This is a genomic window from Vibrio tapetis subsp. tapetis, assembly GCF_900233005.1.
GTDB classification, from domain to species: domain Bacteria; phylum Pseudomonadota; class Gammaproteobacteria; order Enterobacterales; family Vibrionaceae; genus Vibrio; species Vibrio tapetis.
Genome location: NZ_LT960611.1, coordinates 3,171,451 through 3,402,136 on the forward strand (window position 1 = coordinate 3,171,451; position 230,686 = coordinate 3,402,136).

The window sequence follows — 230,686 nt, forward strand, 5'->3', positions numbered from 1 at the left end:
TAGCGACTTCTTCGTTACTCCATGACTTAGCAAGCGCCATGTCTACATGCAGCACTGTAAACGCCCCATGAACCCACGGGGCGATATTACTAATGTTTGAAGTTCCAAGGTAGGAGCGCATCGATATCTGGCTCTGCTTTCGCCAACTCTTTCATGCACTTGACCATATAGTCGTAGAGGATAAGGCCGTTGGCTTTCGCGGTTTCGACGATACTGTAAAGCATCGCGCTCGCGTCAGCACCATTTTGAGTAGCCGAGAATAACCAATTCTTTCTGCCAATGACCAGCGGTTTGATTGCGCGCTCAGCACGATTATTGTCGATAGATAAATGACCGTCATCGATATAGCGGATGAGCTTCGGCCATTGGCCAAGCGTATATTTTATTGCTTTACCCAGCGGGCTAGAGCCTATCACTTTCTGAGTTGTCATCCATTCGTAAAACTCATCCAGTATTGGTTTGGCGTATATCTGCCGTTCTGCTTTTCGTTTTTCGGCAGAGATGCCTTTCAAGCGTGATTCTATTCCATAGAGCTTCTGGATTTTAGCCAGTGCTTTATCCGCTTTGCCTGACTTGCCTTTTCCTTGAAGCTTCTTAGCATCCATGAACTTACGCCGTGCATGCGCCAAGCAGCCGACATTGGTCACGTGGTGAAGACCGTCATAGGCACCATATTCATCGGTTTGCATATAACCACTATAATCCCCTAAAAAGGCAGCAGGGCACGCCCTCGCGCGACTGTTTTGATAGTCGTACAAGGCGATGTTTTTCATATTGGGGAGTGCGGCATCTGGCGAGTCTGCGCCCGAGCAGTAGAGCCACATGTAACACTGTTTATCTTCCTTGAGCACATTGAGCGGCGTTTCATCCGCCTGAACCACCACTTGTTCTAGTAGGTGCCTTTTCAGGGCAGCATACAGCGGTACGAACTTCTCACTGACTTGGATAATCCACCTTGCCATGGTGGTTCGTGATAGTTCGATACCCGATTGGGTAAACAGCGACTCTTGCCGATACAGCGGCATTGCGTATTGGTATTTGCCAAGGATGATATTGGCAAGCAAGCTTTCTGTCGCGAAGCTCTTAGAGATAATGCTTTGCGGCGCTGGCTTTTGAACGATGCGGTTATTGTCCTCTGTTTGCTCGCACTGGCGGCAAGCATACTTAGGACGAACATATTCCAGCACTTTGAGTACCGCTGGTGAGAATTCCAGCTTTTCACTGCGGTCTTCACCGATTTTATGCAGGCTCTGCTTGCAGCAAGCGCATTGCTTTTCATGGTCGTCTAAATCGAGTTCGATAATCTCACGAGGTAAGGTCTTTGGAAGTGGCTTACGTTTACCACGTTTCTTCGTTGTGGTAGTGGTCGTCACCTCAACCTCTTCTTCTTTAGCGGCTTCACATTCCACTTCGTTGAAGAGGTCACCTTGAAATTCATCGTAAGGCTTTAACGCCTCCGAACGTTTCGCGAATTGGCGGTCGAAGGCAAGTTTGAGTTGCTCAAGTAGCGATTGGCGCTCTTGTTTCCACTCGCTTTTCTCTGACATCAGTGCTTTCACCATCGCTTGTAGCTCGGCAACACTTTGACTTTCTGGATTGATATCTGGCGTTTTTTTCATGACATTTATTATACTAAAATCATGTCGTTAACGCTTGGTGGATAAGGCTTTATTATCGCTTAAGTCATTGTAAAATCGTTTATTCGAACGGGTTTATGGCCGATAATCGTGAAGCCAGAAAGCAGTCTATCAAGCTCGAATTGCGTCAGGGTAAACACTTCATTTTTCTCTTTTGTAGGCCACTTGTACTTGGCTTTTTGGAGTCGTTTATACCAAAGGGCGAAGCCTGTTTTATCCCAATACAATACTTTGATTTTGTCGCGCTGTTTGTTGGTAAACAAGAACAGTGCGCCACTCCCCAAAGGCAAATCGGTGTCACTTTCGATAATCGCCGCGAGGCCGTTGATGGACTTTCTAAAATCGACGCTTTCACGATAGAGGTAAATCTCAGGAGCGCTCAGCATACGTTTCATGATAGCGCACCGATAAGCTCTGCCAGATAGGCCGCAGGCGTGCCTTGAGGAATATTCAGCTCAACATCATTGACGAGAAGTGTCATGTTGGCCGTTGCAATTTGAGCCTGATACTTCGTTGTCTTTTCGACGACTTCAGCTCTCACAAATCCGACGGTTGCTGATTGGGCTACCGTTTGAAGCTGACGGCGTTTTGCGAAGAACGTGGATAAACTCAGTCCGTGCTGCTCGCAGAAAACGCGTTGAGTCATATTGCTGCTTTCATACTGTTGAAAAAGAGCCTGCCATTCCTGGTTAGAGCGTCGCTTTGCCATTTCAAATCTCCTTTTGGTTAGAGACTTGATCTTAATATTCGTGCTTGGCGATTAGAATGTGGGGTTTATGAGGCGCTTACATAGTTATCTTCGCCGCATAAAAAAGCACGGCGTACCACCGTGAAATACAGTGATAATACGCCGTGTCTTGAAGAGAAACTTAAGTTGAACGAGATTGAGTCATCCTGACCACCAGTGAGCGAAATCTAAACAGATAAAGTAAGGCTAGTTGGTGATTTGGAGGAGGGTGTCAAATATATGGGTGTCCTTTATTTTTCATTTTTTACTAAAGATAATTGGTTCAGTAAGAGGCTAACTTAACTCATCCATCATTTCTGATAACTGTTTACGCCAGTGTATCGTTTTAATACCAGAGACTTCTTCTGCACTTGATTTATCAATCACCGAAAACGCGGGACGTTTAGCGGGAGTTGGATAAGCGGAGGTTGGTATGGGTAAAACCGGAATAGCCTCTTTTAATAACCCTTTATCAACACCTAACTCTTGAATCGCTATAGCAAAGTCATACCAAGAAGCTATACCAGCATCGGTCCAATGGTAAGTGCCGGTCACTGCAGGTTTCTCTGCCACTGCCCATAACCATTGTACGAGACCTCTAGCCCAAGTCGGCGTGCCCACTTGGTCATAGATGATGCTAAGCTGCGGTTTCTCTTGCATTAAGCGCAGCATGCTTTTAACGAAATTGTTACCGTTTACTGAATACACCCAAGCAGTACGTACAATCACACTCGCTTCAGGTAATATCTCCTGAAGGGCTAAATCACCAGCTAACTTTGAAGCACCATACACATTGATTGGGTTAGGCTTTGAATCAGTTTGATAAGGCATAGTATCAGTCCCATCAAATACAAAATCAGTCGACACATGTAAAACACGCGCATTGATTTCCTTACAAGCGCTAGCTAAGTATTTAATACCTAACTCATTTACCGCATAAGCTATTTCAGTATCTTCTTCAGCCTTATCTACCGCAGTATAAGCAGCAGCATTAATCACTAAATCAGGCTTAGTCTTTACCATAAACTCAGAGACCAATGACTCATTGGAAATATCAAGTTCCTTAATACCGACACTGATAACTTCAACATCTTGTGGTACAAGCTGCTCTAACTCCCAAGCGAGCTGCCCCCCTTTTCCTGTAATGACAACTTTCATACTGACTTTACCTATCAATCAAATTTTGGAGCATCTTTAAATGAAAAACCATCTGCGTCTTTTGCAGATAGTTGAGGTAATTCACCATCAACTAACGGCCATTCAATAGCAAGTTCTGCATCACTCCAGCGAACAGAGACTTCAGATTCTGGGTGGTAATAATCAGTACACTTATACACAAACTCAGCAGAGTTAGTCATCACATAAAAACCATGTGCAAAACCTTCAGGCACCCATAATTGACGTTTGTTTTCAGCAGATAGTACAACGCCAACCGCTTTACCAAACGTCGGTGAAGATTGACGCATATCTACAGCAACATCATAAACAGCACCCGATGTAACACGTACTAGCTTACCTTGAGTTTGCTCTTGCTGGAAATGCAAACCACGTAAAATACCTTTTGTTGATTTACTATGGTTGTCTTGCACAAACGGTTTAGCACCCGTTTGTTCCATAAACTCATCAGCACGGAAGGTTTCCATAAAGAAACCACGCTCATCACCAAACACATTTACTTCAACAATTTTTACATCTGCAATTGCTGTATCAATAAATTTCATTAAACCATTCCATTAGCAATATTGAATAGATACTGACCGTAACCTGTTTTCTTTAGTTTCTCAGCCTGAACAAGCAACTCTTCTTTAGTTAACCAACCTTGCACGTAAGCAATCTCTTCTAAACATGCGACTTTAAAGCCTTGACGATGCTCAACGGTTTGTACAAAGTGACTAGCCTCTAATAATGAGTCGTGCGTACCCGTATCAAGCCAGGCAAAGCCACGACCTAATAGCTCAACATTCAAATCACCGCGCTCCAAATAAGCAATATTTACATCGGTAATTTCTAACTCTCCACGATGTGATGGTTTAATCTTTTTAGCAATATCAATCACATCATTATCATAGAAATACAAACCAGTGACTGCATAGTTAGATTTTGGTTGTTCAGGTTTCTCTTCAATACTTAACGCTTTACCACTTCCATCAAACTCAACCACACCAAAACGCTCCGGGTCAGAAACGTGGTAGCCAAATACCGATGCACCTTTTCCAACTTTTGCAGCAGCCAATAGTTTGTCTGAGAAGTGTTGCCCGTAGAAAATGTTATCACCTAACACTAAAGCAACATTGTCATTACCAATAAACTCTTCTCCAATAATAAATGCTTGTGCTAACCCATCAGGAGTCGGTTGCTCTTTATAGCTGATTTCAACACCAAATTGACTTCCATCGCCTAACATACGCTCAAAATTAGGTAAATCTTCTGGGGTTGAGATAATTAAAATATCATTAATGCCCGCTAGCATCAAAACCGATAGAGGGTAGAAAATCATAGGTTTGTCGTAGATAGGTAATAACTGTTTAGAAGTGCCTAGAGTAATGGGATGTAGACGACTACCAGAGCCGCCAGCTAGAATAATTCCCTTGTAGTTTGAAATTAAATTGTCAGGCATGGTTACATATCTCCTATACGTTCTAGTTGGTATTCACCGCTTAATACACGCTTCCACCAGTTTTCATTATTTAAATACCATTCAACTGTCTTGCGAATACCTGTTTCGAAGCTCTCTTCTGGTACCCAACCTAACTCTCTATCTATTTTTGTTGCATCGATGGCATAACGTACATCGTGACCTGGGCGGTCTTTAACGAAAGTAATAAGCTCGTTATAATTAGTAATTTTCGATGAAGAAAAAGCGGGGTTATCGGAGATAGGTTTTAATTCATCAAGAATGGCACAAAGCGTTTCTACTACTTCGATATTCCTCTTTTCATTATGACCACCAATATTATAGGTTTCACCCACAACCCCCTCGGTTACCACTTTATAAAGTGCACGTGCGTGATCTTCTACATATAGCCAATCACGAATTTGGCTACCGTCACCATAAATAGGCAAAAGTTTAGCTGCTAACGCATTTAAAATAACATGAGGAATGAGCTTCTCGGGGAAGTGATAAGGTCCATAGTTGTTCGAGCAGTTTGTTACAATCACAGGTAAACCATAAGTTCGATTCCAAGCGCGAACTAGATGATCACTTGATGCTTTAGATGCTGAATATGGGGAGCTTGGTTCGTAAGATGTTTCCTCTGTAAACAGGTCATCAGTCCCTTCTAAATCACCGTACACTTCATCGGTACTAATGTGATGGAAACGGAAAGCTTGCTTTTTATCTTCTGGTAAAGCAGACCAATAAGCACGTGCAACTTCTAACAAAGTGAATGTGCCCATAATATTCGTTTGCATAAAATCAGCAGGACCATCAATCGAACGGTCAACATGTGATTCCGCAGCTAAATGCATCACCGCTGTAGGCTGGTATTTTTCAAATACCTCAGACATTGCAATTGCATCACAAATATCTGCATGCACAAAATGATAACGTTCGTTATTGGCAATCGAAGCAACAGACTCAACATTGCCAGCGTAAGTCAACTTATCTAGATTAACGACTGAATTCGACGTATTTTCAATAATGTAGCGCAAAACTGCACTACCTATAAACCCGGCACCGCCGGTGACTAAAATCATAATAAAACTCTACATTAATAAAAATTGACATTTTGCGTAAGAAACTAAGAGATAACAACATTTAATATTGCTATGGACAGTAAAGCAGCCACGGAGATAACAAATGATGCTATGCTTAAAAATCAGTCAACCACATCACCTTCAACTCTGAATATATTCACAATCCAACTTCTTAATGAATATTTCTCATAAATACTTTTATCTATTTCTATGTACTTAGCATCCAAAAAACCTTCCGCTACAACAGGATTATTTCGATCAATAACAAAAATATTCCTACTATCGTAGAAGTCGTACTCTTTAACATTTGAATTGGTAGTGATTAACTTTTTTTTAGCCCCTAGCATCTCAATAGTACGCATAGTCAACCCATTCTGTAAGGGATGCTCAATATCTACAATCGCTTTAGAGTCTCTAATGATGTTAATTACTTCATTTTTAGATAGTGAAACAAAACTCACATCACTTCTTTGAATTCGCCTAAATTCCTTATATAAAAGCCTTTGCAGCATAAATAAAAATCTACTTTGAGAATAGAAATATGAAAACAGCTTAAATCTTCCGTTATCCATGGATTTAACCGTAGAATATCGATCACTATGCACACTCCCTATAAATGAAATGTCATACGAGCAATCATCGGACCCGACAGCATCCTCATAGTCTTTTATATAAAAAAGAGGTAAGAACCTGATACTTTCATCTATAACTCCGTCATTGGAATCGAAAGTAAAGAATTTATTAGAAGCCGACAACAAATCTAAAGACTTTTTTTTGTTTTTTATAGAGTCCCACATGTAAGTATAAACAATAACATTCGGGTGACATTTTTTAATAGCTTCAATTATTTTCACATCTATGGTTTCAGGATTGACTAAAAACAGATAATCAAAACAATCATGCTTGGTATTTTCTATAATGTTGCGATAATAAATATTTATATTATTTTGTATAGCTTTTTTAAGTTGTAAACGAATTAGTGCTTTAGTAACAAAATCATTTTTAGGCCTTTCATCAAAATATTTAACTTCAGCACCAAAATTTTCAAGTTCTTTTTTTATCTCTATCTCATAACCGAAAAAAGTTGGCGCTAAAAAAAGAACCTTTTTTCCCTTTAGAGCCTCCATTACTTATACAAACCTTTTTCTTTCATTTCATTTATACTTTCTTCATATTTATCTTCAGAAACTTCTTGCTGATTTACCCATTTAACAAACTTACAGATACCTTGTTCAAAGCTAACTTTAGGTTCGAAGCCAAGCTTAGACCTTATTTTACTTAAATCGGCATAATTATCTCTAATATCTCCCAACCTGTAATTACCTGAAATTTCAATTTTTGAGGCGCTGTTGTATTCATTAACCAATGTATCTGCGACAGTTAAAACATTTATTGCTTTCCCTGAACCAACATTAAACACTTCATGGTTCGCTTCATCCTTTTCTATGCCTAACATTGTTGCATCTACGACATCGTCGATATATACGAAATCACGACTCTCTTTTCCATCTTCAAAAATTGCAATATCATTCCCATTTTTTATTCGCGTAGAGAAAATAGACAAAATCCCGGTATATGGATTTGACAATGACTGACCGGCACCGTAAACATTTTGATATCTAAAGGCCACGGCGGGAATATTCAAAGATTTCCCCATAACCAGAAACATCTGTTCTTGCACTTGCTTTGTAATACCATAAATAGAACTAGGGTGAACTTTACTTGCTTCATCTGTCGCTAACAATTCAACGTTTTTATTGCAAATTGGACATTTAACAAAAAAGTCGCCTTTAGCCATATCGCTATCAATTCTATCTTTTGGATAAACAAAGCCGTCATCTACGCAATTGTATTTACCTTCTCCGTAAATAGAACGAGAAGATGCAATTACCATTTTTTTCACGGTATGCTCTTCGTTGGCTAATATATCTAAAAAGACAGAAGTACCCTTAATATTTACGTCAGTATACTTCTCGATCTCATACATTGATTGGCCAGTACCTGTTTCAGCGGCTAAATGAACAACAACATCAACACCTTCTAAAGCTAGTTTCCAATCATCATAACTGAGAACAGTCCCTTTGATAAAGTTCACCTTACCCTTAATTGATTCATACAATGGAGACACATCATCATGAATCTGAGGTGACAAGTTATCCAACACCGTAACAGCATACCCTCTATCTATTAATTTAAGAGCCAAATTTGAGCCTATAAAACCAGCACCACCAGTTATAAGTATTTTCCTATATTTCATCTAAAAAATTTCCTTTACTATCTGTTTTATCCCAAGAATTAGTCTTTTTATTATAACGTTTCACTATTTTTGCAGGAGCCCCGACTATCACCGAGTAATCTGGAAAGCTCCCTCTCACTACAGAATTACACCCCACAACACAATGCTTTCCTAATTTAGTCCCCGCCTGAATACAGGCGCCTATTCCAATAAATGAATTTTGTCCAATACATGTGTTAGATATAATTAGAGGCTGCGAAGAAACTGGCAACTTAATATCCCTATATTCGTGGTCGATATCGGTTACAAATACATTTGCAGAAATAATAACCCCTGGCTCAATTACAATTTTCCCAGCGGAAGTAATATGGAAATTCTGCCCAATAGAAACATCGTCATTGATATGGATCTCGCCACTCCCATGAGTTTCAACCCGAAAGCCCTTGAATATTCTTACTTTTTTTCCTATATGTACTTTTCTAAGCCCTATTGAGAAAATAGGAAATGAAACATAGGACGGAAACTTATAGCTTCCAAAAAAAAAGGATAACAATAACCCCTGGAAAGCCCAAATTATTTTATAGATCATTAATTTAAACTCCGAATAATCACTCTTCTTAAAGATTTAAAATAGTAAAAAACTCGAAATATAGCTCCTTCGAGATGACTTACGTCCCCCCTCTTTATAGCCATATTTAATATCTTCATCCCACCGTCCGACATTGCTTGTAAGTTAGCAGATAAGCCAGAGTGACCAAAATTTGGCTTACCTCCACCAGTAATAACTAGAGATTCAGGGAGATAATAAAAGCGGTATTTTGTACAAATCCTTATCCAAAGCTCTCCATCTTCTGCATGAGTAAAACTAGTGTCATACCCGCCAAGCTCTTGCAACACTGACTTTCTAATTAATGCAGTAGACGTTTGTGGAAACATCTTAACCAATAACTCTCTTACAACTGCCTTGTGAAGAGTTTTTATTTTTCTCAAACCAATTCTCAACGACTCATTATTTCTAGCGCAGCCTATAAAATCAACATTTGAAGAAAGGCTTTCAACAACTTCTACCTGACGCCGCAATTTTGATGGTAACCAAATATCGTCTGAATCAAGAAAAGCGATCCAGTCGTATGAGGCATTTTCTATACCCAAATTTCTGGCAGACGACACACCACCATTAGGTTTATTGATTAATTTTATATCAAAATCGTTTTTTCCTATAAAATCATTAACAATATTTGAGCAACTATCTGTTGACCCATCATCAATTACAATTATTTCAATACGACGATCGTAATCTTGCTGGACAACACTTGTTAACACATCAGAAATAGTCGATGATGCATTATACATTGGTATAACAACAGAAATATTCATTTCAAAACCTCTAACCATTTATTTGTAATCAGTTCACTGTCCCATTTTTTTCCTTCATTGAAAGCTCTTTGAGAAATTTCTTCCCGGAGTGCGTCATTTACCATAAGATCTTGCAAATGATTTGAGTATAGTTGTTTATTAAAACAAGGCACCAAGTAACCATTTCTAATGTTAATAATGTCTCGAGGCCCAGAAGGACAATCAAAGGAAATCACAGGTAAACCAAAAGACATTGCCTCAATAAGAACCATACCAAACCCTTCAAATCTAGATGTCAAGGCGAATATTGATGATCTTTTGTAGTATTTTACTATATCGGGCGTCGCATCCACGATTAAAATAGTAGATGCAAATTTTGATGTCGCTATTTTCTTCCTAAGAAAACCACTATTTTCTCCGGACCCCAATATAATTAGACTCCAATCACTCAAGTTAGGGTTTTCGTTCAGGACATCATTCCAAATATCTATTAATAAACCTTGTTGCTTATCATCAGTTAACCTTCCAACATTTAGTACTTGTTTAAGACGACGATCTTTTTGGCTGTAATCTAAATTTGGTCTGAAATGAGGTATATATTTTGCTGGAATTCCTATACTATTATAATAGTCAGTATCAGATAACGTTGGTACAATATAAGATTTGCATTTTAGATAAAGAAACTTCTTGATTGTTCTATATACAATGTTATACGCTCCATGTGAACCATGCTCAGAAATAATGAGCCTTTCAGAATCCCCCCCCGCCAATCTATACGCAAGTACGCTAATAGGGTGTGTACAATAGAATAAATCATATTCTGTTGACTTAAGGAAATCTGATAATTTTTTTATTTCGTCAAATAAGGATATTGCAATATTCCTAATTCTTATCGCCTTAACCGATTCATATTTACCTTGTTTAATCCTTAAACTTAAACATTTTACGTCGGCAGGTATTGGATAAAAGCTTTTCTCAAAATCTTTAGTTAATAGTACAATTTCAATTCTACCGTGCAATTTGAATAACAGCGTCGAGATCACACGTTCAATGCCACCTGAAGGTGCCATACTATCTACATAATAGATTACTTTTTTCAAATTTCAAACCTTATAACTTTAATTACGCATAACATGTTAAAATATGTCAATAAATTTATATTGATACTGAGCGATATTTGTATAACTATACATCGAAAAGGCACAGTAAATAAAAATCGTGAGTACATATATCCCTCTATCTAAAGGTGCTTTAAAGTAACCAATAAACATGGGTAATATGATAATATTGAACATAATAAAATACGTACTTAAACGCACCGATATATCGGGAAAACTGTAATAAGTCGACAAGAAGAAGCTAAAACCAAAAAACCATACCTTTATGTATGGAGATTTAACTAATCCATAACTCTCTTTTCGGTTAATATTAAATAGGTACAATAGTACTAGTAATGGGAAAGACCTTTTTATCGCACCTGCTATGAAATTTCCTAGACTAAAGACATTATAACTATCAGAAATATACATATCAACAGCTCTGAAATAACCCAGACTAGATATATAATTAAAAAAGACAGTTGACAAAATATATGGCATTATAAACAACATCAATAAGCAAAGTAGGTAAAAAACACGAGTGCTGAAATAATTCACTAATGGATAGAGTATGACAAATATAATTGCGGTTTTATGGAACAGAGCTGCGCAGGTAACGGCGAATAAAAAATAGGGCAACCTTTTATCTAGTATATATTTAAACGAATACATGGTAATACTCATTGCAATAGCTTGCCTTATTCCACTAAGATGAAAATAAAAAAACACATCAGAGTAAAGAATGCATAAAGCGATACAAGGGTATGTTGTAGTAATAATGACACTTTTATATATAAAAGTGTACATAATCACACAAACAGAAACCAAGAAAACGTAGAAAGGCATATCTAACAAAGCGAAAAACTTAGATAAATACAAATACCCTAACTCAATTGAGTTGACCCCATCATCATATATAGATATTGAATTGTAATATAGACTTTCATATGCATAAAAGTCAGTACCTACACCAGTGCGAAATGAAACTAATACAGTAAAAGCTATTAGTACATAAAAAGGCAATACATTACTAATACTTTTGTTATTTGAGCCTAATTCTAAAACAGCCAAAAAAGACGCAGAAAAAAAAACTATATAATAAATCAAAATATATCTCTAAATTATTAGCAAGTGAAGGTTAAATACTCTCACTATCAACGTGAATTATTATTTAATTTGACCTATCCTATAGACAACATAGCAATTATAAAATAGGTCCGAGTTGTTATAAGTTTCTGAAACTATAGATATTAACCGAACGCTGCCATGATAGACAAATAATAACCGTTAACCCTCAAGTATCATTTCAAATCTAACATAAGTTGTTTTATTGTTTTATTGTTTTATTGTTCTTTATACAAAATTTCTCAAGCGCTTCACTAGCATCACCTATCGTATCAAGTTCCCTAATGTCAGTTACCTCTCTCATTCTTATAAATATCTTAAGTCGGCCTAGAGCTCTCTGATTCAAAAAGCATAGTACAGGCCCCATTAAAAACTCTATTATAGCGTGAAATATAGGTTTAACGTGTCCTATTTTGGAGTTTAATTTATTTGCCACTCTGTAATGCTCCAAAACCAGAGAGCGAGCTTTAGGTTGATTAGACAAAATATATGCATATAATCTAAGCTGCGACGACATTGCCATATCAATACACTCAGAAACATCAGAAAAAGCAGCTAGAGCCGATTCAGCCCAAATACAATTTACGTTATATACTTTTGGAACCTGCGAATTCCACTTATATTCACCTCGATATCTCAGGTGTGGTAGATCCTTAATATCCAATGAGTGTGTCTTTGCAACACCTTCTTGAACTGAAGAGCTGACTTTGCACACTCCTGGTATTGTAATCGGAAAATCAATTTCATAGGTCTTACACTTAAGTAAAGATAAGGCTACCGAAGCATAAATATCAGGACTTAACCCACCTAGATATTCTCCCGTTAAGGACTTTATTTCTTCAAATTTGTTTCTCTTCACGATTCCATGGTAAAGTTTTGGTAACGAAAACTGTAGATAATTAGTAAATCCATTTCTAATTAACTTTTTCAGAGAATCTTCAGTATCTACCTTGCCCATTTTACAAGTAAAACTATCCAAGACTAAAGTGGAGTCCGTCATTTTAGTAAATATTGTATTTACCTGTTCAGTTCCCGCCCAACGATAATTTGCTGTTAACGAACCAACTAAGCAATCCATATTATTTTTCGATGCTAATTCTACCGCCGTAAAGAACTCATGACTAATTCCATCATCATCACCAATAAGACATATATATTCCCCAGAAGACATTTCTATGACGTTTCTAAAATTATGAATGGAAGAGATTGGGCTTGCTATATATTCATATTTCAACCTGGGATCTACTTGAAACTCTTCCACTAAAATTGATAGTTCATTAGAGTCACTATTATCAGAAATGACCAATTCAAAATTATTTTTCGAGAAACTCAATATATGCTTTATTGTCTCATAAGCGTATTCTTGTCTATTTTTTGTAGCAATCAAAATACTAACAACTGGGGTAGCCATATCACTGATTAACCTTTTAACTGATTTTTTATGTATTCAAGAGAAACGAGTAGCTCCTTCACTTGCTCTGTATTTAACTGCACAGTATTATGTGACGTATAGTCTTCTATAGAATTAGTTGACAAATCACCCTCTGAAATATATTTCTCATAATTTAGATCTCTATTATCAGCAGGCACTCGATAATAACGTCCAAATTCAATTGCTTTAGCCATCTCTTCTCTAGAGATTAATGACTCATATAATTTCTCGCCGTGGCGGGTGCCGATAACCACTTTATTAGATTTACAACCAAATAGTTCAGAGATTGCATCGGCAAGTGTTCCAACTGTAGAAGCAGGTGCTTTTTGAACAAAAATGTCACCTTGCTCACCATGTTCAAAAGCGTGAATAACTAGGTCAACAGAATCCTCAAGAGACATTAAAAATCGTGTCATATTTGGGTCTGTAAGAGTTAATGGTTCCGAATTTTTTACTTTTTCAACAAACAAAGGTATTACAGAACCACGAGAAGCCATCACGTTACCGTACCTTGTAGCACAAATAACAGTATCAGAAACCTCAAGCCCCCTTGCTTTGGCAACCATAACCTTTTCCGCCATCGCTTTAGATATTCCCATCGCATTAATTGGGTATACCGCTTTATCTGTACTTAAAACAACAACACGTTTAACGGCGTTTTCAATGGCAGCTTGTAATACATTTTCAGTACCAATAACATTCGTATTTACCGCCTCCATAGGGTAAAACTCACAAGATGGGACTTGTTTTAATGCAGCTGCATGAAATACAAAATCAACGCCTTTCATTGCTTGCCTTATAGATTCAAATTTTCTTACATCACCCAATACAAATTTAATCTTATCGTTTTTAAAAGATATTCTCATATCTTCTTGTTTCTTTTCATCTCGACTAAATATAATAATTTTTTTAATATCCGCATTCAAAAATCGCTTCAATACAGTGTTACCAAAAGATCCTGTGCCACCGGTTATCATTAATACTTTGTCTTTAAACATTATATACCTATTCCAAAAATCAATTATAAAAAACAATCATTAAAACAATAATGATTTGAAAAATGTAATACTTGAAGATGCTTTTAATAGCAAGTTGACACACATCAGAGCCTGTTGAACCAATCAAATTAACGAAAACAGATATGGTGTGGTAACACGAGTACAATATACATATTGCTAATATCTCTTTCTCATATGAGAAAAACAATAAAATAAGCACGGTGATAACAGTCATGACAATTGATGCTTTTGCCTGAAATGAATACTTCTTCAATCCCATTAAAATAGATAATGGAACATAGCCTACGCAACCTAATGCAGTCCCAGGTAAAAGATACGTAACATACTCTATGACTACTTTAGCAACATCTGGATCATGTAGCCAAAGACTAATGATCTCTGTTCGATACACCCACAGAAGCATACTAGGGAGTACTGATACTATGAATATGGATAACATAAAGAATTTTATATTATTATTCAAATTCAGAGCCTGATTATTATCGATATCCTTTATTACTTTAGGTTGAAAATATTGAAATACCGGTGCAGACATAATCGTTAACGGTAACATGGATACTGATAGAGCAAGGAAATAAGTGGACTGTACTTCTAGACCCATAAATATATTAACAAGTACTTTATCTGCTTGTAATACAATGACTCCCGATATGCTCATCATGAGAAGAGGTAGCCCAAGCAATACAAGAGATTTAAAACTATTATAAACTGAGCTTATAGTTATAGCTTCTTTCCGATAAAAATTAGAACCGAAACTCCCTAATAGATAGCGCGTTAATATATAGAATATTACTGAAGTTACCGCTTGCGCGGCCATAAACGAAATGATATTTGGCTCCCATAGGACAGCCAAATAACTAAAAATGGCTTTAAACAATGACAAGCCACCTTGAATAAAACCTGATATTGTATATTTTTGGGAACCAAGCAATATCATAATAAGTATATTTTGAAGCACACAAAATATGATATTAATAGATAGTAGTAAACCAAAATAGATAAGGTTACTATTTATAAAGAGGCAACTTATGGCAGTAATTATTGAGAATAGGATAACTAAAGATATTTCGACCGTAAATAAATTCCATGTTCCCTCATTAGAATAAAATTCCCCAGAGGCGGCACTACGATGAAATAAAACAGACAGACCAAAATCGAATGATATGGCAATAGCAACACAAGTAAGGTAGAGCGTCACCAATCCAAAATCATGAGTAGAAAGCAAAATTTGATATAAGGGTAAAAATATAAACCCTACAACTAAGCCGCCACTTCTTCCTATATATAGGGATAAAACATCTATTATTTTACTTGCTTTCATGGAACTCATTCACAACATTTGATATATACGAAATTTCATCTTTAATTAGCCAATAACCGATAGGTAAAGCTAATATTCTTTCTTGTAATTGCACTGTATTGTGAATCTGTTTGTCATCACTACAGCTATCAAATGCTTCATATAGATCGTTTCTAAAATGGATCTTTGATGCAGCAACACCTTTAGACTTTAAATGAGCGAGTAATTCATCTCTAAAATCGGACAATACTAGAAACCCCCAATACGAAGGTTCCAAACCATCCTTTAGCTTTATTATTTTAAAGTGCTTATTTTCCCGCAAATTTCGAGTCAATAGTCGAGCATTATCTAAAGTTCTATCGTGCCGTTCCTTTAAACCTTCCAATTGGCTTAAACCGATTGCGCAGTTAATATTACCTAAGTTAATTGAAGTCCCAATTTTTTTAATTTGTGATTTAGGATTAATTTCCCCTGTTCCATCCCTAAATGTTGCGCCATCAATTCCAAATCGTCTTAATTTCAATGCCTGTTTATATTGTTCAGTATCTTTAATACTTAACATAGCCCCTTCTAGAGTATTAATTTGTCTATTGGGATAAAATGAATAAATACTATAATCTGCATACGTTCCAACTTTTTTATCATGGCAATTTGCAAAGAGCGCATTATTACAATCCTCAATAAAGGGAATATTGTAGTCTTTACATATTTCACTTACTCTTTTTGAATCAGAAGGATAGCCTGCAGCATGGTATAATATAACTGCTTTAGTTTTATTACTTATTTTCCTTTGAAGATCGTCTATCGACATAGATACAGAGTTTTTATCCAAATCTACCCATACGGCTTTAGCTTTTAATAAAGCAATCGGAGAAGTAGATGCTAAACAGTTAAAACTGGTTGTTATTACTTCATCGCCAGCTTCTATTCCGATAAGATCAAGAGCTAATGCTATCGCACTTGTCATATTATTAACTGATAACAGATTATTTACTTCTAAGTGTTTTTCCAACGCCAACTCAAATTTTCTAATACTATCACCGGATGCAATATTTCCAGCTTGCATAGTCTTATTTGCTACATCACTCATTTTATCGCTATAGAAGGCATTAAATAGATTAATCATAAATAAAACATTTAACCTTTAGAAATAATTTCAACGATTCTGTTTCTATCTTCGTCTGCAACCCACCACCCGCAAGGGATATGGACTAATTTATTGTAGAATAACTCTAAGCTAGTTAACTCATTATCCTTCGAAGCAAATAATGAATGCTGATGATTGGGTCGATGTAGTTTTGATGCTGATACGCCTTGTGATGTTAGACATTTTATTAATTCATCACTGTCATCAGATAATAATGTATACAACCAATAACTAGGTTTAGCCCCTTCAACTATTCGTGCTGGTTTGACGCCTTGAATTTTTGCCAATTCTGTATCATAAAACTGCCCGTTAGAAATATGCATATTTATTTTTGAGTTGATAGAATTAAGCGAAACCAGACCTATAGTTGCATTTACATTATTCATATTGTATTTATAGCCAACCGACGTCAAATTAACCTTTGTCCGCTCAACACCTTTTTCCAGGCCGAACCATCTAAACTTTTTTATGTCTGTTAGCAGATTCTTATTTTTAAAAAACAGAAAACCGCCATCAACTGTTGTCATATGCTTAATTGCTTGAAATGAAAATATAGAAAAATCACCAAATGAGCCTATCTTTTTTTCATTAAACTCAGCCCCTAACGCATGGGCACAATCTTCAATTAAACTCAGCTTGTATTTGTCAGCTAACAACCTGATTTTTTCAATTTCAACGGGATAACCAGCATAATGCACAACTAGAATTGCTTTAGTTTTCGGCGATATCTTTTTTTCTATACTTTCAACAGATAAATTACCTGTATCCGTATATACATCTGCAAAAATTGGTTTAGCACCTACTTGGCATATTGCAACATTCGTTGGCTCTGCCGTCATACTCGTGCTTATCACTTCATCGCCAAAACTAACATTAGAGAAATGTAATGATGCGTGTAATGCAGATGTGCCGCTACTCATTGAAATACCATTAGTTGAACAAAACATCTTATTAAATTCATCTTCGAATTTATAGACGGCTTCACCTTCAGCAATTTGACCACTGTATAAAACAGATTCTAATTCTGGGAGTAATTCTTTTTTTTCTGGCATTACAACTTTAATTAAGGGAATCATAACCTATCCAATAAATCATATGTTTCAATTTTTTCAATTTTTATACTTCCAAGCCACATTTGTAGCATTGGTTTATATTCTTTAAAACCAATTTGTTTTTCTATTAAGATACGCTTAATACTTTTCATTGTTTCGTCTTTTGTCGGAAAATTACATATGATTATCCCTTTGCAAGACATTATTATATCTACAATATCTTCTACTTCTCCAGAATATCTACAAATAGATTTACTACCATCTATATTAGATGTTATTACAACGCAAGAATCCCCTTTATGATAAGTATCAATACTTTTAGAGAATGCCGGTATCAATTGCTGTTGATGCGTCACATTTTTTTCAATCAAAGCAAAATCAAGAGCATCCAAATTTTCGAACTTAATGCAGAAACTTGAGTCTAGTATGTTAAACCCATACTTTTCATATAAGTAGCTTTTATTAGTCCATAATGTTAACGCAATGTATTTGGTATGGCTAAATTTAATAGCGGCCTTCAATATTTTGTCAAGTAGCCCTTGCCCCCTGAATGCCTCTTCGATGTAAACTAAGCTAACAATACCTACGTGTTGGTTTTTATTGCACGGGACTATACATACACCGCCAATTAATTTATCTCTTCGATACAAGTAAAAAAAGTCAGAATTATTCATTCTATCAATTGGAAAGTGTTTATGAAAAGCTACTCCACGCTTCTTAGAATAAAAGAAACCATTCCATACCATATTCTTAAATTCATCAATGAATGTATCTCCATGAATAATTTCTGTTGAATCATGAGCCAAATTTTTCATATTCACTTCCCTGAATAACCATAATATTACGAAGCACCTCAACTAGGACTAGATCACGCAGAGAAGAAACAATGTTCCAGGAAACATCATAAACATCCCTGTAATACAAAGTTTATTAGAACCTGATGAAGGTAACTTTCATCCATCGCACACTTAGCTCTTTTATGTATGATACTCGCTTTAAAGATCGAGTCGCTTCTTAGCATGTTCAAACACCTTTGTCTGATACGATCAAAGTTTTCAGCCCTATCTCCAGCTTTTTTTCTTGAGGCATCTTCACCAAATTCTATATCAAAAATCCAATGTATTGATTCAACTAACCAGTGAGAACGGCTCGCATGAAGTAATGATTTTTGCGTGTAGTAGATCTTTTCCTGAATACTCTAAAATAACTACTTCGAAGAATATTCATAGTTATAGTAACCGTACCCATAACTAGAAGACGCTTTCTTCTCCGTAGCATTAAAGATCACACCTTTAACATCAATACCTGCCTGCTCAAAGCGGTGTCTTGCTACGTCTATCTCTTTAACCGTATTTTGGCCGAAGCGTGTCACCATCAATGTGGTACCTGCTAGTGCACCTACAATGCTCGGGTCTGTTACTGCGAGTACTGGCGGGGTATCTACAATTACTAGGTCGTAATTTTCTGAAGCCCAATCCACTAAGTCTTGCAAGCGTTTGTGCATCAGTAGCTCTGATGGGTTGGGTGGCACTTGGCCGCGGGTAATAATGCTTAGGTTTTCTACTTTCGAATCTTTAACCGCTGCCGCTATATCTATTTTACCACTAAGCAAGTCAGATAAGCCATTGTCCCAACTAAGGCCGAACGTCTGCTGTAGGTAACCTTTACGCATGTCGGCATCTATTAGCAGTACTTTTTGGCCTGTTTTTGCAGCTACTGCTGCGAAGTTAGTCGATACAAAAGATTTACCCACGCCCGGCGCTGGGCCAGAGATCATCAGTACGTTATTCTTTGCTTCCATCATAGCAAAGTGAAGGCTGGTTCTTAGCCCGCGCAGTGCTTCAATAGAAAGGTCGGCTGGGTTGCTTTCTGCTAGTAAGAGCATTTCGCCCTTTGCGTTATTTTTGCTCTTGTTTTTTGATTTACGTTTAAAGCGATCAAATAACTCTAATTGAAAAGCCGATCTAGGAATACTCGCATAGACGCTAAGGCCAATTTCTTCAATTTGGTCTGGGTTTTCAACACCGCGATGGAACGCCGCTTTCACCAACACAAAAGCCACACTTAATATGCCGCCAAGTAATGTCGCTAATACCGCTATTAATGGCTTTTTAGGTTTTACTGCTCGCGAGTAGGCTTGTGCATCATCCAAAATACGAACGTTACCCACAGTGCTTGCTTTGATGATGTTTAGCTCTTGCACTTTATTCAGCAGTTGGATGTAAATTTGTTGGTTTACTTCCACATCACGGGTCATGCGCAGTATTTCACGCTGTGTTTTAGGCAGCTGTTGCACTTGCTTGTTTAAGCGTTCTTTTTCACCGAGTAGTGTGTTTCTTTTATCAATTAAAGATAGGTACGCAGGGTGATCTTTAGTAAATCGCTGGCTAATGTCGCTTTCTTTGAATGTTAACTCGTTAAGTTGCGCCTCCAGCTCCACCATTACTTTTAAGGTAGACTGTGCTTCAAGTCCAAGGTCTATCGACTCGTTGTCTTGGCGATATTGGTTTAGCTTATCTTCCGCAGCCATTAAGCTGGTTTTAATGTCTGGCAGGTGGCTGCTTAAAAACTGTAAGCTTTTTTGCGCTTCTTCTGACTGGCGTTCAACGTTTTGTAAAAAGTAGTTATGGCTAATGTCGTTAAGTAACTCAGAAATTAGTGTTTTCTGCTCACCTTCTAATGAAAGCGAAATAATGCCCGTTTGTTTGCCTCTTTCTGAAATAGACAAACTCTGGTTTAACGCAGCAATAGCTTCAAGCTTGGATTGCTTACCAATGTTAAATGCAAAGCCATTAACAGAGTCCACATGAGTAACAAACAATTTGTAGCCATCTTTTTGTGCAAGTTCACCCGCCTTGCCTTCAAGTACTACACGTTCGTCATCGCGTACTAGTTGGTATGTTTGCTTTTCTGCATCCAGTACCACTATTTGGTGACCAAGTTGCTGTGAATGATCTGGCATTTCGTAACGGCTTACGTCAATACGATTAACGTCACCAGTTAGCCTTGCCCAACCTTTGCCAGCGATAGGAAAATAGCTTGGTGACACCATGCTGGTTAAATTAAATTTGTCTACCGTGTCGCCCAAAATCATGCGAGATTTAATGATCTCGATTTCCGTCGTCGCAGAAGATTCTGAAGAGAACATGTCCCCCATATCCCCCACCATGGCAGAAATGCCGCCTTTGCTTTTTTCTTCAATTTGAATCAGCGCATCGGCTTTGTAAATCGGTGTAGAAAGCAGTGCAAAAGCCACACCAGCTATTGCGAATAGAAATGTAGTGGCAATAATTGTCCATTTTGCATCCAATAGAATGCCGAACAATTTACCTAAATCGATTTCATCAGATGAAGAGTCGACTTGTTTTGAAGGTTGAGTCGTCATGTTTGTAATAATTCTTATGTTGAAGTTAAGTGCGAAGCTCTAAGCTCTAAGCTCTAAACTCTAAGCCCTAAGTAAGTTAAAGCTTTTTGATCCAGGCATCGGCGGACTTTTCTATTAGGTCATAGGCAAAGTCGAAGGCTTCTTTGCTTTGTTTGTATGGGTCTGGGATGTCTTTTTGGCCAATCCACTGGCCAAATAACATGGTTTTTCCGCGGGCTTCTGGTGCAATCTGTGTTAGTGCTTCCATGTGGCCTTTTTCCATGACTAGAATAAGGTCATATCGGCTACATAATTCAGATGTTAGCTGTTGAGAGCCGTGGCCTTCTAGGCTTACGCCATGTTCGTTAGCTACTTCTGCTGCCATTGCATCGGCAGGCTTACCTTCAAGTCGGCTTTTTTTAGAAGCTATTCCTGCAGAGGCCACTTCTTTATTCGGTAACAGCTTTTGTAAGTAGCGCTCACCAATTGGTGAGCGGCAAATATTGCCGACACAAACTACTAATATTTTATTGAACATACATCAACACTCTAAAGTTATGTTTAAGGCCACGTTTTAATACGTAACGCCCCTTCAGTAAGGTTATTGAAGCCTGTGATAGTTGGCATTAGTTGCATCATCACTCGGTTCCAGCGGGCTATTGGTGCTGCGGTCACATAAACGATGTCATAAGGTTTTAAATCAAATTCAGTGCCTACAACCAATGATGATGCTTGTTTAATATTTAGCTGGTAAACATCTGCCGCGGTTTGCTCATCTTGATTTGAGCGAATCACAAAAACACCCGTTGCATCGGCAGAAAGCTCGTTAATGCCGCCTACGCTGCTTAGCGCTTCAGTTAGGCTCATGCCCGCGCGGTCTATTTTAAGTAACTGTGGATCTTTTACTTCGCCCATCACGAATACTTTTTGTGCATCGTTGCGTGGAACATGAATAATATCGCCAGACTGCAATAAACGGTTTTGGGTTAAGTCACCCCGTTGCATTAATGCGTGTAGGGAAACGGTTTGTTCTTCGCCATTACGGGTGAGCGTTACGTTTCGCCAGTCAGCGTCTTTTTCTAGGCCACCAGCGCGGTTAATTGCATCTAACAAGGTAAGCGGAATGTTAGTAATTGGGTGTTGGCCTGGTTTATCTACTTCACCGGTTACATAAGCTTTTTTAGAGCGAAACGCCGCAACGTTTACATCAACTTGCGGGCTTTCAATGTACTTGGCTAAACGCTTAGCCATGTAGTCACGAATTTCGGTAACGGTTTTACCTTCTACGTCCACTTTACCTATGTAAGGGTAAAAAATGGTGCCGTCGGCATGCACCCAGTTACCAGCTTCAGCAGAACTACGGTAAGAGCCTGCAGGAATGGTCAGCTCTGGATGATCCCAAATGGTGACATTTAGAATATCACCCGGCCCAACGCGGTATTCGTAGCGCAGAATAGCTGCGTCTAGCTCAACGTTAGGTTTCGCGTTAATTTTTGGGGTTTTGTATTCGTTAACTCTATCAGCCGTTAGCGGATAAACGTTAAATTGAGGAGGCGTTTGTTCTTCTTGGGAAGAGTGGTCGTTAGCGTTTGCAGCATTCGAAGGGGAAAGATGGGAACCTGGAACTGCACAACCCGCTAATAAAGTCGGGATCAGTGCCGCTAAAACCAGTTTTTTATTAAAGTCCATATTCTTGTTTAGCTCTTACTTTAGTTAGCCAATGTATGCAGTGGGGAAACCTGGGTAGTAAGTGGTAGCTAACCATAGCCGTTATCACAATGTCTCGCCCTTCCTAGGCTATTTAGACACGCTACCGCCCTTTGGTATACGCCTAACCACACTGCGTTTTTAATTATGTTTTTGCCAGTATTGCAATCAATTGGCAATTTAGTTTGCCACATTATCCATAATGCGGTGTAAATTACAAACGATTAGCGGTTTGATATTAGAGGTCAAACACTACTGACAAAAGCAACAGTTAGGTAATGACCTTTGTACTCGGGTTTTGCTTTACTAACAATTGTTTTAAGGTTTTTTTGGGTTCAACGTCACCATGTATCAGGTGAATTTCACTAACTTGCGAGCCAATCCCTGCTACAAACTTAGTTAAGTCGCTTTGATCGGCATGAGCAGAGTAGCCATACATAGTATGTACTTGAGCTTTTAATGGAATACGCTCACCATTGATGTCAACTGAGTTCACAGCGTGCTTAGCGGAATTTTGCAGGGTTCTGCCTAACGTGCCGTGTGCTTGGTAGCCTGCAAAAATCACATCGGTTCTTTCATCCGGTAATAACGCTTTTAAATAATTCACCACCCGCCCACCTTGGCACATACCAGAAGCAGAAATGACAATGGCAGGCTCGCCAGATGTTGCCAGCCTGTTAACTAACCCCATGTGCTGCTTATGATCTTCGATAACAATACATTGAGAAAACTTTAAAGGCTGTCTCGAGTTTGAGACTTTATTCTTGGCTTCTGCACTCCAGAGTTTTCGGTATCGGCGGTAAGAGCGGGTTATTTTGCTCGCTAGCGGTGAGTCCACAATAATAGGTAGGCGGTGTGATAGTTTTTGGTCATGTAATAGCTGTTCTATATCGAAGAGGAGTTCTTGAGTGCGCCCTACACTAAAAGCGGGAATGATGATGGTGCCGCCGTTATTTAGTGATTTATTGATAATGTGATTAAGCCGTTCTCGCCTTGTTGTGATGTCTTGGTGGGTTTTGTCACCATAGGTGGATTCTAGGTATAGATAGTCTGCTCGTTTTGGTGGTTTAGGGTCTGGTAATAATGGCGTGTTGCTTGGGCCTAGATCGCCGGAGAATACGATGACTTGGTTGTTGGGGAGTTTTATTTCGATGTAGGCAGAGCCGAGGATGTGGCCAGCTTCCTGAAAACGGATGTAGCAGTAATCATATTGAGGGTCGTGCTTGCTTTGAGTAGATCTCGGACATCTCGTTCCTCGATTCCGAGATGACGATAACTGGGTGCTTTGATTCTTCAGTGACGACGATGAGATATTTCGATTTTTTAATAGCGCTTCATTTAAGTTCAGCTTTAAATTGATTCTGTACCACTGGTTGTAGGGGATGGGTTTTATTTGTTTTCTAATCCGTTCTAGTATTCTGGCTCGTTGGCCTTTGTCGAGGTTTAGTTGCAGTTTTAGGGTGTCTTCTAGCATTAGGGGGGCTAATTCTGCAGTAGCTGGGGTGCAGTAGATGGGTGCTTTGAAGCCTGCGGCTAATAGCCATGGTATGCGGCCTATGTGATCAATGTGGCTGTGGGTTAATAGTAGTGCTTTGATGTGTTTTATGGGGAAGTCAATGTCTAGGGCTTTGTTGCCTCTGCTTGCTAAGTCTTGCCCTTGGAATAGTCCGCAGTCTATGAGTAGGCTGTTTTTTCCGAGTTGGAGTTCGTGGCACGAGCCGGTTACGGTGTTTTTGCCGCCGTGGTGGATTGTTTTGTGGTGGATTGCTTTCATGTTTGTTTCCCTTACAAATACGAACCTATAAGCATATCGATTTATAGAGGAGGGTTTTGCGAGTGGGTTAAAGGGGTTGGAGCGTGCTTTGGGTAGATCTCGGATATCTCGTTCCTCGATTCCGAGATGACGATGATGGGGTTATTCGATTCTGAGATGACGAATCAAGGTTGTGATATTTGGGGTAACTTATGCCTAGAAAATCGTAAGCACAGAATTAATAAAGGCTTATTCTTCTATGATAATTCACAAACTCGATCGAATAAGCTTATGAATAAAAACCACCAGCTATCAAGTCCCGTTAGACTGCGAATTTTCTCAGAAGGCTAATTTCATGCAAAAGCAACCCTGCGTTTACTTTCTTTCGTCCGTAAACAAAAATGCTTTATATATCGGGGTTACGAGCAATCTAAAGAAGAGAGTATGGTTACACAAAAGTAATGCTGTTAACGGTTTTTCTAAGAGATATCAAACACACGAACTCATATATTTTGAATTGTATTCAACAATGGATTTAGCTATCGCAAGAGAAAAACAAGTTAAGAAATGGCGCAGGCAGTGGAAGAATGAGCTTGTTGATACGCATAACCCTGAATGGCTAGACTTATACTTGTCATTATAAGGTTAGCCTTAAAAAAAACGTGCAAGTTTTAGTAGATCTCGGATATCTCGTTCCTCGATTCCGAGATGACGATATGTAGTGGTCTCTCAACGACAATACGACGGCGGAGAGTCGTCATCTCTGAAACAATGTACCCTAGTAAGGTTATGAGATGAAAGTGGTGGGCATTGTTATCAGAGATCTACTTGCCTAGTGCTCGGTGATTAAGGGGGCTTAGAGTACGCTTTAGGTAGATCTCGGATATCTCGTTCCTCGATTCCGAGATGACGAAATGTAGAGGCTCGATTCCGAGGTAACGGTAATAATAGCCCCTATCCCTCTAAATGCTTTTCTAACGCTTCAAGCTGCATCATCCCCTCTTCCGTCGCTAACGGCTTAACAATGGTGATCATCTGCTGCATGCCTTGCAGAATGACTTGTTCAGTCACTTGAGTTTGAGTCGACATGACGATTCGGTAGCTTAACCAGTGAGTCGCCACTAAATGAAGCGTGCTAACTAAAGACTTCATTGCCTCATCGGTTACTTCAATCAGGCCAAGATGACGAATTTCTTCTGTAATCGCCAGTAAGTTCGCTTGAAGCTTTTGTTGAACTTGCAGGTAGTCTTGGTGCAAAGAGAGATCTCGGTTCAAAATTTCAGGTAAATTTGAATAGAAGAATCGGTACTTCCACATCAATGAAAATATGGCTTCCATATAATGTTCAAGAAATGTGAGGTTCTCATCAGGGCGTGATGAAGGGGAAAGCTTCTCTAGCAATTCTTGGGAGTAAAGCTCAAAAATACTGCGGATGATCTCTTGTTTATTAGCGAAATGGTAATACAGGTTGCCTGGGCTAATATCGATGTGGGCCGCGATGTGATTGGTCGTGACGTTACGTTCGCCTTGTTCATTAAAAAGGGTTAACGCATTAAAAATAATTTTATCACGAGTTTTCATCTGCCTACCTATTACTTGTCATTATCAGCCATTCGAACAAGGTGCTATGGTCTCATTATTTACTCACCTATCGCAAGTTGAGATATTTGGTTAGCTATTTGTTAATTAGATCCTATAAATAAAGCGATTCATCATAAAGCCTATCAATGACTCCGCATTCACATTACTCGTTTACAATATGCTCAAGGTTACACTACAATGGTAGGTGAAGTGCATTGAGCGCACTTCATACATCGATGTATATAAGTAAGGAATAAAAATGAAAAATATCGCTCTAGCAATGCTAGTTGCACTAGGTGCAATGGGTACTGCGCAAGCAGCTGGTACTGAAGGTACTGCAGCAACGACGACAGGTACGTCTACTACTGCAACTACTACTGCTACAACGGCAACTTCTAGCACAGCTGCTGGTGCTGGTGCTGGCGTTGGTGCTGCTACTGGCGCTACAGTAACAACGGTTGTAGGTGCTACTGTTGCAACTGCTGTTGTTGTCTCTGTTTCTGAAGATGGCAGCACTGAAACAACAACTACAACAACAAACACAGCTTCTTAAGTTTGTCTGTTTGTTTAACGCCCTGATTTATCTCAGGGCGTTTTTTCATTCCTTTCTTCTGCTAATTGCTTGTCACGTTAGAGCCCTATTATGAATAAACCCTTCTTATTTTTTATCGCGATGTTTATTAGTCTATTCACCCTGAGTGGTTGCACGAATAAAATGGATAACGTGAATGACACTGTTAAAGCTCTATACGATAGTTATCAAGACATCGAGCTAAGTACGAGTGAAGTCGAACAACTGCCCTACCCCAGTGCTTACGTAAGGCTAAATGACGGCCAACAAATTTATATGGTATTGGCCTTTGCGGATATCAACCCAGAAACTCAAGTACCACGCTTGTCTTGGATCTCATCCGACAGAGCGTTAATCATTACCGAGCAAGGCCGAATAATAAAAACCGTCTCGTTAGAAAATAGTAACTTAAATAACATAACGGCCAAAACACCTCTACTGCCGGTGAACAACTTAAAAACATGGCAAGCTCAATACCACTGGATGCCAGACTATCGCTTCAATTTTGAAGCGAGCATGGTGCCTAGTTATATCGGCGAAGCGCGAATTAGCTCAAGCCAATGGCAACTAGATACTAAATATTATCAAGAGCGTATTCACTTTCCCGGGCTTGAACAAAGTTTCGTTAATCACTATTGGATGACCAGTGACAAGAAAGTTGTCAAAACCATTCAATACATTGGGCCTAACTTAACGAAGATCGAAATGACGTTTTTAAAGACCTACGCAGTAAACTAAAGGAATAGATTGTCATGCATTTATCAACTCTCAAATTTGCCAGCCGAGCTTTGTCTGCTAGCCTATGTGGTTGCGTTTTTTCCTTTTCAGCTTATGCCGCAAACATCACCTTGGTGAACCAAGGCCTAGAGTTAACCTACCCCATTTCGGTGCGCTTAGAACAAGCCCTTAATGATACTCACAAGGTGCTAGGGTATTCCCCCTATGCGCTTGGTGCCGTGTTAACAAACCCAAGCAAGCAAAATGACGTAATTGAATTAAAGCAGCAGGTTTTCTCCCAACTTGATGACTTAGCCAGCGCTGAGTCTACTGAATTAAAAACTCAGCTTTCCACGCTTAACTATGTTGCTCGGGAGTTTATTCACTTAGATCTAGACTGGGTTCGAGTGAAGCCAAAACATGATCCTTTACTAAACGGCACCTATCAACTCCGCATCGGTAAAATGCCAACAACATTTCAGGTTATGGGCTTGCTGCCAAAACCACAAAGCATCGATTTAAAAGGTAACGTGCACCTAGGTAGCTACCTTGAACCGCTTGAACACTTTAAAGCGGGTGATATCAACCATCCTTATCTCATTCAACCTGATGGTAACGTTATCGAAGCCAATTTATCTTACTGGCACAACGAACGTTATTACCCGGCTCCCGGTGCCCTTGTCTTCATTGGCTACAAAAACAACCCTGAATTGAACCAACAGATAGCTCAACTGCTGCGCCACGCGGTGAAAAACTAATGATGACTTCTATGAATAAAATCCAACTGACCTTTTTGGCAACGTCACTCATCACCGCACTTGTTACCGCTCAAATAGCCCACGCGGAAACCGAGAACAGTGCGTTTAAACCTGTGCAATTTAAACCTTCTCAAAGTGATTTCGGCGGCACGGGGTTAATGCAAATGCCCAGTGGCCGTGTTGCGCCCGAGGGTGAATTTAACCTCAACGCTAACTTTAATGATGCTTATCAAATTTATAATGTGTCTCTAGTATTAATGCCTTGGTTTGAAACCACGATTCGCTACACGATTGTTCCCAACTCTCGCTATAGCGGTGACTCATCTTTTAGTGGGGACACGCCATACGCAGACAAAGGCATCGATTTTAAAGTACGTTTATGGGAAGAAAGCGACCTACTACCAGAAGTATCTGCTGGCGTACGTGACTTTGGTGGTACTGGCCTATTTGATGGTGAATTTGTTGCCGCTTCAAAGAAGTACGTGTCAGATGATTACGGCATCTTCGACTTCACGTTAGGTATGGGATGGGGCTATATGGGCACCCGTGGCAATGTGACCAATCCATTTTGTAAAGCCAGTGAAGGTTTTTGTTCTCGAGAGTCTGGATTTAGTGGCAAGGGCGGCATGGTCGATTACCAGCGTTGGTTTAGAGGCCCTGCATCTCTGTATGGTGGTATCGAGTATCAAACGCCTTACCAGCCACTTGTAGTCAAAATTGAATACGATGGCAACGACTACAGTGAAGATAAGGCAAATGTTCAAAGCCCTTCTAATTTTTACAATATCGATATGACGCCACACACACCGTGGAATATTGGCTTAGTGTACGCCATTCACGATGTGGTTGATTTAAAACTCAGCTACCAACGTGGCGATACGCTTACCGGTGGTATTAGTATTCATACGAATTACAATGAAATTAAAGCCACTTGGTTAGATGAAAGCGAACCTCGCCCAACAGAAAATAGGCCAACGAAAACCGAACAAATAGACTGGCAAGCCCTTGAGCAAGAAGTGGCAAAAGTGGCTGGCTACAAAGAAAGCCGTATTTATCTCGATGACGACAGCGTGACGATTGTTGGTGAGCAGAAAAAATATCGCCAAAGAGAGACCGCCCACCAAAGGGCCTCTGCGGTATTAAACGCTAACTTGCCAGAATCAATTCAAACTTATCGTTTGGTTGAAACCGAGCAACATATTCCACTTACCGAAACCACGATATCAGCCTCACAATACCGTGATGTTGCAAATGTCGCTTATATCGCCCCAAGCATTACCGATGCTACTAAAACTACGCCGCCAAGCAGCGAGTCAAGTAACGCTGGCTATGGTGATTTAATGATCGATGGTAGCAAACGTTTAGACTACGGATTGTCGCCACACCTTAGTCAGTCGTTAGGTAGTGCTGAAGATTTCTACTTATACAGCTTAGGCATCAATGCTAACGCGAGTTACTGGTTAACCAACAATATGCAGTTAACGGGTTCTATTTACGTTAATTTAACCGATAACTACGATAAATTGAATTATATCACCCCTCCAGATGGAACATCAGAGCCTCCGCGAGTAAGAACCATGATGCGAGCGTATGTTTCTGATAACACGGCCCGTATGAATAACTTGCAACTGACTTGGTTTGAAAACTACGGCAGTGATTTTTATCAGCAAGTGTATGGCGGCTATTTAGAAATGATGTTTGCCGGTGTAGGTACCGAAGTGCTTTATCGCCCTCACGGGAAAAATTGGGCCATTGGTGCCGATGTGAATGTGGTTTCTCAGCGTGACCCTTCAAGTTGGTTCGCCACCTACGATGAGCCCCATCAATCTAACCCTGCCTATGGCCGAGACTTTAAGGTGCTAGATAAAGGCACAACCGGTTTTGTTTCTGGTTACTACATGCCAGAGTGGTCTTTCCTTGAAAGTACCTTGTTTAGAGTTGATGTTGGCCAGTTCTTAGCTCAGGACATTGGCGCTCGTGTCGATTTTTCAAAGCAGTTTGATAGCGGTGTGATCGTTGGCGCTTACGCCAGTAAAACTGATATGTCGGTTGAAGCATTCGGTGAAGGTAGCTTTACCAAAGGTTTCTATATTTCAATTCCATACGACATCATGACCGTTAAGCCGAGTAAGCAACGTGCCACGATTTCTTGGCAGCCGATTACACGTGATGGTGGCCAGAAGCTGAACAAGGCTCATTCGTTGTTTGGGATTACGGATGCGGCGTCGCCTTGGTATTCAAGGCCAAGTGTGGTTAGTGAGAAGTAACACAACAGCTCGTCATCTCTGAAACAATGTACCCACGGAGCTCAAAGGTGTTGAAAATGGTGTGCATTGTTATCAGAGATCTGCTTACCTTGTGCTCGGTGGTTAAAGGGTTCAGAGTTCGCATCGGGTAGATCTCGGATATCTCGTTCCTCGATTCCGAGATGACGAAGTTTGGATTCCGTGATGACGAAGTTTTGGGTTCCGAGATGCCGAGGTTTTGGGTTCCGAGATGCCGAGGTTTTGGGTTCCGAGGTTTTGGGGGCCGAGATGACGACGTTTTGAATTTGGGGATAACGATGCTACTGGCCTCTCAATTACTACCTGAAACTAAATATTCGTCATCTCTGAAACAATGTACCCACGGAGCTCAACGATATTGAAAATGGTGGGCATTGTTATCAGAGATCTGCTTACCTTGTGCTCGGTGGTTAAAGGGTTCAGAGTTCGCATCAGGTAGATCTCGGATATCTCGTTCCTCGATTCCGAGATGACGAAGTTTGGATTCCGAGATGCCGAGGTTTGGGGGCCGGGATGCCGCCGTTTTGAATTTAGGGATAACGATGCTACTGGCCTCTCAATTACGATGAAGCGTCAGCTCTGAAACAATGCTCTCCTGGTATGCTTTCTTACATGCAGCATGTACAATACTTAATATTGTTATCGTCTATTCCATCTATATTTAAAGGTATCTCGTGAAAATTCTCATTACTGGTGGTGCAGGTTTTATCGGCTCTGCTGTTGTGCGCCATATTATTGATAACACTCAAGATAGTGTCATTAATCTCGATAAGCTTACCTATGCAGGCAACTTAGAGTCTTTAGAGTGTGTACGTGAGTCTGAACGCTACCATTTTGAACAAGTGGATATTTGTGATCGTGCAGAATTGGACCGTGTGTTTTCTGAATGTAAACCCGATGCCGTCATGCACCTTGCAGCTGAATCTCATGTTGATAGATCAATAGATGGACCAGCCGATTTTATTGAAACTAATATCGTTGGTACTTATACCTTACTTGAAGCAACACGCAGTTACTGGAATACGTTAACTGAATCAGCAAAATCTGATTTTCGTTTCCACCATATTTCTACCGATGAAGTGTATGGCGATTTAGAAGGCACCGATGACCTCTTTACTGAAACGACCTCTTATGCGCCTAGCAGCCCGTATTCAGCATCAAAAGCATCTAGCGACCACTTAGTTCGAGCATGGCAACGTACTTACGGATTGCCAACATTGGTAACAAACTGCTCTAACAACTATGGCCCGTTCCATTTTCCTGAAAAACTGATTCCTCTGATGATTCTGAATGCGTTAGAAGGGAAGCCACTACCGGTTTATGGCAATGGCATGCAAATTCGAGATTGGCTGTTTGTTGAAGACCACGCTCGTGCACTATACAAAGTGGTTACAGAGGGTGTTGTAGGTGAAACGTACAACATCGGCGGTCATAACGAAAAAGCTAATATTGACGTAGTGAACACGATTTGTAGCTTGCTCGAGGAATTTGTTCCGAACAAGCCAGCAGGCGTTGCAAACTATCAAGACTTGATTACCTATGTAACAGACCGCCCAGGACACGATGTACGCTATGCTATCGACGCAAGTAAAATTGCGGGTGAGTTAAACTGGAAACCAAGCGAAACGTTTGAATCTGGTATACGAAAAACCGTTCAATGGTATTTAGCCAATGAAAAATGGTGGAGCCGCGTGTTAGATGGCTCTTACTCTCGCGAACGCTTAGGTAGTCAGGAGTAACTCATGAAAGGCATTGTTTTAGCAGGCGGTAGCGGCACACGCTTATACCCATTAACTCGTGGCGTATCTAAGCAACTGTTACCAATCTACGATAAACCTATGGTGTTCTACCCAATATCCACGTTAATGCTTGCAGGCATTAAAGATATTTTGATTATCACCACTCCTGAAGATAACGCCGGCTTTCAACGCCTTCTTGGGGATGGCAGTGATTTTGGTGTCAATATCGAATACGCCATTCAACCAAGCCCCGACGGTTTGGCGCAAGCGTTTATTATCGGTGAAGAATTCATTGGTGACGATTCTGTCTGCTTGGTTTTGGGCGACAATATCTTCTACGGCCAATCTTTTACTCAAACCCTTAAAAATGCAGCGAGTCGTGAACATGGCGCTACAGTTTTTGGCTATCAAGTGAAAGACCCAGAACGTTTTGGTGTGGTTGAATTTGATGAAAACATGAAAGCCATGTCCATTGAAGAAAAGCCTTTCGAGCCTAAATCAAATTATGCCGTTACTGGGCTCTACTTTTACGATAATCGAGTCATTGATTTCGCCAAGAAAGTAGAACCTTCTGATCGCGGCGAGTTGGAAATTACGTCTATTAACCAAATGTACCTTGAAGATGGTTCGCTCAGTGTCGAATTACTGGGCCGCGGTTTTGCATGGTTGGATACAGGGACTCATGAAAGCCTTCATGAAGCTTCTTCTTTTGTGCAGACCATTGAGAATGTTCAAGGGTTGAAAGTCGCTTGTCTTGAAGAAATTTCATGGCGTAATGGCTGGCTTAGTGACGAACAAGTACTTAACTTAGCTAAACCTATGATGAAAAACGATTATGGCCAATATTTGACTCGTTTGATTGCAGAAAAACAAAAAAAGGTGGGCTGATAAATGTCTGAACCTCTTATGCGCGTCCTGATCACAGGTGCACACGGTCAAGTCGGCCACTGTTTAACCCAACAGCTAACGAACAAAGCTGAAATTCTTGCTGTCGATAGGGCTGAATTAGATATCACCGACTCAACCGCGGTTAACCATACCGTCGAAAAGTTTCAGCCGCACATTATTATCAATGCTGCTGCGCATACCGCTGTAGATAAAGCTGAAACAGAGGTGGATTTGTCTTACGCTATAAACCGAGACGGCCCTATGTATTTGGCAAAGGCCGCTCATTCGGCTAGAGCTGCGTTATTACATATTTCCACCGATTACGTATTTGCGGGTGATAAGCAAGGCCTTTATCTTGAAACTGACACCCCTGACCCACAAGGCATCTACGGTGAAAGCAAACTTGCCGGTGAAATTGCGGTTGCCGAAAACTGTTCAAAGCACATCATTTTACGTACCGCTTGGGTATTTGGCGAGCAAGGGAGTAACTTCGTAAGAACCATGCTTCGCTTAGGTAAAGACCGAGATTCACTTGGTGTTGTTAGCGACCAATTTGGTGGTCCAACTTATGCTAGAGATGTCGCCGCGGCACTAATCACCATTGCAGAGAAAATTCACAAAAACGAACAAGTAGAGTTTGGTCTTTACCATTACTCTGGCTTCCCGCATGTGAGCTGGCATCAATTTGCTCAAAAAATTTTCGAACAGGCCCATCAGCAAAGCATTCTAGCCCGAAAACCAGTGATCAATGCAATTGGAACGGAAGATTACCCAACCCCTGCAAAGCGACCGGAAAATTCTAAACTTTGTACCGATAAAATAGAACAAAATTTTGCTATTGAAGCGAGTGATTGGCAAGCCGCACTCAAACAATTAAAAGACTACCAATAACGATAAGATATAAGCCAATGAATGTAATTCCAACTGATATTCCTGACGTTAAGATCATTGAACCTGCCGTTTTTGGCGACGATCGTGGTTTTTTTATGGAAACCTGGCAACAAAAACAATTTGAAGAGCTAGTAACAGGCAAACCAACCCCTTTTGTGCAAGACAATCACTCTAAATCAAGCAAAGGGATCTTACGAGGGTTGCATTTTCAAACGGAAAACACCCAAGGTAAACTTGTTCGAGTCATTTCTGGTGAAGTGTTTGATGTGGCCGTTGATATCCGCAAAAGCTCTCCAACATATGGGCAGTGGGTCGGTGTATATCTATCTGCGGAAAATAAACGCCAACTTTGGGTGCCTGAAGGTTTTGCTCATGGGTTCTATGTCACCAGTGACGAAGCTGAATTTGTGTATAAATGCACCGACTATTATAACCCAAGCGCTGAAGTGTCAATTGCCTGGAATGACCCCAAATTAGCCGTTGATTGGCCGATTTCAACAGAGCCGAATCTATCCAGCAAAGACGAAAATGGTATTGGCTTCCTCGACATTACGCCGTTCAAGTAAGTATTGCCAAACACGCTAAGTCTACGTGCAGCAAAGTCCATTCTGTATTCTACTTATGTTCTTTGCTAAACTCGCTACAATATTTTTTATAAGCTAGGTGAATAAAGATGATCATCGTTACTGGTGGTGCTGGCATGATTGGCAGCAATATTGTTAAGGCTCTAAACGAAAAAGGTTTTAACGACATTTTGGTGGTGGATAACCTAAAAAATGGTAAGAAATTTGCGAACCTAGTGGATCTCGATATCACTGACTACATGGATCGTGATGACTTTTTAACGCAAGTGATGGCCGGTGACGATTTCGGCCCTATTGAAGCTATTTTCCACCAAGGTGCTTGCTCTGCAACAACAGAGTGGGACGGAAAATACATGATGCTCAATAACTATGAGTACTCTAAAGAATTACTTCATTACTCTATTGAACGCGAGATCCCATTCCTTTATGCCTCTTCTGCTGCAACTTATGGCGGCCGCAATGAGAATTTTATTGAAGAGCAAGAATTTGAAGGCGCGTTAAACGTTTACGGCTACTCTAAACAACAGTTCGATAACTACGTGCGTCGCCTACAAGCAGACGCTGCTGCTCACGGTGAAACCCTGTCTCAAATTACCGGTTTCCGTTACTTCAACGTATACGGCCCTCGCGAGCAACACAAAGGCAGCATGGCTTCTGTGGCGTTCCACCTAAACAATCAAATTTTAGCGGGCGAAGATCCAAAGCTATTCGAACGCAGCGATGAGTTTAAACGCGATTTTGTTTACGTAGGTGACGTATGTAAAGTTAACCTGTGGTTTATGGAAAATGGCGTATCTGGCATCTTTAACTGTGGCACTGGCCGAGCAGAACCATTTGCAGAGGTAGCAAAAGCCGTTGTTAAGCACCATGGCAAAGGCGAAGTTCAAACCATTCCATTCCCAGAGCACCTAAAAGGCGCTTACCAAGAATACACGCAAGCGGATTTAACTAAGCTTCGCGCCGCGGGTTGTGATGTTGAATTTAAAACTGTTGCACAAGGTGTTGCACAATACATGGCGATTATTAACTAGCCAAAGCGATAAGTTAGATAACCAAAAGTTATGCTGGGCCATCGGCATAACTTTTTAGTGATATGCTCTGTCTGTTATTTTTAGGTGAATAAGTGAAAATACTGGTAATCGGTCCGTCTTGGGTTGGCGATATGGTGATGTCTCAAAGCCTGTATATGGCACTAAAGACACGGCACCCACAGTGTGAAATCGACGTATTAGCACCAGCTTGGTGTAAGCCAATCTTAGAGCGAATGCCTGAAGTTAACCACTCTATTGAAATGCCCGTTGGCCATGGTGCGCTTGACCTAAAAAAGCGTTGGCAAATCGCACGATCACTAAAGAAAAACCATTACACTCATGCCATTGTTCTGCCTAATTCAGCCAAATCTGCTCTGATTCCGTTTTTTGCAGGGATCAAGCAAAGAACGGGTTGGAAAGGTGAGTTTCGTTATGGCCTGCTAACAGATTTAAGGCCCAATAAGCGTATTTTCCAATACATGATTGAACGTTATGTTGCTCTTTCTGCCCCTAAAGAGAAGATGTTAGATCAGATATCTTTGAGTAGCTGCTCTCACCCTAAGTTATCTATCAACAAAACAAGCCAAAACGCGGCAATGAAGCGCTTAAATTTAAATAATCAAAGAAAAGTATTTGGCCTTTGCCCTGGCGCTGAGTACGGCCCGGCAAAACGCTGGCCTGATGAGCATTACTCAACAGTAGCACAACAAGTTATTAATGATGGTGGCCAAGTATGGCTTTTTGGCTCTGTAAAAGATAAAGAAGTGACTCAAAAAATAAAGCGGTCACTCCCTCAACCATTACAACAACAATGCTTTGACCTTGCAGGTGAAACTAGCTTAATTGAAGCCGTAGATTTACTAGCAGCGTGCCACACTGTTATATGTAATGACTCGGGCTTGATGCATGTTTCGGCGGCAGTGAATTGTAATATCGTCGCGATTTATGGCTCAAGTTCTCCCGAGTACACACCGCCGCTAACTGCCAAGTTACATATGCTACATACCGATATAGTATGCCGCCCTTGTTTTAAAAAAGAATGCCCGCTAGGTCACCAAAAGTGCTTAACTGAACTAAGCCCTCAATTGATTATCGAGACGATAAAAAAATAATATGAATAAAATTAATCCTCAGTATTTTAATATATTTCTTGTTGGCTTTTGCTTCTTGACCATCTACACATCAAAAGCGGGAATGAATATCGCGTTAGCTTTGCTGCTTATTGGTCACTTAATTGCTTTGAGAAACTTCAAAGCGTTTAAAGAACAGGTAAATCAACAACCTATTTTTATCATGATGTATGCGGTTTTCACTTTGGCTCTGATAGCAAAATCTATTAGTTTTAGTGATATAAATGAACTGGCCACTACATTTCGAAAAGGCGCATTTCTGCTATTAACACCGTTCATTTCTTTATTATTGCTTAAAAAAAACCACCTCGACTTAGCAAAAAATGCCCTTATATTGGGGGCTTGCATAGCAATAATAAACAGTTACTATCAATTATATTTAATGGATGACTGGTCTCATTTCAGAGTGCAGAGCTTTTGGGATGTTGGTCGTTGGTCAGAATTACTTGGGTACTTATTTGTAGGTATAATCCCTTTCATTCTGGTAAAGAAAAATCGACCACATTTGTTTATCAGCGTTTTTTTTCTAATCGCCACCCTAGGTAGCTTATTAATTGCCAATAGTAGAGGTGCTATTTTAGTCACCGCCATTGTGACGTTTTTTTATCTACTTTTTCATCATCGAAAACTACTGCTATTGTGCACCACCGCATTGGTTGTTTTGATTGTCGCCTTTAGTCAAACGAAGCCCGTAAGTGAGTTTGTTGATCGTATAGCAAGTGTTGCATCAAGTAGTAATGCCTCGAACAATGCTAGAAAGCTAATGTGGGGAAATGGCATATTACTTGCTCAACATCATATTGAAACAGATCCTGTGACTTTTTTGTTTGGTACCAGCACAAAAGAGCTGCCGATTAAAGTTGTAGAAATTATTAACACTATTAGCTCAGTTGAAGAAATGCAAGACAGTATTGGCACCAACATTTCAATACACGATTTTCATAATGCATACATTAACAATATCAATAAAAATGGTTTAGTCTATTTTCTCGCGTATATCACTTTACTGGCCATGCTCGCTAAATTTTTCTGGTCATATAGATATATCTCCCCAAGTTACGCTTGGGCAGGCATTAACCTTCTATCTGCATATTTGATGCTTGGTGTTGTATATAGTAATGAAATGGAATTTCAAACAGCTTGCTTATTCTTTATTCTATCGGTCATGATTGCTGGTTGCCTAAAAACAAATAATGAGATAAAGCACAATGCTAGTTAGAGCTATTTATTCATTGTTCTTGTACTTACTTGCTCCTTTCTTTTTGTACGGTTTATACAAAAAAAAAAATGGGAAACCACACATTGGCATGCGCTGGCTTGAGCACTTTGGAGTAACACCAAAGACATCAACTACCGAGCGGCCACTCTGGATTCATGCTGTCTCTGTTGGTGAAGCCATTGCTTCTATACCAATCATCAAAATGATAAAGGCGCGTCACCCACACGTACCCATTGTAGTAACTACAACAACCACTACTGGTGCGGAGCAAATTGAAAAGCTGGGAAGCATTGTAGAACATCGCTACATGCCACTGGATTTTGGTTTTGCTATTAAAGGATTCCTACAACAGATTAACCCAAAACAGTTACTCATTATTGAAACCGAATTATGGCCCAACACCCTTCATTATGTAAAAAAATCCAACGTTCCGGTAAATATTGTTAACGCTCGATTATCTGAGCGATCTATGAACCGCTATAAAAAGGTATCCGCCCTATTTTCTATCATTGCTAGCAATGTTGACCAGTTCCTTTGCCAACATGAGGAGGATGCAGAGCGCTTTATTCAACTCGGAGTCCCGACTGCTAAAATATCAGTAACTGGGTCATTGAAATTTGATATTCAAATCTCGGCGACCACCTTAGAAGCTGGGGATATATTAAGAAACCGCATTGGAAAATCTCGCCCAGTTTGGATAGCCGCAAGCACTCACAAAGGTGAGGATGAGATCGTCATTTCAGCACACAAACAAATTCTACTGTCACAGCCGAATGCCCTACTAATCTTAGTACCAAGACACCCCGAACGTTTTGATGACGTGTACTCTTACGCAGCTTCAAAAATGACGACAGCCCGACGCACGCACTCTGAAGCCATCAGCTCAGATACTCGAATCTACCTTGGTGATACGATGGGAGAAATGCTCACGCTGATCGCTGCTAGTGATGTGTGTTTTATGGGTGGAAGCTTACTTGGTGACAAAGTGGGGGGGCATAATATCCTAGAACCCGCAGCTCTTGGCGTCCCGACGATTATAGGCCCTAGCTACTTTAACTTTCTAGACATTACCAATACGTTAGTTAAGCAGCAAGGCGCTATCATTTGTGAGTCATCTGATTTATCAAATAAGATCTGCGAAATCTTGACTCAAGATTCTCTACGCCTTGAAATGGGAGTAAAAGCAAAACAGTTTGTTACCAGCCAACAAGGTAGCATTGAACGCACTTTGCATTTGTTGGATATGTAACACACTCATTCAAATCGAACCTGTTTAGTATTTGTGCTTGCCTTGCTCTTTATATAACATTATACGTTGAATCTACATTTACCATTATGGCCTATTATGAACATTTTATTTATCTGTCCCGATTGGGCAAACCTAGCATCTCCCATTGTGAGTGAGATGCGCCGTCAGGGCCATGACGTCATCCACTTAGACCATAGTGATTTTGCTGATTTTCGTTATTACAACAAAACTCACCGCCTTCTTTCAAAAGCTTTTGACCTGATTGCCAGTTCAAAATATAAGCACCTGCGCACCAAAGAGCAGATATCTTTCTCACTGAGAGGTTTTTTCAACCATCGTCAGCGCTTTGACATAATCTTAATGACAGAACCCAATTTTTTCGGTGATGAACATTTTGACTTGTTTGAAAAAAACACCGACAAACTGGTTCTTTCATTGTGGGATAGCCTAGAGCGTATGCCTAGAAACGGGACTCATTTAGAGCGATTCTCACCCATTTTCAGCTTTGAACCGACAGACTGTGAAAAGCATGGCTTCATACGTTCTTACAACTACATTAATAAGTTTGATAATCAGCATAATAATCTGAAATATGACTTATTTTCTGTTATGAGTTTCAACAAGCAGCGCTATCAAGACGTTGTCTCTTTCTTAGAGGCGAATCCACATATTAACGCCAATGTGAATTTTTACATCGATCATCCTAGAAAGCGAAAATATATTACGCATCCTCGAGTCAATATTATTGATAAACTGATGCTGACAGATGAGCTGGAACAAAATATTCGCGAAGCTAAAGCCGTACTAGACATAGGGCAAGGACAACAGCTTCAAGCCGGCCTCTCCTTTAGAGTCTACGAAGCTCTCGGTTTCGAAAAAAAACTGATTACGACTAACTCATCAATTAGTAAATATGATTTCTTTAATAAAAAGAACATCCAAATTTTGGATGCTTCATTAAAAATTGAGGATTCATTTTTCGAAGCGCCTTATGAGAAGCCCGATAACAAAGTTTTGCAAAAATATACCCTCTCATCTTGGGTGGAAAATGTTATTGATTGCGTCAGTAAAGCACCAGCAATCAAGCATTAAAGAGTTAACTTACCGTCACGTAGTAAGGAGACAGATTTACATTCTGTCTTCTCAATTGCATAATCTTGCCCAGTAACGAATATATACAAGGCCAAAAATGAACTCTCCAACATTCTTCGAAAGACACTTTGAGCTGCTTTTTTTTGCGGGACTTTGTATCGGAACTATTTTTGCCTTCGTATACGGAGAGCATCAAATACTTCGAGGCGACCAAACGCAAATGATAGCTAAAGGCTATTTGGGTGCTTATGACAATAATTGGCTGGCCTATGGAAGCTTTGCCAGCACTGTTGGAAACCTACCAGGTTACCTTTCAGCGCTAGTGGTTGGCTTACCTATCATGGTATGGGATTCACCTTGGGCTCCCATGGCTTTTTTAATTGCGTTGCGCTTATGTGCATTTTTAATGATAGACGCCGTTATTAAACAAGCCTTTGATAAGCCGATCCGCTTAGTCTTTCTTGGGTTATTTTGGCTAAGCCCTTGGGTTCAATATGACAACTTGATGTACAACCCAGCTTATCTATGCTTTTTTGCAGCTCTGCACCTATGGACAGCGTCCAAGATGCGCGAGAAATCATCGTTTCTATATTCGTTTTTGCACATTTTAGCTATTGGTATGGCTCTGCAGCTGCATTTTTCTTGGCCTATTTTAGCTGTCATAAGCGTATTCTTGTTCTACAGAACCATGATAAAGGTATCCTGGCTTGGCGTTGCCGCTGGCCTCATCGTCACCATATTGTCTCTCATCCCTTATTTCCATGAGCTAATGGTTAACGAAGCGATTGTTGAAGAAAGTGATCGCTACATCGGTTACGGCTTAGTCCATGTTTACCCTGTCATAAAGTCTGTCGTTTACTGGCTTCGATATGGCTCGTTCCTATTCTCTAACCGTGTCATTGCTAATAGTTCGTTTGATTGGATAACTAGCATTGAATGGATGCAAATGGTTATTCAGTATTTGTGGAAAGCCGTCACATTTGGTTTTGGTATCGCGTCTGTTCTTATTTCAGCTAAGTTTAACTGGCGTACCTGGAAATTTGTGAAGCCAATTATTAAGCGAGATAACCCAATCGAGAATACCGAGTCTTGGCTGATCCTGTACTCGTTTGCAACCTTAACGGGCATTGTTATTTGTGCTTGCCTGTCTCCGATTACCTTTAGTTACTGGCATCTTATTATCGCTTTCCCATTTGCCTTATTCCCTATTCTGCGCGAAATCAGGATTTGGAAGGAAAGCAATAACTCACGTTTTACGAAGGTGTTCCTTATCTCTCTTACCTATCTTTTGGCGCTCAATTTACTTGCATCACATGATAGCCAGAAGTTCTCCTATAAGGTTTCATACCAAGAGCAAGTCGAGAGCTATTTAGTCACTGAAGGGCTGTCGAAGTAATGACGCCTTTATTCAAGGAGTCGCCATCAGCACTCTGTATTTTGCGATTATCAGCCATTGGCGATGTCTGCAATACTGTTGCCGCAGTACAAGCAATACAAAGACAGTGGCCAGAAACTAAAATAACGTGGATAACGGGCAAGCTAGAAGCCAAACTTATTGGATCTCTACCAAACATTGAAGTCATTGTGTTTGATAAGAAGCAGGGATTAAAAGGCTATCAGGTTCTTTGGAAAACACTAAAGAACCACCGTTTTGATGCCTTACTTCACATGCAATATGCATTTCGCGCTAGCATCGCAACCTTGGGCATTAAAGCAAAATACAAGCTGGGATTTGACGCAAAGCGTAGCCAAGATTTTCAGCACCTGTTCACAAATGTTAAGGTGCCTTCACCTTCAGCACCACATGTGTTGGATGGCTTATTGGCTTTTGCACAAACACTTGGTGTGCAAGATATTACTCCTAAATGGGCCATTCCTTACTCAGACCAAGAGTCTCGTTGGGCATTAGAGAATCTACAGACAGAATCATCTAACTTGGTGATTGTTCCTGCGGCCAGTAAAGGTTATAAGAATTGGACCTGCGACGGGTATGTTGCACTAATTAAACATGCTCAAATCGCTGGCTGGAACGTGATTTTAGCTGGTAGCCCAGCTAAAATTGAACTCGAATTAGCCGAAGCTATTCAATGCAAACTCGCAAAGCCTGTGAACAATTTGGTTGGTAAAAGTAGCTTACTTGAAATGCTAGCGTTACTAGATAAAGCCCATTTGGTTGTCGCTCCAGATACTGGCCCAGCTCACATGGCAAATGCTATGAATACTCCAGTAATCGGCCTTTACGCACACCATAATCCGGAACGAACTGGTCCTTATCAATATCAAAACTACGTGGTTTCTGCTTATGAAGAAGCAATCCAAGCTGAGACTGGCAAACCGTCTAACCAGCTAGCCTGGCGAACAAGAGTGAAAGATAAGTCAGCCATGCACCGTATCAGTGCCGACCGGGTTATTCGTATGTTTGATAAAGCGGTAGCTGATTTTTCTCTATAACCCCGTTACACTAGCTTACCCAACATGAGAGGCATTCCAGTGAGCAAACCAACTTTAGCGGTCGCATTAATTGTAAAAAACGAAGCCGCACACCTTAAAGCATGTTTAGAAACCGTACATGATTGGGTGGATGAAATTGTCGTTCTCGATTCTGGTAGCTCTGACGAAACGGAACAAGTTGCTCGAGAGTACACAAACAACTTCTTCGTGAATGCAGATTGGCCAGGCTTTGGGCCGCAGCGCAGAATCGCTCAAACTCACGTAACATCAGACTATGTTCTTTGGCTTGATGCCGATGAACGTATTACACCTGAATTAAAGGCCAGCATACTGCAGGCCGTTGAGACTAATTCCTCTGATACTGTTTATCAATTTGCTCGACTAAGCTGGGTGTTTGGCCGCTATATCAAGCATTGCGGTTGGTACCCAGATCGCGTGTTAAGGCTTTACCCAACAAAACTAACACAATATACCGATGCTTTAGTCCACGAACGTGTGGAAGTAACCAAAGAAATGAAAGTGGCAAACCTTGAGGGTGATGCCATTCACTATACTTACAACGATGTGCATCATTATTTAGTGAAATCTGCCGGCTACGCCAAGGCCTGGGCTGACCAGCGTCAAAAGCGTGGCAAAAAAAGCAGCCTCAGCCAAGGCATTGTGCATGCTTTAGCCTGCTTTATTAAGATGTATATCTTAAAGGTGGGCTTTCTCGACGGGAAGCAAGGGTTCTTACTTTCCCTGTTGTCTGCGCATTCTACTTTTGTGAAATACGCAGATTTATGGGTAAGAGAGCAAGAACAGAAAGATTAATTACGGAATACAGAATTCGCTTTGCTCACTAGAATACGGAAAAGCAAAGCGGCATCGCTCTTATAGCCTCTAGCCTCTAGCCTCTAGCCTCTAGCCTCTAGCCTCAATTTTTCAAAAACCCAACCCTTCAACTCAATCGTAATATCATTGATATCAATTCTCGCCATATCTTCTTGGCTTTGTTTATCACCCGCTTTCGGTGGACAAAAAGCAATATGATTACCCTCTGAATTGATTGGTCGCCAGCGAAGTGGCGTCGCACTTCGCTTGCTTGGGAAAAAACCAACTGTTGGCACATCTAAGGTTGCAGCTATGTGTAGTGGTCCTGTAGAGCCTGCTATAAATAGATCTGCACAAGCAATTGAGCGAGTGAAGTCGACTAAACCTTCATTTTTATCATACACAACCGCATTAATACCTTTTTGCTTTAATAGTACCTGAAGCTCTCTCGCTTTTTCTTCTTCCCCTGGTCCTGCTGTTAGTATGCACTCACTCTCAAGGTTTAGTTCTGAATAAAGCTGTGTGTACTGCTCTAGAGAAAGGTTATTCGCAGAGCCTCCACTACCTGCATGCAAGTAGATCCAAGGCCTACTCACATCAATCTCTAACGACTCCGACAGCTTTTTCTTTTGCATAGAAAGCTCTGATGAAGAAAAGCTCAAGTATGGAGAGGTAGGTTCCACAACATTGACATTCTGGTCGGCTAAGAAAGCTCGAATGAGGTCAAGGTTGTATTCATATTCAGGCTTGGCAGACTGAGAGCGATTTTGTTTAATTCGTTTGTTATAAAAGATTTGGGCGAGTTTAGTCGCTGGTGCTAAGCGGTATTTAATACCTGCTTGCCACACTAACAGAGCGTTATACGTCGTCGAAAACAAGTTAATAGAGGCGTCAAATTGCGCTGATTTTATCTGCTCAATCAGTTGTTTTTGTTCTGTTTTACTGCCTTTATTCGTTGGGTCAACCATTACTTCGTCTATCCAAGGGCAAAGCTCTGCTAACGCCTTGGTATAGTTTGGCACTAAAGCGGTAATATGACATTCTGGCATGGATTGTTTAAGCATCGCGAAGCTGGGCCACGCCAGCATGAAATCGCCAATTTTATCGTTTCGGATCACCAAAATCTTTTTCATATCACACTCTCTATTCAGTCTGCCTCCATCATACCGACATAGATAACGAATTTTGAGTTTTATTTGCTATGATGAGTTCAGATTAACAAATTAAAAGAGTAGCTTACCGTGACACAAAAACGCATCTCTCGGGTGATTTATCCTGGCACATTTGATCCCATGACTAATGGGCATCTAGATTTAATCGAACGTACTGCTAGCATGTTTGACGAGGTCATTATCGCGGTTGCAGCAAGCCCAAGTAAAAAGACCATGTTTACTTTAGACGAACGCGTAAACTTTGCTGCGCAAGTGACCGCTCACTTAGACAATGTTAATTCAAAAGGTTTTTCTGGCTTAATGGTCGACTTTGCCAAGCAAGAACAAGCGAATGTGTTGATTCGAGGCTTGCGCACCACGGTCGATTTTGAATATGAATTTGGTTTGACCAATATGTACCGACGTTTAATGCCAGGGCTTGAAAGTGTGTTTTTAACCCCAGCAGAAGAGCACGCTTTTATCTCGTCGACTATCGTACGTGAGGTGGCGATACATGGCGGTAACGTGGATCAGTTCGTACCTGAAGTGGTCGCAAAGGCGTTAGCGACTAAGGCTCATATTTAAGTCTCACATTTAAGTCTCACATTTAAGTCTCACATTTAAGTCTCACATTTAAGGCTCGCATCTTAAGCTCGAACCTAAAGATCACAGTGAAGAAGCCACCCTATGATTCTTCATCAAATGGCTGACATTTCGAACAATAAAACGTATTTCGTTGGCCAATTTTAAGTGCTTCAATCAAGGTTCCACAAATGGGGCATGGCTTGCCTGCTCTGCCATACACTTGCAACTCTTGTGCGAAGTAACCTGGCTTGCCATCAACTTGGTTAAAATCTTTTAGAGTGGTTCCACCTTGCTTAATAGCCGTAGCAAGTACTGACTTAATGTCATTAACCAATTGTAAAAATTGATTTTTAGTTAACTGCCCGGCCGGTGTTTTAGGGTGAATATTTGAGTTGAATAACGCTTCGTTAGCGTAAATATTCCCCACTCCAACGACAACTTTGTTATCCATCACAAATTGCTTAATGACGACTTTCTTGCTGCTAGCTTTTGCACACAAGTATTCTGCATCAAATTCATCCGTCAGTGGCTCTGGGCCCATATTGTCTAACAGTTTATGCGATTCACCTTCCCCGATGAATAACCACGAACCGAACCGACGCGGGTCGTTATAACGAAGCACTTTGCCGTTTTTAAGGATCAAATCAACATGGTCATGTTTTCCAGCGTCAATGAATGTATCTAATACTCGCAAGCTGCCAGACATGCCTAAGTGGATCATCGCACTGCCTTTTTGAGTTTCAACCAGCAGATATTTAGCACGGCGAGAGATGCTATTTATTTTTTCACCGACTAAGTCTTGCAACTCTTCCGGCACAGCCCAACGTAACTTTGGCTGTCGCACCACGATTGATTCGATAGTTTGCCCAACCAAGTGAGGACTAATCCCCATTCGGCTGACTTCGACTTCTGGTAATTCTGGCATAAAAAATCCTTTAGTTAAGATCGAAGGTTACAGAATTCGCAGTGCTAACTAGAACACAGAAATAGCAGAGACTAGAGTCTAGATCACTTCGCTGCTAGTAAGAGTAAAAACCTTAGATTACTGTGCGCTGTTAGTAGATCCCGGACATCTCGTTCCTCGATTCCGGGATGACGATATGGTTGATTAACACCATAACGCTTTTGCTTTTCTAGCTTCTAAAGCGAGCCTACGGGTACTCTGTAACCTATAACCTATAACCTATAACCTATAACCTAGTGAGCACAGCGAATTCTCTTTTTTATTCAAACGAAAACAAATACCCCTCATCCACCGAAACCGCCAACCATTGCTTGTCCCAATTCTGAAATAGCCAAAACTGTGGGGTTTTGTAGTAGGTTACGCGCTGGGGTTCTTCTTGCTCTTGATACCAGACTTCTATTGTGTGAGCAGCCGATAGGTTAGGTTTTAGTTGTTCGAAAGTTTTGTTATCAACAGGCGTCCCTTGCAAAGACTGCCAGCGATTAATGGCTTGCTCAGGAGAAAGAGTGAGTAAACGAGTGGACTGCCAATCACTGCCATCAAACTCTAGTGACCATTTAGGAAAATGGAGCGCGGTAGGCTGCCATTTTGAATTGAGTATAAAAGGTAAGGTCACTTCAGGTTCGACGCCTAGATTAAAGTGCTCTCGTAGAACACTGGGGGCATTGATCAAAGCAATAAAGACTAAGATCGAGATGATCATAACGTTGTTCCATCCACGCCGACTTAATTTCATATCCTTCCCCTCACCGTAACCCGTAACCCGTAACCCGTAACCATAGTAAAGGACACTGTTAAAATAAACACCTACTTTAGGTTAATCCATTTACTCACTTTTCTTCAGGCAATAAAAAACCCAGCTAAAAGCTGGGTTTTTAACACTTTACAAAGGTCGTTAGAATCAATTACTTGATTTTAGCTTCTTTGTACATAACGTGCTGGCGTACTACTGGATCAAATTTCTTGATCTCAAATTTGCCTGGCATGTTACGTTTGTTTTTGTCAGTTGTGTAGAAGTGACCTGTTCCAGCAGAAGATACTAGACGGATTTTCTCACGAATGCCTTTAGCCATTGTTCAATTCCTCTTATACGTTCTCGCCACGAGCACGGATATCAACAAGAACAGCTTCGATGCCTTTCTTATCAATAATACGCATGCCTTTAGCAGTTAGACGTAGTTTAACAAAGCGCTTTTCGCCTTCTACCCAGAAACGGTGAGTTTGTAGGTTCGGCAGAAAACGACGCTTAGTAGCATTTCGTGCGTGTGAACGGTTGTTACCCGTTACAGGACGCTTACCAGTTACTTGGCATACTCGGGACATGAATGTCTCTCCAAATCGTTTCAGCTCGATATCAACCTTGGTTGCCGAACCTCTCTATCTATCATAAATAAAAGACGTGAGGTCAAAAACCGTTATGGAATATCCATACAAGGCTATCAAAGGTCGCGCATTATACTAACTTGATACGCATTGCTCAAGACCCGAACAGATCCTTTTTAAGGATTTTCGTGATCTTTTTTGAACAGAGCTGATTTAGGTTCATAAATTAGTGCGGGGGATGATAGCAGATTTTGAAAAAAAGCTAAGCTTTTTTTTAAAATAGATGCTAACCGCATAAATTAGAGCGGACTTCGTCCTTTGAGAATACAGAGACGGGCTACGCCCTAAGATTACAGAGAGCGAAAAAACTAGAACAGTCGCAAGCTCCTTTCGAGAAACGAGACCGCTTCGCTCCTATAACAACAAAGATAAATGCACGATCTCAACTTTTTCTCTTCATAGTTTCTAGTTTCTTAGTGAGCATAGCGAATTCTTCCCCTTCCCCCCTAAATCCACCCCCTCTCAGCAAACGACACAACTTCCCCATCCCCGATAACAAAGTGGTCCAATATTCGAACATCGATTAACGCGGTGGCATCTGAAAGGCGGCGGGTGATGCGTCTGTCTGCTTGGCTGGGTTCTGCAACGCCTGATGGGTGGTTGTGGGCAAGGATCAGCGCGGCGGCATTATGGTGCAACGCACGTTTGACGACTTCTCGTGGGTAAACACTGGCGGCATCTATTGTGCCTTCAAATAAAATCTCATCACTGACGACTCGGTGCTGGTTATCAAGAAACAAAACGAAAAAGGCTTCTCGATGACGATCTCGGAGTATAGAAGAGAGGTAAAGCTTGGTTTGTTCCGGGCTTGTCAGCGCATCTCCCCGTTTTAGAGTTTCAGCAAGGTAACGCTGGGTCATTTCTAGTACGGCTTGCAATTGTACGTAGGTAGCCTCCCCTAGGCCTTTATGTCTGCAAAACTGATCTTGGGTAGCGGAAAATAAGGCTCTTAGCGAGCCGCAATCTTTTAATAAAAAGTCGGCAAGCTCTAATACGTTCATGCCTTTTGTGCCCGTTCTTAAAAAGATAGCCAGCAGCTCTGCATCGGTCAAAGACTTAGGCCCATGGGTTAGTAGCTTTTCTCTTGGCATGGATTCGGTGGGAATGGATTTCACGCTCATCAGTTGGCTCCTCATTTTTCTTTTAAACAGCACGCTTAAAATTTGAGAGCAAATTTGATTTAACTTGTTAGGATCAGGCTCATGCCTTGGTGTAATTGATAAGTTTAAGAAGTATGAGCATTGAGGACTTATGTTTACTCCTCAAATTTCTCGGTTTTAAAGCTCCCGTCCTCTATCAGTAAATAGCGAATTCCAAAAAAAATCAGGCTTATGCTAAAGTAGCGGCAGAAAATTTGGAGAGTTAAACATGCAAACACTTGCTGGAAAGAAAATTCTTGTTGGTATCAGTGGTGGTATCGCGGCTTATAAATGTGCCGAGTTAACACGCAGGTTAATCGAGCGTGGCGCAGAAGTCCGTATCGTGATGACCAATGCGGCAAAAGAATTCATTACGCCACTCACGCTACAAGCGGTTTCGGGTCACCCGGTCTCTGAAAGCTTATTTGATCCTGCTGCAGAAGCTTCTATGGGTCATATAGAGTTAGCAAAGTGGGCTGACTTAGTGCTTTTAACACCAGCAACGGCTGATCTTATTGCTCGTATTTCGGCTGGTATGGGTAATGACTTATTATCGACGCTAGTGCTTGCGACTGACTCTCCGGTTGCTGTTTCTCCTGCGATGAATCAGCAGATGTATGCCAATGTGGCCACTCAAGAAAACATAGCGACGTTAACTCGCCGCGGCTTTTATATTTGGGGCCCAGCTTCTGGCGAACAAGCCTGTGGTGATGTTGGCCAAGGTAGAATGTTGGAGCCAATGCAGTTAGTTAATCACTGTGAAGCGTTCTTTCAACCTAAAGTGCTGCTAGGAAAATCTGTCGTGATTACCGCAGGCCCGACACGCGAAGCGATTGATCCTGTGCGCTACATCAGCAACCACAGTTCAGGGAAAATGGGCTTTGCCATCGCTAAAGCCGCAGCCGAGCAAGGTGCACAAGTGACCTTGATCAGTGGCCCGGTATCACTGCCAACACCTGCAAACGTTACCCGCATTAATGTCGATAGCGCTGAACAAATGCATGCTGCAGCAATGGAACACGCGCCAAAGCACGATATTTTTGTTGGCTGCGCTGCCGTTGCTGATTACCGACCAGCAAATATCGCCGAGCAAAAAATTAAGAAAACTGACGACAGCGATGAAATGACCATCACCATGGTTAAGAACCCAGACATCATCGCCTCTGTTGCCGCACTCACCGAAAACCGCCCTTTTACCGTCGGTTTTGCCGCTGAAACTCAAGATGTAGAAAGCTACGCTCGCGGTAAGCTTGCACGAAAAAACCTCGATCTTATCTGTGCCAACGATGTCTCTGTGGCTGGCCTAGGTTTTAACTCGGAAGACAACGCACTGCATCTTTATTGGCAAGGGGGGGATAAAGCACTTCCTCTAGCAAGTAAGGCGTTGTTGGGGCAGGCGCTTATGAGTGAGATTGGGGAGAGACTGAAAGGCTAGAGGCTAAGGGCAACTAATGCCTTTTGCCTTCCGCCCGCCCCCAACAAGCGAAGCGAACCCTCATTTCACTCTTTTACAAACAAAATCAGGCACTCATCACTGGCTACTATGTCAGGCTAAGGTTAAAATGCCGTTTGGTTATTAGCGCCGTAGATAAGGAACAAATTACATGGCCGGTACAAAACGCTCTAATCGTCGTGAAGAGATTCTGCAAGCTCTTGCTCAAATGCTGGAATCGACAGACGGCGCTTCCCGTATCACGACGGCAAAACTGGCTAAACATGTAGGTGTTTCTGAAGCGGCTTTATATCGTCATTTCCCTAGTAAAGCTCGTATGTTTGAAGGGCTGATTGAGTTTATCGAAGAAGCGTTGATGTCTCGGATCAATCGAATTTTAGATGAAGAAAAAGACACGCTAGAGCGTATTCGTTTGGTTCTCCAACTGATATTAGTCTTTTCTGAGCGTAACCCTGGGCTCACCCGTATTCTTTCTGGTCACGCATTGATGTTTGAAAATGAACGCCTTCGCGAGCGAATCAACCAATTGTTTGAACGCATTGAAACGCAACTGCGCCAGATCTTACGTGAGAGAAAAATACGTGAAGGTAAATCTTTCCCTGTAGATGAAAAAATCTTAGCGACACAACTGTTAGGCCAAGTAGAAGGCAGCCTCAATCGCTTTGTACGCTCAGACTTTAAATACCAACCTACCGCCAATTTTGAGGAATACTGGGCGCTACTAAGTGCACAGATTCAATAGAGCTTATGAAGAACAATAAACCACAAGTAACGCTGATAATCGCGTTTTATAACAATATCACTGCACTAGACCTGATCTTTCAGTCACTCGCAGCTCAATCTATACAGTGCTTTGAGGTGATTATTGCTGATGATGGTTCTAAGCCCGACGCTGTAGATTTTATTCGTGCCGCTATGGAAAGCCAGCCATTTACCATCAAACATGTTTGGCATGAAGACAGCGGCTTTCGTAAGAATCGCATTCTAAACCATGCCGTCTTGGCGTCAGAAAGTGATTATTTGATCTTTATCGATGGTGATTGCATTCCTCAACAGCACTTCATTGAAGATCATTTTTTATCCAGAAAACCAAACTCTGTCATGTGCGGACGAAGAGTGGATTTATCCGAAATTGCAACTCAAAAATTTATGCAGTCGTCATCCCCGGAGAACTTTTTCCATGACAACCGGTGGGCATTAATGCGGAACTATATTTTTGGGAGAGGCTCTCAGAAAGAAAAAGGAAAGAACCTTGAAAAAGGGTTTCGCGTAACTTCCAAGTTGATGAGAAAATTGTTGGTGACATCTAAGCCTAAAGGCATTGTTGGCTGTAATTTTTCTTTATATAAGTCTGACCTTGTTAAAGTTAACGGCTTCGACATGCGATATGAGGCAGCTGCAGTAGGTGAGGATACCGACGTAGACTACCGCTTATCTCTTATTGGGCTTAAAAACGTGCCACTTTTTTATAAAGCAGTCCAACTCCACCTTTATCACAGGATCCTTGAGAGAGAGACTATCAACGACGAGATTTTTGCAGACACAATCAAGGCCAAAAGAGTGCAAGCCCAACTTGGACTTAAAGAAATAGAACGAGAAATCTATGACAAAAAATAAAACCTCTCATATTAGCCACCCTAAATACTGGGGCGTTTGGGTTGGGTTTGGCCTGTTAGCCCTGACTGTTACTATTTTCCCGTACTCAATTCTCAAAGTCATTGGACGAGGGCTTGGTAAGGCTGTCACTCCGTTAATAAAAAAACGATCGCATATTATCCAACGCAACCTTGAATTGGCATTCCCAGAGATGCCAGATGTAGAAAAACAGCGGATATCCGATGAAGTACACAAGAATACTGGATTAGCCTTAATAGAAACTGGCATCGCTTGGTTTTGGCCAACCTGGCGCTTTAAGCGACTAATTACCTTTAAAAATGCACAACATCTAGCGGACCTTGAACAACAAAAAAAAGGTGTTCTTGTTGTTTGTACTCATATGCTTAACCTTGAAATAACCAGCCGTGCATTCACACTTGTCGGTGCATCTGGTTTTGGTGTTTACCGTCCCCATGAAAACCCGGCCATTGAATTCATTCAGTGCTGGAGAAGAACTGCTTTCGGCAATAGTTTGATTGACCGAGAAGACATTCGTGGCATGGTTCGCTTGCTAAGAAAAGGCGGTCGGTTATGGTATCTACCCGATCAGGACTACGGCAGCACCAATTCTGTTTATGTTCCGTTTTTCGCGTTTGAGAAAGCATGCTCTCCGGCTGGAACCGGGTTTCTGGTCGATAAAGGTAAGTGTGCAGTTATTACTGGTTCAAGCGTACGAACAGGAAACAAATACTGTTTAGAGGTTGATAATGACTTGAGCAGTGAATTTCCAACAAAAGACCCAGAAGGCGCCGCTATCGTCATGAACCGTGCGATTGAAAAAGTGATTCTTCGCGGTATTGACCAATACATGTGGATGCACCGCCGTTTCAAAACCATGCATGATGGTAGTGAGCGCGGTAGGCTTTATGATGATAAAAGGCCGTAAAGGCGGAAGGCGGAAGGCGGAAGGCGGAAGGCGGAAGGCGGAAGGCGGAAGGCGGAAGGCGGAAGGCGGAAGGCGGAAGGCGGAAGGCGGAAGGCGGAAAAATACCAGCCCAAAAACAAAAAGACAGCAAATGCTGTCTTTTTTATTTGAGCCCTATGCCTTCAGCCTTATGCCTCTTAAGCAAAGCGGCCTGCTTTTCCTAAATCCCATACTCTGCACGGTATGCTTTCACGGCTTCTAGATGCTCAGTGTTATCGCCTTTCTCTTCAAGGTAAGAGATAAGGTCTGTTAGGCTCACGATTGAAATAACCGCACAGCCAAAGTCACGTTCTACTTCTTGAATCGCAGACAATTCGCCTTTGCCTTTTTCTTGGCGGTCAATAGCAACTAGAACACCAGCCAAATCAGCGCCGTTTGCTTTAATGATTTCCATTGATTCACGAATGGCTGTACCTGCCGTGATCACGTCATCAACCAGCATGATGCGACCTTCCAGTTCGCTACCGACTAAGCTGCCGCCTTCACCGTGCGTTTTCGCTTCTTTACGATTAAAGCAGTAAGGCGTATCGATATCATAGTGATCAGCCAGAGCTACCGCTGTTGTCGTTGCAATTGGAATGCCTTTGTATGCAGGGCCAAACAAAACATCAAACTGGATAGCAGAGTCTGATAATGCTGCTGCGTAAAAACGGCCAAGCTTCGCAAGGTCAGAACCGGTATTAAACAATCCAGCGTTAAAAAAGTAAGGGCTAGTACGGCCTGATTTCAAAGTAAATGAACCAAACTTCAGTACTTCTTTTTCTAATGCAAATTCAATAAACTCACGCTGGTATGTTTTCATATCACTCTCTCTAATTCTTTTAACTATTGCCTTCAGCCTTGTGCCTCAAGCCTTTCTTATCTAAAAAAATAGCCCCTTCAAAAGGAGCTATTCATCAAATCAATTTTCTAACGCTTTCTTCTGCGTTGTTACGATAGAGTCGATCCCCGATTTCGCCAGGGCCAACAATTCAAGTAACTCATCGTGGGTAAACGGTTCGCCTTCTGCTGTGCCTTGCACTTCAATCATGCGACCGTCTTCTGTCATTACCACGTTCATGTCTGTGCCTGCCGCTGAGTCTTCAACGTATTCAAGGTCACATAATGCTTCACCGTCAACAATACCAACAGAAACAGCAGCAACGTGCCCTTTCATTGGGTTCTTTTTCATTTTACCTTGGTCAATCAAGTGTTGGAATGCGTCTGCCATTGCAACGCTTGCACCAGAAATAGAAGCAGTACGAGTACCGCCGTCTGCTTGGATTACATCACAGTCTACCGTTACCATGAACTCACCCATGGCTTCCAAATCAACCACTGCACGTAAGCTACGAGCAATAAGACGTTGGATTTCCATAGTACGACCGCCTTGCTTGCCACTCGCTGCTTCACGACGATTACGAGTGTGCGTTGCACGTGGCAGCATGCCGTATTCAGCTGTTACCCAGCCTTGGCCTTTTCCTTTCAACCAACGCGGTACGTTTTCTTCTACCGTTGCGTTACAAAGTACTTTGGTGTTACCAAATTCAACCAAGACTGAACCTTCAGCATACGCAGTGTAATTGCGGGTAATTTTTATCGGACGAACTTGTTCGGCACTTCTTTCGCTTGGGCGCATTGGCTTTACCTATGGTAGCTGGATTGGGTGTTTCAGATTGGAGCAAGATTATAACGGAAGAATAAAGGAAAGCGAAGTACTAAGGGCGAAGTACTAAAAGCTACGGGCGAAAAGCGAAGTACTAAAAGCTAAAATCGAAGTGGGCCGTCGAGCGAATTCTGTATTCTCCCCTTCCCGCGTGCTAACATATCGCCAGTCAAATTTTCACCAAATGTGAACCAAGGATATTTTAAATGATCTACAGCATGACTGCTTATGCACGTAAAGAAATCAAAGGCGACTGGGGTAGCGCGGTATGGGAAATTCGCTCAGTAAACCAACGCTACCTAGAAACCTATTTTCGCCTACCTGAGCAGTTTCGTGGTTTAGAACCCATCCTTCGTGATCGTTTCCGTAAACGCCTAGCTCGCGGAAAAGTGGAATGTCACCTGCGCTTTGAAGCGAACCCTGCAGCAAAAGGCGAGCTAAACATTAATCAAGACTTAGCAAAGCAAGTGATCAACGCCGCTAACCAAGTAATGAGTTTAACGGGTGAAGAAAGCCGTCTTAATCCATTCCAAGTAATGAACTGGCCCGGCGTGATGGAAACACCAGAGCAAGATATGGACGCGATAAACAAAGCACTGCTTGAAGGTTTCAACGAAGGTTTGGCTGATTTTATTGAAGCCCGTGGTCGCGAAGGCGAAAACATGAAAGATCTTATCGTGACTCGCTTAGATGCCATTACAGAGCAAGTTGTTAAAGTGCGTGCTCGTATGCCAGAAATCCTAGTGTGGCAGCGTGAGCGCCTAATGACTAAATTTGAAGATGCAAAAGTTGAATTAGAAGCGACTCGCGTAGAACAAGAACTGATTCTACTTGCTCAAAAATCTGATGTCGCTGAAGAGCTAGACCGTTTAGATTCTCACGTAAAAGAAGCAAATAACATTTTGAAGAAAGGCGGCGCTTGTGGTCGTAAGCTTGACTTCATGATGCAAGAATTCAATCGCGAATCAAACACGCTGGCTTCTAAGTCTATCAGCACAGACATCACCGCATCAGGCGTTGAGCTTAAAGTGCTTATTGAGCAAATGCGTGAGCAAATTCAGAATATTGAATAGCACCGCATCTCGAGCAGGGAATGTATGAAGTGCTCCCTGCTACATTCACCATCGGAATGCAGACACCTACAATGAGTAAAAGTATTTTTAGAAGAACTATCGACAGAGTGCGGTTGTCTCGAGACTTAATTCGCCGTAAGTTTGGTATTTTTCTTTTTGATCGTAACACTATCGAAACCGACAAAAAACCTAGCGCAAATAACATTGTCGTCGTTCGTTGGGATGCAAAAATAGGTGATTCGATCGTTTCCTCTTTTTTCTTTAGAGAATTAAAGAAAGCCTATCCTGAATCAAAAGTTCAAGTAATTACCACTCAAGCTCTTTCCGAGCTCTACAAAACCCATTTTGCTGTTGATGCTGTTCACATTAGTAAAAAAAGACCTTCTTATAGCGATCTTAGCAAGCTGGCCAAACAATTTGAAAGCGCTGATATCGTGATTCATCTTTCTAAAATTTTAAAAATGAAAGATCTCTACTTCTTGAATAGAGTAAAGGCTAGGAACATTGTTGGCCTTGATGATGGCGTAAAGCTAGTAAACATAAATCTAAACCAGACTATGCTTGAGCAACATTTTTCTTCAAAATATCGCGCAATTCTTGAATTACTCAACATTGATAATATTAAGACCGATTATATAGTCCCTAACTGCCCTCAAATATCGCGACGAATTTCTAATCAAATCAATTTGCAAGGTAAACTCGTTGTTGCTATCAATCCTTTTGGTAGTTCTCGCAATCGCCAGCTCCCAATAGAGCAAGTCGCAAAACTAATCCGTCTACTGAAAGAAGAACATAGCTCTTTAGCTATATTGCTAATATGCCCACCATCCGAGCAAGGTTCATTAGCACCATTGCTTAAAGAATTTGGTGATTTTTGCTTTATCGATACAGACGGCTCAACAATTTACGATGCGATAGAGCTACTACGCTTTGCCACTGTCGTTGTCTCTGTCGATACCTCGATTATTCACATCGCAAACGGATTAAACAAAAAAATTGTCGGCTTATATAACCCTGATCCCGTCAACTATCAGGAGTGGTCACCGAATAGAGACGATTCAATTACCATCTTTTCTGAAAAAGATGAGATTAGAGGAATTTCTATCAAAAGCATCGCTGCCGCTACTTCCAAACAATTAACTAGATAACGAATTATGATCACGAACATCGTCCTAATATTCATCACTCTTTTCTTTAGCTCATTTGTCAGTAAGGTGATTTTTCTTACGATGGGCTATTCTACCCCGTTGTCTTTAATCAGCTCTGAAGGCCTCTGGGCACTGTTTTATGGTACCCGGTTTGATGCCACTATAACCGCTGTAATCGCGACTCCAGTAATTCTAACCTGCGTTGTTTTGCATTATTTTAAAATCGAATTGCAAACCTTTATTAAGGTTTGGCTAACTGGGGGAGCATTCTGGATTATAGGCACAACAGCTGCTGATGTGATCTACTCAAATGAGTCAGGCAAACATGTTACTTATGAAGTATTCACTGCATCAGGTTCAGAGTCAGAGCTTCTTCTTACTGCAATACAAGGCCATTCGCTAGTCGCTCTAACAGCTTTCTTACTATGCGCTGTAGCAACCTTTATAATTATACGATTACCTCTTAGTACTGTCGGAAAGAAAAAGCTTCCTGTTGTCCGTTTTATACTAACAACTCTAACCTGGCTATCAATTACAGTCCTTGCAGTACGAGGAGGGTGGCATGACCACCCTCAATCACCGATGAGTGCCTATAAAATTGGTAAAAATGATCATGCTTATATCACTTGGAATGCACCATATAGCATCACTTATTATCTTTACATAGGAAGCTCTGAAGCAGCACAAAAACTCACTAAATCAGCGAGTCCAGCTATTCTTTCTGAATTATATCAAGCTCAACTTCAATCACAAAAGATTGACTTAGATAATCTAAAACATGCCAACATAATCTTTGTCCTAATGGAAAGCTGGGCATCTATTGATATGGCGAGTTACACTGGTCATACAAATGCAACTCCTTATTTCGATGAGTTACGGAAGTCATCTCTAACAACAAAAGCGATGTATGCTAATGGCTACCGGACTGTTCAGGGCATGTTTGCTGGCTTGTGTTCGTACGACAACCCTACTAGTGGCATAGTGGCGAATACTCAGCTACAAAATGAACATTATCACTGTTTGCCGCATATGTTGAACGATCAAGGTTGGAGTACACATTTCATCCAAGGTAGTGGTATGGGAGTTGTAGGTTCATACGCTCAATCGATTGGTTTTACGCACTCATATGGTAAAACCGACTATTCTTTCGATTCTGATATGAACCGCTGGGGATATTTTGATGACAGTATATTCAAATTTACTTTAGATAAAATTAATAGCTTACAAAACTCGGCCCCAGAAAAGCCTTTCATGATTACGATAAACACCAATACTCAACATGGTGTCGTCGTCCCGGAATGGGCAGAATACAAGTACGGGAATGATACATTAGCTAGTACTCGACGCAGTGTGTTGAAGCACTCAGATGACGAGCTGTCAAGATTTATTCCTAAATTAAATGCGTTAGTTAAGAAGCCAACTCTGGTCGTCCTCATGTCTGACCATACATCGAAGATCACAACTGAAGGTGGGCTATCGGTAATATCGATTCCGTTTTTAATGTATGCTACTGATGGAAGTATCCCTATTAAGAACTTGGATCAATCTGCATCACAGAGAGATGTTGCCCCTACAATTTTGGAATGGTTAGGAGGAAGTGCACCTTGGTTTAGTGGGCAGTCCATGCTTACCAGCAACTACGAAGGGTTTGCTAGCCATTCTTCAGGTAGTCGATTCAACTGGATACATAAAAATAAATTTATTCAACTTGAGTCTAGTACTGGAGAACTAATATCGTGCCAAGTAATTGGCGAAGATACCATTACCCTTCAGGAGTCGAATTGCAATGAAGACTGGGCACAACCTCTCTACGAGCAAGGTCGTGACTTCAATGAACTCACTCAAGAGCTATTGTTTAATGGAAAAACCATGGATTACCGAAAACTTAAATCCATTTTCCCTGAACAATAGTGACTAGAAATCAAATTTTAAAAGGGGCATTACGCCCCTTTTCTTTATTTGATTGTAGAAAAGCTGCAAAAAATGCTATCCTTTCGCCCCATTTTTTAAGCATTAGTTTTGCTGTTGTCTTACGAGTTCAGCACCAAAACAGTCAAACCACGAGTGGAAATACCATGGGCAAAGGTACTTTATACATCGTCTCTGCACCTAGTGGCGCAGGTAAATCGAGCTTAATTTCATCGCTATTGGAAAAAAATCCAACGTACGCAATGAAAGTATCGGTGTCGCATACTACTCGCGGCATGCGTCCGGGTGAAGAAGATGGTGTTCATTACCATTTTGTTAGCAAAGACAAATTTGAAGAACACATCGAATTAGGTGCTTTCCTTGAGTACGCAGAAGTATTCGGAAATTACTACGGCACTTCACGCCCTTGGATTGAAGAAAATCTAGACAAAGGCATTGATGTCTTTTTAGATATAGACTGGCAAGGCGCTCGCCAAATACGTGAGCAAATGCCACTCGCAAAAAGTATTTTCATCCTGCCTCCTTCGAAAGAAGAACTTGAACGTCGTTTAAATGCACGCGGCCAAGATAGCGAGACAGTGATTGCAAAACGAATGAACGAAGCACAATCTGAAATCTCTCATTACAATGAATATGACTATGTCATCATTAATGACGATTTCGATACAGCAGTCATCGATTTTAAAGCGATTCTGCGTGCCGAGCGATTAAAGCAAGACAAACAGGCGACAAAATACAACAGCATGCTAACTGCGCTATTGGCAGAATAGCCATTTAAGCTGTATAATTTCTCGTCATATCAAATTTTATTACAATATTGGAGTTCTCATGGCACGCGTAACTGTTCAAGACGCTGTTGAAAAAGTTGGCAACCGTTTCGACCTAGTTCTAATTTCGGCTCGTCGCGCTCGTCAAATGCAAACTGGCGGCAAAGATTCACTAGTGCCTGAAGAGAACGATAAGCCTACCGTTATCGCATTGCGCGAAATCGAAGAAGGTCTTATCACTAAAGAAGTACTGGATGCTCGTGCACGTCAAGAGCAACAAGAACAAGATGCGGCAGAGCTTGCAGCAGTAAGCAGCATTGCTCACACCCGTTAATCGTTAAATAGCGTTAAAGCTGGGCCTATAATTTGTATCTTTTTGAAAGCCTTAAAGACGTTGCCCAAGAATACCTAACAGAGCCTCAACTTGAGGCTCTGCGTCAATCTTATGTGGTAGCAAGAGACGCCCATGAAGGGCAAACCCGTTCCACCGGCGAACCGTATATTATTCACCCTGTCGCTGTTGCACGTATCCTCGCAGAAATGCGCCTTGATAACGAAACCCTAATGGCAGCCCTGCTGCATGACGTTATTGAAGATACCGAGACAACCAAAGAAGAATTGGAAGCGCAGTTTGGAACCACGGTAGCAGAGCTGGTCGATGGTGTATCAAAGCTGGATAAGCTTAAATTCCGCGATCGCAAAGAAGCTCAAGCCGAAAACTTCCGCAAAATGGTGCTTGCTATGGTGCAAGACATCCGCGTAATTCTGATCAAGCTGGCCGACCGCACGCACAACATGCGAACGCTTGGCGCACTTCGTCCGGATAAAAAACGTCGTATTGCGAGAGAAACGCTTGAGATCTATGCACCCTTGGCGCACCGCCTCGGTATTCACAACATCAAGGTTGAATTAGAAGAGCTCGGTTTTGAAGCCCTCTATCCAAACCGTTATCGCGTATTAAAAGAAGTCGTGCGAACGGCTCGCGGTAACCGTAAAGAAATCATTCAACGTATCCACTCCGAGATCTCCGGCCGCTTAGAAGAAGTCGATCTAGAAGCTCGGGTATTTGGCCGTGAAAAAAACCTGTTCTCTATCTATAACAAGATGAAGACCAAAGAGCAGCGTTTTCACACCATTATGGATATTTACGCGTTCCGTGTTGTGGTCGAAAGTGCCGACATGTGTTACCGCGTTCTAGGGCAAGTGCATAGCTTGTACAAACCCCGCCCTGGTAAGATGAAAGATTATATCGCGGTACCTAAAGCCAATGGCTATCAGTCTTTGCACACTTCAATGGTCGGCCCTCATGGTGTGCCTGTTGAAGTTCAGATCCGTACTGAAGACATGGATCAAATGGCAGATAAAGGTGTCGCGGCACATTGGTCTTACAAAACCAATGGCGAACGTTCTGGCACAACCGCGCAAGTTAAAGCTCAGCGTTGGATGCAAAGCTTACTTGAGTTACAGCAAAGTGCTGGCAACTCATTTGAGTTTATCGAGAACGTAAAATCCGACCTATTCCCTGACGAAATTTTCGTATTTACGCCAAAAGGCCGTATCGTCGAATTACCCGTCGGCGCAACCGCGGTTGATTTCGCTTATGCCGTACATACTGATGTCGGCAACATGTGTGTGGGTGCTCGAGTAGACCGTAATCCTTATCCGCTCAGTAAAGCGCTTAAGAATGGTCAAACGATTGAGATCATCAGTGCACCAGGTGCTAGGCCGAATGCTGCATGGTTGAACTATGTGGTGACTTCTCGCGCTCGTACTAAGATCCGCCAAGTTCTTAAAACCATGCGCCGTGAAGAATCCGTCACCTTAGGTCGTCGCTTGCTCAATCATGCATTAGGTGAGCAATCTATTTCTGATATTGAACAAAGCAATATCGACCATGTTATCGCTGAACTGCGCATTCAGACGTTTGACGACTTGCTTGCATCCATTGGCCTTGGCGAATTGATGAGTATTGTCATTGCACGCCGATTGCTTGGCGATGTCGATGAACTTACTGAGCTTGCTGGATCTGAAAGTGACAGCTCGAAGAAAAAGCTGCCGATTCGTGGCGCCGAAGGTATCTTGCTGACCTTTGCTAAGTGTTGTCACCCTATTCCGGATGATCACATTATTGCCCATGTTTCACCGGGCCGTGGTTTAGTGGTTCACCGTGAAACTTGTCCGAATGTACGTGGTTACCAACGCGAACCAGACAAGTACATGGCGGTCGAATGGTCGAAAGATTATGATCAAGAGTTCATCAGTGAACTGCAAATTGATATGCAGAATCACCAAGGTGCACTCGCGGCGTTAACCAATGTTATCTCTCAGACGGGTTCCAATATTCATGGCATCACGACTGAAGAGAAAGACGGCCGCTTATATACGATCACTGTGCTACTTACCGCAAAAGACCGCGTGCACTTAGCCAGTATCATGAAGCGCATTCGCGTCATGCCACACGCGACAAAAGTTCGTCGCCGTAGGCATTAGTGACACATTTACGTTATAAAAGGCTCTGAATTCAGGGCCTTTTTTCTGCTCATTTTTTGTTATTTATTATATTAAAACCATTATGAATATTGAACGTTACCAACGTATCCAAACGGTTCTAAAAGCTCGTCAAACTGATCTAACCCTGTGTTTAGAAGAAGTGCACAAGCCAAATAATGTTTCAGCGATTATACGTACTGCCGATGCTGTCGGTGTTCACAAAGTCCATGCGGTTTGGCCAAGCGAACAAATGCGTACCCTTAGTCACACCTCTGCCGGCGCACGTAATTGGGTTGAAGTCGATACCCATAAAAACATTGATTCTGCCGTTACTGAGTTCAAGAACCAAGGTATGCAGATCTTGGCCACCAACTTATCTGATAGCGCCGTTGATTTTCGTGAAATCGACTACACCAAGCCGACGGCAATTATCTTGGGTGGAGAAAAGCACGGCATATCCAAACACGCACTTGAGCTCGCGGATCAAGACATCATCATCCCGATGGTTGGTATGGTGCAGTCTCTTAATGTTTCGGTCGCCAGTGCTTTGATCTTATTTGAAGCCCAGCGCCAACGCCAAAACGCCGGCATGTACGATAAAGAGAAAACTTCTTTACCTGAAGAATACGTCCATCGCTTGTTATTCGAACGCGGTCATCCTGTGCTTGCGCGCGTTGCTAAACGCAAAAACCTCCCTTACCCACGTATTGATGAGCAAGGCCAAGTGGTTGCTGATGAAGCGTGGTGGGCGGAGATGCAGAGGAAATAAGTTACGGGTTACGGGTTACGGGTTACGGGTTACGGGTTACGGGTTACTTTTTATCGAGACTGTCTCAATTTCTGTGTAATTGCCTAAACTAAGCCTTAAAGGCTAAGGATAGGCAATATGAACAAGAAAGAGCTTGAAGCTTTCGCCAAGGAAGCAGCAAAAGGAATTAAAACCCCTGAGGACTTAACTGAGTTCAGCCAAATGCTGAAAAAAATTACGGTTGAGGCCGCACTCAATGCGGAAATGGATGAGCATCTTGGCTATGAAAAACACCAACCCTCTAGATCGAATAATAGCCGCAATGGAAAGAGTAGCAAACGCGTAAAAACCGAAGATGGCGAGTTTGAACTCGATACACCTCGGGATCGCCTTGGCTCGTTTGACCCCAAGCTAGTCAAAAAACACCAATCACGATTTACCTCTATGGATGACAAAATCTTGTGGCTCTACGCCCAAGGAATGAGTACGCGCGACATCGTAAACGCTTTCGATGAGTGGTACGGTGCGGAGATATCACCCAGCCTCGTATCGCGCGTCACAAATGCGGTGATAGAAGAAATAGTGGAGTGGCAATCAAGGCCACTCGATGCCATTTATCCTATCGTTTATCTCGATTGTATTGTGGTCAAGATCCGTCAAGACAAGCGTATCATCAATAAGTCGATTTTCCTTGCTTTAGGTATTAACACCGATGGTCAGAAAGAGCTAATGGGCATGTGGATAGCCGAAAACGAGGGGGCTAAGTTTTGGCTGAGTGTTCTAACTGAACTCAATCAACGTGGTGTTGAAGATATCCTTATTGCGTGTGTAGATGGATTGAAGGGCTTTCCTGACGCTATCAATACTGTCTTCCCCCAAACGCATATTCAGCTTTGTATCGTCCATATGGTGCGGAACTCATTGAAGTATGTGTCTTGGAAAGACTATAAGGCGGTGACTGCCGACCTGAAACGAGTGTATCGCTCTACTACAGAAGATGAGGCTCTACTCGAACTGGAGCGCTTTGGCGAAGTCTGGGATGGGCAATATCCGCAAATATCTAAGTCCTGGCGCAATCACTGGCAGAACCTCAACACGCTCTTCAACTACCCAGAAGATATCCGTAGAGCCATCTACACAACCAATGCTATTGAGTCTCTCAATAGCGTGATCCGTAAAGCACTAAAAAAGCGGAAGATCTTCCCTAACGATGAGGCCGCAACCAAAATGGTGTACTTAGCAATCAAAGACGCCAGCAAGAAATGGACGATGCCCATTCAAAACTGGCGTCAGGCTATGAGTCGGTTTATTATCGAGTTCGAGGAACGTCTCGATAAACACGTTAACTAAATGGCAGTTACACAGAATCTGTTACAGCCTCTTTTTATCCTATAGCCACAGCTGTCAATGCTTTTCTTACCTGTTACCTGTTACCTGTTACCTATAATCGCCCTGCTCCTCCACAAAACCCCCTTGCACTTCAACATTTTTCCTTTCAAACTAGGTCTTTAAATCTTGTCATCACTTTAAGGCCTCTGCCATGTCCCAGCTTTTATCTGCTATTCCCCTCACCGAGCTTTCTGGCGTGGGGGCTAAAGTCGCAGAGAAGTTATCTAAAGTTGGGCTTAATAGTGTTCAAGATCTGCTATTCCATTTACCTTCTCGCTACGAAGATCGGACTCGTGTTTATCCGGTCGCTCAATTGCATCCAGGTCTTTGGGCTGCGGTGCAAGGTCAAGTGATGAGCGCAGAAACACTGTTTGGTAAGCGCAAAATGCTAGCGGTCAAAATTAGCGATGGTAACGGCACTATTACGCTGCGATTTTTCAACTTTACCGCAGGGATGAAAAACAACTTCGCCACAGGTAAAACCGTTCATGCCTATGGGGAAATTAAGCGGGGGGGTTATGGGTTAGAGATTGTTCACCCTGACTACAAATTTAACTCCCCAAATAAAAAACCGGATGCAGAACCAAGCTTAACGCCTGTCTACCCGACGACGGATGGATTACGGCAATTAACGCTACGTAATCTAACCGACCAAGCGCTTAGTTTGCTGGATAAGATGGCCGTTAATGAGCTATTACCCTCTGGTTTGTATAATCATCAAATTACCATGGCAGAAGCGCTGCATACCATCCACAGACCACCACCAACGGTGAACTTAGAAGCATTCGATGCAGGTCAACACCCTGCTCAACGACGACTGATCATTGAAGAGCTGCTGGCTCAAAATTTGTCTATGTTAGCCGTTCGAGGTCAAGGCCAGAAAGAAGCCGCTTTATCGTTGGCTCCTGTCGATAAACTGAAACCGCAGCTTCTAAGCCAATTGCCCTTTAGCCCAACCGGCGCTCAATCAAGAGTGGTTAATGAGATTGAAACAGACTTAGCGAAGCCTCACCCTATGATGCGATTGGTGCAAGGTGATGTCGGTTCGGGTAAAACCTTGGTTGCTGCCCTCGCCGCGCTTCGGGCGTTAGAGCACGGCCATCAAGTTGCGTTAATGGCGCCAACGGAATTATTAGCAGAGCAACATGCGATTAATTTTTCCAACTGGTTGGGTAATATCGAACTCAACGGCCAGCCAATCAAGGTAGGTTGGCTCGCGGGTAAATTAAAAGGCAAAGCCAAAGAAGCCGAGCTCGCCAACATCGCCAGTGGTGAAGCACAAATGGTGGTGGGCACTCACGCATTGTTTCAAGAGCATGTCGAATTTCATAACCTTGCTTTGGTTATCATTGATGAACAGCACCGATTTGGTGTCCACCAGCGATTAGAGCTTCGAGAGAAAGGCGTGAAACAAGGCTTCTTCCCTCATCAATTGATCATGACTGCCACACCTATTCCAAGAACGCTGGCCATGACGGCCTACGCTGATTTGGAAACATCCGTCATTGACGAGTTGCCACCGGGACGAACGCCGATTCAAACCGTCGCGATTCCTGATACTCGTAGAAAAGACATCATTGAACGCGTTCGCAGCGCCTGTCTTGATGGTAAACAAGCTTATTGGGTGTGTACGTTAATTGATGAGTCAGAAGTTTTGGAAGCGCAAGCGGCGGCAGACACCGCAGAAGAGTTAAAACTGCAACTACCAGAACTAAAGATTGGCTTAGTGCACGGCCGAATGAAACCAGCAGAGAAACAAGCCATCATGGCGCAGTTTAAAGCCAATGAATTACACTTATTGGTTGCTACAACGGTTATCGAAGTTGGCGTAGATGTGCCAAATGCCAGCCTGATGATCATTGAAAACCCAGAGCGATTAGGTTTAGCCCAACTCCACCAACTTCGCGGCCGTGTGGGTCGAGGTCAAGTCGCTAGCCATTGTGTATTGCTGTACCACGCGCCATTATCTAAAACAGCGCAAAAGCGGTTAGGCGTTTTAAGAGAAAGTAACGATGGGTTCGTCATTGCACAGCGAGATTTGGAAATCAGAGGCCCCGGCGAGTTACTCGGCACCAAACAAACTGGCCTAGCAGACTTCAAAATTGCCGATTTAGTTCGCGACCAACGCTTGATACCCGAAATTCAGCGGATGGCTCGTCATATTCACGAACAGCATCCGAAAAGTGCTCAGGCGATTATTGATAGGTGGTTGGGGGATAGGAATGTGTATGCGAGTGCGTGATGGGTTACGGGTTACGGGTTACGGGTTACGGGTTACGGGTTACGGGTTACGGGTTACGGGTTACGGGTTACGGGTTACGGGTTACGGGTTACGGGTTACGGGTTACGGGTTACGGGTTACGGGTTACGGGTTATTTTTTGGTCTAAAGTAGCCCCTGTCAACGCTTTCCCGTCTTTACCTGTTACCTGTTACCTGTAGGACATAAGTCCGTCCTGCAACCCTCTGCCTTTAACTTCCTTTCCTCTTTATCTCAGTAGGAAAACTGATCTGCACTTTCAATCCACCTTCGCTGCGATTATTCACAACAAGTGAGCCGTTATGCTGGCTGACGATCCGCTTAACAATCGCTAAACCTAGCCCTGTCCCTTCCGAGCCACGAGCCGTATCGCCACGGGTAAACGGTTCAAACAGTTTACTCAGTTGAGATTTATCAATACCCGGGCCGTTGTCTTCAACACATACCCAAGCCAATTTATTGTCTACCGTGGCCCCTGTACTGATTTTCAACCAGCCGTTACCGTAGCGAATGGCGTTGACCACCAAATTGCTCACTGCACGTTTAATCGCGATTGGGTTACCAAGTACCGGGTGTTTTAAGTTAGCCAATGCTTCTTCAATCTGGATTTCATAGCCACCCTCTGCACTGGCAACATCGCTGGCGATATCATTGAGGCACACCGCTTCAAAGCTATTGGCATCGACAGGCTTCAAATAGTCCATAAACTGGCTGATGATTTCGTTGCACTCTTCGGTATCTTTAATAATGCCTTCAGCCAAATAACCATCTTCTGGCGACATCATTTCCGTAGCTAAACGAATACGAGTCAGAGGGGTTCGTAAATCGTGGCTGATGCCTGCCATCAAAAGTGCTCTGTCTTCTTCTAGCTCTTGTATGCCACGCGACATTTGATTGAATGCTTGGCTTACTGCTCGTATTTCACTGGCGCCACGCTCAGGAAGTGCGTCTGGGATTTCTCCTCTACCCACTTTTCTCGCCGCGCTTTCTAAGTCCATCAACGGTCGATTTTGAATTCGAATAAATAACCAGCCACCTAATACAATCAGCAAGGCACCAATAAGGCTATTTCGAAACAGCGGAGTAAAATCTTCTTCTTGCAGTTCAGATAAAGGCACACGAATTAACGAACTCGGCATCGCTTCGATATCCATCCACAACACGTAACTTTCTGCTGCCAGCGCTAAGCGAACTTCGGTATTGGAACCCAAGGCATCACTCATTTGTTCGCTCATTAAGTCTATGCTGGTGGCCTTATCATACTCAGCAATGATCGGCTCATCACGAGTATGAACACTCACTCCTAACTGTTCGAGCAGTTTACGCCGAAGCGGGGCATACATTGCCACCTCATCTTCAAGTCGCATGCTTTCATCAAGCACCACGTTCATTTCATAAGCCAAAATACGATTAAATTGCTGCAAGCTCGGCAACAACGCATAGTTAAACACGGCGTAATAGGAAAAAACTTGGCTTGCTAGTAATAGCGTGAGAAATAGAAAGATGCTTTGAGTACGAGAGCTTCGAAGGCGTAAGCGCATGGGGGGTACCGGTTGAGGTTACAGGTTATAGGTTATAGGTTATAGGTTACAGGTTACAGGTTACAGGTTACAGGTTACAGGTTACAGGTTACAGGTTACAGGTTAATCAAGGCGACGGCTGAGTCAACTCAGTCGCCCTGTTTTATGACCTATTCCTGTAACCAGTAGAACGAAGTTCGTCCTGCAGCCCTTAATCGATTCTACGCCTCTTTCCCATCAGGAACAAAAACGTAACCTAAACCCCACACCGTTTGAATATAACGAGGGCGACTTGGGTCTTCTTCAAGCATACGGCGTAAACGAGAGATTTGAACATCAATCGAGCGTTCCATTGCGGAATATTCACGGCCACGAGCCATGTTCATCAGCTTATCACGAGACATAGGTTCACGCGCATTAGTAACCAGCGCTTTCAATACCGCAAATTCACCAGAAGTCAGTGGCATTGGCTCTTCATTACGGAACATCTCACGTGTGCCAAGATTTAAGCTAAACTCGCCAAATTCAATCACCGTGTCTTCAGCACTTGGAGCACCTGGCGCTTCAATCGTTTGGCGACGCAGAACCGCTTTAATACGAGCAAGCAATTCACGTGGATTAAATGGTTTTGGCAAGTAATCATCTGCACCCACTTCTAAGCCCACGATACGGTCGACTTCATCGCCTTTCGCCGTCAGCATCAAAATTGGCAGCGTATTATTAGCACTACGCAAACGACGGCAAATCGATAAGCCATCTTCGCCCGGTAGCATTAAGTCCAACACCATTAGGTGGAAGTTTTCACGTGTTAGCAGGCGGTCCATTTGCTCACTATTTGCAACACTTCGAACTTGGAATCCCTGTTCCGATAAATAACGCTCCAACAACGAACGAAGACGTGCGTCGTCATCAACTACTAGAATTTTAAAGTTCTCTTGCATGTACCATTACCTGCTAAAACTATTATGAGGATTAAAATGTAACATTAGTTGCATGGAAGTCATGCAATTAATTGTTAGCGTTTATTTCTTTTTAGTCGATTCTATTCACTATCTCAATTATCGCACCACCAGAACGAGATAACAGAGGTGTTTTTTGTGGCACTTATTGGTATAACAAGCTCAGTATTCTTTTATTTTGGCGTAGCCACTTTTGTATGAAAACCAATATCATCACCCGCGAAGGCTACGAACGCCTCACTAAAGAACTCAACTTCCTATGGCGTGAAGACAGGCCCGAAGTAACGAAAAAAGTCACTTGGGCAGCCAGCCTAGGGGATCGCTCCGAAAACGCTGATTATCAATATAATAAGAAGCGCTTACGTGAAATCGACCGCCGCGTTCGTTACCTAAGAAAACGAATAGAACAAGTTAAAGTGGTGGATTACTCGCCCCAACAAGAAGGCAAAGTCTTCTTTGGAGCGTGGGTTGAGATTGAAAATGAACAGGGTGATGTGAAAAAATTCCGCATCGTCGGCCCTGATGAAATTTATGGTGGAGTAAAAGACTATGTCTCTATCGACTCTCCGATGGCGCGCGCACTACTCAAAAAAGAAATCGATGATGAATTCACGGTTCGCACTCCTGATGGTGAGAAAGAGTGGTTTGTGAATAGTATTACATACTAGATTGAAGGCGGCTTTAGGCTTTAGGCTTTAGGCTTTAGGCTTTAGGCTTTAAGCACAGTAACCGCCTCTAGTGGGCAAAGTGGATTCTGTATTTATTTTCCCTACTCTCCCAGCAGGAATTTCTCATCACTGCTAACGACTGCACCATGCTTAAGGAAATTCTTACCTAAAATCATGCTGTAATGGAAACGAGATCGATCTTGCAGATTTACGCGCACGGTTTGTTCTAAATCACCTATTTTCACGCTCATTTCAACCACGGGTCTTGGCATCGCTTTTTCGCCTTTTCGTGCTCGAACTCGCATTTCGTCAACCACTTCTCGAGTCATCTGTTTTTTCTGGCCAAGATCATTTTGATAGGTAAACGACACCATAGATTTGCCGTCTTTTTCAAAACGCTTGATGTTGAGAGCATTCATTGAACTAACATCGGCGCCAGTGTCTAGTTTTACCGGAAAAGTAAGCCCGGCTACGATGGCGTTTTCAATATAGCCGGCTCTAAATAATGGCTCTGCATCGAGCAAATGATCGGCACGTGTATTAATCAACACATTGTCTTCTAACATGGCTCTGCCAATCACAAATTCAACTTCATCCCCCTCTTTGTCATCCAGTACTTCTAAGCCAAACTCAATGGTTTGTGATTTACCGGCCAGTTCCACTTCGCCCTCAACCACAGGGCGAACATCGTCACCCACCGTCAGCGTTTTCACCAATGGCTTGGTCACTTCATGATCTTCACCTTGGTTATCGGTAAAAGTATACGTCACATCATCTCGGCCTTTTTGCGCCGTCACTTTAAAGCTAGAGACTTTTAATAACGGGGTATTAGTCACTAATGAAGGTTCAGCCACAACACGCACACCATCAACGGCTAAATGCTCCTTTGGAGATAGAATCAAAGGTGGGTTTTTCTTCATTCTTTGTTCAACACTTTGTGTGCTGCTTGTTCCACTCTTACTCGCATCAAGCATAAAGAACTGACTTAAGCTGTCTTGTCCTACTCGAAGTTGACTGTTGCTATCCGAACGATCATTTAAATAGACTAATAAGTAGCGCTCTTCATCTTGATTAAACGTAACTGGCACGTACACCAATGGCCGCTCTTCGCCACTGACTTTGAGCATCCTGATTAATGGAAGATCTAGCGGTTTCTTTTCGCCATCTTTACCCACTAAATCAAATGAAACCTGCTTATCTTTGTGACTAATTTTAATATTTTCTGCATGCAAATTGCTGTATCGATTTGCCAATGAAAAGCTCGCATTCATATGTAAATCTTCAATCGTGACGTCTTCATCTCGGCCAATAATTTGTGCCGTTGGTTGCTCTTGCAAATAGTCGTATCCAGCAAACACCCATGCTTGCTGTTTGAGTAAGCTTTTACCGACTAAAATAGGTGCAGAGAAATGACTCCTGTCAGTAAGATTTACGTCAGTTTCAATGGTTCGGCCTGCAATAGTCAACGGCATAGAAACCACCGGGCGGTACATAGGTTCACTGCTGCTGCGGCTGCGGATCACACTCATGCGAGCCAAGGGACGTGTTACCTTTATCAGTTCATCTGTATGTGGGTGGTGCAAGGTAAAATGCACAAGGCCACGAATATCGCGAGATGGAGCCGTATCATATGGCATTCTCCATTCGCTGCCTTCCTCAAACGCACCGAGGTCTTCAACTATCTGTTTCATTAAAGCCAGATCGGTTAACCCTTTATATTTCGGGTTCGTACTTTCTACATGAATGTTATCCGCATGAATTGACGTCGTGTCTGCTCCAGTATCAATTTTGCCCATAAACGGTACGCTTGATACCCCTTCGATACCCGAGAAGTACACATTCTCTAATCGACCTAGCACGATTTTATTATCAAGCGTATAAGCAGGTGATTGGGTGGTGAATGAATCACTTGCCATAGAGAGAGGCGAGTAGAAACTGGTAGCGGCCATAATAGCCAAAAGAACAGACGTTTTTTTCATTCTATTTCCTAATCACGAATAGTCGGTATGCATGAATATGAGTGTGCTGAATTAATTAAGTTTCGCTTACCTTGGTGATTTTTACAGAATTTTTACCTGCAAATGTTAACTTAAACCTAAGATAAGTAAGCGTAAGGTGATAATGCATCAATTGAAATTGACCGACACGCCCCCATATTTAACAACAAATAGCCGATGTTTAATGACCCATAAACCCTCGGCCAATACTGAATTATAGAGAAGACACGGATGAGCCAAGCGATTTGCCAACTGATTGCTCAAGAACTTAATGTTCGCCCTGAGCAAGTTAATGCTGCTGTAACCCTTATTGATGACGGTAACACCGTTCCATTTATCGCTCGTTACCGAAAAGAAGTAACGGGGGGGCTTGATGACACGCAGCTGCGTACGTTAGACAGTCGCCTAGCCTATTTACGTGAGCTAAGCGATCGCCGCCAAACCATCATTAAATCGATTCAAGAACAAGGTAAGCTCACCTCTGAACTTGAAGCCGAGATAAACGGTGCCGATAGTAAGACCCGTCTTGAAGATTTGTATTTGCCTTATAAGCCTAAACGCCGAACTAAAGGCCAAATTGCCATTGAAGCCGGTTTAGAGCCTCTAGCCGACACGCTTTGGAATACACCTCAAACGGTTCCTGAAAGTGAAGCCGACAAATACGTTAATGCAGACAAAGGCATTACTGATACCAAAGCCGCATTAGATGGCGCTCGCGTTATCATCATGGAACGCATTGCAGAAGATGCGAACTTATTAGAAAAAGTGCGTATTTATCTCAATAAGAATGCCTTTTTGAGCTCTCGGGTTGTGGCAGGCCAAGAACAACAAGGCGAGAAATTTAAAGACTACTTTGAGCATGATGAAGCCATCAACCGAGTCCCATCGCACCGTGCTCTTGCCATGCTGCGCGGCCGCAATGAAGGTTTTTTACAGCTGGCAATGAACGCCGATCCTAGCCAAGAACCCGGAACTCGTGGGTCATACTGTGAAGAAATTATCGCGCAACACTACGGTATTCACTTGAGCCAAGCACCTGCTGACACATGGCGTAAGTTGGTGATCAGTTGGGCATGGCGCATTAAAGTTTCTATGCACATGGAAACGGAATTAATGGGCGCACTAAAAGAGCGCTCTGAAATTGAAGCCATTGAAGTGTTCGCGACCAACTTAAAAGACCTGCTCATGGCAGCACCTGCTGGTCCTCGTGCCACCTTAGGTCTTGACCCAGGCTTGCGTACGGGTTCAAAAATAGCCGTGGTCGATTCAACTGGTAAAGTACTGGCAACAGAAACCATTTACCCTCACCCACCACAAAAGCAATACGACAAATCAGCTCATGTTCTAGAGCAAATGATTAAGAAATACAATGTCGATTTGGTGGCGATTGGTAATGGGACGGCCTCACGTGAAACCGACACCTTTGTTGCTGATGTCATCACGCGTGCCAGCCTCAACACTCAAAAAATCATTGTGAGCGAAGCCGGAGCATCGGTTTACTCTGCTTCTGAACTAGCCGCCAATGAATTCCCTAATATGGATGTATCGCTGCGGGGCGCCGTCTCTATTGCTCGCAGGCTACAAGACCCACTGGCAGAACTGGTGAAAATTGACCCTAAATCCATCGGTGTGGGCCAATACCAACACGATGTTAGCCAAAGCATGCTGGCGAAAAGACTCGATGCCGTTGTCGAAGACTGTGTAAACGCCGTTGGTGTGGATGTGAATACCGCCTCTGCTGCGCTATTAACCCGTGTCGCAGGCCTATCAACCACCATGGCACAAAACATCGTGAACTATCGCGATGATAACGGTCGCTTTGAAGCGCGTACCACACTGAAAAAAGTGGCACGTTTGGGGCCAAAAGCATTTGAACAATGTGCTGGGTTCTTACGTATCATGGATGGTAAAAACCCTCTTGATGCCTCATCTGTGCACCCTGAAGCTTACCCTGTCGTTAAAGCCATTGCAGAAAAGAACAGTAAAAAAGTTCAAGGGCTAATTGGTGACAGTCAGTTCCTACAAGGCTTGAAAGCCGTTGACTACATCAATGATACTTTCGGCTTACCTACCGTCACCGACATCATCAAGGAATTGGACAAACCAGGTCGAGATCCTCGTCCTGAATTTAAAACCGCCACCTTTGCTGATGGGGTTAACAAGGTTTCTGACTTAGAAATCGGCATGGTTTTAGAAGGCGTGGTTTCTAACGTTGCCAACTTTGGTGCCTTTGTTGATATCGGCGTGCATCAAGATGGTTTAGTGCATATTTCCGCACTAACGGATCGCTATGTATCCGACCCTCGTGAAGTGGTAAAAGCGGGCGATATTGTAAAGGTTAAGGTAATGGAAGTAGATGCACAACGTAAGCGAATTGCGCTTACCATGCGTCTGACTGATGAACCCGTTCAAGATAACCGCAGCCAACGTGGTAGTAATGAACGACCTACGCAAAACCAAAGACCGCGCCAGCAAGCTTCAAGAGACAATGCGCGCAATCAAAATCGCCAAGATTCGTCGAACACCCCAATGGGTGGCGCATTTGCTGCGGCGTTTGCTAATGCGAAGAAGAAATAGATCAGAATACAGAGACGGGCTTCGCCCTGAGAGTACAGAGTGGTCATAATTCGCGACTAGAGACGATAAAAGCAAAGAGCAAAGAATCAGCGCCTGCTGTTTTCTTTGCTCTTGTTGTTTCTAGTAAGCGAAGCGTATTCTCTGTTTATCCTATTTTTTCGCTTTTTTAAACGTATAGTTACCCTTTATTTTCCGCCATAAGCCAAACACATCCGTTCTAGGGAAGATAGCTATACGGCGAATTTGTTGTAAGTCTTGATGGAAAGCCAATGGGCCTGAATTAGTCGCAACACTAAATGGATAACCCGCTTGTTCTGCCAACTGTTTAGTTTCTTCGCTTAAGTCGCCGTAGGGGTACGCAAAAGAAAATAACGATTTCCCAATCAATTCTTCCAGTTGTCGTTTATTTTCTTCAATTTCATATTGTTGTTGCTCTCTTCCCAGTTTGCTCAACTTAGGGTGAGTCAAAGTATGACCACCAATCTCAACATGACCAGAGTCAACCATCGCCTTTAATTGCTCAGCACTCATCAGCGGTACTTTGTTGTCAGGTTTATCCACACCTTCAACATCCCAGCGATTAAAGTCCTCTCCTGTCACAGCATATACCACGGCTTTAAAGTCATATTTTTTCAATAGTGGTAACATTAAGTGATAGTTGTCTTCATAACCATCGTCAACGGTAATCATAATATATCGCTTACCAGCCTCTAAGCGATGTAAAACTCCGTTATCGGCTAAATCAGCAAAGGTTAGTGTTTCAAAACCCATTTTTTTGATTAATTTTAAGTGCTTTTCCAGCATATCAACGTGCAAATATGTGCCATTTACCCCCGCTCCACTCCCGTCACGAATAAAGCGGTGATACATAATTACTGGCATTTCACTTTGCAGCTTTTCAACTATCACATCTTGATAAATATTTTCAAGATGATCGACGACCTTGGATAAATCATAGTGCGATCGGATCGTATCTGATACACCACTTTGACAATTTGACTCCAATAGCGCTTGTTCCACTTGATGACTAATCATGGAGAAATCGATATCCAAATCTTTAGGGCCGATATCACCAAAATTAGTCGCCATCGCCTGAACTACATTATCGTTAGTCACCACACCGATAGAATTTGCTTCACCTATTGCAAACGTAGGACGTCCACACAGTAAAGACTCCATAGCAACCCGACCAGCACCGATAACAAGGTCGGATTTAGCCAGCATCGTAGGAACATCATCGGTATAGCCCGTAAATTCCACCTGATTCAAAAATGGCTTAAATCGTTCTGTAACCGCGCTACCAGTGACGACCTTTATATGGTATTGCTCACTATCAAGACACTCGCTCAATAACCGAAAACACAGATCGCCTTTTGGCCCGCTAAGTCGACCGATAATTGTAATGATAGGCTTGTCGTTGGTAGGTGTCGGCATTTGTTGAAACTGAGTTGTTTCAATACCGTTACGACTTACTTTTAGCTGCGATTCAGGTACATCCAATTCTTGAATTAGTTGCTGGCGTATAGCTTCACAAACTGGGAGTGCTTTATCTCCCATAGCATGAAAACGCTTACGAGAAGCATGCACAGGTTGGCGCCCATGTACCGTTGTAACCATTGGAGTTCCAGTCAGCTTACAAGCAATATGACAACTCCAACTTGAAGCGCGTGAATGGGCATGAACCAATTGAATGTTATGTTTTTTAATAAGATAAACCAAATACCCTACATGCCAAAAACGACGAACAATACTACGCTTGTTGAAGCGTAACTTAAAAAATTCACCTTGATGCGGTTTGGTCAAGGTATCAGAAACATAAAATACATTATGCCCACGCGATGTTAGTTCATCACCTACTGTCGTCGCGTAAACTTCCGCTCCCGTAACCTCTAGCTGAGACAATGCCATTAAAACATTCATATCTTTATACCAAATCCATCAAATTTTGTTACTTCGATACCCTACCAACAGAGCACCCCATTCGCTTTGCTGCCAACGAATCGCGCGTTTATTAAGTTCTTTATTAAACGAGCGCAGTAAGCGTTCTAGATTAGCGGCTTTCCACTTTTCACCGTCTTGCTTAGCGCATTTATCAAAATCAATAATCCAAACCTTGTGCTCGCTATCGAGTAAAATATTATGGATATTCAGATCGGTATGGTTCACACCTGCGTTGTGCATTAAACGAATCTGCTCCCCTATGCTGTTATAGGTTTCTACAGATAAACTCGAATCTTGCAAGATGGAGACTAAATCTCGCGCGTTGACGATTTTTTCGCTCAAGATGTCCGCTTGATAACAAATGGTGCGCTTCTTGGCAATGGCCGCAATTGGCCTAGGCACATTCACGCCAGACTCTCTCAAATGCTTCAGTAATAATAGCTCTTGGTAGCAACGAGTGTTTTCCCAACCCGCGAACCAATAATGATCTTTCACTAATTTACCAAATAACCCACCACGGCGATAATGCCTAAGAGCCGCTTGCATCTCTTCAAGTTGCACGAACCACGTAGTGCCTCGTCCTTGCGCGCTGCCAACGACTTTGCCCAGTCGCTGCCAATACTCACCGTCAAAATGTTCGGACGTTGGATTCATAATGAATGAAGCGTCATACCAGATGATCTGCTTATGTGATTCGATGGATTGAAGCATGCTCTTGGTCAATTGAATGAGTGTCGGGTTATTGTACAGGTAAGAGGCGGAAGGCGGAAGGCGGAAGGCGGAAGGCGGAAGGCGGAAGGCGGAAGGCGGAAGGCGGAAGGCGGAAATGATTTTCGAGCAAATATTGATAATATCAACTATTTCTCTCTCCCTTCTTTGCCTTATCGCCCTATGCCTTATGCCTTATGCCTTATGCCTTATATAGTTTAAATCGGTTTTGTGCACACTACGTAATAGCAATGACTTCTGAAGGGTTATGTGGGGCAACAGAATGACCATAATGATATTTAATTACGGTTCTTCGTTTTTCCATTTTGCCTTCTTTTATCGCAGCGTTAAGTACACTTGGCGGTAGTTTAAATCGCATGGTGTAACCTAAGCCTTGTTGCTCACTGTATGTTTGTAGTGCTATCAACTCGAACAATCGCTCAAGGGGGCTTTTTGGTTCTGTGTGAAACTCTTCTTTTTCATCTAACTCGTATTCAGGATGTTCTGACGGGTTCCAAGCTGCACGTTTACGGCGCTTTTCTTCGAGCGTCGCTTTACGTTCAGGGTTGGATTTCGTCAAGTGGACCGTCGGTGTTACTGGCTCCCGAACCTTGTTATCCCTTGCTGCTTGTTCAGTTTGCAGATTAACCGACGGGGCGATCAGTGGAACACTGGCGCTGGTCGGGGTCACTACCATAGCAAACCTCCCTAAGATGCATGACATGCACACTGTCTAAGCTAAATAGATCTAAGCTGTATAGACTAAACCGCCTAGACAGTCTCAATAACTCACGTCAGTAATTCGTTACCTTTGCGTGCTACCTGATTATCTTATCGGCAACTTGTCTGTTTTATTTATAGCCGAATTGTATGATTTGCGCACAAAATGTATCTAACTCTGTCATAAAAGGCGCATGAGACGACTCTAAAAAGACAAAATGCTCACTGGTTTCATGATAACGCTCCATCGTACTGGCGACTTTTACTGGCACCAATCCATCTAAACGACCATATAAACGTAAAAAGGGTTTTTCGATGTGACTGAGTTGATCTCTCAGGTCGACTTCGGCCAGCATTTTAAGCCCAGCAATGAGTGCATCTTGATGAGGCAATGGCCTTGCTAGCACCCCCTGCTTTAATTGTTTCACATCTTGGCGAGCAGAAGGGCTACCCATGGCTTGCAGTGCCATAAAACGCTCGACCGTGGTTTCAAAATCTTCAACTAATTGCTCGGTAAATGCACTCAACACATTAGGCTGAATACCTCGCCAAGGCTTGTCGGCAGCAAATTTAGGGGAACTGGCAACCGTAATGAGCTTATTTACACGTTCAGGGTAATGGATGGCAATGTGGGTCGCCACTAAACCACCGAGTGACCAACCTAGCCAAATTGCGTTGTCTGGTGCTTGGGCAAGAATCAACTCAGCCATACTTGCCATGTCTTCGCAGGGGTAATCACCACTGTGGCCATAACCGGGCATATCAACCACATGAACCGTAAACTGCTGAGCCAGTTTTTCTTCCACTTGATGCCAAACCGCACCGTTCATCCCCCAGCCATGCAACAAAACTAAGTCTGGACCCTTGCCTGTCGTCTGCCAATATAATGGTGCGGTCATGATCTCTTCCTTTGATACTTATCTGGTTCAAAACACATCGTTGTTTTTTCAATAGTATCAAGAAGCACATCAATTGTGAGGTCGAACATGACAAAATGGCTCAAGCAAACTCTACATCACAGCTTTAAAGGGCATTGCCATTTATGTGGGCTCAGTATTGAGTCAGACGAAAACGAAGGGATATGGTGTCAGCATTGCCGAACATTATTTAACCCAGAGCCTAGATGCGCGACGTGTGGGCTGCCAAACGTAATAAATGTCGAACGGTGTGGTCAATGTATTTCAACCCCACCTCCTTGGCACCGACTGTATTGCGTTGGCGATTATCAAGCACCGCTCGATCACTACATCCATCAGATGAAATTCAATCGAAAATTTTGGTACGCGAGAGACTTGGCTGAGTTATTGGCGCCACGCATTTTAGAACCCGCACAAATTATTACCAGTGTGCCACTTCACTGGCATCGCCAACTCGAACGAGGTTACAATCAAAGCGACCACCTCGCAAAAGCACTCTGTGGCCATTTATCCATATCTAATCGATATAACCCCAACCTGTTTGAGCGAACTCGGCCAACCAAAGCTCAACGAGACTTAAGTAAAAGAGAACGCCAGATAAATCTCGTTGATGCCTTTAAGCTAAAAAGCGTTCCGCAGGAGAGTCATGTAGCCATTGTCGATGATGTCGTGACGACAGGCAGTACTATCCGACATTTATGTCAATTATTGCTTGAAGTTGGCGTCGAAAAAATCGATATTTACTGCATATGCCGGACTCCTGAGCCTAGCTAAGATCCATTACTTGCCACATCTAGGGGTAAAAACACTGGATCGAAAGCGCAACAGGAGTAAAATAAATCGAATAGTTTACAAAAACACTCAGGTATTAGTCGTGTCGAATTCCATTATAGTTACAGAAAATGCTCAAGTTCACTTTTCTAAGCTGTTAGAACAGCAACCTGAAGGCACTAATATCCGTGTCTTTGTGGTAAACCCAGGTACTCCAAATGCGGAGTGTGGCGTTTCTTACTGCCCACCAGAAGCCATTGAAGCTTCTGATACCGAATACCCATTTAGTGCTTTCTCTGCTTACGTTGATGAGCTAAGCCTTCCTTTCTTGGAAGACGCTGAAATCGACTACGTGACAGACAAAATGGGCGCGCAATTAACGCTAAAAGCGCCCAATGCCAAGATGAAAAAAGTTTCTGACGATGCTTCACTAGTTGAGCGTGTTGAATACGCAATCCAGACCCAAGTTAACCCACAACTTGCTGGTCACGGTGGTCACGTAAGCCTTGTTGAAATCACTGAAGATGGCATTGCTATTGTTGCATTCGGTGGTGGTTGTAATGGTTGTTCTATGGTTGATGTGACGCTTAAAGAAGGCATCGAAAAAGAGCTACTTAACCAATTTGTAGGTGAACTATCAGCGGTACGTGATGCAACAGAGCATGACCGTGGTGAGCATTCTTACTACTAGAGCCGATTTGAGAATTCGCTTCGCTCACGAGATTACAGAAACTAGAAACTAGAAACTAGAAACGATAAGAGCTTAAAAGCACGATGCTTTTAAGCTCTTTTTTTCGCTTTTATAGTAGCGAAGCGGTCTAGTTTCTAGTGAGCGCAGCGAATTCTAATTTCTGTATTCTGCTCTTTTACCCCTGAACTAGAATTTCATTCCATGGCAGTTCGGTATCTCCTAGAACAATGAAGTTCGGGTTTTCTAAGGTTTCTCTTAGGTTATAAGATAACGGCTCAAGTTTCGTGCTTAATATTTTGCCACCCGCTTCGGTTACGATGCATTGAGTCGCTGCGGTGTCCCACTCTCCGGTAGGCCCTAAGCGAAGGTAACAGTCAGCGGCACCTTCTGCTACGACACACGCTTTAAGTGCCGCAGAGCCTAAAGGCATCAACTCATAGTTCCAATCTGCAGACATACGACGAGTAATGTTGTTAATGTCTTGCCTACGACTGATTGCCATGGCAATAGAGCGGCTTTCAGGCCCATGCTTATGAACCGAAATCGTCACACTTTCATCAAGATCAGGGATTTTCCAGGCACCTTGATTATGGTAAGCATAATATGTAACACTCGATACCGGAGCATAGACCACACCCATGATCGGTTGGTTGTTCTCAACTAAAGCGATGATGGTAGCGAAATCTCCGCTACGAGCGATGAACTCTTGCGTGCCATCAAGCGGGTCGACTAACCAATAGCGATCCCACTGAGAGCGCTTAGCTAAGCTAATATCGGCATCTTCTTCAGACAATACTGGAATATCTGGCGTCAATGCGCTGAGTTGCTCCATAATTTGCTTGTGCGCCGCTAGATCGGCACTGGTAACAGGCGTAGCATCCGCTTTGACGTATTCTTTATATTCTTTGTTTTCGTAGATCTCTAAAATTAATTGTCCAGCCGCTCGAGCGATCTGTATAACATCAGGGATCAGGGGGGAGAAATCTTGCGCCATCTTGTGCTCCTTACTTTGCCACTTGAGCCAAATAACGTTGTGCCAGCATTAAGGCAGTAATGCTACGCGCTTCACTGAAATCTAGGTGGGTAAGCAAATCATCCGCTTGCAGCAAAGGCCAACGAACTAATTGCAACGGCTCAGGCTCATCACCTTGTAAGGTTTCTGGATACAATTCCTGAGCAATAAACAATGTCATACCACTTGAAAAATATGACGGAGCTAATACCACTTCTTTAAGTGCAACCATGCTGTTTGCACCAAAACCAATTTCTTCTTTTAATTCACGTTGTGCGGCTTGTTCTGCAGATTCTCCCGGATCAATTAACCCTTTAGGAAAACCCAATTCATAACGGTCCGTGCCTGCGGCATATTCACGAACCATTAATAGATCACCCTGCTTCGTAACGGGTACTATCAACACAGCGTGACGCCCACTTGGCTTCATTCGCTCATAAGTACGTTCTTCTCCGTTTGAAAAACGTAAATCTAACGACTCTATAGTAAAGAGTTTAGATTGAGCCACGGTGTTTGTAGCCAAAATTTCAGGCTTTTTCAGTTTTGCCATGTTATTTCCATTGGGAGCTAGATCGACAGCTCAATATAGCATCAATTTATAAATCTATTTTAGCGCTGATGTAAAAGTATCAATGCCGTCTCAAAGTTATTTCTATTTCGTTGAAAGTCATAGAAAACCCACTAAAGCGGAACCCGTCCCGCATAATTCAATGTGTACTGACCTTGGTTGTTTGGTGAGCCTAGCCACTGTAATTGACTTGCCATCCTAGGAGGAAAATCAGCTCCCGGCTTGAACCAGCCATCAGCTTTATACGTCATATCGGACGATAAACTGGCTTCAAATTCACTGGTTAGCTGATCATTGTGTTGTTCACCGTTTACCAAAAGTTGACTGTTTTCGCACTGAATATGAGCAACGATTGGCCCGGCTTCTAACGCCCCTAGTGGAGAATCAACCTGGCTCTGGTTCCACACCACACTGCCTTCTGCACTTTGGCACCAAGGCTTGGCATAAATTACATGTTTGAGCGCAACTTCTAATTGTCCACTCACATCAATCGGCACAGGCAGATTAGTGAACAATAGTGCTTTTTCAGCTGGCATTGCTGCCAAGATATTTTCTCCGTAGAAACCCGAAAGACCAACACCAACATTGCCCTTCCCTGTCAGCTTAATACTACTCCCTCGGCCAAACCTTAGTCTGAATTCCGCTTTTGCTGTGAGTAATTTGCTCGGCTGGAACTCCCAGTTCAATTGCCCGTAAGTACGCCCTTGCCAGTGCACGTTTTCCGCATGGCCTTGCCATAATGTGCCTTGTACACCAGACAAATTAAGTCCGCGAATTTTTGGCATATTGTCCACCAGCAACCCTGCTGGTAAATGGGCAATCAGGCTCGCTAACAGCACCACTACAAAAACTGAAATGTAACCAATAATACGTTTCAACTGACTTGCTCCGCTTTCATTTATTCGGCTCGCTTTAATTGCAACCGGTTAACTTCTACTTGCCCCAATGTTTCTGTGCGGCTCAAATCTAAAAATTCAACATCGATACCTTGCTGTGCTTGAATGTAAGCCAACCAGTTAACCAATTGATTAAACGGAATGGGCTGAATCCACACTTGCAGGCTGTCTCCGCGAGGCTGCATTCGAATCAACTCCACTTTAAATCTCGCCGTCGATGATGACACAACTTGATTAAGTGGTTGAGTAGAAGGACTTGTCGCTGTGCCCGTTGTGCCTCGTAAAGAAACAATGCCATTGGCGGAGTTTTTAACCCAGACCAAAAGTTGCTGTTCAGAATGAATACGTGCTTTGGCGTTTTCTGCTCGCTGCTCGAGAGGAGAAATCACCCCCCAATAAAGTGCGCCTAATATAGTGATGATGGCACCACCTAACACCAAGCGCTGTTCTCGTTGCGAAATGGAGTTCCACCATGCGATAACTTGATTCATGATTTTCTCCTAATCACATAGCTGCCAAACACGTCAGCGCCGTTACGATTCAACTGACCTTGCTCAACATTAAAGTGCTCCGATAACTCACTTCTTACCGCTTCAAAAGATTGGAAGTCTTTAGCCTTAGCTTGAATTCTAATTTCGTTTCTAGTGCCATCAAAACGGACGCTCATGACGTCCATCGACTCCACTTTATTCAGTGATTGAGGTAACTGCGCAAGCCATACTAATAGGGAATCCTGAGTATTCCCGCCAGAAAGGCGAGACTCTTCAGCGCTCATTTGTCGCTTTAAGTAACTAACGGTAGGGATTTTTCGCTTACCCGGAAATACGTCGCGGAATATACGCTCGCTTTCGGCCCGGTATTGTGCGGCTTGCTGCTCATAACGCTGAACTTCGAACCAATTTTGAACCACCATTACTGTCAACAACAACACGCTGGCAACGGCGACTTTCTGCCACACTTTCCAGTGCTTTATCCAAGACGACGTCGCCTTGAATTCACCAGTAAGTAAATTCGATTTGGAAAGCAGTGCTCCTTTCGTCAGCATCGCCATAACAAGCTCGGCATCCCCTTGCTGCCAATTCCCACTCAATTGAGCGTGATGCTCTGGTAAAGGGGTATAGGAGGTAATCGTCACATCATGCTGAGTCAGCTCTGCCTCTTGCTGTTCAGTCTCGTCACTGAGCTCTAACACTTCAGAAATGACGAGTGGTTTGACCTTAGGTAATACCGATGCCCATGACCTATCATCCATAAGTTCAAGCCAATCATGATCGAGCATAAACCCTTGGTGCTGACCAGAACGAAATAGCCACTGCTGACCGATTTGTACCGCCGAGACTTGCTGTACCGAAGAAGGACTGGCTTCGATAAGTGGTAGCGCTAAACAATCGGGTAGCGCCTGTTTAACGTTAATGCCGTGCTCTTTAAACGTCTCGATCCAACGTACTAGGTAATCCCTTTTAACTGCCGCAAACGAAGCTAAACTCCCTGTTTTCGCTAACACACTAAAGTGCAGTTCATCCACGTCTTCAGCGACTTCGTCTTCCACCAAAAATGGCAACATGGTCGACAACTGACGTGACGCTCCAGCAGGCAGAACTATTTGCTTAAGCAAGACATCACTGCTAGGGATCAACATAATTGCCGGCCGTTGCTTTGCATATTCGCTTAGCTCACCAAGCTGCTCTGCGCTTTGCAATTCGCCACTGGCTATTACTTCTTGCTGGCTCACGGACCAGACTAGCCATTGAATTGGCTCGCATGCCTGACTATTTAGTCTGACTGTCAGAAACTCGCTCACTCATTCCTCCAAATCGGCGGCGTACCACCACCGTTTTCTTTTTATCTTTGCTATAAAGCAGGCTGCGAAGTCTCACTCTTGATTGTTCAACTAAGATTTGCGCATCTACTTCAAAATACTGGCTATCCACAGACAAATAAGGCTTTGCCAATTTCCGTACTTTTTCATCAACAGAAGCAATGCTAGCTTCTGCTAAAAAGTCATCGACACTTTGCCAGCCGTCATACTTTCGGTTATTCACCAACTCTTTCGCATTCTTTTCACTTAAATAAGGCTGAAACAGCGCGACAAGGATTGCTGACTGCTTTTCGTTTATCGTGTTCACATTCAGCTTCCACTCTTTGGTTGGTAATGCACAAAGTAGTGGCGACATCTTATGCATGATTTCATTGCTCACCTGATTCACGGCTCTAAATTCACTGCTATCGGCCATGAAACCGTTGGGCGCTAAATAAGGAGGCTGCATGCTCTCGTACGTACTATCTTCGGCACCAGAATTGGACTGAACCCTGCTATTACTGTCTACAAACTCCCAACTTGAGTCCGATATAACCTCAGCTAAGTATGGCTCTACGCTCTGTTGCTCTAACAACGAACGCAATACTTTAACCAGATATGGGCTTTGGCTGTCGGTGCCATTATTGAGATCATTGGCCAATACATTCAGATTAAAGCATGCTTGTTTATCGACTACCTTGCCAATCGCTTGCCCGTAATCGAGCGGGTATTGCTGCTCTTCAATCGCCCATGGCTGGCTCAAATTAATGGTGTCGTTGTCTTTATAGCTCTGCTCTATGCCCGCTTTTGCTAATGCTTCCACCCCTACGCTATACCAATACGCCTGCTGGTGATTAATTTGGCTGGTCGCTCGTTTGAAATTAGTAAACAAACGTTCTGACATCGTGGCAGCGATTGCCGTCATCACAGCTAACAGCAATAACACCATGATAAGCGCGACACCGGATTGCTTACCCGGCCTAATACCACTTCGCCTGTGCAGGTTAGCTTTCATCGTCAGCCTCGCTGCCATTCGCTTCTAACTGCCCTGCTGGTGTTAAATAAATTCGCTCTACTTCTCCGTAATCTTTTAGCTTCAAGACAATTGAAACGGCTGCGGGAAGCTTATTAGCCTTGTTCCACTCTTTAACCCAAGCACTACCATCATAAAATGTCGCTGTGAACGACTCTACGTCATTCAATATTGGCCTGAAAATCGGATCTTGCCCTGCTGGCGTATCAGCGTATCTCCACCATACGCGTTCAAGCTTTTCATCACGTACTCGATAACCCACTTTGGTGACCTCTCCCCGAGGAAAGATCTGTTGCGGGTTCTGCCAACCCAAACGAGAAAAAACGATGCCCTTACTGTCGGAATCAAGAAGGTAGTCGTCGTATTGCAGCAGTTGTTTTGATGGTGCTTCACCATCAGTGCGATATTGACGAAGCGCTATTTGGCGGAAATCGTTATCCATAAACACCAGTGAGCGCTGCAGTTGTTGTAACCGAGTCGTCTTTTCTAGCGATAACGCATTACTACGCTGAACCTGATTCACCACTTGATAAGCTGCCATGCTGAGGCTTGCAAATACGGTGATAGCAACCAGCACTTCGATAAGTGTGAAGCCTTGGTTTAGCTTTCGTTTTTTCATTGAACGCCTAAGGTGCGACATAACTGCGCACCGTGACTAAACTGTTTTTATGTGTTTTGTCTTTGCCAACCGACACATCGACCGCATTAATGATGCCAAGCCCTGTATTGATAGGCGTTACTTTCCAATACCAAGTTTGCCCAGCCAACTCCGACTGACCTTTTTTTTCTGACTTTGGTGCACTGCCTAACATGACTTTTGCCATTTGATTATCCACCACCATGGCCGCAAAGGTTTTTTCTTCTAAATAGGACAGAGTATTAATATGCTGGCTAACCGAACGCACCACGCTGATCGCCGCCGTTGCAAATATGGCTAACGCCACCAATACCTCAATTAAAGTCATGCCTTGATTTGATTTTTTATGTGAGCGTACAGGATGCTTAAAAACCATTTTTGGGCTCCTGCGCTTCCAAGCTTTCACCGGGGGCACGTAAGGTAATCAACCCCGCTTCCGACACTTTAATCCGCCAACCATCTTGATCTTCATTGCCCACATTCGGATAAAAAGACAAAACAAAAGGGGTCACTTCCCCGCTCGACAACACCATCACTTGAGGGGGTGGCAGGTTTTTCTTTTTCTTTTCTTCATCGGCAAACATGTCTTCATCAAACAGGCCACCGGGTTTGAACAACCTATCATCTTGCGCCCAACCACCATCGCCCATCCGCAAAGACAGTGAGAGTTCTGGCTCTAACGCCATTTCGCTGTAAGTTGGGTTATCATCGACCAATTGCCAACCATCAACATTAAGGTACATGAAACGGTAACGACCTTTCACATCGTCAGCCCATAGGCCATAATCTTGCCCATTAAGTACGGCATCTTCATTGAGTAGTTGCAGGCGTTGATACAAGCGATACGCTTGTTCGCTGGCAAGGTCTTCATTACTATCAGGCAGGTTCACGATGACCGCCACTGCACTCAAAGAGAGCAGCACCAGTACTAGCATGATTTCTATGAGGGTAAATCCCTTTTGTACTACTCGCATAACCTGCCTTGGTTCGGCTTCACAACACGAAGCCTTTCATCATTACTGGAAGTCTTGCATGTTCCAGTTACCGATATCAGCATTAGCTTCTTCTCCACCTTCTTGAGCGTCAGCCCCTAAAGTAAAGATATCGATGTTGCCATTATCACCTGGGCTTAGGTATTGGTACTCATTACCCCAAGGGTCATTGGGTAAACGTCTGATGTAACCATCATTGCGGTAGTTACGAGGTTCAGGGCTTGCTGAAGGTTTAGACACCAACGCCTCAAGACCTTGATCCGTCGTTGGATACACGCTGTTGTCGAGCTTATACATATCTAATGCATTTTCTAGAGCAACGATGTCTGTGATCGCTTTCTGTTGATCCGCTTTTTCTTTGTTACCCAATAAATTAGGGACAACAACACTCGCCAACACGCCAAGGATCACAACCACAACCATGACTTCAAGTAACGTAAAGCCAGACTGTTTTTTATTCATTTTATTATTCATTTTTCCTCCAAACGAAAAGCATCATGTTTCAAAACGACATAACGCCAAAAATATTGTGTAGAAGTTCTAAAAGCTAAGTTCTAAAAGCTAAGTTCTAAAAGATCGATGAAAGCAAAGGTGAAGAAGCAAAGCAATGCCGCAAAGCGTTTACCGAAGATAAGCTCTAAGTATTCAACGTCAATAACTTAGCGCTTCTCTTTTAATGCTTAGCTTTTCGTGCTTCGTACTTCGAATTTCGCTTTTATCTCTTAGTACTTCCCGACACCAAATTGTTCAATTCCAATATCGGCATCAAGGTCGCAATCACGATAAACAACACGATGCCGGCCATAAATACGATCAGCAAGGGCTCGAATATACCCAGAGCCATCGCCACTAATGATTCAAAGTCGCGGTCTTGGTTATCGGCCGCTCGGGTCAGCATTTGTTCAAGCTCACCACTTTGCTCGCCACTGGCAATCATGTGTAGCATCATGGGTGGAAACAGCTTGGTTTGCTCTAATGATTTACGCAAACTCGCGCCTTCACGCACTTTGTCTGCAGCGATGAGCACTTGCTCTTTTACGTACTGGTTACTCATGACATCAGCCGCTACTTTCATGCCATCCAGCAAGGGAATAGCGCTTGATGTACAAATAGATAAGGTACGAGCAAAGCGAGAAGTATTAAGGCCTCGAGCCACTTTACCGATAACGGGTAAATACAGTATTCGCTTGTCCCACGCTAAACGGAACTTAGGGCGGCGCAGTGCGACTTTGAGTAACATAATAAGGGCTAGGATCACCAGCACCAATACGAAACCCCAGTTCTGCACAAAGTTACTTGCAGACAATAAGATCTCAGTCGATGTTGGCAGTTTTTGCCCCATTTGAACAAACTGATCGACAATTTTAGGCACAACTGTCGCGAGCAGAAACGCCACAACACTGACCGCAATTAGCGTTAACATGACTGGGTAAATCAAAGCTTGTTGCATCTTAGAACGCATTTTCTGACGATTTTCAGCGTAGTCAGCAAGGCGATCTAATACCGTATCTAGGTGACCGGATTTCTCTCCAGCAGCAACCATTGCTCGGAATAAATCATCAAACACATGCGGGTAGTCGCCTAAGCTGTCTGATAAAGTGTAGCCTTCAACAACACGAGAACGCACCGAGACCAACATGGTTCGAATGCGCGGTTTATCGCTTTGTTCAGCAACGGCTTTAATGCACTCTTCTAAAGGCATACCAGCCTGCACAAGTGTTGATAGTTGACGAGTAATCAAAGCCAGCTCATTAGTGCTGATACCACGCTGTAATGTGAACCCGCTAGCGCTGGCTTTTGCTGCCTTCGCTTTGGTTTCAATCACTTCAACGGGAATAAGCCCTAACTCTTTTAGTTTCTGGCGCACCTGACGAGCGTTATCGCCTTCGATCGCCCCTTTTTTCTGTTTGCCTTTTGCGTCAAGCGCTTTGTATTCAAATGCTGCCATTAGACTTCCTTGGTGACTCTCATCACTTCTTCAAGTGTGGTAATCCCTTGGCGAACCTTTTTCAATCCATCGTCCCTAATCGTCGGGGTGTTGTCTCGAATGGCTTTTTCAATGCTTTGTTCACCGGCTTCATTGTGAATCAGTTCCTGTACCGCATCATCAATCACCAGCATTTCATGAATGCCCGTTCGGCCTCGATAGCCTTTATGATTACAGTGTTCACAACCCACCGCTTTGTATAACTTCAATTCTTCTTTTTTCTTTAATCCAAACAGCTTTCTTTGCGTCTTATCCGCCTTGTACGGTTCTTTGCAGTTTGGGCATAAAGTACGAACAAGCCGCTGAGCTAAGACACCCAATAACGAAGATGAAATAAGGAAAGGTTCAATACCCATATCACGTAAGCGAGTGATAGCACCAACAGCCGTATTGGTATGTAAGGTAGACATGACCAAGTGCCCGGTCAGTGAGGCTTGTACACCAATTTGAGCGGTTTCAAGATCACGAATTTCACCGACCATCACCACATCCGGGTCTTGACGCAAAATCGCACGCAGCCCTCGAGCAAAAGTCATATCGACTTTAGGGTTAACCTGAGTTTGCCCGATGCCGTCGATATCAAATTCGATAGGATCTTCTACGGTTAAAATATTACTTTCGGTGCTATTGAGCTCTTGCAGGCCCGCGTACAAGGTGGTCGATTTACCAGAACCGGTTGGGCCTGTAACCAAGATGATACCGTGCGGACGTTTTATCAGCCCTTGGAAAGCAACGTGATTTTCTGGCGTCATTCCTAGGCTATGTAAGTCTAAGCGGGTGGCGTTTTTATCCAACAAACGCATAACCACTCGCTCTCCGTGTGAAGACGGCATGGTGGACACACGCACGTCAACAGCTCGGCCACCAATGCGCAAAGAAATACGTCCATCTTGTGGAACGCGCTTTTCTGCAATATCCAGCTTCGCCATGACTTTTACACGCGACACCAATAAAGGGGCGAGTTTGCGGCTTGGCGCCAGTACTTCACGTAACACCCCATCAACACGAAAGCGAATAGAGAGCGATTTTTCGAATGTCTCAATGTGAATGTCCGATGCGCCTTCTTTGATTGCTTCACCTAACATGGCGTTAATCAATTTGATGATGGGGGCATCGTCTTCCGATTCTAATAGGTCTTCACTTTGTGGCAGCTCTTCCGCTAACGAAAAGAAATCGTCGTTGTCTGCGCCAATGTCTTCCATTAACTGGCGAGCTTCAGATGAGTCTCGTTGATACAGCTCAGTTAACTTAACATCAAATGCACTCAAGCTGAGTTCCACCGGAATAAACTTGCCTTGGCTAACCCGGCGAACTTCCGTCAAGGTCGCTAAATTGAGCGGAGCAACATAGTACAAGTTAGGCACTTGCTCTGGGTGCTCGGAGCTTTCCATCGCGACTTTATGTCGGTTAGCAAAGGTAAATGGTAACCGAATATAGTTACCAGAAACCACTAAAGTGTCGGCCATTACTTCGCCTCCAACTGCTCGATAAAGGCTTGAATTTCAGCAGGGTGTTGAATGTCATCACCAAATTTAGGCAGTACCGGAATGTTTGAGTCGTCCATCAATTTCAAACCTTGATCGGCTTTATATAGTTGTTCTGCTCGAATGTAGTTGTACTTGCGCTGGCTAATACCGTCGGCTGTCACGCCATCACGAATAATCGTGGGCTTAATAAATACCATCAGGTTTTTCTTTTCCACCTGCGTACTGGTGGATTTGAACAAATGCCCAAGAACAGGGATGTCACCTAGGATTGGAATTTTAGACTCACTCTCTAGAGCTCGCTCATCAATCAAACCACCGAGCACCAACATTTGGCCATCTTGTACCATGACGGATGTATTTAACTGACGTTTAGCGAAACGCACATCAACGGCACCTTGGGCACCTAATACGTTTGATACTTCTTGTTCAATAACCAACTGTACCGAATCGCCTTCGTTTATTTGCGGCACTACTTTCAACTTAATGCCCACTTCTTTACGTTCAACGGTTTGAAATGGGTTGCTGTTGCTCGAGCTCGCAGTAGAGCCTGTGATCACGGGAACTTCTTCACCGACAATGAATGAGGCCTCGCCGTTATCCATTACAGTAATGCTTGGTGATGAAAGAATATTGGAGTTTGAATCGCTGGCAACGGCACTGATTAATGCTGTCCAGTCGCCAAGCATAACGCTCACTGCCGCGCCATTCACGCCGCCTAAAGCGGTAGCAAGGGCGCTGTAATCACCTTTTGTTGTAGTAGTTTCATTTCTTAAAAACTTACCATCAGAATCATATACCGCTTTTACCGTTTCTGTATCTTTGGCTTTTTCCATCCCCACCATAACGCCACCAATTGGTACGCCGGTATTAGAATATTGGATCATAGCACCCGTGCTCATGTTGCCCCATTGAACACCCAAATTCGCACCATCGCCTTCGGCCATTTCAACGATCATCGCTTCAATAAGAACTTGAGCACGGCGAATATCCAATTGAGCGATCACTTCTTCAAGTGCCCCCATGATATCGGTTGGCGCCGTTAGTACTAACGCATTGGTGCCTTTGTGCGCGGCAATCATCACTTGATCGCGTTTTGTTGATGATTTACTGCTGCTACTTTTACCCGCTTGTAGGTTTTCTGATACACCTTTAAGCACTTCTACCATGTCTTCCGCTTTTGCGTACTTAAGGTAAACAACGCGGTTATTGCCCTTTGATGCCATTTCTACATCAAGTTGCTCGATCAATTGTTTAATGCGCTGACGAACTTGTGGGTCACCAGAAATCAAAACGGAGTTCGTGCGGTCGTCGGCCACCAATTTAGGTTGTAAAAAGGCAGGAGTATTTTTCGCATCGGTCGATTTATTCAAGGCTTCGACGATTCTCACCATTTCCGCCGCTGAAGCATTTTCTAGCTCAACGACATCAATGCCTTTATCACCAGCACGGTCGACACGTTCAATGATTTCAGCAAGTCTATTAACTACCGCTGCTCGGCCTGTGATCAAAATGATGTTGGCTGGGTCGTAGTGCACTACGTTACCCGCACCGGCATTATCATTTAGCTGTCGAAGCAATGGCGATAGTTCTCGCACGGAAACATTACGTACCGCGACAACTCGTGTAATAACGGCATCGCCTTCTACACGTGTTTCATCGCCCACGACGGGAATCGCTGCAATTTTGGCGTCTTTATCACGAATGATTTTTAGAACGCCATTTTCCATTTCAACAGCAGCAAAGCCGTACACTTCCAAAACGTTTAGAAAAAAGTGGTAGTACTGCTCTTCATTTAACACATCGTAACTGCGTACATCGATATTGCCCCTAATAGCGGGATCAACAATGATGGTTTTTTCTAAATTACGCCCAACGATATTAATGAATTCTTTAATATCTGTGCCTTTAAAGCTGGCGCTGAATTCGTTTGCCATGATAGGCGAACAAACTAAGCTTCCTGCTAACAGCCATGTGCCCTTGTTAAACCAACGTTTCACTTTTTGCTCCTGATACATCACCTTGAGTGTTAACCACTCAAGTTAAAATTCAATAAATATGTCGTGCTGCTGACCATTTCGTTCTACAGTTAAATTTAACTCGGTAAGCTCTGAAATGGATTGCCATATTTTGCCCATGGCAGCAGGATCACTTAAATCAGCGCCATTTATTCGGGTGGCGATGTCCCCTTGTTTAAGCCCTACAGAATCAAACAGTTCTCTGTTTTTTCCTGGCCCCACACGGTACCCCATCACTCGCCCATCTTTTTTCACTTGGGACAAACGAATATATTGCATGATTTGCTGAGGGTTTTGTGTGATTTCACGACGAATTTGTTCGAGCTGCTCTGCAGGGAGGCCTTTTGTTCCTGAGGCTTGAGTATTTTGTTGCTGCTGAGATTCCGAAAGCTTGCTGTATTTCACCCCTTCAAGCATCAGAGTTTCATCTTGGCCTTGGTTTTCAATGATCACTCGGTCGATCATCACCACTTTAAGCACTGCTCTTGTGCCATCAATGGTTTCACCAATGCCATAAGTATTTTGTTTGCCGCGATTAGCCACAACAGCTAAGCTTTTATCGCCAGAACGGCTAGCGACGGCACCGACCAAAACTAGATTTAAACGTGTTTTCGGCGCATCAACCACTTTCGCAGCCACTGGCTTAGGTGCCGTCTGTTGAGAGTACCGACCAAAGAGATGTGCATCCAACAAACGAGTAACCGCTTGTTGTTGTCCTTGGCTGTTAGCACCAGATGATGACGTGCTACTGACTGGAATCGGTGTCCAACGAGTGACTTTCTGGTCTTGATAAGCCAAGCCCCACGCTAATTGCCCCACTATCCATGCTGACAAAGCAATAAATAATAGAGTGAGAAATAAGCTAATTTTTCCTTGCGCTTGAGCGACGAATTCGATGGCTTTGTTCGCGGTGCGATTAAGTTGAAACCTTTGCACCAATTGAGAAGGCATTAGCGGCGCTCCCTGTCCCCAGATAAAACTTATAAAAATTTAGCTAGCCAGCGTACACAAAGGCTTTAGCTATGTCATATGAATTTACAATTTGGAAGCAATAAGCGAGCTATATGCCTCATTCCGTTCAATTCTCTACATTAATGAAAGGTTGAATTTCGCATTATTCGCCACCATTATTTATTTCAGTAATGAAGTCAATCGTTAGAGGCCTGATTTAACTATGAGTTCAAATAGTATTGCCGTAAGGCTAGATAAATGGCTGTGGGCTGCCCGTTTTTATAAAACACGCTCAATCGCACGAAATATGGTTGATGGCGGTAAAGTCCATTATAATAAGCAGAGATCAAAACCAAGCAAGATTGTAGAGCTTGGTGCCATTGTGCAACTTAGACAAGGCAACGAAGAAAAGACCGTCGTTATTGAGAAGATTTCCGATCAACGACGTGGGGCACCTGAAGCGCAAACTCTTTATAAAGAAACTGATGAGAGTATCGCCAAACGCGAAGAAGACGCTCAGAAGCATCGCCTTAATGCGTTGCATAGTCCAAGCCCAGATCGACGTCCTGATAAAAAGCAGCGTCGAAATATTATTAAATTTAAACAGCAGTAAGCCGGAGCCCATCGCATGGCCAACAACCTTTTGCATCGCTACCTATTTGAGAACCTATCAGTCCGTGGCGAATTGGTACAATTGGACGACACATACCAACAAATTATTTCAAGCAAAGAATACCCAGCGCCAGTCCAACGAATTCTGGGTGAATTGCTTGTCGCAACCACACTATTAACGGCTACGTTAAAGTTCGAAGGCTCTATTACGTTGCAATTGCAAGGTGACGGCCCGGTTTCTATTGCTGTGATTAACGGTGATGACGATCAAAAAGTGCGTGGTGTTGCGCGTTGGGAAGGCGATATCGCAGAAGATGCGACTTTGCACCAGCTCATGGGTAAAGGTCACCTCGTGATCACAATTTCACCAAAAAAAGGTGAACGCTACCAAGGAGTGGTCGGTTTAGAAGGCGATACACTTTCTGAAGTGCTTGAAGGCTACTTTGAACGCTCTGAACAGTTAAAAACTCGTCTATGGTTCCGTTTAGGTGAGTTTGATGGCAAACCACATGCTGCTGGTATGCTGCTTCAAGTGATGCCTGATGGCACCGGCTCACCTGATGATTTTGAGCACCTAGAGCAACTGACTGACACGGTTAAAGATGAAGAATTATTCGGCCTACCTGGTAACGAAATTCTGTACCGTTTATATAATCAAGAAACCGTTCAACTGTTTGATCCACAAGAGGTTGAGTTCTTTTGTGGCTGTTCAAGGGAGCGCAGTTCCGCTGCAATACTGACGGTAGCACGTGAAGAGATTAACGACATTTTGGCTACCGAAGGATCCGTTTCTTTACATTGTGATTACTGCGGCACGAATTACACGTTCGACGAAAAAGATGTCTCGGCTTTGTTTGCGGGTGCAGACAACAACACTGGCACCGTGCATTAATTAAACATTTTTAATAAGCCAGTCAAAAAATCATTAAAGCCAGCATAACGCTGGCTTTTTTTGTTATTTACCTCACAAAATCACAGACTTACAGTCACCATTTGTGCACTTATTTTTTTTAAAGTATTAATTGTTTTGATCTAGCGCAAAGGTTTGCTTTGGCTATAAAATGGGCTAGCTAAAACTGTGAACAGGGTTAGGATTCCCCAAAAAATTCAGGGTTATTCTTTGATGCATATCCCTGTTTTATCTTAGTCCTGTTGTTAGCATGGTGAGCAGATAAAAATAATTTATTACAAAATCCCTACAAAAAAATATCCTACAAGGAGCACCTATGACTGTTATGGAACATACTAAGGCTGCACAACTAGATCTAACTAAATACGGTATTAATGGCGTAACTGAAGTTCTACGGAATCCAAGTTTTGACCAATTATTCGAAGAAGAGACACGACCAGAGCTCGAAGGCTACGAAAAAGGCGTAGTCACTGAGCTTGGTGCTGTTGCTGTTGATACCGGTATTTTTACAGGTCGCTCACCAAAAGATAAGTACATCGTTAAAGATGAAACCACTCGCGATACCATGTGGTGGTCTGATCAAGGTAAAAACGATAATAAACCTATCGACCTAAAAGTATGGAATGAGTTAAAACAACTCGTAACTACCCAGCTTTCAGGTAAACGTCTTTTTGTTATTGATGGCTATTGTGGCACCAATGACGACACACGACTTAGAATTCGTGTCATAACAGAAGTAGCGTGGCAAGCGCACTTCGTGAAAAACATGTTCATTCGTCCAAGCGACGAAGAACTTGCTACTTTCGAGCCTGATTTCGTTGTCATGAATGGTGCAAAAACCACGAATGAAAAATGGCAAGAACACGGCCTGCATTCTGAAAACTTCACTGTGTTTAACTTAACTGAAAAAATGCAGTTAATCGGCGGTACTTGGTACGGCGGTGAAATGAAGAAAGGCATGTTCGCAATGATGAACTACTTCCTGCCTCTTCGTGATATCGCGTCTATGCACTGTAGCGCTAACGTAGGTGAAGAAGGCGATGTTGCGGTATTCTTTGGCCTGTCTGGCACAGGTAAAACAACGCTGTCTACCGATCCTAAACGCCAACTGATCGGCGACGATGAGCACGGTTGGGATGACGAAGGTATCTTCAACTTCGAAGGCGGCTGTTACGCGAAAACAATTCGCCTTTCTAAAGAAGCTGAACCAGACATCTACAATGCCATTCGTCGTGATGCACTGTTAGAAAACGTTACGGTTCGCAACGATGGCTCTATCGACTTTGATGATGGTTCTAAGACTGAAAACACGCGTGTTTCTTACCCAATTCATCACATTGATAACATCGTGAAGCCAGTTTCTAAAGCAGGCCATGCTGAAAAAGTGATTTTCCTTACTGCGGATGCATTTGGTGTGCTTCCTCCAGTAGCGAAACTCACCCCAGAACAAACGAAGTACCATTTCCTTTCTGGTTTTACCGCTAAGTTAGCAGGTACTGAACGTGGCATCACAGAACCTACGCCAACCTTCTCTGCTGCATTTGGTGCTGCATTCCTTACTTTGCATCCAACCAAATACGCTGAAGTTTTAGTGAAACGCATGGAAGCTGCGGGCGCTCAAGCTTACTTGGTGAATACCGGCTGGAACGGCACAGGCAAACGTATCTCGATTCAAGATACTCGCGGCATCATTGACGCCATTTTGGATGGCTCAATTGACAACGCAGACACCACTCAAATCCCTGTGTTTAATCTAGAAGTTCCAACGGATCTTCCTGGTGTAGATAAAGGCATTCTTGACCCACGTGATACCTATGTTGACCCACTACAATGGGACAGCAAAGCAGAAGACTTGGCTCAACGCTTTATCAAAAACTTCGCTCAATACACTGATAATGACGAAGGTAAATCACTTGTTGCCGCAGGGCCTCAATTAGATTAATTAGGTAAATAAAATACCAAGCCCCTCATTTGAGGGGCTTTTTTGTTGAATCTATTCGTTATTTGAGCCAGTCTGGATATTATCAGCAACAAAAATCGACCAGTACTCACCTCAATTGCGTTAAGGGAATCAACGAATGAGAAAAGCTCTTGCACTTATCATCCTGATGTTCAGCTTAATGCTTATCTCTATACTGATTTTATTTGCGAGTCTGCATACTCGGTACGCTACGCCCGTTGTTAACTTCATTTTTAAATACGCGTCATCACAAACCATTCGTGCAGACCTGATCGAGTATCAGTCTCCTTATCACTTCACTTTTCATGGTCTAGAGCTTTCAACCTCCCCAGAACCCCTTTATATAGAAACCGCACAACTTTGGTTGAATCAAGGTCTAGTCTCACAAGGTAAACTGGCAATAGACAGCCTGCTTTTAAGTGGTTTTCAATTACAACAAGGCATGCCTGAAATCACGCCATCACCTTACGTTTCTATTGCGCAAGTAGCCGTGGATCATTTGGATTATTCAGACGACGCCTTGATCATCCGCGATCTGAGCTTTCAAATAAAGCAGCCAGAATATCAACCCTCCTCATCCTGGCCGGTGCGTGGCGAAATTCAACTTTCAGCCGAACAGTTGTATTGGAACAACGAAGCGTTTGATAACGTGTTAGTTGATGCGGATGTGCTGGAAGACGGTGCGAAAATTTATGGTTTGTCTTTTAAATGGCGCCAAGCCGACATTAAGACTCAGGCGGAATGGCTAAACAACCAATGGCATCTCATTAATGCTTCGATTAAGGGCTTACAGCTAAGCCACTCTCAATGGATGGAAGTAAATTCAAATCAAATATTTGAACAGCTCAGCACACCCGTTTTCATTGAAAGGCTAGACGTGCTTTCAACAACGATTACCAGCGACGTGTTTTCATTGACCGCCGCAGATATCACATTAGACAACATTCAATACCCAGTTAAGGTTTGGCAACAAGATGGCCGTGTGTCTCTCAATGCTGAAAACATCACTCTAGGAAATCAAACGCTACTCGAACCGACATTAAGCCTGCAGTTAACCGAGAATAAAATTGCAATCGATGATCTTAATGTTGGCTTCAAACGAGGTTATATACAGCTTCAGGGTTCCCTAGATCCAAATGCTATTTCGCTCAATAATTTAACCGTTTCTGGTGTGGAATGGTTAATAGAAAATGAGGCAGATCAGCGTAATTCGTTTGAGTCTGACCTCACCGGATTGAACTTAAAATCGCTTATCCCAGAGCTCAACAATTACCACCATCCAGAATTTGTTGCTATAAAGCGATTACGCATTAAACGCAGCCAATTCATTAATTTAGCCAGCGAGCCTAAACGTCAAGTCTCAGGATTAAACATCTCTGGTGATGATTTACTCTTGGTCAAGGACAGTCAGCTAGGTTTATGGAGCGGTAACCTAACCTTATCAGCTAATAGCGCGAGCATTGGAGAGTTAATCGCTTCCCAATCGCTCATTGAAGCACACGCCGAAGATGGCATTAGTTATCTAGACAAGCTCGTTGTGCCACTGCAGCACGGACTAATGCGCGCACAAGGTAAAATGGATTTCACACAACTCAGCCAGCCATGGCAGCTTAAATTTCAAAGTGACGGTTTTCCACTGCAAACTTTGGGCTACTGGCGAACTATCCCCTTGGGTATGAAAGGTCTGGCGGAAGTGGAATTCGATTTAAACGGATTAGCTGGCGACGAAGCTATGTTGAATTATTCTCTAAGCGGGTTTGCCAATGTCAGTTTACGTGATGCCAGTATTGAGCCTGCATTCGAGCAAATAATGAACCCTAAGCCTGATCAGCCCGTCCTTACCTCTCCTATTACGGTCGGTGACTTTAGCTTGAAAATGAAACGAGGTGACATCGAATTAACCAGTACCAAAATACAGGGCAAAGATTTCACTGGCCAATTAAAAGGCAGTCTCGACTTAGTCGCTAACGACATCGGGAAGCTGACCTTATCGCTAGCTAGTCGTTGTGGACAACTGCGTGTTGATTTACTCACTAAGCAGCAAGAAATCAACAACGCAGAATGTAAAACCGGCGCGGTTCAAACAGAGAAAGTCATTATTCCGTTTGAGTGAAAAGAGAAGTTCTAAAAGCTAAGTTCTAAAAGCTAAGTTCTAAAAGCTAAGTTCTAAAAGCTAAGTTCTAAAAGCTAAGTTCTAAAAGCTAAATTACTGAAATAACTACCTAAGTTCAACGGTTACTTCGCGTTTCTCACTTCGATTTTAGTACTTAGTACGTCGCACTTCACCTACCCCCTATAATTCGGCAACAACATGTAGGTGCCGACAAATTCAACGGCGGCTTGATCTCCGCTGAAAATAGTCACGCTAATGATCACACGGGCTTTACGTCCTGATGCCAATCTATCTAAGTCACCACTGATCCCATCTAATGAGGTTGCGGCTATGGGCGCGTGCTCCACTGGATGGCGATAGCGTATTTGGCTGTCAGCTAAGACGATATCCGCTTCAAGTCCACGTTCTTTCATCAGAAGCCAGGTCATACCCCAGCCGGTTAACGTTGCCAGAGTAAATGCCGAGCCCGCAAACATGGTGTTATGTGGGTTTAAATTCGGATTTAACTGCGCTGCACACTCAAACCGATACCCCGTGTACTGGTTTATTTTAATGCCCATCTTGTCACTGATTGGAATTTGTTGCTCCCAACGTTGCTGAAGATCGGCGCACCATTCAGGTCGTCGTAATACATTAGCGAGTGGATCTAACGATTTGATCATTTGCTGATGGCGAAGTGGACCTCTTTCATCATTGAGTTCGCCCTGGCTCTCAAAACCATTTTTCTCATAAAATTTGATCGCATCTTCACGCGCGTTAATCACTAATCGCTTCACGCCTTCTTGTCGCGCAAACGACTCCAACGCCACCAGCACTAAAGAACCTACACCTTTATTTCTTCGGTTGGGTTTTACTGCCATATAACGAATTTGCCCTTCGTTATCCGGCGTAATATACAAGCGCCCCACCGCCATTGGACGACCCTTGCCATCAACAATCATACGGTGATGACTCATTTCGTCATATTCGTCACGTTCAGAACCAATTGGCATACGCCAAGGCTCCCTTAGCATCTGCCAACGAAAGTGGTAGTACTTATTCTGTTGATTCACCGTTTTTGGCGTGATCAGTTTAAACATGGAAATCCTTTTCGTAAGAACTAGATGAACGGGGTACAGGTCGCTTCGCTACAGGTAATAGGAACAGCTCTAACCTGTAACCTGTAACCTGTAACCCACCTTATCTCTTCTACACCTGCAACCAAAACGTTACTGGGCCATCGTTCACTAGCGATACTTTCATATCTGCGCCAAAGCGGCCTCGTTGTGTGTTGAGCGTTTCAGCACATTTATCAGCAAAAAAATCGTACCAATGCTCAGCATCGGTTGGGTTTGCGCCTTTAGAAAATCCTGGGCGCGTGCCTTTTTTTGTGTCTGCGGGTAATGTAAATTGAGACACCACCAAAACACTGCCGTTCACTTGTTGAACATTTAAGTTCATTTTACCGGCTTCATCTTCAAATATTCGATAAGTCAGAACTCGCTCTAATAAGCGTTTTGCTTTCGCTTCATCGTCTTCTTTTTCTACGCCAAGCAACACCAGTAAGCCGTGGTCTATTTCACCGGTAATTTCACCGTCTACCTTGACCGATGCTTCACTTACTCGCTGTATCAGTGCTATCACTTTTTGTTCCTTGCTGTTCAATTATAGATGCAGATTCCAACTCTAGCGGTGAGCTAGGTACATCCATTTCTTTATTTTGATGACCTTCAGAATACCACAGCTTCTGTTCTCCAAGGCTAGCCGTAACCTCTGCGCCTAATAAGACAATCAGCCAGCACATATATACCCAAACAAACAAAATGGGAATGGCGGCGAGTGCACCGTAGATAAGCTGATATGAAGGAAAGTGAGTAATGTAAAGCGCGAAGCCTTTCTTACTCAATTCAAATAATATCGCCGCAACCAAAGCCCCAATAGCCGCGTCGCGCAACGAAACCTTGGTATTTGGCACCAGCAGATAGAGACCAACAAAAGCAAAGAAAGAAAGAATAAACGGCAGCCAACGTAGAAAGTAGGTATAAACGGTCGAAATGGCTTCGCTATCTAAAAAATTGAGTGACGTAATGTAAGAGGTTGCAGCAATACTTGCTCCGACCATGCTCGGCCCTAAAGTGAGCACCATCCAGTACATTGAAAATGAATACACACTGCGGCGCTTGTCTTTCACTCGCCAAATAAAATTGAGGCTTTTGTCGATATTTGAAATGAGCATGAGCGCGGCAACAAACAAGAAAGCACCACCTACTGCGGTCATTTTCCCGGTATTCGCAACAAAGTCGGTTAATGCTGATTTAACGGCAATGCCAGCTGCAGGAACAAAATGTGTGATAACAAAATCTTGTAAAACGTCGCCAACGTCGGCAAAAAGCGGAAATGATGACAACACCGACAACAACACGGTTAATAGTGGAACAAGCGACAACAACGTAATGTACGCCATATAACCAGCACTCACGGTTAAGCGATCGTGCGACACTCGGTTCACCAGGTATTTGGTAAAGTTTTGAGACTGAATAACCATCTTGTTTAGCGTCAACTTGTATCTCCCTGCCAAGTCGTTCATAGTTTTGAATATTATCGAGCCCAATGGGTCGCGACTTACATTCTATACGAAAAGGAAATTCGAATGCGTTATTTGTTGCCATTTTGCATTGCACTCTTTGGCCTAACGGGCTGTCAATCCACCTACTATTCTGCAATGGAGACCGTCGGTGTACACAAGCGAGACATCATGGTTGACCGAGTCGAAGACGCAAAAAAATCCCAACAAGAAGCGCAAGAGGAGTTTTCCAGTGCGCTTGAAGCCTTATCCAGCCTAACCCATTTTGACGGGGGCGATTTAGAAGGGATGTACAACAAAATCGATGATAAATACCAAGACAGTGAAAAAGCCGCTGAAGAAGTCGCTAGCCGCATCAGTGCGATTGAAGATGTGTCTGAAGCACTGTTTGATGAATGGCAAGAAGAGCTAGAACTGTACACCAGCAGCAAACTTCGTCGCGATAGCGAAAGTAAGTTGAAACAAACTAAAGCGTCTTACAGCGACATGCTACGAGCCATGAAACGCGCCGAGAAAAAAATGACTCCCGTCTTAAATACGCTACGAGATAATACTTTGTATTTAAAACATAACTTGAACGCCAATGCGATTGGTTCACTGCAAGGTGAGTTCATGAGCTTAGAAAAAGACATCGGCGTCGCCATTAAAGAAATGAAAGCGGCGATTGCAGAATCCGATAAGTTTTTGGCTAAGTTGAAGTAAGGGAAGGCAGGACGCTTCGCTTGAGGCGGAAGGCGGAAGGCGGAAGGCGGAAACGTTAATGCTTTAAGTTCAGTAAGTAGTATGAATTCTGTATTCTAATAAGCAGTGTTTAATATGGATTTATACAAATGCAACCAATCATCATCACCGGCGGGCCAGGGGCGGGTAAAACCACTCTGGTTAACGCGCTGGGCAATCTTAACTATATAACCTATGCAGAAGGGTCTCGTGCTCTTATTGAACAGCAGAGCACGATAGAGGGCGGTATACTGCCATGGCATGATCTCGCTGGTTTTGCCGAATTATGCCTCGATTTAATGTCCCGCCAAAAGTCAGACGCGCTCAGTAGCAATCATTTCGCTTTCATGGACCGAGCCATTCCGGATATTTGCGGTTACCTAACCAAAGGCGGTCTAGCCGTTCCAGAATCATACCGCCAAGCAAGCCTTGGCTATAACCCTCAGGTGTTCTTCTGCAGACCACACGCCGATATTTACGTTCAAGACGATGTAAGACCCTACCCGTTTGAAGAAGCGTTAGAGATCCACGCAGAACTCGTTACGAGTTATCAAGATCTAGGTTATGACGTGGTTGAAGTGCCTTGGGGGACGGTGGAGCAGCGGGTTGAGTTTTTGGTGAAAAAGCTTTAAGAGCAGAGTACAGACGGACTACGTCCTGAGACTACAGAATTCGCGGCGCTCACAAAGAGAAGAAACGAGAGACTAGAAGCTAGACCGCTTCGCTACTAGCTACTATAAGAGCAAAAGCCCCCCGCTCTCGCTCTTCTAGTTTCTAGTTTCTAGTTTCTAAAGCGAGCCTACGAGCGCTCTGTATTCTCATAAGCGAAGCGAATTCTGTATTCTTCTCTTCAAAAAAGCCCCGCTATCACTAGCGGGGCTTTCTAATTTCTACATGGTCTTGCTAACTAAAAAATTAGTCTTTAGCCGGACGTGCTGCGCGCTTACGCTCGTTTTCAGTAAGAAGTTTCTTACGAATACGGATGCTTTCAGGCGTTACTTCTACTAGCTCATCTTCGTCGATAAACTCAAGAGCTTGCTCTAGAGTATGACGGATTGGCGGAGAAAGAACCTGTGCTTCATCAGTACCAGATGCACGAACGTTCGTTAGCTGCTTACCTTTCAAACAGTTTACAGTAAGGTCGTTTGAACGGTTATGAATACCGATTACTTGGCCTTCGTAAACTTCATCAGCGTGCTCAGCAAATAGACGACCACGAGCTTGAAGGAAGAACAATGCGTAAGTCAAAGCTTTACCAGTAGCGTTCGAAACAAGAACACCATTGTTACGTTGACCAATTACGCCGCCTTTGTGAGGACCGTAGTGATCGTACGAGTGGTAAATAAGACCAGAACCAGACGTCATTGTTAGGAATTCAGTTTGGAAACCGATAAGACCACGAGAAGGCATCATGAAGTCCATGCGAACACGGCCTTTACCATCTGGTGCCATGTCAGTTAGCTCGCCTTTACGTAGGCCGATGCTTTCCATGATTGCACCTTGGTGCTCTTCAAGAACATCGATAGTTACCGTTTCAAACGGTTCCATTTTCTGACCATTTTCTTCACGAATGATTACTTCTGGACGAGATACTGCTAGCTCGAAACCTTCACGACGCATGTTTTCAATCAGGATAGATAGGTGAAGTTCACCACGGCCTGATACACGGAAACGATCTGGGCTTTCAGTTTCTTCAACGCGCAATGCAACGTTGTGAACCAATTCTTTTTCAAGACGCTCAAGAATGTTACGTGAAGTAACGAACTTACCTTCTTTACCAGCAAACGGAGAAGTGTTTACTTGGAAAGTCATGGTTACTGTTGGTTCATCAACAGACAGTGCTTCCATTGCTTCAACATTGTTTTGGTCACAGATAGTGTCTGAAATTTTCAGCTCACCAAGACCTGTGATTGCAATGATGTCACCAGCGTTAGCTTGTTCAACTTCATGACGGTCAAGACCAAGGTAACCAAGAACCGTACCGACTTTACCGTTACGTTTTTTGCCTTCAGCATTGACGATAGTTACTTGTTGGTTTGGTTTAACAGAACCACGAGTAACACGACAAACACCGATAACACCTACGTAAGAGCTGTAATCTAGTTGAGAAACTTGCATTTGAAGTGGGCCATCAAGGTCAACTTGAGGCGCTTCTACTGTATCAACAACCGCTTGGAACAATGGTTCCATGTCTTCGCCAACAACGCCTTCTTCCATTGTTGCCCAGCCGTTAAGAGCTGAAGCGTAAACAGTGGTGAAGTCTAGTTGCTCATCAGTAGCACCTAGGTTGTCGAAAAGGTCAAAGATTTGATCCATAACCCAATCAGGACGAGCGCCTGGGCGGTCAATCTTGTTGATTACAACGATTGGCTTAAGACCGTGTGCGAACGCTTTTTGCGTTACGAAACGCGTTTGTGGCATTGGGCCATCTACTGCGTCAACGATCAAAAGAACAGAATCAACCATCGACATGATACGCTCAACTTCACCACCGAAATCGGCGTGTCCTGGGGTATCTACGATGTTGATGCGGTAGTCATTCCAGTTAATTGCGGTGTTTTTCGCAAGAATGGTAATGCCACGCTCTTTTTCGATATCGTTCGAGTCCATGACGCGCTCTTCAGCTTCACCACGAGACTCAAGCGTACCTGATTGCTGTAGCAATTTGTCAACCAACGTTGTTTTACCGTGGTCAACGTGCGCGATAATCGCGATATTTCTTAACTTATCAATCTGTGGAGTAGCCATGGATTTCGATTCACTCATAAAAGTAGCCGCGTCTTATTAACAATTAATAAGTGCCGCTCACTTGATTTTAAAAACGGCCAATAATGTATCAGATTTTGGCGAAAAACCTAGAAATATGTGATCTATTTCCGCTTATTTCTTATTTATAGCTTATAAATCACATAATACCCTGCCCTGTAGACCAGCAAATTTAAGCGCGTGAACATTTTATGAAATCGGAGAGTGAATCCAGAGACAAAAATGAGATTGACAAAATACGAAATTGATTGCTGAATAACCTTGGTTTGGTTAGGTTTAATACTTGCCCTTAAATTGCACCACATTGGTGCTACCAGGGATCATTTTGGTGCAATCAAACGCACCAAAATAAACGTTAATTACATAACAAGCTGAATATAAAGGATTATTTTTTTTGGCACGATTTTGGCTTTAGTAGAACAGTCATCGATTAATATCAATTTTTGAAAAGATTAATCAATGCCGGTTTAAACAAAATTGTGCATTATCAAATTCATAACACTGGAGGTTATCCAAGATGTCAGTAGAAAATGTTGTATCACTGATCCAAGAAAACGAAGTTAAGTTTGTTGATTTACGCTTTACTGATACCAAAGGTAAAGAGCAACACATCTCTATCCCTTCTCACCAAATCGACGCAGACTTCTTTGAAGAAGGCAAAATGTTCGACGGTTCTTCTGTAGCGGGTTGGAAAGGCATTAACGAATCTGACATGGTAATGATGCCTGACGCGACAAGCGCGGTACTTGACCCATTCACTGAAGACGCAACGCTAAACATTCGTTGTGACATCCTAGAGCCTGCAACAATGCAAGGTTACGACCGTGACCCACGCTCTATTGCAAAACGTGCTGAAGAATTCATGCGTGCATCGGGTGTTGCAGATACGGTTCTTATCGGCCCTGAACCAGAGTTCTTCCTATTTGATGATGTGAAATTCAACACAGACATCTCAGGTTCTTTCTTCAAAATTGATGATATCGAAGCGTCTTGGAACACTGGCGCTGATGTAGAAGGCGGTAACAAAGGTCACCGTCCTGGCGTTAAAGGTGGTTACTTCCCAGTTGCTCCTGTTGATTCATCTCAAGATATCCGTTCTGCAATGTGTCTTGTTATGGAAGAGATGGGTCTTGTTGTTGAAGCGCACCACCACGAAGTGGCAACTGCGGGTCAAAATGAAATCGCAACTCGCTTTAACACATTGACTGAAAAAGCCGATGAAATCCAAATCTACAAGTACGTTGTTCATAACGTTGCTCACGCATTTGGTAAAACAGCAACCTTCATGCCTAAGCCACTAGTGGGTGATAACGGTTCTGGTATGCACGTTCATATGTCTTTGAACAAAGACGGTCAGAACTTGTTTGCTGGTGACAAGTACGGCGGCCTTTCTGAAATGGCACTTTACTACATTGGCGGTATCATCAAGCACGCACGTGCTATCAACGCCTTTGCTAACGCATCAACTAACTCGTACAAGCGTCTTGTACCTGGCTTCGAAGCACCTGTTATGCTTGCATACTCTGCACGTAACCGTTCTGCTTCTATCCGTATCCCTGTGGTACCAAGCCCGAAAGCACGTCGTATCGAAGTTCGCTTCCCAGATCCAACAGCAAACCCATACTTGGCGTTCGCTTGTATGCTAATGGCTGGTCTTGACGGTATTAAAAACAAGATCCACCCAGGTGAAGCAATGGATAAAGATCTCTACGATCTTCCAGCTGAAGAAGCAGCAGAAATCCCGAAAGTAGCAGAATCACTACAGCAAGCACTTCAAGCGCTTGATGATGACCGTGAATTCCTAACGGCTGGCGGCGTGTTCTCTAATGACTTTATCGATTCTTACATCGCACTTAAGTCTCAAGATGTTGAGCAAATCAACATGGCTACTCACCCACTTGAGTTTGAACTGTACTACTCAGTATAAGTTCAGCACAGAGTTGATTCTCGGTGTAAAGCCAATCGTATGATTGCATAAATATTAGGCTCACCTCGCAGGTGGGCCTTTTTTATTTTATTGAAATAATCCACTCTATATCATGGGCTTAACTTGAAATACTAGTAAGGTAAGCTCTTCATGAAGTACATTATTGCCAGCTTTATCATTCTATTTTTATGCCCGCCGTCATTTGCGCAAACCGTATATACATGGACAGACAATAATGGCGTATTACACCTGAGTTATACACCACCAGCGCTTGCTTCCAATCTCGAAAGTTTTGATATCATTGAAGATAACCCAACAACTTTAGACGCTCTAGATGAATCGATGCCCCCTAAAGCTGCCCTTTCGAAAGAGAACCTCGATGCAAACACAACTTCCGTTGCCCGAGCGCCTGCACACGTAAAGCCGCAACCATTAGAGATTACCTTTGAGTCACCAAAGCCAGATCAAACCATTCGAGACAATCAAGGGCGCATTCAAATATCACTACAAAGCAGCCGCAAGCTATCCATTGATGAGAAACTGCAACTCGTACTTAACGGTGAAACGTACGGCGCTCCTCAAACCCAAAAAAAATGGACCTTACTCAACGTAGATAGAGGAACCCATACCTTTATGATCAAAGCCTTACGAAACGGCAAGCTTATTGCATCTACTGATACTATATCGGTGCATTTACATCGAGCTAAGGCAAATTAGAGAGATAACGCACAAAAATAAGAGCGGTTATTCAACATAGCGCTTTTTCTTCTCTGCTCAATGTTTCATACTTAGCTAACGATGCACCATAATAGTGCAATGAAATTCATGCTGTTATTTCAAGCACGCTAAGGTAGGGACTATGCTAGTGAACGATCAACTATCGACAAATATTTTAGATCACATCGTCACCGCGACCTTGATGCTTGATGATACGCTCACCATGAGATTCGCCAACCCGGCGGCGGAACAGTTGTTTGCCCAAAGCGCTAAGCGCTTAGTCGGTGCCTCACTTGCTAGCCAAATTCAACATAGCTCGATGGATTTAAATTTACTCACTCAACCCCTTCTATCTGGACAAAGTATTACTGACAGTGAAGTGACCTTTGTGATTAATGGCAAGCCCATGCTATTAGAGGCCACCGTGAGTCCGATTTCATGGCAAAAAGAAGTCATGCTGATCTTAGAGCTTAGAAAGATTGATCAGCAAAGACGCTTAAGCCAAGAGCTAAACCAACATGCACAACAGCAGGCCGCTAAAGTACTAGTGCGTGGACTCGCTCATGAGATAAAAAATCCATTAGGTGGTTTGAGAGGTGCAGCTCAACTGCTTGCCCGCATGTTGCCCGATCCATCATTGAAAGAATATACCCAAATCATCATAGAACAAGCGGATCGCTTACGAGCGTTAGTAGACCGGCTACTAGGCCCGCAGAAGTTGGGTGAAAAGAAAGATGAAAACCTTCACCTCGTGATTGAGAAAGTACGCCAATTAGTTGAACTAGAAGCTGAAAACAAGTTAGTCATTCATAGAGATTACGACCCTAGCCTACCCGATTTTTTAATGGATCCAGACCAAATAGAGCAAGCGCTTCTTAACATTTTAAGTAATGCGGCTCAGATTCTTGCCCCTCAAAATGATGGTGAGATCCTCATTCGCACCAGAACGGTGCATCAAGTCAATATTCACGGTACAAGACACAAACTCGCCGCCTGTATCGAAGTGATTGATAACGGGCCCGGTATTCCACCAGCCCTACAAGATACGCTGTTTTATCCAATGGTCAGTGGACGAGAAGGCGGTACCGGGTTAGGGCTTTCTATTTCTCAAAATCTTATTGATCAACATAAAGGGAAAATAGACGTCATCAGTTGGCCGGGACAAACCAAATTCACCATTTTATTACCGATTTAACTTTTCAGGTCATTTGGCCTTAGCTACGCTGCGGGAACAGGAATTATCATTATGAGTAAAGGCTTTGTTTGGGTCGTAGATGACGACAGTTCAATACGTTGGGTGATGGAAAAAACGCTCTCTTCAGCGCAGATCCAATGTGATACGTTCGCCGATGCAGAAAGTGTTCTGCTTGCGCTAGAAAGACAAGCGCCTGATGTCATCGTATCCGACATTCGTATGCCCGGTATGGATGGCCTAGCGCTTTTAAAACAGGTCCAGCAGCAATATCCTGATTTGCCGATCATTATCATGACCGCACACTCAGATCTAGATGCAGCAGTCAATGCCTACCATGAAGGTGCATTCGAATATTTACCGAAACCGTTTGATATTGATGAAACCTTGGCTCTGGTAGAGCGCGCTATTGCGCACAGCCATGAACAACGTAAACACCTCCCTATTGAAAATGATGCTCTAGTATCAAATGCGCCGGAAATTATTGGCGAAGCGCCTGCCATGCAAGAAGTATTCAGAGCGATCGGCCGTTTATCGAGGTCGTCAATTTCAGTTCTCATCAATGGAGAATCCGGTACCGGTAAAGAACTGGTCGCACACGCTTTGCACCGCCATAGCCCGCGAGTTAAGAATCCATTTATTGCTCTCAATATGGCCGCGATCCCTAAAGACCTGATTGAGTCAGAACTGTTTGGGCATGAAAAAGGCGCCTTTACTGGTGCGAACGCAGTGCGCCAAGGCCGCTTTGAACAAGCCAATGGCGGCACCTTATTTTTGGATGAAATTGGCGACATGCCATTAGACATTCAAACCCGATTATTACGTGTCTTGGCAGACGGGCAGTTTTACCGAGTCGGTGGTCACTCTCCGGTCAATGTAGACGTGCGAATTATCGCGGCGACACACCAAGACTTGGAGCAGTTGGTCAACAAAGGAGACTTTAGGGAAGACTTGTTCCACCGTCTTAACGTTATTCGAGTTCACATCCCATCACTTCGAGAACGTCAACAAGACATCGAAAAGCTCACCATTCACTTTTTGCGTCTGGCCGCTGAAGAACTCGGTGTTGAAATGAAAACCTTGCATCCAGATACCGTCAGCCAACTTAATCAACTTGAATGGCCTGGTAATGTTCGCCAACTAGAAAATGTCTGTCGTTGGTTGACAGTGATGGCTAGTGGCAATGAAGTGTTGCCTAGCGATTTACCAAGAGAGCTCATCGAGCACACGCCATCAAAAACTGAAAATACGGACAACATAGGTTGGCAGCAACAATTGGAACAATGGGCACGAAAATCACTACAGAAAGGCGAATCATCGCTACTGGCATACGCACAACCTGAATTTGAACGTATACTGTTAAAAACAGCACTCGAACATACCAATGGTCACAAGCAAGATGCCGCAAAATTACTTGGTTGGGGACGCAATACCCTAACGAGGAAATTGAAGGAACTTGATATGCCTTAGTATGAATTATAGTCATGATTGTTTAATAGCTAATCAAGTCTTACGTGCTATCATGACTATTAATAGTATTATTTAAAAATCAAAGTGATGGACCATAAAAAGCTAACCCTACGAACGGCCGTTATATTACCACTGGTCATAGTGTTCCTATTTACACTAGGGGTTATCGCATTTGTCCAATACACCAGTTACGAAAATATGGTCACTAAACTGAGCCACAAACAACTGGTCGCTTTCACTGAAAATACGAATACTAAGCTCAAAGTTTTTCTAAACGAACCCTATAAAGCTAACATCGCCTTATCCCGTACTATCGCATTCAGTAACCTTTATCAGCCTGGCGATATGACTCAAATTCAAGATTTCTTGGCCATGAGCTTTGCTCACTTGTACAAAGAAGTTGGCCACCTCGATGTGATCGGATTTGGCGGAATAAACGGCGAATATATTGGTTTTCGCCAAGAAAATAGCAACAAAACCACCCTGATGCTCAAAGATCAACGTACCGACGGTGAACTCAGGATTTATCAAGGCAACGACACCCTTTCAGGTATTCGTTCCCAGTTTCAAAATTATGATCCTCGGGTTCGGCCTTGGTATAAGCCGGCTGCAGAGTCGTTAAAACCTTCATGGTCTAAGATTTATGCCAATGCTGATGAAAGACAAGAAATCACCTTATCAGCGTTAAACCCCGTAATAAAAAATGGGAAATTGCTTGGCGTATCAGCCACCGATGTTCAAATTGATACCTTCAACGAATTTCTAGTTGAACAGAAAGACAGAACCTCCTCTTCAATCTATGTATTTGATAAAGATAAACGGCTGATTGCTCACTCTGAGTCGGATAGTGTTGTCTCCATGGGCACCACTCAATCGGCCAAAAGTATGCGCTTATTAGCAACAGAAAACATCAACCCTGTCCTAAGTGAAAGCGCTAAATTTATCAACTTTGAACCGTTAACCACCCCATATTCAGCGTTCATGTTTGACTATGAATTAGATAACGAACGTTATTTCAGTAAGCTATCACGCTTTAACAATGAGTTTGGTCTTGACTGGTATATCATGGTCATTGTCTCTGAGTCTGACTTGTTAGGCGACCTACCAAAACAACAAAAAACAGGATGGATGATAGGTTTAGCGGTCAGCTTTTTTGGCCTCTTGCTCGGCTTAATGGCCTTTAATCGCATTACTCGCGCCATCACCAGCACCGCGAAAGCAGCCAATGACATTGCCGCGGGCGATTGGGATGCCACAATGCCCGAGCCAGGCCATATCCATGAAACGAGTATGTTGGTTTCAGCGTTCAATAACATGACTCACAATCACCAAAATTCGTTTGAAGCCCTGCGCGCTCAATTAGTCTATGACTCCCTAACTCAACTCTATAGCCGACAAGGTTTGATTGAAGCAAGTTGTAAGGTCAATAACCTAGATAATGGCTCATTGATCTTAATTGGTATTGACCGATTCAGAGACATTAATGATAGCTTGGGCCACTACAGCGGAGACCAGTTACTGATTATTCTGGCCGAACGCCTTAAGCACCAATGCCAAGCGGATTCAATGCTTGCCCGCGTATCCGGTGATGAGTTTGCCATTTTCCAACCCGATAGCACCAGTATCTCTGGGCTTGACGAAATGACAAACCGAATTAAACAAGCACTAAGCTCCCCTTTTCAAATGGGTGATGAGACCGTCGTTATCAATGTTTCAATAGGCATAGTCACAACAGACAGCCTAGCCAGCATGAGTACTTGGCTGCGCAATGCGAGTATTGCACTGAGCCATGCCAAGCAAGAGTCTTTACGTATTGCACATTATCGACCGGAAATGGCCGATGCATCACGCAAGAAAACCCAAACATTAGCTGAAATGAATCAAGCCATTGCTCATAGTGAATTTGTGCCTTTTTATCAGCCTATTGTTGATTTAGAAAACGGCCAAGTATTAGGTGCCGAAGCTTTAGCTCGCTGGATCTCTCCAGAGAGAGGTGTGATCCCACCGTTTGAATTTATCCCTATTGCCGAAGAAAGCGGGTTAATCGGCGATATTGGCCATCAAATATTACTTAAGTCATGCACTGATACGGCATTGGCGATTCATAGCGGTCAATGGCCAACAGATTTCAGCCTACACGTTAACTTATCGGTTAATCAGCTATCTCAACCTGAGTTTATCGTTAATTTGAAGCAAATCTTGCTCGATACAAAACTTGACCCAAACAACTTAACGCTTGAAATTACGGAGTCTAGAATCGTCGATAACGATCCCGTTATTTTGAAGAACATGCAGACGATTAAGCAGCTGGGCATCAAGATCGCGATTGATGACTTTGGTACGGGCTATTCTTCTTTGGCTTACTTACACAAACTCCCTTTTGACTGCCTAAAAATAGACCGTTCATTCATCATGCAGCTCAATAAAGACAGTATCGATACATCGATTGTTGCGGCTATCGTCAATATGACAAAAGGGTTTAAATCTAACCTGGTTGCTGAAGGCGTAGAGACCGTTGAACAAGCCGATATCCTTCGCCAACTGAACTGCCCACAAGCGCAAGGTTACCTATTTAGCCACCCACTCCCTTTCGCGGAATGGCCAACAGAATTAGTAAACATGAAGCAAGATTCCGCATAATGGTTGATTTTCTAGCTATTACCTGCTGACATCAAGAACATAGATTCTTATACTTAGCTGAATAATTAGCGACTGGGATATTGATAATGATTACTAAAAACCTGCCACTTACCGATCTTCACCGCCATTTAGATGGCAATATCCGTAGTCAGACCATTTTAGATTTGGGCAAAAAGTTTGGCGTAGCATTGCCAGCTTACGACCTAGAGGCACTGCGTCCTCACGTACAAATAGTCGAAGCCGAGCCTTCATTGGTGGCTTTCCTTTCTAAACTAGATTGGGGTGTGGCTGTTTTAGGCGATCTCGACGCCTGTCGCCGCGTTGCCTATGAAAATGTTGAAGACGCACTTAATGCTCAAATTGATTACGCTGAATTGCGCTTCTCACCTTACTACATGGCGATGAAACACAACCTTCCAGTAGCGGGTGTGGTCGAAGCTGTGGTAGACGGTGTACAAGCAGGCGTTCGCGATTTTGGCGTGAAAGCGAACTTAATTGGTATCATGAGCCGCACTTTCGGCCAAGATGCTTGCCAGCAAGAATTAGATGCTCTGCTTACGCAAAAAGATCACATTGTTGCTATCGACTTAGCAGGTGATGAGCTTGGCCAACCAGGCGAACGTTTTGTTTCTCATTTTAAACAAGTTCGTGATGCGGGCTTGCAAGTAACGGTTCACGCTGGTGAAGCTGCTGGTGCACAAAGCATGTGGCAAGCGATTCAAGAGCTTGGCGCGGTACGTATCGGCCACGGTGTTAAAGCGATTCACGATCCAAAACTGATGGACTTCCTAGCTGAAAATCGCATCGGTATTGAATCATGCCTAACCTCAAACTTCCAAACCAGTACGGTTGAAAGCCTCGCTAACCACCCTGTGAAGCAATTCTTAGAGCATGGTGTACTTGCGTGTCTTAATACCGATGATCCTGCGGTAGAAGGCATTGAGCTTCCATTTGAGTACGAAGTCGCAGCACCTCAAGCCGGCTTAAGCCAAGAGCAAATTCGCCAAGCACAAATCAACGGCCTTGAACTGGCATTCCTTTCTGATGCTGAAAAAGCAGAGCTGAAAGAAAAGGTGAAAGATAGAGCCTAAAGGCGGAAGGCGGAAGGCGGAAAAGAACGTACTCCTTTAACCTTCCATAGCGCTCAATAAATAAAAAAGCCGACATAGTCCCCTATGTCGGCTTTTTGTTTTGTTCTATTCGCTCTTTTGCTCTGTCCTGTAGCCTGTAGCCTGTAGCCTGTAGCCTGTAGCGCAGCGTCCCTAAGCCTGCTCTTAAATAACTCTCGAAAACTGTTGTTGTCTTGCGCGGTTACGTAGGTACTTATCAAAACACATGCAAATGTTACGGATAAGCAAGCGACCGCGTAGAGTCACTCGGATCTCATTGTTATCATGTTCAACAAGTTCATCGTCTATAAAGGTTTTCAGTAGGGCTAAATCTTCTTTAAAGTACTTTTCAAACTGAAGGTTGAATTCTTGTTCTATCGCACGAGTGTCCAACTTAAAGTTACAAATAAGCTGTTTAATCACTTCACGGCGGATCAGGTCATCTTGATCAAGGCACACTCCTTTCCAGAGTGCATGGCGCATATCATTCACTTGCGCGTAGTATTTCTTCAGATCTTTTTGGTTCTGAGCGTAGCTGTTGCCAACCATTGAGATAGACGACACACCAAAGCCGACCAAATCACACTCACCTTGGGTGGTGTAACCTTGGAAATTACGATGAAGAATGCCTTCACGCTGTGCCACGGCTAATTCATCGTCAGGAAGCGCGAAGTGATCCATGCCTATGAATTGGTAACCAGCCCCTGTTAATGTCGCAATGGTATCTTGCAAGATAGCCATTTTCACTTCTGGTGCGGGTAAATCTTCATCTTTGATTTTACGTTGTGCCGCAAATAAATTGGGCATATGCGCATAATTAAAGACGGATAATCGGCCTGGTTTCATCTTCAGAACTTGAGCCATGGTTTCTGCAAAGTTTTCTTTGGTTTGCTTTGGCAGCCCATAAATCAGATCTAAGTTGGTCGAACGGAAACCCAGCTGTTTGGCGCGCTCTACCATGGCAAAGATAAACTCTTCATCTTGCTCACGGTTAACTAATTTCTGCACTTCTTTATTAAAATCTTGGACACCAATACTCAGGCGATTAAAGCCTTCACTACGCAGGTGATCCAACATATCTAATTCAAGTTCACGTGGGTCTACTTCAATGCTGATTTCAGCATCCGCTTCGAAGTGAAATTCTTCACGCAACAGTGTCATTAAGCGCGTCACTTGAGCTTTGTTCAAGAACGTCGGAGTGCCACCACCAAAATGCAGTTGAGTCACACCACGGCCAGCCAATAACGACGCTCGTTGGCGGATCTCTAATTCCAAGACATCAAGGTAATCGTCTGCTTTATGCTGATGACGGGTGATCACTTTATTACAGCCACAGTAGTAACAAAGCTTATGGCAAAACGGAATGTGCACATACAGTGACAATGGGCGCTCAGGATAACGAGTGCATGCCATATCAAGCTCTGAGATGGTATATGCTTCATGGAACTCTAACGCGGTTGGGTAAGAGGTGTATCTTGGCCCAGAGTAGTTGTATTTATCTAATACCGCTTGATCCCAAACTATTTGATCACTAGACATGCTGTACTTCCATTATATTTTTCTATGGACGGGTATTTTGCCACAACCTCATTCACTGATGATGTGGAGATACTTAAATTAAACTAGAAATGTGTGAAAGTGCTAGTTTGATCACTAGCACTTTCGGTATTTTGACTCAGTCTCAGCGACTAATGAACAATCTGAGTGACCGCGATTTGATTATTGAGGGGCTTAATACGCTTTTGCAGCGTTGTTAACTCAGCCACAATGGTATCTGACAAGCGAGCTTCGGCTTTCGTTCTGAGCAAATTTTGCTTCATACGATCCTGCTTAGCGAGTGCTTGGCGAGCATCTCCACGCTCCATATCTTTTACGATGACGTGAAGCTCATTCAGTGCTGGATAGTCGGCAGCAACATCGACTTTTTCATCACCTTGGACGTAATCCAAGATCCCACACACACGTATGCTTATCTCCGATAAATCGCATTGCCCTTGAATGCCTGCGGCACAAAGAGCATCGACGTTTTCAAAAATATTCGCATTACGTTTAGCAATGGCGATAGCTTGATGTTGCTGTTGCAGTTCCTTCTGCTTTTTAACTTGCAGTAATAGGTAACCAGCATAAGAGCCAAGGCCGATAATTATCAAACCGCCCAAAGAGGCCAACAAAGTTACTGACATAAGCTAAAACTAGTCCTTAAATTCGTTAAAATCATTCAAATCGACATCTTCAAATTGAGACAATAAGTCTTCTTCAGAGCTCGATTTCTTTTTCGCTGTTGGTGCTGGCGCTTCAATTTCAGCTTCTGGTTCTTCTTCAAATAGACCCAGTTGCTTCATCAATACTTCAATACGATCCAATTTCTCGTCAACGTATTTTTGTAGACCGCCACCAAGGCTTTCACCGCTTTCTAGGCGATCAAGCAATACCATCAATTGTGCATCTTGCTCTAGCATTTCAAGCTCTTGCTCAGCAGACAGTTTGCGCTGTTGCTTAGTTTGCTTTTGCTTCGGCTCAATAATCAGTGGGATCTTTTTCTTGCTGCCTAAGCGAGGGTCACGTGCTTTACCACCATTACCTTGCTTACCTTGCTCTACATCAGAGTGGCGGCTGCCAGATTTTAAGCCTTTACGATTTTTAACTTTTTTACGTAAACGGCCTTCTACATTGGATTCGCTACGGTTACGTGTAACGTTAACTTCAGGAGCGCCTGACGCTCCTGGCTTTCTTGATTTTTTACTACGACTCATTACTGGGCTTCCTCAGTAAAATTACATCATTGCCAATAAATTCGAGTTGGAGTCCATCCCGCGCTGCCAAGTATTTAAAGGTAGCTTGGCTAAAAAAGCTCACGTGTGTGAGATCATTCTTATAATGCCATCCGGCGAACGCTTCCACGTCTTTTACTAGTTTGGTCATCACACCAATCCAGCCGCCTGGTTTGACTAAACTCAACCATTGCTGCCATACCGATTTAGGATCGTAAAGATGCTCTATTACTTCGGTTGCAGTCATAAAGTCATACGTTGTGTCTAATACCTGCTTATCGGGGTAATAGTAGATATCGTATAACGCCATGGTGTGCCCCTGCTCTTCCATCATAATCGACAGAGTCGGCCCTGGACCACATCCAAAATCTATCCCGTTAGAAGGTTCGATTAAACGCTCCGCCATTGGCTCAGCCATACGGCTTAAAAACCGTCGGTAACCTTGGTCACTTGGATCGTTTTCATGCAAATCATAGTGCGCTTTTTCTCTTTCTGCATTTAACCTTTGCTGTGGATCGACATAAACAAACTGGCATTGGGTACATTGTAAGTACTGCCTACGTTTGTCAGCAAAATAGTCAATGACATGAGAGTGTTCACAAAGTGGACATATGTGCATTCTGACATCCTCCGTTAGGGATGCGCAAGATACCAGAAAGTGATGCTAGAGTGGAGTTTTATTGAGCACTTCCACAAAAATTAGTAATGATGACGTAAAAAAGCAGCAGATTAGACTGCTGCTTTTCATTCTGAGCTTATTTCACTTCCGAATACTGGTTATCGAAAGAGACGTCAGGCCGCTTTAATTAATGCAAGCCGCCAACATATTTGGATAAAATTTCGATATCGTCATCGGTGAGCTTTTTCGCAATATCGCTCATCATTGCATTCATATCGTTGCTACGTTCGTCTGCACGGAACTTAAGTAACTGTGCTTTCACGTAGTCGGCATGCTGGCCAGAAATTTTAGGGAAGCCCGACAATTCCGTGCCGTTACCACGAGGTCCATGACAGGCAATACATGCGGTAATACCACGGTCAATGCTACCAGCTTGGTAGAGAACTTTACCTTTTGCAACCACATCTTCTAGAGTCGATGTTTCAGAAATAGGTAATGAAGCATAATAGGCTGAAAGATCGGCCATGTCTTGCTCGCTTAATGGCATTGCCATCGCGCTCATCACGGGATCGTATCGACCTTGCTTACCTGCAGTTTCAGCACCAAGCTTTAGATCTTTGAGTTGTTTCTCAAGATACTTCGCATGTTGCCCCGCTATTTTAGGGTAAGTCGTAATCAGACTGTTACCATCTGTACCATGACAGGCGGCACACGTTACGGATTTTGCTTTGCCAGCTTCAATACTACCTTGAGCCCACGCAGTGCAGCTGGCCAATAAACTCAAGATTAGCGCTATTTTCTTCATGACATTCCATTATTATTATTAAGCTTCCAGTACCACGTTAAGTGGTTGCTCATGGTACAATAGGCGACCTTATACCGATCACGGTTATTTTACACAATTTAACGAAAAAGTAATCATTCGACTACACAAAGACGAGATGGAGTTAACAGTGAGCGCAAAAATTCATTACCAAAATACGCATTTTATTACGAGTGCTCCCGATATTCGCCACCTTCCTGATGATATGGGTGTCGAAGTTGCGTTTGCTGGCCGCTCTAATGCGGGTAAATCAAGTGCACTCAACCGACTGACAAACCAACGTGGTTTGGCCAAAACCAGTAAGACCCCAGGTCGTACTCAATTGATTAACTTATTTAAAGTTCATGACAATTGCCACATTGTGGATTTACCGGGTTATGGTTTTGCACAGGTTCCGCTAGAGCTAAAAAAGAAATGGCAGAAATCGTTAGGTGAATACCTACAAAAACGTGAATCACTAAAAGGCTTGGTCGTTTTGATGGATATCCGTCATCCAATGAAAGATCTCGACCAGCAATTAGTGTTCTGGGCTGTGGATTCTGGCATTCCTGTTCAGATTTTACTGACTAAAGCAGACAAACTTAAAAGTGGTGCACGAAATGCGCAGCTCCTTAAAATTCGTCAAGATGCACAAGGCTTCGGCCCTAATGTGGAAGTAGGTATGTTTTCGTCACTGAAAGGCATTGGCGTTGACCAATTAAGAGCTAAGCTTGATGAATGGTTTGCACCCGCGCTTCTTCAAGAAGAAAGCGAAGACGATATTGATACAAACGAATAGATACGTCGCCCAAATAAAATCGCAACTTTTATAGAAGCACGACCATCTCGATAGTATCCAAATAAGTCCCCACCTTGTTATAGGTGGGGCAACGGGAGAGAAAAATATTTTATAGTTATGGTCTAAAATTCTCGACTACCCATCAACATAATTCAAGATTTTTCGATCAGTTTGTCTTGAAAACTTGCACTTCTGCCCGTTTCTTATCTTTATTACACCACCACATCAAATAACATACCTCTGGCCAATATTTCGCTAGCCAAGAATACTGCAACTTATTTATCTAAAAGAAATATTCACGTTTTTTAAAGGATGTTTATTACATCAGACCATTCTATTCGAAAATCACACTTTGTATGTAAATTGAACAGTCTGAGCTTTTATAAAGATACGTAATGTTGAGACATGTAAGTGAAAATTTAAAACTTAGATGGAAACATCGAGATGAGAAAGGATAACAAGATACATTGTAAGCTTTTGTTTTGACACAATAAAAAACGCCCCAGTCAAAAGCTGACTGGGGCGGCTGAATCAGCCTAATCCAATAACGTGAAACAAAAGGTCTGAAAGATAGAACATCTTACCTCTGTACCCTACAAGAGATAATGTACAACAATCACTCAGAAATGGAAACTGTTTTCGTAATTTATTTTCATCATTAATTACTAAAATTACGAAAGGCAAGGACGCTCAAAGCACTTTATTAACATAAAAAAAAAGCCAGCATGTGCGCTGGCTCAAGTTAGTTATTCAATTTTGGTTAAAAAACGTCTAATGAGCCTGATCCCAGTTGTCACCATGACCAGATTCTGCGACCAGTGGCACATCCAGATCTGCAGCTGATTCCATCAATTCTTGTACTTTACTTTCAATTTCAACCAATGCGGATTCTTCTACTTCTAACACCAATTCATCGTGCACTTGCATTAGTAACTTAACGCGACCGTTGCCTTCGGCTTCTATCCATTCATCAACCAACAGCATTGCTTTCTTAATGATGTCGGCAGCCGTTCCCTGCATAGGGGCGTTGATTGCAGCACGTTCTGCCGCTTTTCTGCGCATGCCATTTCGAGACGAAATTTCTGGTAGATGTAAACGACGGCCCCATATGGTTTCTACGAATCCCTGCTCAGACGCTGTTGAGCGCGTGTCTTCCATGTATTGCATTACGCCTGGGTAGCGCTCAAAGTAAGTATCCATGTAGTGTTGTGCTTCACCACGAGGAATGCCCAGTTGTTTTGCCAAACCAAACGCGCTCATGCCATAGATAAGACCGAAGTTAATGGCTTTAGCTCGGCGACGTTGCTCTGAGGTGACTTGATCAATGCTAACGCCCATCACTTCTGCTGCCGTTGCTGCGTGAATGTCTTTTCCGTTGGCAAACGCTTCTAATAACGCTTTATCTCCAGAAAGGTGCGCCATGATGCGTAATTCAATTTGAGAGTAATCGACAGCGAGAATCTTCCAGCCATGTGGTGCAATAAACGCCTGGCGAATACGGCGGCCTTCTTCATTACGAATTGGAATGTTCTGCAAGTTTGGATCGGTCGATGACAAACGCCCCGTTGCCGTCACCGCTTGATGGTAAGAAGTATGAACACGACCCGTTGTTGGGTTAATCATCTTAGGCAGTTTATCTGTATAAGTAGATTTTAGTTTCGCCAGTCCACGGTACTCTAAGATCAATTTCGGGAGCGGGTAATCCAACGCCAACTCTTGTAATACTTCTTCATTAGTCGACGGTGCACCAGACGGCGTTTTCTTTACAACCGGTAGCCCCATTTTTTCAAACAAAATGGTTTGCAGTTGTTTCGGAGAGCTTAAATTAAATTCTTGCTCTGCAACTTCAAATGCTTTTTTCTCTAACTCGTCTAATCGAGCCGCAATTTCTTGTGATTGAGCACCAAGCATCATGTCGTCAATCAAAACTCCGGTGCGCTCTATGCGTGAAATCACCGGAATAAGCGGCACTTCAAGTTCGCTATAAATGCGGTTTAGTTTTTCATCTTGTTCGATGTTGTCGTAAATGCGATTGTGTAAACGCAACGTCACGTCAGCGTCTTCAGCGGCATAGGGAGAAGCTTGCTCCAAATCGATTTGGTTAAAAGTTAGCTGTTTTTTACCTTTACCGGCTAATGACTCAAATGAAATGCAGCTGTGTTGAAGAAAACGTAATGCTAAGCTATCCATATCATGTCTGCCACCTACGCTATTAAATACGTAAGAAGCCAACATGGTATCGTGTTTGATGCCCTTCATTTCGATATCGTAACGAGCCAAAACGCTGGCATCATATTTAAGGTTTTGCCCTACTTTTGCCACATTGTGATCTTCTAGAAGAGGCTTTAATTGCTCTAATACCCAATCACGCTCAAGTTGTTCTGGCGCATCAAGGTAATCGTGCGCAACAGGAACATAAGCCGCTTCACCTTCGCCAATCGCAAAAGAAAGCCCAACTAAGTTTGCCACCATGTAATCTAGACTATCGGTTTCAGTATCAAACGCGATAAGTTCGGCTGTTTTTAGTTTTTCTAACCAAGCGCTGAAACTTTCTTGATCCAAGATTGTTTCATATTTACTGCGATCAATAGAGACGGCCGACGTTTCCATTGCAATAGAAGAAGCATTATTAGCAGCAGTTGAAGAAGGTGAACGCTCAATCGCTTCAACTTCACCCGTGCCGCCCTCTAACAATTCATTCAACCACGATTTAAAGACCATCTGACCATACAGTTTTATCAACTCATCAGTATTTGGCGTTGTCTTAACCAAAGATTCAGGCGTCTCTTCTAACTCAACATCCAGCTTGATGGTAGCGAGTTTGTAGGACATTAATGCTTCATCTTTATTATCAACTAACTTCTTCGCCATGGTTTTCGAACCACGGAAACCAAGTGCAGCAATGTCATCAAGGTTATCGTACAGTTTTTCCATGCTGCCAATACCTTGCAGCAAGGCTGTTGCCGTTTTGTCGCCAACACCTGGAACACCGGGAATGTTATCGACCTTGTCACCCATAAGCGCCAAGTAATCGATGATCAGCTCTGGTGGAATGCCAAACTTTTCGATGACCCCTTCGCGATCCATCACGACATTAGTCATGGTATTAATCAGTGTGACGTTCTCGTCGACCAACTGAGCCATATCTTTATCACCGGTGCTAATCAGCACTGGCATGCCCATTTTGGAGGCTTGCGATGCCAACGTACCGATTACATCGTCAGCCTCAACGCCGGGAATTGAGATAAGCGGCAGCCCCATCGCACGAATTACATTGTGTAATGGTTCAATCTGGCAACGTAAATCATCTGGCATTGATGGGCGATTCGCTTTGTACTCGGGATACATATCGTCGCGAAAGGTTTTACCTTTAGCATCAAAAATCACGGCAATACGATCAGAAGAAAATTGACGCATCATGCTTCTTAGCATGTTCACCACGCCATACACTGCGTTGGTTGGGATCTCACCGTTACTCATGGTGCCCGGATAGGCGTGAAAAGCTCGATATAGGTAAGATGAGCCATCGATAAGAATAAGCGGGTTGTCAGGTATGGTAGCCATAATCTAGTTGATCCATGCAGTGTATTAGTTTGTGCGCTTAGGATGCCATGACTCTCATTCCGATGCCATGTATTCTCTTTTGAATACAAGACAAAGCTTGGTTAAATCTAAGCGATGATAGTGGTTACTCCATTTCATGGCTTCATTCTTCTGTTGCGCAACAAAAATCAACCCTAACTGTGGATAACTCTGTTGGTAAAACTTATCCACCGATAATTAACAGTAAAAAAATCAGGCTGAAAGAACATATTACTCAATTAAAAACAACAACTTAATCTAAAGAGAAACCAAAGATCTTTGATCTTATAACGATCCTGCATTGTGGAAAATAATTTTGTTCTAACAAGTTAACGGAATAAACAAGAAATGATTGTTTGATGAAATACTGGACAAATAGTGGTGATTTAATGATTAGATCGTGCAGAAAAAAAGAAAGCGACATCAGAAGATGTCGCCTAGCAAAAGTGGCCAAAACCATAAACAGTTAGTGCTGTTATCGCTTTGCCTTAAAGCTTAAATTACACTGGAAGCAATGTGAGCAATGTCGTGTCGTTCAAGAAAGAACCGTTCAACCTAACTATTCCATCTGGAGTCTAATTAGGTTGTTTGCTTTCTCCCGAAGACAAGTTAATAATAACCATTCTCATTTAAATAGCAACCCCTAAATGATAATTTATCTCATTTAATTTTTAGCCACGATAAGATCACAAGAGCCGAGCAAATGCTCGGCTCTATAATTAATAACGACTTCTTTCAAGAATTAGTCATCTTTGGTATTGATAAAAGGCTGTGCGCCCTCTTCTGCTAACCATTGCGCGACGTCTTTAGCAAAATACGTCAAGATGCCATCTGCCCCAGCCCGCTTGAAGCAAAGCAGAGATTCCAAAACCGTCTCACGTTCTTTTAACCAGCCATTTTGAATCGCCGCTTTATGCATCGCATACTCACCAGAGACTTGATACGCAAATGTAGGGACTTGTAATTCGCTCTTCACACGACGAACAATGTCTAGATACGGCATACCGGGTTTAACCATGACCATATCAGCGCCTTCGTTAATATCCATGGCAACTTCATGCAATGCTTCGTCGCTATTTGCAGGGTCCATTTGGTAGTTTTTCTTATCACCACCTTTGAGATTCGCTGCTGAGCCAACCGCATCACGGAATGGGCCATAGTAACAAGAAGCGTACTTTGCTGAATAAGCCATGATCTGAGTATGAATATAGCCGGCGTCTTCTAGTGCTTCACGAATTCGGCCAATGCGACCATCCATCATATCTGAAGGAGCAACAACATCTGCGCCAGCTTCGGCATGAGACAACGCCTGCTTGATCAAGACTTCCGTTGTTTCATCATTTTGAACATAACCCGTTTCATCAATGATCCCGTCTTGCCCATGAGTCGTAAATGGGTCTAATGCAACGTCGGTAATCACACCAATTTCAGGGATATGCTCTTTCAATAGACGAACGGCACGTTGTACCAAACCATCAGGGTTATAGGATTCTGCCGCACAGATGCTTTTCGCATCCTGAGTAACAACCGGGAACAATGCGATAGCTGGAACACCCAACTTTGCAAGGTATTGAGCTTCTTCAAGCATCAAATCAATTGAAAGACGCTCAATCCCTGGCATGGACTCAACCACTTCACGACGGTTTTTACCCATTAAAATGAACATAGGGTAAATCAGATCACTCGCACTTAATTGATTTTCTGCCATCAATCGACGGCTAAAGTCATGTTTACGCATACGACGCATGCGGCGTCCTGGGAATTGACCTTGGATTGAAACAGACACATGATTCTCCTTGTCTGGGTGTAATACTGGCAGAAACTATAACTACTCAAGCTTTGAGTGACTAGCGTTAAAGCCAAAAAGTGCCTTAATACGCAAATACTTCCTATGACAACACGCTCATCACAGTGCTATTTTTTATCAGCTGAATTATAATTTTTACACATCCCTTCAACCGATAGCCAATATGATAGATACCCACGCTCACATTTATGCCACCGAATTCGATGCCGATCGCTCGCAAGTCATCCAACGAGCTGTCGAACAAGGGATATCGCATATTTTGCTACCTAACATTAACCTTGATTCAATAGAGCCAATGCTTAAAACCGAATCAGACTACCCCCACCTCTGCCGATCAATGATGGGCCTACACCCTTGTTATGTGAATGAAGACGTTGATGAAAGCCTTACACTCATGCGTAGCTGGTTTGAAAAACACAACTTTATTGGTGTTGGTGAAATTGGCATCGACCTATATTGGGATAAAACATTTCGAGCAGAACAGGAGCATGCGTTTGCCACCCAGCTCCATTGGGCAAAAGAACTTGGTCTTCCTGCGGTTATCCATACACGAGATTCAATTTCAGAAACCATCGACATCCTGAAGACCGTTCAAGACGGCAGCATTCGTGGTGTTTTCCACTGCTTTGGAGGCAGCGTGGCAGAAGCAAGAGCCATTACCGACCTCGGTTTTCATCTTGGTCTTGGGGGCGTGACTACGTTTAAGAACGGGGGTATGGATAAGGTCATTCCTGAATTAGACTTGAACCATGTCGTGCTCGAAACGGATTGTCCTTATTTAGCACCAGTCCCGCATAGAGGAAAACGAAACGAACCAAGCTACACAGCTCTCGTGGCTGCCCGCGTAGCGGAATTAACACATCAATCCGTTGAAAGCGTTATTGCTCAAACCAGCCACAATGCACGCTCAATATTTGACATCTAATCAAAATCCAAATCTATCATACCTAGAAAATAAAGTTCATAGCAGCCAGATACATATCAAAACGAATTGTCTGCTATGCCTTGATATGCAAAACATATTGATAGAATATTAATGATGTGATTTCCATTCCATATTTGATTCCTTCATATTCATACTGTAGAATACCGCCTTCAAAACAGAATGAGGACTAGTGTAATGCACTGTTGTGGAGAAACCTCACACTTATTGAGACAACGTCGAACCATAATTGAAAGACTAATGGGTGTTAAAGAAAAATACATCTGCCGTCATTGCGGAAAAGTTTTAAAAATCATGTAAAAAAAATCCCAGGCATTTGCTTGGGATTTTTTAAATAAGAGACCAAAATCGGCTACTCGGCTTGCTCTGACTCTTCTTCGTCTTCAGTCGGTTTTCGCACATAAAAGCGTGCAAAAAACAATCCAACTTCAAACAGCAAACACATCGGAATGGCAAGCAGGGTTTGAGAGATCATATCTGGTGGCGTAAGCATCATGCCGGCAATAAAAGCGGCTACGACAATATAAGGGCGCTTCTCTTTTAGAGTTTTAACATCCGTTGCACCTGTCCAGCACAGCAAAATGATAGCAACAGGAACCTCAAACGCGATACCAAATGCCATAAACAACGCTAATACAAAATCTAAATAATTCGCTATATCGGTTGCGAACTCCACTCCCCCTAAAGAGATAGCGGTAAAGAAGCCGAAAACTAATGGAAATACCACGTAGTAAGCAAAGGCCACGCCGCAATAGAATAGAATCGAGCTTGAAAAAAGCAGCGGCATTATAAGTCGACGTTCGTGCTTATATAAGCCCGGGGCTACAAACGCCCAAACTTGGTACAGAATGAGCGGAACGGCGACAAAGATAGACGCGACTAATGTCAGCTTTAGTGGTGTAAAAAACGGTGAGGCAACATCGGTTGCGATCATCGTTGCCCCTTCTGGCAACCTTTCAATCAAAGGCGCAGATACAAATTCATAAATATCATTGGCAAACCAAATTAAACCAATAAATACCACTAGCACCGCCAATATGGCTTTCATAAGACGGTTACGCAGTTCAATAAGGTGACTAATCAAGGGCTGCGTTTGTTCAGCTGAAGACATATCTACCTCAACAAACGGGATCAAAAAGAGCTGCTAAGCAGCTCTTTACTCATCGGCTTTTTTTTCAGGAGTGGCCGTTTCTTCTTTCTTGGCATACGGCCGTTGAACATCCTGAGCCGCTTTTTTAAGCTCATTAACGGAGGCCTGCAAGTCGGGAGACAAATCGTTCATGCCCATTTGTTCCGCTTTTTTTAAGTTTTCTTGCAGCTCTTGAACTTTTAATTCATGTGACAGTTCATCTTTTACGCCATTTGCCATGCTTTTAGCCGCACCAATAAAGCGCGAAACACTACGAATAGCGACAGGTAAACGCTCAGGCCCGAGAACGACGAGCCCAACCACAGAAATTAATACCAGTTCCCAAAAACCGATATCAAACACGCCTTACGCCTGCTCTTTGTCTTTTTTGCTGTCCACAGGTGTTTCTTGTGCTTCCTGTTTCTGCTCAATATTCTGCTGTTCGAAATCTGCGTCTTTTTTCTTTTCAGCTGCAATTTCGTCTTCGCTCATTGCTTTTTTGAAGCCTTTCACAGCGCTACCTAAATCACCACCGATGTTGCGCAGTTTTTTAGTTCCAAACAACAAAATCACGATTGCGGCAATGATCAATAATTGCCAAATACTAATTCCACCCATGTTATTTTTACCTCGGGTTAGTTTTAAAAATAGTCTTTATAAACTCAGTCTAACGCTTAATCGCGATAAGCTCGCCAACTAAGCAACCAAAATGTGACACCAGCAATGCCGCTGCCTAATGCGGTTTGTGAAAAACCGCCAGAAACTAGTATCGCTCCACAAATAATCAAAGTCGCGCCAACACCAAATAGGAATCGTCCTGTGGCTTGTTGCCTTTTACTCGCACGGTAACCTTGATAAAGCTGATCCATACGCTGATTAAATGCTTTGCCCTGCTTTAAGCTATCGTATAGCAGTTCAGGAAGCTCTGGTAATTTTTCCGCCCAAAAAGGTGCTCGTTCTTTAAAGGCATTCACCACCGCTTGAGGCCCGACTTGATTTGCCATCCATTTTTCTAAGAATGGTTTCGCCGTTTCCCATAAATCAAGCTGAGGATACAACTGACGCCCTAAGCCTTCAACATAAAGCAGTGTTTTTTGCAGTAATACTAACTGCGGCTGCACTTCCATGTTGAATCGACGAGCCGTGTTGAACAAATTAAGTAGCACGTGACCAAAGGATATTTCACACAATGGCTTAGCAAATATCGGTTCACATACCATACGGATAGCAAACTCAAACTCTTGAATATTCGTGTCTGCTGGCACCCATCCTGAATCAACATGTAGCTCAGCGACTTTTCGGTAATCTCGATTAAAAAACGCCAAAAAGTTTTCTGCCAAGTAGCGTTTATCTTCGCTATTTAATGTACCAACGATGCCACAATCTAAGCCTATCCACATTGGATTTTCAGGGTGTTCTGGATTAACAAAGACATTGCCTGGATGCATGTCTGCATGGAAAAAACTGTCGCGGAATACTTGTGTAAAGAACACGCTCACACCGCGTTCAGCCAACAGTTTCATGTTGGTGCCATTAGCCTTTAATGTCTCAATGTCGGAAACTTGAATACCGTAAATACGTTCAGACACCATCAGGTTTTCACTGCTGAGGTCAGAAATCACTTCCGGCACGTAAAGTTCTTCACTGCCTTCAAAGTTGCGTCTTAGTTGAATGGCATTCGCCGCTTCTCGACGTAAATCTAACTCATCAATTAAGGTTTTTTCGTATTCCCGCACCACTTCAACAGGCTTAAGTCGCCTTGCTTCCGGCAGAGCTTTCGCCACGATACGTGCCATGCGATACATCAGCTTTAGATCGGCATCAATAACGGGCTTAATATCGGGGCGAATGATCTTTAAAACAATCTCGCGACCATTGTCTTTCAATTTAGCCGTATGAACTTGAGCAATTGAAGCCGACGCTAACGGCTCAATATCAAAATCAGTAAACCAGTTCTCAAGCGACCCACCTAATGCTAATTCCATCTGTTCTTTTGCTAATTGACCATCAAATGGCGCAACTTGGTCTTGCAGCAAGGCGAGTTGATCCGCAATGTGGGGAGGGAAAAGATCGCGGCGAGTAGACATCATCTGGCCAAACTTGATCCAGACAGGCCCAAGTTCTTGCAATGCTAAACGCAATCGCTCACCAAGCGGTTTATCTGAATGTTGGTTTTTAAGCCAAAATAGACCTTTTCGCGCCAATAAAGGGGCTTTTGTTAATTGGTGGTTTGGCATTAATTCGTCCAAACCATATTCGAGCTGAACCTTTATGATTCGGTACAGACGACGTAATTCTGTTGGGGTCATGCTTGCTCCAGCAAACGCTTAAAGCGTATTTCTAACTGTTCGCATTGCTTTGAAACGGTTTCCACTTGATCACAAAAATGGGCAATCTCAAGCGGCGCTGGTGCAATAAGCCACTCTTCCGTCAGCACTTGCGCTAACTGGTTTTGTTTCTTTTGACCACTTTGCTGTAACCAACCTAAGCTTTGTTTAACGCCCGAAACCAATGTATGCGCCACCACATCGCCAGTGATACGTGAAAGCCACTCTTCGACATCTGGCTTGGCATCGGTCAGCAGTTTTGCAAAGTTTTGCGCCAATTGAATGTCTCCGTCTAATTCAAGCTTATCTTGCTTTATTAGACGGGTGATATTGGATTGCTCTCTTAACTCAGGCAGCACCGCGAGGTTCAGGCTTAAGCTACAATCGGGCTTTCCTTCATAATGCGCTAACACATCAACCTGTTGGCTAAAGACAAAGGTGAGTTTTTTGCCAAGCTCTTTCATCTCAACATCAATAACCTGACCTTTTAGGCGCATCATGCGGCGCACCAGTTGAGGGTCGTCTTTGATTAAAGTATTAAGTGTGGTTTCGATTACCGCCGTTACCAGTGGATCAGATGGCATAATTACCTCAGAACTTGTAACCGCGGTGAAGGGCAACAATACCACCGGTTAAGTTGTAATAGTTGGTATTTTCAAACCCAGCGCTTGCCATCATGCCTTCCAGTGTCTTTTGATCAGGGTGCATGCGGATCGATTCAGCTAAATATCGGTAGCTGTCAGCGTCATTAGCAATAATTTCACCCATCTTAGGAAGAAGATGGAAAGAATACGCATCGTATATCTTTGATAATGGCTCTAAAACCGGCTTTGAAAATTCAAGAACTAATAGACGGCCACCAGGTTTTAATACGCGATACATAGAACGAAGAGCTTTGTCTTTGTCTGTCACATTACGCAAGCAAAAACTGATGGTGATACAGTCAAAATAATCATCAGGGAAAGGCAGTTCTTCAGCATTGGCTTGGACGTAATGTACGTTGCCTACGATACCGATATCACGTAATTTATCGCGACCAACATTCAACATTGAGTTATTGATGTCGGCTAAAATGACATGGCCTTTCTCACCCACAATTCTTGAGAACTTCGCAGTTAAGTCACCGGTACCGCCACCTAAATCCAGCACACGTTGACCAGGGCGTACGCCACTGCAATCAATAGTGAAGCGTTTCCATAGGCGATGTACACCACCAGACATCAGATCGTTCATGATGTCGTATTTCGCCGCGACTGAGTGAAACACCTCGGCTACTTTGGCGACTTTTTCATCTTTGGCTACAGTTTCAAAGCCAAAATGCGTCGTTTCTTGTTCTTGTTTTGTTGAGTTCAATTGAGCGCTTACTTCTGTCATGATCCTTCCTCGTTAACAATTCCATATCCAAGAATTGCGACCATCTAGTCTACTTTATCCTCAACCTGTTGTCTTTCCACTAAAACGTCATTTTGTGTAATTTCTAACATCCGCGGCGAGATAGAGCGCTTCACTTCCACGCCAAGTTCTTTAAAACTTTCAGCTTGGCGTAAAACATTGCCTCGCCCCGTCGCCAACTTGTTGATTGCACCTTGATAATTTTGATTGGCTTTGTCTAAGGCGCCGCCAAGGTTTTCCATGTCATCCATAAACAAACGCAATTTATCGTACAGTTTACTCGCCCGTTCAGCGATAACTTGAGCGTTCTGGTTTTGTCTCTCATTACGCCATAAGTTATCAATTGTGCGTAGTGCCACCAATAACGTGGTTGGGCTGACCAAAATAATATTTTGCTCCATTGCATCTTTGACTAAACTTGGATCCGCTTGAATTGCCACTTGAAAAGCCGGTTCTACCGGGATAAACATCAGTACATAATCAAGGCTCGAGATACCTTTTAGCTTATGGTAGTCCTTAAGGCTTAAACCTTTAATATGGCTTCGCAGAGCCACAAGATGTTCACTTAATGCCTGATCGCGATCAGCGTCGGTATCAGCATGGAAATAACGCTCATACGCCACCAGCGCCATTTTAGAGTCGACCACGACTTGCTTATCATGAGGTAAGTGAACAATCACATCGGGTTGGTAGCGTTTTCCTGCTTCATTTTGTAAGTTTACTTGGGTTTGATACTCATGGCCTTCTCTTAGACCCGACTCAGATAACACCCGAGCCAACACCACTTCGCCCCAGTTACCTTGCTGCTTGTTGTCGCCTTTGAGCGCTTGAGTGAGGTTCAACGCTTCGCGGCTCATTTGCTCGTTTAACTGTTGCAGGTTACGCAGTTCGTGAACCAAAGTGTGCCGCTCTTTCGCTTCGTGACCAAAACTGTCAGTCACCTGTTTTTTGAAGCCTTCAATTTGATCTTTTAATGGCGACAACAACCCTTCAAGGCTCTGTTTATTTTGCTGATCGACTTTAGCGGTTTTCACTTCAAAAAGTTGATTGGCTAAATGCTCAAATTGTTGTGTTAATCGTTGCTCTGCGTTTTCTAACAACTGCAATTTCTCTGCACTGGCTTGCTTTTCTTGCTCATGGCGAGCCTCTTGTTCACGCCGTGTGGCTTCGCTGTCAGTTAAACGCGTACGCACCTGTTCTAAATCGGCAGCTAGCTGTGCTTTTTCTTGCTTTAAGGCTTCGAGATAACGCAGTTTTTCAACCGCCGCCATTAATTTCCCATGCACTTGTTTAAGTTCAAATGCTGACTTATCACGCTCGGCATCTAAACTATCTAAATCACTTTGTGCTTCTTTAAGTTCTTGCTGTGTACGCGCATGCCATTGCTTGTCGGACTCTAGATCGTGCTCCAGTAACTGCACTTCTAGCCGCATTTTTTGTTTTACCCACCAGCCAGTACTCACTGCGCCAAACAGCAAACCTGATGCGGCTGCGATAACAATATCTTGATGTTGAATGAACCACTGCATAGCCACTGCCTAATATTAAATCTTTTCTTGTTATTGATAGTATTTTTATACTGGATAAATGTCCAGTTTTAGCCAGCTATAATGGCCGCTATATTAACGGTCTACTTTCCGTCATCTGAGCATAATAATAATAATAATGATAAATGAGCGTCGAGCGCTTGGCTTTGGGATCAGTGCAGTTTTGCTTTGGTCTACCGTTGCAACGGCTTTCAAACTGACCTTAGCTGAATTATCCCCAATTCAGATGCTGACTGTTGCGAGTATCGTGTCCGTCATCACTCTGTTCTCAATTTGTGCGGTTCAAGGTAAATTGTCGCAACTTAGCAGCACGTTTATCGCCAATCCTTGGTATTACATTATTCTTGGACTAATCAACCCACTAGGCTACTACCTCATTTTATTTAAGGCCTACGACTTACTGCCCGCTTCGCAAGCGCAGCCGTTGAACTACAGTTGGGCGATCACGTTAACCTTAATGGCAGCGGTATTTTTGGGGCAAAAGATCCGCAAACAAGATTGGTTTGCCGCCGCATTAGGGTATTTAGGCGTTATCGTTATTGCGACTAAGGGAGATGTGCTCGCACTCAATTTTGAAAGCCCGATGGGGGTTGGTCTTGCGTTACTTTCTACGTTACTTTGGGCTGGCTACTGGATTCTCAATGCTAAAAACAAGGCAGACCCGGTTGTTGCGGTACTGCTCGGTTTTTTGGTCGCGGTACCTCTTGCGGTAGGAATCAGTATTTTCGAAGGGGCACCTTGGCAACAAATTACCTGGAAGGGTTGGGCGGCCGTAACCTATGTTGGCCTATTTGAAATGGGCGTAACGTTCGTACTTTGGATAAGCGCACTTAAAGCCACCAACAACACTGCACGCATCAGTAACCTGATATTTACCTCACCGTTTATTTCTTTGATGTTACTTGCCACCATCATTGGTGAAGAAATTCATCCTTCGACCTTAGTGGGTTTAGTCTTGATTGTGATTGGTTTGGTGGTTCAGCAGATTAAGTTTGGCAAAAAAGCCGTCACTTCATAAAAGCATAAAAAAATGCCGAACTACACAAAAGCGTAGCTCGGCATTCAGAATTTCAGTTCATTTGTAACTATGCGTACTGACCAGCAACATAGCCGCTCGACCATGCCCATTGGAAGTTATAACCGCCTAACCAACCTGTTACGTCCATGACTTCGCCAACAAAGTACAAGCCCGATACGTTTTTCGCTTCCATGGTTTTAGACGACAAGTGATCGGTATCGACACCACCTAATGTCACTTCTGCCGTTCGATAACCTTCTGTACCATTTGGCAGTACTGGCCAATTTTCAAGATGATCATGGATGGCTTGCATCTCTTTGGAATTAAACTGCTTTAATGGTTTATCGGTTAGCTCTTTTCTGTCAATCAACACTTCTACAAATCGCTTAGGCAGCACTTTTGATAAGGTATTTTTTAAATTTTGATTTGGGTGCTTTTCACGAGACTCTGTCAGCAGTTCCATGACATCGGCTTCTGGCACCAAATTAATGCTAACTTGCTGTCCGGGTTTCCAAAATGAAGATATCTGTAATACCGACGGACCCGACAAGCCACGATGGGTAAATAGTAATGCTTCTTTAAATAATGTTCCGTCTTCAGCCGTGATTTCTGTCGGTATCGCGATGCCTGATAGCGTTTCAAAATCTTCTTTATCTTGCTTATGTAAAGTAAACGGGACTAAACCTGCCGTTGTAGGAATAACGGGAATGCCAAATTGTTCTGCAATATGGTAGCCATATGGCGTTGCACCCAGCTTTGGCATAGACAGCCCACCCGTTGCAACAACTAACGATTCACACTCAATCTCATCGGTATTGGTTTCTAGCTTAAAACCCGTGTCTACTTTTTCAATGGATTCTATTTCGGTGCGTAAACGCAGATTGACCTCGGCCAATTCACACTCTTTTAGCAGCATATCAACGATCTGTTTGGCGTTGTCTTGGCAAAACAATTGGCCATGATCGCGCTCGTCAACGTCAATGCCATACTTATACACCATCGAGATAAAATCCCAATTGGTGTATTGCGACAATGCCGATTTAACAAAGTGTGGGTTTTGGCACAGGAAATTATTAGCCGTCACATCATAGTTAGTAAAGTTACAACGACCACCACCTGAAATGATGATCTTACGACCTGGCTTTTTGGCGTTATCAAGCACCAGAACTTTACGTCCTCGTTTGCCTGCTTCTGCTGCGCACATTAATCCTGCTGCACCCGCACCAATCACCACTACATCGTATTTATTGCTCATAACCCACTACCTAAAAATAAAAAAAAGATGCGCGATAATTCGCGCATCCTTGCAATTTGGACGCTATTTTAACCAGTATTTGCTGCTTACGCTACTAAAGCACGAATGCCATGAGTAAAGTAAGCCCAAGCAACGAGAACGTTAAAACAAACAATTCGCGAACCTTGACACATTTTTGAGTAAATAGAGGATCGTGATGATGCAGATATTCGCGGCTTTTTAGGTAGTGAAATAAGCGCACTTGCTTAGCCATGTTGCCGTGTGTCGTGAAAAAACCACGACCATCCACTTGCTGATAAAGTAACGGATGCGCTTCTCTCATGATGTATATCAAAGAGCGCAATGCGGTTAAATATCTCATCATATTGACGCCACTAACGAGCATCAAGGTAAACAGAATGGTATCTACACTGATCATCTTTTCCTCCCTACATCCTCTAGGATACCGAAAGGAAAAGACGACCTATATTAGGAGGCTTTTCGAACTGTTTGGTTAAACAGCTGGGGTATCCATGATTGAAGACGAACCTTCTTTTGCCATGGTTGCTAGGTCTTTATCGATAAAGAACAGCGCCTTGCCATCTTCACCAACTAACTCTAGCTTGTCTAAAATCCCTTTAAATAGCTTCTCTTCTTCGTGCTGTTCAGCGACGTACCACTGAAGGAAGTTAAACGTTGAGTAGTCTTGATTTGTAAACGCAGCATGAGCCAGCTTATTGATTCTGTCTGTAATCATTTGCTCATGTTTGTACGTTTCACGGAATACATCGCCTAAGCTATTGAACTCGTGTTGAGGAGATTCAATTGCCCCTAAGATTGGCATAGCGCCAGTTTCACTCACATAAGTAAAAAGACGCTGCATATGCTCCATTTCTTCGGTGGCATGAGCTCGTAAAAACTCGGCTGCACCTTCAAAACCTTTATCTTCACACCAAGCACTCATTTGTAAGTATAGGTTGGATGAGAAAAATTCCAGATTAATTTGCTCATTTAGCTGGTCGACCATAGTCTGAGATAACATGCACTGTTCCTATAAAACATCGAAAATTTGAATAACTATAACACCTTATTAACTTAAAGACGCGCTGTCTAGCCTCAAGTATTGGGATCACATCTACAAAAAAATTTGGCATCTAGTGCTAACCTATTTGTAAGGTATTGAAACTGGAGTGCATAACATGAGTTATCAACATATATTAGTCGCGGTCGATCTTTCTGAAGACAGTAAGATATTGATAGACAAAGCGGTTTCTTTAGCAAAAAAATTGGAAGCTGACGTCTCTTTTATTCATATCGATGTCAATTATGCCGAACTCTATACGGGATTGATTGATATCAACCTTGCTGAGACCCAGCACAATAATATGGAAGCTTCACAACAACAGCTGCAAAGTTTTGCCAAACATGCCGATTTTCCAATCAAACATACTTTAGTAAGAAGTGGCGATTTAACGGATGAGTTAAGAGAAGCAATTAATGAATTATCCGTTGATATGTTGGTTTGTGGTCACCACCAAGATTTTTGGAGTAAGCTGCTTTCTTGTACTCGGCAGTTGATTAACAACTCCCCGGTAGACTTACTTGTTGTACCACTCAACGATAGCCAAGAATAAGCAATCTGGGTAGACTGTGAGAATCATTCTCAACTAACGTTATGGACAATGAGATATTTATCCGCAGTCACCCTACTTTGGGCTTTTTCTTTTAGTCTGATCGGGGTTTACCTCGCCGGTCAGGTCGATGCTTGGTTTTCCGTGTTAACACGAGTCGCCTTAGCGAGCCTCGTGTTTTTGCCTTTCCTGAAAATACGCCAAGTCCCTAAATCACTCATTGCTAAGTTAATGGCCATTGGTGGCATTCAACTTGGCTTGATGTATTGCTTCTACTATCAATCTTTCTTGCTACTGAGCGTACCTGAAGTTCTGCTATTTACGGTCTTTACCCCAATTTACGTCACCTTAATCTATGACTTGTATAAAGGGCACTTCTCTCCGTGGTACCTAGTTACCGCCGCAATTGCTGTTACAGGTGCCGCCGTGATTAAGTTTGCAGGCATCAACCCAAACTTCTTAACGGGCTTCTTAGTCGTACAAGGGGCTAACCTGTGCTTTGCTATCGGCCAAGTCAGCTACAAAGTGCTGATGGAGAAGCAACCGATAGAGCTACCCCAGCATTCGGTGTTTGGTTACTTCTACCTTGGCGCTTTGTGTGTCGCGCTCGTCGCATTTGCGCTGCTTGGTAACCCAGACAAACTGCCTACCACCCAAACCCAATGGGGCATTTTGGTTTACTTGGGACTTGTTGCATCCGGTGCTGGTTACTTCCTTTGGAATAAAGGGGCGTGCTTTGTTAATGCTGGAGCTCTGGCGGTGATGAACAACGTCCTAGTACCTGCAGGCCTAGTGGTCAATATTCTGATTTGGAATCGAGACGTAGACCTACCTCGCCTTGCCGCAGGCGCGAGCATTATTTTACTTTCACTTTGGGTTAATGAAACGTGGGTAAAGCGAAAAGTCTCTCAAGACGAAGCGCTTAGAGCGCAAGAAAATTCATAATGAGCTTAGGCTGGTAAAGTAAGAGAGTACATATCTCGATAAGCAGATGGCAAAAAGCGACGTTGTGATAACGTCGCTTTTTTATATTTATAACCCACACTACATAGAATTAGTGCACCGCAGATTCTCTCGGGCTCTTGTCTTCAACAGTATGCAGTAGGTCGCTTCGTATCATGAGCTGTTGGTAGTTCACTTCGGCCTTACGCAATTTTTTCATCAGCTTTTGCTGTTTCTTAAGCGCTTTAGCTAACTTCTTATTGCGCTTTTTCTGCTGCTTGATCGCTTTCTTGCTATCCATTGATTCCGCTTTTTTTGCTGCGCCAATCGTAGCGTTTATAACAGGAACTTCGTCGGTTGTGACTTTCAATGGTAAAGATTCGAGCACTAAACCACACTGCTCTGCTCTTGGTTTATCCAAGCACGATTTTGGCGGGATAGCCGCAGGTTTACACAGATGATTTTTATCAGACGCTGCGCGACTGCACGAACGGCACATGTATTTAGGCGATGCAATTAAGGCATGGATATCGCCAAGGTTACTCGCGATATCATGTCGATTCAGTTTGCAAAGACGTCGAGTCATACTCACTCCAAACAGAATAATGATAACAATTCGTGTTTAGATATAGCGTGATTCAATGTTTAACGCAAGCACTAAATTGTCTGTGTACGCTATGTCATTGATGCCTTTACATAGACATCAAAACGATTCTTTTTCGTTTCGATTGCCATGGTTGGTTTTTGCTCATCAAGCCAGTTAGCGTAATCCGGTCTTTTTACTACGACACGTTTAGTCGCTAGCGCCATCGCGGGCACTAATAAGCCATCTGCATCGGTATCAGCACCCACCAACGATTGAAAAACTCGCATCTCTTTTTTTACCAATGCGGATTTTTTTTTATTTTCTGGGTGAGGATACATTGGATCAAGATAAACGACATCTGGACGTTCAAAGCCTTCCTGCTCAAACAACGTATCGAGTGCGTCAAGACTTGAAGCATGCAGTAAAGACATTCGCTCGCCAACCCAGACGCCAATTTCCGCATCGGCTTTAGCACGTTCGAGCCCATCATCAAGCAATGCCGCAACCACCGGGTTACGCTCAATCATTTGTACTTTGCAGCCTAATGATGCCAAAACAAAGGCATCTCGACCCAAGCCTGCAGTGCCATCTAAAACACTCGGCGTTGCTCCCTTATTCAGGCCAGCCGCTTTCGCAATAGATTGCCCTTTTCCGCCACCAAACTTGCGTCTATGGCCAACAGCACCACCGACAAGATCAACAGCAATTGCGCCTAACTTGGGTTCGTCTAGTTTACGTAATTCCAATTGTTCCGACGTCAGTACCAAAGCAAAAATACTTTGTTCGTCATGGGTTAAGTTCCAACGTGCTGCCAGCTCGTCCAGACGAGCTTGTTGGCTTGGGTTGTCACAAATCAATTGTAATTGCACGCTAGGCTCCGAATCTCTTTTTATGGGGTCGCAAGTGTAACCTAATTTGATGCAGGGCGAGACTGTTGTTGTGCAATCATCTCGTCAATGAGCTCTGGTAATGGTTTTGGCATGCCTATCTCATAACCTTGGCCATAATCGACACCAAGCTCACATAGGCATTCAATGATTGCAGGGCTTTCCACAAACTCAGCCACGGTAATTTTGCCCATCTGCTGAGCCAAGTCGTTAATCGACCGCACCATGATCAGATCCATTTCATTTTCATCGATATCTCGTACAAACAGGCCATCGATTTTTACGATATCTACCGGTAAAGACTTAAGATAACCAAATGAAGATAAACCTGAGCCAAAATCATCTAACGCGATCAAACAGCCTAATGACTTAAGATGAGTAAAGGCTTGCTTTGCCTGTTCGACATTTTGAATGGCTGCGGTTTCCGTTATTTCTAAACAGATTTTACTGCTCGGGAAGCTTGCATCGGAAATGGTTCTTGTCAGGGTGCTTATAAATTCAATATTACCTAAGGACTGGCCTGAGATATTTATCGAACACATATCAATCAAGGCAGACTTCTCAGGGTTGCTATCCAGCCACTGCATCGTTTGCGTAATGACGTGGCGATCCACCAAATGAGCGATGTTGTAGCGCTCTGACGCTGGCATAAAGACACCGGGAGAAAGGTATTCGCCATCTCGCTTTTTGATTCTAACTAAAATTTCTAAGTGGATTCGATTCGCGTTGCTTTCATCTAACCCCAATATTCTTTGGGCAAAGAGCTCCATCCGTTGCTCAGACAACGCCTCATGCACTAAATTAACGCTTTCCATTTGCTGTTGGCGATAATTTAATTCGGCATCATCAACGTGATAAAGCTGATAACGATTACGCCCTTCTTCTTTTGCTGCGTAACAAGCAGTATCAGCCTGTGCGTGAACCATTTGAGGGGAAATGGCGGTATGGTCAATCAAGCGAATGCCGATACTACAACTCAAATTAAGGCGCATTTTATCCAGTACGAATGGATTATCATTAAGCGTATTTATGATCGTTTGCGACACTTTAATGGCTGACACTTCCGTACAGTCTCTTAGCAAGACCCCAAACTCATCTCCCCCCATTCGTGAGAGCACACCATTAAATGGCAACACTTCTTGAATCAATTGGGCACAATATACAATGGCTTCATCACCGGCTTCATGACCAACGGTATCATTGATCACTTTCAGCTGATCGAGATCGATAAACAACATCGCATGGGTTCGATAATGCCCTTCGATTTCTTGCATTGCTTTAAGCAACTGTTGTTCAAAATAATTTCGGTTAAACGCTTTGGTCAGTACATCGTGCTGGGCTTGATAGGCGAGCTGATCCGCCAAATCTCGAGTTTCACTGATGTCTTCCCCAACAATCAATAATTGCTGCGTTTCAGTCAATGGGCGAATATTTTCTCTAATCCAGATGGATTGCCCATCGGCTCTTTTATACTGAACTTCACGTCGCCACACCGATAGCTCAGACGGTTTAGGTTGCAGCAGAAGTTGTCTCGCCGTTAAGGCATTGTCATCGATATAGAATTCTTTTAGAGGATGACCCAGCAATTCCATAGACTGATAACCCAATAGTTCTTGAGAAAATCGGTTTACCGCCTGAATTCGATTGTTTTCATCCAAGGTCACCATCATTACTGGCTGTTTTTCGTAGTAGTGACGAAAACTGGCCTCACTTTCAAATAGCTTTTCTTCCGTTTCTTTGCGAGAGGTAATGTCTTGCGCTTCCACGAGAAACTCTTGATGTGACGGATCAACCACTGGCAAAGCTTTTAATGAAATATCCAATATTCGAGAACCAAGGCTGTGGTGTAGTACTTCCCCCTCAAATCGGATACCTGATGAAATTCGCTCTAAGCTAAAATATTGAAAGATTTTATTGGCTGAATCCGCATGCCAGCTACCAAATTGCCATAATGGACGTTCAATATTAAAATCCTGACTAAATAACATCTCCTGCATACGACTGTTACTAGAAATCAATCGCCCATGCTGATCAAAAATACCTAAGTATAAATTGCTTTGATCGAATACTGTTTCTAGCAAAGCTTGGTTTTTGCGCAGCTGGCGCTTACTGCTATTTAGTCTTTTGGTGTAATAAAGCAAACTGACTATGGTCAGAATCATTATCACAATGAACATCAAATACACTTTAAACTCTTGTAGATAAGATAACCAAAATGGAATCGGCTTATTATATAAGGAGCCCGATAATACTCCGCTACTATCGAGATCCCAATGTTTAAGTGCCTGATAATCTAACTTTAGCTGCGGGTTACTTAAAGAAATGTCCGGCAATGGCGCCTCGGGGTTATGCAACACCTCTAGCGCTTTTGCCCCAACAGCCAACCCATGCAGGTAGCCATCATTGATAATTCCACCAACGCTACCATGACCAAAAACGGCATTATGCAGCATATAGATGGGGGCTTTAGAGTGTTGTTTCAGCCACACCCAATCTTCAATGCCCAGCATCTCGCCATTCTCATCTCGGAAGTATATCCAAAACAGCAAGGCCGATTGTCGTGTCATCTTTTCTGTTATTTGGTGCAAAGTCTGGTTATTACTAGGTGCAATTACTTTAATAAGCGCCCTATCGGCAGGGTTCTTTGTTAAATATTGCTCAATGACCTTACGGGCGGCGTTACCCGTTTGGGAGTGATCGATGATGACCACAATTTTTTCTATATCAGGCTGAAAGCTTTTAATCAGTCGGATATTCCCCGCCACCTCAGAGTGCTCTGGGATGCCTGTGGCTCGAATTCTGGAATGAAGAGTGGTCGAATAATTGTTGATACCACCAAAGATAACGGGAGTCTCACCAATTTCTTTGGACAAACTTTGCATCAGTGCTAATGCGTTATTATCACTGACAATAATGGCCTTAAATTTTTCTTGCTCGAATTTGGTTCTAAACAAAGATTCCAATTGATCAAAGTACTGAGGGGTTTGCAAACGTTTCGTATCAAGATAAAACACGCGATTGGAAATGTTTTCGGAATCCAGTTGTTCAGCAAGCCCCTTTTGGAGATTGTCTGTCCAAAAAAAACCTTGATGGTACGAATGCACGACCAGTACATTTCCGTTACCACCAGACACTCCTGCGGTATATAAAGCAGTGCTTAGCAGTAATGTTACTGTCATTATCCAAGTACGTATCAAAATATCTTCTCGTCAAATTTGTCGGATATGCCTACTATGTCCAGAGCATCCTACTCCAGACTGAAATCTCCGATTCCCCGAAACAAGGAACGTAACATGCATACCAACCAGACACGTCTTGATGATTTAGATCGTGCCATTTTAAAAGCGTTAATGAGCGACGCAAGAACTCCGTATGCAGAAATGGCAAAGCAATTTAATGTTAGCCCAGCCACCATTCATGTGCGAATAGAAAAAATGAAAGCCGCTGATATCATTGAAGGAACGGAGGTGATAGTCAACACCAAGAAGCTAGGGTATGACGTATGTTGCTTTATTGGCATTAACTTGAATGCCGCGAGAGATTACCACTCTGCGATTGCCAAGCTGAATGCACTGGATGAAGTGGTAGAAGCTTATTACACCACAGGTGCTTATAACATCTTCGTGAAGCTAATGTGTAAATCGATAGAAGAGCTGCAGTTTGTCCTGATCGACAAACTGCAGGCCATTGATGAAGTGCAATCAACAGAAACGCTGATCTCACTGCAAAATCCGATCAATCGGAATGTGAATCCTTAGAGAGCAGGTCGGTCGCAGGCTCCCTTGAGGCGGAAGGCGGAAGGCGGAAAATAATAGCGCCTTTAGCCTTTAGCCTTTAGCCTTTAGCCTTTAGCCTTTAGCCTTTAGCGAAGCGTCCCGCTCTTAAGCACTAATACCCGCATGTCTTAGCATGGCATCAATTTGTGGCTCGCGGCCTCGGAAGCGTTTGAATAGCTCCATTGGTTCTTCGCTGCCGCCCATTTCTAGGATGTTGTTTAAGAAGCTTTGTCCTGTTTCAGCATTAAAGATGCCCTCTTCCTCAAAACGAGAAAAAGCATCGGCTGATAGCACTTCAGCCCATAAGTAGCTGTAGTAACCGGCACTGTAACCACCAGCAAAGATATGGCCAAAGCTATGAGAGAATCGGTTCCACTCAAGGCTTGGTAATACGGCTACTTTGCTTTTTACTTCGGCTAACGTTTCTAGTACACGAGCACCAATTTCTGGATCAAACTCGGTGTGAAGGGTGAAATCGAACAAGCCAAGTTCAAGCTGGCGCAAAATAAACATCGCAGATTGGAAGTTCTTGGCTGCGAGCATTTTGTCTAACATTGCTTTTGGCAGTGCTTCGCCTGTTTCATAGTGACCTGAAATGAAGCTTAACGCTTGCTCTTCCCAACACCAGTTTTCTAGGAACTGACTTGGTAGCTCAACCGCATCCCATGGCACACCATTGATGCCAGAAACCGCTGACTCTTCGATCTGCGTTAGCATGTGATGAATACCATGACCCGTTTCGTGGAATAGCGTCACGACTTCGTCATGAGTAAACAAAGCTGGCTTGTCGCCAACGGGTTTATTGAAGTTACACGTAAGGTACGCAACGGGTGATTGCAGTTCACCGGTTTCGGTAACACGACGCACGCGACACTCATCCATCCATGCACCGCCACGCTTGTGTTCACGCGCATACAGGTCTAGGTAGAAGCTACCACGCAGCTCGTCTTTACTGTCAAAAATATCGAAGAAACGCACCGAATCGTGCCATACATCAACCCCCTCACGCTCTTGCACTCGCATGCCAAACACACGGTTCAGTACTTCAAATAAGCCCGCGATGACTTTCGATTCAGGGAAATAAGGACGCAGCTCTTCATCAGAGATTTGGAACAAGTTCTGTTTTTGTTTTTCGCTGTAGTAGCCGATATCCCACGGATTTAACTCAGTGACACCACATTCTTTTTCAGCAAACTGGCGCAATTCTTCTACTTCACGTTCACCTTGTGGCTTGGCTTTTACTGCTAAGTCGTTTAAGAAACCAAGAACTTGTTGTGGGTTTTCCGCCATTTTAGTTGATAGCGATTTTTCACTATAGGTAGCAAAACCGAGCAAACGAGCAATTTCGTGGCGCAACTTTAATTGCTCTGCGATTAACTCAGAATTATCCCATTTGTTAGCATTCGGGCCGCGATCGGAAGCGCGAGTTACGTAAGCTTCATACAGCTCTTTACGTAGCTCTTGGTTGTCACAGTAAGTCATCACGGGAATGTAAGATGGCATTTCCAAAGTAATTAACCAACCATCCAATTCCTTGGCTTGCGCTGCCGCCTTTGCCGCCGCGATTGCTGAGTCTGGCATACCCGCTAATTCCGTTTCATCGGTAATTTGTTTCGTCCAACCCATCGTTGCGTCTAATACGTTATTCGAGAACTGAGAACCAAGCTCAGACATACGCTTGCTGATCTCGCCATAACGATGCTGCTCATCCGCTGGCAAACCAATACCAGAAAGTTCGAAGTCACGCAGTGCATCAGTGATCGATTTCTTTTGCGCTTGCGCTAGGCCGGCAAATTCCTCTGAATTTTTAATACTCTTATACGCATCGTATAAGCCTTTATGTTGACCAACCCAAGTGCCATATTCTGACAAAATAGGCAGACAGCTTTCATAGGCTTCACGTAATTCGTTACTATTTAATACCGAGTTCATGTGGCTCACAGGAGACCAAATGCGGCTTAAACGGTCATCCACTTCAGCCAAGGGCATACAAATCGTTTTGTGACTCGGCGTGTCATTTGCTTCAAGAACTTGTTCTACTTTTGCGCGGCACTCTGCAATGGCTTGCTCTACAGCGGGCTTAACGTGTTCTGGTTTAATTTGAGAAAATAGCGGAAGATCGGTAAAGCTCAATAGTGGGTTGGACATCCTGAGTTCCTTTTAAAATTCGTCTTTTTTATTATTTCTACGTCTAATAAATGTAGGCATCTTATAGAAATTTCAATAGTGGCGTATAATCATTCACATTAGTTTATTAAAGTATCGTGAACCAAGCCTTCACAGCTCATTTCATAAAGCGAGAAACCATTTTGTTAAGTTATCGTCACAGTTTTCACGCAGGCAACCACGCCGATGTGGTTAAGCATATCGTTCAATCATTAATATTGGATGCTTTAGCCCAAAAAGAAACACCCTATGTTTACCACGATACGCACTCTGGTGTTGGTCGCTACGACCTGACTCATGAATGGTCAGAAAAAACCGGCGAATACAAGCAAGGTATCTCTCGCGTTTGGCAACAAACTGATATACCAGCAGACATTAACAGCTACCTAAGTGCCATCACTGAGCTCAATCAAGATGATGAGCTTCGTTACTACCCGGGTTCACCTCGTGTGGCTCGTGCGCACTTACGCCCACAAGATCGGATGGTATTAACCGAACTGCATCCAAGTGATCACCCGCTTTTGGAGCAAGAGTTCCACCGTGATCGCCAAGTGAAAATTTACAAAGAAGATGGTTTTCAACGCTTGAAGGGCAGTTTGCCGCCAAAAGAGCGCCGTGGTTTAGTGCTCATTGATCCGCCATATGAGCTAGCCAATGAATACCGTGATGTCGTAAAAGCAATCGGCCAAAGCCACAAGCGCTGGGCAACGGGTATCTATGCAATTTGGTACCCGGTTGTGAACCGTTACGACATCGATGACATGATCAAAGGGCTTGAAAAGCTCGGTATTAGAAAGATATTACAAATAGAACTCGGCGTTTCTCCAGACACCAATGAGCGTGGTATGACGGCATCAGGCATGATCGTGATAAACCCACCTTGGAAACTGGAAAGCCAAATGAAAGAAATTTTACCGTTCTTACAGCAAGCAATTGCCCCTGCGACCGGTCATCATAAAGTAGAATGGATTGTGCCAGAGTAATTTCAAGGATAAGGAACAGCTCAACACCCTTCGTCCTGATTAGAAAACTTAAAAAAATTAAAACAAATCGGAGAAAGAAACAATGACAACACATTTTGACTATATCTGTATTGGCGGTGGTAGCGGTGGTATCGCATCGGCTAACCGTGCAGCAATGTACGGCGCTAAAGTGGCGCTGATTGAAGCTCAAGACCTTGGCGGTACTTGTGTTAACGTTGGCTGTGTGCCTAAAAAAGTGATGTGGCATGGTGCTCAAATCGCTGAAGCTATGCACCTTTACGCAAAAGATTATGGCTTTGATGTGGACGTCAAAGGCTTCGACTGGAGCAAACTGGTTGAAAACCGTCAAGCTTACATCAGCCGAATCCATGCCTCTTACGATCGAGTATTAGGCAACAACAAAATCAATGTGATTAAAGGCTTCGCTAAGTTTATTGACGAAAAAACCGTTGAGGTAAATGGCGAGCAATACACAGCCGATCATATTCTGATTGCTGTAGGCGGCCGCCCAACGATTCCAAACATTCCAGGCGCCGAGCACGGTATTGATTCAAATGGCTTCTTCGAGCTAAACGAACAACCTAAGCGTGTTGCGGTTATCGGTGCAGGTTACATTGCGGTTGAAATTGCGGGCGTACTGCATGCGCTTGGCACAGAAACACATTTATTCTGCCGTAAAGAATCACCACTGCGTAGCTTTGACCCGATGATCATCGATACCTTAGTTGAAGTGATGAACACCGAAGGCCCAACACTTCATACTCAGTCGGTGCCTAAAGAAGTGGTCAAAGAAGCAGACGGTAGCCTGACTCTTCACTTAGAAAATGGCAACACTCAAAACGTTGATACGCTAATTTGGGCGATTGGTCGTCACCCAACGACCGATGCAATCAACCTATCTAATACTGGCGTTGCAACTAACGATGCGGGTTACATCAAGGTAGACGAATACCAACAGACTAATGTCGATGGCATTTACTGTGTTGGCGATATTATGGAAGGCGGCATTGAGCTGACGCCAGTTGCTGTTAAGGCTGGTCGTCAATTGTCTGAGCGTTTATTCAACAACAAGCCTGAAGCCAAAATGGACTATGAATTAGTGCCTACGGTTGTATTCAGCCACCCACCAATTGGTACGATTGGCCTTACAGAACAAGAAGCAGACGACAAGTTTGGTAAAGATAACGTAAAAGTGTACACATCTGGCTTCACAGCGATGTACACCGCCGTTACGACTAATCGCCAACCTTGTAAAATGAAACTCGTGTGTGCCGGTGAAGAAGAAACCGTTGTAGGCATCCATGGTATTGGTTTTACTGTTGATGAAATGCTGCAAGGTTTCGGTGTTGCAATGAAGATGGGCGCCACTAAAGCAGATTTCGATTCAGTCGTCGCGATTCACCCAACAGGTTCTGAGGAATTTGTTACCATGACGGGTTAGTGTAGGAAAAGTATCTTACACAGGTAAGTAAATCTGGAAAACAATCAATCACTGACTATGCTCTATGTATGGTCAGTGGTATTTTCTAGGTGGTTTTATGTCGTCACTCATACACTCAAGCGATGTTTTCAAAGAAACAGAGCTACAAACATCAAGCGGTGGAACTCTCCATTGCTCCCCTCTGAAAGATAACATTGGTTCCTTGCCTACTCTCTTTAATAAAGAAGGCATATTTAACCGTGAAACTAATAGTTACTTCTTCTATCAGAAAGCCATAAAGCAAGCACAAGATCTATCGCCTTGCGCTCAAGCTCTCCAAGCTTATTACCAGTTCTTAGAAGATAAAGGTTTAGACTGGGATAAATTCCCTCCCATTAAAAGACTCAAACCAACTTACCTCTTTCGCTCTCATTTATTAAAGCAGATCAAGAAGGGTGAACTTGCACACAGCACTGCTAGTGTCCGAATGAACCAGATTGTTAATTTCTACAAGTGGTTGATGCACGATGGTTATTTGAGAATAAAGGATGAGAAAGAAGCACCTTTTAAAATGGAGTTCGTATCAGTTCAAAGTACTGGAATGCTTGCTCATATCTCGCCTACCTTCACTGTCGAAACAAGCGACTTGAGAATTAAAGTGCCAAAGGATGCAAGCAGTAAAAACATTCGCCCTCTGTCACCGTTAAGCCAAGAATCACTTAGTATCCTGACTCAATACTTACCTAATGCGTCAGAAGAGTTACGCCTACAAGTATTGATTTCCATTGATACTGGTATGCGACTTAAAGAAATAGCTACACTCTCACTCGATGCGCTCGATACCGCTACACCATTAGCTGAAAGTGAGCATCGTTACGAGATAGTTTTATCGCCACAATCAACAGGTGTTCAAACCAAATACCGAAAACAAAGACAGGTTGAAATTTCTTCCGAGCTACTGAACATACTCAATGAATATCGTACCTCGGAGCGAAGAATTAAACGAGTCAATAAACTCAATGAGAAGCTTGAGTCCTTACCAAAAACCGCATCCAGTCTAAAACAAGAAACCGTTGAAACACTGGAGTTGTGTGAGCGTCACGAACCACTCTTTGTCAGTGAACAAGGGAACCTTGTTTCAGCTAAGTCTATAGAAGCTCGATGGACAGAGCTAAGAACGCTAATTAAGAAAGAGTATACTTCTTTTACGCACCGCTTTCACGACCTACGCTCAACCTATGCCACTTATCGCTTTAGCGACCTATTGGAAGCCAAACTGCCCGTCGTAGAGTGTATGGAACTTTTGATGAGCTGGATGGGACATAAAAATGAATCAACCACTTGGAAATACTTGCGTTATCTAAAGCGAAAAGATGCATTTAAGGTGAAATTTGGCATTTTGGATAGCATTATGCATGAAGCGCTAGGAGGAGATGATGAGTAGTGTCTCCTATCTAAGTGGCTGGAATCCAGAGCTGTGTATTCAATTGGAGGATGAAGATCGTCGTCTTGCTGATTTTAATCGCTTATTAGTCAAAGGGTTTCCTTCAACGAAACAATTAAAACGAGGCGGACAATTTAAAACTGTGGAACATGAAGATTTTGTGCTTCTGTTAGTTGAATGCTTTCACGAAAAATTGAAAGAAGGGATTAGCCATGACTCGCTCCACACTACCTTTCATAAAACTTCACAATACCTTCGCTGGTGTGAGAAAGAAGATGCTGAAGCATTCACCAAAAGCTCCATCGAGGGCTATATGGCACACGAAAAGATGAGGGCCATGCTTGGTGAAATAAAGCAATCTCCTTACGGTTCAACTCGTTCAAAGCTACTAGTGACTTTTACTGAGTATCTAGCACTACCAAGCCACTACTTTGATAGTGTTGTGGTGTTGTCAAATAATGATAGTGAACCTTTTGAAGCATATACGCGCAGCGATTTAAATCAGCTTCTTCCCTTTTTAAGGCAACTCTTTAATCAGACATATCAGCAATTTGTGGTCGAACCTGATAAGCATTTAAATGCGCCTGTAAGAATTCCCGCTATGACATTTTCATACAAAGGGCAGAGCTATCAGATTTATGGGGGTATATCCAAGATGATGTGTGCTGCAACATATTTGCTTGCATATTACACCTACACCAATACAGGCGAACTATTCAAACTCAAAAGGCCTACGGCAGCATCGACCTCTATCAGTGAGATATGGTACACCATGCCAGCCTTTAGGCGTCGAGCATTTAAAAGTATCCAAGTAGAAATGGGAGGGCATGGATTGATAGATGTCCCCAAATATTCCATAAGCTTTTTTGATAAGTTACTTCACGCCTCAACACTGATTTCAAGTGATGAAAATGCGCTACTACTTCAAACAGTTGTCAACAAAAAACCTCAACGGATAAAAACCGTTACCCTACAAGATTCTCTGCTGAAATGGATTGAAAAATACTTTAATTTTCGTGACCAAACCAAACGCCGCTTACGCCCTATGATCAGTCGTTTTCGTGAAACAGGCTCACAGTTAACCGCTTATCATCAAGGGGAGATGACCAACGACATTATGCTAAATAATACCCCTAACACCCGTAAACAACACTATAGCCAAGGTAATAAACATATAAACAACGGCATGTTGCAAGATGTAATGGTAATCAGGCAAGAACAGATTAAAAGTGGAGTATCCCCCAAAATAGCACAGGAAAATCTAGGGATTGAAATGTTGGTCATAGAGTCTGAATATAAAGTCAACATTCCCGACCTAAGTCGAACTGCTAGTGGAAGCAGTTGTGCTAACCCATTTGGTGAGCAATCAAAGATGTACACAAAAAAAGCACAGAAGCAGAGATTATTGAAAGAAGGGGAAAGGTTAGCGTGTGCAGACCTACTAAAGTGCTTTGGTTGTAAAGAACAGGTTATTGTCCAATCAGTAAATGATATCTGGTGCTTACTGTCTTTTAAAGCATCTATAGAAGAATCACTATATCTTCATCTAGATACACACCACTATCACAAGAACTTTGAAACAGTAGTGACATTCATCAATACAAACATTCTCCCCAAACTGAAAAAAAGTATTTTAAAACAAGCTGAAACCAAGCTTGATGACAAAGGTTATCACCCGTTATGGGACGACAGTAAATCTATACTTGGGCTTATCCCTAACTCAACGAACAAGGGGCCCCAATAAATGGATACTTCAACACTATACTCACTTGGTTTTCCGGAAAAACACAAAATTGAATATGTAGACGTTGTAGGCCTTTATCATAGTGGTAAGTTTGGAGAGCTTAATCGAGTCATTATCTGCAAGAATAAAGATGGCAAAGTGACAACCACTATCGGTCAGAGTCTGTGGGACTTAAGAGTTTTTATCCGAGGTAATGGTGCAAATAAACTTAATTTCAACGAATGGAGCACATCACAGAGTCTTCAACGAGAATTAAAGCTAATTGCATTTGGGATACTGTTTAATAACGGCCCTCAACAACGAAAGGCACTGAAGCCTTCAACTACTATAGCTCAGATTTCTAAACTCAAAATTGCTTACCGTTTTCTAGCTAAACACCAATTAACATCTCTGAGCACGCTTTCTAAACCTACAACGTGGGCAAAGTTTGAATTGTACTTAAAACATCAGGATTATTCACGTCACACTTTAGAGTTAATCTTTACTGCAATAAATTCCGTCATTAAGCTTGGGGGGTTGGCATCAACTTCAATTAGGCATCGCTCGCATAAACACTAAAGAGTGTGCAAAGTCATTGAGTAATAGAGAACCTCAACAAACGTTAGTTATTCCAGAACGTTTGTGTAACGAAATTTATGGAAAAGCCATAAAGTTAGTCGAAGAAGCTATACCCTATAAACAACTCATTGCCGATACAGAACATGCTCTCCAAGAAAACTACTTACAAGGTAAGCGTACCCTTGAGGAAAAAATGCGCCAAGGCCACACCTTCACTTTTATGGCCAACAATGGAGAAATTGATGTACATAAGTTTGCGACTGCAGTTAAGGATACTCAACCAAAAAAACCTAAAGATATCCTTGCTCCTTTAAGTAAAAAGGTAACTCACTTAAAACATGGTGAGGATTTTAGGCGATATTTAGGGCAACTTATCAACGCTTGCTACATTATTTGTGGCGGTTTTAGTGGAATGCGTGAGTCGGAATTAAACAAGCTTACTCCCAACAGTTATTACAAGGATACTTTTAAGGGGCGTGACTATCATCTGTTGCAATCTCACACTTTTAAGCTAGGTGAAAAACGAGAAACATGGGTCACTGCACCGATCTCAAGACAAGCTATTGAACTGATTTCTGTACTAACAAAAAAGTGGCGACAAAAAGCTAAATTCCCCTCCGAAAAATACGCAAATTCACTTTGGGTTAATCAATGTTACCGTTCCAAACCGCCAGTACTTATCACTGATTGGAGTGAAAGATTACGTCGGTTTTGTAGACAGTTTAACTTTGTTGTTACCGAAGATGATTATCAAGAGTGTGCCAAGAGCAACCCACGTTCAATTGAGCGAATAAACAAAAACGTCAAGGTGGGTCAACCTTGGCCTTTAGCCTCACATCAGTTTAGACGCACACTTGCGTTCTACTGCATAAAAAACCGGTTAGGAACATTGGTGTCATTAAAACAACAATTTAAGCATACCTATCCAGTAATGACAGAATGGTACACCAATGGCGGTAAGTTGGCAAGTTTACGAGACTTAATGGTAGATCAAAAAGTACAAAAAGCACTTAATGACATTAACGCTGAAACCACAGCAAACAAAATCTTTAAGCAGTGGCACTCAGATGAAAAACTCTCTGGTACACATGGCAAAGCGATTATAAAAATGCGAGGGGATGTGCCGACCATCTATAGTTCATGGGATGTTATTTATAAAGCTGTAAAAGAAGGCAAGTTGACACTACATGGTTCAATGCACAGCTATTGCAAATCTGGTTATGACTGCGATATGGACGGTGTAGTCACCCCCCAATTCTGTGTGGACTGTGGCTCTGGTAGTAGCATTATTGACGAGCAACAGGCTAAGTGGTGGCAGAAAAAACATCTTAGTCTAGTTGCTTACATGAAGTCAGATGAAGATATTTCAGTCAGTGAGCAGAGCCACTACATCACTCAAGTTAGAGCGGCGGAAAACGTGATGAGAGATTTTGATATGCCCTTTGTTCCTTTCGAACCTGATTTGAAGGTAACTAATTTATGAGTAAGAGTGAAAATACACGACTAGCATTAGAAGCCGCCCTAGAACGTATTAAACAAGGCAAGCCCAAGCGTATTCCTACTCACCGAAAACTCAGTGTAAGAGCTGTCGAGGAAGAAGCCAATCTAGGCAATGGCAGTGGCTATTACTACCCAGAGTTTGTAGAGAAGGTTAAGCAGACCAAAGCTGATATCGCCGAAGGCAAAGGTGAAATAGTCCAGCCGGAGGTCCAGACGGTACGAGCAAAGCTGAATGAGCAGAAACGTATCAAGGAAAAATTTAAGGCTAAGTATGAGACTGAGAGAGAAAAACTAGCCCTGTTCGCTGCTTCACAGCACCACCTTAACGATAAGCTGGTTCAAGCGTTGGCTCATATAGAGGATTTGGAGTTTGAAAATTCCCAATTACGTGAAGAGTTAGTACAATTAAAACGGACTAAGGTTGTACCAATTAAGTAGCTTAGAAATACACTAGATAGCGATATAGGCTTCACAATCATGAACTATATAAATATTGCTCCAGACCATGAACGCCAGGAGCAATATTACTTGAATTTTAAGCAGGCTTTCTTGCTCTCACAATACGATGATTCCTAAGAGTCTTTGTATCTGGTTGAGTAAACGAAACTGTACTCTCGTCGACTATGAAACCAATATCATTCAATCTATTTATAATATCTTTGTAATGTGCTGTCGATTTATGATAAATGTAATCATTATAAACAAAACACCCATTAGGTTTGAGTACTCGAAACAACTCTTCAAGTTGGTTATCATAAATAGGGAAATGCATTACAAAACTAGATAGAACGGCATCTATCGAATTATCATTTATCTCTAAAGGATTAACACCATCAAATAAGAAAACTTCACTTTTTATATCTTTAAGCAATTCATATTTTTTCGATGCCGACTTTACAGCAAACTCAGATATATCTAATCCCGTAACACTTTTAACCTCATCAATATAATGACCCTCAGTTAAAACCTCAGCAAGAATACCACCACCACACCCGAAATCTATGATACTACCAATAGGACTATCATTAGCCTTTTCAATAAGAGTGCTTATTAGCTCTTTTGTATATGAATAATCAATCACATCACCATTAAGCTTAATTCTTATTTCAGACAAAGCTGAAACATCTTCTTTACTAAGATTTGCTGGTGTTTCTGGAATATATATTTTATCCATATACCTGTAGTATATTTTTTGATCTACTATTAACTCTTCAGCCAAAGGAATGCAACTACCTTTAGGAGCTTGTACGTAAATTAGATTTTTGTATATTTCCATATTAGACCCCAAAAAATTTCAGTATCGAACTCTGGTTTTTCTTTCCACCAAGAGCTCTTCTTGGTCTTAACCTAGTTACTAGCACAATAGATATTGTCATGTAAACTATTACCGCAATATTGCAATAGTACAATATGTGATAAATTTTTTCTAACAGGGCGCGATTACCTCCCTCTAGATAACTTTCTAACCAAGGGCTTTGATGCACTAATATATAGCACATGAACCACACCCCAATAGGCATAGATAAAAATAATTTAGCACCGACACTTATGTTTACTTGCTTAATAAATCTAAACTTTATCAAGATCCCTAAGCAGACTAATAACCAAAGTGCATCAATAGAAAAATATTGCCAATCAGGAAAAATTGTCGAGAACCCGTTCAACTCAGTCTGCCGAGTTCTGTCAAACCCGAAAGATGTAAATAGAGAAAAAACTATACTAAATATAAGTAAATTAATTTCTCTTCGTCTTGGCTTCTCTAAGTCTTCCATATCAGCTTTCACGGAAATAGAGCAGACCCCACCTTCACTTATTAATTTATCCCCAGCAGTACCGTAATTCACTTTAAATAATGAAGAAGTGTATATACCTAAATCAGCCCATTCATCAAAGTATTTAATCTTTGACTGAGAGAACACTTTAATAATCTCACCAACTTTCGAGTCATTTCTATCTTTTACTTCTACTTTACTTCTACAAACATCATATTTTTTACTTGTTTGTATATAAGTCTTAAAATCCGGAGATTTAACAGTCATATTTGTAGGGAAGTCGATATTAGAGGTAAATGAAAATCCATTTTGACCTATATTTAAATCAATATTAAAAACTGATTTAAACCAATAACCATAAGAAATAAATTTATTTAACTCCGAATCACCCGGGCTAGGTTTTTGTTGTAAAACCACTTGATTAGTTTCATTTTTTATATTTAATGGCACGATAATTATATTATCTATTCCTGGCTTGTTTTCTTTGACACCAAAAACCCCACCAATATCAAGTTCTTTTAAATAACTAGATAACGCCCCCGTACAAGATGTAGAAGTAAACTCTTTAACTACATTCGATATATTAGCGTCATATCGAGACTCAGAACCCCAGAACTGACTAAGGACGTCACTATTTTTATAAAATGCAACCTTGTCATCATGCTCCATCACTGGGACACTTTGCCCTTTCTCATCAAGGAACTCTACAATGAGCTTACTATCCTCCACTTCATTATGGAATGCGATCGCATTGTAAATGGTCACTTCACAACGGTTGTCATTTTGCTTGTTTAACACAATAAATTGAAAAAACTTGTCTAGTACTATTGTTGTTTCTTCAGTGCTATCAACTGATATTTTTGTAGTTAGCTGCATTTAAAATCACATTTTTTATCAAGTTTATTTTAAGTGAGAGGTTTTGCATATTTTTCTCTCGTAAAGTTATTCGATAATCTATTGAGTATCACGTTTTTATGAAACCAAACCTAACATCCACCAATAAACGTATCAACAAACCCTTTGAACTTCTCGGTCAACCGTCCAACAATCTTCTTACGTTGCAGTATCGTCGGCTTCGTTTGCAGTGTTCCTGCGAAGTCATCACGTAGTGGCATTTCTTCGCTAAGCTCATAACGGTTAACCAAGATTTCTAGCTTATCAGTATCTAGATTTTCTTCAGTTGCCATGCTTTCTAAAGCTTCGCGTTTCTCTTTTTCCCAAAAGTACTCAAACTCTTCCTCGACATCAGCGTGAGCTGGTATGCCGTCAAGGTGCTCATTCATGAACTTCTCGATTAGAGCCTTCTTACTGAGTAATGTAGGGTCAGAGCCAATAAGGTTCGCGATTACCTGACGCTTACGCTCTTTCTCGTCAGTGCTCTCTTCTTCATGAAGTTCACGCAGTAAGTGAAGAATGTAGCCAACATTGACTTCATCACGGTGCATGAGCTCTAGTTCAAAATCGACGTCATCAAGTATTGATACTTTCTCTTTGGTTGAGTTCTCACGTAACTGACGATTCAAGTCGGCATATTTACTGGTGAAGTCCTGAAACTCCTGATCGCTCATCGCGGTCGAGTCCATATCAAAATCAGCGAAGTTACCTAACGAGGCTGTAGAATTTCTCCTCGCCCGTCTCAATTCTGATCCTGCCGCCATTTCATCACGATATGAACTTGAACGCACTAACTCCTTGTGATCTAATCTAAATTATTCGCCACAAGACACGGTTATGCCCAACTTCAAAACCGATTACTCGAACCAAAACATGTTCGTCCCTATCATCATCGATGAACAACTCATCCCCGGAACTATTGAGTATGCGATTTCCCACATTGTCGATAACCACCTCGACCTCTCGCCCTTTGATGCGCACTACCACAACGACAAAAACGGGGCGGCGGCTTATCCACCCTCCATCATGCTTAAGGTTATTTTTTACGCCTATTCCCTCGGCATGTTAACTAGCCGACGCATAGAAAGAGCCTGCATCAACAATGTCACTTTCATGTGCTTATCGGGCGACGAGCGACCACACTTCACCACTATCGCGGCTTTCATCGCACAAATGAAAGACACCATCGAACCACTGTTCACTCAGGTTCTCATGATATGCGATGAACAAGGCCTAATTGGCCATAACATGTTTGCTATTGATGGCTGTAAAATTTCATCCAATGCTAGTAAAGAATGGAGTGGCACACACGAAGAGCTTCTCCGTAAAAAAGAAAAACTACAGCGGGCGAGCCAGCGAATTATCGAGCGTCATCAAAGCCAAGATTCGCTCCCAAATGAAGTTATCGAACAAGACCTAAGACAAAAACAAAAGCTTGATAGCAGCGCCGATAAAATAGGTGCATTTCTGGCGAGCACTCAAGACAAATTGGGCAGCAGTAAAAAACCCGTAAAAAGCAACATCACGGACAATGACAGCGCCAAAATGACCACCTCAAAAGGCACGATTCAAGGTTATAACGGTATCGCCATCACAGATGACAAGCACCAAATTATTTTACACAGCCAAGTGTGGGGAAGCGTTGGTGAGCAGCAAACATTAAAGCCTGCAGTGCTCGCTTTGAAAGAACAATTAGAGAAGCTACCCAACAGCTCAGAGCGCACCACCAAGTTCACCGCAGACAGTGGATTTCACAGTAAAACTAACCTCAAGTTCCTATCTGAGACCCCTTATGATTGTTACATAGCAGACACTGGATTTCGCAGTCGTAATCCACTATTTCAAAACAGTGAAACCTATCAGACCGAGCAAGAGAAAAAACGGAAGAAACGCTCGAAAACAGGTAAAACCTGTTACTCCATTTCTATGTTCGAGTTCAACCAAGACGAAATGACTTGCCGATGCCCTGCAGGAAATATGATGCGACTGAGCAGCAAAAACGCCGTCATCCGTGGGGAGCGTGGTGCTCAGTTTTGTGGATACCTAAACGACTGCAGACAATGCGTGCATCAACCGCTGTGCATGAGAAAACCGCCTGGCAAGCAAGTCGGTCGACAAGTCTTCTTCATCTACAAAAATACCAAAGACTTTGACCACATGCAGGCCATGAAAGACAAGATTGATAGCCCAGAAGGAAGGCGGCAATACAGTAAACGGCTTGGGTGTGTTGAACCTGTTTTTGGTAACATCACCGTCAACAAACAGATGAATCGATTTACGCTAAGAGGACAAGAGAAAGTGAACGCCCAATGGGCGATGTTCAGCATGCTTCACAACATAGAAAAGCTAAGAAATTGCATTATCTAGAGGGTAAAACCTCTCAAATCAACGAAAAATCCAGATTCCCTCTCATCCTGTCGCTCTATCTTTCCTTACTATGGTAAAGGTCGCTATCATCGAGCAGTATTTACGCCGTTGCCAGTAGGATTAATGACGATAAAAACATGGGAAATCGGTGAAAAATCGAGAAATTCTACAGCCTCAACATGTTTTTAAGACGCATCAATTCACGGAACTGCCTAACAAACAGAGCCTGAGCCTCTTCATCAGGAAGGGTATCGACAGAATCAACCGTTGGCGTAATTGCCATTAACGCTTCGTAAGCCTTATCAAAATCAGCTAGCAGTTCTTCAAATGGCGGTATCACGATTGATTCATTCGGCTGCTTATTAGAGAACAATGTAAAGGCATCATCTGCTGCTTTCTTCAGGTTGCGGAAACAGACCACATTACCGTGAGACTTGGTTTCATCTAACAGGCGGTTAGTTCGCGAGAATGCTTGAATGAGTCCGTGATTCTTTAAGTTCTTATCGACATATAGCGTATTAAGTTTTGGAGCGTCAAAACCCGTTAGAAACATGTTTACGACAAGAAGAATATCGATCTCTTTAGCTTTTACTCGCTTAGAGATGTTCTTGTAATAGTTATAGAATGACTCGTTATCCTTGGTCGTATAGCTTGTACCAAACATCTTGTTATAGTCGCCTATGAAAGACTCAAGCTTATCTCGGCTGTGCAGTTTTACGGCGTCTCCATCGTTAAGATACTTCGCAGCGACTTCTTGAACCTCTGCTGCATCACTATTGCCTAGCTCGTATTCTTCCTCTTCATTGGCTTCATAACTAAAGATGGTCGCCACTTTGAGGTTGTGCTTGCCTTCCGCTTTCTTCTTCGTAAGCAATTCGTAGTATTGGACTAACTCTGGCACACCCGACACACAGAACATCGCGTTGTAGTCACGGCTGTGCGTCTTTCTTCGGTGATGAGTAATGATGTAGTCGGTAATTTTATCAAGACGCGCAGGAGAGCTTAGAAGCTCTTTAGTGTCGATATCTTCTACTTCAATATCAAGATTGTTGTTCGAACCATCTTTGTACTGATAGCGCCCCACATACTCAATAGCAAACTTCAGAACGTTATTGTCACGAATCGCATCAACAATCACATAGGGGTGTAAACATTCGCCAAAAAGGTCTTTTGTGGTTTTCTTTATGGATTTCTTAGCGACTGCGTTTTCAGCAAAGATTGGGGTACCTGTAAAGCCAAACAGCTGAGCCCCCTTGAAGAACTCGGTGATGTTCTGGTGCGTATCACCAAACTGGCTGCGGTGACACTCATCGAAGATAAAAACAATACGTTTATCTTGTAGCGCTTCCATCTCATTTAAGTAGCGCTTTTTAGTCACCACGTTATTGAGCTTTTGTAGCGTAGTAACGACAAGCTTACTGTTGCGATTCTCGTTAATCTTTTTACCTTTAATTGGCTTATCGATTAACTGGTGAAACAGCATATTGGTATTGTCTGTGCTATCAACACAACCTTTGGCAAAGGCATTAAATTCTAATGCTGTTTGGTAATCGAGGTCTTTACGGTCAACAACAAAAACGACTTTATCGACTTCACTTAATGAAGTCATAATCTGCGCAGCTTTAAAAGATGTCAGCGTTTTACCTGAACCCGTGGTATGCCATATGTAGCCATTCAAGTCGGAAGTTTTGACTTGTTTAATGATCTCTTCCACTGCATAGAACTGATACGGGCGCAGCACCATTAAGAACTTACCTGTCTCGTTCAAAACTATGTACTTGGTCAACATCGCTGTTAGGTGCGACGTTGTTAGGAAAGCACTAGCAAAGCTCGGAAGCTGGCTAATTCTCTTGTTATCAAAATCCGTCCAATCAAAAGTTTGCTTAGCGGACATCTCGCTATTATTAGAGAAATACTGAGTATTAACCCCATTAGAAATCACGAACAGTTGAATATAATTAAACAGACCGTGGTTGGCATGATAGGAATGCTTTTGATAGCGCTTAACTTGATTAAACGCCTCTTTTAACTCAATACCACGGCGTTTAAGCTCAATTTGAATAAGAGGAAAACCATTCACCAATACCGTCACGTCATAACGGTTGGTATAGATACCCTTCACTGTAATTTGCTGGGCAACCTGAAACTTGTTTTTACTGGCATCATCAAACAACGTAAGGTGTCGGCTATCACCATCATCCAAGGTAACATCGATGTGGTCGCGCAATGCCTTCGCTTTGGTGAAGATATTACCTTTCTCTAGCTTACCCAATACCTGACGAAACTCAATGTCTGAAAGCGAACATTCATTCACTTTTTCAAGTTGAGTTTTTAGGTTCGCTTCAAGCTCTGCATTGTCTTTAAGCGCAATAGCTTCAAAGCCTTGAGTGCAAAGCTGAGCAATTAAGTTATCTTCTAATTGTTGTTCTGATTGATAAGCCATGTGACGATTTACTTTCCTTGGGTGCCTTTATGTAAAACCCTAACTGATAGGGCTATGCATGTAACAGTTACACAAACATCTGTTGAAGTAAGCCTTTCTTAAATTGTTTGGTTTGTTCTACCTGTTCTGCGATAGCTTTGATTTTGACATCGATAGCCTGTAGGAAATGAGTGATTTTTTGCTGCTCCTCCAAACAAGGAAGATGAACTTTAGTTTTCAACCAACCTTGAGTTTTGAAAAGCAACTTTTCAATATGAACACCATCACTATTGGTGAAGAACGCTCTACGCATAAAAGGAATCGCTGTAAATCGATTGAAATATTCGATATCTAAAAGCTCTTCAACTGGACGGAATACATTGTATTCATTTGAAACAATAGCGCCGTCAAGTTCTGAAGGAACTAGCCCACACGCGCCATGTACAATTTGTCGCTTCGAAATGACGAACTCATTTTCATGAATAGTAAATTGGTTCTTCACAAGTACATCTTTACCTTTGAAGTGTCCGCGACTTTTCACACCACCAAACCCACGTTTAACAGTTATAAGCTCATAGATTTCTTCATCCCCCATTTTTAAAGAGTCTGACTGTAAAAGTAAGATTTCTTTTAATGCATACTCTTTCCACTCGGGAAACGCATTACCGTCTTCATCTTTAAAGCGAATTTGCTGGTTGAAAATCTGTTGCATCACACCTTTTTTGTACTCTTTGAATAGACGATGCTTTTCCGTTAGTTGGCTGATTTTAGTATCTATAGAGGTTAGAAAGTCAGCAACTTTTTGTTGCTCTTCTAGACTGCAAAATAAAACTGGAAACGACCCAACATCAAAACTAGTAATGTTGGGATCTTTTCGACTACTCGCAGCAAATCGTCTCCACCTTGATATTTGAGCGTTTAAATAATGCTGCAAGTACTCAGAATGCACTTCATCTTTTCTAGGGTTTAGTACTGAAAGAGCTTGGTTTGTTGCAGATGGCTCTTTGAGCAGTCCAGTACGACCAATTTGTTTAAAGCCTCCATACATAGCGACAAGTACACTTCCAACAGGCTGTACTTTCAATGACGTTTCTTTTAAGGCTAAATCCGTCACTTTCTCTTCAGTATCATTAATAAGCGAATTATTGAGGTCTGTAGTTTTTACCCAAGGGATATAACCATTTCTGAAGTACTCTTTATTGGAGCGTAATGGTGTTGAACCAGATTTGACAGAGCAAAAGCTGCGGATCTTCTTTTTCTTATAAGACTGATCAAAGCCATCAAAACGGAGCCTTGGTACTAAATCATCAATCATCCTCTCACCTCAAACGGTACATCAATTCCTAACTCTAGGCAGAATTCAGCAATTGACTGTTCACTCTCTAGCATTGTTTTATCATTGCTAATTAGTAACTTTGATACTTCCTCTAAGTTGACTGCAACTTCCTCTTCAAAAGTATCAACATAACGAGGGATATTGAGGTTGTAGTCATTCTCATTTAAATCAGCGGGTGTCGCTAAAAAAGAAAATTTATCAATTGTTTGGCGCTTAGTTACCGCATCAAGAATACGCTGCAAATCTTCCTCACGCATTACATTGTTGTTGGTACCTTTCTCGAAGTAACTACTCGCATCAATAAATAACACGTCATCATCGACTTTACGATTTTTCTTCAACACCAACACACAAGTTGGAATAGATGTACCAAAGAATATATTGGCAGGTAAACCAATCACCATATCTAGATAGTTTTTCTCTTTGATAAGGTGCTGACGAATATGCCCTTCTGCAGCGCCGCGGAACAACACACCGTGGGGCAGAACTACAGCCATGGTGCCGTTATCATCAAGTTGATGAACCATGTGCTGAACAAAAGCAAAATCCGCTTTTGATTTAGGAGCAAGCTTACCGTAGTCAGAAAAACGCTCATTGTTTAGATGCAAAGGATTTGCAGACCAGTCAGCAGAGAATGGAGGATTGGCTACTACCGCGCTAAAGCGTTGCTCGATATGTGCTGGGGTTTCTAGCGTATCGTCATTTTGAATGTCGAAACGATTGTAGTGAACATCGTGCATAATCATGTTCATACGAGCTAAGTTATAAGTACTTGGGTTTTGCTCTTGTCCGTAGAATTTTAAATCTGGGTTATTAGCTTCTTTGGCAACACGGAGCAACAAAGAGCCAGAACCACACGTTGGGTCATAAACAGATTTAAGATTTGGATTATCAAGCGTCACAAGCTTAGCTAGCAGCTTAGAGACCATTTGTGGTGTATAAAACTCGCCAGCTTTTTTACCCGCACCGCTGGCAAACATACCAATTAGATACTCGTAAGCATCACCAAGAATATCAATTTCACTGTTTTCTAAGTGGAAATCGATGTTATCTAGGTGCTCAAGTACTTTGGCAATCAGTTTGTTACGAGCATCTGGCGTTTTACCTAGCTTATTTGAAGTTAGGTCTAGCTCATCAAACAGGCCGTTGAAATCGTCAGCACTGTCTGCGCCCATAGTGCTTTGTTCAATGTCATTAAGAACATCACGTACATCATCAAGAATGAACTCGCCATTAGCGCCAGCTTCAGCAACTACATGAAACAGCTCTGATGGCTTAAAGAAGTAACCTAGTTTGTCTAGTGCTTCTTCTTGGACAGCCTCTAGATACTCTTGGCCTTCATCACTCTTTTCATCAATTTGAGCAAACTGGATACCATCCTCTGAAAGCAGTTCATCAGCGTAACGGTTTAGCTTATCTGATAGATATTTGTAGAAGATCAGGCCAAGGATGTAATCACGAAAATCATCGGCAGACATGTTACCGCGAAGGGTATTGGCGATGTTCCAAAGCTGTTTCTTTAGTTCTTGTTGATGCTGTTCGACCATTTAGGGAAACTCTAATTTGATTGTTGAAATTGAACTCTAAGGTGATCCCACATCTCTCGACCAGCAAGTTGGTCGGTGGATCCTGTCGGAGATCTTACATAAAACGTATTTTCTTTACCTAAAAAACAAGGTTGATTTGCTCGACTGCATTTTACCACCAAGACAGGTGATTCTTTGATTGTTTCAAGATCAATTTGAATAAATGTATAGAAGCTCTCTCCTATCAGAGACTTCACCTTATTCTTGAAATGAAGTAAAAACTTATCCGCAGAGCCACTGTGAAACATTGAAAACTCTTCCTCTAGCCCAGTAATTTTCTGATCATCATCGACTCCAACGAAAAGTACCCCTCCACTAGAATTTAAAAAACCTGCTATCGTCTTCAAAGAAGATACTTCTAACTTTAACTCCTTGATTGGCTTATATGCCTTATTGTTTTTACATTGCCTAACATCCAATGAAAAAGTTTCTTTGAACTCTGTTGTTGAGTTTTCACCCACCCGAATTTGCTGTAACAATTGTTCTTGATAGTTAGCTTTGTCAACATACTGGGCAGTAGTATCTAGCCTGATTAACAGGTCTTTAGAAAAAGTCGGCTTAAAAATAATATCTTCTTGATACTTTAAAAGCTTTTCTCTTATCGACTTTATAGCTTGGTTGGATTCAATACATGCCTCTTGAACCTTTAGAGGAGGAACCGAAGCTATTAAGTTATTCTTTATAGATTCCAGATTTAAAGTCTTCACCACCCCGCCAGTCTTTGCTGCACAGTCCATTAGAATCAACTGACCCACTTGTGACTGAAAAAACAGCTCTAGATACTGTGCATTAACTCGATTTCTATTAAAAACTAGAACAAAGTCGCCATTTGTTATCTCTGTGTTTGGATTTGGGTTTGCACTCACTTTTATTGTCTTCCCAACCGATTTCGAGATGACAAGCGTATTCTCTAAAGCTTGCTCTTCTGCCTCACTCTTGAATCGAAAAGAATAAAGGACGTATTGAATAAGCAAACTCGCTTCGTACTCCTGAAATTGCTCTTTGAGTCCTTGTAAGTAAATCGACTGAGGTGAAGCATCTACATAGCGAGATATATTCAGGTTGTAATTGTTTTTGGCAAGGTCGGATTGTGAAGCCACATAAGAAAAGCGGTCAGTACTCTTACGCCTAGAAACAGCATCAAGAATTCGTTGCAAATCCTCTTCACGTATATAATTAGCGTTGCTACCTTTTTCAAAGTACTGGCTAGCATCGATAAACAAGATATTTTCGTCAACTTTTCGGTTCTTCTTAAACACCAAAACACAAATAGGAATGCCAGTTCCGAAAATTATGTTAGCTGGTAGGCCTATAACCATATCTAAATAATTTTGACTTTCGATTAAGTATTGACGAATACACCCTTCAGCCCCCCCGCGAAATAGCACCCCATGAGGCATTATAACAGCCATAGTACCGCTATCACTTAGCTGGTAAATCATGTGCTGAATAAACGCATAATCTGCTTTAGACTTCGGGGGTAACACTCCAGAACCAGAAAATCGTTCACTTTTAAGATGCTGTGGATTAGCAGACCAATTCATAGAAATCGGTGGGTTAGCTACAATGGCATCAAAGTGATGACCTTGATGCTGTGGTGCTTCTAAAGTGTCATCATTTTTAATATCGAAATGATTGTAGCTAACGCCATGCATAATCATGTTCATACGCGCTAGATTATAAGTACTAGGGTTTTGCTCTTGTCCGTAACATTTGACATCTAGATTGCGGGATTCTCTAGCTGCCTGGAGTAGTAATGAGCCGGAACCACAAGTAGGGTCATAAACAGACTCAATATCTTCATTTCCTAAAGTAACCAGCTTTGCTAACAGCTTTGATAATATTTGAGGTGTATAGAATTCACCTGCTTTTTTACCTGCACCGCTAGCAAACATACCAATTAGATATTCGTAAGCATCACCAAGAATATCAATTTCACTGTTTTCTAAATGGAAGTCGATGTTATCTAGGTGCTCAAGTACTTTAGCAATCAGTTTGTTACGAACATCTGGCGTTTTGCCTAACTTGTTTGATGTTAAGTCGAGCTCATCAAATAGGCCGTCAAAGTCATCGGCACTATCTGCGCCCATAGTGCTTTGTTCGATATCATTCAGAACATCACGCACATCATCAAGAATGAACTTACCGTTGGCACCAGCTTCAGCAAGTACATGAAACAACTCTGATGGTTTAAAAAAATAGCCTAATACATTTCTTGCTTCTTCTTTAATCGCTTCTAAATACTCTTGACCATCCTCGCTCTTCTCATCAATTTGAGCGAATCGAATTCCATCATCTAAAAGCAATTCATCAGCATAACGAATCAATTTATCTGACAGATATTTGTAGAAGAGCAGACCAAGAATATAGTTGCGAAAGTCATCACCTTGCATTTGACCACGCAGATGAGTGGCAATTTGCCATAATTGTAGGTTTAATTCTTTTTGATACTGTTCAACCATGAGAGCTCAGTTACATATATTCAAGTTTATGGCATTGTAACTGAAATAAAGAGTTAACTAGAGTGCAGAGATCATTTTTAATCTACGAAGCGGCTAGAAAGGCTGAAATTACGCGCTGCTTAAAAATTCCCAATCGAAGTTCGTCGAATGCACAAAGAGATCCGGTTGAATTGGAGCCTGCGTCGATAGTATTGCTCCAGTTCAATTTTGAGGTCACTTCATCTCGGTCTTCTAGGAAGCGATTATCACTTGAATGAGCACGTTGAGATCCTAACTCAAACTCTATCAATTTCTCTATTTTTGCAAACATACAAGAGTCAGGAATGTCTTGTTCAATCCGTTCCGAAAACTTAATCAGGCTTTGCTCTGCAAAAGTAAATAGCCACGCTTGTTGGTTTGCTGGCCCATTAACTCTAAGAATTCGCCCAAGAACCTGTCGAAAATACAGCTCGGTTTTAACAGAGCTCATATGGCAACTAACTTGAAGCCGAGGGATATCCGTTCCTTCGCTGATCATCCCTACGCTGACAATCCATTGAACATCACTTTGACGATAACGTTCTATTTCAGTTAAAGGTTCTTCATGACGGTAAGTAACTATTGAGACTGTTTGATCGTACTTTTGAACGAGTATCTTCTGAATTGATTTCGCATGCTGAACGGATGAAGCAACAACTAAACCTCCTGCGCCTGGCGATTGGGTGCGGATTTCTGTGAGCTTTTTACAACCGAGCCCAAGTAGGTATTCCATAGCTTCTTGGTTATGTATGACACTTTGATATGAAGTTTTTGTTTGCTTAAGCATTTCTAAGATTGAAGAAAACGATTCAACTTTCTCATCACTGGTCACTGAAAGATGTTCGTTATCAACCAACACCAACTTTGGAGATCGGCAAACCTTATCGACAATTGCTTGCTTTAAGGTGTATTGATAATCAACGAGGATTTGACCTTCAGGGTCACTATATTCAGACATTACTATTGGTAGAGAGTCTGAACGCCATGGAGTACCTGACATAGCAAGTGTGTAGGTCGCGAGCCCTTGAATCTTAGTAAGTACTTGCTGGCCCCAAACGTTCGCATTTTCAAGTTCAGACCCAGAGCAATGGTGGATCTCATCAAATACAACAAATACTCGATGGTTACGTAATGTCTTCCAAAAATCATCATTAAGGAATTGAATAGATTGGTATGTTAACGACTGTCCAATAGAGCCTAATCCGCCATTAAAAGTGCAATTCAGAGCCTGAGAAAAGGTTCTTTTAATTCCATCAGAAACCGTTAAAGATGGAGAGAAGCACAATACAAGGTCGACCATATCATTGCTAAGCAACTTTGATGCAACTGTTGCAGCGAGCACTGTTTTACCGGCGCCAGGAGTTGCTTGGCAAAAGAAGTGCTGTTGATTTTCCCTAAATTTCTGTAACGCTTTTTCAGAACATTCTACCTGCCAATGTCTTAACACGGTTGGTCGCCCTCTGAGAGAGTTTTCAGGACACTCTCCAATCCATTCATCTTTCCAAGCAACTGCGCTGAACGTTCTCTTGCTTGCTTTAACAGTGGAACTAAGCGACTCTCAAGTTCAGGGAAGCGGCACCTTAATGAATGGTATTCATCTATTTCACCAAGCACGATCTCCAATTCACCTTTGTATTCGTTGCTCTCTCGGAATAGCACAGAGTAATCCGATGTAGATTGCTTTACCGAAACTTCACGTTCAGATTTTCTTCGAGGCACAACTTCAAGTTCTATAAATTGTTCAGTTTGAAAATACCTTTTGTTCCTTCCTTCCCCCTCGCTTCGAAGCCAACCCCTTTGTTGATATTGCCATATTTGTCGATAAACCTTCTTCCGAGCTTCATCAAGATTCTGTGTACTACACCCATCATTTAATGAGACATCCCTTGCCTCTATAACAGAAAAACCATCCATTCTTTTTTCAATCAACAACTTGTGCATTACTGCACTGATTTTTATAGAACGTTTCATGTACCAGTTACACCAATTAAAATACTAAGGATTGCTTAGTATACAGAAATCAGTAAAACTAAGAAAATCTTAGTCACATAGAGCCAATTAGTATGAATCATAAATGTCGATCGACAACCCTATTCCAATGCGGCTCAAAGAGGTACGCAAAAAAGCAAAGATCTCCCAAAAAGAATTGGGAGTGCGTATTGGTATCGATGAAAGTTCAGCTAGTGCGCGAATGAATCAGTATGAGAAAGGAAAGCATACGCCGGATATCAGTACATTGAAGAAAATGGCTGACGGGCTGGGTGTGCCTCTAAATTACTTTTTTTGTGAGGATGAAAGTTCAGCTGAACTAGCTTGCTTGATTGCGAAAATGAGTGAAGAAGAAAGAAACAAGCTAACGGCCCAGATAAAAGCAGCTAACCTTAAAACCCGAAAAGAGAAATAGAAATAGCTAATGCAGTCGATATTTTTCTGGAAACTGAGACTACCTAAACTCAATTTTTAGGAAAAATAGCAAAAGATAGCTATTTTTCTGGAAAAGGCTATCACGCCTTATCATTTAAACCTTTCCAGATTTATTTCAGAAACCACCTGTGTTGGTAATATGGGACCATGAGATAATCAATTAAAATTCAAAGGGTTAAACAGATATCTCTTTGATTTTAATGACAATGAAAAAGCCATGGACTATCCGCCCATGGCTTTTTTGTATCAGTAACTTCGCATGTTAACTATGGGCACCGCTCCAAACGATGTCACGATAACGCTCGGCGTTAGTATCACCTTCTGTGCTAAACAGCATAACAACCGCGTCTTGATTTAAACCAAGCTCATCACGAGTGGCTTGATCTGCCCCTTCACGACATAACTTGTACAGCAACCCTAACGTGATAGCACCAGACTCACCACTGATGATTTGACTGTCGCCGGCAAGCGGATTACCCAACACTCGCATACCCGTAGCGGATACACTATCGTCTACAACAGCAAAGTGATTACTGCAATCTTTTAGAACAGGCCAAGTAATCGGGTTAGGTTCACCACAAGCAAGACCTGCCATAATTGAGTTCAGCTCACCGGATACGTTAACGATCTCGCCTTTTGAACCTGAGCGGAAGATACAATCAGCAGCAGAAGGTTCCGCGATAATCGTTTCGAAACTATCCGCTCCAAGCTTATCCGCTAAGTAACCTAAAATGCCGCCCGCCATTGCCCCGACACCCGCTTGCAACAACACATGCGTTGGCGATCCAAATTCAAACTGCGCAGTTTGCTCGACGGCTTCGTCAGCCATGGTCATGTAACCTTGAGAAATCCAGGTTGGAATTTCTTCATAGCCATCCCACGCCGTATCTTGTACTAGCATCCAGCCATTGTCTTGCGCTGTCTGATTCGCCATACGCACAGTGTCATCATAATTTACGTCAGTAACGATGCACTCAGCGCCTAACCCTTGAATTCGTTTAACGCTCGCTTGAGCGGAACCCTTTGGCATGTACACAACAGCCTTTTGGCCCATCTCTCTTGCGGCCCAAGCCACACCAGTGCCGTGATTCCCGGCGGTTGCAGTGGTAAATACCAATGGCTTATCAAGTTTAGAGGCAACGGTTTTCAGGTTGATTTCCGAGATATCAATACTTAGATGCTTAGCCAATTGACAGCCAAGAGCATATGAACCACCGAGTACTTTAAACGCATTGAGACCAAAGCGCTTTGACTCGTCTTTTACCAAAATAGCTTTTACACCCAACTGTTTCGCTAAGTTAGGTAACGAAACCAAAGGCGTTGGCTGATAACCTTCAATTTGACGGTGAAATTCACGCGCTTGCAGAGCTTGTTTAGCAGTAAATAGCTCGCAGATTTTACCAGTGTAGAATGAGTTTTTTGATAGTTTTAGCATAGGGCACACTTCAATACAGGCTGAAATTGCGACAAGGCCATCAGAGCTTAAAAGCTAATGGCCGAATATCGATACGAATTATTTGATGTAAGCAATCGCTTCTACTTCTACCAATGCATCTTTCGGTAGTCGAGCCGCTTCAACACAAGAACGCGCTGGCGCATTTTCAGTACCAAACACTTCGGTATACACTTCATTAAACGCGACAAAGTTTTCCATGTCAGATAGGAAACAGGTCGTCTTAATTACCGTATCCAAAGACGCACCACTCTCTTCTAATACTGCTTTCAAGTTAGCCAAAGACATGCGAGCTTGTTCTTTAATACCGCCTTCTACAAATGCCATTGTTGTTGCATCAAGCGGTAACTGGCCTGATGTAAACGTCAGATCCTTGAAAGTCATACCTTGAGAGTATGGGCCAATTGCTGCAGGTGCTAGATCAGTATGGATTTTAGTTTTCATAACGCTTCTCTTTAATTTAATCGTATTTTTAAGATCTAAACTCGCGTATGTATTTATAAATAGCATGGCGAGTAATACCAAGGCGATCAGACACAAATGCTGTCGCCTCTTTTAGTTCGAAAATACCGTTTTCAAGCAATTGCTTAGTGATGGCTTTGTTTCGACCTTTTAAATTAACTGACGCATCATTTTCAACTTCATAAATCGCATGCTCAAGCGCTTGCTCAATCACTTCCGTAGTTGAAGCTCCAAAGTTCTCATGCACCCCTACAGGTGAGTGAGCCATATCTGGCATTAAAGTTTTGATGATCTCAGGAAAAGGGTGCGACAAATTCATATTGATACAAAAAAGACCAATCGGTTTACCACCCTCACCAGCCAGAACGCAGGTTGTCGATTTCAACAAGGAACCATCTTTACTGGTAGTAAAATAGCTTTTTGGTGTTACTTCTCCGGTACTTTCGAAAACACTCAACATCTTCAAACCCAAATCCGTAATCGGCGACCCTACTTTTCTTCCCGTATGGTGCCCATTCACTATTTTTACGACTGACTTTTCGAAACTCTCAAACGAGTGAATAACAACTTCACAATGCGGACCAATAAAGTCTGCAATGGTTTCGGCTAGCCGAAAATTCAGTTCTAGATGTTTCCTGTCACTGTCTGTGAATTCCACATTGAATGACTTATATGCTGATGCGTTCATTTTAGACCACTACTGTTAACTTTAACTGCCAATTATTATCCTCGTAAGCCTGATGCTTTTCAAGTTGCCAATTAACTTTATGTAACTATAAGACTATACATTCCCGTCTCCGGCAACTACAAAGTTACATAAAAGTGCCCAAAATTGATCAAAATCAAGATTATTTTCGGTTTTTACTCACTTCAGGACACTAAAGTTAACCGCAAGATCGTGGTCACATTATTTAACTAAAATATCAGTAAGATGCTCAGCCATACCGTAAACAAAACTGAACTATAAGAGTAAGCCCCTAATGGCTCACTTAATAAAAATAGAGTAGGAATTCCAATGACTGACTATCTTAATCGTGGCTTCGCACAAGCCGAATTTGAAAACAGAACATCACGCGCTCAAAAAATCATGCACGAACAAAAGCTCGATGCGATGATTTTTACAACAGAACCTAACGTTCGTTACTTTACTGGTTTTCATACCCAGTTTTGGCACAGCCCTACTCGCCCTTGGTTCGTCATTGTTCCAGCAGAAGGCAAACCTATTGCCATTATTCCTGAAATCGGTGCGAGTGGTATGGCAAGCACATGGGTCGATAACACCATCACTTGGCCTTCCCCGCGCCCTGAAGATGATGGCATTAGCCTAGTCGCGAGCGCACTTAACTCTTTGCCTTGTCGTCACGGTCGAGTAGGTGCCACTTTAGGCATTGAATCTCACCTACGTATGCCTGTTAACAACTACCTGAAACTCACCACCATGGTGAAGAAAGACTTTGTTGATGTATCACTGGCTATGCACGAACTTCGTCAAATCAAATCTCAAGCTGAAATCGAAAAAACGCGCGAGATCTGCCGCATCACCAATATCGGCTTCAATAAAATCCCTGATTACGCTAAAGCAGGCATGACTGAGCGCGAAATCTGTAAGCAATTTCGAATCGATATGTTGCTAGAGGGTGCAGATGAATGCCCTTACATCATTGCAGGATCAGGCCCTGATGGTTACGACAGCATCATCATGGGACCAACCGACCGAATCATTGAATCGGGTGATGTACTGATCATCGACACTGGTGCTGTTCGTGACGGCTACTTCTCTGATTTCGACCGTAACTGGGCATTTGGCCACGCCAGTGAGCAAACCAAAGCTGCGTATCGCGCCACTTATGAAGCAACAACTAAAGGGTTTGAAGCCGCAAAACCAGGTGCAACGACAACAGACATTTACAACGCAATGTGGGGAGTACTTGAAGCAAATGGCGCTCTTGGCAACGACGTCGGTCGACTCGGTCACGGCTTAGGTATGGAGCTAACAGAACGTCCATCCAATACCGCTACTGATAATACCGTTCTAAAACCAGGCATGGTCATGACACTTGAACCAGGAATGGTGTACGCACCAGGTAAATCTATGGTGCACGAAGAAAACATCGTGATCACCGAAGACGGTGCGGAATGGTTAAGCGAGCGAGCTGAGCCTGAGCTAATCGTGATCAAATAACAATAAAAATGTGGCTGAGTGGCAACGCTCAGCCAAAACAATATTAATGCAGGGAAACATTAAAATGAACACAACAAACAGAGACACAATTTTGGGTTGGACTGCTGCAATTGCAGTTGCCTTTATCTGGGGAGTGACAGGCGTTGTATCTAAACCACTTTCTATGGCCGTAGATCCAATGACATTGGTATTTTTCCGCTACGTTACTGCGGTAATCGGCTTGTCTATTATCTATTTCTTTACTTCTAGAAACAAAAGCTTGAGCGAAGACTTAGGTTCTTCTCTGAAAATTGATACCAAAGATATCGGGCGTATTGCTCTTTGCGGTATTGTGGGACAAGGTGTTTTCTCTCTCTTCAACTTCCTTTCACTTTCTCACATTGGAGCCACTGAAAACGGGGTTATTCAAGGCATGCAGCCCTTTGCGACCGTATTCTTTGGCATGATGTTCATGAACTTTCGTATGAACAAAATCCAATGGGGCGCGTTTATTGCTTCAGCTGTCTGTATCTACGCAATGAGTGTTGGTCCAACAAATACCATTGAAGGGGGCACTCCGTTACTCGGTTATGTTTATGTGACTTGCTCTATGCTTGCGCTTGCTTGGACTGCTCATCTACGTGCTAGCCTAGCAGACAAATATGGCTCTGTCGTATCCATGCTTTATCAATACATTTCTGTTGCTGTCATGGGTATCATCGTAGTAACTACAATGGGTCTAGACCTATCTCAAATCTACATTATTTTCTCAAGTCCACTGCTGATTGGCTTACTGATCTTCTTGGGTACAGGTATTTCTGGTGGTAGCTATTTAGTTCAGCTATACGCGTTTAAACGTATTGGTGTTGAAAAAGCAACAATGGCGCTTAACCTAATGCCGCTTGTCGGCTATATCGTGGCAGTACTAACGTTAGGCGAACAAATGGCGCTTGGAAAAACAGTTATCGTATCTCTCATTGTTGTTGCGCTTTACGTATTCACAAAATACGAAACGAGAACTGCCCCAAAAGATGAGCAAAAGCTAGAAACTCAAAAAGCATAATCTTTATCGTAAATTAGAAGGTGGGCTCTTGTTTTGAGCTCACTTTTTGCTGGAGAACACTATGACACTAGAACAAACCGTAATCGAATGGCGTCGCCACCTACATCAGTTTCCTGAATTTGGCACTGAGGAGTTTAAGACCGCAGAATTTGTCGCAAATAAGTTGAACGAATTTGGCTTGGAGGTTCATACCGGCATTGGTGGTACAGGTGTTGTGGGTATTTTGAAGAATGGCACCAGTGAACGTACAATCGGTTTACGAGCTGATATGGATGCCTTGAGAATTCAAGAAGCCAATACTTTTTGCCATGCTTCTAAACACGAAGGCGCGATGCATGCATGTGGCCATGATGGACACACGGCCATGTTATTAGGTGCAGCTCGTGAGCTAGCACAAAATAAGAATTTTGACGGTACGGTTTATTTCATTTTCCAACCAGACGAAGAGCGCGGAACAGGCGCTAAAGCCATGATCGCTGATGGTCTCTTCACTCGTTGGAACATGGATGCAATTTATGCCATGCATAACTTACCAGGTATACCTGAAGGACAGTTTGTTACTCGCCCTGCCTCACTTATGGCCAGCGAAAGTAGTTTTGAAATTGTCATCAATGCAACGGGCGGCCACGCCGCCATGCCCCACATGGGAACAGATCCGATCGTTGTAGGCGCTCAAATAGTCACCGCGTTACAAACCATCGTATCAAGAAACTTAAGTGCCATTGATGAAACAGCAGTGCTATCAGTGACCAATTTTGTAACGAACGGCACGGTTAATGTCATTCCATCTCAGGTAACGATTACTGGTGATACCCGTAGCTTTACAGACCAAGCCTTACATAAGATAGAAGCCGCTATCGAGCGTGTTGTTGCTGGTCAATGTATGTCGGCTGGTGTTGACTACCAATACAACTTTAACAACAGTTTCCTGTCGATTATTAACTCGCCAAACGAAACCACTCATGCCGTTCGAGCAGCTCAAGCTACGGTTGGGGCAGATCGAGTTAATGGCAATTGCGAGCGCTTTACCATCAGTGAAGATTTCTCGTTCATGCTCCGTGAAGTAAAAGGATGTTATGTATTGGTTGGCAACGGTGTTGGTGAGTGCGGTGGAACGGCTCTGCATAATCCATACTATGACTTTAATGACAATATAATCAAAGATGGCGTAGCTTTTTGGAATACGCTCGTTCAGCAACAGCTTCCAGCTTAGTATTAACATCACCTAAGTCATTCTAAGCCCCGCAATTTGCTGGGCTTTTTTGTGACTTTTTTATGCTTTCCGCTACAATGCCTCGGTTATTGAATATCAACCAAGGAATGATTGTACCGATGAATAAATCCCTACCTTTACTTTGCCTCAGCGCTGCCATGCTGGCTTCCAACGCGCACGCTCAAAGTGCATTGACTACTTATGGTGACATTGCTCAAATTGGTATTCCGCTAACAGCAGGAGCGATCTCCTTGTATAAGGGAGACAAAGAAGGGTTTGTTCAACTAGCAGAAGGCGCTCTTTACACCGTCATTGCCACCCAAGGGCTAAAGTATGCGGTAAATGCGGAGCGCCCTAACGGTGGAGAGCACTCTTTTCCATCAGGGCATACCTCTGCCGCCACTCAAGGCGCAGCCTACTTGCAGTTTCGTTATGGCGCGGCTTATGGGGTTCCTGCCTATGCTGCAGCGGCTCTAGTTGGCTATTCGCGAGTTGAAGGTGAGTATCACCACTGGCGTGATGTCATCGCTGGTATGGCATTAGCCACAGGCATTCAATATGCTGTGACTGAGGCGGGGTACTCGATTACCGTTCATCCTTATTTTGCCGACAAAGAAACCGGCATTTTTGCACAAATGAATTTCTAACTCTGATAGCCCGATTTTATCGTCGCTATCAATCCAAGATTAAGGTTCGATACACAAAACATTAAGTAGTGAAGAACCTTTCAATTGCGTTACCTTGCCATTGGTAAAGAACCCTTGATTACTATCACCCCAGTAAGGTAAATGGATGGGCCATTTGTTCTTCACTAACTCGCCAGAATCGAGAATAGCTTGCCACTCTTCGTTCTTAGCAAGTCTCATATCTAACTTATGACATAACGCCTGAGCCGACTGATAGTTCATACGATTCCAAGCTCTGTCGTATTCCATATAGAAGGAGTTGTTATCTTCTAGTACGTAAGGCACCACATAAGTATGTATACCTAACTTTGATTGACGTCGTATTTCAATATCACCACTAACCATCTTAGCGGGTTTGGCTAATTTTTCTGGTTCAGCTTGTTTGCTTGCAATCGGTTTGTTCTTAACCGGTTTGTTAGCAGCAACCGCATCCGGTTTTTTGGCCGTGACTTTCTGAGGAGTAACGGGGGCTGCAACTAAAGCCGCTTTTGGCATGGGCTTTGATGAAGCTGATGTTTGTGGTTTGGCAGGCTCTGTCTTCCCCTTCTCTACCACCTCACGAACAAAGGCATCTTTATAGGCCGTCAGCTGACGAACTTTGATTTTCTCTTGATTTGCGGTTGCAAAGTCTTCATACGGGCCAATCAAGCAGCGATATTCTCGTCCTTCTTGCTTCATCCAAACGTCGGTCGAAATTTTTTGATAAATACGTTTCGCACCCGTAAGCGACATTGGCTTAGTCAAAATCCCACACTGTATCCAAAAGAGCCCTTGAGCGTTTTGCGGCTTTTTTTTGCCCCATACACCATTGCCGATAGGACAATTGCCTTTCAACATCGGTAATTCATTTTTTGACACTTGGACCGCGTCGCAGAGATATTCCTCGTCAGCCATTGCCTTCCCTGTAGGTAAAGCAAGTGCGCACAACAATGCCAATACTGGCAACGCCACTTTAGCTGTCAACTTTCCGTCCATAGCAAACTCCGCATTCATCAATATAATGTTTTTCATGCAAAAAAAGAGCCGTAAAAATACGACTCTTTAGTTTACGAACATTTTTGATTGAAAATCAATCGTCTTGGATCACCCTTTGTAGATTTTAGGGTTAAATACATCACGTAACCAATCACCTAGTAGATTAATCACTAGCACCAGCGTAACCAATAGTACGCCAGGGAAAGCAGTAATCCACCACGCTCCAGAGAAGATGTAATTAAAACCAATACTAATTAATGCGCCCAATGATGGTTGATCAACCGGTAAACCTAAGCCTAAGAACGAAAGCGCCGCTTCGGACATAATGGCGTTAGCAACTTGAACCGTTGAAATAACTAAAATTGGCGATAAGCAGTTCGGCAAAATATGGCGGAACATAATACGAGGGGATTTAAAGCCCATCACTCGAGCCGCTTCAACGTATTCTTTTTTCTTTTCCGCTAATACAGACGCACGGATGGTACGAGCATATTGTGGCCATTCCGCCACACCAATGATCACCACCAACATAACAACCGCATACTGGGCATAGAAGTCACTGCCGAAGCTTGCTTTAAAAATAGCGGAAACAATGATTGCGACCATCATGGTTGAGAATGAGAGTTGAACATCCGCAAAACGCATTAAGAAACTGTCAATACGACCGCCAAAATAGCCGGCTGAAAGGCCAATAATGATACCCAAGAACAATTGAAGGCCAACCGCTAAGAAACCAATGGTTAACGATAGACGAGAGCCGTAGAGCATAGTCGATAAGATATCACGCCCTTGCTCGTCGGTGCCGAGAAGAAAGCGCTCGTCACCGCCTTCCATCCACGATGGAGGCAGTTCTGAATCCATCAGATCAATGGACATTAAGTCGTATGGATCCGTTGGAGCGATAATCGGTGCAGCCAGTGCCATCACCAAAAACACCATAAAGACAGCAAAGCTGAACATTGCCACTTTGTCTTTAAGGAAATAGTACAAAAAATCTGATTGTTTAAAGCGCTCAAAACGGCTTGGAACGCTAGAAGTCGTGCTAGTAGTCATGATTACGCTCCTTTACCCGTTAGATTAACAGTTGGGTTAATGATGCCGTATAACAAATCGACAATGGTGTTTGTAACCACAAATAACAGCCCTACGAAAATAACGTAAGCGGTAATCAAAGGGGTATCAACACGATTAATGGCTTCTAAGAATAGGAAACCAGTTCCCGGCCATTGGAATACCGTTTCGGTCAAAATCGTGTACGCAACCATGGTTCCGATTTGAACACCACCAACGGTAAGAACTGGCAGCATGGTGTTTTTAAGCGCATGTTGATAATAAATTTTATTGAGTGCTAACCCTTTTGCTTTTCCAAACTTGATGTATTCAGAGCTCAACACTTCAAGCATTTCAGAACGAACTAAACGAATGAACAGAGGTAGCATAATTGAAGCTAGTGCAATACACGGTAAAACAAGGTGAGCGAGGCCGTCCGCCGTCAAGTAACCCGACTCCCAACCAAACCAGTTCGCGGTATCACCACGACCATAAGAAGGCAGCCAACCCAACTCAATGGAGAATACGTACATTAGAAGAATTGCCGTTAAGAAAACTGGCACAGAAATACCGATGCTACTACCAGCCATCACTATCTTAGTAAAAATGCTTTTTGGGTGAATCGCTGAATAAACCCCTAATGGGATAGAACAAACGACAATGATGACAGCTGCACCGAAGACCAATTCTAACGTTGCAACCAACTTATCTAAAATAACATCCACAGCCGGTCGCTTGAAGAAATACGATGTACCCAAGTCCCCTTGAACTGCTTTGCCAATAAAACGAGAATATTTAGTAATGAATGGGTCGTTGAGACCAAGATCGTCACGCAGCGCTTGTCGCTCCGATTCCGAAACTGACTGGCCGACTAACTCGCGTAACGGATCGCCCAGATTATCCTGGATAGCAAACGCCACCAAACTGATCACAAACATCACTATCAGTGCCTGAAACAGGCGCTTGACCAGAAACGTAAACATCCCTTGCCCCTTAAATATCTATCCATGACTTTCAAAAAAGAAAGAATTCAGCCTTAAAAATGGTGTTTAACCCGACTGAAACAAAGTTAAACACCAAAAACAGTTCAGCACCCACTCATATTAAAATGAGGTGAGTGCTGATGCTTCACCTACTTAACAACAAGGTCGCCAAAGTAAGGGAAGTTCATACCATTGATGATTGGACCAATTTCTACATTGCTCTTAGCCGCCCATGATGGATCCTGCCAATGCAGTGGAACGAATGCCGCTTCATTGTAAAGCGTTGCTTCAACTTGTTTTAACGTCGCGCTACGCTTTTTCAGATCCGTTTCAGCGTTGGTTCCAATCACTAGCTTATCAAGCTCAGGGTTTGAATAACCGCCACAGTTGTATTGGCCTTTACCTGTTGCTTCGTCACGAGTCATCGTTAAGAACTCAGAGAAGTTTGCAGAATCTTCTGTATCTGGGTGCCAGCCGATCATCATCATGTCAGCCGCACACTTATCAAACTCAGGCCAGTATTGCGCTTTTGGCATTGTTTTAAGGTCGACCTTGATGCCAATTTTAGACAGCATTGCTGACGTCGCTTGAGCAATTTTCGCATCATTCACAAACGGTTGTTTGGCGCCATCATGCTGAGCGTAAAGCCATCAGCGTAGCCTGCTTCTTTCATCAGAGCTTTTGCTTTCTTCAAGTCATAACGAGGTTTAAGATCTTCATTGTAACCTGCATAACCGACAGGGCTCTGTTGAGCGGCAGCAGTCGCAGCGCCTTTCATGATTTTCTTCGTAATGCCTTCGTTGTTCACTGCATAAACAATCGCTTGACGAACACGTACGTCTTTCAGTGCTTCGTTGCTGTTTTGGTTCATTTGGAACGTGATAATACGTGTACCTGGCATGGTGTACAGATCAACGCTTTTCGCTTTTTTAATACGCTTGTAGTCATTTGGAGCAACAGGAGCAATCATGTCGACGTCACCAGAAAGCAGTGCGGCTACACGTGTCGCATCTTCTTTAATCGGTACAAGCGTTAGATTATCAACATTGCCTTTTGAAGCGGTATCCCAGTAGTTACCAAAGCGTTCAAATTCAACTTTAACGCCTTGCTCACGAGACTTAATCGTAAATGGACCCGTACCAGAAACGTTCGTAGAAGCATACGAGTTACCGTGCTTAACTAGAGCAGCCTTGTCTTCACCTGCTGCTGTCTTGCCTGAATAGAATTTGCTATCCATTGGGAAGATGTACGTCGCCACGTTTTCAATTAGAGGGTAAGTGCCGTCTGTTTTCACTTCAACGGTATAGTCGTCAACTTTAGTTAAAGAAACTAAAGGACCAAAGATACCTTTAAAGTCAGGTGATGATTTTAGACGAGAGAAAGTCCAAACAACATCATCCGCTGTAAACGCATTACCAGAATGGAATTTAACGCCTTTGCGAAGAGTAAAGCGCATAGTTTCGTTATCAACACGCTCCCATGATTCAGCCAAGCGCGGCTCAAAGTCCATCGTTTGAGTAAAGCGCACTAGTGGGTCAAATACCATATGCGACATCTGCAATGTGCCGCCAGATAGCTGCTCATGCGGATCCAGAGAGACTGGGTCTGCGGCATAACCAACCGTAATATCAGCGGCTGCTGCACCAAAACTAAGACCTGCGGCCATCAACGCCACTGCTAATTTGCTTTTCATGGTTTTCATTGCATAACTCCTTATGCGGGAATCCAAATCCCTAGTTGTTGTATTTGTCTGTGTTGTGTTTGTCTTTCTTACATTTATTGTTTTCCAGTCAATAACGAAACTGGTGGCTTACGCCGTTTGTACGTCTTCTCGCAAACCCGTGAATTCAGGCATTAGAGAAATTAACTGCTTACTGTACTCATGCTGCGGGTCAGTAAACAATTGCTCCGTTGGGGCAACTTCTAATAACGTGCCCATCTGCATCACGCCAATACGATCACACATTTGACGAATGACAGGTAAATCGTGACTGATAAACAACATGGTTAAGTTCAGCTCGTCTTGAAGATCTTTTAATAGGTTCAAAATCTGAGCTTGAACAGATACATCCAATGCCGATGTTGGTTCATCACAAATCAATAAACGAGGCCTGGTTGCCAAAGCTCGTGCGATAGAAATACGCTGGCGCTGACCACCTGAGAACTCATGCGGGTATTTCAAACCAGCCATCACACCTAAACCCACATGATCAAGTAAGTCGTTCACAATAGTGCGAGTTTCGGCTTCATTAGCGGTGAGTTTATGGAATCGAATTGGCTCAGCAATGATGTCGAAAATTTTCATTCGAGGGTTCATTGAGGTATATGGGTTTTGAAACACCATCTGCATTTGACGACGCATAGGGCGACGCTCTTTTTCAGACTTCAATGACGTTAAATCAACACTTTCAAACGAAACCGTTCCTGAATCCGGTGTGTACAAGCCTGCAATAATACGAGCAATGGTCGATTTACCAGAACCAGACTCACCAACCAAGCCAAAGGTTTCACCCTCGTGAACTTCAAAGCTAACGTTGTGAGAGGCCTGAACATATTCACGGCGGCTTTCAAACAAAGAGTCTTTAGTTATAAAACGTAGATTAACGTTTTGTACATCAAGTAGTGGACCTTCGTATTCACGCTGATCCTGACTTTGACCCAACCAGTGATTTTTAACATCAAGTTGCTGCAACTCTTCAGCTTCTTCGATGTAACTCACGAGAGGAAAACGGCCTAATTTGACATCAGAACGAGGGACCGCTGAGATCAAGCTGCGCGTATAGGAATGATCGGGATCACCCAGCACTTTCTTCGTTGGACCAATTTCAACGAGATCACCACGGTACATTACTGCAACACGGTCTGTGACATTAGAGACCACACCCATATCGTGAGTAACCAACATACAGCCGACGTTTTTCTCGATACACAAATCACGGATAAGAGTCAGGATTTGGTCTTGAATTGATACATCAAGTGCCGTTGTAGGTTCATCTGCAATGATTAAGTCTGGTTCACCAGCCAAGGCAATGGCGATAACCACACGTTGACGCATACCGCCTGAAAATTGATGAGGGTACTGCTTTAAACGGTTTTCAGGTTGTGGGATACCCACTTGATTCATCAACGACAGCGATCTTTCGTACGCTTCTTTATCGGAAACCTTCATATTGGCATGAATCGTTTCTTTCAGCTGATGTTCTACGGTAAATAGAGGGTTGAGTGACGTCATAGGATCTTGGAATATGAATCCAATTTTAGAACCACGTACACTACGCATTTGTTCAGGAGTTAGCCCTGATATCTTTTCGCCATCAAGAAATACGTCGCCATTAGCAACTAGCCCAGGAGGGCTCAATAAATCGATGACTGCATTACCTACTGTTGATTTGCCGGCGCCGGATTCTCCAACCACACCAACAATTTCACCGCGTTCAATATTGAACGACAATGATTTAACAGCAGCATGAACTCCGTGTCGAGATGGGTACTCGATACGAAGATCCCTTACTTCTAAAAGTGACATTATCAGACCTCTACTACTGCTCTGGCAGTTTTCTGCCCTGTCTGCAAAATTGATTCCATTCGATGTCAGAAACAAGTTTCTGACCAAGATAAGCCAGCTCATAATTTGGCTTATAATTCACAGAAAAGCAACAAACAAAGCATAAAAATGGGCTTGAGAATCAATTAGAAGCAGATTAAATGCATATTAATTCACTTTTAAGGTTTTTTCGTGCATTTATTGAGCTAAAGACCAATCGAACATTACGCCACCTAACAGCTAAAAGTTAGGCTTTTCTATTACAAAACCAAGTAAAGTACAAATAATCAGCAAGACATAATTATTCAACCCACCAAATTAACAAAACAGAAACATGTGTCACCTTATGACTAATAACTAGTTATATAAACCACTAAATTAGCATTTATGCAAAATAAACAACTAGTAAAGAACCAGGGGGCAATCAATGTGATCGGTGTCTGTTTGGTAGCAAATTGATGTAGCACGAAAAGTGGGTTCTAGCGCACATAGGATAATGACAAAATCAACATTAGTGATTACTTCCGTCTCACAACATCTTTTAATCAGTACAAGCCGATTGCCTTTATATCCCGACAAGTGGGTTTGCCGCCTCTACCCAGAAATGGATCAAATGATGAGCCAATCAGTAGGCTCAATTAGAGAAGAGATAATAGAACGAGGCGTTTAGCCGGCTTTGAATAGCCGCTCCTCCGATTCTCAGGTTTTAAACGCAAAAAAGCCTCATCTAATGATGAGGCCTTTTTAATAGTGGTCGGTGAAGAGCCGACTTTGAATAAGCCGAACCCCCGACTCTCGGGTTTTAAACGTAAAAAAGCCTCATCTAATGATGAGGCTTTTTTAATAGTGGTCGGTGAAGAGGGATTCGAACCCCCGACCCTCTGGTCCCAAACCAGATGCGCTACCAAGCTGCGCTATTCACCGACATAGGTTTTATTCTGATAAATCAGAAAAGGAAACTAATGGGTTTAGTTACCGAGTTAATGGGGTGGCTAACGAGATTCGAACTCGCGACCACCGGAATCACAATCCAGGGCTCTACCAACTGAGCTATAGCCACCACTAACTTTTTACATAACCGCAATTAAGCGATTATCGAAATAGTGGTCGGTGAAGAGGGATTCGAACCCCCGACCCTCTGGTCCCAAACCAGATGCGCTACCAAGCTGCGCTATTCACCGACAAATTTTTTAATTTGGTTCACACTAGAAAGAGTTAACTCTTTGGAAGTGCTAGTCCAATATTCCCGAAGGAATTTTTCGTTTCGACATTAAATCAAAACTGGAGACAAATGTCACCAAAATAATGGGGTGGCTAACGAGATTCGAACTCGCGACCACCGGAATCACAATCCAGGGCTCTACCAACTGAGCTATAGCCACCATTATGTATCTTTTCGCCAATAACTACTTATTTTACTAAGTATCCGGATGGTACGCCCGAAAGGATTCGAACCTTCGACCTTTGGCTCCGGAGGCCAACGCTCTATCCAGCTGAGCTACGGGCGCATGCCCTATCGGCGGAGTGGAATAATACGGATATCACACTATGCCGTCTAGTGTTTTTTTATCTTTTTTTTCCGTTTGTTGCCTTTTTCAGCAATTAGGATGTGATAAAGCCCCTGTCATGGCGATCTTGTGGTTTCTTGCAACAACTCAACAAGCTATAATCACGCAATATTTACATTGATTTAACAGGCGTTTTTCTCCTGCTTTATCAAAAATCAACAATTAGTGGTAAACATCGTATTTATCATCGCCCAGGAATGTAAAGTGAGTTTATGGATATGTCTCGACCAATTTTAAGCCTATTGGCTGCTACCTTAGTTTTTTCTAGTAGCGCATTCGCCGCCTCAGTTGACCGTGATGCAATTGAAAAGCGCATTCAACCTGTCGGTCAGGTTTACCTAGCAGGCAGTGAGCCTGTTGCGGCAGAACCTGCAGGCCCACGCGATGGTGCTACTGTTTACAATACATTTTGTACTGCTTGTCATACATCGGGTGTAAGTGGTGCGCCTATTAAGGGGGATGCTGGCCAGTGGGGCTCACGAATCGCACAAGGTCGCGATGTATTGAATAATCACGCACTGAATGGCTTTAACGCAATGCCAGCAAAAGGCTCTTGTATGGATTGTTCTGACGATGAAATCATCGCAGCGATCGATTACATGATTGAAGGGCTGTAAAGGCTAAGTGCTAAGAATAAAAGGCTTGGTTAACCTACCAAGCCTTTTTTGATCTTTTCTCTATAATATTTCGCTTTTAGGACTTATCTCTACTTCTTAAACATCGCCCTTATATTGGCAATGTGCGCCTGACCTTTTTCCATTCGTTCTTCCGCCGACTGAGGCTTCTTAGTCGACTCCCATTCAACGTCATCTTGTGGTAACTCGTCCAAGAAACGGCTTTGTTGTGGTTTGATTAACTCACCATATTGACGGCGCTCTTTACAGATAGTGAACGTCAGTTCTTTTTGAGCGCGAGTAATACCTACGTACATGAGGCGACGCTCTTCTTCTACGTTTTCTTCATCAATACTGGTTTGGTGAGGCAATATGCCTTCTTCTGCACCAATCAAATAGACGTAAGGAAATTCCAACCCTTTTGATGCATGTAGCGTCATTAACTGTACTTGGTCTGCATCGTCATCATCTTCGCCACGTTCCATCATGTCTCGCAGAGTGAGCCTTAACACGACTTCTTTAAGCGTCTTTATCTCTTTGTCGTAATTATCACCTTCAAGATCGGCTACTATCCAACTGTATAAATCAGACACATTCTTCATGCGCATTTCAGCGGCTTTTGGGCTAGCCGAAGTTTCATATAGCCAATCTTCGTAGTGAATATCACGTACTAAAGATCGCACCGCTTCCACCGTATTACCGCGCTCTGCATTATCCGAGATAGCAACAATCCAGCGTGTAAAACGTTGCAAGTTTTCTAAACCTCGCCCTGTAAGCGTTTGCTCTAAGCCCATCTCGAAACTTGCTTCAAATAAGCTTTTGCCTCGCATATTTGCGTAGCTGCCCAGTTTCTCTAGAGTGACAGGCCCAATTTCACGCCTTGGCGTATTCACAATGCGCAAAAATGCATTGTCATCATCAGGGTTCACCAATACTCGCAGATAAGCCATGATGTCTTTAATTTCAGCGCGAGAGAAAAAAGACGTGCCGCCAGAAATCTTATATGGGATGCGGTTTTGCATCAGTGCCTTTTCAATCAAACGAGACTGATGGTTACCGCGATACAAGATTGAATAATCTTTGTAATCAGTTCTATTTAGGAACTTATGCGCGATAATTTCACCGGTGACCTTTTCCGCTTCATGCTCTTCATTTTTTACATGCAATACCTTGAGTTGCTCTCCATCAGGAATTTCAGAGAACAGTCTTTTTTCATATACGTGTGGGTTATTGGCAATCAAAATGTTGGCTGAGCGCAAAATACGGCTGGTTGAGCGATAATTTTGCTCAAGCTTTATCAGTCGTAAATTTGGGTAATCTTTACCTAACAAGACCAAGTTTTGAGGTTTTGCCCCTCGCCAAGAGTAAATAGACTGATCATCATCCCCTACCACGGTCAAACGGCCACGCTCACCAACAATCAATTTCACCAATTCATACTGACTGGTATTGGTATCTTGGTACTCGTCCACCAGCAGGTAGCGAATTCGGCTTTGCCAACGCTTACGAACCTCTTCATTCGTTCGAAGCAATAATACCGGCAGGGAAATTAAGTCATCAAAATCCAATGCGTTGTAGGCTTTCATTTGCTTCAGGTACATCTCATAGCAAAAAGCAAATAACTGGTCTTGCTCGCCTTTCGCCTGTCCTTTCACTTGTTCCGCCGTCAACATGTCGTTTTTCCAATTGGAAATACTGCTCATTAAGGCTTTAAGCAAGTCCTTATCACCATCAAGCTGCGTTTCCGTTAACTCTTTGAGTAACGCCAATTGGTCTTGATCATCAAATAATGAAAAGCCCGCTTTTAACCCAAGAGCTTTGTACTCTTTACGAATAATATTCAAGCCTAGTGTGTGAAAGGTTGAAACCATTAACCCTTTAGACTCTTGCTTACCCAGCGTTTGCCCCACACGTTCTTTCATTTCACGCGAGGCTTTATTGGTAAAGGTTACCGCTGCAATATTACGAGCCTTATAGCCACATTGCTGAACCAAGTAAGCAATCTTATTGGTAATAACACGGGTTTTACCCGAGCCTGCGCCAGCCAGTACTAGGCAGGGTCCGGACACAAATTTTACCGCTTCGTCTTGTCTTGGGTTCAGCTTCATTTTGCACTCTAAAAGGTTCTCATTATTCGGGCTATATAATAGACGCGCTAAGGTTTGAAAGCTATGTCCAATCCATTGCATGAAAAAAGATCCACTAATTTGTTATTTTTTGTTGCACAGAGGGGCAGTAAGTGATCTACAATGAATGAACGTTCATTCATTACTAGGTGTCTCTATGAGTATTAGTACTGAACAGGATAAACGCGAAAAGATTCTAAACGCGACGGAAGCTGTGCTGGCAGAAGAAGGATTTCAAGGCATTTCAATGCAGAAAATTGCTAAGAATGCTGGAGTTGCTGCAGGCACTATCTATCGATATTTCGAAGATAAAGATCACCTTCTCAAAGAGATTCGCTTTCGAGTCACCAAACGAATTGCTGATCATCTGCAAGCCAACGTTAGTGAAACCATGCCGATAAAAGAGCGTTATCAGGTTATGTGGCTAAACTTATGGAATCTGGCCCGCGACAACTGTTTTTTACTCAGTAATCGAGTCCAGTACGACTCATTACCAAAACCCTCGAGCTCAGAGGAGTGGCAACAAGAAAGAGAGATGTTTCATAAAGTAGAGCTGACTTTCAACGAAGGTAAAGAGTCCGGTCTATTTAAACCTCTCGATAACAGAATTTTATTTGGTTTAAGTCTAGAGGTTGGCGTGACATTAGCACGTAAGCACTCTCTAGGAATCATTCACATTGACGACGAAACCCTTGATGCCGCAATTGCTGCAAGCTGGGACGCTATTATTCAACATTAACTTGGAGTTCTAAACAGAATGAAAAAGTGGACATTTTTTATGTTACTTATCGCGATACTGCTTTTTGGTAGCGTTATAGGTTTTAATCTTTTTAAGCAGCAGAAAATTGCTGAATATCTTGCTAATCGTCCAGAGCCTGAATTTCCGGTTACCGCGCAAGAAGTGGTTTCAATTGATTGGGTTCCAAACATTGAAGCGATCGGTTTTATCGAACCTAACCAAGGTGTGACTTTAACAACAGAGACAAGCGGTGTTATCAACAGAATTGATTTTGAATCTGGTTCTGCCGTTAAAAAAGGACAGGTTTTAGTCGCTCTAGACTCAACGGTTGAACGTGCGAATCTTAAAAGTACTCAAGCTCGCCTACCTGCTGCAGAAGCGAAATTCAAACGTTACGAAGGCCTCTACAAAAAAGGCTCTGTTTCAAAAGAATCGTTTGATGAAGCAAAAGCCGCTTACTTTTCTTTAGAAGCTGAAATTGAGAGTTCTAAAGCCTCGATTGCTCGTCGTACCTTGAAAGCACCATTTGATGGCGTGGTTGGTATTCGTAATGTCTACCTTGGCCAATACCTTCAGCCGAGTACTGAGATTGTACGTCTCGAAGACACTAACGTAATGCGTTTGCGCTTCACTGTGCCTCAAACCGATATCCCTCGTATTCATATTGATCAAAAAATCAAAATTTCAGTGGATGCCTACCCTGAAGACAGCTTCGAAGGCACCATCAGTGCGATTGAACCAGCAGTAAGCGTTCAAAGCGGCCTAGTGCAAGTTCAAGCCGATATTCCTAACAATGATGGTCAATTGCGCAGTGGTATGTTCGCTCGCGCCAATATCATCTTACCTGCAATTACCGAGCAAGTAACACTGCCGCAAACCGCCATTACCTTTACCTTATACGGTGACAGCGTCTACATCATTTCTGAAGAGGATGGTCAACAGCGCGTTAAGCAACACGTTATAAAAGTAGGTGAACGTAAAGCGGATATTGCACACGTTCTTGAAGGCGTTGAGCCTGGTGATTTAGTGGTTACGTCTGGTCAAGTTCGTCTAAGTAATGATGCAAAAGTACGCATTGTTGAAAATGACGCGACAACACCACCAGCCGAAACACCGATGCTATAATTGGAGGAAGCATGCGCTTTACTGATGTTTTTATTAAGCGTCCAGTTTTAGCGGTATCGATCAGCTTTTTGATTGCTTTGCTTGGTTTCCAAGCAATATTCAAAATGCAGGTCCGTCAATACCCTGAAATGACGAACACAGTGGTTACTGTATCCACTAGCTACTACGGTGCAAGTGCCGACTTGATACAAGGCTTTATTACTCAGCCCTTGGAGCAAGCCGTCGCACAGGCCGATAACATTGACTTTATGACGTCGCAATCGGTGTTGGGTAAATCCACCATCACGGTGACTATGAAATTGAACACCGACCCGAATGCGGCACTGGCAGATATACTCGCCAAGACCAACTCGGTTAGGTCTCAGTTGCCCAAAGAGTCAGAAGACCCCACGGTAACCATGTCGACCGGTGATTCAACCGCTGTCCTCTATATCGGTTTTACCAGTGATGAATTATCTTCGAGCCAAATCACCGATTACCTTGAGCGTGTAATTAACCCTCAATTGTTCTCGGTAAACGGTGTATCTAAGATCGACATGTATGGTGGTATGAAATACGCCCTACGTGTTTGGTTAGATCCGGCTAAAATGGCCGCGTTGAAGATGACAGCAACCGACGTGATGCAAGTCTTGAATGCCAACAACTTCCAGTCGGCAACGGGTCAGGCAACCGGTGAGTTCGTTCTTTACAACGGCAGCGCCGATACGCAGATCTCAAATGTTGCTGAGCTAGAAAAGCTGGTTATTAAGAGTGATGTCGGTGAGGTTATTCGTTTAGGTAACATCGCCAAAGTTACGTTAGAGAAAAGCCACGATGTGTATCGAGCCAGTGCCAACGGTCAAGAAGCCGTGGTTGCTGCGATAAATGGTGCACCCAGTGCTAACCCAATTACCATCGCTAAAGATGTGTTAGAACTTCTTCCTCAACTAAGAAAGAACTTACCTAGCAATATCAGCATGGAAGTCATGTATGACTCAACGGAAGCCATCAATGAATCCATTAACGAGGTTATCAAAACCATCGTTGAAGCGGCATTGATCGTACTGGTGGTGATCACCTTGTTCCTTGGTTCATTCCGCGCCGTTATGATCCCGTTAGTGACGATTCCATTGTCATTGATTGGTGTTGCGATGGTCATGCAAGCCATGGGCTTCTCATGGAACTTAATGACGCTACTGGCAATGGTATTGGCTATCGGCTTGGTAGTCGATGATGCCATCGTTGTACTTGAGAATGTCGACAGACACATCAAGCTTGGTGAATCTCCGTTCCGTGCCGCCGTTATTGGTACTCGTGAAATCGCAGTGCCTGTTATTGCAATGACCTTAACGCTTGGTGCCGTGTATGCGCCTATCGCTTTAATGGGCGGTATTACCGGTTCACTGTTTAAAGAGTTTGCTCTCACGCTTGCAGGAGCGGTATTCGTTTCCGGTATTGTTGCCTTAACGCTATCACCAATGATGTGTTCTAAGATGCTCAAAGCAAACGAGACACCAAATCGGTTTGAGACAACAGTCCACGGCTTTCTTGATCGCATGTCTAACGGCTACGAGAAGATGCTGGGTAACGTAATGCAACGTCGACCTGTCATCATTGCATTCGCTATTATTGTATTTGCTAGTTTGCCAATGCTGTTTAAGTTCATCCCAAGTGAGCTTGCACCAGCAGAAGATAAAGGGGTTGTGATGCTGATGGGTACAGGCCCATCGAATGCTAACCTTGATTACTTGCAAAACACCATGAACCAAGTAAATGAAATTCTGACTGAACAGCCAGAAGTGAAATTTGCTCAAGTATTTACCGGTGTTCCAGCTTCTAACCAAGCATTTGGCCTTGCATCCATGGTGCCTTGGAGCCAACGTGAAGCTAGCCAAGCCGAGGTGTCTAAGCGTATTGGTGAACTGGTGCAAGATGTACCAGGAATGGCCGTAACCGCCTTCCAAATGCCTGAATTGCCAGGTGCCGGTTCTGGTCTGCCACTGCAGTTTGTTATTACGACACCAAATAGCTTCGAAAGCTTGTTCCAAATTGCGACCGATATTCTGGCTGACGTATCAGTTAACCCATTGTTTGTTTACTCAACATTGGATCTTAACTACGACTCGGCAACCATGAAGATCCATATCGACAAGGACAAAGCGGGTATCTATGGTGTGACCATGCAAGACATCGGTATGACCTTAAGTACCATGATGGCTGATGGTTATGTTAACCGTATCGATTTGAATGGTCGTTCTTATGAAGTGATCCCACAAGTTGAGCGTAAATACCGCCTGAACCCTGAATCCATGAACAACTACTACGTTCGCGCAGCAGATGGCAATGCGATTCCACTGGGCAGCTTAATTGACATTGAAGTGGTTGCGGAGCCTCGTGCTCTACCTCACTTCAACCAGTTAAACTCAGCGAGTATTGGTGCCGTGCCAAGCCCAGGTGTTGCTATGGGTGATGCCGTTAACTGGTTTGAAAATGTCGCACAAAGCAAACTGCCATCAGGCTACAACCATGACTACATGGGTGAAGCAAGACAGTACGTAACAGAAGGTAGCGCGCTATTCGCAACCTTTGGTTTGGCACTGGCGATCATCTTCTTGGTTCTAGCGATTCAATTTGAATCCGTTCGAGATCCACTGGTTATCATGGTGTCGGTTCCACTGGCGATATGTGGTGCATTGATTTCACTTGCATGGGGCGCAGCCTCAATGAACATCTACTCGCAAGTGGGCTTGATCACTTTGGTTGGTCTTATCACCAAGCACGGTATTTTGATTTGTGAAGTAGCAAAAGAAGAGCAACTTCATAATAAGAAAGATCGTATTGCGGCGGTAACGGAAGCGGCGAAGGTTCGTCTTCGTCCTATCCTAATGACCACGGCAGCCATGATTGCAGGTCTGATTCCGCTGATGTACGCAACCGGCGCAGGTGCTGCTCAACGTTTCAGTATTGGTATTGTAATCGTATCGGGTCTGGCTATCGGTACCATCTTTACCTTGTTCGTTCTGCCTGTGATTTACAGCTACCTTGCTGAGAAACACAAACCGCTTCCCGTATTTCTAGAAGATAAAGATCTAGAAAAACTGGCACGAGTAGACGAAGCCAAAGCCGCTCAACGCGAAATTCGCGAATAGATCGCTAACGGATGTTTCATCTAATAAAAAGGCTACTTCGGTAGCCTTTTTTGTTTGCCCAGCGAAGCTGGCAAACCCATTAGGCTGAAAGAAGCCTAAATCACCCTGATTGAGGGGAAGATAATCCGAATCGCAAGGGCGTTGCTGGCCAACGGCAGGGTTTGAAGGAAGCGATAGGAAGTTAACAGTACACAACGAAAGTGAACCTGATTCGGCAATTTAGGTGGGTAAGCGTGAAAAATAGCGTGAAGCCCGATACTCAATCAGACCTAGATTGTGCTTGAGGGTGGCATTGTTAACAGGGAGCCAGTGCAGTAACTGGGGAAGCCTGACATCACATCCGAGCAAACGTCGGAAGCATAAACTCAAGGCGAGAGCCAAGATCTATGTTGGTGCGAGGTGGCAGATGAATCCGTAGTAGTGAGTAAAGCTCGGCCGGTGAAGCCCAGTAATGGTGTGGAGGATAAAACTGAGCTGACCATCAGTAACACGTCTGATGGGACAACATTTTGCCAAAAGCAATCTGGTGTTGCGAAGGGATGAAGTACATTTTAAGTCTGTGATGAGCAGATGTTTTTTTTTCAGTGGTATACAAGTTGATTAGCTATCGAGGTATTCCGTCTCGGTCTTTGTGAAAGCAAAGCACTGAAGCGAGAAACCGTACAAGGGAGTAACTCTGACTCACTCTAGTAAATTGCCATTGAGCTAGAAGGCTAGAGAGTGGAGTGAAATACACCAACACTGTGAGAGAGCATTTGTCCCCACACGGCACACAATCTAAAGGAAAAAGTTGAGAGTTTACTACAGTTTATATGGTCACTTGCTCCACAAAGAGCGACTCTATAAAGGATTTAAAAAAGTGTGGAAAGCGAAAGGCGCGGCCGGAATAGATAGGCAGAGCCTAAGCGACTACGCCCAAAATCTGAGTGATAACCTAGATCAACTTCTTCTGGAACTCAAAACCAAGCGATACACCCCTCAACCCGTCAGACGGGTAGAAATACCGAAAGATGATGGTGGGGTGCGATTACTTGGGATCCCAACAGTACGGGATAGAGTTGTCCAACAAGCTCTAAATGATCTATTAACCCCAATCTTCGAAGAGCAGTTTCACCCATCCAGCTTTGGGTATAGACCGAATCGAAGTTGTCACGATGCTATAAACAAAGCGACGATGTTCATCCGTCGATACGGAATGCAACACGTCGTAGATATGGACTTATCGAAGTGCTTCGATAAGCTCGACCACGAGCTTATTCTAAAAAGCATTAAGAAACGAGTCACAGACAGTAGCGTACTGGAGCTCATCAAACAGTTCCTGAAAAGTGGCGTAATGGTTGATGGAGAGTGGCAGCATACCGAGATAGGTAGTCCGCAAGGTGGAGTAATAAGCCCACTGATAGCGAACATCTATCTGGATGCGTTTGATCAAGAGATGCGAAAGCGAGGACATCGAATAGTCCGTTATGCCGACGACATACTGATCTTCTGTCGCAGCCGTAAAGGTGCAGAAAATGCGCAAGTACAGGCAACGAAGGTCCTGGAAAAACAGCTCAAGTTAACGGTGAACGAAACCAAATCACACATAGCGCACAGCGGCGAAGGTGTGAAATTCCTTGGAATAGAAATCGGTAGCCATTATAGCCGTATTCAGCCAAAGAAAATGTCGACGTTCAAAGGAAAGTTGAAGCGAGTGACAAGACGCAATGGCGGTAAGCCATTGTTAGAAGTCATTAAACAACTGAATCCACTTCTGAGAGGGTTCAGCCAGTACTTTCGAATAGCGAATGCCAACAGGGAGTTTAAGAAACTGGCCGCGTGGTTAAGGCGAAGACTTCGCAGCGTCCAATTACGATTATGGAAAAAACCGACCCGACTCCACCGCAGGCTAAGACAGCTAGGTTACGAAGGGTCATTCAGGTATATCTGTATGGATAGTTGGAGAAATGCTGCGAGTCCATTAGCCAGTTACTCGATGCCAAATCAATGGTTTAACGACCTTGGATTAGTGAATCTTGAACACGTTAGGACAGGATATGTGTTCAGCCATTATGCTGAATGGAAATGTGCATGAGCCGTATACGAGGTCCGTACGTACGGTTCTGTGAGAGGGATGAGGCGGAGACGCCTCACCCTACTCGATGTCCCTTATTGACAAATGGTATTACATAAAATAACCTCCAACGCAATTGAGAATGATTTATAGTCAGAGATAATACGTGCAAGCCCCCACAAATCGCATAAATACCGCAATCAAGGCGCTGTTATTGCCAGTGATATTATTCGTCGGTTGGCACCTATGCTGCCAACATTTATCTTTGTCTAACTACTTACTGCCAACCCCTTCAATGGTTTTTGGTGCCCTCTTTGATATGATCATTTCTGGTGAGCTATTCAGCCATGTCGTCGCAAGCTTAACTCGCGTAATGATTGGTTTTGTATTAACCAGTAGCGTTGCCTTGTCATTCGCGTGCATCTTCATCCGTTTTCCACAATGTTACGCCTACTTTCATGTCACCTTCGAAGCCATTAGGGTCATTCCACCTCTCGCATTTAGCCCTTTATTAATCGTTTGGATGGGCATCGGGGAAGGCCCCAAAATAACCATTATCTTCTTAGCTGCTTTTTTTCCTATATTTCTCAACGCATATAGTGGCCTAAGAAATATTGACACTCGTTATTTAGAACTGGCAAAAAGCCTTGATTTGTCTCGCTTTGAAACCATAAAGCACATCCATTTTCCATTTGCGGTTCCAAGTATTGTTACCGGGCTAAGGCTTGGATTTGGCTACAGTTGGCGCGCCCTAATGGGGGCTGAGCTGATTGCGGCAGCTTCAGGGCTTGGCTTTTTAATCGTCGATGCAGAAGAGCTCGCTCGTACTGATAAAGCGATGGCCGGAATCATTGTGATAGCGATTCTTGGTTTGATATTGGATACATTGATCAAAAGGTTGACGAAAAATGCTCACTATTGCTCGGCTTAATAAGTTTTTTCTTAATCAACAAGGTCAAGCTGAATCCATTTTGCATGACATCAACTTTGAATTAAGCCAAGGGGAGTTCGTTGCTATTGTGGGTCATAGTGGCAGCGGTAAAACAACGCTACTCAAGTGCTTAGCTGGGCTTGAAAGCTGCCAGTCTGAGTCCTTTGAATATCATCACCCGATAACAACAGCGGTGGTCTTTCAAGAACCCCGATTGTTACCTCATTACAGTGTAGAAAAGAACCTACGCTTAGCCTTTGCTGCCAACAGACGGAATGACCAAGCCACTGACCAATGCATCCACCAGCAACTGAGTTTAGTTGGTTTGTCTGATTATGCCGATAATTTCCCCAGTGAGCTTAGCGGCGGAATGGCACAACGTGCTGCAATCGCTCGCGCTCTTTGCCGAAAACCAGACGTACTGTTTATGGACGAACCTTTTTCTGCGCTCGATATCATTACCAGACAAACGATGCAAAAAGAGCTTAAAACCATTCATAAAACAGCCCAATGCTCCGTCATTTTTATCACTCATGATATTCAAGAGGCCATCACGCTTGCCGATCGCATTGTTGTCATGAACAAAGGACGCATCACGGAAGAATTTAGTGGCGATACACTTTCAAACGCCGAACAACGGATCGTCGAAGCAACCCGAACTAATTGATCTTACGTAATTCCCAATTTATACATCAGACAACCATTAAGGATTCATAATGAAAACATGGTTAAGCCTAGCTTGCACAATGATAGCAACCCTCACTTTTTCAAACCTTTCTTTGGCAACCCAGCAAACGGTTAACGTTACTTATGTACCGACCCCGTTCAACTTGCAACTTATGGTCATGCGCGATCAAGGCATGCTGGATGACGCTTTGGCAAAGCACGACGCAAAAGTAGAATGGCATAAAATCAGCTCTGGCGTGCATCAAGCAAAAGCGATGGCATCAGGCTCCGTTGATATCGCTTCTGTCATGAACACCAACTCCCTGCTAATGGCTGCGACAGAAGGTAATAATTTAAAAGTCATCGCCAATGTGGCTCGCCCAGCGAATGTATTTGCATTAGTGGCAAGACCCGGCTTTACAGGTGATATCACTTCTCTTCAAAACAAAGCCATTGCTGGCGCTAAAGGTACGGTTGTTCAGCAAATGTTGATCGCTCAGCTACAAAACAATGGCATGCAACAAAAAGACGTGAAATTCATCAATATGGGGACACCAAAGGCCTTTAACGCCCTAATGGCAGGCAGTGTCGATCCCGCATTATTGACTTCAAGTTTCATTCTAAAAGCACAACAAGCGGGGGCGACCATTTTAGCGACGGCAGAAGGTCACATCTCACCCATCTTAGTCAGCACGACAACGGAAACATTCGCAAAACAACACCCAGAGTTAGTCGAAGCTTTCATCTTAGCCCAACGTCAAGCAATGGCGTTCATCCAACAAAAACCAGAAGCCGCTCTGGCTATTGGCGCAAAAGAGCACGGCATTTCTACCGAACAGGCTAAATTGCTTTGCCAATGGTCAGCTCTGACGACAGACATCGAACCACAAGACTTAAAAGCCCTGTACGCCGATGCTGATTTCTTAATTGAAAATAACCTAATGCGCACAGGACTAAACGTTTCAGAATTAATAACCCCAACCTCCGCAACACAGCTCGTGTTATAGAAGACGAGTGTGCACTGAATTTTGTGCAGCTAGTTGGCGACTTTTATCCCTGAAATGCATAGAATGAATGTATTGATATAGGAGTGATTACCGAAATGTTTGATCCAAAAAAACTCGAGCAAGTAGCGAAACAGATTCATGATTCTATGCCTCAACCCGTCAAAGAGTTGGGTTCGGACGTAGAACAAAAGGTACGCCAAGTTATCCAAGGCCAACTCAACAAACTTGATGTGGTTAGCCGTGAAGAATTTGATGTTCAGACTCAAGTACTGCTCCGCACTCGTCAAAAACTGACAGAGATGGAACAAAAGCTAGCGGATCTTGAAGCAAAGCTCACAGACAAGTAATAGCGACCAAGTTAAATAAAAAGCAGAATCTAATGATTCTGCTTTTTTTGTTTTAAGAGGCTAGCGTTTAGTGTTGCCGATTTCTATCAACTATAACGTCTCTAATTTTGCATATTGGGTGACTAACCACTTAATGCCTTCACCATTAAAGGCGACTTGAACTCGGCTTTGAGGGCCACTGCCTTCAAAATTAATGATCGTGCCTTCACCAAATTTCGGATGCATTACTCGCGCACCTAAACTAAAGCCAGTTTCGTTGAAATTTTCTTTTACCGCAGTTGGACTAAAGCGACCTGTGCTAGTCGGTCGGCTCACCTGCGCTTTCATGCGCACTTCATCTAAACAAGTTTCTGGTAACTCACGTATGAAGCGAGACGGCTTATGATATTTATCTTGCCCGTACAGGCGGCGCATTTCGGCATAAGTAATGTAGAGCTTTTCCATTGCTCGCGTCATGCCTACGTAGCAAAGCCTCCGCTCTTCTTCCAAACGGCCTGATTCTTCAGCCGACATTTGGCTTGGGAACATGCCTTCTTCCACACCCACCATAAACACCAAAGGGAATTCTAACCCCTTAGCACTGTGCAGAGTCATGAGTTGGACGGCCTCATCGAATTCATCCGCTTGGCCTTCCCCCGCTTCCAATGCAGCGTGAGATAAGAAAGCAGATAGCTCACTCATTTCATCGGCTTCTTCTGGTTTTTCAAACTGACGAGTCGCCGTAACCAATTCTTCTAAGTTTTCAATTCGGGCTTTCGATTTCTCGCCCTTTTCTTGCTCGTACATAGCAAACAAACCTGAGAACTTAATCGCATGGTCTGCTTGTTCGTGCAGTGCCATTTCAGCGGTGTCATCTTCGAGTGCATTCACCAGTTCAACAAAACGGCTTAACGCGCCCGCAGCACGGCCGGCAAATACTTGTTCGTCTAACAAGGCAACACTGGTTTGCCACATGGTCGCTCCGCGCTCGCGAGCTGCAAAACGGATGGTCTCTAGTGTTTTATCACCTAAGCCACGAGTGGGCGTATTCACCACTCGCTCAAATGCCGCATCATCATTACGGTTAGACATAAGACGTAGGTAACCCAGTGCATCACGAATTTCTAAACGTTCGAAGAATCGCATGCCACCATAAATACGATACGGTAATCCTGCTTGAATTAAGGCTTCTTCCAACACACGTGACTGAGCGTTGTTCCGGTACAGCATGGCCGCATCGGTTAACGACCCACCTTTTTCTTTCCATTCTTTAATTTTACTGACGGCAAAGCGGGCTTCATCTAATTCGTTATACGCAGAGTACACCGAGATAGGATCGCCATCATTGCCATCCGTCCAAAGCTCTTTACCCATACGCTCGGTATTATTGCCAATCAATTCATTAGCGGCTTTCAGAATGGTTTTTGTCGAACGGTAATTTTGCTCCAAACGCACCGTTGAAGCGCCCACAAATTCATCAAGAAAACGTTGGATATTTTCTATTTTTGCGCCACGCCAGCCATAAATGGATTGATCGTCATCACCTACGATCATCACGTTACATTCAGGGCCTGCCATCATGCGTAGCCAAGCGTATTGAATGTTGTTGGTATCTTGAAATTCGTCGACCAAGATGTGCTTAAAACGCGCTTGATAGTGTTCACGAATGTGTTGCTTATCGCGCAGTAATTCTTGAGCACGCAATAAAATTTCTGCAAAGTCGATCAAGCCTGCGCGATCGCACGCTTCTTGATAAGCGGTATAAATCTGTAGCCATGTTTTGGTCACCGGATCATGATAGGCATCAATGTGATTTGGACGTAAACCTTCATCTTTTTTACCGTTAATCCACCAGCAAGCTTGACGTGCAGGCCATTGCTTCTCATCTAGATTCAGTGCTTTTATCAAACGCTTAAGCAGGCGCTGTTGATCATCAGAGTCGATGATTTGAAAGTCTTCTGGCAGCTTGGCATCAAGATAATGCGCGCGCAGGATGCGGTGACAAATACCATGGAACGTACCATTCCACATGCCTGACGAACTGCCCATCATTAGCTCTTCAATACGGCCACGCATCTCTGCAGCAGCCTTATTGGTAAATGTAACCGACATAATAGAAAACGGCGACGCTTGCTCTACCGACATCAGCCACGCAATGCGATGCACCAGCACTCGGGTTTTACCACTGCCCGCACCCGCTAAGATCAACATATTGTTTAGCGGCGCTGCGACAGCTTCGCGTTGTTTGTCATTCAAACCATCAAGTAATAAGGAAGCGTCCATCGTTTTCTACTGTTTATTTATACATAACAAAAGATTATACCCCAATTACAGGTCAGAAATCTGGCTAACCAAACGAAAAAAATGTCATTTTTTAATCAATTTAAATTCAATAACTTAGAGCTTAAATTGTAATAATGTGAAAATTTATCGAACATAATGTGAAATATTTTCCGTGTTTACCTAATCTAATTAGGTAAGCAACTTGAGCAAAGCGACAAAAAATCAAGTTGTGATAATTAAAGAAACTATGGATCAAGTTCGAGGAATTTATTATGAAAAAATCTAATCTTGCTGTTACTGCTGCTATCACAGGTCTTCTAGCTCTTGGAGGCACAGCGTTAACTGCAACGTCTGCTGTCGCGGCTGAAAAAGAGAAATGCTACGGCGTAAGTAAAGCGGGCAAAAATGACTGTGCTACCAAAAGCAGCTCATGTGCAGGTACAGCTAAAGAAGATTTCCAAAAAGATGCATTCGTTGTAATGCCAAAAGGACTTTGTGGCAAATTGGCTGGCGGCAGCACCATGTCTTCATAATAAACAGTTTATTCAGCAGGGCTCAATTAGCACGCCCTGCTGAGCTGTTACCTTTTATTCATTTCGGAGAAATTCAATGCATCCATTAGTTGGAGTCGGTTTGCGAACTCCTCACTTAGACTTTTTTGAGCACACTCCTACCGATTTGGGCTGGCTTGAAATCCACAGTGAGAACTATTTCCAACCTCGTTCACCATCCCGTATCCAATTAAATGCAATCGCAGATAAATACCCAATAAGCTGTCATGGTATTGGCTTATCCCTTGGCTCAGTCAACCAGGTCAGCCAATCTCATTTACGACAATTGAAAACGTTAGTCGATGACCTTAACCCCATCATGGTTTCTGATCATTTAAGTTGGAGCGAAAATGGTGGGCATCACTTTAACGACTTGCTGCCCCTTCCTTATACAGAAGAAGCACTGGATGTATTTTGCCGCAATGTACTTCAAGTTCAAGATTACATCGGTAGACCGTTACTGATTGAAAACCCATCCAGTTACATGAAATTCACTCATTCCACCATTGATGAGTGGGACTTCTTAAACCAAGTACACCAAAGAACTGATTGCCGATTGTTGCTGGACTTCAATAACATTCATGTATCCGCGTTCAATCACCAGTTCGATGCGAACCACTATATTCAAACCATCAACGCAACCGCTGTAGACGAAATTCACCTTGCTGGTTTTACGATAAAACAGTACCCACAAGGGGAGATTTGGATCGACACGCACAGTAAACCGGTCAGCGACGAAGTTTGGCAACTGTTTCAAACTTGGATCTCCCAACATGGTGCTAAGCACACCTTAATTGAGTGGGATCTCGATATTCCTAACGTTGAAGTGTTACTGGGTGAAGCGAAAACAGCGAGTGGGTACTTACACAAAGCGACACGCGGAGGCATTATTCATGACTCTATCGCTGGCTAACCTACAGTCCCGTTTTGCTGATGCCTTGAATTACCAAGCAAAAGGGGAAGAGTGCAATATTCATAGTGATCACTTTGCTGCGGATCAGCGTATGCAGATCTATCGCAACAACTACATCATCAGTTTGAGTGAGGTTCTGCAAGCAACTTACCCGCAAGTATTGGCTCTGGTCGGGGAAGAGTGCTTCATGCAGATAGCTCGACATCACGTACTGAACAACCCGCTACAACAAGGTGATGTGACTCACTACGGTGCTAATTTTACTAACAGTATTGAGCAATTTGAACAAGTCATACAACAAGCACCCTACTTACTCGATGTCGCGGCTCTCGAGTGGCAGCTTGATACTAGCAATCAATCGAGCAATATATCTTCTGTTGCCGAGCTTAATGTACTCCCACTGGAAAACCTGAGTCAGATAGATGCAGATCAACAGCCTTTTGTTCAACTGAAATTACAGAACAATCTTCACGTGCTGGCTAGCGATTATGCCGTATTCAGTTTATGGCACGGAATTAAAAACAATCAGCTAGATAACCTTGATTTAAGTAAAGCAGAGCAAGGTGTCGTCTATGTCGACGAAGCTCACCAAGCCCACATTACCCCATTAAACCCATTGAGCTTTAAGCTATTGGAGCACTGTTTAGCACCGCATACCTTAGGCACATTACCTGCAGAACTTTTGCCACACTTAACCGATTTGGTGAACCATCAGCTCGTGATAGGTTTTGAATTGGCGACCACGGAGAACATAGAATGAACATGAATCAAAATTTGGCTCGTTACGATCAACTAGTCGCGACTCTTCAAACTTTGTTTGTGCCCTTGTTATTGCTGGCATGCCGAATTTGGGTTGGCTATGTTTTCTTTAATTCTGGTCTGACTAAAATTGCCACTTGGGACAGTACCCTCTATTTGTTCGAGTATGAATATCAAGTTCCGCTATTACCGTGGCAGCTTGCTGCCTACATAGGAACCGCAACCGAACTCATTTTACCGGTATTCTTAGTATTAGGGTTATTGACCCGTCCAATGGCCGCCGCTCTGTTTGTGTTTAATATTATGGCGGTTGTTTCTTACCCAGTCTTGTGGGAAGGCGGATTTTTTGACCACCAGCTTTGGGGGTTAATGATACTTATCGTTGTTGTTTGGGGGCCGGGAGTCGTGTCCGCAGATTCCTTATTAAGGCGTAAAATAGAAGCCACAAGCTAGCAATTCCCATCACACATATAGAACGTAGGTAAGGTTAGCTTTCCTACGTTTTTTTATTTTTGACCAGAAAAACAACATCATGAGTTATTGAAGTTTGATGTTGGTTATGTTTTTACGAATTCAAGCGCATAAATAGAAGCCAAACCGCGACAAACATGTTTTGCTGCCTAAAAAGTAACAAGATGTAATTGACTATGACTACGACAGCCCAGCGACGCGAACACATCATCGAACACATTCAAACCCACGGAACCGGCCGGGTTGAAGACTTCTCTAGCGAATTTGGTGTTTCCAAAGTCACGATTCGTAACGATCTACGATTACTTGAAAAGCAAGGCTGCGTAGAACGGGTTTATGGTGGAGCGACCCTTAACAAGCAATTCGCTTTTGATCGATCCCTTAAGATTAAGGGGAAAATCAACACCAATATTAAAGCTCAAATTGCACGTGAAGCGTTAAAGTTAATTCAACCGGGTGAGAACATCATTTTAGATTCGGGTTCGACTACCGAACAGATCGCACTTAACCTATCTGACGACGTCTCTCTAGTCGTATTTACTAATGCCATCAACATTGCTTACCACCTTGCAAGCTATCCAAAAGTAGAGGTGATCATTGCTGGCGGAACCATGCGCCAAGACTCTTTCTCCATTCACGGAGCCAATGCAGAAAGCCACCTTAGTCAGTATCGGTTTGACAAGGTCTTTCTAGGTGTTGATGGCTTTGAATTAGAATCGGGAATCACGACGCCTCATAAAGGAGAAGCACAACTGAATCGAATCATGTGCCGAGTAGCCAAACAAGTCATCGCGGTAACGGATTCATCCAAGTTTAAGCAAAAAAGTTTTTGCATTATCACTGCTGCCCAAAACATCGATATCTTAATTACCGATCAGGGCATCCCTAGCCACTATAAATCTTCGTTAGAGCAACATGGTGTCACTGTCATCATCGCGGACGAATGATACTCCCTAAAGACGAATGACGGCTCTTTTACTATTGAGCTGTTTTCACTTATTACTACTGATAATTCTCTTATCTAATTTTTTCACTTTTCTACATTGTGTGATCACGATCACTTCGAAGACTGAAATACTCTTACAAACCCCTCGGTAAACCGCCCTTTCGCTTTGCTTTTATAAAAAGCCTTATACCACCGAACTTCTCACCACTCTTTAGCCATAAACCGAAAGAAAAAAACCCTTTCACTTAATACAAAACGAAAGGTTTTTTGCTTATCTTTGCTTTCGATTACAGCTGTGATCCAGCATCAACTTTGCTTTTCCTTTCGGTGCTCTAATTAACAACGAAAGAAAACGAAAGGTCGACAGACCTAACAATTAGCAAACTGAAAGTTGAGAGCGCAATAATGAAAAGCAGCGAACGCCGTCAGAAAATAATGAAACAAGTACGCCTTAACGGCGCTACGAAAGTTGACGACTTAGTCGATCAGTTTTCTGTTTCTGCGGTGACGATTCGCCACGACCTCAATTTACTTGAGCAGCAAGGTTGTGTATTTCGTTGCTACGGTGGTGCAACCCTCAACCCCAATTTCGCTTTTGATCAACCGCTGCATCAAAAGGGCCAACTTAACCGCAATATTAAAGATCGAATTGCTTTCATCGCCGCAAGCAAAATTAATGACGGTGAAGCCGTTATTCTCGATTCAGGTTCAACCATTAGTTGTATGCCCCCTTACTTAAGCAAGACTCAAGGCCTAGTCGTCATGACAAACGCTTTGAATACCGCCTACCTACTTAGCGGTTACAGCAACATAGATCTTCATGTTGTCGGCGGCAATCTGCGCCGTGCATCTTGTTCTCTGACTGGTGCACACGGCGAACTGCAAATTAAAGATTTTCATTTCGACAAACTCTTTCTGGGTGTTGATGGCTTTGACTTAGAAGCAGGAATCACCACACCAAACCAAAATGAAGCACGTATCAACAGAGCCATGTGCCAAGCCGCCAAACAAGTCATTGCCGTAACAGACTCCAGCAAGTTTGGCCGAAAAAGCTTTTGCATGATCCGTGCAGCTCAAGATATCGACATTCTCATTACCGACAGCCACATCCCAACCCACTATCACCAACAACTGGTTGATATGGGTGTGGAAGTCATTATCGCTGACCAAGAAACTCACTAGGAATTGTGATGAAAGCGCTTATAGATTTAATTCAACAGCATAAACAAGGACACGCGAGCGGTATCTACGCAGTGTGTTCTGCGCACCCTTTAGTTTTGGAAGCTGCGCTTACTCAAGCAAAAAATGATGACCAATTGGTGTTGATTGAAGCTACATCCAATCAGGTCAACCAAGACGGCGGCTATACCGGAATGCAACCACAGGCCTTCGTTGATTTCGTCTACAACCTAGCAGACTCAATGGCGTTCGATCGTAATAAAATTCTACTTGGTGGTGATCACTTAGGCCCAAACTGCTGGCAAGCGCTTAGCGCCGAACAAGCCATGGCAAAGTCCGATATTTTGATTCGTGATTACGTACTGGCTGGTTTTCGCAAGATACATCTCGATTGCTCGATGCCGTGCGCCGGTGACCCAACACCACTCACGGACGAAATAATCGCGCAACGCGCAGCAAGGCTATGTGACATTGCGGAACATGCATGGCAACAAGCTGGCGGCGAAGCACCCGTTTACGTTATTGGCACAGAAGTTCCAGTTCCCGGCGGCGCGCAACATGATATGGAAGACACACTAGCAGTAACGACGCCAACTGCGGCCAAAGACACCATAGATGCTCATTATCAAGCGTTTCAATCCTTTGGTTTGACTCAGGTATGGTCACGAGTGATTGGTTTGGTCGTTCAGCCAGGCGTTGAGTTTGACCATCACAACGTGGCTCACTACCAACCAAACAAAGCACTGAAGTTATCTGAGTTTATTGAAAGCCAACCGCACATGGTGTTCGAAGCTCACTCAACAGATTACCAGTGCGACTCAGCGTACCAGCATTTGGTGCATGATCACTTTGCAATATTAAAAGTGGGCCCTGCACTCACGTTTGCTTTGCGTGAAGCCTTGTTTGCACTAGACCGAATCGAACAAGAATGGCTTGGCAGCCATCAAGCGTCTCACTTGCGTGCAACGTTAGAACAAGTCATGCGAGAACAACCCAATTACTGGCAGAGCTATTACCAAGCCAGTGGACACCAACAATATTTAGATTGCGCGTACAGCTTAAGTGACCGAATTCGCTACTACTGGCCGCACCCTCAAGTGCAACAAGCCTTAAGCGTGATGATGGACAATCTCACCAATAATCCTGCGCCTATCACTTTGCTGAGCCAATACATGGCCAATCAAGCTAAGGCCGTCATCGCTGAACACATTATCAACGATCCAAAACAACTCATCATTCACAAGGTAATGGAAGTTACCCAAGTTTACGCGCAAGCCTGTTATTTCAATGCGCTGGCGCCTAAGGAGACCGTATTATGAACAATTACTTAGGCTATTCTGATGCTTGGCTATCTGAGAAGAATGGTATTCATACCGCTCAAGAAATTGAACATCAGCCAAAGCTGTGGCGCAATCTAGCGACCCAATTAGAGCAAAACAAAACCGACATTGACGCGTTTCTCACGCCTATTTTTGCTAAAGATGGCTTACGTATCGTACTTACTGGTGCAGGCACTTCTGCATTTGCTGGCGCGGCATTGGCTCCGTTCTTAAGTTCGAAAATTGGTTTTCACGTAGAAGCAGTAGCCACAACAGACATCGTTTCTAACCCAGAGCAATATTTGGATCCGAGCCGCCCAACTCTGGTTGTGTCATTTGCACGCTCTGGCAACAGCCCTGAAAGTGTCGCTGCAGTGCAACTTGCCGATCAACTAGTCACAGATTGTTATCACCTATTCCTAACTTGTAATCCGGAAGGCGCACTAGCAATACACGCACAAGAAAGCGATAACGCCTTATGCGTCAACATGCCAGAAGGGTCTAACGACAAAAGCTTTGCCATGACCTCCAGCTTCACTTGCATGTTGATGTCGGCACTTCACCTCCTTTGCCCACAACCAACCGAGAAATTTCAGCAGGCAGTAGCGCATATTGCCCGCCTATGCGAAAGCAAATTAACGCAATGGCAACAAGCAACCAAACAACTGGCGGCGCTCCCGTACCAACGTCTTATTGTTCTAGGTAGCGGCGGCTTTGCCGGTCTAGCTCAGGAAGCTTCGCTTAAGTCTCTGGAATTAAGTGCTGGCGTAGTGACGACAAGTTTCGATTCATCTTTAGGCTTTCGCCATGGACCTAAGTTCTCTATCAATCCAGAAGCCTTAGTGGTTCAGTTCTTTTCTAGCGATGAATACACCCGATTGTATGACCTCGACCTGTATCACGAACTACGCCAAGACGGCCAAGCAATGGGCTTAGTGGCGCTGACGGAGCAAGCGCTTGACGGCGAACACGTATTCGAGCTGGGACACACAGGTCTTGATCAAGAGTGGTTATGTTTCCCATACATTATTTTTGCCCAAATGTTGGCATTCGAAAAATCGCTGCAACTGGGTTTTGGCCCTGACAACCCTTGTCCAAGCGGTGAGGTTAACCGTGTTGTTCAAGGCGTCACTATTCACCAATACCAATAATAACTCACTAAATTAACGTGTTTCAAATAAGGAAATCACCATGCCGAATATTGTATTGAGCAGAATTGATGAACGCCTAGTCCATGGACAAGTTGGGGTGCAATGGGTTGGCTTTGCTGGCGCAAACATTGTGGTCGTAGCGAATGACGAAGTCGCACAAGACACCATCCAGCAAAACTTGATGGAAATGGTCTTGGCAGAAGGGATCGCCATTCGATTCTGGAGCATCCAAAAAACCATCGACACCATCAATAAAGCCGCAGACAGACAAAAAATTCTACTGGTCTGTAAGAGCCCGAAAGATTTCCGCCAGCTCGTTGCAGGCGGTGTACCGATTAAAAACATTAACGTTGGCAACATGCATTTTGCTGACGGTAAGAAACAGATTTCTAAAACGGTTTCTGTTAATGCGGAAGACGTGGATGAATTCTCGCAACTAAAAGCACTGGGGGTCACCTGCTCGATACAAGGTGTGCCAACCGAAAGTGCAACTGACATCTTTACCCTACTTTAAAAAGGAACAAAGTTATGGATATAGGATTTATGCAAGCAGCAATGCTCGGCATTCTTGCTTTCTTCGCTGGGTTAGACCTGTTTAACGGGTTAACCCACTTTCACCGCCCCGTGGTGTTAGGCCCGCTAGTGGGCTTAATCCTTGGTGATCTGCAAACCGGTATTTTGGTTGGTGGTACGTTAGAGCTGATTTGGATGGGCCTTGCCCCTCTTGCAGGAGCACAGCCACCAAACGTGATCATCGGCACCATAGTTGGTACCACATTCGCGATCACCACCAAAGTTGAGCCAAACGTCGCGGTTGGCGTGGCTGTCCCATTTGCTGTTGCGGTACAAATGGGCATTACTTTGCTGTTCTCGGCCATGTCTGCCGTGATGTCAAAATGTGATGAATACGCTGAGAATGCCGACACAGATGGCATTGAGAAGATTAACTATTTTGCTCTGTCTGTTCTTGGGGTTTTCTACTTCTTATGTGCGTTCTTGCCAATTTACCTAGGCGCAGAACACGCCGGCAACATTGTACAGACCTTACCAAAAGAACTCATAGATGGATTAGGTGTTGCGGGCGGCATCATGCCAGCGATTGGTTTTGCTGTTCTGATGAAAATCATGATGAAGAACGTTTACATCCCTTACTTCATCTTAGGTTTCGTTGCAGCGGCATGGTTACAGCTACCCATTCTCGCTATCGCTTGTGCGGCAACGGCTATGGCTGTTATCGACTTCATGAGAAAAACCGAACCTGCACCTGTTACTGCACCAGCTGAGGACCTTGAAGATGGAATCTAATGTAAGCAATGAAATTGATGTTCGCCGCCTCAACACTGAAGTGCAGCCTGCTCCAGGTGTCTCTGATGACGAATACGAAAATAAGGAAGTCGGCGTTGAGTTGACTAAATCTGACATTAACCGCATGGCATGGCGTTCTCTGTTACTCCAAGCCTCGTTTAACTACGAAAGAATGCAAGCATCGGGTTGGCTCTACGGCATTTTACCTGCGTTGAAAAAGATTCACCCGAACAAAGCCGACTTAGCCAAGTCAATGAAAGGTCACATGGGGTTCTTTAATACGCACCCATTCCTAGTTACGTTCGTGATGGGCATTGTACTGGCGATGGAAAGCTCTAAGCAGAACATCAACAGTATTCAAAGTACCAAGATTGCCGTTGGTGCCCCTATGGGCGGTATCGGTGATGCAATGTTCTGGCTAACGTTGCTTCCTATATGTGGTGGTATTGGCGCCGACCTTGCTCTTCAAGGTTCCATTATGGGCGCGGTGTTCTTCTTCGTACTGTTTAACGTTGTGCACTTCGGGCTTCGCTTTGGTCTGGCTCACTATGCCTACCGTATGGGGGTATCGGCCATTCCGCTAATAAAAGCCAACACTAAGAAAGTCGGCCATGCCGCTTCTATCGTTGGTATGACGGTAATTGGAGCCTTGGTTGCCACGTATGTTCGCTTAGCAACCACAGCAGAGATCACCGCTGGTGATGCCGTCGTGAAACTGCAAGCCGACGTTATCGACAAACTGATGCCTGCGTTCTTGCCATTGGTCTACACCTTAGCGATGTACGCCTTGGTGAAACGTGGCTGGAGCCCACTTCGTCTGATTGTTATCACGATGACATTGGGTATTGCGGGTCGCTTTATGGGCTTCTTGTAAGCCTGAACTCAACATTGTTTCAGTAGTAATGGGGCTGATATCCAGCCCCTAAAAGGAATGAATATGATCGCAGTAATTTTATCAGGCCATGGTGGCTTTGCGAGCGGCATTGAGCAAGCGATTCACCAAGTGATTGGCGAACAAGAGCAGTTCAGAGCCATTGATTTTCCTGCAGAGATGACCACCCCGCAACTTGAAGCGGCGATGCGTACAGCCTTGTCTGACATTGATACGGGCGAAGGTGTGGTGTTTTTCACTGACTTGCTTGGTGGTACGCCTTTTAGAACCGCTTCATTACTGAGCCAACAACAAGACAAGATCGAAGTATTAACGGGAACCAACTTACAAATGGTTGCTGAAATGCTGCTAGAACGAGATGAATTGTCATTAGTCGAATTTCGTAGTCAGGCACTGACTTGTGGGCACCGAGGCATGACAAGTCTTCATGATGAACTTAGCAAGTCCCATCAACAGGAAACCGTTGAAGATGGAATCTAACCTACAACACATTAGAGCTGGCCGTGTTCTTGTTGATCAGCAATGGCAGCACGACTGTATCGTTAGCTTTGACGAACTTGGCATTATTCGCTCAATTCAAGCAACGAATAGCCCTGATGCGCGACCAACTATCACGACGTGGGCAATGCCATGTTACTACCAGGCTTGGTTGACTCTCATGTGCATGGAGCAAATAACAGCGATGTGATGGATGCAAGCCACGCCAGTTTGGAAAATATGTCGACTTACTTTGCCAAGCATGGTGTCACGGCTTTTGTTGCGACAACAGTTACCGCTCCAGTCGACAAGATAAAAAACGCATTAAGACAAATTGGCAAGAGTCGTACGGCAGGCCTTAGTGGTGCAGAGTTATTAGGGGGTTATTTAGAAGGCCCTTACTTTACCGCAAGACACAAAGGCGCTCATCCTGAAGCTTGGTTCCGTGAACTCGATTGTGAAGAATTAGATAACTGGATTTCCTATTCAGACAACAGCCTGATCACCGTCGCGCTAGCACCGGAAAAAAACAATGCAGCACAAGCGATTAAACATCTTAAACGCAACAACGTTAAAGTCATGCTTGGGCATACAGACGCAAATTCAGAGCAAGTAGAAGCCGCATTCAACGCGGGCGCTGATGGCATAGTGCATTGCTACAACGGCATGCGCGGATTACACCATAGATACCCCGGAGTGGTTGGTGTCGGCCTTTGTCATCCTAACAGCTATGTCGAAATAATTGCAGACGGTATGCATGTTCACCCGACGGCCATTGATGTGGCTCATCGCTGTTGTGGTGAACGTCTAACGTTAATTACCGATGCAATGCAAGCTGCAGGGATGCCAGATGGCACCTATCAGCTTGGTGAATTTGAAGTACAAGTGAACCGCGGTGAAGTACGCACTCCTTGCGGTAGCCTCGCTGGCAGTACCTTACATTTACTTCAAGCCGTTCTGAACCTAAGTAAATGGCTCAATCTGCCATTGGAAAAAGCGTGGATGTATGCCTCGAAGGTACCCGCTCAATCTCTCAGCCTAGAGAACCAAATAGGCACCCTCTCAATTGGCAAGCGCGCTTCAATGGTTGCGCTTGATGAACATCATTTAGTTTTGAACACATGGGTAAACGGCAAACTCGTATTTTCTGCCAACCCATCTCGTTGCCCGGAGGCACTATGTATCTGATTTCTTCTCGTGAAATGTTAAAACGCGCTCAACTTGGTGGCTATGCGGTTCCGGCCTTCAATATCCATAATCTTGAAACAGTACAAGTTGTTGTTGAGACCGCCTCAGAAATGGGTTCCCCTGTTATCCTCGCGGGTACACCAGGTACCTATGATTACGCGGGCACCGACTATCTCATCAGTATTTGTAAAGAAGCCGCACATAAGCACTCGATGCCATTGGTGTTACACCTAGATCACCACGAATCTTTCAGTGATATCCAACAAAAAGTTCAGCATGGTATTCGCTCAGTCATGATTGATGGTTCACACTTTGCGTTCGACCAAAACATAGAAACCGTTCGCCAGGTTGTACAGTACTGCAATCGCTTCGACGCAAGTGTAGAAGCTGAGCTTGGTCGACTTGGCGGTCAAGAAGATGACCTTATTGTTGATAGCGCTGATGCACTGATGACCGACCCCGGAGCCGCGGCTGAGTTTATCCGTCGTACAGGGATAGATTCTTTGGCCGTTGCGATAGGTACCGCCCATGGTATGTATAAGGCTGAACCGAGGTTGGACTTTGAAAGACTGGCTAAGATCCGAGATGTCGTCGATATACCACTCGTTTTACACGGTGCGTCTGGTGTTCCAGATGCCGCAGTAAGACGCTGTATCGAGTTGGGAGTCTGTAAGGTTAACGTTGCAACTGAGCTGAAAATAGCCTTTGCCGATGCCGTAAAACTGCATTTTAAAGAAAACCCTGAAGCCAACGACCCACGCAAATACATCGTACCTGGGAAAGAAGCGATGAAGAAAGTCGTGATGGATAAAATCCGAGTTTGCGGCAGCGAAGGAAAGATATAGTTTCGATCACCTCCCCCCTATAGTTTGGTGACAATGGGCAGCGCAAGCTGTCCATTTTTTTGCTCTTAACCTGAAATCCATTTAGACAATAAAAAAGGTCAGCATAATGCTGACCTTTAAATATCTTTGCGTAAACGCATTTTGTTCTTTCATACTTATCGATTTTCGATAAACGCCTTTAGCTCTTCTGCAGAGATGCCTTTTTCGGCTAACTCATCAGCAATGCTTTGGACTTGCTCACCTTTACGAGATTCGATGACTTTTTGAAACTGATAAACGATATCTCGCAAATTAGCCAAAGGCACCTGTTTCGCCGCACTACGAATTCGCTCTTCGCTTTGGTTACCAAGCTCCTGAAGTAATTTACCAAACATTACTTTTTCTGGAGACTCTTCTAGCTGCTCTAGCCTTTTCGCCATTTCATAAGTCGTCAAAGACATGGTTGTAGTATTCGCTTAATTTAAGGGAGATAAGGAGACAATAATACACCTCTTTATGCGAATGGAAAACAACCAATATTACTTTGTACTTAAGTTAGATTTTAAGCGATCGATTCGCTATGCCAACGCTTTCCTAATTGACTCAATAAAACGATGAGCCCTGGAGCGAGTAACCACATATGCAGAGCTATCATTACATGTGGAGTAAAATCCAGTCTTTGCATTGTACCAACAATCAGACCCGCACCACTCATTTGGAAAAGCCCCAACAACGCAGCAGCAGTACCAGCTTTATCACCAAATGGCGCCAAGGCTTTGCCAGCCGCTCCACCCATAATAAAAGCAAAGCCAACAGAGGAAAGGAAAATAGGTACCATAAATGCCCAGGCTGTTTGAGAGCCCATCAAAGCCAGCATCAAAGTCCCTGAGAACAATAATGACACAATCCCGACCAATAACATTTTGTGGGTGCCAAACTTGTCCATCAATCTTGGAGCGATTAGGCAACTAACGATATTAACCACAGCATTAACGCCAAACCAAAATGTAAAGGCGTTCATATCTAAACCAAGATCCCCCATTAAGACGACAGGTGCAGACGTAACATACGCCAGAATCACAGCCATGCCTAACATGCACAGTGACGCATGAAAAACGAAGCTAGGGTGTTGCAATACCTGCCAGTAGCGCTGGGGTTTAAACAAGGCTTCCTTTGAGGGCGCTGGGTTCGTTTCCTTCATACCCATCATTAAAACAATACCAACGATGAGAGCAAAACCGCCCATGAAACTAAAGTTACTGCGCCAGCCAAACTGCTGAGTTAGCCAAGCCCCTAAGATTGGAGCTAAAGCAGGAATGAAGCAAATCGCCCCATTAAGGTAACTGATCATTTTGCCACTTTTTTTCGGGCCAAATAGATCGCGAACTGTCGCAAAGGCTGCTACCGATGTTGCACATGCACCGAGGCCTTGTAGCAGTCTGGCAATGAGCATCCATTCAATAGATTGAGCGGCCCACGCCAAGCAAGCACTCAATCCATAGATGACCACGCCACCCAATGCAACAGTTCGACGTCCGTAACGGTCTGCCATTGGGCCAGCAAAGAGTTGCCCTATACCCATAGCAAACAAGAACCATGTAATTGTATCCTGAGCCAACGTATGTTCCACGTGAAACGCCTGTGCCATGGTAGGCAATGCTGGCAAGTAAATATCGATCGCCAACGGGCTAAACAGTACAAGTAGCACCAATAAGGTAAGCTGGAGTTTAGTAGGGTTCGTGGTTTGCATAATGGCTCTATTAATTTCTGGATGACATATCTCTGTCGCAGAGTTTATGATGAAGACAACATGAATGGAAATGGCATATCCTCATCCCAGATATTCCAAATAGGAATTTCACAATGAATATCGAGCAACTTGGTCGAATTGACCTCAATTTATTGGTTTGTCTTAATGTCTTAATTGAAGAGCTAAACGTAACGAGAACCGCATCTCGCCTTTGCTTAACGCAATCTGCCGTCAGTAAATCACTAGCAAAGCTGAGAGAGCAGTTTGACGACCCTCTTTTCTATCGCACATCTCATGGATTAAAGCCCAGCCCAAAGTGTTTATACCTTAAGCCGAAACTGGAAGCCTTAATCTATCAACTCGAATCCATCACTCAACCTGAAGCTTTTGATCCAGAAACATCAACACGTCGGGTTCACATCGCTTTAGTCGAAAGTGTTTACCCCCTGATTTTGCCTCACTTTCTGCCTGATATATTTCATCAAGCACCGAGATTAAAAATCAACACTCACAGCTGGTCTTTAGAAACATTTAAACAGCTTCAATCAGGTGAGATGGATTTAGGTATTACTGGCAAAGACATTAACCTGAACGATGCCGCGATGACGATGCTACCGCCTAAGGACATATGCTGGCAGGAGATCTATCGCGATGTTCAGGTTTGCCTCGTCCGCAAAGGGCACCCAATCCTTGCCAAACCATGGGATCTCAACGCCTATCTAGCCGAAAGGCATGTGCAAGTCCGTTGCGACGGTAACGACCGCTGGTTACTGGACTTCCGATTAGCAGATGTAGGGCTTGAGCGTGACATCGCAATGTATGTACCTGACTTTAACAGCGCCGCTAATCTGTGCTCGTATACAGACTTTATCTTTACTGCACCACGACACTTTTGCCGCTACATAGAGCAGTTCTTAGATCTTGTGGTTGTGCCGTTACCAACCGATCTTCCGCCAATGGCTTACACGCTGTTTTGGCACAAGGACAGGGACCAAGATCCAGCCTTAACGTGGATACGAGAACTAATAAAAGAAAAGACTAACCACTTGAGCCAAGAACCGCTATAAATCCATTGCGAGTACGAAAAAAAAGCGCTAGCTTGTACGCAGTCCAACCACAGAGTTCGGATGTACAACACTAATAAGGACAGTAATCACATGCACAGTACTATTACACAAAAGGTTGAATCCCTTAGAAATTGGCTTATTGAAAATCAATACGACGCATTAATCATTCCTCATGAAGACGAGTTTTTAGGTGAGTACATCCCGGCTCATAATGAACGGCTTCACTGGGCGACAGGTTTTACGGGTTCAGCAGGTGCTGCGGTCATTACTCAAGATCGCGCAGCCATATTTGTTGATGGTCGCTATACTGTGCAGGTAACAAAACAAGTTCCAAGTGAGACATTCGAATACTGCCACCTAATTGAAAACCCACCGATTGACTGGATTTGCAGTGAATTAAAGCAAGGTGCCAAAGTAGCGGTTGACGCACGAATGCACTCAGCTAATTGGCTTAGCAACAGCCAACAGAAGCTGACCGATAAAGGCGAGCTTTGTATCCTTGGTAGTAACCCTATTGATGTTCTTTGGCATGACCGTCCTGAAGCCAAATTTACTGACGCTTCTTTGATGAGTGAGGAAAAATCTGGGCTTTCAAGTACCGCCAAGCGACATCAAATTGCCAAAGAGCTGATCGAGCGAAAAGCCGATGCTGCTTTACTGACTCAGCTCGATTCTATTTGTTGGTTGTTGAATGTCCGAGGCTTAGACGTTTCAAGACTTCCTGTACTGCTATCCCACGCCATCATCTACAACACGGGTAATGTCGACTTCTTTATTGATTCAACCCGACTGCCTGCTGAATTCGACCAGCACGTTGGTAATGGTGTTTCAGTCTTCGCTCCTTCTGAACTAGAAGCACGACTGACCACAATGACCGGCAAGCAAGTACTTGTTGACCCCGCTACCAACAACGCGTGGTTCACATTAGTTCTACAAAATTCCGGCGCCGAATTGATTGAAGCGGCCGACCCATGTTTGTTAATCAAAGCGGCTAAAAACCCAGTAGAATTAGCGGGAATGAAAGCTTGTCATATCCGTGATGGTGCTGCGATGACTAAGTTCTTGTCGTGGCTAGACAGTGAAGTTGATAACGGCAAGCTGCACAACGAAGCACATCTCTCAGACACGCTTCAAGGGTTCAGAGAAGAAGATCCTACGTTAGTAGACTTAAGTTTTGATACTATTTCAGCTGCTGGCGGTAACGCTGCAATGTGTCATTACAATCACAATGACCAACCTCAACCAGGTCAGCTTTCATTGAATAGCCTCTACCTTGTCGATTCAGGCGGCCAGTACCCTGATGGTACAACGGATATCACCCGTACCATCGCTATTGGTCAACCTAGTGATGATATGAAGCAGCAGTTTACCTTGGTTCTTAAAGGTCACATTGGCCTGACTACTGCGTTGTTCCCTAAAGGCACAACCGGCCATCAGCTTGATGTACTCGCCCGTCAGCCTCTATGGTCACAAGGCTATAATTACGATCACGGCACTGGCCATGGTGTGGGTCACTTCCTCAGTGTTCACGAAGGGCCACAACGAATTGCTCCCGCAGTGAATACGGTCGCGCTACTTGAAGGCATGGTTCTTTCTAATGAGCCTGGCTACTATCGCGCAGATGCATTTGGTATCCGAATTGAAAACTTGGAAATCGTAAAAGAAGTGGCGACTAACGGCGATATGTCGATGCTTGGTTTTGAGTCTTTAACTCGTTGCCCGATTGATAAGCGTTGTATCAACGTTAACATGCTAACTCGACCAGAGTTGGAATGGCTAAATAACTATCACCAGAAGGTATGGGATGAAGTCAGCCCACTTGTCTCAGGTGAATCACTGACCTGGCTTAAGCAAGCTACATACGCGTTAGGTTACCCTGAAGCATAGAGCCCCAATAGTTCCTAGCTAAAACAAAGCCACTCTCTTGAGTGGCTTTTTTGTTTCACGTGAAACAGGAAAACGACGTTAACCTGAATAGGCGCTATGCCAGTCCTTCCATACGGGTTCAAAGCCACGGCTCCGAATCGCATCTGCCACACTTGAGGCACTGCGTTCGTCACTAATAGCAAACTGCTCCAAAGCCTCACTGGGTGTCGCATAACCACCCGGTTGGGTTTGAGATGCTGCAGAGATCGTTGTTACCCCTAATGGCAGTACGTTATCCCTAAAGCTTTCTGACTCCCGAGTAGATAGAGACAACTCAACTTCAGGGTTAAGTAATCGGTATGCACAGATAAGCTGAACCAATTGCTTATCACTCATTACTGACTTAGGTTCAATCGAACCTTCACACGGCCTTATTCGAGGAAACGAAATTGAATATCGTGTACGCCAGTATGTCTGCTCTAGATAGGATAGATGACTTGCGACATAGAAACAGTCGGTACGCCACTCTTCCAAACCTATCAATGCACCAATCCCAATCTTGTCGATACCTGCTTTTGCCAACCGATCTGGTGTATCCAGCCTATAATCAAAATCTGTCTTATTGCCACGTAAATGATGTTTTGCATAGGTCGATGGGTGGTAGGTTTCTTGATAAACCATCACCGCATCTAAACCCAGTGTTTTTAGTTCCTGATAACACTCTTGGTCTAGTGGTTGAACTTCCATAGAAAGATAACTGAACTGGCTTTTAATCATTGGCAAAACTTGCCTAAAATAATTCATACCTACTTTCGTTTCGTGCTCACCCGTAACCAATAATAGGTTGTCAAAATTCATCTTCTTTATTGCAGCTAACTCTGGCTCAATTTCGTCTGGATTAAGGGTTTTCCGTTTGATCTTGTTCTCCATCGAAAACCCGCAATAGGTACAGGCGTTGGCACACAGATTAGAGAGATACAAAGGAATATACATTGAGATAGTATGACCAAATCTCTGCCGAGTAGTCAGCATAGATCGTTGTGCCATCTGCTCTAAGTAAGGTTCCGCAGCAGGAGAAATCAGCGCCTTGAAATCTTCTAAATCCAATTTGCTTTTCGCCAAAGCTCGTTCCACATCCCTAGCGTTCTTGCTATAAATTGAGAGCGTAATGCTGTCCCAATCCATTTCCTTAAACTGCTCAACAAAACTCATGACTTACCCCAAAAATGCGGTCAATGGGCTAGAAGCGACCGCTACATTTTGTCTGACAGCCAAACCTGCTTCATAAGCTATGCGGCCTGACTCAACCGCGAGTTTGAATGCTTGCCCCATTGCAACTGGATCCGGCGATGACGCGATTGCGGTATTAACAAGTACTGCATCCGCCCCCATCTCCATTGCGAGTGCAGCATGAGATGGCGCACCAATTCCGGCATCAACAATGACAGGAACAGATGCCTGATCGATAATGATTTCTAAGAAGTCTTTTGAGGCAATGCCTTTATTCGAACCAATTGGCGCACCAAGTGGCATGACTGCAGCGCACCCTACTTCTTGTAGGTGCTTACACAGCACGGGATCTGCATGGCAATAAGGCAATACAATAAAGCCTAGCTCAACAAGCTTCTCTGCCGCCTTCAATGTCTCAATAGGATCCGGCATGAGGTACTTAGGGTCTGGGTGAATCTCTAGTTTCAACCAGTTGGTACCTAACGCTTCGCGTGCTAGTTGTGCTGCAAAAATGGCTTCCTTGGCATTCTTAGCACCTGATGTATTTGGCAATAGATTCACACCGTTCGCGATTAACGGCGCGAGTATGTCGTCATCTTGATGTTCTAAATCAACTCGCTTTAGAGCCATAGTCGCTAACTCTGAACCAGATGCAATAATCGAGGACATCATCGCATCCTGATTCGAGTATTTTCCCGTACCTGTAAAGAGCCTCGAACTGAATTTTTTGCCCGCTATTGATAACATATTAGCCACCTGCTATTGCTTGGAAAAGTGAGATTTCATCACCTTGATTAACACTCACATCACGCCATTGGCCTCGTGGAATTATATCTCCATTAATGGCGAGAGCGCATCCTGAAGATGACAGTTCGAGTTTCTCCAACATCTCTTCGACTAATAGCACACCAGTTAATGCAACTGGCTTGCCGTTGATTACGATTTCAATACTCATAGGGTTCCCAAAATTCTTGTACTTCTCTACCTATTCACAGACAGAACAGGACTTATCTTTGTTAAGCGTTAGGTTCTGCCATTGATTAGTCAGGCCATCAAATACATGCAGTACGTTGGTTCTGCCGTGTTCACCAACTTGTCCAACAAACTTAATCGCCTCCAATGCTTGATACGCTCCCATCATGGAGACCACAGGCCCAATAATTCCGCTCTCAGAGCACGTTTTGGCAGCACCCACGTCTTGAAATGGGAATAAGCAGTGATAACAAGGCGTATCCGGTTGATAATCGAATACGGCAAGTTGGCCTTTCCAACCAATAGCTGCCGCTGAAACCAACGGCGTCTTGGTCTCATAACAAGCACCATTGACTTGATGCCTAGTTCTCATATTGTCACTACAATCAAGGACAACGCCGGCCAGCAAGCACTCGAGCTTTAGCTGTTCACCTTCAAGTGCTTTCTCAATGCTTCGTACCTTGCAGTTGGGGTTTAGAGCCTCAACATACGCTTTAGTTGCGGCAACCTTGCTGGTTCCAATATTGGATGTGTTGTAATGGGTTTGTCGATGAAGGTTACTTTCGTCGACGCTGTCATGATCAGCGATCACTAGTTTTCCAACGCCAGCCCCAGCTAATAAAGGAATCGCAGCGCTACCTAACCCACCACAGCCGATCACAAGTATCGATGCATTGAGTATCTTCGCTTGCGATTCTTCACCAAATTCAGGTACGCCTATTTGCCTTTGGTAACGCAAAAACTCTTTGTCATTAACTGACATCAGATGGTCTCTTTTCGTTCATAACCTGGTTGAACTCAGCGATAACCGCCTTTGGATCACTGCTTAGAGTAATTGCCCGTACAACGGCTAAGCTCGACACACCACACTGCCACACCTCGCTAGCTCGATTTAGATCAATGCCACCTATTGCTACCGTAGGGAAATCCCCAATAAGATCTTGATACAGTTTTAGACGTACCAACCCTTGCGGCTTTGAAGGCATAACCTTAGTCGTTGTAGGATGGATATGCCCCAGTGCTATATAGCTTGGCGAAAGCTGCTGTATCCGCTGAATCTCATAGTAACCATGGGTAGAAAGGCCAAGCCGAATACCTGCTTCCGAAATTGCTTTTAGATCGGCAACTTCAAGATCTTCTTGCCCGAGATGAATACCATAAGCACCATGCTCGATTGCGAGCTCCCAGTAGTCATTAATGAAAACCTGAGCCTTAAACTCTCGCCCCAAACAGATGGCCTTTTGAACCTGTTCAGCTAATTCTGGATGATGTCGATCTTTGATTCGCAATTGTATGGTCTTGATACCTAGCTTCAATAGCCTTTCAATCCAAACAACATCATCAACAACAGGATAGAGGCCTAAACTATCGGCTTCCATGATGGGAAATGACACGGGTTCTGAATTATCCCAGCCAAGCTTTATACCGAGCTCTCGGTCTTCAAGCAGTGGCAATGGAAACTGACTAGGGACTGTCGGCCATGTTTCACGTGAAACATCGGATTGACTGGCTACTCTAGCCAAAATAACCGCATCTTCGATTGGAAAATCAAGCACTATTGAAGCTGCAAGCCAGCTTAAGTGCTTCTCCTTATCGGTCAATGTCTTAAGAGTTGTTACTGATGGAACGGACTTTATTAGCCCGTCAATACGAAATACATCGCTATTGATATTGCCAGTGTTTGCATCAATGGCGATCTGATTATCAACGATCGACTCGCTTCCATAAGTCACCAATAAACTCTTTTCATCTGAGCCATTCATTTGCAGCAACAAGGACATTGCTGCTGCTTCATCTAACGGGCTATCAAACGATACTGATAATCTGAAACACTTATTATCAACTTGGATACAAACGTCGGTCGTTTCACTAGTGCCGACTTCAATGGCACTGGTGTCCATCCCTTGCTCTTCTGCTGCCGACAGACATTGCTTGATAAGCGACGTTAAGTGGCTAAGGTGCGTTGGAATTAGTAACTGATACATTATGATTCTACTGTCTCGGACGGATTTTCTGCCAGCTTATAGAGCTCAGATCCTTGCTCTTTAAACTCTTGGGATTTCTGGCGCATACCTTCCATTGGATCTGCGAGCATTTTGATTTCTATCGCCTGATCCAAGGCCACCTGGTCGGTATCCTTGGCGTATTCACGCACTTCGTGAGAGATCTTCATTGAGCAAAATTTAGGGCCGCACATCGAACAGAAGTGAGCCACTTTGCCTGATTCTTGAGGTAGAGTTTCATCGTGATATGAACGAGCTGTATCTGGGTCTAGAGATAAGTTGAACTGATCTTCCCATCTAAATTCAAAACGTGCTTTAGATAACGCATTATCTCGAATTTGAGCCCCCGGGTGGCCTTTCGCAAGGTCAGCCGCGTGAGCAGCCAGCTTATAGGTAATCAAACCCGTTTTAACATCTTCTTTATTAGGCAAACCCAGGTGTTCTTTCGGCGTTACATAACAAAGCATGGCACATCCGTACCAACCAATTAACGCAGCACCAATACCTGAGGTGATGTGGTCGTAACCAGGAGCAATATCCGTTGTTAATGGACCCAACGTATAGAAAGGAGCTTCATGACAGTGCTCTAATTGCTCGTCCATGTTTTCTTTGATCATGTGCATCGGTATGTGACCAGGCCCTTCAATGATAACCTGAACGTCGTACTCCCATGCGATTTTGGTTAGTTCACCCAGTGTGCGTAATTCAGCAAACTGAGCTTCGTCGTTCGCATCTGCGATAGAGCCAGGACGAAGCCCATCACCCAGAGAAAGTGCCACATCATATTGAGCACAAATCTTACAAATCTCTCGAAAGTTAGTGTAAAGGAAGCTTTCTTGATGATGCGCCAAACACCACTTCGCAATAATAGAACCGCCGCGAGAGACGATGCCCGTCACCCGTTTTGCCGTCATTGGTACGTAACGTAATAACAAACCAGCATGAATGGTAAAGTAATCAACACCCTGCTCTGCTTGTTCGATCAGCGTGTCTCGCATGACTTCCCAGTTGAGGCTTTCCGCAACACCGTTCACCTTTTCAAGGGCTTGATACATAGGCACCGTACCAATTGGTACTGGGCTGTTTCGTAATATCCACTCACGAGTCTCATGGATGTTTCGACCCGTTGATAAGTCCATTACGGTATCGCCACCCCAACGGGTAGACCAAACCAGTTTCTCTACTTCTTCTTCAATTGAAGAGCTAACCGATGAATTACCAATGTTGGCATTAACTTTCACCAAGAAATTTCGACCAATAATCATCGGTTCTGCTTCTGGGTGGTTAATATTCGATGGAATAATTGCGCGCCCTTCAGCCACTTCTTTACGAACGAATTCTGGCGTGATTTCCTTAGGTAAATTGGCACCAAAATTATGACCAGGGTGTTGAATATTAAGCTGCTCATCAGCGTACTTCTGACGACCCATATTTTCGCGAATCGCGATAAACTCCATTTCTGGTGTAATCACACCTTGGCGAGCATAATGCAATTGAGTCACGCATTGACCAGGCTTACCGCGTCGAATCTTAGGTAGATTGCCATAGCGCAAGTCATCTAAGGTTTCATCCTCTAAACGTTGCTTGCTATACACCGAACTTACGTCGCCAAGTAATTCAGTATCAGAACGTTCTTCTATCCAGCTCTCACGCAATTTAGGCAGGCCGCTATAAAGGTCAATATCGTGTTCGGGATCGGTATACACACCAGAGGTGTCATATACATAGATAGGTTCATTTGGTTCAAATATCGGTGCATCTTTACTGCCGCCAACTAGACTATCAGCTAACGATATTTGACGAACAGGTACTCGAACATCAGCTCGATCACCTTGAATATACGTCTTTAGGGAGTTCGGGTAAGGTTGTACAGAAAGAGAATCAATGAAGTTTTTGGCTTCTAGCCTTGCTTGTTTACGACTCGACATAGCATTTTCCTATTTATTATAGAGGGATAAATGCTTGGCGGATTGGTGTTGCAAGAGGTGTTGATGGATCTATGCTCACGCATAAACATCAAAACATAGATACATTAGCGGAATGCCAATGAAAATATCTTCTCCTGTTCCCTTCGCAGGTATTAGCCTGATCAGGTTCAACGGATCCCGTTTTCACGGTCTCAGCTATCATCTCACAATTAAGTAGATGTAAGCACTCCGACAAGTGAAGCCATTATAAGTAAGTTTTCGAGATTTACAAACCCACTATATGCTTAATAGGCGACTAAAGCTGATTAATTTTTCATCAGCAATTGGAAACCTAACCAAGCTGCAGAAACACTTAATGCGACATTCAATAATATGTTTAAACCCATTTTAAAGAATGCTCCTTGCTGCATTAATAGAACGTTATCCATTGAGAAGGTCGAAAATGTCGTTAGAGCCCCAAGAAAGCCAAGACCAATTATTTGCCTCCACGGTTCCGTCGCCAATAGTTCATTCTCAAATGCAGCAATCAGCAACCCCATGGCAAATGAACCAATGACATTAACCGTTAATGTGCCGTAGGGAAAACCTCGACCAAATAAAGACACGCATAATTCTGAAATCAGGTATCTCGAACACGCACCAAATGCCCCGCCTAATGCGATACACCCCAAAACAAAACCCTGTCCCATAGTCACTCTCAATTCACAATTTATAAATTCGGTAATATTACTCGGCCATTTTTAGGAAAATTTTCATTAAAAACGACAACATAATGCCCCATTAACTGAACTAGAAAGTAAAAGTTACAGGAGTCACAAATGAGCAACATTCGTCGCGTAACGCATTTGCACTAGATACCTATAGCTTATCTGCTGCTTGAATGAATGCAACAGTCAATGATAAGAGGAAGGAGAGTCCGATGAGTATTCAGTATAAATTAAGTAAAGCGGCAATTGTTGCCGCCTGTATTTTATCCGCCGCAGGGGCATTAGTTTTTAATGCATTTCCTTTATTCTTAGGAAACATTGCGACTCAATATCAATTTGGTGACGAAGAGTTAGGTTTGTTAGGCGCGGCCTATTTAGGAGCTTTTGCACTCGCCGCTTTATTTGCCCCACTTTGGATGCCACGTGTCGCGTGGAAACCAGCGGCGCTTTTCGGATACGTATTTATTTTAGTTGGTAGCTACTTACTTTCACATGCCCCCGCTGATCAGGTGCACATGATCATGGCAACTATCGGTTTAGGCTCGGGTATCATCTTTACAATTTCATTAGGTGTTCTTGCCGCAGCAAAAAACCCAGATACCGCTTATGGCTGGAAGCTTGTCACCGAAATGGTCGCTGCTGGTTCTTTGATGTTTATCATGACCAGTTTGATCATCAATGAATTTGGCTATCAGGGCTTCGTTGTTGGAATCGTGGTGTTATATGGACTTTCCGCGCTGTCTATTTTCGCACTACCGAAAAACTTCATGGCGACGAGTATAGAAGCAAAGGTAAGTGGCAAAAAATCAAAGTTCAACACTTCCGCTGCGCTCGCAAGCATTGCACTCTTTTTCCAAGCAGGCACATTCTCAGGGTTATGGGGTTTCATGGAACGAATTGGTGAAATTCATGGCGTAGATAAACAGTTAATTGGCACTGTACTCGCTGCATCTATAGCGGCTGGAATATTGGGTGCTCTATGCTGTGTCGTATTAGGACAAAAACTTGGACATCGTAAGCCAATTGCTGCGGGGCTTTTCATTACTCTTGCAACATTGGCCTTACTGGAGTGGAATACGGGGACTATCACGTTCATTGTCGCCGCATGCTTGATTAACGCACTGTTGCAGTTCCTTGTGGCAACTCTCATGGTTTTAGTTACCGATAAAGACCTCACGGGCAAGTATACGGTAATGATGGCCTTCACACTCGCTATGGGGGGTGCAATAGGACCTGGCGTACTAGGAACCATCATTGAAGAGTTTGGTTTCTCAATGGGCTACTTATGGGCTGCATTTTTCACCTTAGCAACAATGATGCTGGTGTTAATGGCAACCAAAGAAGAAAACAAGGCAACAGACGTAAACCTACAAAGCGTAAACGGATAAAAGTCAGCGCCAAAATACCTTTCAACAAACAAAAAAAAGGCTCCAGCATTTCTGCTAGAGCCTTAATTATGGCAGGGGTGGAGAGATTCGAACTCCCAACACGCGGATTTGGAATCCGCTGCTCTGCCAATTGGAGCTACACCCCTAAAACAATATCTAACGTATGTTAGATTCAAAAAACCTCGCTTATAGCGAGGTCTTCTGAATAAGTGGCGGAGTGGACGGGACTCGAACCCGCGACCCCCGGCGTGACAGGCCGGTATTCTAACCAACTGAACTACCACTCCGCAGTGGAATACTCACAAAGTGAGTGTTCATATCTTTAGATTGGTCAATCTAAAGATTAAATTTAAAGCCTGGCGATGTCCTACTCTCACATGGGGAAACCCCACACTACCATCGGCGCTACTGCGTTTCACTTCTGAGTTCGGCATGGGATCAGGTGGGTCCGCAACGCTATGGTCGCCAAGCAAATTTTGAAGTTCGAAGTGCTAAGTTCTAAAAACTAAGTGCTTAAAGACAAGACTTCGGACTTATAATCTGGAAAGCTGTTTTTTGCTCCATACTTCGCTTTTAGCATTTAGTACTTCGCATTTAAATTCTCTACACATTCAATTATGTTCTTGCTTTGAGTCCAATCAAAACCTGGTGTTGTATGGTTAAGCCTCACGGGCAATTAGTACAGGTTAGCTCAATGCCTCGCAGCACTTACACACCCTGCCTATTAACGTTCTAGTCTTGAACAACCCTTTAGGGCACTTAAAGTGCCAGGGAAAACTCATCTCAAGGCTCGCTTCGCGCTTAGATGCTTTCAGCGCTTATCGATTCCGAACTTAGCTACCGGGCAATGCCATTGGCATGACAACCCGAACACCAGAGGTTCGTCCACTCCGGTCCTCTCGTACTAGGAGCAGCCCCTTTCAATTTTCCAACGCCCACGGCAGATAGGGACCGAACTGTCTCACGACGTTCTAAACCCAGCTCGCGTACCACTTTAAATGGCGAACAGCCATACCCTTGGGACCGACTTCAGCCCCAGGATGTGATGAGCCGACATCGAGGTGCCAAACACCGCCGTCGATATGAACTCTTGGGCGGTATCAGCCTGTTATCCCCGGAGTACCTTTTATCCGTTGAGCGATGGCCCTTCCATTCAGAACCACCGGATCACTATGACCTGCTTTCGCACCTGCTCGAATTGTCATTCTCGCAGTCAAGCGGGCTTATGCCATTGCACTAACCACACGATGTCCAACCGTGTTTAGCCCACCTTCGTGCTCCTCCGTTACTCTTTGGGAGGAGACCGCCCCAGTCAAACTACCCACCAGGCACTGTCCGCAATCCCGATAAGAGACCGACGTTAGAACATCAAGCATACAAGGGTGGTATTTCAAGATTGCCTCCACTCCATCTAGCGACGAAGTTTCAAAGGCTCCCACCTATCCTACACATGTAGGGTCAATGTTCAGTGCCAAGCTGTAGTAAAGGTTCACGGGGTCTTTCCGTCTAGCCGCGGGTACACTGCATCTTCACAGCGATTTCAATTTCACTGAGTCTCGGGTGGAGACAGCGTGGCCATCATTACGCCATTCGTGCAGGTCGGAACTTACCCGACAAGGAATTTCGCTACCTTAGGACCGTTATAGTTACGGCCGCCGTTTACCGGGGCTTCGATCAAGAGCTTCGACCGAAGTCTAACCCCATCAATTAACCTTCCGGCACCGGGCAGGCGTCACACCGTATACGTCATCTTACGATTTTGCACAGTGCTGTGTTTTTAATAAACAGTTGCAGCCACCTGGTATCTGCGACTCCTAGTAGCTCCATCCGCAAGGGACTTCACCGCCAAGAGCGTACCTTCTCCCGAAGTTACGGTACCATTTTGCCTAGTTCCTTCACCCGAGTTCTCTCAAGCGCCTTGGTATTCTCTACCCGACCACCTGTGTCGGTTTGGGGTACGATTTCTTATAATCTGAAGCTTAGAGGCTTTTCCTGGAAGCATGGCATCAATGACTTCACAACCGTAGTTGCTCGACATCGTGTCTCAGCGTTAATAACGGTCCGGATTTACCTAAACCATCCGCCTACGCACTTGAACCTGGATAACCATCACCAGGCCCACCTAGCCTTCTCCGTCCCCCCATCGCAATTATAAGAAGTACGGGAATATTAACCCGTTTCCCATCGACTACGCCTTTCGGCCTCGCCTTAGGGGTCGACTTACCCTGCCCCGATTAACGTTGGACAGGAACCCTTGGTCTTCCGGCGAGGGAGTTTTTCACTCCCTTTATCGTTACTCATGTCAGCATTCGCACTTCTGATACGTCCAGCAGCCCTTACAGACCACCTTCAACCGCTTACAGAACGCTCCCCTACCCCGCACACCAAAAGTGTGCAGCCGCAGCTTCGGTTTACTACTTAGCCCCGTTACATCTTCCGCGCAGGCCGACTCGACCAGTGAGCTATTACGCTTTCTTTAAATGATGGCTGCTTCTAAGCCAACATCCTGGCTGTCTGAGCCTTCCCACATCGTTTCCCACTTAGTAGTAATTTGGGACCTTAGCTGGCGGTCTGGGTTGTTTCCCTCTCCACGACGGACGTTAGCACCCGCCGTGTGTCTCCCGGATATTACTTATTGGTATTCGGAGTTTGCAAAGGGTTGGTAAGTCGGGATGACCCCCTAGCCTTAACAGTGCTCTACCCCCAATAGTATTCGTCCGAGGCGCTACCTAAATAGCTTTCGGGGAGAACCAGCTATCTCCAGGTTTGATTGGCCTTTCACCCCTAGCCACAAGTCATCCGCTAATTTTTCAACATTAGTCGGTTCGGTCCTCCAATTGATGTTACTCAATCTTCAACCTGCCCATGGCTAGATCACCTGGTTTCGGGTCTAATTCTAGCAACTGAGCGCCCAGTTAAGACTCGGTTTCCCTACGGCTCCCCTAAACGGGTAACCTTGCTACTAAAATTAAGTCGCTGACCCATTATACAAAAGGTACGCAGTCACCCAACAAGTGGGCTCCTACTGCTTGTACGTACACGGTTTCAGGTTCTATTTCACTCCCCTCACAGGGGTTCTTTTCGCCTTTCCCTCACGGTACTGGTTCACTATCGGTCAGTCAGTAGTATTTAGCCTTGGAGGATGGTCCCCCCATATTCAAACAGGATATCACGTGTCCCGCCTTACTCGTTTTCACTGATTATGATGCGTCGACTACGGGGCTATCACCCTTTACTGCGACACTTTCCAGAGTCTTCGTCTGCATCATTAAAAGCTTAAGGGCTAATCCAATTTCGCTCGCCGCTACTTTCGGAATCTCGGTTGATTTCTCTTCCTTCGGGTACTTAGATGTTTCAGTTCCCCGAGTTCGCTTCACTTAGCTATGTATTCACTAAGAGATGACCGCTTATGCGGCCGGGTTTCCCCATTCGGAAATCGTAGACTCAAGTGGCTTTTACTGCCTTATCTACGCTTATCGCAAGTTAATACGTCCTTCATCGCCTCTGACTGCCAAGGCATCCACCGTGTACGCTTAGTCACTTAACCATACAACCCCAAGAGGTCTTTGTGTATGGCAAACAACCAAGGTTGTCTCTCTATTTTATGAGTGAGAGACGTTCGATTTTGCCGGACTCAAATATGTTTTCATTCGCATGAAAACCCAAGAACACTTGAATGTGTGTTGGTACCTATCACTCATAAAGAGTCATAGGATTTGAGAACTTTTAAATTTGAATAACAACTAATCACAGTCGTTATTCGTCAGCTTTCCAAATTGTTAAAGAGCAAAAGTTTCTAATCGAAACCATTTTTAAAAACACTATCGCTAATGCGTTTAAAGATGGTGGGCGATACCGGGCTCGAACCAGTGACCCCCTGCTTGTAAGGCAGGTGCTCTCCCAACTGAGCTAATCGCCCTCCGATGTTTTAATTCCTTGAGGAAGGAATGGTGGAGCTATGCGGGATCGAACCGCAGACCTCCTGCGTGCAAGGCAGGCGCTCTCCCAGCTGAGCTATAGCCCCATATTTTTATTTCCTTGGGAGGAAATGGTGGGTCGTGCAGGATTCGAACCTGCGACCAATTGATTAAAAGTCAACTGCTCTACCAGCTGAGCTAACGACCCAATGGTATCCCGTAGGGGAGTCGAACCCCTGTTACCGCCGTGAAAGGGCGGTGTCCTAGGCCTCTAGACGAACGGGACACTAAGTTTGTTTCCACTTTAAAAAAGTAGAATCAAATTTGTTTGAAGAACTTGGGAGTTCTTCTCTCTTTTGCTTTTCTAAACCATATCAATCTGTGTGGGTACTCATCGTGAAAATCTTCGTATAAGGAGGTGATCCAGCCCCAGGTTCCCCTAGGGCTACCTTGTTACGACTTCACCCCAGTCATGAACCACAAAGTGGTAAGCGTCCTCCCCGAAAGGTTAAACTACCTACTTCTTTTGCAGCCCACTCCCATGGTGTGACGGGCGGTGTGTACAAGGCCCGGGAACGTATTCACCGTGACATTCTGATTCACGATTACTAGCGATTCCGACTTCATGGAGTCGAGTTGCAGACTCCAATCCGGACTACGACGCACTTTTTGGGATTCGCTCACCATCGCTGGTTGGCTGCCCTCTGTATGCGCCATTGTAGCACGTGTGTAGCCCTACTCGTAAGGGCCATGATGACTTGACGTCGTCCCCACCTTCCTCCGGTTTATCACCGGCAGTCTCCCTGGAGTTCCCGACATTACTCGCTGGCAAACAAGGATAAGGGTTGCGCTCGTTGCGGGACTTAACCCAACATTTCACAACACGAGCTGACGACAGCCATGCAGCACCTGTCTCAGAGTTCCCGAAGGCACACCTGCGTCTCCGCTGGCTTCTCTGGATGTCAAGAGTAGGTAAGGTTCTTCGCGTTGCATCGAATTAAACCACATGCTCCACCGCTTGTGCGGGCCCCCGTCAATTCATTTGAGTTTTAATCTTGCGACCGTACTCCCCAGGCGGTCTACTTAACGCGTTAGCTCCGAAAGCCACGGCTCAAGGCCACAACCTCCAAGTAGACATCGTTTACGGCGTGGACTACCAGGGTATCTAATCCTGTTTGCTCCCCACGCTTTCGCATCTGAGTGTCAGTATCTGTCCAGGGGGCCGCCTTCGCCACTGGTATTCCTTCAGATCTCTACGCATTTCACCGCTACACCTGAAATTCTACCCCCCTCTACAGTACTCTAGCCCGCCAGTTTCAAATGCAGTTCCGAGGTTGAGCCCCGGGCTTTCACATCTGACTTAACGAACCACCTGCATGCGCTTTACGCCCAGTAATTCCGATTAACGCTCGCACCCTCCGTATTACCGCGGCTGCTGGCACGGAGTTAGCCGGTGCTTCTTCTGCAGCTAACGTCAAGGATGCACGCTATTAACGTACACCCCTTCCTCACTGCTGAAAGTACTTTACAACCCGAAGGCCTTCTTCATACACGCGGCATGGCTGCATCAGGCTTGCGCCCATTGTGCAATATTCCCCACTGCTGCCTCCCGTAGGAGTCTGGACCGTGTCTCAGTTCCAGTGTGGCTGATCATCCTCTCAGACCAGCTAGGGATCGTCGCCTTGGTGAGCCATTACCTCACCAACTAGCTAATCCCACCTAGGCATATCCTGACGCGAGAGGCCCGAAGGTCCCCCTCTTTGGCCCGAAGGCATTATGCGGTATTAGCCATCGTTTCCAATGGTTATCCCCCACATCAGGGCAATTTCCTAGGCATTACTCACCCGTCCGCCGCTCGACGCCGAAGTAGCAAGCTACTTCTCGTTTCCGCTCGACTTGCATGTGTTAGGCCTGCCGCCAGCGTTCAATCTGAGCCATGATCAAACTCTTCAATTTAAGATTTTGTCGGCTCAATGAATACTGACTTCAAAACTAATATTCATGTAAACATGAACATGTAATTCTAAAGCTATTACCATTCCAACAGAATGGTAATGAATTGACTGTGCCAAAATTAAGTAAACTTAATTTCGTATTGGTCACTCAGTTCATTGAAACCAAAGTTGTTTCCGAAGAAACTGTTTTTACCGAGGTAAAAACTTTTTTGATTATCATCAACGAGTGCCCACACAGATTGATAGGTTTAAATTGTTAAAGAGCTTTTCGAATCGAGCATTGCTTGATTCGGACGGCCATTCTAGCGATTTAAGTTTTAGTGTCAACCACTTTTTTCAAAACTATTTTTAAGCACTTGGCTTAGCTAGTAGACCTTGCTAACTCTGGTTCACTTCTTTCGAAACGTTCCCGTGTCAGCGAGGTGGCATTATAGAGATCGACGTCACTTTGGCAACCCCAATTAACCACTTTTTTCGAATATTTTGTTTGTTTGAATACTTTCCAACCAACTGCGTCTAAATGTTAGTCAAGTTGCCCGAAATTTCGGATCTGATGCGAGAATTTAGTCACTTTTTCCCAATTAGTATATTCAACTTCTTTACTAGTATCGGTTTCTCCACCAGTCATGGTCATAATAAAGCGAATCATGACTCGGTCAAAAAATCCGTAACGTGGGTAATAAAGCGCACCAGCAAACACACCTATCAATTTAGGCTGCCAAGGCGACTTCTTTAAAAACGTCTTTATATAGGCGCTACCTTCAGGCGTATCTTTTCCTTCGGCTTCTTTACGTGCGGTTAGGTTGACACAGAAAAAGGCCGCATTACATTGTTCGAGCTGTTCTAAATGCTGTTCAATGAACTGATAAAGCTTTTTATTCAAATGGCCATAGCGAATCGATGCACCAATCACAACACGATCGTACTTAGATAGTTCAACCTTGCCTATTTGGTGAATGTCTTGAGTCTCACAATCGAACTCGCCAAGTTCCTTCTTTATATAGTCGAGAATTTTAACGGTTTGCCCTTCTCGGCTTGAGTGCAATAACAGTAACTTTTCCATTTTCATTCCTTAACTACGCCAGAACGTTGGAGTCAACAGAATCAATAGCGTAAAAATCTCTAATCGTCCAAACAACATGGATACAATCAACACCCACTTAGCGTTGTCATTTACATCGCCAAAATGAAGCGCAACATCGCCAAGTCCTGGGCCTAAATTATTCAGTGTTGCAGCAACGGCAGAAAATGCCGACAGCTCGTCCATACCCGTAGCGATCAGTGCCAGCATACAAACAACAAACACAAGTGCGTAGGCAGAAAAGAAACCCCAGACCGCATCAACAACACGTTGTGATAACGCAGAACCACCCACTTTGATGGTGTACACCGCTCTTGGGTGTACCAAACGTTTCATTTCACGAGCACCTTGCAAGGTGAGCAATAAAATTCGTATTACTTTCATTCCACCACCAGTAGAACCAGCGCAGCCCCCTATAAAAGAAGAGAATAACAATAGTACTGGCAAAAATAGCGGCCACTCGGAGAAACCCGTGGTGGTAAATCCTGCGGTAGTCGAGATAGACACCGTTTGGAAAAGTGCCTGATCAAATGCATCGTATACAGAGTCGTAAGAGTGATGCTTTAAAAGCAATAGAAAACATATTAAGAATAAGACAGCCTGTATAAAGATAAAGGCTCGAAATTCAGGATCTTTCCAATAATATCTAGGATGAACGCCGCCGGACGCAAAAGCAGCAAAGTGCAAAGAGTAGTTACACGCAGAAATGAGCAAAAACACCACTGTAATCATATTGATCACATGACTATCAAAATAAGCCATGCTTGCATCATGCGTAGAGAAACCACCGATAGCAATCGTTGAAAAACTATGGCTTATCGCATCAAACACGCTCATGCCCGCCAGCCAAAATGCGGTTGCACAGGCGATCGTTAAGCTTAAGTAGATATACCAAAGCACCTTTGCGGTTTCAGCAATTCGTGGTGTCATTTTAGTATCTTTTACTGGGCCAGGTATTTCAGCCCGATACAGCTGCATACCACCAATGCCCAAGACTGGCAGAATGGCAACCGCGAGAACAATGATTCCCATGCCTCCAAACCACTGCAGAAACTGTCGATAAAACAAAATGGCTTTAGGTAATTCATCTAGCCCAACAATAACCGTTGCGCCGGTCGTTGTTAAGGCAGAGAAAGACTCAAAGAAAGCATCTGTTACTGAAATATTGGGGTTATCAGAGATAAGAAATGGCAGAGCACCGGCGCTGCCGATTACCGTCCAAAAAAGCACTACGATAAGAAAACCGTCTCGGGCCTTTAATTCATGCTTATGTTTGCGGTTAGGGAACCAAAAAAATCCACCACACATCAGTAATACAACAAATGTCGTGACAAAAGGCACACCGGCACCATCACGATAAATAAGAGCAACAAAAGCTGGGGCTAACATTGATACACTGAAAAGTGCCAGCAATAGGCCAACGATGCGGATAATTGAACGAATTTGCATTCTTAAATATGAAGCAGCGCTTCGAAATTCCTAATAGTCATCTAACGGCGTAACCAATACTTTGGCAGCGCTCTTATTAATAATGGTTTGAGTAAACGGACTGACTTGATTTACTTCAATGGCTACCACTATCGTAATTCGGCTTTGATAATCAGCCTCTACTTGTTCTGCTTTAAACTCAGCCATTACCGACTGCACTAAAGGCATAAGCGAGTAGTCTAACTCTAGCTTCAAATTTGTGGTGATTTTTTTCTCGATAGTTTGAAGCAACTTCAGTGCTTGTTGAACACCTCCACCATATGCTTTAACTAAACCACCCGTCCCAAGCTTGATTCCTCCAGAATAACGGGTAACTACAGCCGTTATTTCCCCAACTCCAGAGCCAGCCAGTTGCGCCAAGATCGGTTTCCCGGCAGTGCCTGATGGTTCGCCATCATCACTAAAGCCAAATTTCATCGAG

At 43.3% G+C, this 230,686-nt stretch carries 199 protein-coding genes, 11 tRNA genes, 3 rRNA genes, 6 pseudogenes and 1 riboswitch (2 of these 220 running past the window's edge); of the genes and pseudogenes, 93 read left to right on the forward strand and 126 right to left on the reverse strand.

The annotated features are described in order from the left end of the window. The 24 genes from VTAP4600_RS14190 to VTAP4600_RS14305 all read right to left on the reverse strand — a co-directional run. Positions 1–55, reverse strand: the beginning of a protein-coding gene (locus VTAP4600_RS14190) for a transposase (RefSeq protein WP_231897808.1). Its footprint begins 1,154 nt before the window's first position; only the first 55 of its 1,209 coding nucleotides appear in the window; the start codon lies at positions 53–55; its stop codon lies beyond the left edge, outside the window. Between the two features lie 34 nt (positions 56–89). After that, entirely contained in the window at positions 90–1,619 is a 1,530-nt protein-coding gene (gene tnpC / locus VTAP4600_RS14195) for an IS66 family transposase (RefSeq protein WP_102523386.1), read from the reverse strand. Positions 1,620–1,678: 59 nt separating this feature from the next. Further along, the gene (gene tnpB / locus VTAP4600_RS14200) at positions 1,679–2,032 is read right to left on the reverse strand and encodes an IS66 family insertion sequence element accessory protein TnpB (RefSeq protein WP_102523387.1); all 354 of its coding nucleotides are present in this window, start codon (positions 2,030–2,032) and stop codon (positions 1,679–1,681) included. After that, positions 2,029–2,346 carry an IS66 family insertion sequence element accessory protein TnpA gene (tnpA, locus tag VTAP4600_RS14205; RefSeq protein ID WP_102523388.1) on the reverse strand — a complete coding sequence of 106 codons (318 nt, stop codon included), beginning with the start codon at positions 2,344–2,346 and terminating at the stop codon, positions 2,029–2,031. Before tnpA ends, tnpB begins: the two co-directional genes overlap by 4 nt. 312 nt (positions 2,347–2,658) lie before the next feature. Then, positions 2,659–3,522 (reverse strand): dTDP-4-dehydrorhamnose reductase, encoded by an 864-nt coding sequence (gene rfbD / locus VTAP4600_RS14210; protein ID WP_102523389.1) that lies wholly within the window; start codon positions 3,520–3,522, stop codon positions 2,659–2,661. A gap of 14 nt (positions 3,523–3,536) precedes the next feature. Next, positions 3,537–4,085 carry a dTDP-4-dehydrorhamnose 3,5-epimerase gene (rfbC, locus tag VTAP4600_RS14215; protein ID WP_102523390.1) on the reverse strand — a complete coding sequence of 183 codons (549 nt, stop codon included), beginning with the start codon at positions 4,083–4,085 and terminating at the stop codon, positions 3,537–3,539. Continuing rightward, a complete protein-coding gene (gene rfbA, locus VTAP4600_RS14220) occupies positions 4,085–4,981 on the reverse strand; it encodes a glucose-1-phosphate thymidylyltransferase RfbA (RefSeq protein WP_102523391.1) in 897 nt (298 codons plus the stop codon). Before rfbA (VTAP4600_RS14220) ends, rfbC (VTAP4600_RS14215) begins: the two co-directional genes overlap by 1 nt. A 2-nt stretch (positions 4,982–4,983) precedes the next feature. After that, positions 4,984–6,063, reverse strand: a complete 1,080-nt coding sequence (gene rfbB, locus VTAP4600_RS14225) for a dTDP-glucose 4,6-dehydratase (RefSeq protein ID WP_197708671.1) — start codon at positions 6,061–6,063, stop codon at positions 4,984–4,986. A 119-nt stretch (positions 6,064–6,182) separates the two neighbouring features. Then, entirely contained in the window at positions 6,183–7,187 is a 1,005-nt protein-coding gene (locus tag VTAP4600_RS14230; RefSeq protein WP_102523393.1) for a WaaS/CpsH family glycosyltransferase, read from the reverse strand. After that, positions 7,187–8,317: an NAD-dependent epimerase/dehydratase family protein gene (locus tag VTAP4600_RS14235; RefSeq protein WP_102523394.1), complete on the reverse strand. Its 1,131-nt coding sequence runs from the start codon at positions 8,315–8,317 to the stop codon at positions 7,187–7,189. Before VTAP4600_RS14235 ends, VTAP4600_RS14230 begins: the two co-directional genes overlap by 1 nt. Then, positions 8,307–8,885, reverse strand: a complete 579-nt coding sequence (locus tag VTAP4600_RS14240; RefSeq protein ID WP_102523395.1) for an LbetaH domain-containing protein — start codon at positions 8,883–8,885, stop codon at positions 8,307–8,309. The genes VTAP4600_RS14235 and VTAP4600_RS14240 overlap by 11 nt, the downstream gene beginning before the upstream one ends. Beyond that, positions 8,885–9,673 carry a glycosyltransferase family 2 protein gene (locus VTAP4600_RS14245; protein ID WP_172443123.1) on the reverse strand — a complete coding sequence of 263 codons (789 nt, stop codon included), beginning with the start codon at positions 9,671–9,673 and terminating at the stop codon, positions 8,885–8,887. The genes VTAP4600_RS14240 and VTAP4600_RS14245 overlap by 1 nt, the downstream gene beginning before the upstream one ends. Next, positions 9,670–10,752: a glycosyltransferase gene (locus VTAP4600_RS14250; protein ID WP_102523397.1), complete on the reverse strand. Its 1,083-nt coding sequence runs from the start codon at positions 10,750–10,752 to the stop codon at positions 9,670–9,672. The genes VTAP4600_RS14245 and VTAP4600_RS14250 overlap by 4 nt, the downstream gene beginning before the upstream one ends. A gap of 36 nt (positions 10,753–10,788) precedes the next feature. Next, on the reverse strand, positions 10,789–11,856 hold the full coding sequence (locus VTAP4600_RS26700) for an EpsG family protein (protein WP_415239662.1): 1,068 nt from the start codon (positions 11,854–11,856) through the stop codon (positions 10,789–10,791). A 220-nt stretch (positions 11,857–12,076) separates the two neighbouring features. Continuing rightward, positions 12,077–13,285, reverse strand: a complete 1,209-nt coding sequence (locus VTAP4600_RS14260; protein ID WP_102523399.1) for a glycosyltransferase family A protein — start codon at positions 13,283–13,285, stop codon at positions 12,077–12,079. Positions 13,286–13,293: 8 nt separating this feature from the next. Next, positions 13,294–14,304, reverse strand: a complete 1,011-nt coding sequence (locus VTAP4600_RS14265) for an SDR family NAD(P)-dependent oxidoreductase (RefSeq protein WP_102523400.1) — start codon at positions 14,302–14,304, stop codon at positions 13,294–13,296. A 19-nt stretch (positions 14,305–14,323) separates the two neighbouring features. Further along, positions 14,324–15,646 carry a lipopolysaccharide biosynthesis protein gene (locus VTAP4600_RS14270; protein ID WP_102523401.1) on the reverse strand — a complete coding sequence of 441 codons (1,323 nt, stop codon included), beginning with the start codon at positions 15,644–15,646 and terminating at the stop codon, positions 14,324–14,326. Further along, positions 15,633–16,715 (reverse strand): DegT/DnrJ/EryC1/StrS family aminotransferase, encoded by a 1,083-nt coding sequence (locus VTAP4600_RS14275; RefSeq protein WP_172443125.1) that lies wholly within the window; start codon positions 16,713–16,715, stop codon positions 15,633–15,635. Before VTAP4600_RS14275 ends, VTAP4600_RS14270 begins: the two co-directional genes overlap by 14 nt. Positions 16,716–16,762: 47 nt before the next feature. After that, a complete protein-coding gene (locus VTAP4600_RS14280) occupies positions 16,763–17,848 on the reverse strand; it encodes a DegT/DnrJ/EryC1/StrS family aminotransferase (protein WP_102523403.1) in 1,086 nt (361 codons plus the stop codon). Further along, entirely contained in the window at positions 17,845–18,639 is a 795-nt protein-coding gene (locus VTAP4600_RS14285) for a GNAT family N-acetyltransferase (protein WP_102523404.1), read from the reverse strand. The genes VTAP4600_RS14280 and VTAP4600_RS14285 overlap by 4 nt, the downstream gene beginning before the upstream one ends. 392 nt (positions 18,640–19,031) lie before the next feature. Next, positions 19,032–21,209 carry a polysaccharide biosynthesis tyrosine autokinase gene (locus VTAP4600_RS14290; RefSeq protein WP_102523405.1) on the reverse strand — a complete coding sequence of 726 codons (2,178 nt, stop codon included), beginning with the start codon at positions 21,207–21,209 and terminating at the stop codon, positions 19,032–19,034. Positions 21,210–21,285: 76 nt separating this feature from the next. Then, the gene (locus tag VTAP4600_RS14295) at positions 21,286–21,726 is read right to left on the reverse strand and encodes an arsenate reductase/protein-tyrosine-phosphatase family protein (RefSeq protein WP_102523406.1); all 441 of its coding nucleotides are present in this window, start codon (positions 21,724–21,726) and stop codon (positions 21,286–21,288) included. A gap of 23 nt (positions 21,727–21,749) precedes the next feature. Next, positions 21,750–22,877 carry a polysaccharide export protein gene (locus tag VTAP4600_RS14300; protein ID WP_102523407.1) on the reverse strand — a complete coding sequence of 376 codons (1,128 nt, stop codon included), beginning with the start codon at positions 22,875–22,877 and terminating at the stop codon, positions 21,750–21,752. Between the two features lie 289 nt (positions 22,878–23,166). Continuing rightward, positions 23,167–24,669: an MBL fold metallo-hydrolase gene (locus VTAP4600_RS14305; RefSeq protein WP_102523408.1), complete on the reverse strand. Its 1,503-nt coding sequence runs from the start codon at positions 24,667–24,669 to the stop codon at positions 23,167–23,169. Between the two features lie 334 nt (positions 24,670–25,003). On the opposite strand from VTAP4600_RS14305, the pseudogene VTAP4600_RS26600 reads away from it, so the two are divergent. Both VTAP4600_RS26600 and VTAP4600_RS26780 read left to right on the forward strand, forming a co-directional pair. Next, positions 25,004–25,174: pseudogene (locus VTAP4600_RS26600) on the forward strand (GIY-YIG nuclease family protein); the annotation flags it as partial. Between the two features lie 3 nt (positions 25,175–25,177). Then, complete coding sequence (locus tag VTAP4600_RS26780) at positions 25,178–25,291, forward strand: GIY-YIG nuclease family protein (RefSeq protein ID WP_462889671.1); 114 nt, start codon at positions 25,178–25,180, stop codon at positions 25,289–25,291. Positions 25,292–25,602: 311 nt separating this feature from the next. Here the strand turns inward: VTAP4600_RS26780 and VTAP4600_RS14320 are convergent, their stop codons facing one another. Further along, entirely contained in the window at positions 25,603–26,229 is a 627-nt protein-coding gene (locus tag VTAP4600_RS14320) for a TetR/AcrR family transcriptional regulator (RefSeq protein WP_102523411.1), read from the reverse strand. 259 nt (positions 26,230–26,488) lie between these two features. On the opposite strand from VTAP4600_RS14320, the gene VTAP4600_RS14325 reads away from it, so the two are divergent. The 16 genes from VTAP4600_RS14325 (at position 26,489) to VTAP4600_RS14400 (ending at position 43,647) form a co-directional block, all read left to right on the forward strand. Then, entirely contained in the window at positions 26,489–26,782 is a 294-nt protein-coding gene (locus VTAP4600_RS14325; protein ID WP_102523412.1) for a hypothetical protein, read from the forward strand. Positions 26,783–26,872: 90 nt separating this feature from the next. After that, positions 26,873–27,538 carry a YjbF family lipoprotein gene (locus VTAP4600_RS14330; protein ID WP_102523413.1) on the forward strand — a complete coding sequence of 222 codons (666 nt, stop codon included), beginning with the start codon at positions 26,873–26,875 and terminating at the stop codon, positions 27,536–27,538. Positions 27,539–27,552: 14 nt separating this feature from the next. Continuing rightward, positions 27,553–28,275: a capsule biosynthesis GfcC D2 domain-containing protein gene (locus VTAP4600_RS14335; protein ID WP_102523414.1), complete on the forward strand. Its 723-nt coding sequence runs from the start codon at positions 27,553–27,555 to the stop codon at positions 28,273–28,275. A gap of 11 nt (positions 28,276–28,286) precedes the next feature. Continuing rightward, a complete protein-coding gene (locus VTAP4600_RS14340; RefSeq protein ID WP_231897809.1) occupies positions 28,287–30,542 on the forward strand; it encodes a YjbH domain-containing protein in 2,256 nt (751 codons plus the stop codon). A 692-nt stretch (positions 30,543–31,234) separates the two neighbouring features. Next, a complete protein-coding gene (gene rfbB / locus VTAP4600_RS14345; RefSeq protein WP_102523416.1) occupies positions 31,235–32,299 on the forward strand; it encodes a dTDP-glucose 4,6-dehydratase in 1,065 nt (354 codons plus the stop codon). Between the two features lie 3 nt (positions 32,300–32,302). After that, on the forward strand, positions 32,303–33,187 hold the full coding sequence (rfbA, locus tag VTAP4600_RS14350) for a glucose-1-phosphate thymidylyltransferase RfbA (protein ID WP_102523417.1): 885 nt from the start codon (positions 32,303–32,305) through the stop codon (positions 33,185–33,187). Positions 33,188–33,205: 18 nt separating this feature from the next. After that, positions 33,206–34,078, forward strand: a complete 873-nt coding sequence (gene rfbD / locus VTAP4600_RS14355; RefSeq protein WP_102524007.1) for a dTDP-4-dehydrorhamnose reductase — start codon at positions 33,206–33,208, stop codon at positions 34,076–34,078. Positions 34,079–34,095: 17 nt separating this feature from the next. Further along, positions 34,096–34,644 (forward strand): dTDP-4-dehydrorhamnose 3,5-epimerase, encoded by a 549-nt coding sequence (gene rfbC, locus VTAP4600_RS14360; RefSeq protein ID WP_102523418.1) that lies wholly within the window; start codon positions 34,096–34,098, stop codon positions 34,642–34,644. Between the two features lie 107 nt (positions 34,645–34,751). Further along, positions 34,752–35,693, forward strand: a complete 942-nt coding sequence (gene rfaD, locus VTAP4600_RS14365) for an ADP-glyceromanno-heptose 6-epimerase (RefSeq protein WP_102523419.1) — start codon at positions 34,752–34,754, stop codon at positions 35,691–35,693. 92 nt (positions 35,694–35,785) lie between these two features. After that, positions 35,786–36,805: a lipopolysaccharide heptosyltransferase II gene (gene waaF / locus VTAP4600_RS14370; RefSeq protein ID WP_102523420.1), complete on the forward strand. Its 1,020-nt coding sequence runs from the start codon at positions 35,786–35,788 to the stop codon at positions 36,803–36,805. Between the two features lies 1 nt (position 36,806). Beyond that, the gene (locus tag VTAP4600_RS14375; protein WP_102523421.1) at positions 36,807–38,042 is read left to right on the forward strand and encodes an O-antigen ligase family protein; all 1,236 of its coding nucleotides are present in this window, start codon (positions 36,807–36,809) and stop codon (positions 38,040–38,042) included. Next, positions 38,032–39,291: a lipid IV(A) 3-deoxy-D-manno-octulosonic acid transferase gene (gene waaA / locus VTAP4600_RS14380; RefSeq protein WP_102523422.1), complete on the forward strand. Its 1,260-nt coding sequence runs from the start codon at positions 38,032–38,034 to the stop codon at positions 39,289–39,291. The genes VTAP4600_RS14375 and waaA overlap by 11 nt, the downstream gene beginning before the upstream one ends. Before the next feature lie 96 nt (positions 39,292–39,387). Beyond that, entirely contained in the window at positions 39,388–40,383 is a 996-nt protein-coding gene (locus VTAP4600_RS14385; protein WP_102523423.1) for a WaaS/CpsH family glycosyltransferase, read from the forward strand. 97 nt (positions 40,384–40,480) lie between these two features. Then, on the forward strand, positions 40,481–41,779 hold the full coding sequence (locus tag VTAP4600_RS14390) for a 3-deoxy-D-manno-octulosonic acid transferase (RefSeq protein ID WP_102523424.1): 1,299 nt from the start codon (positions 40,481–40,483) through the stop codon (positions 41,777–41,779). Then, entirely contained in the window at positions 41,779–42,834 is a 1,056-nt protein-coding gene (locus VTAP4600_RS14395) for a glycosyltransferase family 9 protein (protein WP_102523425.1), read from the forward strand. The genes VTAP4600_RS14390 and VTAP4600_RS14395 overlap by 1 nt, the downstream gene beginning before the upstream one ends. A 39-nt stretch (positions 42,835–42,873) precedes the next feature. Next, the gene (locus VTAP4600_RS14400) at positions 42,874–43,647 is read left to right on the forward strand and encodes a glycosyltransferase family 2 protein (RefSeq protein WP_102523426.1); all 774 of its coding nucleotides are present in this window, start codon (positions 42,874–42,876) and stop codon (positions 43,645–43,647) included. An 83-nt stretch (positions 43,648–43,730) separates the two neighbouring features. Here VTAP4600_RS14400 and VTAP4600_RS14405 read toward each other — a convergent pair whose 3' ends face one another. Continuing rightward, entirely contained in the window at positions 43,731–44,780 is a 1,050-nt protein-coding gene (locus VTAP4600_RS14405; protein ID WP_102523427.1) for a glycosyltransferase family 9 protein, read from the reverse strand. 108 nt (positions 44,781–44,888) lie between these two features. Between VTAP4600_RS14405 and coaD the strand changes: the two genes are divergently transcribed. Then, the gene (coaD, locus tag VTAP4600_RS14410) at positions 44,889–45,383 is read left to right on the forward strand and encodes a pantetheine-phosphate adenylyltransferase (RefSeq protein ID WP_102523428.1); all 495 of its coding nucleotides are present in this window, start codon (positions 44,889–44,891) and stop codon (positions 45,381–45,383) included. Between the two features lie 100 nt (positions 45,384–45,483). Here the strand turns inward: coaD and mutM are convergent, their stop codons facing one another. The 5 genes from mutM to radC all read right to left on the reverse strand — a co-directional run bounded on the left by mutM (position 45,484) and on the right by radC (position 48,851). Then, entirely contained in the window at positions 45,484–46,308 is an 825-nt protein-coding gene (gene mutM, locus VTAP4600_RS14415) for a bifunctional DNA-formamidopyrimidine glycosylase/DNA-(apurinic or apyrimidinic site) lyase (protein ID WP_102523429.1), read from the reverse strand. A 298-nt stretch (positions 46,309–46,606) separates the two neighbouring features. Next, positions 46,607–47,083, reverse strand: a complete 477-nt coding sequence (locus VTAP4600_RS14420; protein WP_102523430.1) for a hypothetical protein — start codon at positions 47,081–47,083, stop codon at positions 46,607–46,609. Positions 47,084–47,252: 169 nt separating this feature from the next. Further along, positions 47,253–47,420: a 50S ribosomal protein L33 gene (rpmG, locus tag VTAP4600_RS14425; protein ID WP_002535344.1), complete on the reverse strand. Its 168-nt coding sequence runs from the start codon at positions 47,418–47,420 to the stop codon at positions 47,253–47,255. A 13-nt stretch (positions 47,421–47,433) separates the two neighbouring features. Beyond that, positions 47,434–47,670 carry a 50S ribosomal protein L28 gene (rpmB, locus tag VTAP4600_RS14430; RefSeq protein WP_102523431.1) on the reverse strand — a complete coding sequence of 79 codons (237 nt, stop codon included), beginning with the start codon at positions 47,668–47,670 and terminating at the stop codon, positions 47,434–47,436. Positions 47,671–48,176: 506 nt separating this feature from the next. Continuing rightward, a complete protein-coding gene (gene radC / locus VTAP4600_RS14435; RefSeq protein WP_102523432.1) occupies positions 48,177–48,851 on the reverse strand; it encodes a RadC family protein in 675 nt (224 codons plus the stop codon). A 247-nt stretch (positions 48,852–49,098) separates the two neighbouring features. Between radC and coaBC the strand changes: the two genes are divergently transcribed. From coaBC to lpxL, 4 genes are all read left to right on the forward strand, one after another. Continuing rightward, a complete protein-coding gene (coaBC, locus tag VTAP4600_RS14440) occupies positions 49,099–50,304 on the forward strand; it encodes a bifunctional phosphopantothenoylcysteine decarboxylase/phosphopantothenate--cysteine ligase CoaBC (protein WP_102523433.1) in 1,206 nt (401 codons plus the stop codon). A 169-nt stretch (positions 50,305–50,473) separates the two neighbouring features. Continuing rightward, positions 50,474–51,064, forward strand: a complete 591-nt coding sequence (gene slmA / locus VTAP4600_RS14445) for a nucleoid occlusion factor SlmA (RefSeq protein WP_102523434.1) — start codon at positions 50,474–50,476, stop codon at positions 51,062–51,064. A 5-nt stretch (positions 51,065–51,069) separates the two neighbouring features. Continuing rightward, complete coding sequence (locus tag VTAP4600_RS14450; RefSeq protein WP_102523435.1) at positions 51,070–51,939, forward strand: glycosyltransferase; 870 nt, start codon at positions 51,070–51,072, stop codon at positions 51,937–51,939. Continuing rightward, positions 51,926–52,864 (forward strand): LpxL/LpxP family Kdo(2)-lipid IV(A) lauroyl/palmitoleoyl acyltransferase, encoded by a 939-nt coding sequence (gene lpxL, locus VTAP4600_RS14455; protein ID WP_102523436.1) that lies wholly within the window; start codon positions 51,926–51,928, stop codon positions 52,862–52,864. Before VTAP4600_RS14450 ends, lpxL begins: the two co-directional genes overlap by 14 nt. 199 nt (positions 52,865–53,063) lie before the next feature. Here the strand turns inward: lpxL and pyrE are convergent, their stop codons facing one another. Both pyrE and rph read right to left on the reverse strand, forming a co-directional pair. Next, positions 53,064–53,705 carry an orotate phosphoribosyltransferase gene (gene pyrE / locus VTAP4600_RS14460; RefSeq protein ID WP_102523437.1) on the reverse strand — a complete coding sequence of 214 codons (642 nt, stop codon included), beginning with the start codon at positions 53,703–53,705 and terminating at the stop codon, positions 53,064–53,066. A 99-nt stretch (positions 53,706–53,804) separates the two neighbouring features. Then, positions 53,805–54,521 (reverse strand): ribonuclease PH, encoded by a 717-nt coding sequence (gene rph, locus VTAP4600_RS14465; RefSeq protein ID WP_102523438.1) that lies wholly within the window; start codon positions 54,519–54,521, stop codon positions 53,805–53,807. 233 nt (positions 54,522–54,754) lie between these two features. Between rph and VTAP4600_RS14470 the strand changes: the two genes are divergently transcribed. From VTAP4600_RS14470 to recG, 9 genes are all read left to right on the forward strand, one after another. Beyond that, positions 54,755–55,621 (forward strand): YicC/YloC family endoribonuclease, encoded by an 867-nt coding sequence (locus VTAP4600_RS14470; protein WP_102523439.1) that lies wholly within the window; start codon positions 54,755–54,757, stop codon positions 55,619–55,621. A gap of 71 nt (positions 55,622–55,692) precedes the next feature. After that, positions 55,693–56,769, forward strand: a complete 1,077-nt coding sequence (locus VTAP4600_RS14475; protein WP_172443126.1) for a glycosyltransferase family 9 protein — start codon at positions 55,693–55,695, stop codon at positions 56,767–56,769. Between the two features lie 81 nt (positions 56,770–56,850). Further along, positions 56,851–58,680 carry an LTA synthase family protein gene (locus tag VTAP4600_RS14480; RefSeq protein ID WP_102523441.1) on the forward strand — a complete coding sequence of 610 codons (1,830 nt, stop codon included), beginning with the start codon at positions 56,851–56,853 and terminating at the stop codon, positions 58,678–58,680. Positions 58,681–58,844: 164 nt separating this feature from the next. Continuing rightward, positions 58,845–59,468: a guanylate kinase gene (gene gmk / locus VTAP4600_RS14485; RefSeq protein ID WP_102524008.1), complete on the forward strand. Its 624-nt coding sequence runs from the start codon at positions 58,845–58,847 to the stop codon at positions 59,466–59,468. A gap of 58 nt (positions 59,469–59,526) precedes the next feature. Then, a complete protein-coding gene (rpoZ, locus tag VTAP4600_RS14490; protein WP_102523442.1) occupies positions 59,527–59,799 on the forward strand; it encodes a DNA-directed RNA polymerase subunit omega in 273 nt (90 codons plus the stop codon). 32 nt (positions 59,800–59,831) lie between these two features. After that, entirely contained in the window at positions 59,832–61,955 is a 2,124-nt protein-coding gene (gene spoT, locus VTAP4600_RS14495) for a bifunctional GTP diphosphokinase/guanosine-3',5'-bis pyrophosphate 3'-pyrophosphohydrolase (protein ID WP_102523443.1), read from the forward strand. 82 nt (positions 61,956–62,037) lie between these two features. Next, positions 62,038–62,724: a tRNA (guanosine(18)-2'-O)-methyltransferase TrmH gene (gene trmH / locus VTAP4600_RS14500; RefSeq protein WP_102523444.1), complete on the forward strand. Its 687-nt coding sequence runs from the start codon at positions 62,038–62,040 to the stop codon at positions 62,722–62,724. 117 nt (positions 62,725–62,841) lie between these two features. Continuing rightward, positions 62,842–64,053 carry an IS256 family transposase gene (locus VTAP4600_RS14505; protein WP_102521929.1) on the forward strand — a complete coding sequence of 404 codons (1,212 nt, stop codon included), beginning with the start codon at positions 62,842–62,844 and terminating at the stop codon, positions 64,051–64,053. Positions 64,054–64,243: 190 nt separating this feature from the next. Next, on the forward strand, positions 64,244–66,334 hold the full coding sequence (gene recG / locus VTAP4600_RS14510) for an ATP-dependent DNA helicase RecG (RefSeq protein ID WP_102523445.1): 2,091 nt from the start codon (positions 64,244–64,246) through the stop codon (positions 66,332–66,334). A 228-nt stretch (positions 66,335–66,562) separates the two neighbouring features. On the opposite strand, the gene envZ is transcribed toward recG, so the two are convergent. Together envZ and ompR are read right to left on the reverse strand one after the other, a co-directional pair. Then, positions 66,563–67,891, reverse strand: a complete 1,329-nt coding sequence (envZ, locus tag VTAP4600_RS14515; RefSeq protein WP_102523446.1) for a two-component system sensor histidine kinase EnvZ — start codon at positions 67,889–67,891, stop codon at positions 66,563–66,565. Between the two features lie 200 nt (positions 67,892–68,091). Beyond that, a complete protein-coding gene (gene ompR / locus VTAP4600_RS14520) occupies positions 68,092–68,811 on the reverse strand; it encodes an osmolarity response regulator transcription factor OmpR (RefSeq protein WP_102523447.1) in 720 nt (239 codons plus the stop codon). Positions 68,812–69,026: 215 nt separating this feature from the next. Between ompR and greB the strand changes: the two genes are divergently transcribed. Continuing rightward, positions 69,027–69,497: a transcription elongation factor GreB gene (gene greB, locus VTAP4600_RS14525; protein WP_102523448.1), complete on the forward strand. Its 471-nt coding sequence runs from the start codon at positions 69,027–69,029 to the stop codon at positions 69,495–69,497. Between the two features lie 101 nt (positions 69,498–69,598). Here the strand turns inward: greB and VTAP4600_RS14530 are convergent, their stop codons facing one another. Beyond that, positions 69,599–71,476, reverse strand: coding sequence for a putative ATP-dependent zinc protease (locus VTAP4600_RS14530; RefSeq protein WP_102523449.1), 1,878 nt, complete (start codon positions 71,474–71,476; stop codon positions 69,599–69,601). 249 nt (positions 71,477–71,725) lie between these two features. Here VTAP4600_RS14530 and VTAP4600_RS14535 point away from each other — a divergent pair, with 249 nt between their 5' ends. Further along, on the forward strand, positions 71,726–74,071 hold the full coding sequence (locus VTAP4600_RS14535) for a Tex family protein (RefSeq protein WP_102523450.1): 2,346 nt from the start codon (positions 71,726–71,728) through the stop codon (positions 74,069–74,071). A 150-nt stretch (positions 74,072–74,221) separates the two neighbouring features. On the opposite strand, the gene VTAP4600_RS14540 is transcribed toward VTAP4600_RS14535, so the two are convergent. The 4 genes from VTAP4600_RS14540 to bioH form a co-directional block, all read right to left on the reverse strand. Then, entirely contained in the window at positions 74,222–75,991 is a 1,770-nt protein-coding gene (locus tag VTAP4600_RS14540; protein WP_102523451.1) for a bifunctional glycosyltransferase family 4 protein/polysaccharide deacetylase, read from the reverse strand. A gap of 18 nt (positions 75,992–76,009) precedes the next feature. After that, positions 76,010–76,723, reverse strand: coding sequence for a 3-deoxy-D-manno-octulosonic acid kinase (locus VTAP4600_RS14545; RefSeq protein ID WP_102523452.1), 714 nt, complete (start codon positions 76,721–76,723; stop codon positions 76,010–76,012). A 235-nt stretch (positions 76,724–76,958) separates the two neighbouring features. Beyond that, positions 76,959–77,417 carry an ATP-dependent Lon protease gene (locus VTAP4600_RS14555; RefSeq protein ID WP_102523454.1) on the reverse strand — a complete coding sequence of 153 codons (459 nt, stop codon included), beginning with the start codon at positions 77,415–77,417 and terminating at the stop codon, positions 76,959–76,961. Between the two features lie 154 nt (positions 77,418–77,571). Then, positions 77,572–78,339: a pimeloyl-ACP methyl ester esterase BioH gene (gene bioH, locus VTAP4600_RS14560; RefSeq protein WP_102523455.1), complete on the reverse strand. Its 768-nt coding sequence runs from the start codon at positions 78,337–78,339 to the stop codon at positions 77,572–77,574. Between the two features lie 87 nt (positions 78,340–78,426). Between bioH and VTAP4600_RS14565 the strand changes: the two genes are divergently transcribed. Together VTAP4600_RS14565 and nfuA are read left to right on the forward strand one after the other, a co-directional pair. After that, on the forward strand, positions 78,427–79,131 hold the full coding sequence (locus VTAP4600_RS14565; protein ID WP_102523456.1) for a ComF family protein: 705 nt from the start codon (positions 78,427–78,429) through the stop codon (positions 79,129–79,131). Positions 79,132–79,231: 100 nt separating this feature from the next. Further along, positions 79,232–79,819, forward strand: coding sequence for a Fe-S biogenesis protein NfuA (gene nfuA / locus VTAP4600_RS14570; RefSeq protein WP_102523457.1), 588 nt, complete (start codon positions 79,232–79,234; stop codon positions 79,817–79,819). 175 nt (positions 79,820–79,994) lie between these two features. Here the strand turns inward: nfuA and cysQ are convergent, their stop codons facing one another. The 14 genes from cysQ to gspC all read right to left on the reverse strand — a co-directional run bounded on the left by cysQ (position 79,995) and on the right by gspC (position 93,195). Then, entirely contained in the window at positions 79,995–80,813 is an 819-nt protein-coding gene (gene cysQ, locus VTAP4600_RS14575; RefSeq protein WP_102523458.1) for a 3'(2'),5'-bisphosphate nucleotidase CysQ, read from the reverse strand. A gap of 10 nt (positions 80,814–80,823) precedes the next feature. Then, positions 80,824–81,381 (reverse strand): ADP compounds hydrolase NudE, encoded by a 558-nt coding sequence (gene nudE / locus VTAP4600_RS14580; protein ID WP_102523459.1) that lies wholly within the window; start codon positions 81,379–81,381, stop codon positions 80,824–80,826. A 131-nt stretch (positions 81,382–81,512) separates the two neighbouring features. Then, the gene (locus VTAP4600_RS14585) at positions 81,513–82,277 is read right to left on the reverse strand and encodes a type II secretion system protein N (RefSeq protein WP_102523460.1); all 765 of its coding nucleotides are present in this window, start codon (positions 82,275–82,277) and stop codon (positions 81,513–81,515) included. A 20-nt stretch (positions 82,278–82,297) separates the two neighbouring features. After that, the gene (locus VTAP4600_RS14590; protein WP_102523461.1) at positions 82,298–82,786 is read right to left on the reverse strand and encodes a type II secretion system protein M; all 489 of its coding nucleotides are present in this window, start codon (positions 82,784–82,786) and stop codon (positions 82,298–82,300) included. Beyond that, positions 82,783–84,096, reverse strand: a complete 1,314-nt coding sequence (gene gspL / locus VTAP4600_RS14595; RefSeq protein WP_102523462.1) for a type II secretion system protein GspL — start codon at positions 84,094–84,096, stop codon at positions 82,783–82,785. The genes VTAP4600_RS14590 and gspL overlap by 4 nt, the downstream gene beginning before the upstream one ends. Continuing rightward, positions 84,065–85,126 (reverse strand): type II secretion system minor pseudopilin GspK, encoded by a 1,062-nt coding sequence (gspK, locus tag VTAP4600_RS14600; protein ID WP_102523463.1) that lies wholly within the window; start codon positions 85,124–85,126, stop codon positions 84,065–84,067. The genes gspL and gspK overlap by 32 nt, the downstream gene beginning before the upstream one ends. Beyond that, on the reverse strand, positions 85,098–85,745 hold the full coding sequence (gspJ, locus tag VTAP4600_RS14605) for a type II secretion system minor pseudopilin GspJ (protein ID WP_102523464.1): 648 nt from the start codon (positions 85,743–85,745) through the stop codon (positions 85,098–85,100). The genes gspK and gspJ overlap by 29 nt, the downstream gene beginning before the upstream one ends. 7 nt (positions 85,746–85,752) lie before the next feature. After that, positions 85,753–86,139 (reverse strand): type II secretion system minor pseudopilin GspI, encoded by a 387-nt coding sequence (gspI, locus tag VTAP4600_RS14610; protein WP_102523465.1) that lies wholly within the window; start codon positions 86,137–86,139, stop codon positions 85,753–85,755. Continuing rightward, positions 86,129–86,737 (reverse strand): type II secretion system minor pseudopilin GspH, encoded by a 609-nt coding sequence (gspH, locus tag VTAP4600_RS14615; RefSeq protein ID WP_102523466.1) that lies wholly within the window; start codon positions 86,735–86,737, stop codon positions 86,129–86,131. Before gspH ends, gspI begins: the two co-directional genes overlap by 11 nt. Positions 86,738–86,779: 42 nt before the next feature. Beyond that, positions 86,780–87,229 (reverse strand): type II secretion system major pseudopilin GspG, encoded by a 450-nt coding sequence (gspG, locus tag VTAP4600_RS14620; protein WP_102523467.1) that lies wholly within the window; start codon positions 87,227–87,229, stop codon positions 86,780–86,782. Between the two features lie 241 nt (positions 87,230–87,470). After that, positions 87,471–88,703 carry a type II secretion system inner membrane protein GspF gene (gene gspF, locus VTAP4600_RS14625; protein WP_102523468.1) on the reverse strand — a complete coding sequence of 411 codons (1,233 nt, stop codon included), beginning with the start codon at positions 88,701–88,703 and terminating at the stop codon, positions 87,471–87,473. Continuing rightward, positions 88,703–90,208 (reverse strand): type II secretion system ATPase GspE, encoded by a 1,506-nt coding sequence (gene gspE / locus VTAP4600_RS14630; RefSeq protein WP_102523469.1) that lies wholly within the window; start codon positions 90,206–90,208, stop codon positions 88,703–88,705. The genes gspF and gspE overlap by 1 nt, the downstream gene beginning before the upstream one ends. Next, the gene (gspD, locus tag VTAP4600_RS14635; protein WP_102524009.1) at positions 90,208–92,226 is read right to left on the reverse strand and encodes a type II secretion system secretin GspD; all 2,019 of its coding nucleotides are present in this window, start codon (positions 92,224–92,226) and stop codon (positions 90,208–90,210) included. The genes gspE and gspD overlap by 1 nt, the downstream gene beginning before the upstream one ends. A 42-nt stretch (positions 92,227–92,268) precedes the next feature. Beyond that, complete coding sequence (gspC, locus tag VTAP4600_RS14640; protein WP_102523470.1) at positions 92,269–93,195, reverse strand: type II secretion system protein GspC; 927 nt, start codon at positions 93,193–93,195, stop codon at positions 92,269–92,271. Positions 93,196–93,418: 223 nt separating this feature from the next. Between gspC and hslR the strand changes: the two genes are divergently transcribed. The 4 genes from hslR (at position 93,419) to VTAP4600_RS14660 (ending at position 98,790) form a co-directional block, all read left to right on the forward strand. Further along, on the forward strand, positions 93,419–93,808 hold the full coding sequence (gene hslR / locus VTAP4600_RS14645; RefSeq protein ID WP_102523471.1) for a ribosome-associated heat shock protein Hsp15: 390 nt from the start codon (positions 93,419–93,421) through the stop codon (positions 93,806–93,808). A 15-nt stretch (positions 93,809–93,823) separates the two neighbouring features. Next, positions 93,824–94,699 (forward strand): Hsp33 family molecular chaperone HslO, encoded by an 876-nt coding sequence (gene hslO, locus VTAP4600_RS14650; protein WP_102523472.1) that lies wholly within the window; start codon positions 93,824–93,826, stop codon positions 94,697–94,699. Between the two features lie 334 nt (positions 94,700–95,033). Then, positions 95,034–96,659, forward strand: a complete 1,626-nt coding sequence (pckA, locus tag VTAP4600_RS14655; protein ID WP_102523473.1) for a phosphoenolpyruvate carboxykinase (ATP) — start codon at positions 95,034–95,036, stop codon at positions 96,657–96,659. 136 nt (positions 96,660–96,795) lie between these two features. After that, complete coding sequence (locus tag VTAP4600_RS14660) at positions 96,796–98,790, forward strand: AsmA family protein (protein WP_102523474.1); 1,995 nt, start codon at positions 96,796–96,798, stop codon at positions 98,788–98,790. Between the two features lie 173 nt (positions 98,791–98,963). Here VTAP4600_RS14660 and VTAP4600_RS14665 read toward each other — a convergent pair whose 3' ends face one another. From VTAP4600_RS14665 to VTAP4600_RS14675, 3 genes are all read right to left on the reverse strand, one after another. Then, a complete protein-coding gene (locus tag VTAP4600_RS14665; RefSeq protein ID WP_102523475.1) occupies positions 98,964–99,869 on the reverse strand; it encodes a bifunctional GNAT family N-acetyltransferase/hotdog fold thioesterase in 906 nt (301 codons plus the stop codon). Positions 99,870–99,978: 109 nt separating this feature from the next. Beyond that, entirely contained in the window at positions 99,979–100,413 is a 435-nt protein-coding gene (dtd, locus tag VTAP4600_RS14670) for a D-aminoacyl-tRNA deacylase (protein ID WP_102523476.1), read from the reverse strand. Next, a complete protein-coding gene (locus tag VTAP4600_RS14675; protein ID WP_231897919.1) occupies positions 100,385–101,314 on the reverse strand; it encodes a virulence factor BrkB family protein in 930 nt (309 codons plus the stop codon). The genes dtd and VTAP4600_RS14675 overlap by 29 nt, the downstream gene beginning before the upstream one ends. A gap of 105 nt (positions 101,315–101,419) precedes the next feature. On the opposite strand from VTAP4600_RS14675, the gene VTAP4600_RS14680 reads away from it, so the two are divergent. Beyond that, positions 101,420–102,055, forward strand: a complete 636-nt coding sequence (locus VTAP4600_RS14680; protein ID WP_102523478.1) for a DUF2959 domain-containing protein — start codon at positions 101,420–101,422, stop codon at positions 102,053–102,055. 128 nt (positions 102,056–102,183) lie between these two features. Beyond that, positions 102,184–102,705, forward strand: coding sequence for an AAA family ATPase (locus VTAP4600_RS14685; protein ID WP_102523479.1), 522 nt, complete (start codon positions 102,184–102,186; stop codon positions 102,703–102,705). A 283-nt stretch (positions 102,706–102,988) separates the two neighbouring features. On the opposite strand, the gene typA is transcribed toward VTAP4600_RS14685, so the two are convergent. Continuing rightward, a complete protein-coding gene (typA, locus tag VTAP4600_RS14690) occupies positions 102,989–104,821 on the reverse strand; it encodes a translational GTPase TypA (RefSeq protein WP_102523480.1) in 1,833 nt (610 codons plus the stop codon). A gap of 535 nt (positions 104,822–105,356) precedes the next feature. On the opposite strand from typA, the gene glnA reads away from it, so the two are divergent. The 6 genes from glnA to add all read left to right on the forward strand — a co-directional run bounded on the left by glnA (position 105,357) and on the right by add (position 113,876). Continuing rightward, positions 105,357–106,766: a glutamate--ammonia ligase gene (glnA, locus tag VTAP4600_RS14695; RefSeq protein ID WP_102523481.1), complete on the forward strand. Its 1,410-nt coding sequence runs from the start codon at positions 105,357–105,359 to the stop codon at positions 106,764–106,766. Between the two features lie 150 nt (positions 106,767–106,916). Beyond that, the gene (locus VTAP4600_RS14700) at positions 106,917–107,483 is read left to right on the forward strand and encodes a DUF4124 domain-containing protein (protein WP_102523482.1); all 567 of its coding nucleotides are present in this window, start codon (positions 106,917–106,919) and stop codon (positions 107,481–107,483) included. A gap of 142 nt (positions 107,484–107,625) precedes the next feature. Continuing rightward, positions 107,626–108,678 carry a nitrogen regulation protein NR(II) gene (gene glnL / locus VTAP4600_RS14705; RefSeq protein ID WP_415239663.1) on the forward strand — a complete coding sequence of 351 codons (1,053 nt, stop codon included), beginning with the start codon at positions 107,626–107,628 and terminating at the stop codon, positions 108,676–108,678. Positions 108,679–108,729: 51 nt separating this feature from the next. Continuing rightward, positions 108,730–110,145, forward strand: a complete 1,416-nt coding sequence (gene glnG, locus VTAP4600_RS14710; protein WP_102523483.1) for a nitrogen regulation protein NR(I) — start codon at positions 108,730–108,732, stop codon at positions 110,143–110,145. An 87-nt stretch (positions 110,146–110,232) separates the two neighbouring features. Then, positions 110,233–112,785, forward strand: a complete 2,553-nt coding sequence (gepA, locus tag VTAP4600_RS14715; protein WP_102523484.1) for a phosphodiesterase GepA — start codon at positions 110,233–110,235, stop codon at positions 112,783–112,785. A gap of 86 nt (positions 112,786–112,871) precedes the next feature. Then, the gene (gene add, locus VTAP4600_RS14720; RefSeq protein WP_102523485.1) at positions 112,872–113,876 is read left to right on the forward strand and encodes an adenosine deaminase; all 1,005 of its coding nucleotides are present in this window, start codon (positions 112,872–112,874) and stop codon (positions 113,874–113,876) included. A gap of 183 nt (positions 113,877–114,059) precedes the next feature. On the opposite strand, the gene hemN is transcribed toward add, so the two are convergent. From hemN to VTAP4600_RS14745, 5 genes are all read right to left on the reverse strand, one after another. Then, the gene (gene hemN, locus VTAP4600_RS14725; RefSeq protein ID WP_102523486.1) at positions 114,060–115,433 is read right to left on the reverse strand and encodes an oxygen-independent coproporphyrinogen III oxidase; all 1,374 of its coding nucleotides are present in this window, start codon (positions 115,431–115,433) and stop codon (positions 114,060–114,062) included. Between the two features lie 149 nt (positions 115,434–115,582). Beyond that, the gene (locus tag VTAP4600_RS14730) at positions 115,583–116,077 is read right to left on the reverse strand and encodes a DUF2489 domain-containing protein (protein WP_102523487.1); all 495 of its coding nucleotides are present in this window, start codon (positions 116,075–116,077) and stop codon (positions 115,583–115,585) included. Positions 116,078–116,086: 9 nt separating this feature from the next. After that, positions 116,087–116,647: a Der GTPase-activating protein YihI gene (gene yihI, locus VTAP4600_RS14735; RefSeq protein WP_102523488.1), complete on the reverse strand. Its 561-nt coding sequence runs from the start codon at positions 116,645–116,647 to the stop codon at positions 116,087–116,089. Further along, the gene (locus tag VTAP4600_RS14740) at positions 116,637–117,284 is read right to left on the reverse strand and encodes a class I SAM-dependent methyltransferase (RefSeq protein ID WP_102523489.1); all 648 of its coding nucleotides are present in this window, start codon (positions 117,282–117,284) and stop codon (positions 116,637–116,639) included. Before VTAP4600_RS14740 ends, yihI begins: the two co-directional genes overlap by 11 nt. A gap of 187 nt (positions 117,285–117,471) precedes the next feature. Next, positions 117,472–118,089 (reverse strand): c-type cytochrome, encoded by a 618-nt coding sequence (locus VTAP4600_RS14745; protein ID WP_102523490.1) that lies wholly within the window; start codon positions 118,087–118,089, stop codon positions 117,472–117,474. Between the two features lie 148 nt (positions 118,090–118,237). Between VTAP4600_RS14745 and yihA the strand changes: the two genes are divergently transcribed. Beyond that, the gene (gene yihA, locus VTAP4600_RS14750; protein WP_102523491.1) at positions 118,238–118,885 is read left to right on the forward strand and encodes a ribosome biogenesis GTP-binding protein YihA/YsxC; all 648 of its coding nucleotides are present in this window, start codon (positions 118,238–118,240) and stop codon (positions 118,883–118,885) included. A 531-nt stretch (positions 118,886–119,416) separates the two neighbouring features. Here the strand turns inward: yihA and spfP are convergent. The 3 genes from spfP to hemB form a co-directional block, all read right to left on the reverse strand. After that, positions 119,417–119,464 carry a small protein SpfP gene (gene spfP / locus VTAP4600_RS26785; RefSeq protein ID WP_438356636.1) on the reverse strand — a complete coding sequence of 16 codons (48 nt, stop codon included), beginning with the start codon at positions 119,462–119,464 and terminating at the stop codon, positions 119,417–119,419. A 192-nt stretch (positions 119,465–119,656) separates the two neighbouring features. Further along, positions 119,657–122,449 carry a DNA polymerase I gene (gene polA, locus VTAP4600_RS14755; protein ID WP_102523492.1) on the reverse strand — a complete coding sequence of 931 codons (2,793 nt, stop codon included), beginning with the start codon at positions 122,447–122,449 and terminating at the stop codon, positions 119,657–119,659. A gap of 760 nt (positions 122,450–123,209) precedes the next feature. Continuing rightward, positions 123,210–124,253 (reverse strand): porphobilinogen synthase, encoded by a 1,044-nt coding sequence (gene hemB / locus VTAP4600_RS14760; protein WP_102523493.1) that lies wholly within the window; start codon positions 124,251–124,253, stop codon positions 123,210–123,212. 184 nt (positions 124,254–124,437) lie between these two features. Here hemB and VTAP4600_RS14765 point away from each other — a divergent pair, with 184 nt between their 5' ends. Continuing rightward, positions 124,438–125,199 carry a TatD family hydrolase gene (locus VTAP4600_RS14765; protein ID WP_102523494.1) on the forward strand — a complete coding sequence of 254 codons (762 nt, stop codon included), beginning with the start codon at positions 124,438–124,440 and terminating at the stop codon, positions 125,197–125,199. Between the two features lie 370 nt (positions 125,200–125,569). On the opposite strand, the gene tatC is transcribed toward VTAP4600_RS14765, so the two are convergent. From tatC to rmuC, 7 genes and pseudogenes are all read right to left on the reverse strand, one after another. After that, a complete protein-coding gene (gene tatC, locus VTAP4600_RS14770) occupies positions 125,570–126,328 on the reverse strand; it encodes a twin-arginine translocase subunit TatC (protein WP_102523495.1) in 759 nt (252 codons plus the stop codon). Between the two features lie 57 nt (positions 126,329–126,385). Next, a pseudogene (gene tatB / locus VTAP4600_RS14775) lies at positions 126,386–126,709 on the reverse strand (Sec-independent protein translocase protein TatB); the annotation flags it as partial. A gap of 3 nt (positions 126,710–126,712) precedes the next feature. Then, positions 126,713–126,964 (reverse strand): Sec-independent protein translocase subunit TatA, encoded by a 252-nt coding sequence (tatA, locus tag VTAP4600_RS14780; RefSeq protein WP_102523497.1) that lies wholly within the window; start codon positions 126,962–126,964, stop codon positions 126,713–126,715. A gap of 56 nt (positions 126,965–127,020) precedes the next feature. Next, positions 127,021–128,655: a ubiquinone biosynthesis regulatory protein kinase UbiB gene (gene ubiB, locus VTAP4600_RS14785; protein WP_102523498.1), complete on the reverse strand. Its 1,635-nt coding sequence runs from the start codon at positions 128,653–128,655 to the stop codon at positions 127,021–127,023. Further along, positions 128,652–129,257: a ubiquinone biosynthesis accessory factor UbiJ gene (locus VTAP4600_RS14790; RefSeq protein ID WP_102523499.1), complete on the reverse strand. Its 606-nt coding sequence runs from the start codon at positions 129,255–129,257 to the stop codon at positions 128,652–128,654. The genes ubiB and VTAP4600_RS14790 overlap by 4 nt, the downstream gene beginning before the upstream one ends. Before the next feature lie 7 nt (positions 129,258–129,264). Beyond that, complete coding sequence (gene ubiE / locus VTAP4600_RS14795; RefSeq protein ID WP_102523500.1) at positions 129,265–130,047, reverse strand: bifunctional demethylmenaquinone methyltransferase/2-methoxy-6-polyprenyl-1,4-benzoquinol methylase UbiE; 783 nt, start codon at positions 130,045–130,047, stop codon at positions 129,265–129,267. 44 nt (positions 130,048–130,091) lie between these two features. Beyond that, positions 130,092–131,594 carry a DNA recombination protein RmuC gene (gene rmuC / locus VTAP4600_RS14800; protein WP_102523501.1) on the reverse strand — a complete coding sequence of 501 codons (1,503 nt, stop codon included), beginning with the start codon at positions 131,592–131,594 and terminating at the stop codon, positions 130,092–130,094. Positions 131,595–131,733: 139 nt separating this feature from the next. On the opposite strand from rmuC, the gene VTAP4600_RS14805 reads away from it, so the two are divergent. Beyond that, positions 131,734–132,630 carry a DMT family transporter gene (locus VTAP4600_RS14805; protein ID WP_102524011.1) on the forward strand — a complete coding sequence of 299 codons (897 nt, stop codon included), beginning with the start codon at positions 131,734–131,736 and terminating at the stop codon, positions 132,628–132,630. Between the two features lie 67 nt (positions 132,631–132,697). Here VTAP4600_RS14805 and VTAP4600_RS14810 read toward each other — a convergent pair whose 3' ends face one another. The 3 genes from VTAP4600_RS14810 to ftnA form a co-directional block, all read right to left on the reverse strand. Then, on the reverse strand, positions 132,698–133,885 hold the full coding sequence (locus VTAP4600_RS14810) for a BaiN/RdsA family NAD(P)/FAD-dependent oxidoreductase (RefSeq protein WP_102523502.1): 1,188 nt from the start codon (positions 133,883–133,885) through the stop codon (positions 132,698–132,700). 94 nt (positions 133,886–133,979) lie between these two features. Then, a complete protein-coding gene (uspB, locus tag VTAP4600_RS14815; protein WP_102523503.1) occupies positions 133,980–134,303 on the reverse strand; it encodes a universal stress protein UspB in 324 nt (107 codons plus the stop codon). Between the two features lie 75 nt (positions 134,304–134,378). Next, positions 134,379–134,906, reverse strand: coding sequence for a non-heme ferritin (ftnA, locus tag VTAP4600_RS14820; protein ID WP_102523504.1), 528 nt, complete (start codon positions 134,904–134,906; stop codon positions 134,379–134,381). Between the two features lie 157 nt (positions 134,907–135,063). On the opposite strand from ftnA, the gene VTAP4600_RS14825 reads away from it, so the two are divergent. Then, positions 135,064–135,498: a universal stress protein gene (locus VTAP4600_RS14825; protein WP_102523505.1), complete on the forward strand. Its 435-nt coding sequence runs from the start codon at positions 135,064–135,066 to the stop codon at positions 135,496–135,498. Between the two features lie 48 nt (positions 135,499–135,546). Further along, complete coding sequence (locus VTAP4600_RS14830; protein ID WP_102523506.1) at positions 135,547–136,440, forward strand: carboxylate/amino acid/amine transporter; 894 nt, start codon at positions 135,547–135,549, stop codon at positions 136,438–136,440. 109 nt (positions 136,441–136,549) lie between these two features. On the opposite strand, the gene VTAP4600_RS14835 is transcribed toward VTAP4600_RS14830, so the two are convergent. From VTAP4600_RS14835 to VTAP4600_RS14845, 3 genes are all read right to left on the reverse strand, one after another. Then, entirely contained in the window at positions 136,550–137,023 is a 474-nt protein-coding gene (locus VTAP4600_RS14835) for a hypothetical protein (RefSeq protein ID WP_102523507.1), read from the reverse strand. A gap of 89 nt (positions 137,024–137,112) precedes the next feature. Further along, positions 137,113–137,892 carry a class I SAM-dependent methyltransferase gene (locus VTAP4600_RS14840; RefSeq protein ID WP_102523508.1) on the reverse strand — a complete coding sequence of 260 codons (780 nt, stop codon included), beginning with the start codon at positions 137,890–137,892 and terminating at the stop codon, positions 137,113–137,115. Between the two features lie 41 nt (positions 137,893–137,933). Then, a complete protein-coding gene (locus tag VTAP4600_RS14845) occupies positions 137,934–141,089 on the reverse strand; it encodes an EAL domain-containing protein (protein WP_102523509.1) in 3,156 nt (1,051 codons plus the stop codon). 114 nt (positions 141,090–141,203) lie between these two features. Here VTAP4600_RS14845 and asnC point away from each other — a divergent pair, with 114 nt between their 5' ends. After that, the gene (gene asnC, locus VTAP4600_RS14850) at positions 141,204–141,668 is read left to right on the forward strand and encodes a transcriptional regulator AsnC (RefSeq protein WP_102523510.1); all 465 of its coding nucleotides are present in this window, start codon (positions 141,204–141,206) and stop codon (positions 141,666–141,668) included. A gap of 123 nt (positions 141,669–141,791) precedes the next feature. On the opposite strand, the gene prlC is transcribed toward asnC, so the two are convergent. Further along, positions 141,792–143,834: an oligopeptidase A gene (prlC, locus tag VTAP4600_RS14855; RefSeq protein ID WP_102523511.1), complete on the reverse strand. Its 2,043-nt coding sequence runs from the start codon at positions 143,832–143,834 to the stop codon at positions 141,792–141,794. A 161-nt stretch (positions 143,835–143,995) separates the two neighbouring features. Between prlC and VTAP4600_RS14860 the strand changes: the two genes are divergently transcribed. The 7 genes from VTAP4600_RS14860 (at position 143,996) to VTAP4600_RS14885 (ending at position 151,939) form a co-directional block, all read left to right on the forward strand. Beyond that, positions 143,996–144,835 (forward strand): 23S rRNA (adenine(2030)-N(6))-methyltransferase RlmJ, encoded by an 840-nt coding sequence (locus VTAP4600_RS14860; protein ID WP_102524012.1) that lies wholly within the window; start codon positions 143,996–143,998, stop codon positions 144,833–144,835. An 82-nt stretch (positions 144,836–144,917) separates the two neighbouring features. Then, complete coding sequence (gene gorA, locus VTAP4600_RS14865; protein WP_102523512.1) at positions 144,918–146,276, forward strand: glutathione-disulfide reductase; 1,359 nt, start codon at positions 144,918–144,920, stop codon at positions 146,274–146,276. Positions 146,277–146,373: 97 nt separating this feature from the next. Further along, positions 146,374–147,699: a site-specific integrase gene (locus VTAP4600_RS14870; RefSeq protein WP_102523513.1), complete on the forward strand. Its 1,326-nt coding sequence runs from the start codon at positions 146,374–146,376 to the stop codon at positions 147,697–147,699. After that, on the forward strand, positions 147,692–149,443 hold the full coding sequence (locus VTAP4600_RS14875) for a hypothetical protein (RefSeq protein WP_102523514.1): 1,752 nt from the start codon (positions 147,692–147,694) through the stop codon (positions 149,441–149,443). Before VTAP4600_RS14870 ends, VTAP4600_RS14875 begins: the two co-directional genes overlap by 8 nt. After that, entirely contained in the window at positions 149,444–150,001 is a 558-nt protein-coding gene (locus tag VTAP4600_RS26605; RefSeq protein WP_331813003.1) for a hypothetical protein, read from the forward strand. 16 nt (positions 150,002–150,017) lie between these two features. Further along, the gene (locus VTAP4600_RS14880) at positions 150,018–151,484 is read left to right on the forward strand and encodes a site-specific integrase (protein ID WP_331813004.1); all 1,467 of its coding nucleotides are present in this window, start codon (positions 150,018–150,020) and stop codon (positions 151,482–151,484) included. Then, positions 151,481–151,939, forward strand: coding sequence for a hypothetical protein (locus VTAP4600_RS14885; protein WP_102523515.1), 459 nt, complete (start codon positions 151,481–151,483; stop codon positions 151,937–151,939). Before VTAP4600_RS14880 ends, VTAP4600_RS14885 begins: the two co-directional genes overlap by 4 nt. A 97-nt stretch (positions 151,940–152,036) precedes the next feature. On the opposite strand, the gene VTAP4600_RS14890 is transcribed toward VTAP4600_RS14885, so the two are convergent. The 3 genes from VTAP4600_RS14890 to VTAP4600_RS14900 form a co-directional block, all read right to left on the reverse strand. Continuing rightward, on the reverse strand, positions 152,037–152,777 hold the full coding sequence (locus VTAP4600_RS14890; protein WP_102523516.1) for a class I SAM-dependent methyltransferase: 741 nt from the start codon (positions 152,775–152,777) through the stop codon (positions 152,037–152,039). Position 152,778: 1 nt separating this feature from the next. Next, positions 152,779–154,149: a hypothetical protein gene (locus VTAP4600_RS14895; protein ID WP_102523517.1), complete on the reverse strand. Its 1,371-nt coding sequence runs from the start codon at positions 154,147–154,149 to the stop codon at positions 152,779–152,781. Between the two features lie 110 nt (positions 154,150–154,259). Next, entirely contained in the window at positions 154,260–154,958 is a 699-nt protein-coding gene (locus tag VTAP4600_RS14900) for a type I restriction endonuclease subunit R, EcoR124 family (RefSeq protein ID WP_231897811.1), read from the reverse strand. A gap of 46 nt (positions 154,959–155,004) precedes the next feature. Between VTAP4600_RS14900 and VTAP4600_RS14905 the strand changes: the two genes are divergently transcribed. After that, positions 155,005–156,534, forward strand: a complete 1,530-nt coding sequence (locus VTAP4600_RS14905) for a transposase (RefSeq protein ID WP_102522034.1) — start codon at positions 155,005–155,007, stop codon at positions 156,532–156,534. A 175-nt stretch (positions 156,535–156,709) separates the two neighbouring features. Here VTAP4600_RS14905 and VTAP4600_RS14910 read toward each other — a convergent pair. The 7 genes and pseudogenes from VTAP4600_RS14910 to VTAP4600_RS14935 form a co-directional block, all read right to left on the reverse strand. Further along, positions 156,710–158,977, reverse strand: a pseudogene (locus tag VTAP4600_RS14910) (type I restriction endonuclease subunit R); the annotation flags it as partial. A 67-nt stretch (positions 158,978–159,044) separates the two neighbouring features. Then, on the reverse strand, positions 159,045–160,271 hold the full coding sequence (locus VTAP4600_RS14915) for a restriction endonuclease subunit S (protein ID WP_102523518.1): 1,227 nt from the start codon (positions 160,269–160,271) through the stop codon (positions 159,045–159,047). Beyond that, positions 160,268–161,839 (reverse strand): type I restriction-modification system subunit M, encoded by a 1,572-nt coding sequence (locus VTAP4600_RS14920; RefSeq protein ID WP_102523519.1) that lies wholly within the window; start codon positions 161,837–161,839, stop codon positions 160,268–160,270. Before VTAP4600_RS14920 ends, VTAP4600_RS14915 begins: the two co-directional genes overlap by 4 nt. Positions 161,840–161,850: 11 nt before the next feature. Further along, a complete protein-coding gene (locus VTAP4600_RS26290; RefSeq protein WP_231897920.1) occupies positions 161,851–162,615 on the reverse strand; it encodes an AlbA family DNA-binding domain-containing protein in 765 nt (254 codons plus the stop codon). A 300-nt stretch (positions 162,616–162,915) separates the two neighbouring features. Beyond that, a pseudogene (locus VTAP4600_RS26295) lies at positions 162,916–164,340 on the reverse strand (type I restriction-modification system subunit M); the annotation flags it as partial. An 82-nt stretch (positions 164,341–164,422) separates the two neighbouring features. After that, a complete protein-coding gene (locus VTAP4600_RS14930; protein WP_102523521.1) occupies positions 164,423–165,805 on the reverse strand; it encodes a DEAD/DEAH box helicase in 1,383 nt (460 codons plus the stop codon). Beyond that, positions 165,799–166,329: a VspR family transcription factor gene (locus VTAP4600_RS14935; protein WP_102523522.1), complete on the reverse strand. Its 531-nt coding sequence runs from the start codon at positions 166,327–166,329 to the stop codon at positions 165,799–165,801. Before VTAP4600_RS14935 ends, VTAP4600_RS14930 begins: the two co-directional genes overlap by 7 nt. A 103-nt stretch (positions 166,330–166,432) precedes the next feature. Here VTAP4600_RS14935 and VTAP4600_RS14940 point away from each other — a divergent pair, with 103 nt between their 5' ends. Further along, complete coding sequence (locus VTAP4600_RS14940) at positions 166,433–166,762, forward strand: helix-turn-helix domain-containing protein (protein ID WP_102523523.1); 330 nt, start codon at positions 166,433–166,435, stop codon at positions 166,760–166,762. Positions 166,763–167,044: 282 nt separating this feature from the next. On the opposite strand, the gene dpaL is transcribed toward VTAP4600_RS14940, so the two are convergent. The 3 genes from dpaL to VTAP4600_RS14955 all read right to left on the reverse strand — a co-directional run bounded on the left by dpaL (position 167,045) and on the right by VTAP4600_RS14955 (position 169,385). Next, positions 167,045–168,217 carry a diaminopropionate ammonia-lyase gene (dpaL, locus tag VTAP4600_RS14945; RefSeq protein ID WP_102523524.1) on the reverse strand — a complete coding sequence of 391 codons (1,173 nt, stop codon included), beginning with the start codon at positions 168,215–168,217 and terminating at the stop codon, positions 167,045–167,047. Between the two features lie 78 nt (positions 168,218–168,295). Next, positions 168,296–168,679, reverse strand: coding sequence for a RidA family protein (locus VTAP4600_RS14950; RefSeq protein WP_102523525.1), 384 nt, complete (start codon positions 168,677–168,679; stop codon positions 168,296–168,298). Positions 168,680–168,707: 28 nt separating this feature from the next. After that, the gene (locus tag VTAP4600_RS14955) at positions 168,708–169,385 is read right to left on the reverse strand and encodes a helix-turn-helix transcriptional regulator (protein WP_102523526.1); all 678 of its coding nucleotides are present in this window, start codon (positions 169,383–169,385) and stop codon (positions 168,708–168,710) included. 327 nt (positions 169,386–169,712) lie between these two features. On the opposite strand from VTAP4600_RS14955, the gene VTAP4600_RS14960 reads away from it, so the two are divergent. The 4 genes from VTAP4600_RS14960 to VTAP4600_RS14975 all read left to right on the forward strand — a co-directional run bounded on the left by VTAP4600_RS14960 (position 169,713) and on the right by VTAP4600_RS14975 (position 173,781). Further along, positions 169,713–170,879: a M24 family metallopeptidase gene (locus tag VTAP4600_RS14960; RefSeq protein ID WP_102523527.1), complete on the forward strand. Its 1,167-nt coding sequence runs from the start codon at positions 169,713–169,715 to the stop codon at positions 170,877–170,879. A gap of 64 nt (positions 170,880–170,943) precedes the next feature. Then, entirely contained in the window at positions 170,944–171,921 is a 978-nt protein-coding gene (locus VTAP4600_RS14965) for a DMT family transporter (protein ID WP_102523528.1), read from the forward strand. A 61-nt stretch (positions 171,922–171,982) separates the two neighbouring features. After that, positions 171,983–173,134 carry a M20 aminoacylase family protein gene (locus VTAP4600_RS14970; protein ID WP_102523529.1) on the forward strand — a complete coding sequence of 384 codons (1,152 nt, stop codon included), beginning with the start codon at positions 171,983–171,985 and terminating at the stop codon, positions 173,132–173,134. Between the two features lie 119 nt (positions 173,135–173,253). Next, the gene (locus VTAP4600_RS14975; RefSeq protein ID WP_102523530.1) at positions 173,254–173,781 is read left to right on the forward strand and encodes a phosphatase PAP2 family protein; all 528 of its coding nucleotides are present in this window, start codon (positions 173,254–173,256) and stop codon (positions 173,779–173,781) included. A 39-nt stretch (positions 173,782–173,820) separates the two neighbouring features. On the opposite strand, the gene VTAP4600_RS14980 is transcribed toward VTAP4600_RS14975, so the two are convergent. The 10 genes and pseudogenes from VTAP4600_RS14980 to VTAP4600_RS15025 all read right to left on the reverse strand — a co-directional run bounded on the left by VTAP4600_RS14980 (position 173,821) and on the right by VTAP4600_RS15025 (position 181,880). Beyond that, entirely contained in the window at positions 173,821–174,831 is a 1,011-nt protein-coding gene (locus tag VTAP4600_RS14980) for an SPOR domain-containing protein (protein WP_231897812.1), read from the reverse strand. A gap of 72 nt (positions 174,832–174,903) precedes the next feature. Continuing rightward, entirely contained in the window at positions 174,904–175,848 is a 945-nt protein-coding gene (locus VTAP4600_RS14985; RefSeq protein ID WP_102523531.1) for an ABC transporter permease, read from the reverse strand. 2 nt (positions 175,849–175,850) lie between these two features. Next, the gene (locus VTAP4600_RS14990) at positions 175,851–176,828 is read right to left on the reverse strand and encodes an ABC transporter permease (RefSeq protein ID WP_102523532.1); all 978 of its coding nucleotides are present in this window, start codon (positions 176,826–176,828) and stop codon (positions 175,851–175,853) included. A 149-nt stretch (positions 176,829–176,977) separates the two neighbouring features. Further along, positions 176,978–178,530 (reverse strand): annotated as a pseudogene (locus tag VTAP4600_RS14995) (ABC transporter substrate-binding protein). Positions 178,531–178,638: 108 nt separating this feature from the next. Next, a complete protein-coding gene (locus VTAP4600_RS15000) occupies positions 178,639–180,354 on the reverse strand; it encodes a dipeptide ABC transporter ATP-binding protein (RefSeq protein WP_102523533.1) in 1,716 nt (571 codons plus the stop codon). A gap of 865 nt (positions 180,355–181,219) precedes the next feature. Continuing rightward, positions 181,220–181,296 (reverse strand) — tRNA-Pro (locus VTAP4600_RS15005). 60 nt (positions 181,297–181,356) lie between these two features. After that, positions 181,357–181,432: transfer RNA gene (locus tag VTAP4600_RS15010), tRNA-His, on the reverse strand. A gap of 44 nt (positions 181,433–181,476) precedes the next feature. Further along, positions 181,477–181,553: transfer RNA gene (locus VTAP4600_RS15015), tRNA-Pro, on the reverse strand. A 125-nt stretch (positions 181,554–181,678) separates the two neighbouring features. Further along, positions 181,679–181,754, reverse strand: a tRNA-His gene (locus VTAP4600_RS15020). 49 nt (positions 181,755–181,803) lie between these two features. After that, positions 181,804–181,880, reverse strand: a tRNA-Arg gene (locus VTAP4600_RS15025). Positions 181,881–182,152: 272 nt separating this feature from the next. On the opposite strand from VTAP4600_RS15025, the gene VTAP4600_RS15030 reads away from it, so the two are divergent. Continuing rightward, positions 182,153–182,557: a c-type cytochrome gene (locus tag VTAP4600_RS15030; RefSeq protein WP_102523534.1), complete on the forward strand. Its 405-nt coding sequence runs from the start codon at positions 182,153–182,155 to the stop codon at positions 182,555–182,557. Between the two features lie 89 nt (positions 182,558–182,646). On the opposite strand, the gene rep is transcribed toward VTAP4600_RS15030, so the two are convergent. Beyond that, the gene (rep, locus tag VTAP4600_RS15035) at positions 182,647–184,662 is read right to left on the reverse strand and encodes a DNA helicase Rep (RefSeq protein WP_102523535.1); all 2,016 of its coding nucleotides are present in this window, start codon (positions 184,660–184,662) and stop codon (positions 182,647–182,649) included. 175 nt (positions 184,663–184,837) lie between these two features. Here rep and VTAP4600_RS15040 point away from each other — a divergent pair, with 175 nt between their 5' ends. The 8 genes from VTAP4600_RS15040 to ubiK all read left to right on the forward strand — a co-directional run bounded on the left by VTAP4600_RS15040 (position 184,838) and on the right by ubiK (position 194,676). Beyond that, positions 184,838–185,419: a TetR/AcrR family transcriptional regulator gene (locus tag VTAP4600_RS15040; RefSeq protein WP_172443127.1), complete on the forward strand. Its 582-nt coding sequence runs from the start codon at positions 184,838–184,840 to the stop codon at positions 185,417–185,419. Between the two features lie 18 nt (positions 185,420–185,437). Next, positions 185,438–186,544: an efflux RND transporter periplasmic adaptor subunit gene (locus VTAP4600_RS15045; protein ID WP_102523537.1), complete on the forward strand. Its 1,107-nt coding sequence runs from the start codon at positions 185,438–185,440 to the stop codon at positions 186,542–186,544. Between the two features lie 11 nt (positions 186,545–186,555). After that, positions 186,556–189,672 (forward strand): multidrug efflux RND transporter permease subunit, encoded by a 3,117-nt coding sequence (locus VTAP4600_RS15050; RefSeq protein ID WP_102523538.1) that lies wholly within the window; start codon positions 186,556–186,558, stop codon positions 189,670–189,672. Between the two features lie 790 nt (positions 189,673–190,462). Then, positions 190,463–191,746, forward strand: a complete 1,284-nt coding sequence (gene ltrA, locus VTAP4600_RS15055) for a group II intron reverse transcriptase/maturase (protein ID WP_102521018.1) — start codon at positions 190,463–190,465, stop codon at positions 191,744–191,746. Between the two features lie 199 nt (positions 191,747–191,945). Next, positions 191,946–192,656, forward strand: a complete 711-nt coding sequence (locus tag VTAP4600_RS15060; RefSeq protein WP_231897921.1) for an ABC transporter permease — start codon at positions 191,946–191,948, stop codon at positions 192,654–192,656. Beyond that, positions 192,634–193,323, forward strand: coding sequence for an ABC transporter ATP-binding protein (locus tag VTAP4600_RS15065; RefSeq protein WP_102523540.1), 690 nt, complete (start codon positions 192,634–192,636; stop codon positions 193,321–193,323). The genes VTAP4600_RS15060 and VTAP4600_RS15065 overlap by 23 nt, the downstream gene beginning before the upstream one ends. 49 nt (positions 193,324–193,372) lie before the next feature. Then, positions 193,373–194,329, forward strand: coding sequence for an ABC transporter substrate-binding protein (locus VTAP4600_RS15070; RefSeq protein ID WP_102523541.1), 957 nt, complete (start codon positions 193,373–193,375; stop codon positions 194,327–194,329). A 95-nt stretch (positions 194,330–194,424) separates the two neighbouring features. Beyond that, positions 194,425–194,676, forward strand: coding sequence for a ubiquinone biosynthesis accessory factor UbiK (gene ubiK / locus VTAP4600_RS15075; RefSeq protein ID WP_102523542.1), 252 nt, complete (start codon positions 194,425–194,427; stop codon positions 194,674–194,676). Between the two features lie 90 nt (positions 194,677–194,766). Here ubiK and uvrD read toward each other — a convergent pair whose 3' ends face one another. Further along, on the reverse strand, positions 194,767–196,938 hold the full coding sequence (gene uvrD / locus VTAP4600_RS15080) for a DNA helicase II (RefSeq protein ID WP_102523543.1): 2,172 nt from the start codon (positions 196,936–196,938) through the stop codon (positions 194,767–194,769). 272 nt (positions 196,939–197,210) lie between these two features. Between uvrD and VTAP4600_RS15085 the strand changes: the two genes are divergently transcribed. The 14 genes and pseudogenes from VTAP4600_RS15085 to VTAP4600_RS15150 all read left to right on the forward strand — a co-directional run bounded on the left by VTAP4600_RS15085 (position 197,211) and on the right by VTAP4600_RS15150 (position 208,934). After that, the gene (locus VTAP4600_RS15085; RefSeq protein WP_102523544.1) at positions 197,211–197,471 is read left to right on the forward strand and encodes a BufA1 family periplasmic bufferin-type metallophore; all 261 of its coding nucleotides are present in this window, start codon (positions 197,211–197,213) and stop codon (positions 197,469–197,471) included. A gap of 76 nt (positions 197,472–197,547) precedes the next feature. After that, positions 197,548–198,402, forward strand: coding sequence for an MNIO family bufferin maturase (bufB, locus tag VTAP4600_RS15090; protein ID WP_102523545.1), 855 nt, complete (start codon positions 197,548–197,550; stop codon positions 198,400–198,402). Further along, a complete protein-coding gene (locus VTAP4600_RS15095; protein WP_102523546.1) occupies positions 198,383–199,162 on the forward strand; it encodes an HvfC/BufC N-terminal domain-containing protein in 780 nt (259 codons plus the stop codon). Before bufB ends, VTAP4600_RS15095 begins: the two co-directional genes overlap by 20 nt. Next, positions 199,159–199,614, forward strand: coding sequence for a DoxX family protein (locus VTAP4600_RS15100; protein WP_415239664.1), 456 nt, complete (start codon positions 199,159–199,161; stop codon positions 199,612–199,614). The genes VTAP4600_RS15095 and VTAP4600_RS15100 overlap by 4 nt, the downstream gene beginning before the upstream one ends. Positions 199,615–199,808: 194 nt before the next feature. Then, on the forward strand, positions 199,809–200,579 hold the full coding sequence (agaR, locus tag VTAP4600_RS15105; RefSeq protein WP_102523547.1) for a transcriptional repressor AgaR: 771 nt from the start codon (positions 199,809–199,811) through the stop codon (positions 200,577–200,579). Between the two features lie 404 nt (positions 200,580–200,983). After that, a complete protein-coding gene (gene agaR, locus VTAP4600_RS15110; RefSeq protein WP_102523548.1) occupies positions 200,984–201,760 on the forward strand; it encodes a transcriptional repressor AgaR in 777 nt (258 codons plus the stop codon). An 8-nt stretch (positions 201,761–201,768) separates the two neighbouring features. Further along, positions 201,769–203,076 carry a D-tagatose-bisphosphate aldolase, class II, non-catalytic subunit gene (locus tag VTAP4600_RS15115; protein WP_102523549.1) on the forward strand — a complete coding sequence of 436 codons (1,308 nt, stop codon included), beginning with the start codon at positions 201,769–201,771 and terminating at the stop codon, positions 203,074–203,076. Further along, the gene (locus VTAP4600_RS15120; RefSeq protein ID WP_102523550.1) at positions 203,073–204,227 is read left to right on the forward strand and encodes an SIS domain-containing protein; all 1,155 of its coding nucleotides are present in this window, start codon (positions 203,073–203,075) and stop codon (positions 204,225–204,227) included. Before VTAP4600_RS15115 ends, VTAP4600_RS15120 begins: the two co-directional genes overlap by 4 nt. A gap of 40 nt (positions 204,228–204,267) precedes the next feature. Then, a complete protein-coding gene (gene agaV / locus VTAP4600_RS15125; protein ID WP_102523551.1) occupies positions 204,268–204,741 on the forward strand; it encodes a PTS N-acetylgalactosamine transporter subunit IIB in 474 nt (157 codons plus the stop codon). Positions 204,742–204,755: 14 nt separating this feature from the next. Then, complete coding sequence (gene agaW, locus VTAP4600_RS15130; RefSeq protein WP_102523552.1) at positions 204,756–205,532, forward strand: PTS N-acetylgalactosamine transporter subunit IIC; 777 nt, start codon at positions 204,756–204,758, stop codon at positions 205,530–205,532. Next, positions 205,522–206,406 (forward strand): PTS N-acetylgalactosamine transporter subunit IID, encoded by an 885-nt coding sequence (gene agaE / locus VTAP4600_RS15135; RefSeq protein WP_102523553.1) that lies wholly within the window; start codon positions 205,522–205,524, stop codon positions 206,404–206,406. Before agaW ends, agaE begins: the two co-directional genes overlap by 11 nt. Positions 206,407–206,469: 63 nt before the next feature. Continuing rightward, positions 206,470–206,904 carry a PTS galactosamine/N-acetylgalactosamine transporter subunit IIA gene (gene agaF / locus VTAP4600_RS15140; RefSeq protein WP_102523554.1) on the forward strand — a complete coding sequence of 145 codons (435 nt, stop codon included), beginning with the start codon at positions 206,470–206,472 and terminating at the stop codon, positions 206,902–206,904. Continuing rightward, positions 206,894–208,089, forward strand: a pseudogene (gene nagA, locus VTAP4600_RS15145) (N-acetylglucosamine-6-phosphate deacetylase). The gene agaF and the pseudogene nagA overlap by 11 nt, the downstream one beginning before the upstream one ends. Continuing rightward, positions 208,080–208,934 carry a tagatose bisphosphate family class II aldolase gene (locus VTAP4600_RS15150; protein ID WP_102523556.1) on the forward strand — a complete coding sequence of 285 codons (855 nt, stop codon included), beginning with the start codon at positions 208,080–208,082 and terminating at the stop codon, positions 208,932–208,934. Before nagA ends, VTAP4600_RS15150 begins: the two are co-directional and overlap by 10 nt. 155 nt (positions 208,935–209,089) lie before the next feature. Here the strand turns inward: VTAP4600_RS15150 and tsrA are convergent, their stop codons facing one another. Then, positions 209,090–209,374: an H-NS-like global regulator TsrA gene (tsrA, locus tag VTAP4600_RS15155; protein ID WP_102523557.1), complete on the reverse strand. Its 285-nt coding sequence runs from the start codon at positions 209,372–209,374 to the stop codon at positions 209,090–209,092. A 101-nt stretch (positions 209,375–209,475) separates the two neighbouring features. After that, a complete protein-coding gene (locus VTAP4600_RS15160; protein ID WP_102523558.1) occupies positions 209,476–210,663 on the reverse strand; it encodes a multidrug effflux MFS transporter in 1,188 nt (395 codons plus the stop codon). 113 nt (positions 210,664–210,776) lie between these two features. Here VTAP4600_RS15160 and VTAP4600_RS15165 point away from each other — a divergent pair, with 113 nt between their 5' ends. Together VTAP4600_RS15165 and VTAP4600_RS15170 are read left to right on the forward strand one after the other, a co-directional pair. After that, complete coding sequence (locus tag VTAP4600_RS15165; RefSeq protein ID WP_102523559.1) at positions 210,777–211,730, forward strand: LysR family transcriptional regulator; 954 nt, start codon at positions 210,777–210,779, stop codon at positions 211,728–211,730. Between the two features lie 90 nt (positions 211,731–211,820). Beyond that, positions 211,821–213,617 (forward strand): aminopeptidase P family protein, encoded by a 1,797-nt coding sequence (locus VTAP4600_RS15170; protein ID WP_102523560.1) that lies wholly within the window; start codon positions 211,821–211,823, stop codon positions 213,615–213,617. 78 nt (positions 213,618–213,695) lie between these two features. On the opposite strand, the gene thiH is transcribed toward VTAP4600_RS15170, so the two are convergent. The 7 genes from thiH to crcB form a co-directional block, all read right to left on the reverse strand. After that, positions 213,696–214,808 carry a 2-iminoacetate synthase ThiH gene (gene thiH, locus VTAP4600_RS15175; RefSeq protein ID WP_102523561.1) on the reverse strand — a complete coding sequence of 371 codons (1,113 nt, stop codon included), beginning with the start codon at positions 214,806–214,808 and terminating at the stop codon, positions 213,696–213,698. Positions 214,809–214,811: 3 nt separating this feature from the next. Next, the gene (locus tag VTAP4600_RS15180) at positions 214,812–215,573 is read right to left on the reverse strand and encodes a thiazole synthase (protein WP_102523562.1); all 762 of its coding nucleotides are present in this window, start codon (positions 215,571–215,573) and stop codon (positions 214,812–214,814) included. A 1-nt stretch (position 215,574) separates the two neighbouring features. Next, complete coding sequence (gene thiS / locus VTAP4600_RS15185) at positions 215,575–215,781, reverse strand: sulfur carrier protein ThiS (RefSeq protein ID WP_231897813.1); 207 nt, start codon at positions 215,779–215,781, stop codon at positions 215,575–215,577. A gap of 30 nt (positions 215,782–215,811) precedes the next feature. Next, positions 215,812–216,561, reverse strand: a complete 750-nt coding sequence (locus VTAP4600_RS15190) for a HesA/MoeB/ThiF family protein (RefSeq protein ID WP_102523563.1) — start codon at positions 216,559–216,561, stop codon at positions 215,812–215,814. Next, complete coding sequence (thiE, locus tag VTAP4600_RS15195; RefSeq protein ID WP_172443165.1) at positions 216,551–217,786, reverse strand: thiamine phosphate synthase; 1,236 nt, start codon at positions 217,784–217,786, stop codon at positions 216,551–216,553. Before thiE ends, VTAP4600_RS15190 begins: the two co-directional genes overlap by 11 nt. Then, positions 217,783–219,729, reverse strand: a complete 1,947-nt coding sequence (gene thiC / locus VTAP4600_RS15200) for a phosphomethylpyrimidine synthase ThiC (RefSeq protein ID WP_102523565.1) — start codon at positions 219,727–219,729, stop codon at positions 217,783–217,785. Before thiC ends, thiE begins: the two co-directional genes overlap by 4 nt. A 121-nt stretch (positions 219,730–219,850) precedes the next feature. Continuing rightward, a riboswitch (TPP riboswitch) is annotated at positions 219,851–219,970 on the reverse strand. Positions 219,971–220,034: 64 nt separating this feature from the next. After that, the gene (gene crcB / locus VTAP4600_RS15205; RefSeq protein WP_102523566.1) at positions 220,035–220,418 is read right to left on the reverse strand and encodes a fluoride efflux transporter CrcB; all 384 of its coding nucleotides are present in this window, start codon (positions 220,416–220,418) and stop codon (positions 220,035–220,037) included. A gap of 230 nt (positions 220,419–220,648) precedes the next feature. On the opposite strand from crcB, the gene VTAP4600_RS15210 reads away from it, so the two are divergent. Then, complete coding sequence (locus VTAP4600_RS15210; protein ID WP_172443128.1) at positions 220,649–221,824, forward strand: MFS transporter; 1,176 nt, start codon at positions 220,649–220,651, stop codon at positions 221,822–221,824. Positions 221,825–221,893: 69 nt separating this feature from the next. On the opposite strand, the gene VTAP4600_RS15215 is transcribed toward VTAP4600_RS15210, so the two are convergent. The 12 genes from VTAP4600_RS15215 to VTAP4600_RS15275 all read right to left on the reverse strand — a co-directional run. Beyond that, positions 221,894–221,970 (reverse strand) — tRNA-Trp (locus VTAP4600_RS15215). A 64-nt stretch (positions 221,971–222,034) separates the two neighbouring features. Then, positions 222,035–222,111 (reverse strand) — tRNA-Asp (locus VTAP4600_RS15220). A 67-nt stretch (positions 222,112–222,178) separates the two neighbouring features. After that, positions 222,179–222,294, reverse strand: a 5S ribosomal RNA gene (rrf, locus tag VTAP4600_RS15225). 185 nt (positions 222,295–222,479) lie between these two features. Then, a 23S ribosomal RNA gene (locus VTAP4600_RS15230) occupies positions 222,480–225,371 on the reverse strand. Positions 225,372–225,667: 296 nt separating this feature from the next. Continuing rightward, a tRNA-Val gene (locus VTAP4600_RS15235) sits at positions 225,668–225,743 on the reverse strand. A gap of 29 nt (positions 225,744–225,772) precedes the next feature. Continuing rightward, positions 225,773–225,848, reverse strand: a tRNA-Ala gene (locus VTAP4600_RS15240). Positions 225,849–225,873: 25 nt separating this feature from the next. Then, a tRNA-Lys gene (locus tag VTAP4600_RS15245) sits at positions 225,874–225,949 on the reverse strand. Between the two features lie 2 nt (positions 225,950–225,951). Continuing rightward, a tRNA-Glu gene (locus VTAP4600_RS15250) sits at positions 225,952–226,027 on the reverse strand. A gap of 125 nt (positions 226,028–226,152) precedes the next feature. After that, positions 226,153–227,697, reverse strand: a 16S ribosomal RNA gene (locus tag VTAP4600_RS15255). The 16S, 23S and 5S rRNA genes sit together here with 6 tRNA genes alongside, the layout of an rRNA operon. A gap of 522 nt (positions 227,698–228,219) precedes the next feature. Next, a complete protein-coding gene (hemG, locus tag VTAP4600_RS15265) occupies positions 228,220–228,759 on the reverse strand; it encodes a menaquinone-dependent protoporphyrinogen IX dehydrogenase (protein WP_102523568.1) in 540 nt (179 codons plus the stop codon). 9 nt (positions 228,760–228,768) lie between these two features. Then, the gene (locus tag VTAP4600_RS15270) at positions 228,769–230,226 is read right to left on the reverse strand and encodes a TrkH family potassium uptake protein (protein WP_102523569.1); all 1,458 of its coding nucleotides are present in this window, start codon (positions 230,224–230,226) and stop codon (positions 228,769–228,771) included. A 30-nt stretch (positions 230,227–230,256) separates the two neighbouring features. Further along, positions 230,257–230,686, reverse strand: the 3' portion of a protein-coding gene (locus VTAP4600_RS15275) for a YigZ family protein (protein ID WP_102523570.1). The gene runs 194 nt beyond the window's last position; 430 of the gene's 624 nt are visible here — the last part of the coding sequence; the start codon falls outside the window, past its right edge; the stop codon is at positions 230,257–230,259.

What these genes read in the sequence shown, in the direction of transcription:
- VTAP4600_RS14480 (WP_102523441.1), top strand. Translation starts at nt 56,851, where the DNA reads ATGGGCTATTCTACCCCGTTGTCTTTAATCAGCTCTGAAGGCCTCTGG.
- agaF (WP_102523554.1), top strand. Translation starts at nt 206,470, where the DNA reads ATGATCGCAGTAATTTTATCAGGCCATGGTGGCTTTGCGAGCGGCATT.
- gmk (WP_102524008.1), top strand. Translation starts at nt 58,845, where the DNA reads ATGGGCAAAGGTACTTTATACATCGTCTCTGCACCTAGTGGCGCAGGT.
- hslR (WP_102523471.1), top strand. Translation starts at nt 93,419, where the DNA reads ATGAGTTCAAATAGTATTGCCGTAAGGCTAGATAAATGGCTGTGGGCT.
- VTAP4600_RS14590 (WP_102523461.1), bottom strand. Translation starts at nt 82,786, where the DNA reads ATGAATCAAGTTATCGCATGGTGGAACTCCATTTCGCAACGAGAACAG.
- thiH (WP_102523561.1), bottom strand. Translation starts at nt 214,808, where the DNA reads ATGAGTTTTGTTGAGCAGTTTAAGGAAATGGATTGGGACAGCATTACG.
- VTAP4600_RS15040 (WP_172443127.1), top strand. Translation starts at nt 184,838, where the DNA reads ATGAGTATTAGTACTGAACAGGATAAACGCGAAAAGATTCTAAACGCG.
- VTAP4600_RS15070 (WP_102523541.1), top strand. Translation starts at nt 193,373, where the DNA reads ATGAAAACATGGTTAAGCCTAGCTTGCACAATGATAGCAACCCTCACT.
- pyrE (WP_102523437.1), bottom strand. Translation starts at nt 53,705, where the DNA reads ATGAAAACATACCAGCGTGAGTTTATTGAATTTGCATTAGAAAAAGAA.
- VTAP4600_RS14890 (WP_102523516.1), bottom strand. Translation starts at nt 152,777, where the DNA reads ATGGAAATATACAAAAATCTAATTTACGTACAAGCTCCTAAAGGTAGT.
- VTAP4600_RS14940 (WP_102523523.1), top strand. Translation starts at nt 166,433, where the DNA reads ATGTCGATCGACAACCCTATTCCAATGCGGCTCAAAGAGGTACGCAAA.
- gspF (WP_102523468.1), bottom strand. Translation starts at nt 88,703, where the DNA reads ATGGCAGCATTTGAATACAAAGCGCTTGACGCAAAAGGCAAACAGAAA.
- VTAP4600_RS14810 (WP_102523502.1), bottom strand. Translation starts at nt 133,885, where the DNA reads ATGAGCAATAAATACGATGTAGTGGTGATTGGTGCGGGTGCAGCAGGA.
- VTAP4600_RS14990 (WP_102523532.1), bottom strand. Translation starts at nt 176,828, where the DNA reads ATGTTTACGTTTCTGGTCAAGCGCCTGTTTCAGGCACTGATAGTGATG.
- tsrA (WP_102523557.1), bottom strand. Translation starts at nt 209,374, where the DNA reads ATGTCTTTGACGACTTATGAAATGGCGAAAAGGCTAGAGCAGCTAGAA.
- bioH (WP_102523455.1), bottom strand. Translation starts at nt 78,339, where the DNA reads ATGACCGCACCATTATATTGGCAGACGACAGGCAAGGGTCCAGACTTA.
- agaE (WP_102523553.1), top strand. Translation starts at nt 205,522, where the DNA reads ATGGAATCTAATGTAAGCAATGAAATTGATGTTCGCCGCCTCAACACT.
- VTAP4600_RS15100 (WP_415239664.1), top strand. Translation starts at nt 199,159, where the DNA reads ATGAACATGAATCAAAATTTGGCTCGTTACGATCAACTAGTCGCGACT.
- rpoZ (WP_102523442.1), top strand. Translation starts at nt 59,527, where the DNA reads ATGGCACGCGTAACTGTTCAAGACGCTGTTGAAAAAGTTGGCAACCGT.
- VTAP4600_RS14240 (WP_102523395.1), bottom strand. Translation starts at nt 8,885, where the DNA reads ATGATCTATAAAATAATTTGGGCTTTCCAGGGGTTATTGTTATCCTTT.
- rfbD (WP_102523389.1), bottom strand. Translation starts at nt 3,522, where the DNA reads ATGAAAGTTGTCATTACAGGAAAAGGGGGGCAGCTCGCTTGGGAGTTA.
- VTAP4600_RS15160 (WP_102523558.1), bottom strand. Translation starts at nt 210,663, where the DNA reads ATGCAAACCACGAACCCTACTAAACTCCAGCTTACCTTATTGGTGCTA.
- gorA (WP_102523512.1), top strand. Translation starts at nt 144,918, where the DNA reads ATGACAACACATTTTGACTATATCTGTATTGGCGGTGGTAGCGGTGGT.
- tnpB (WP_102523387.1), bottom strand. Translation starts at nt 2,032, where the DNA reads ATGAAACGTATGCTGAGCGCTCCTGAGATTTACCTCTATCGTGAAAGC.
- VTAP4600_RS14405 (WP_102523427.1), bottom strand. Translation starts at nt 44,780, where the DNA reads ATGAAAAAGATTTTGGTGATCCGAAACGATAAAATTGGCGATTTCATG.
- VTAP4600_RS15095 (WP_102523546.1), top strand. Translation starts at nt 198,383, where the DNA reads ATGACTCTATCGCTGGCTAACCTACAGTCCCGTTTTGCTGATGCCTTG.
- ubiK (WP_102523542.1), top strand. Translation starts at nt 194,425, where the DNA reads ATGTTTGATCCAAAAAAACTCGAGCAAGTAGCGAAACAGATTCATGAT.
- VTAP4600_RS14320 (WP_102523411.1), bottom strand. Translation starts at nt 26,229, where the DNA reads ATGAAAACTCGTGATAAAATTATTTTTAATGCGTTAACCCTTTTTAAT.
- VTAP4600_RS14975 (WP_102523530.1), top strand. Translation starts at nt 173,254, where the DNA reads ATGAATAAATCCCTACCTTTACTTTGCCTCAGCGCTGCCATGCTGGCT.
- VTAP4600_RS14540 (WP_102523451.1), bottom strand. Translation starts at nt 75,991, where the DNA reads ATGAATGTTTTAATGGCATTGTCTCAGCTAGAGGTTACGGGAGCGGAA.
- VTAP4600_RS14905 (WP_102522034.1), top strand. Translation starts at nt 155,005, where the DNA reads ATGCCCAACTTCAAAACCGATTACTCGAACCAAAACATGTTCGTCCCT.
- rpmG (WP_002535344.1), bottom strand. Translation starts at nt 47,420, where the DNA reads ATGGCTAAAGGCATTCGTGAGAAAATCCGTCTAGTATCTTCTGCTGGA.
- VTAP4600_RS14565 (WP_102523456.1), top strand. Translation starts at nt 78,427, where the DNA reads ATGACAAAATGGCTCAAGCAAACTCTACATCACAGCTTTAAAGGGCAT.
- VTAP4600_RS14970 (WP_102523529.1), top strand. Translation starts at nt 171,983, where the DNA reads ATGACACTAGAACAAACCGTAATCGAATGGCGTCGCCACCTACATCAG.
- slmA (WP_102523434.1), top strand. Translation starts at nt 50,474, where the DNA reads ATGGCCGGTACAAAACGCTCTAATCGTCGTGAAGAGATTCTGCAAGCT.
- rfbC (WP_102523390.1), bottom strand. Translation starts at nt 4,085, where the DNA reads ATGAAATTTATTGATACAGCAATTGCAGATGTAAAAATTGTTGAAGTA.
- VTAP4600_RS14870 (WP_102523513.1), top strand. Translation starts at nt 146,374, where the DNA reads ATGTCGTCACTCATACACTCAAGCGATGTTTTCAAAGAAACAGAGCTA.
- rfbD (WP_102524007.1), top strand. Translation starts at nt 33,206, where the DNA reads ATGCGCGTCCTGATCACAGGTGCACACGGTCAAGTCGGCCACTGTTTA.
- uspB (WP_102523503.1), bottom strand. Translation starts at nt 134,303, where the DNA reads ATGATCAGTGTAGATACCATTCTGTTTACCTTGATGCTCGTTAGTGGC.
- VTAP4600_RS14385 (WP_102523423.1), top strand. Translation starts at nt 39,388, where the DNA reads ATGAACATTTTATTTATCTGTCCCGATTGGGCAAACCTAGCATCTCCC.
- VTAP4600_RS15050 (WP_102523538.1), top strand. Translation starts at nt 186,556, where the DNA reads ATGCGCTTTACTGATGTTTTTATTAAGCGTCCAGTTTTAGCGGTATCG.
- VTAP4600_RS14950 (WP_102523525.1), bottom strand. Translation starts at nt 168,679, where the DNA reads ATGAAAACTAAAATCCATACTGATCTAGCACCTGCAGCAATTGGCCCA.
- gspH (WP_102523466.1), bottom strand. Translation starts at nt 86,737, where the DNA reads ATGCGAGTAGTACAAAAGGGATTTACCCTCATAGAAATCATGCTAGTA.
- agaR (WP_102523547.1), top strand. Translation starts at nt 199,809, where the DNA reads ATGACTACGACAGCCCAGCGACGCGAACACATCATCGAACACATTCAA.
- greB (WP_102523448.1), top strand. Translation starts at nt 69,027, where the DNA reads ATGAAAACCAATATCATCACCCGCGAAGGCTACGAACGCCTCACTAAA.
- rep (WP_102523535.1), bottom strand. Translation starts at nt 184,662, where the DNA reads ATGAAGCTGAACCCAAGACAAGACGAAGCGGTAAAATTTGTGTCCGGA.
- VTAP4600_RS14475 (WP_172443126.1), top strand. Translation starts at nt 55,693, where the DNA reads ATGAGTAAAAGTATTTTTAGAAGAACTATCGACAGAGTGCGGTTGTCT.
- VTAP4600_RS15270 (WP_102523569.1), bottom strand. Translation starts at nt 230,226, where the DNA reads ATGCAAATTCGTTCAATTATCCGCATCGTTGGCCTATTGCTGGCACTT.
- gspC (WP_102523470.1), bottom strand. Translation starts at nt 93,195, where the DNA reads ATGCCTTCTCAATTGGTGCAAAGGTTTCAACTTAATCGCACCGCGAAC.
- ftnA (WP_102523504.1), bottom strand. Translation starts at nt 134,906, where the DNA reads ATGTTATCTCAGACTATGGTCGACCAGCTAAATGAGCAAATTAATCTG.
- VTAP4600_RS15030 (WP_102523534.1), top strand. Translation starts at nt 182,153, where the DNA reads ATGGATATGTCTCGACCAATTTTAAGCCTATTGGCTGCTACCTTAGTT.
- VTAP4600_RS14965 (WP_102523528.1), top strand. Translation starts at nt 170,944, where the DNA reads ATGAACACAACAAACAGAGACACAATTTTGGGTTGGACTGCTGCAATT.
- agaW (WP_102523552.1), top strand. Translation starts at nt 204,756, where the DNA reads ATGGATATAGGATTTATGCAAGCAGCAATGCTCGGCATTCTTGCTTTC.
- bufB (WP_102523545.1), top strand. Translation starts at nt 197,548, where the DNA reads ATGCATCCATTAGTTGGAGTCGGTTTGCGAACTCCTCACTTAGACTTT.
- VTAP4600_RS14375 (WP_102523421.1), top strand. Translation starts at nt 36,807, where the DNA reads ATGAATAAAATTAATCCTCAGTATTTTAATATATTTCTTGTTGGCTTT.
- thiC (WP_102523565.1), bottom strand. Translation starts at nt 219,729, where the DNA reads ATGTCGAGTCGTAAACAAGCAAGGCTAGAAGCCAAAAACTTCATTGAT.
- VTAP4600_RS14955 (WP_102523526.1), bottom strand. Translation starts at nt 169,385, where the DNA reads ATGAACGCATCAGCATATAAGTCATTCAATGTGGAATTCACAGACAGT.
- VTAP4600_RS14895 (WP_102523517.1), bottom strand. Translation starts at nt 154,149, where the DNA reads ATGCAGCTAACTACAAAAATATCAGTTGATAGCACTGAAGAAACAACA.
- waaA (WP_102523422.1), top strand. Translation starts at nt 38,032, where the DNA reads ATGCTAGTTAGAGCTATTTATTCATTGTTCTTGTACTTACTTGCTCCT.
- VTAP4600_RS26605 (WP_331813003.1), top strand. Translation starts at nt 149,444, where the DNA reads ATGGATACTTCAACACTATACTCACTTGGTTTTCCGGAAAAACACAAA.
- VTAP4600_RS15180 (WP_102523562.1), bottom strand. Translation starts at nt 215,573, where the DNA reads ATGTTATCAATAGCGGGCAAAAAATTCAGTTCGAGGCTCTTTACAGGT.
- VTAP4600_RS14420 (WP_102523430.1), bottom strand. Translation starts at nt 47,083, where the DNA reads ATGAAATTAAGTCGGCGTGGATGGAACAACGTTATGATCATCTCGATC.
- VTAP4600_RS15170 (WP_102523560.1), top strand. Translation starts at nt 211,821, where the DNA reads ATGCACAGTACTATTACACAAAAGGTTGAATCCCTTAGAAATTGGCTT.
- VTAP4600_RS14685 (WP_102523479.1), top strand. Translation starts at nt 102,184, where the DNA reads ATGCAACCAATCATCATCACCGGCGGGCCAGGGGCGGGTAAAACCACT.
- VTAP4600_RS14920 (WP_102523519.1), bottom strand. Translation starts at nt 161,839, where the DNA reads ATGGTCGAACAGCATCAACAAGAACTAAAGAAACAGCTTTGGAACATC.
- VTAP4600_RS14275 (WP_172443125.1), bottom strand. Translation starts at nt 16,715, where the DNA reads ATGAGTGATGTAGCAAATAAGACTATGCAAGCTGGAAATATTGCATCC.
- rmuC (WP_102523501.1), bottom strand. Translation starts at nt 131,594, where the DNA reads ATGCAGTGGTTCATTCAACATCAAGATATTGTTATCGCAGCCGCATCA.
- VTAP4600_RS14790 (WP_102523499.1), bottom strand. Translation starts at nt 129,257, where the DNA reads ATGCCATCTGATCCACTGGTAACGGCGGTAATCGAAACCACACTTAAT.
- VTAP4600_RS14985 (WP_102523531.1), bottom strand. Translation starts at nt 175,848, where the DNA reads ATGACTACTAGCACGACTTCTAGCGTTCCAAGCCGTTTTGAGCGCTTT.
- coaBC (WP_102523433.1), top strand. Translation starts at nt 49,099, where the DNA reads ATGCAAACACTTGCTGGAAAGAAAATTCTTGTTGGTATCAGTGGTGGT.
- nudE (WP_102523459.1), bottom strand. Translation starts at nt 81,381, where the DNA reads ATGGCAAAACTGAAAAAGCCTGAAATTTTGGCTACAAACACCGTGGCT.
- VTAP4600_RS15065 (WP_102523540.1), top strand. Translation starts at nt 192,634, where the DNA reads ATGCTCACTATTGCTCGGCTTAATAAGTTTTTTCTTAATCAACAAGGT.
- VTAP4600_RS14660 (WP_102523474.1), top strand. Translation starts at nt 96,796, where the DNA reads ATGAGAAAAGCTCTTGCACTTATCATCCTGATGTTCAGCTTAATGCTT.
- radC (WP_102523432.1), bottom strand. Translation starts at nt 48,851, where the DNA reads ATGAGCGTGAAATCCATTCCCACCGAATCCATGCCAAGAGAAAAGCTA.
- VTAP4600_RS15085 (WP_102523544.1), top strand. Translation starts at nt 197,211, where the DNA reads ATGAAAAAATCTAATCTTGCTGTTACTGCTGCTATCACAGGTCTTCTA.
- VTAP4600_RS14270 (WP_102523401.1), bottom strand. Translation starts at nt 15,646, where the DNA reads ATGAAAGCAAGTAAAATAATAGATGTTTTATCCCTATATATAGGAAGA.
- VTAP4600_RS15045 (WP_102523537.1), top strand. Translation starts at nt 185,438, where the DNA reads ATGAAAAAGTGGACATTTTTTATGTTACTTATCGCGATACTGCTTTTT.
- mutM (WP_102523429.1), bottom strand. Translation starts at nt 46,308, where the DNA reads ATGCCAGAATTACCAGAAGTCGAAGTCAGCCGAATGGGGATTAGTCCT.
- VTAP4600_RS14295 (WP_102523406.1), bottom strand. Translation starts at nt 21,726, where the DNA reads ATGTTCAATAAAATATTAGTAGTTTGTGTCGGCAATATTTGCCGCTCA.
- dpaL (WP_102523524.1), bottom strand. Translation starts at nt 168,217, where the DNA reads ATGCTAAAACTATCAAAAAACTCATTCTACACTGGTAAAATCTGCGAG.
- tnpC (WP_102523386.1), bottom strand. Translation starts at nt 1,619, where the DNA reads ATGAAAAAAACGCCAGATATCAATCCAGAAAGTCAAAGTGTTGCCGAG.
- glnG (WP_102523483.1), top strand. Translation starts at nt 108,730, where the DNA reads ATGAGTAAAGGCTTTGTTTGGGTCGTAGATGACGACAGTTCAATACGT.
- lpxL (WP_102523436.1), top strand. Translation starts at nt 51,926, where the DNA reads ATGACAAAAAATAAAACCTCTCATATTAGCCACCCTAAATACTGGGGC.
- VTAP4600_RS14680 (WP_102523478.1), top strand. Translation starts at nt 101,420, where the DNA reads ATGCGTTATTTGTTGCCATTTTGCATTGCACTCTTTGGCCTAACGGGC.
- agaV (WP_102523551.1), top strand. Translation starts at nt 204,268, where the DNA reads ATGCCGAATATTGTATTGAGCAGAATTGATGAACGCCTAGTCCATGGA.
- VTAP4600_RS14665 (WP_102523475.1), bottom strand. Translation starts at nt 99,869, where the DNA reads ATGTTTAAACTGATCACGCCAAAAACGGTGAATCAACAGAATAAGTAC.
- VTAP4600_RS14335 (WP_102523414.1), top strand. Translation starts at nt 27,553, where the DNA reads ATGCATTTATCAACTCTCAAATTTGCCAGCCGAGCTTTGTCTGCTAGC.
- crcB (WP_102523566.1), bottom strand. Translation starts at nt 220,418, where the DNA reads ATGGGACAGGGTTTTGTTTTGGGGTGTATCGCATTAGGCGGGGCATTT.
- glnL (WP_415239663.1), top strand. Translation starts at nt 107,626, where the DNA reads ATGCTAGTGAACGATCAACTATCGACAAATATTTTAGATCACATCGTC.
- yihI (WP_102523488.1), bottom strand. Translation starts at nt 116,647, where the DNA reads ATGAGTCGTAGTAAAAAATCAAGAAAGCCAGGAGCGTCAGGCGCTCCT.
- tatA (WP_102523497.1), bottom strand. Translation starts at nt 126,964, where the DNA reads ATGGGTGGAATTAGTATTTGGCAATTATTGATCATTGCCGCAATCGTG.
- thiS (WP_231897813.1), bottom strand. Translation starts at nt 215,781, where the DNA reads ATGAGTATTGAAATCGTAATCAACGGCAAGCCAGTTGCATTAACTGGT.
- prlC (WP_102523511.1), bottom strand. Translation starts at nt 143,834, where the DNA reads ATGTCCAACCCACTATTGAGCTTTACCGATCTTCCGCTATTTTCTCAA.
- VTAP4600_RS14845 (WP_102523509.1), bottom strand. Translation starts at nt 141,089, where the DNA reads ATGACAGTAACATTACTGCTAAGCACTGCTTTATATACCGCAGGAGTG.
- VTAP4600_RS14885 (WP_102523515.1), top strand. Translation starts at nt 151,481, where the DNA reads ATGAGTAAGAGTGAAAATACACGACTAGCATTAGAAGCCGCCCTAGAA.
- VTAP4600_RS14700 (WP_102523482.1), top strand. Translation starts at nt 106,917, where the DNA reads ATGAAGTACATTATTGCCAGCTTTATCATTCTATTTTTATGCCCGCCG.
- VTAP4600_RS14340 (WP_231897809.1), top strand. Translation starts at nt 28,287, where the DNA reads ATGAATAAAATCCAACTGACCTTTTTGGCAACGTCACTCATCACCGCA.
- VTAP4600_RS14395 (WP_102523425.1), top strand. Translation starts at nt 41,779, where the DNA reads ATGACGCCTTTATTCAAGGAGTCGCCATCAGCACTCTGTATTTTGCGA.
- recG (WP_102523445.1), top strand. Translation starts at nt 64,244, where the DNA reads ATGTCCCAGCTTTTATCTGCTATTCCCCTCACCGAGCTTTCTGGCGTG.
- VTAP4600_RS14730 (WP_102523487.1), bottom strand. Translation starts at nt 116,077, where the DNA reads ATGTCAGTAACTTTGTTGGCCTCTTTGGGCGGTTTGATAATTATCGGC.
- ompR (WP_102523447.1), bottom strand. Translation starts at nt 68,811, where the DNA reads ATGCAAGAGAACTTTAAAATTCTAGTAGTTGATGACGACGCACGTCTT.
- ubiB (WP_102523498.1), bottom strand. Translation starts at nt 128,655, where the DNA reads ATGACCCCAACAGAATTACGTCGTCTGTACCGAATCATAAAGGTTCAG.
- VTAP4600_RS14830 (WP_102523506.1), top strand. Translation starts at nt 135,547, where the DNA reads ATGAGATATTTATCCGCAGTCACCCTACTTTGGGCTTTTTCTTTTAGT.
- VTAP4600_RS14265 (WP_102523400.1), bottom strand. Translation starts at nt 14,304, where the DNA reads ATGTTTAAAGACAAAGTATTAATGATAACCGGTGGCACAGGATCTTTT.
- VTAP4600_RS14875 (WP_102523514.1), top strand. Translation starts at nt 147,692, where the DNA reads ATGAGTAGTGTCTCCTATCTAAGTGGCTGGAATCCAGAGCTGTGTATT.
- VTAP4600_RS14245 (WP_172443123.1), bottom strand. Translation starts at nt 9,673, where the DNA reads ATGAATATTTCTGTTGTTATACCAATGTATAATGCATCATCGACTATT.
- rfbA (WP_102523391.1), bottom strand. Translation starts at nt 4,981, where the DNA reads ATGCCTGACAATTTAATTTCAAACTACAAGGGAATTATTCTAGCTGGC.
- VTAP4600_RS15150 (WP_102523556.1), top strand. Translation starts at nt 208,080, where the DNA reads ATGTATCTGATTTCTTCTCGTGAAATGTTAAAACGCGCTCAACTTGGT.
- VTAP4600_RS14300 (WP_102523407.1), bottom strand. Translation starts at nt 22,877, where the DNA reads ATGGACTTTAATAAAAAACTGGTTTTAGCGGCACTGATCCCGACTTTA.
- VTAP4600_RS26780 (WP_462889671.1), top strand. Translation starts at nt 25,178, where the DNA reads ATGGATTTAGCTATCGCAAGAGAAAAACAAGTTAAGAAATGGCGCAGG.
- VTAP4600_RS14325 (WP_102523412.1), top strand. Translation starts at nt 26,489, where the DNA reads ATGAAAAATATCGCTCTAGCAATGCTAGTTGCACTAGGTGCAATGGGT.
- add (WP_102523485.1), top strand. Translation starts at nt 112,872, where the DNA reads ATGATTACTAAAAACCTGCCACTTACCGATCTTCACCGCCATTTAGAT.
- VTAP4600_RS14915 (WP_102523518.1), bottom strand. Translation starts at nt 160,271, where the DNA reads ATGATTGATGATTTAGTACCAAGGCTCCGTTTTGATGGCTTTGATCAG.
- rfbA (WP_102523417.1), top strand. Translation starts at nt 32,303, where the DNA reads ATGAAAGGCATTGTTTTAGCAGGCGGTAGCGGCACACGCTTATACCCA.
- VTAP4600_RS14285 (WP_102523404.1), bottom strand. Translation starts at nt 18,639, where the DNA reads ATGAAAAATTTGGCTCATGATTCAACAGAAATTATTCATGGAGATACA.
- VTAP4600_RS14675 (WP_231897919.1), bottom strand. Translation starts at nt 101,314, where the DNA reads ATGGTTATTCAGTCTCAAAACTTTACCAAATACCTGGTGAACCGAGTG.
- VTAP4600_RS14290 (WP_102523405.1), bottom strand. Translation starts at nt 21,209, where the DNA reads ATGACGACTCAACCTTCAAAACAAGTCGACTCTTCATCTGATGAAATC.
- uvrD (WP_102523543.1), bottom strand. Translation starts at nt 196,938, where the DNA reads ATGGACGCTTCCTTATTACTTGATGGTTTGAATGACAAACAACGCGAA.
- gepA (WP_102523484.1), top strand. Translation starts at nt 110,233, where the DNA reads ATGGACCATAAAAAGCTAACCCTACGAACGGCCGTTATATTACCACTG.
- VTAP4600_RS14825 (WP_102523505.1), top strand. Translation starts at nt 135,064, where the DNA reads ATGAGTTATCAACATATATTAGTCGCGGTCGATCTTTCTGAAGACAGT.
- VTAP4600_RS14740 (WP_102523489.1), bottom strand. Translation starts at nt 117,284, where the DNA reads ATGCACATATGTCCACTTTGTGAACACTCTCATGTCATTGACTATTTT.
- VTAP4600_RS14390 (WP_102523424.1), top strand. Translation starts at nt 40,481, where the DNA reads ATGAACTCTCCAACATTCTTCGAAAGACACTTTGAGCTGCTTTTTTTT.
- VTAP4600_RS14505 (WP_102521929.1), top strand. Translation starts at nt 62,842, where the DNA reads ATGAACAAGAAAGAGCTTGAAGCTTTCGCCAAGGAAGCAGCAAAAGGA.
- VTAP4600_RS14305 (WP_102523408.1), bottom strand. Translation starts at nt 24,669, where the DNA reads ATGAAAGCAATCCACCACAAAACAATCCACCACGGCGGCAAAAACACC.
- tatC (WP_102523495.1), bottom strand. Translation starts at nt 126,328, where the DNA reads ATGTCTTCAGCTGAACAAACGCAGCCCTTGATTAGTCACCTTATTGAA.
- VTAP4600_RS14450 (WP_102523435.1), top strand. Translation starts at nt 51,070, where the DNA reads ATGAAGAACAATAAACCACAAGTAACGCTGATAATCGCGTTTTATAAC.
- typA (WP_102523480.1), bottom strand. Translation starts at nt 104,821, where the DNA reads ATGGCTACTCCACAGATTGATAAGTTAAGAAATATCGCGATTATCGCG.
- ubiE (WP_102523500.1), bottom strand. Translation starts at nt 130,047, where the DNA reads ATGACAGAAGTAAGCGCTCAATTGAACTCAACAAAACAAGAACAAGAA.
- cysQ (WP_102523458.1), bottom strand. Translation starts at nt 80,813, where the DNA reads ATGGCGCAAGATTTCTCCCCCCTGATCCCTGATGTTATACAGATCGCT.
- VTAP4600_RS15115 (WP_102523549.1), top strand. Translation starts at nt 201,769, where the DNA reads ATGAAAGCGCTTATAGATTTAATTCAACAGCATAAACAAGGACACGCG.
- VTAP4600_RS14980 (WP_231897812.1), bottom strand. Translation starts at nt 174,831, where the DNA reads ATGAAAAACATTATATTGATGAATGCGGAGTTTGCTATGGACGGAAAG.
- envZ (WP_102523446.1), bottom strand. Translation starts at nt 67,891, where the DNA reads ATGCGCTTACGCCTTCGAAGCTCTCGTACTCAAAGCATCTTTCTATTT.
- VTAP4600_RS14745 (WP_102523490.1), bottom strand. Translation starts at nt 118,089, where the DNA reads ATGAAGAAAATAGCGCTAATCTTGAGTTTATTGGCCAGCTGCACTGCG.
- glnA (WP_102523481.1), top strand. Translation starts at nt 105,357, where the DNA reads ATGTCAGTAGAAAATGTTGTATCACTGATCCAAGAAAACGAAGTTAAG.
- gspJ (WP_102523464.1), bottom strand. Translation starts at nt 85,745, where the DNA reads ATGAAAAAACGAAAGCTAAACCAAGGCTTCACACTTATCGAAGTGCTG.
- tnpA (WP_102523388.1), bottom strand. Translation starts at nt 2,346, where the DNA reads ATGGCAAAGCGACGCTCTAACCAGGAATGGCAGGCTCTTTTTCAACAG.
- VTAP4600_RS14545 (WP_102523452.1), bottom strand. Translation starts at nt 76,723, where the DNA reads ATGCTTCAATCCATCGAATCACATAAGCAGATCATCTGGTATGACGCT.
- trmH (WP_102523444.1), top strand. Translation starts at nt 62,038, where the DNA reads ATGAATATTGAACGTTACCAACGTATCCAAACGGTTCTAAAAGCTCGT.
- VTAP4600_RS14535 (WP_102523450.1), top strand. Translation starts at nt 71,726, where the DNA reads ATGAGCCAAGCGATTTGCCAACTGATTGCTCAAGAACTTAATGTTCGC.
- VTAP4600_RS14280 (WP_102523403.1), bottom strand. Translation starts at nt 17,848, where the DNA reads ATGATTCCCTTAATTAAAGTTGTAATGCCAGAAAAAAAAGAATTACTC.
- gspK (WP_102523463.1), bottom strand. Translation starts at nt 85,126, where the DNA reads ATGGCAGCGAGGCTGACGATGAAAGCTAACCTGCACAGGCGAAGTGGT.
- hslO (WP_102523472.1), top strand. Translation starts at nt 93,824, where the DNA reads ATGGCCAACAACCTTTTGCATCGCTACCTATTTGAGAACCTATCAGTC.
- VTAP4600_RS14555 (WP_102523454.1), bottom strand. Translation starts at nt 77,417, where the DNA reads ATGGTAGTGACCCCGACCAGCGCCAGTGTTCCACTGATCGCCCCGTCG.
- rfaD (WP_102523419.1), top strand. Translation starts at nt 34,752, where the DNA reads ATGATCATCGTTACTGGTGGTGCTGGCATGATTGGCAGCAATATTGTT.
- gspI (WP_102523465.1), bottom strand. Translation starts at nt 86,139, where the DNA reads ATGGTTTTTAAGCATCCTGTACGCTCACATAAAAAATCAAATCAAGGC.
- VTAP4600_RS14530 (WP_102523449.1), bottom strand. Translation starts at nt 71,476, where the DNA reads ATGAAAAAAACGTCTGTTCTTTTGGCTATTATGGCCGCTACCAGTTTC.
- VTAP4600_RS15000 (WP_102523533.1), bottom strand. Translation starts at nt 180,354, where the DNA reads ATGTCACTTTTAGAAGTAAGGGATCTTCGTATCGAGTACCCATCTCGA.
- VTAP4600_RS14235 (WP_102523394.1), bottom strand. Translation starts at nt 8,317, where the DNA reads ATGAAATATAGGAAAATACTTATAACTGGTGGTGCTGGTTTTATAGGC.
- VTAP4600_RS14935 (WP_102523522.1), bottom strand. Translation starts at nt 166,329, where the DNA reads ATGAAACGTTCTATAAAAATCAGTGCAGTAATGCACAAGTTGTTGATT.
- agaR (WP_102523548.1), top strand. Translation starts at nt 200,984, where the DNA reads ATGAAAAGCAGCGAACGCCGTCAGAAAATAATGAAACAAGTACGCCTT.
- VTAP4600_RS14470 (WP_102523439.1), top strand. Translation starts at nt 54,755, where the DNA reads ATGATCTACAGCATGACTGCTTATGCACGTAAAGAAATCAAAGGCGAC.
- rph (WP_102523438.1), bottom strand. Translation starts at nt 54,521, where the DNA reads ATGCGCCCAAGCGAAAGAAGTGCCGAACAAGTTCGTCCGATAAAAATT.
- gspG (WP_102523467.1), bottom strand. Translation starts at nt 87,229, where the DNA reads ATGAATAATAAAATGAATAAAAAACAGTCTGGCTTTACGTTACTTGAA.
- VTAP4600_RS15190 (WP_102523563.1), bottom strand. Translation starts at nt 216,561, where the DNA reads ATGTCAGTTAATGACAAAGAGTTTTTGCGTTACCAAAGGCAAATAGGC.
- asnC (WP_102523510.1), top strand. Translation starts at nt 141,204, where the DNA reads ATGCATACCAACCAGACACGTCTTGATGATTTAGATCGTGCCATTTTA.
- gspE (WP_102523469.1), bottom strand. Translation starts at nt 90,208, where the DNA reads ATGGCCGACACTTTAGTGGTTTCTGGTAACTATATTCGGTTACCATTT.
- VTAP4600_RS15165 (WP_102523559.1), top strand. Translation starts at nt 210,777, where the DNA reads ATGAATATCGAGCAACTTGGTCGAATTGACCTCAATTTATTGGTTTGT.
- VTAP4600_RS15210 (WP_172443128.1), top strand. Translation starts at nt 220,649, where the DNA reads ATGAGTATTCAGTATAAATTAAGTAAAGCGGCAATTGTTGCCGCCTGT.
- VTAP4600_RS26290 (WP_231897920.1), bottom strand. Translation starts at nt 162,615, where the DNA reads ATGGACTGTGCAGCAAAGACTGGCGGGGTGGTGAAGACTTTAAATCTG.
- VTAP4600_RS14230 (WP_102523393.1), bottom strand. Translation starts at nt 7,187, where the DNA reads ATGGAGGCTCTAAAGGGAAAAAAGGTTCTTTTTTTAGCGCCAACTTTT.
- VTAP4600_RS14835 (WP_102523507.1), bottom strand. Translation starts at nt 137,023, where the DNA reads ATGACTCGACGTCTTTGCAAACTGAATCGACATGATATCGCGAGTAAC.
- pckA (WP_102523473.1), top strand. Translation starts at nt 95,034, where the DNA reads ATGACTGTTATGGAACATACTAAGGCTGCACAACTAGATCTAACTAAA.
- VTAP4600_RS15120 (WP_102523550.1), top strand. Translation starts at nt 203,073, where the DNA reads ATGAACAATTACTTAGGCTATTCTGATGCTTGGCTATCTGAGAAGAAT.
- VTAP4600_RS14260 (WP_102523399.1), bottom strand. Translation starts at nt 13,285, where the DNA reads ATGGCTACCCCAGTTGTTAGTATTTTGATTGCTACAAAAAATAGACAA.
- hemN (WP_102523486.1), bottom strand. Translation starts at nt 115,433, where the DNA reads ATGTCTAGTGATCAAATAGTTTGGGATCAAGCGGTATTAGATAAATAC.
- rfbC (WP_102523418.1), top strand. Translation starts at nt 34,096, where the DNA reads ATGAATGTAATTCCAACTGATATTCCTGACGTTAAGATCATTGAACCT.
- VTAP4600_RS14330 (WP_102523413.1), top strand. Translation starts at nt 26,873, where the DNA reads ATGAATAAACCCTTCTTATTTTTTATCGCGATGTTTATTAGTCTATTC.
- polA (WP_102523492.1), bottom strand. Translation starts at nt 122,449, where the DNA reads ATGGCTACCATACCTGACAACCCGCTTATTCTTATCGATGGCTCATCT.
- VTAP4600_RS14960 (WP_102523527.1), top strand. Translation starts at nt 169,713, where the DNA reads ATGACTGACTATCTTAATCGTGGCTTCGCACAAGCCGAATTTGAAAAC.
- VTAP4600_RS14765 (WP_102523494.1), top strand. Translation starts at nt 124,438, where the DNA reads ATGATAGATACCCACGCTCACATTTATGCCACCGAATTCGATGCCGAT.
- rpmB (WP_102523431.1), bottom strand. Translation starts at nt 47,670, where the DNA reads ATGTCCCGAGTATGCCAAGTAACTGGTAAGCGTCCTGTAACGGGTAAC.
- hemG (WP_102523568.1), bottom strand. Translation starts at nt 228,759, where the DNA reads ATGGAAAAGTTACTGTTATTGCACTCAAGCCGAGAAGGGCAAACCGTT.